We start from the raw sequence: 225,244 nt of genomic DNA on the forward strand, positions 1-225,244 counted from the left end.
CGTCCGCGCCGCGGGCGGCGTGCCGGTGATCGCGCACCCGGCGACCAGCACCCGCGGCATCGTCGTCGAGTCGATGCTGCCGGACCTCGTCGACGCCGGGCTGTTCGGCCTCGAGGTCGAGCACCGCGAGAACACGGCGGGCGGCCGGACGCGACTGCGCGAACTCGCCGAGCGCTACGGCCTGGTCACGACCGGGTCGAGCGATTACCACGGCACGGGCAAGCCGAACCGGCTCGGAGAGAACACGACGCCGCGCGCGACGGTCGACGCGATCCGCGCCTCCGCTCGGGGCTGACGCCGACGCTCACCCCGGAGTGAACGCACGAGCCCCCTCGCGCGATCGCTCGCGGAGGGGGCTCGTGAAGGAGTGCGTCAGACCTGCGCGTCGGGGCGCGGGCTGCGGCGGCGCTGGCGCGTCCGGCGGCGCGGCTCGCTGTTGCCGTCGTGGTGCTCCTTGCTCTCGCTCGAGGGCGCCTGGCCGGTCTGCGGTGCGGCGGCCTCGGACTGCTCGCCTGCGCCGCGGGTGCGGCGACGGGGCTCGCGGCCCTCGCGCGGCTCGCGCGGCTCGCGCTGACGGGTGCTGCGCTCGGGCTGCGCGTCGGCCTTCGCCTCGGCGGGGATCGGCGTCGGCTTCAGCCGGCCCTTCGTGCCCACGGGGATGTCGAGGTCGGTGTAGAGGTGCGGCGACGAGGAGTACGTCTCGACCGGGTCGGGCTGGCCGAACTCGAGCGCACGGTTGATGAGGGCCCACTTGTGCAGGTCCTCCCAGTCGACGAACGTGACGGCGATGCCGGTCTTGCCCGCGCGGCCGGTGCGGCCGACGCGGTGCAGGTAGGTCTGGTCGTCGTCCGGGATCGTGTGGTTGATCACGTGGGTGACGTCGTTCACGTCGATGCCGCGGGCGGCGACGTCGGTGGCGATCAGGATGTCCTTCTTGCCGGCCTTGAACGCCGCCATCGCCCGCTCGCGCTGCTCCTGGTTGAGATCGCCGTGCACGGCGGCGGCGTTGAAGCCGCGGTCGTTCAGCTCCTCGACGATGCGGGCCGCGGCGCGCTTGGTGCGGGTGAAGATGACGGTCTTGCCGCGTCCCTCCGACTGCAGGATGCGCGCGATGACCTCGTCCTTGTCGAGCGAGTGCGCCCGGTAGACGATGTGCTTGATGTTGGCCTGCGTGATGCCCTCGTCGGGATCGGTCGCGCGGATGTGGATCGGCTTGTTCATGAAGCGGCGCGCGAGCGCGACGATCGCGCCGGGCATCGTCGCCGAGAACAGCATGGTGTGGCGGGTCTGCGGCGTCTGCGCGAACAGCTTCTCGATGTCCGAGAGGAAGCCCAGGTCGAGCATCTTGTCGGCCTCGTCGAGGACCATCACCTGGACGTTCGCGAGCGACAGCAGTCGCTGACCGGCGAGATCGAGGAGGCGACCCGGGGTCCCGACGACGATCTGCGCGCCGGCCTTGAGCTGCTCGATCTGGCCCTCGTACGCCTTGCCGCCGTAGATCGAGACGATCTTGGTGGGGCGGTTCGAGGCGGCGAGCTCGATGTCCTCGGTCACCTGGACGGCCAGCTCGCGCGTCGGGACGACGATGAGCGCCTTGACGCCCGGCTCCGGGTCGGTGCCCAGCGCCTGGATGAGGGGGAGGCCGAAGCCGAAGGTCTTGCCGGTGCCGGTTTTGGCCTGGCCGATGATGTCCTGCTTCTGCAGGGCCAGGGGGATCGTCTGCTCCTGGATGGGGAACGGCTCGAGGATGCCCTTGGAGGCGAGTGCGGCGACGATGTCGTCGTCGATGTTGAGATCGGAGAAAGTCACGGGAGTGAAGCGCCTGTCGTGTCGAACGGTCTACGCCCCTGTACGACTCCGGGCGCAGGGTCACCGATCCAGCGCCGGTGACATCCCGGCGAGTCTACCGCCACGCTCTCTCCGCGGCCCCGAAGGCGGCGGCGGGGCGCACCGCCCGCGCTCTAAGCTGGGCGAATGGCAGCCTGGTTCCGACGCCGACGTCCCTCCGGAGAGGCCCCGCGTCTGACCCCGCGGGGCGAGTCCGCCAAGCGCGACCGCGTCGACCTGGCGGATCTGACCCCCGAGGTGCTGCCCTACCTCGGGCAGGTCGCCTACCTGCAGCTCGCGATCTTCGAGGCGCTCGCCCGAGCCGTCGCCGACACCGACGACCTCGCCGACAAGGAGGCGATCTCGGCCGCGGCCGGCACCGCGCTCTCGAAGCACCACGCGGTGGTCGCCGAGCTCCGCCGGCGCGAGGTGGAGCCGGGCGAGGCGATGGCGCCGTTCCGCCCCGCGATCGACACGTTCGAGCGGCTGACCCGCGGAGCGGACCTGCACGAGACGCTCCTCTCGGCCTACATCACGGCCGGGCTGCTCGACGACTTCTTCATCCGCCTGACCGGGGGGCTCCCGAACGACGTGGGCCCGCGGATCGCCCAGACGCTGGGCGCGGACACCGGCATCGACGGGCTGATCACCATCCTGCGCCGCGAGATCGCCGCCGACGAGCGCCTCGGCTCGCGCCTGGCGGTCTGGGGCCGCCGCCTGGTGGGAGACACCCTGCTCGTCGCGCGCTCGGCGCTGATGGGGTCGGGCAACCCCGACTCGGACGAGTCGCGCATCGAGCCGGTGTTCACCGAGCTGATCGCCTCGCACACCCGGCGGATGGACGCGCTCGGGCTGACCGCCTGAGCCGCCGGCGTCACTCCGCCGAGAAGCCGGGCACGTCGGCGAGCGTCGCGATCGTGCGCTGCCGCCCCCACTCGACGTGCGCGTGAGCCACGGAGGAGGCGAGGCCCGCGTCCCCCGCGGCGACCGCCTCCGCCAGACGCACGTGCTCCTCGTGGCGCACGCGCGGCTCCGCCTGGATGTTCGCGATGTTGAGGCGGTTGCTCCGCTCGTCCAGCGGCCCCATGGTCGAGATCAGCAGCCGGTTGCCGGCGATCGCCTCAATCGCGCCGTGGATGCGGCCGCTCTCGGAGTGGAACCGCGCGAGGTCTCCGTCGGCGAGGGCCGTGCTCGCGTCCGTGACGACGGCGACGAGCGCTGTGGCATCGGCACCGCGGGACACCGCTTCGGCGGCCTTCCGCGCCACGAGGGGCTCGAGCGCCGAGCGGATGTCGTAGAGCTCGTCGACGTCGCGTCGCGTGACGATCGTCACGACGGCGGTGCTCCGAGGCCGCACGGTGACAAGGCCGGCCAGCTCGAGCCAGGGGAGGGCCTCGCGGATCGGGACGCGCGAGACGGCCAGCTCGGCGGCGAGATCGCGCTCCCGGATCGGCTCCCCGGCGGGGAGCCTGCCGTCGAGGATCCTGCGGCGCAGCTCCTCGTAGACGGTCTGCGACATCGTCTTCGCCGGGCTCTTCTCGACCATGGCGCCTCCTCGGGTCTACCTGTGCGGGTGGGGCCAGGGTAGCGGGCGTCGCGATCGCCAGCCGTAACAGCGATTTCACGCGGCCGAAACACGCGGGTGGGAGCGCGACCGTACCGTTAGCGAGGTGCTTCGGTATACCGAGCGCCTCCCTGACTCCGTTCGAAAGGATCCGCCCATGAGCACCGTCACGAACCCTCCGCACTCGACGACGATGGGGGACCGCATCGAGGCCGCCTACTCGCGCATCGGAGTCACGAGCGCGCACGTCGGCATCGTCGCGATGATCCTGTTCGGCGTGTTCTTCGACGCGATCGAGCAGAACACGGTCGGAGTCGCCGGGCCGGTGCTTGCCGCGGACTGGGGCCTGGCCGGGGCGCAGCTCGGTCTGCTCAACACCGCGACGTTCACCGCCGTGGCGCTCGGCCGCGTGCTCGCGGGAGTCGTGATGGACCGGGTCGGCCGGCGGACCCTCCTGGGCGCGAACCTGATGGTCTTCGCGGTCGGCAGCCTGCTCTGCGCCCTCGCGCCGAGCTACGAGATCCTCGTCGCGGCGCGCTTCCTCGTGGGCCTCGGGCTCGGCGGCGAGATCGCGACCGCCGTGATCATGCTCGCGGAGTTCTTCTCGGCCAAGCACCGCGGGACGGCAGTCGGTCTCATCAACGTCGCGGCGGCCGGGCTGGGCAACATGCTCGCCCCGCTGTTCGGAGTCATCGTCTTCACGGTGTTCACGGGCGACGACCGCTGGCGCTGGCTCTTCGGCCTCTTGGTGATCCCCGCCCTCGCCGTCGTGGTCTACCGCCGAGCGCTGCCCGAGACGCCCCGCTACCTCGCGGCCCGCGGACGCGTCGCCGAGGCGAACACGGTCGTCAACCGTCTGGCCCAGGGGCGGCTGCACCGGCCGCTGAACGAGGAGATCGACTACCTCGGTGCTGCCGAGACCGCAACGACCGCGGCCGTGGCGACTCCGCGCTGGACCGAGCTCTTCGGCCGGCGCCACCGCCGCACGACGATCGCCCTCGGAGTGGCGGTGTGCATGTCGTACGCCGCGCAGATCTCGATGCTCACGCTCATCCCGCTGATCCTCACGTCCCGCGGCTTCGACATCACCAGTGCGCTCTGGTATACCCTCGTCATGCAGTCGGGCTCCCTGGTCGGAGCGCTCGTGGCCGCTCTCGCCGCCCGCCGCCTGCCCCGCAAGCTCACGCTCACGGTCGCCGCGATCCTCGGAGTCGGGGCGGGACTGGGCTTCGGCTTCCTCGGCACGACCGTCGCCCTCGTGCTGATGTTCGGCTTCCTCTTCAACTTCTCGGTGATCGTGCTCAACACCACCATCTGGCTGTTCGCCCCGGAGCAGTACCCGACGCGGATCCGCGGGCTCGGCACCTCCGTCATCCTCGCGCTCGGGTCGCTCTCGGGAGGCCTGTTCCCGCTCCTGGCGGGAGCGGTGCTGGACGCCTCCGGGGTCGGCGGCATGTTCGCCCTGCTCGCGGGCCTCTTCGCGATCTGCGCGATCGCCGTGCAGTTCCCCCGCGAGACGGTCGGCCGCCCGATGGCGGAGGACTGAACCGTGCGCACCCTCGTCGTGCTGAACCCGAACACCTCCGCGACCACCACGCGGCTGCTCGTGGGCATCGCCCGGGATGCGGTGCGGGGCCTGGACGTCCGGATCGCGGGGGAGACGGCGGCGAGGGGACCGCGGATCATCACCGATCCGGTCGCGCTCGCGGCCGCGGCGGGCGAGGTCGTGGCGGCGGCCCGGCGCTCGGTTCTGTCGCACGCACCCGACGCCCTCGTCGTGGCAGCGTTCGGCGATCCTGGTGCGGAGGGGGCGGCCCGCGCGACGGGGCTCCCGGTGATCGGGATCGGCGCCGCTGCGGTGCGCGCGGCGGGGCTCGGCGGCCGTCGGTTCGCGATCGCGACGACGACGGCCCGGCTCGAGACGACGCTCCGTTCCTTGGTCGTCTCGGCGGGGCGGTCGGAGGACTACGTCGGGTGCTTCCTGACGGAGACGGCGGCGGAGGAGCTCGAGGACCCCGAGCGCCTGCTCATCGAGCTCCGCGGCGCCGTGCTGCGCGCCGAGGCGGCCGGCGCGGAGGCGGTGATCATCGGCGGAGGACCGCTGAGTGCGGCGGCGCAGGTGCTCGTCGCGGAGTTCACCGGTCGGCTGCCGATCGTCGAGCCGATCCGGGCCGCCGTGGCGGAGGCGCTGCTCGCGACGGAGGTCGCGGCGCCGGTCTGACCCCCCCACGGACCACGAACGGCGCGGGAGTCCAGGACTCCAGCGCCGTTCGTTCGTGTCGTGGTCCGCCTAGGGGGTGGCGCGCCCAGCCAGCATCGCCTCGAGCGAGGCGTCGTCGCGGCGGGCGCGCGATCGGCCCAGCACGAGGTCGACGACGATCACGGCGACCGCGGTGAGCGCCAGGACGAGGACCCAGATCAGGCCGCCGTCCCAGGGCAGCCCCGCCCAGGTCAGCGCGACCCAGAGCACCGCGGCGACGACTCCGCCGACCGCGGGCACGAGCACCGAGCCGTGCAGGTGGCGGTGCGGCAGCGAGTACCGGGCGGCGAGGCCCAGCAGGACCCCGCCGATGCCGATGAAGAGGAGCTCCACGTCGTGCTCGGGAAGGGCTTAAGCGACGAAGCCGACGCGGCGCGACTCTTCCGAGCCGAGCTCGACGAACGCGATGGTGTCGGTGGGGACGATGTAGATCTTGCCCTTCTCGTCGCGCAGGCGCAGGACCTTCGCACCGGCCTCGAGAGCGGTGGTGACCGTCTTCTCGACCTCGGTCGCGGACATCGAGGACTCGAAGTTGAGCTCTCGCGGGGTGTTGACGATTCCGATACGGATTTCCACCAGCAGTTGCCTTTCGGGAGGAGGGACGTGGCTGTCACGATACGGCACCGTGCCGAGGCCCCGACGCGGGTTTCGCGCTGAGCGGACCGGGGGCGCGAGCTGCCGCGCCGCGGGCGCCGGGCAGTGTCGGCGGTGTTGGCTAGCGTGGTCGCGTGCCCGCTCCTGGAACCCCCTCCGCCCCTGCCGTCTCCGTCGAGGAGCGGCCGGAGGCCGGCGCACGGATCGAGCTCGACGCCTCGCAGCGAGCCGTTCTGGCACTGCCGGACGGACGCAGCGCCGCCGTGCTCGGAGCGCCGGGTTCGGGCAAGACGACGACGATCGTCGAACTCGTGGCCGAGCGGGTCCTCGAGCGCGGCTACGCCCCCGAGTCCGTCGCCGTCCTCGCCGCGAGCCGCACCGCCGCCACCTCCCTCCGCGACGTCCTCGCCCTCCGACTCGACGTGCCGACGCGCGGGCCCCTGGCGCGCACCGCGACGTCGCTGGCGTTCGAGGCGGTCACCGCCTCCGCCAAGGAGCTCGGCATCGAGCGGCCGACGCTGCTCACCGGCGGCGAGCAGGACGTCCTCCTGTCGGAGCTGATCGAGGGGCACCTGGCCGAGGGCACCGGGCCGCGCTGGCCGGACGGGTTCGGCCCCGAGGTGCTCCGGCTCCGCACCTTCCGCACGGAGCTGCGCGAGTTCGGGATGCGGGCGACCGAGCACGGGCTCGACACCGCGGCGATCCGGGCGCTCGCGGTCGACGCCGAGCGCGGCGAGTGGGCGGCGGCCGCCGAGTTGATCGACGAGTTCCGCGAGGTCGTCGACTGGATGTCGCCGGACGTCGGCACGAAGCTCGACGCCGCCGAGTTCGCCGCGTTCGCGGCCGAGACCATCCGCGGCGGAGGCGGGGGCGGGCGGATCACCGCGCTGCGACTCGTGGTCGTCGACGACCTGCAGGAGGCGAGCGAGTCGACCGTCGTGCTGCTGCGCGCCCTCGCCGCGCGCGGGGTGACGATCATCGCGTTCGGCGACCCCGACGTGGCGACCAGCGCCTACCGGGGCGCCTCCTCCGACACCCTCGGCCGCTTCTCCGCGAGCATCGGTGTCCGCGACGCCGAGACGCTCGTCCTCGAGCGGGTCCACCGGCATCCGGCCTCGCTGCGGGCGCTGGTCTCGCGGGCGACCCAGCGCATCGGAGCGGCGGCGGCCGGCCGCCAGCGCGCGGCCGGCGCCGACGCCGACGCTCCGAGCGCCCCCGCGCCGGTCCTCGTGCTGCAGGCGCCGACGGCAGCGCGCGAGGCCGCGACACTGGCGCGGCTGCTGCACGAGCGAAGGCTGCGCGACGGAGTGCCGTGGCACCGCATGGCCGTGGTCGTGCGCTCGGGAGCGGCGGTGCAGCCGCTCGTGAAGGCGCTCGCCGTGGCCGAGGTGCCGGTGCGCTCGGTCCTCGCCGGCCGCGCGCTCCGCGACGACCACGCGGCCCGATCGCTGCTCGTGCTGGTCGGCGTCGCCATCGGCGAGCGGCCCCTCGATGCCGCGCTCGCCGCCGAGCTCCTGCTCGGGCCGTTCGGCGGCGTCGACCGGCTGGGCCTGCGCCGACTCCGGCTCGCCCTGCGTGCCGAGGAGCTCGCGGGCGACGGGATCCGCCCGAGCGACGCCCTGCTCGTCGAGGCGCTCTCGGCCCCCGGCCGCTTCGCGACCATCGACTCCGGCCCCGCGCGGCAGGCCGAGCGCCTGGCGGTGACGATCGACCGGGTCCGGCGGCTGCACGACGACCACGGCTCGATCGAGGAGCTGCTCTGGTCGGCCTGGGAGTCGAGCCGGGTCGCGACGTCCTGGCGCGAACTGGCGCTCGGCACCGGGCTCACGGCCGCCGAGGCGAACCGCAACCTCGACGGCGTGGTCGCCCTCTTCAGCGCGGCCCGCCGCTTCGTCGAGCGCGCCGCGGCGTCCTCGGCGGTCGGCTTCGTCACCGAGATCCTCGAGGCCGAGGTGCCGGAGGACACCCTCGCGCCGCGCTCCGTCGACGACGCAGTACTGATCGGCACGCCCTCCTCCGTCGTCGGGCTCGAGTTCGACGTGGTGGTCGTCGCGCGGCTCCAGGACGGCGTCTGGCCCAACCTCCGCCAGCGCGGCTCCCTCCTGGATCCCGACGGGCTGGTCCGCGCCGCGCGCGGCGAGGGAGGGCTGCCGCTCGACGGGCGCAAGGCCACCCTCGACGACGAGCTGCGGATGTTCGCGCTCGCCGCCTCCCGCGCGCGCCGCCAGCTCGTGCTCAGCGCGGTGGCCGGCGAGGACGAGACCCCGTCCCTCTTCTTCCGGCTGACGCCGCCCGATGTGCCCCACCTCGACGCCGCCTCGGCGGTGCCCCTCACCCTGCGGGGAGCGGTCGCGGCGCTGCGGCGCACGGCCACCACCCCGAACTCGCCCGACGCCCCGGCGGCCATCCGCGGGCTGCGGGCGCTGGCGCTCGCCGAGGTTCCCGGCGCCGATCCGGTCTCCTGGTACGGGGTCCTCGAGCCCTCGACCAGCGAGCCGCTGTTCGAGCTCGACGACCCGGAGCGACCGGTGTCGGTCTCACCCAGCCGACTCGAGGCGTTCGAGAGCTCGCCGCTCAACTGGTTCGTCGACGCGGTGTCCGGATCGACGACGAGCACGGCGATGGGCGTCGGCACGCTCGTGCACTGGGTGCTCGAGAACGCGGCCGAGCCCGACACCGAGACCCTGTGGGCGCAGCTCGAGTCGCGCTGGCCCGAGCTCGTCTTCGAGTCGCCCTGGCTCGGCGAGCGGCAGAAGCGGCTGACCCGACGGCTGGTCGAGGGGCTCGCCGAGTACCTCGTCGATTTCCGCGAGGCGGGGGGAGAGGTCCTCGGCCGCGAGCAGCAGTTCGAGATCGGAGTGCCGCCGGCCCGCGTACGAGGCTCGATCGACCGCGTCGAGCGCTCGGCCGACGGCTCCGTGACCATCGTCGACCTCAAGACCGGCCGCAGCATCCCTCCGCAGGCCGCGGTCGCGGAGCACGCCCAGCTCGGCAGCTACCAGCTCGCGGTCGCGAGCGGGGCCATCGAGGCGGCGGGCTCGGCCGAGCGGGGCGGCGCGAAGCTCCTCTTCGTCTCGGGCGGGGTGCGAGGCAGGCGCTACCGGGAGGTGGTGCAGCCGCGCTTCGGCGAGGAGGAGCTCGAGCGCCTGCGCGAACGGGTGCGGGCCGCGGCGACCGGCATGGCCGCGCCGGCCTTCTCGGGCCTGCTCGACGCCGTGCCGTTCTCGCCGGGGGATGCCCTGCGCTACCGCCAGCACGCCGTGCCGGAGGTCTCGGGGGACGGCACCCTCGCGCTCGACGAGGTCGAGCCCGACGACGGCTCCGATGAGGACCGGACGGAGGTGTCCGCGTGATCGACGCCCTCACCATCGCCGAGAAGCTCGACCTCCGCCCGCCGACGGCCGAGCAGCGCGCCGTGATCGAGGCGCCGCTCGCCCCTGCGCTCGTCGTCGCCGGAGCGGGGAGCGGCAAGACCGAGACCATGGCAAACCGCGTGCTGTGGCTCCTCGCCAACGGTCTCGCCGCCCCCTCCGAGGTGCTCGGACTGACGTTCACCCGCAAGGCGGCCGCCGAGCTCGGCGAGCGGATCGGTCGGCGCATCGACCAGCTCGGCGCGGCGGGGCTCCTCCCGCTCGCGGAGGGTCAGACCGAGCCGGATCCCTTCGACGCCGCGACGGTCTCCACCTACAACGCCTTCGCCAACACGATCTTCCGAGACAACGCCGCGCTGATCGGGCGGGAGGGCGACGCGACGGTGCTGTCCGAGGCCTCGGCCTGGCATCTGGCGCGCGGAGTGGTCGCCGACACGTCCGACCCGCGCATCCTCGACGTCGAGGCGAACATCGACCGCCTCACCGACCTCGTCATCGCCCTCGCGCACGACCTCGCCGACAACCTGGCCGACCCGGCCGCCGTCGCGGGCTTCGCCGAGGACTTCGTGCGGATCGCCGAGCTGCCCCGGGGCTCGAAGGGGAGCGGTGTCTACCGCGAGGTCGAGAAGGCCGTTCAGGCGGTCGGCGCGCTGCCCGTGCTCACCTCCCTCGCCGAGCGCTTCCAGGAGGCGAAGGCCGAGCGCGGCTTCGTCGAGTTCTCGGACCAGGTCGCCCTGGCGCTGCGGATCACCGAGCGGGTGCCGAAGCTCATCGACGAGCACCGCGCGCGCTACCGGGTCGTGCTGCTGGACGAGTACCAGGACACCTCCGTCCTGCAGACCCGCCTGCTCTCGCGCCTGTTCGCCGGGCAGGGCGTCATGGCGGTCGGCGACCCCCACCAGTCGATCTACGGCTGGCGAGGCGCGAGCGCCGAGGGTCTCGGCCGGTTCGGAGTCGACTTCGGCTCGGCGGCGCGCTTCTCGCTCAGCATGAGCTGGCGCAACGGCCATCGCGTCCTCGCCGCGGCGAACGCGATCGTCCGGCCGCTCGAGGCGACCAGCGGAGTGGCGGTCGACCGGCTCGAGGCCGGTCCCGCCGCGAGCGGGCACCCCGTCGAGCTGACCTTCCCCGAGACCATCGAGGACGAGGCCGACGACGTCGCCCGCTGGTTCGCGGGCCGGCTCGCCGAGAACCCCGAGCCGCCGTCGGCCGCCGCCCTCTTCCGCGTCCGCGCCCACATGGACCGCTTCGCGGCGGCCCTGGCGAAGCACGGCGTGCGGTACCACATCCTCGGGATCGGGGGGCTGCTCCGCCAACCCGAGATCGCCGATCTGGTCGCGGCCCTCACCGTGGTGGAGGACCCGGCCGCCGGCAGCGAGCTCGTCCGCCTCCTCGCCGGCGCGCGCTGGCGGATCGGGGTCAGGGATCTCCGCGCCCTGCGCGACCTCGCCTCCTGGCTCGCGTCGCGCGACCACGCGCACCGGCTGCTGCCCGAGGACGTCCGCGAGAGGATGCGCGCCTCCGTCACCGAGGGCGAGGGCGGCTCGATCATCGAGGCGCTCGATTTCATCGCCTCGCGCCGCCCGGGCGAGGACGGCAGGCTCGACCACTCCGCCCTCTCGGCCTTCAGCGAGCAGGGTCTCGCCCGGATGCACGACGCGGGCACGCTCTTCGCCCGGCTCCGGGCCCGGGCCGGACTCGACCTGCTCGACTTCGTCACCCTCGTCGAGCAGGAGCTCGGCCTCGACATCGAGGTGGAGGCGAACGAGTCGCGCAGCGACGGCCGCGCGAACCTCGAGGCCTTCCGCGAGGGCGTCGCCGGCTACCTGCAGACCGACGACCGGGGCGGCGGCACCGGGTCCTCGCTCCGCGGCTTCCTCCGCTGGCTGGTCCTCGCCGACAAGCGCGACGGCCTGGCGCCCCGACCGGAGGATCCGGAGCCGGGAACGGTGCAGCTGCTGACGATCCACGGCTCGAAGGGCCTCGAGTGGGACCTCGTCGCGGTGCCGCGGATGGTCGACGGCGAGCTCCCGGGTACGCCGGTCGAGGGCTTCCGTGGCTGGGTGCGGCTGGGCGCCATGCCCTACGCCTTCCGTGGCGACGCGGCCGAGCTGCCCGATCTCGACTGGCGCACCGCCGAGACGCAGAAGGACGTCGTCGACGCGATCGGCGAGTTCGGCGACACCCTGCGCGAGCGCAACGAGTCCGAGGAGCGGCGCCTCGCCTACGTCGCCGTGACCCGCGCCCGCCACCACCTGCTGCTGAGCGGATCGTGGTGGGCGGGGCAGTCCAAGCCCCGCGGGCCCGGTGTGTTCCTCCGCGACCTGGCCGAGGCCGGCACGATCCCCGAGCTCCCCGTCGAGCCCTCCCACCTCGAGAACCCCCTCGAGCGCGCCCCGCGCACCTTCCGCTGGCCGCACGATCCGCTCGGATCGCGCGGGGAGCGCGTGCGCGCTGCCGCCGAGCGGGTGCGGATCGCCGAGCCGGGGCTCGAGGGCCCGCGCGGCGACGACATCCGGCTGCTGCTCGCCGAGCGCGCCGTGCGACTCGCCGGCGGGGAGCGCGTCGCGCTGCCCGTGCGCATCCCCGCCTCGCGCTTCAAGGACGTCATCAGCGCGCCGGAGGAGGTCGCCGCCCAGCTGCGCCGGCCGATGCCCGAGCGCCCGTACCGCCAGACCCGGCTCGGCACGACGTTCCACTCCTGGGTCGAGAACCGCTTCGGCGTCCAGGGCGAGGCTGAGGCGGTCGACACGTTCCCCGACGAGCTCGACGACCTCGGCGGGGCGAGCGTCGAGCAGGAGCGGCTCGCCGCCCTCGTCGAGACCTTCGAGCACTCGGAGTGGGCGACCCGCCGCCCGGAGGCCGTCGAGATCGAGATCCACCTGCAGCTCGCCGAGCACGTCGTCGTCTGCAAGATCGACGCTGTCTACCCCGTCGCAGGCGGCTACCAGATCGTCGACTGGAAGACCGGCCGCGCCCCGAAGGACGCGGCCGACCTCGAGCTGAAGCAGTTCCAGCTCGCGCTCTACCGGCTGGCCTTCGCGAAGTGGAAGGGCGTGCCGCTCGAGAGCATCGACGCCGTCTTCTACTTCGTGGCCGACGACCTGGTGCTGCGACCCGAGCGGTTCTACTCGGAGCGGGAGCTCTCGGAGTCGCTCTCCTCGGCCCTCGGGGCGAGGCCGCGGCCGTGAGCCGAGGCGCCGGTCCGGGCGCCGGGCGTGCGGTTCAGCAGCTCCTCGACCTCCGAGACCTCGAGCACCGGGCCCGTGTCGGACGACAGCGGGGCGGAGAGGTCGCCGAGCACGCTGTCGACGAGCGTGTCGAGCATCGCCACCGCGTCGTCGACGATCGCGGAGTCGTCGGTCTCGGTGCCGTGCAGCAGCCAGCGCGCCAGCTCGAGCTCGGCGTAGAGCTGCGCCCGCTGGCGCAGGGTCCGGTCGACCGCTCCCGCGCGCATCCGCGAGTAGGCGGCGAAGGCGGTGCCGGCTCCGGGGGCGCTCAGCAGCCAGTGCAGATCGCGCGCCGGGTCGCCGACGCGCAGCGCCGCCCAGCCCAGCACCGCGGTGACGACCTCGCCCGAGCGCAGGAAGGAGTCCGACGTCATCGAGCCGTTCACCACGGTCGGGTCGAACTGCCAGAGCGACTCGTCCGAGGACGCCGTCTCCCAGCGCGCGACGAGCGCCGCGGGGACGTGCCCGGTGTCGGCGGCGCGCTCGATCACGGCGACCGTCTCGTTCACGCTGTCGCGGGCGGTCGAGACGGGCAGGCCCGCCTCCTGCACGAACGACGCCGGCAGCGAGTGGATCGCTCCGATCGCGCGACCGATCGAGTCGGCGAGCCCGCTCGCCGGGGCCACGTCGTCGATGAGGACGCGGTCGCCGTCGAGGAACTCGTAGACCACGGCCCGGGTGCCGTCGAAGGGCGCCTGCCCGACGCTCGTGTGGAGGTCGAACGGCAGGCGGCTGCGGATCCCCGCGGTCAGCGCGCGCAGCGCGACGAGGTCGCCGAGCTGCTCCTGCTCGGCCAGGGGCGAGGTCGGCACGCGCACGAGGAGCCGGGCCCCCTCGCGGGTCGAGAGCAGGGCGGAGTCGAAGTCCCCGTGGGTCGAGTGGGTGAACGCGCGCGCGGTCCGGACGTCGAGGCCCTCGACGGCCGAAGTGGCCAGCGCGGCTAGAGTGAGATGGGATCTGGCCATGGCTCCAGGTTAGGTCGCTCCGCCCCCGACCGGCCCGTCCGCCACGCGCTCTCCCGCCGATGCCGTGCTCGGGAGACGGCTCCGGCCCAGCGGCTCCGCCCGACCCTTCCCGCGCCTCCCGATCCCGCGGCACCGCCTCCTGGAAAGAGCTCCGAATGACCACGCCCTTCATCGAACGCCTCCCGCTCGCCCGCCAGGCCGTCGATCGCGACTACCTCACCCGCGCCCGTCCGGATCTCTACGACGAGCTGCTCGCCGATCCCGCCACCCGGGTCCTCGCTCTGCGGAAGGATCGCGCCCTCGTCGACGGCGACGCCCTCGCCCTGCAGAGCGCGAGCGCGGTCACGGCCGGCACCCTCCGCGTCTACCTCGGCCGCACCACCGTCGACGCCCCGGGTGAGCCCGCGGGCACGCCCGTCGTCGCCACGGTCCTCACCGAGGCCGCCGCGCTCGAGCTCGAGCCGGACGAGGAGCGCTGGAGCGCGCTGCGCCCGATCGCCGAGCGCCTCAGCCGCCGCGACGCCGGCCTCTTCACCGAGGCGCTCGCGATCGCCAACTGGCACGCCTCCCACGCCTACTCTCCGCGCAACGGCGACCCGACGGTCGTGGAGCAGGGCGGCTGGGTGCGCCGCTCGCCCACAGACGGCAGCCAGGTCTTCCCGCGCACCGACCCCGCGATCATCGTCTGCGTCCTCGACGCCGACGACCGCCTGCTGCTCGGCTCGAACGCGATGTGGGGGGCCGACCGCTTCTCGCTCCTCGCCGGCTTCGTCGAGCCGGGGGAGTCCCTCGAGGCCGCCGTCGTCCGCGAGATCTTCGAGGAGTCGGGCATGCGCGTCGTCGATCCCGTCTACCTCGGTTCGCAGCCGTGGCCGTTCCCCGCCTCGTTGATGGTCGGCTTCACCGCCCGCCTCGCGCCCGACCAGGAGCCGGCCGCGCTGCTCCCCGACGGCGAGGAGATCGTCGACCTCCGCTGGTTCACCCGCGACCAGCTGCGCGACTCGCTCGAGTCGGTCCTGCTGCCGGGCCGCTCCTCCATCGCCCGCGCCATGATCGAGGACTGGTACGGGGGCGAGCTCGAGAACGGGCCCATCGCGTGAGCCTGCTCGACGGACTCGACGAGGGGCAGCGCGAGGCGGCGGAGGCGCTGCTCGGCCCGGTCTGCGTGCTCGCGGGAGCGGGCACGGGCAAGACCCGCACCATCACGCACCGCATCGCCCACGGCGTCGCGACCGGCGTCTACACGCCGAGCCGGGTGATGGCGCTGACCTTCACGAGCCGGTCCGCAGCGGAGCTGCGCTCGCGCCTGCGCGTCCTCGGCGCCGGGGGAGTGCAGGCCCGCACGTTCCACGCCGCGGCGCTGTCGCAGCTGGGTTACTTCTGGCCCCAGCTCGTCGGCGGAACGATGCCGCAGCTGCTCGACGGCAAGGCCCGCCTGCTCGGCCACGCCGCCGAGCGGCTCCGGCTGAAGCTCGACACCGCGACGCTGCGCGACCTCTCGGCCGAGATCGAGTGGCGGAAGGTCTCGGCGCTGTCGCTCGAGCAGTACGCCGTCGCGGCCCGGACCCGTGCGCTCCCCGGTCGGCTGACGCTCGAGCAGACCGTCGCCCTCGTCGACGAGTACGAGGGGCTGAAGGACCAGCGCCGCCAGATCGACTTCGAGGACGTCCTGCTCGTCACTGCGGGCATGCTCGAGTCGGAGCCCGCGATGGCCATGCAGGTCCGCGAGCAGTACCGCTTCTTCGTCGTCGACGAGTACCAGGACGTCAACCCGCTCCAGCAGCGCCTGCTCGAGCTGTGGCTCGGCGACCGCAGCGACCTGTGCGTCGTGGGCGACGCGAGTCAGACCATCTACTCCTTCGCCGGCGCCCGCGCCGACTACCTCCTCGACTTCCCGGGCCACTGGCCCTCCGCCACCGTGGTGCGGCTCGAGGAGAACTACCGCTCCGCGACTCCGATCGTGCAGACGGCGAACCGCCTGATGCGCGGTCGCCCCGGCGCGCTCGTCCTGCACGCCGTCGAGAAGGGCGAGGCGCCCGAGCCCTCCATCGATGCCTACCCCGACGACATCGCGGAGGCGCGCGGCGTGGCCGAGCGGGTCGCCGCCGACATCCAGGCGGGCGTCCGCCCCTCCGACATCGCGATCCTCTTCCGCACGAACTCGCAGTCGGCGGTGCTCGAGCACGCGCTCACCGAGCGCGGCGTCAGCGCGCACATGCGCGGCGGCAAGCGCTTCTTCGACCTGCCCGAGGTGAAGCAGGCGGTCATGCAGCTGCGCGCCGCCTCGGTCTCGATCGCCGGCGAGCCCCTCTTCAAGTCGGTCAGCGACGTCCTCCGCTCGCTCGGCTGGAGCGCCGAGCCGCCGTCGGCCCCCGGCGCCGTCCGCGATCGCTGGGAGTCGCTCGACACCCTCGCCCGCCTGGTCGACGAGGCCCCCGCGGGCTGGAGCTTCCGGCAGTTCACCGACGACCTCCTCGCCCGCCAGCAGGTGCACCACGAGCCCGACCGGGCGGCGGTGACCCTCGCGACCATCCACTCCGCGAAGGGCCTGGAGTGGGAGTCGGTCCACCTGATGGGCCTGTCGGAGGGGCTGCTGCCGATCTCGTACGCGAGCGGTCTCGAGGGCATCGACGAGGAGCGGCGACTCCTCTACGTCGGCATCACCCGCGCCCGCAGGCGGTTGCGCCTGTCGTGGTCGCGCTCGACCGTGGGCCGCGTCACGAGGCGGGAGCCGTCGCGGTTCCTGGAAGAGCTCGGCACGCGCACTCGCGGTGCGGCTCCAGCCTCCGCTCGCTGAAGCCGCCCGAGGCGTCGGAGTAGGTGCGCTCGCTCTCGCGCAGCGCCGTTGATCCCGCGAGGACCCGGCGGAGCACCGCATCGGCCGCCACCACGGCGATCGAGGCGCTGGCGAGGCCCGTCCTGGTCGGGGCGCGGCGGCCGAGCACCTGGATCACGAGCCGCGGCCACTCGGGGTCGAAGTCGATGCGGTCGCGCTCGGCGCAGTGCAGGCAGGGCCCCGCGCCCGGCTCGACCAGCGGACCGACCCGGACGGCCTCGTCGCCGAAGACCACCGCGAGGTGGGGGACGTCCGCCGCCAGCCAGTGCGCCGCCCGTGCGGGAGCGACGGCGAAGTCGGCGAGGAGCACCGCCACGTCCGGGACCTCGTCCTCCGCCACCAGCTCGCAGCCTTCGCCGCGCAGCAGGGTGCGCAGGGCGTCCGCCGCGGCTCCATCGCCCTCGACGACGACGCGCGGCGCCGGCGGCGGGGCGGGGGAGACGTTGCGGGAGAGCACCGGGCGCAGCGTCTCGAGCAGGTCGTCGATCCGGTCGTCGGAGGCGCCCGCCCGTCGCGCGATCAGCCGAGCGGTGCCGGCGCTCGTCCCGACCCGCAGGGCGTGCAGCAGCAGCTCCTCCGCGTAGCCGACGCCCTCGAGGACCGCGTGCGGGCGGTCGAGGCCGATCTGCACCGCGGTCGCGGAGCGCCAGAGGACGGGGAGTCGGGGATCGAGCCGGAGGACCATGCCGAGAGCATGGCCGAAACGACGGAGGGGCCCGCGGAGTTCTCCACAGGCCCCTCGCGCGTCGTCGGATCAGACGGGACGGTCGCCCGTCGGGCCGGTGCCGTCCTCGGAGGAGGCGTCGGGCGTCCCGCCGTTCAGGAGCTCCTCGAGCGCGAGGTCCATCTCGTCCGGCTCCGGAGTCTCGCCCCGGGCCTCCGCGCTGAGCCGCGCCACGAGGCGGCTCGGGTCGTCCAGGTCCTCGGAGCCGGGCAGCAGGTCGGGGTGCGACCACAGGCTGTCGCGCGCCTCCGCTCCGACCGCGTCGGTGACGGCCTGCCACATGGCGGCGGCGTCGCGCAGACGCCGCGGCCGGAGCTCCAGGCCCACGAGGGTCGCGAACGCCGACTCGGCCGGCCCCCCGGAGGCGCGGCGGCGGCGGACGGTCTCGGCGATCGCTCCGGCACTGGGCAGGCGCGTCGTCGCGGCGGCGGTCACCACGTCGACCCAGCCCTCGATGAGCGCGAGGACCGTCTCGAGGCGGGCGTGCGCAGCGAGCTGCTCCTCCGTCTTCGGCGGGATCAGCGCGCCGGAGGTCATCGCGTCGCGCAGCTCCTCGGGGTTCGAGGGGTCGAAGGTCTCGGCGAGCTCCTCGAGGCGGGTGGTGTCGATGCTGATGCCGCGCGCGAAGTCGGTGATCTGCGAGATCAGGGCCAGGCGGAGCCACTTGCCGTGGCGGAAGAGGCGGGCGTGGGCGAGCTCGCGGACCGCCAGGTAGATCTGGACCTGGTCGATCGGGATGTCGAGGCCTTCGCCGAACGCGGCGACGTTCTGCGGCAGGATCGCGGCGTCGCCCTCTTCGAGCAGCGGGATGCCGATGTCGCCGCCCGAGACGACCTCGGCCGCGAGCTGCCCCACGACCTGGCCGAGCTGGAGGGCGAACAGCGTGCCGCCGATGCCGCGCATCATGTTCTCGGCGCCGGCGATCATCGCGCGCATCTCCTCCGGAGCCTGCTCGCGCATCACCCGGGTCAGAGCGTCCGAGATGCTCAGGGCGACGGGCTCGGCGAGCTGCGTCCACACCGGCATCGTGAGAGAGATCCACTCGAGGCGGCTGATGCTGCGCGGCGCACGGCTGAGCTCGGACACGTGGGCGACCTCGTCGAGCCAGAGGGCGGCGACGCCGAAGGCTCCGTCGAGCGGTGCGCGCACGGAGTCGGTGACCGGCACCGAGTCGGTGCGGGCGAGCTGCTTGGCCTGCTCGCTCGCGAGCGTCCAGTTGATCCCGTCGCCGTTCTGCTGCATCGCGCTCTGCAGCTGCGAGAGCAGGTTCTGCAGCGCGACCGGGTCGTTGGGCAGCCCGGCGGCACCGGCCAGCTGGGAGGGATCGATCGGCCCGTCGCCCGAGAGGAACCGGCTCAGCATCTCGCGGAACTCGTCCTCCGAGCCCTCGCCGGGTCGGTCAGCACTGTCGCCTGCGGCCATTCGGATCAGCCCTCCGTCGTTCGCGTGAACGCCCGGGATCGTGACTCGACTCCCAGTCGTGCAAGCTACGTTAGCCCGAGTGCCCGGGCGATCGGCCTGAAGACGACCGCAACCGCAGGGCCCGCTTCCGCCCGCCGCGAACACTCCGGCGGAGCTTCCCCGCACGCCCTGAGGAAGGCCCCCGTGACGCTGTTCTCCGACGATCCCCGGCGCTCTCCCACGCGGGAGCGGCGGGCCTGGGTGGGGCCGGCCGTGCTGTTCTCGGGAGTCGCGCTCGTCGTGGTGCTGGGCGTCGCCCCGGCCCCCTACGTCATCGAGCAGCCGGGCCCCGTCTTCGACACCCTGGGCACGAGCGAGGCCGACGGCGAGGACGTGCCCCTCATCTCCATCCCCGACGAGCCGACCTACCCCACCACCGGAACCCTCGACATGCTGACCGTCTCGGTCGTCGGCAACCCCGAGAGCCTGCCGAGCTGGGTCGAGATCGTCGGCGCCTGGTTCGATCGCAGCAAGGCGGTCGTGCCGGTCGAGTCGATCTTCCCGCGGTCGGTCACCGTCGAGCAGCGCGACGAGGCGAACCAGGCCGAGATGACGGATTCGCAGCAGGAGGCGATCGCCGCCGCGCTGACTGAGCTGGGGTACCCGGTCGATCAGCGCGTGTCCGTCGTGCAGATCCCCGAGGGGTCGCCGTCGGTCGACGTCCTCGAGCCCGGAGACGCGGTCGTCGCGGTCGGGGGTGAGCCGATCGCCGACGTGGCCGCGCTGCGCGAGGCGGTGCAGGCGTCCGGAGCGGGCTCGCCCGTCGACCTGACCGTCGAGCGCGACGGGGAGCAGCAGGACGTCCGCGTCGTGCCTGTCGACCGCGACGGCTCCGCGGTCCTCGGCATCGTCGCCGGCGCCGCGTTCGACTTCCCCTTCGAGGTCGACATCCAGCTCGACGACGTGGGCGGCCCCAGCGCCGGCATGATGTTCGCGCTCGGCATCATCGACAAGCTCACCGAGGGGTCGCTCAACGGAGGAGCGGAGGTGGCCGGCACCGGCACCATCGACGCCGCCGGCGAGGTCGGGCCGATCGGGGGGATCCGGCAGAAGATGTTCGGAGCGGTCGACGCCGGAGCCGACTGGTTCCTCTCTCCTGCGCAGAACTGCGGAGAGGTCGTCGGTCACGTGCCGGACGGCCTGCAGGTGCTCAGCGTCTCCACGCTCGACGAGGCGCTCGCCGCGCTCGAGGGCATCGCCGCGGACGACGTCTCCGGGCTGCCGACCTGCGACGCGGCCGAGCCGATCGACTGATCTGCGACTCCCGGCGGTCGGGGCCGACGCTCAGGTGGGCCGGACACCCGTCGCATAGCATGGGTGCCCTCCCCTCACATCTCGACAGCAAGAGGCTTATCCGTGAGTTCCACAGCAACCGAAACCCCGCCGCGGAAGAGACGGAGCGCCCTCGCCGTCACTGTCGTGGTCGTGGCCGCTCTGGTGGTGGCGTTCTTCGTCTTCGCCGGTCTGTACACCGACATCCTCTGGTACGACCAGCTCGGCTTCCTCTCCGTGCTCACGACGCAGTGGGCGGCCGCGGGCGGGCTCTTCGCCATCGGCTTCGTCGCGATGGCGGTCCCGGTCTTCATCAGCCTCAGCCTCGCTTACCGCCTCCGGCCGGTCTACGCCAAGCTCAACTCGCAGATCGACCGCTACCAGCAGGTGGTCGAGCCGCTGCGGCGCCTCGCGACCTTCGGGATCCCCGCGGTCCTGGGCCTGTTCGCCGGAGTGTCCTCCGCGTCGCGCTGGCAGACCAGCCTGACCTTCTGGAACCGCACGCCCTCGGGTGACGTCGACCCGCAGTTCGGTCTGGACACGTCCTTCTACCTCTTCGAGCTGCCCTTCTACCAGAGCATCGTCGGCTTCGCCTCCGCCGTCCTCATCATCTCGGCGCTCGCCACCCTGGCCACCGGCTACCTCTACGGAGCGATCCGCGTGAACGGCCGCGAGGTGCGCGTCTCGAAGTCCTCCCGCATCCAGGTCGCCATCATCGCTGCGCTCTACCTGCTGGTGCAGGCGGTCAGCCTCTGGCTCGACCAGTACGCGACCCTCACCGACCAGGGCGCGCGCATCACCGGAGCGACCTACGCCACCGTCAACGCCACGATCCCGGGTCTGCAGATCCTCGCGCTGGTCGCGGCGCTCGTCGCGGTCCTCTTCGTCGTCACGGCGTTCATCGGCCGCTGGCGCCTCCCGGTCATCGGAACCGCGCTGCTCATCGTGTCGAGCCTGCTCGTCGGGTCGCTCGCCCCCTGGGTCGTGCAGACCTTCCAGGTGGTGCCGAACGAGCGCACGCTCGAGTCCGAGTACATCCAGCGCAACATCGACATGACCCGGCAGGCTTACGGCGTCGACGACGTCGAGGTGATCCCGTACGACGCAACGACCGATGCCGCTCCGGGGGCGCTGCGATCGGACGCGGAGACCACCGCGAACATCCGCATCATCGACCCCGCGGTCGTGACCGACGCGTTCTCGCAGCTCCAGCAGTTCCGCCAGTACTACTCCTTCGGCGACGACCGCAACTCGCTCGACGTCGACCGCTACTCGATCGACGGCTCCACCCAGGACGCGGTCGTCGGCGTCCGCGAGCTGAACCTCAACGGCCTGGGCAACAACCAGACCTGGTACAACCAGACGCTCGTCTACACCCACGGCTACGGCCTCGTCGCCGCCTACGGCAACCAGCGCTCGGCCGACGGTGAGCCCGTGTTCATCGAGTCCGGCGTGCCCACGACCGGCGACCTCGGCGACTACGAGCCGCGGATCTACTTCGGCGAGAACTCGCCGGCGTACTCGATCGTCGGCGGCACCGAGTCGCGCGACATCGAGCTCGACTACCCCTCGGGCACCGACGGGGCGCAGCAGACGTACACGACCTTCGACGGCGAGGGCGGTCCGTCGCTCGACAACGTCTTCAAGAAGCTCGTCTACGCGATCAAGTTCCAGTCCGAGCAGATCTTCCTGTCGGACGGCGTGAACAGCGAGTCGCAGATCCTCTACGACCGCAATCCGGTCGACCGCGTGCAGAAGGTCGCTCCCTACCTGACCCTCGACTCCGACGCGTACCCGACCGTCGTCGACGACCGCGTGGTCTGGGTGGTGGACGGCTACACCACGTCGGCCGAATACCCCTACTCCGCTGTGCAGAGCCTCTCGCAGGCAATCGCCGACACCAACACCCAGCAGCAGTTCCCGACCGACGACGTGAACTACATCCGCAACTCGGTGAAGGCCACGGTCGACGCCTACGACGGCAAGGTCACCCTGTACGCCTGGGACACCGAGGACCCGATCCTGCAGACCTGGCAGAAGATCTTCCCGTCGACGGTGAAGCCGGTCAGCGACATGTCGGCCGACCTGATCAGCCACGTCCGCTACCCGGAGGACCTCTTCAAGGTCCAGCGCGCGGTGCTCGGCACCTACCACGTGACCGAGGCGGGGTCCTTCTACTCCCGTGAGGACGCCTGGTCGACGCCGAACGACCCGACGAGCGGAGCCGCGACCACGGCCGCCGCGACCGGCGACACCCTGCAGCCGCCGTACTACCTGACGCTGCAGACCCCCGACCAGGACGTCCCGTCGTACTCGCTCTACTCGACGTACATCCCGGCGAGCGTCGCGGGCAGCCAGACGAGCCGCAACGTGCTCACCGGCTACCTCGTGGCCGACTCCGACGCTGGATCCGCGGACGGCGAGGTCGCCGACGGCTACGGCACGCTCCGCCTCCTCGAGCTGCCCAAGGACGACACGGTCCCCGGACCCGGCCAGGTGCAGAACGCGTTCACGACCGACCCCACTGTCGCGAACGAGCTCAACATCCTGTCGCGCGGTGACACCACGGTCACCCGGGGCAACCTGCTGACGCTCCCCGTCGGAGGCGGTCTGCTGTACGTGCAGCCGATCTACGTCCGCTCCAACGGCGACACGAGCTTCCCGCTCCTCCAGAAGGTGCTGGTCGCGTTCGGTGACGACATCGCGTTCGAGGACACCCTCGACGCCGCGCTCGACAGCCTCTTCGGCGGCGACTCGGGAGCGACGGCCGGCGACACGGGCACGCCCACGACTCCGGACACCGGCACCGACCCGGGCACCGACGGTGGGACGGATCCGGGAACGGACACCGAGACCGGTGGATCGGACGCCGACACCGGCGACCAGACGCCGCTGCAGCAGGCGCTCAGCGACGCCCGGACCGCGCTCGACGCTCGCGAGGCGGCCCTGCGCGCCGGCGACCTGACCGCGTTCGCGGCGGCCGACGAGCAGCTGACGGAGGCCCTCGCCCGGGCCCTCGAGGCCGAGGGGGCGCAGTAGCACGATGGTTCAGGTCGACCGCGGCGAGCACCTGCGCTCGGGGGAGTGGCTCGATCTGAACCGCGCCCTCTGGGACGAGCGCGTCGCCGCGCACGTCGACAGCTCGTTCTACGACCTGTCGACGCTGCGTGGCGGGGCGGGCCGGCTCTTCCCCGTCGAGGAGGAGTCGCTCGCCCGCGTCGCGCCCGACGGCTGGGAGGGCAAGCGGGTGCTGCATCTGCAGTGCCACTTCGGCGCCGACACCCTCGCGCTCGCCCAGCGCGGCGCGGACGTCATCGGAGTCGACTTCTCGATGCCGGCCGTGCGCAAGGCGCGCGAGCTCGCGGCGGAGATGGGCCTCACGGACCGCGCCCGCTTCGTCTGCGCCAACCTCTACGAGCTGCGGCACATGCTGCCGGAGCCCGACTCGTTCGACGTCGTCGTCACCACCTGGGGCACCGTCGTCTGGCTGCCGGACCTCGTCGAGTGGGCGCGCATCGTGGAGTGGTTCCTCGCTCCCGGCGGCTCCTTCGTCTTCGTCGACACGCACCCCGCAGCGGCGGTCTTCACCGGCTCGCCCGAGGGGCAGGAGCCGCGGTTCCAGCAGCCCTACGACGGCCGCGGCGAGCCCGTCGTCGTCGAGAACTCGGGTGACTACGCGGTGTCGGACGCCTCGTTCGAGAACGTCCGCGCCCACGAGTTCAGCCACCCGATCGGCTCGATCGTGTCGGCGCTGCTGGGCGCTGGTCTGTCGATCTCGGAGCTCCGCGAGGAGCCGATCGCACCCTGGCGGGTCGTTCCGCAGCTCGTCGAGAGCAACGGTGCCTGGTCCTGGCCCGATCGGGAGTGGCTCCCTCTGGCGCTCGCGATCACGGCCGCGAAGCCCCGCTGACGGTCGGACCCTCGCGCCTCCTGCTCCTCGATTTGCATCGCTCGGGATCCGCGTGTAATGTCTTCTCTTGTGCCGCGGGGTGGAGCAGTTCGGTAGCTCGCTGGGCTCATAACCCAGAGGTCGTAGGTTCAAATCCTGCCCCCGCAACAAGAAAGCGAAACCCGGTCTCCTCGGAGGCCGGGTTTCGTCGTTAACGGACAGCCGCTGGTCGCCCCTCCGCCGATCGAGCAGCCCGCGTCTCCTGCTGATCGAGTAGCCCGCGCAGCGGGCGTATCGAGATCCACGTACTCCAGCAGCCCCGCCTCCCGCACTCCGTGCTGTGAGGGTCGCGGCACGGTGCCCGACGGTCAGGGGATGCGGGTCTCGATACGCCCCTGAGGGGCTACTCGACCAGCAGGCAGACGGGGTCTCCTGTCTGGAGGTCTGCCTCCGCGTGCCCGGCCCGTGGAGGTCGCCTCTCCTCGTGCTGATCGAGCAGCCCGGGCAGCGGGCGCATCGAGCTCCGGTTCAGTCCGCGTCGATCACGCTCAGCACGTTGCCTGCCGGGTCGCGGAACCACGCGATCTCCGGGCCGTGTCCGCGCATCACTCCGGTCGCGTCGGTCGGGAGCTCGTCGTCGTCGTAGATCTTCGTCACGACGTCGGCGCCGTTCAGCTCCGCCACCGCGTCGTCGACCGACTCGACCGAGAGGTTCAGGATCGTGAAGGTCGCGGGCACGTGGTCCTGCTTGGGATACGCGATCGCATGCCCTCCGCCGGGGAGGGCGATCTCGAGGATGCCCATCGAGTTGAGCGACACGTCGAACCCCAGCGTCGTCCCGTAGAAGGCCCTCGCCGCCTCGATGTCGTCGACGCTGAATCCGCTGAACACGCGTTCGCTCCGGACCACGGTGCACCACTTCCCTCCGCGGGTGGCGCCGTTGCCGCCCTCTCGGGCCAGACGCTACTCTGGTCGGCTGCCCGCGTCACCACCGCGGAGGAGGGATCGGCATGGCCCCGGCCCTCCCTCGCGCGCTCCGCCCCTTCGAGACGCGCGGCTACCGCTTCCTCGCCGGCTCCCTCGGCCTCTCCCTCCTCGCGAGCGGGGTGTGGATCGTCGCCCTCGTCTGGCAGGTCATCGCCCTCGGCGGCGGCCCCGGGGACGTCTCGCTGGTGGCGACGGCCAGCGCCCTCGGCCTCGTGCTCGCGGTCCTCCTCGGGGGAGTGCTGGCCGATCGGGTGCCGCAGCGGCGCATCCTGATCGTCGTCGAGGCGGTGCGGGTGCTCGTCGTCCTCGCCGCGGTCGCCCTCTCCTCGGCCGGGATCCTCACGGTCTGGCAGCTGACCGCGGTCGCGTTCGTGCTCGGCGTCGGCGAGGCGTTCTTCTTCCCGGCGTACTCCGCGCTCCTCCCTCGCCTGCTGCCGGCCGATCAGCTCCTCGCCGCGAACGGCGTCGAGGGGGCTCTGCGCCCGATCGCTCAGAGCGCCGCCGGGCCCGCGATCGCGGGTGCGGTGATCGCGGTGTCGGCGCCGTCGGCGGCGTTCGCCGTCGCGGCGGTCGGGTACGCGCTCGCACTCGCGGGACTGCTCCTGGTAGGACCCGTCCCGTTCGAGCGGGCCGCAGACGCCGGAGGGAGCGCGCTCGGCTCGGCGGTCCGCGACCTCCGCGAAGGTTTCGGCTACATGGTGCGCACGCGGTGGCTGCTCGCGACGCTGCTGTTCGCGATCGTCCTCGTGTTCCTGGTCGTCGGTCCGATCGAGGTGCTCGTGCCCTTCGCGGTGCGCGATCAGACCGGGACCGGCGCCTCGGGCTACGCGCTCGCCCTGACGGCCTACGGCGTGGGCGGCGTCGTCGGATCCCTCGTCGTCTCCTCGCGCCCCGTGCCGCGCCGCTACCTGACCACGATGATCCTGCTGTGGGGCTTCGGTGCGCTGCCCTTCGTCCTGCTCGGCGTCGTCGACCAGCTGTGGATGATCGCGGCGATCCTCTTCCTCGACGGCGTCACCGGGGCGGCGGCGCAGGTGCTGTGGGGGACGCTCCTGCAGCAGAGGGTGCCGTCGGCGCTGCTCGGGCGCGTGTCGAGCCTCGACTTCTTCGTGTCCCTCGCTCTGATGCCGGTCTCGATGGCCGTCGCGGGCCCGGTGGGCGAAGCGGTCGGGATCGCGCCGACGTTCGCGGTGGTCGGCGTGCTCGCGGCGGTGTCGGCGGTCGTCACGCTCCTGCTCGCACGGCTGGGCCCGGACGAGCTCGCCCATCCCCTCCGGGACGGGTGAGGAGGGTCGCCGTGCCGGGTGTCGCAGGGCGGTGTGTCGGAGGTGGTCGGCCGGTATCCTCGACGGGGACGCGAAGGGTGACGGTGTGACGGACGAACAGGTGGACGGGACTCCGACGGCCGGCGACGGATCCGGAGCGATCGACCACCCGACCCGGCGCAGTCGCCGGGCCGCCGAGGCGTCGCCGGCGTCCTCGCTCTCCGACTCCGTCCCGGGAGAGGCCGCCCACCGCGGCGATCGACCCGCTCGCGCCGCCGCCGGCCGCCGCGCGGCCCCGGACGCTCCCGTCCTCGCCGTGACCTCGCCCGTCCTCGCTCCGCGGGTCCCCTCCCTTCCGCCCGTGCGCCGCCGCAAGGCCGCGGTGCTCCGTGGAGCGGTCAGCACCGCCGCGGTGGCCGCGATCGCCGGCATGGTCGCCGTCATGGCGCTCCCCGCCTACTCGTTCGACCCCGCCGACGACTCGCAGGCCGCGATCGAGGCGGAGGCGCGCATCCGCGCTCTCGGCACGCAGAAGCTCACCGTGTCGGCATCGGCCGCCCAGGAGCAGGTGATCCGCGACTCCTTCACCGCGCCCACCCAGCAGCAGCTCGACGAGGCGGCCGCCCAGGCGCGCGCTCTCGCCGAGGCCGCCGAGAAGGCCGCCCGCGAGGCCGAGCTGGCAGCGTCGGCGGCCGCGGACCCGACGGCGGCACCCGGCTCCTCGAGCACCTCCGTCACTCCCCGAGAGGAGGGCGACGACTACCCCTGGCGCGACCAGCTCACCGACGACCAGGGCGGCGGCCTCTCGCCGCTGCGCTACTACTACCGCGAGTGCGTCGACTTCGTGGCGTGGCGCCTCAACCGCGACCAGGGCTCGACCGGTGCGCCGTGGAAGTGGACCTGGGGCAACATGACCCCGGGCGGCGGCAGCGCCTACGCGTGGGCGGGCCAGTGGGCCTCCCACGGATGGCAGACCAGCACCACCCCGGTCCCCGGCAGCGTCGCCTGGTTCACCGGCAACCACGTGGCGTACGTGCAGTCGGTCAACTCCGACGGCACGGTCTCGCTCGAGGAGTACAACTGGGGCAACGACCACTCGTACCACACGCGCACGATCCCGGCCTCGAGCGTGCCGCTCTTCCTCTACCCGCCGAGCTGATCGTGTCCACCCGACCCGCTGCGGGCATCGGATTCGCCGTCGCCCAGTTCGCGCCGGTCGCCGACCGCGACGCGAATCTCGCGACAATCCGGCGACTCGTCGAGGTCGCTGTGCAGCGCGGCGCGCGCGTGGTCGTGCTCCCCGAGTACAGCTCGTCCTTCGCCGACCCGCTCGGTCCCGGGACGCTCGCCGCAGGAGAGCCGATCGACGGCGCCTTCGTGCAGGGGCTCGGAGCGATCGCCCGCGAGCTCGACGTGTTCGTGGTCGCCGGCATGGTCGAGGCGATCGAGGATGAGCGTCGCGTCGCCAACACGCTCGTCGCCGTGGATCCCGAGGGCGCGCTGGTCGCGCACTACCGCAAGCTCCACCTCTACGACGCGTTCGGGCAGACCGAGTCGGAGTGGATCGCCCCCGGCGAGATCGGCGTGCCCGAGACCTTCGCCGTCGGCGACCTCGTCGTGGGGCTCCAGACCTGCTACGACCTCCGCTTCCCGGAGGTGACGCGCTGGCTCGTCGACGCGGGGGCGGATGTCGTCGCCGCGCCCGCCGAGTGGGTCAGGGGGCCGCTCAAGGAGGCGCACTGGCGCACGCTCGTCACCGCACGGGCGCTCGAGAACACGATCTACCTCGTCGCCGCCGACCAGACGCCGCCGATCGGCGTCGGGAACAGCATGATCGTCGACCCGATGGGCGTCGAGATCGCGACGCTCGGCGAGGCAGAGGACGTGGCGGTCGCCTGGCTGTCCCGTGAGCGGATCGACGCGGCGCGCGCGAAGAACCCGGCGCTCGCCCTGCGGCGCTTCACGGTCCGTCCGCTGTAGGAGCTGCCGACGGGTCCGCGGAAGACCCCGTCAGGCCCCCAGGCGGGCGAGCCGCCCGGCCGCCTCCTCGAGCACCTCGAACCGCTTGCAGAAGGCGAAGCGCACCAGCGAGCGGTACCCGGCCGCGTCCTCGGGTCGACAGAAGGCCGAGACCGGCACCGCGACCACACCCGCGAGCTCCGGCAGCGACCGGCAGAAGGCCGTCCCGTCGGTCCAGCCCAGCGGGGCGACGTCGGCCACGACGAAGTAGCTCCCGGACGAGGGCGACACCCCGAAGCCCGCGGCCGCGAGACCGGCCGAGAGGATGTCGCGCTTGCGCTCGAGGGTGCCCGCGATCCCGCGGAAGAAGGAGTCGTCGAGCCCCAGACCCCGGGCGACCGCCCCCTGGAACGGCGAGCCGCTGACGTAGGTGAGGAACTGCTTCACCGCGAGGACCGCCGTGATGAGCTCGCGCGGCCCGGTGATCCAGCCGATCTTCCAGCCGGTGGTGCTGAACGTCTTGCCGGCGGAGGAGATCGTCAGCGTGCGCGCCCACGCCCCCGGCAGGGTCGCGATCGGCAGGTGCGGCGAGTCGAAGCGGAGGTGCTCGTAGACCTCGTCGGTCACGATCAGAGCGTCGTGCCGGTGTGCGAGCCGGACGATCAGCTCGAGGGTCTCGACCGGCAGCACCGAGCCGGTCGGGTTGTGCGGGTCGTTGACGAGGATGACGCGCGTGCGATCCGTGACCGCCGCCTCCAGCTCCGCGTGGTCGACCGAGAAATCCGGTCCGCGCAGCAGCACCGTCCGGTGCACGCCCCGGGCGAGGGCGATCAGCGCCCCGTACGCGTCGTAATGCGGAGTGAACGTGACGACCTCGTCCCCGGGCTCCAGCAGGGCGAGGAGGGTCGCGGCGAGGGCCTCGGTGGCGCCGGTCGTGACGAGGACCTCGCCGTCCGGATCGGGCTGGAGACCGTAGAAGCGCTCCTGGTGCGCGGCGACCGCGGTGCGCAGGACCGGGAAGCCCGGACCCGGCGGGTACTGGTTGAGTCCCGATGCGATGGCCTCCCGCGCGGTCTCGAGCACCTCTCGCGGTCCGTCCTCGTCGGGGAAGCCCTGACCGAGGTTGATCGCGCCGGTGCGCTGCGCGAGCGCGCTCATCTCGCTGAAGACGGTGGCGGCGACCTCGCCGCGGGGACCTAGTAGGCCGGCGCCCGCGGCGGCGCGGGTCCAGGATCCGTGGATGCTCACGGCCCCAGTCTGCACGCTCGGGCGGGCGTCGACTTCGAGTCCCGCTTCCAGCCCGGTCATAAGGAACCCCCAGGTTCGGTGGCCAAGCTGACTGAGCTTGGAAGGAGCACTACCCATGACCGAGAGTCACGAGGGTCCTCGTCAGCCCGAGGATCCCACCACGCCGACGGACCCGCAGGCGTCCCCGGCGGCCGAGCAGGGCCGCGGGTCCGAGCACCCCACCCTCCCGCTGCCCGAGGCGTCCGCGCCCCGCCACGAGGCACCCGCGCACCCTGCGGCGGCCCCCCAGCCCACCTCCACCGCGGGTGACGAGGCGCGCCCCGTCGCACCCGCCCCCCGGTACGGCCAGTACGCACCGCCCGCGGCGAGCACGGTCCACAGCTCCGAGAACCCGCCCTCCTCGAGCGCGTTCGGCCCCGGCGGCGAGCAGCCGCCCGCGCCGGCGCCCGCACCCGCCAAGCGCCGTGCCGGCGTCAGCGTCGTCGCCGCCCTCGCCATCGGCGCGGTCGTCGGGGGAGTGGCAGGCGCCGGAGTGTTCGGCCTCTGGTCGGCCTCGAACGGCTCCGCCACCCGCGTCGTCTCCGCCGGCGGCGGTCAGACCATCACGGTGAACAACGCCGAGGACGCGACGACGGCGACCGCGGTGGCCGCGAAGGCGACTCCGAGCGTCGTGACGATCGCGGTGAGCGGCGGCTCATCGGCGGGCACCGGCTCGGGCATCGTCCTGTCCGACGACGGCTACGTGCTCACCAACACCCACGTCGTCACCCTCGACGGAGGCGTCGCCGACGCCGCGGTCACGGTCACCACGAGCGACGGCCGGATCTTCGACGCGACCATCGTCGGCACCGACCCGACCCTCGATCTCGCCGTCATCAAGCTGGCCGACGCGAGCGATCTCACTCCGATCACCTTCGCCGACTCCTCCGAGATCAACGTCGGCGACACCGCCGTCGCGATCGGAGCGCCGCTGGGCCTCTCGGGAACCGTCACCGACGGCATCGTCAGTGCGCTCAACCGCAGCATCCAGGTCGCCTCCTCCGCGGCGCCCGACGACTCCGGCGACAGCTCGAGCGGCGGCACCGACAGCCCGTTCAACTTCGACATCCCGGGTCAGGCTCCGCAGACGCAGGCGACGAGCACGATCTCGCTGCCGGTCATCCAGACCGACGCGGCGATCAACCCGGGCAACTCGGGCGGCGCGCTGCTCGACAGCGACGGCGAGCTCATCGGGGTCAACGTCGCCATCGCGAGCGCGGGCTCCTCGAGCTCGGGCGACCAGAGCGGCAACATCGGAGTCGGCTTCGCCGTACCGAGCGCGGTCGCCGAGCGCGTCGCGAAGGAGATCATCGAGAACGGATCGGCGACGCACGGCCTGCTCGGGGCGAGCGTCACCGACTCCACGGAGGACGTCCTCGGTGCGGCCATCCGCGAGGTCACGTCGGGCGGCGCCGCCGAGGCCGCGGGTCTCCGAGCGGGCGACATCGTCACGGGGATCGACCGCACTCCCATCACGAACGCGTCCGACCTGACCGCGCAGGTGCGCGCCCGCGCGGCCGAGGCCGACGTGCAGATCACCTACGTCCGCAGCGGCCAGAGCTACGAGCTCGACGCGACGCTGGGCACCATGGCGACCAGCTGATCCGCTCCTTCCGCACCATCGGCAGCCCCCGGGGATCCGTCCCCGGGGGCTGCTGCTAGTGTGGGGCGGACTTCTGCCCGGACGCCCTCGAGCGGCCGGATCCTCCCGCACGAACTGGACACATGCAGCCCGAGAACCCGACGGACCAGGCCTCGACGGACGACCTCTCCGGCCTGCCCGGCGTCTCGTATGTCATGCCCGTGCTGAACGAGGTCACGCACGTCCGCGCCGCGGTCGACTCGCTGCTCGCCCAGGACTACACCGGTCCGTTCGACGTCGTCCTCGCCGTCGCCCCGAGCATCGACGGCACCGAGGCGCTCGTCGAGCAGCTGAGCGCGGCCGACCCGCGGATCCGGGTGGTGCCCAACGGCGTCGGCTCCACTCCCGCCGGCCTGAACGCGGCGATCCGCGCCTCCCGTCACCCGGTCGTCGTGCGGGTCGACGCCCACTCGGTGCTGCCGCGCGACTACGCGCGGGTGGCGGTCGAGACGCTCCAGCGCTCCGGCGCGGACAACGTCGGCGGCGTCATGGCGGCGGAGGGGCTCACGCCGTTCCAGCGCGCGGTCGCCCGGGCCTACGGCTCGCGCATCGGCCTCGGCGGCACCCCGCACCACGTCGGCGGCGCGGAGGGACCGGCCGAGACCGTCTACCTCGGCGTCTTCCGGCGGTCGGCTCTCGAGCGGGCCGGCCTGTTCGACGAGCGCTTCAAGCGCGGCCAGGACTGGGAGCTGAACCGCCGCCTGCGCGAGCAGGGCGGCACGGTCTGGTTCACTCCGCGGCTCACGGTCACCTACCGCCCCCGTCCGTCGATGCGCGCGCTGCTCCGCCAGTTCCTCTCGACGGGGATGTGGCGCGGCGAGCTGACCCGCCTGTTCCCGGCGTCCCGGTCGCTGCGCTACTTCGCTCCGCCCGTGCTCGTCGCGCTGCTCGCCCTGGGGCTGCTCCTCGGTCTCGCCGGGGTCGTGCAGGCGCTCGTCGGCGCGGCGCCCTGGCTGCTGCTCGGATTCGCGGTCCCTGCCGGATACCTCCTGCTCGTCGCGGCCGCCACCGTCGCCGTCGCCCGGGTCGACGGCCCGCGTGCGATGCTGTGGTTCGCCGTCGTGATCCCGTCGATCCACGTGGCGTGGGGCACCGGGTTCGTCCTCGGCTTCGCCGGGCTGACGAGCAACATCTCGGCCGCCCGCAACCAGCCGCGCACGCAGGGAGTGCCGACCGGCACCGACGGCACCGACACTGCGAGGGGCGCATGACCGCGACCACGAGACCCCGATCCATCGCCGAGCTGAAGGCCGTCGCGCAGCCCCCCGAGGTGCGCGGGCGTCGCAACGCCGAGCACTGGACGGCATCGCTCTACCTCCGCCGCTTCTCGCCCTACCTGACTTGGGTGCTGCTGCGCACGTCGATCTCGGCGAACGGCGTCACGGGTCTGATGATCCTCGTCGGCTGGAGCGCGGCCGCCGCGCTGCTGATCCCGGGAGTCGCCGGCGCCGCGCTGGCACTGCTCCTCGGGCAGCTGCAGATGCTGGTCGATTGCTGCGACGGCGAGGTCGCCCGCTGGCGGCGCACCTCCTCGCCGGCCGGCGTGTTCCTCGACAAGGTGGGCCACTACACGACGGAGTCGCTCATCCCGATCGCTCTGGGCCTCCGAGCCGCGGGCTTCCCGTTCGAGGCGCCGGGCGACTTCCTCTGGACCACGATCGGCCTCGCGCTGGCGCTGGTCATCGTGCTGAACAAGGCGCTCAACGACATGGTGCACGTGGCGCGCGCGAACGCCGGGCTGACGAAGCTGGCCGACACGAAGGGCGAGGCCGTCCCGTCGTCGTCCGGGCTCGCGGCGCTGCGCCGAGCCGCGCGCTTCGTGCCGTTCCACCGCCTCTACCACTCCGTCGAGCTCACGATGCTCGCCTTCGCCGCCTCGCTCGTCGGCCTGGTGATCGGAGCGGGCACCGCCGACCGCGTGCTGGTGTCGGCGCTCCTGCCGCTCGCGCTGCTCGCCCTCGCCGGGCACTTCGTCGCGATCATGGCCTCGCAGCGTGTCCGCTCCTGACGCGGTTTCGGAGGCGCTGCCCCGCGTCGGCGTCGTCGTCCTGACCCAGGGCACGCGGCCCGACGACCTCGCGGCCGGACTCGCGAGCGTCCTCGCCCAGCGCGGCGTGGAGCTCGACGTGGTCTGCGTCGGCAACGGCTGGACCCCCGAGGGCCTGCCCGAGGGCGTGCGCGCGCTCGCGCTCCCCGAGAACCTCGGGATCCCGGCCGGGAGGAACGCCGGTGTGCCCGCGACCCGCGGCGAGTACCTGTTCTTCCTCGACGACGACGCGCGCGTGCCGTCCCCGGACTTCCTCCGCGACGCGACCGCACTGCTCCGGTCTCCGCGGCGCATCGGACTCGTGCAGCCGCGCGTCGACAGCACCGACGGCACTCCCGCCCCGCGGCGCTGGATCCCGCGGATCCTGAAGGGCGACCCGCGGCGCTCCGGACCGGTCTTCTCGGTCTGGGAGGGCGCCGTCGTGCTGCGCCGCGACGTGTTCGAGGAGATCGGCGGCTGGGCCGATCCGTTCTTCTACGCCCACGAGGGCATCGAGCTGGCCTGGCGGGTCTGGGACACGGGCCGCACCACCTGGTACGCGGGCGAGCTCGTCGCGCAGCACCCGGTGATCCAGCAGACCCGGCACGCCGACTACTACCGGCTGAACGCGCGCAACCGCGTCTGGCTCGCGCGGCGCAACCTGGCCGCTCCGCTGGCCCTCGCCTACGTCGGCTCGTGGACCGCGATCCAGTGCCTGCGCTGGGCGCGGGACGCTCCGGCCCTGCGCGCGTGGTTCGCGGGCTGGCGGGAGGGGTGGCGCACGGACGCCGGTCCGCGACGCGTGCTGTCGTGGCGGACGGTGCTCCGCATGGGTTTCGCCGGTCGTCCGCCCATCGTCTAGCATCGGGGCAGCCGCTCCCGCCGGGGCGGATGCCCCCCGGAAGGACGACGGTGTTCGATTCGACGCAGCTGCTCTCCACGGTGCGCGAGCACCTCGACGAGGGGGACGTGGTCGGCGACGACGACGAGTTCCGCGCTCGTCTCGAGGCGCACCTCCCGCGCCTGGTGGAGCTGCTCGCCCAGGTCTACGGTCACCGCGAGGACCTCGCCGAGCAGATCCTCGGCGTCGTGGCCCTCGCCGCCGCGGCCAGGGCCCAGCGCCCCGAGGAGCTCCGCGCTCTCGACCGCACCCGCGAGCAGCAGCCCGACTGGTTCCTCTCGAACACGGCGCTCGGCGGCGTCTGCTACGTCGACCGCTACGCCGGCGATCTCGAGGGCCTCCGCGCCGAGATCCCCTACTTCCGCGAGATCGGGCTCAACTACCTGCACCTGATGCCGCTCTTCGACGCGCCCGAGGGCGAGTCCGACGGCGGCTACGCGGTGTCGAGCTACCGCCGGGTGCGGCCGGACCTCGGAGACATGGACCAGCTGCGCCTGCTCGCCGCGGACCTCCGCGCGCAGGGCATCGCCCTCGTCGTCGACTTCGTCTTCAACCACACCTCGAACGAGCACGAGTGGGCGCAGCGGGCGCTCGCCGGCGAGAAGCGGTTCGAGGACTACTACTGGATCTTCCCGGACCGCGAGCAGCCGGACGCCTTCGAGCGGACGACCCGCGAGATCTTCCCCGAGGACCACCCCGGCTCCTTCGTCCCTATGGAGGACGGCCGCTGGGTCTGGGCGACGTTCCACCGCTACCAGTGGGACCTCAACTACTCCAACCCCGAGGTCTTCCGCGCGATGGCGGGCGAGATGCTGTTCCTCGCCAACCAGGGGATCGACGCCCTCCGGATGGACGCAGTCGCGTTCATCTGGAAGGAGCTCGGCACGACGTCGGAGTCGCGCCCCGAGGCGCACCTGCTGCTGCGGGCCTTCAACGAGGTGTGCCGCCTGGCCGCTCCGTCGCTGCTGTTCAAGTCCGAGGCGATCGTGCACCCGGACGAGGTCGTCGAGTACATCGACGTGCAGGAGTGCCAGCTCTCGTACAACCCGCTGCAGATGGCGCTGACCTGGGAGGCGCTCGCGACGCGCGACGTCCGCCTCCTCACGCAGGCCCTCGAGCGCCGCCACGCGCTGCCGGAGGGCACGGCGTGGGTCAACTACGTGCGCGGCCACGACGACATCGGCTGGACCTTCGCCGACGAGGACGCCGCGGAGCTCGGGATCGACGCGGGCGGGCACCGCCGGTTCCTCAACGACTTCTACACCGACCGCTTCGACGGCAGCTTCGCGCGGGGCGTCCCGTTCCAGGAGAACCCGCGCACGGGCGACCGGCGCGTCTCGGGGACGACGGCCTCGCTCGCCGGCGTCGAGGCCGGCGATCCCTACGGCATCGAGCGGGTCCTCCTCGCCCACTCGATCGCGCTCAGCACGGGGGGGCTGCCGCTGCTCTACCTCGGCGACGAGGTCGGCCAGCTGAACGACTACGGCTACCGGGAGGACCCGACCACGGCGGGCGACTCGCGCTGGGTCAACCGGCCCCGACGCCCTTTCGAGCGCTACGCCCAGCGGGAGACCCCGGGGACCGACGCGGGCGAGATCTTCGGCGGTCTGCTGCACCTCATCGCGATCCGCAAGGCGGTGCCGCTGTTCGCCGGCAACGCCCTCACCGTCTTCGACGCGCAGAACCGCCACGTCCTCGGCTACCAGCGCCCGGGCGACGGCGAGGCCCTGCTCGTGCTGGCGAACGTCTCGGACGAGGTGCAGGAGATCGCGCCGGAGCGCTTCGGCGGACTCGATCCGGTGGCCCTGGATCTCGTGACCGAGATCACGGTGGACCTGCGCGAGGGCTTCCGGCTCGCTCCGCTGCAGTTCGTCTGGCTCCGGGTGACGACTCCGCGCTGAGCGCGCCCCCGGCGTGCGCGGGGAGGCTTGTAGCCTGGAACGATGACGTCCCGCGATCTCCTCCACCGTCTCGTCCGGGATGCGCGACTGGCGCGGAAGGTCGGCAGCGACCTGCTCGCCTCCCGTCGGGCCAGGGCCACCGTGGCGCGGATCCTCGCCGAGCGGGCGCCCCTGCCCGAGGACCGCTTCGAGATCGGCGTCTACTTCGCCGACGGCGACATCAACCTGTACCAGGTGCGGCAGTGGTACCGCCCGCTGGTCGAGCTCGCGAAGACGCATCCGGTCGTCCTGCTGACCCGGAACGCGAGCGCCGCCGCGGTCCTCCTGCGCGAGAGCCCGGTCCCCGTCGCCTACGTCCGGTCGGTCGTCGACCTCGAGGACACGATCGCCCGCCAGCCGCTGAGCATCGTGCTGTACGTCAACCAGAACGCGCGCAACTTCCAGATGATGCGCTACGGGCGCCGCTGGCACGTCTTCGTCAACCACGGCGAGAGCGACAAGATGTACATGACCACGAACCAGTTCAAGGCCTACGACTACAGTTTCATCGCGGGGGACGCCGCCCTCGCCCGCCTCCACCGCGTGCTCTGGGACTTCGACTTCGCCAAGCGGGCGATCCCGATCGGCCGTCCGCAGGCCGACCACTTCGCCGGCCGCACGCCGTTCACTCCGGACGAGCGCCAGGTGGTCCTGTACGCCCCGACCTGGGAGGGCGACCGGGCGGCCGCGGGCTACGGCTCCGTCGCGAGCCACGGCGTCGCCCTCAGCAGAGCGCTCCTCGCCGATCGCCGCTTCCGCCTCGTCTACCGACCGCACCCCCGCAGCGGAGCGGTCGACCCCGCCTACGGGGCGGCGAACCGCGAGATCGTCGCTCTGATCGCCGCGGCGAACGCGGCCGACCGCAGTGCGCAGCACGTCCACGACACGGGAGGCGAGCTCGGCTGGCAGCTGGCCGCCGCCGATGTCGCGATCCTCGACGTGTCGGCGATGGTCTACGACCGACTCGCGACCGGGCGCCCCCTGATGGTCACGCGACCCGTGAGCGCCGACGCCGACGTCGACGAGTCGGGCTATCTCGGCGACGCGGAGTGGCTCCTCGCCCGGGACGCCTCGTCGATCGCGTCCCGGATCGACGGTCTCGAGCACGACGCCGAGGCGGTCGAGCGTCTGCAGCGCTGGGTGGGGCACTACTTCGGCGATACCCGGCCGGGAGCGGCGACCGAGCGCTTCCACGCCGCGATCGAGCACCTGCTGGAGGAGTGGGAGCACCACGCCGCCCTGCACCGCGACGATCCGGCCGTCGACGACCACGATCCGGAGGGCTGACGGCAGGACGACGGCACCCGCGTCAAGTCCCGGTCGAGGCGGAGGGGCGCCTTCTGGGCGCCGCTACGCTCGTCCCATGAGGACCAGACGCATGTTCGCCCGCGCCCGACGGCGCACGGCGGCGCCGACACCGCCCGCGGTCGACTCCGACATCGTCGTGTCGGCCGACCAGGAGCGCCCGGTCTTCACCATCCGCTCGTTCCGAATCGGCCTCTTCGGCGGTCTGGGCGTGCTCGTCGCGCTGGTGCTCGGCGGCCTCGTGGTCGAGCTCAGCACGGTGCTCACCTACGTGTTCGTGGCGCTGTTCTTCTCGCTGGGCCTGGACCCGCTGGTGTCGTGGCTCGAGCGCAAGAGGATCCCGCGCGCTCTCGCGATCACTATCGTGTTCGCGGTCGTGCTCCTGGGCTTCGCGGGGCTGCTCCTCTACATCATCCCGATCCTGGTGGCGCAGCTCACTCTGTTCGTGACCGACGCCCCGCGGATCGTCACCGACATCGCTTCGCAGCCCTGGGTCCTCGATCTGGAGCAGCAGCTGCGGGGCGTGATCAATGTCGACGAGCTGATCCAGACCGTCCAGACCTTCATCGGCGACCCGCAGAACCTGCTCTCGCTCGGCGGCGGCCTGCTCGCTGTCGGGACCGGCATCGCCAGCGGCGTCACCGGCGCGATCATCGTGCTGATCCTGACCCTGTACTTCCTCGCGTCGCTGCGCTCGATGAAGTCGGTCGCCTACCGCTTCGCCCCGGCCTCGCACCGCGCGAAGGCCCGCGAGGTCGGCGAGGAGATCACCGGAGCGGTCGGCCGCTACGTGGTGGGCCAGGTGACGCTCGCGGGCGTCAACGGCGTCCTCACGTTCATCCTCCTGGTCTCGATCGGCGGACCGGTGCCGGCGCTGCTCGCGTGCGTGGCGTTCCTCGGATCGCTGATCCCGCTCGTCGGCACGATCTCGGGCGCGGCGATCATCTCGCTCGCCTGCCTGCTCGCCTCGCCGCTGACCGCCCTCGTCGCGGCGATCTACTACCTCGTCTACATGCAGATCGAGGCGTACGTGCTCAGCCCGCGCATCATGGCGCGCGCTGTCTCCGTTCCCGGCGCTGTCGTCGTGATCGCGGCCGTCGCGGGAGGCACCATCGCGGGCGTGCTCGGCGCGCTCGTCGCGATCCCGGTCGCCGCGTCGATCATCATCGTCGTGCAGAAGGTCGTGTTCCCGCGGCAGGACGCGAAGTAGGGCGCTGCTGCCCGTGCAGCCCGTCGATCAGGAGTGGTCGGGCCGGGTCGCGTCGACGCCCCGGACGAACGCCTCCACCGACGGCGGGGGCGAGCCCTGCACTCCCGTCGCGAGGACCGGCGGCAGCGTCCGGGTGACCAGCGGCACGACTCCGGCCCAGACGCCGTCCGTCTGCTCGGCGTCGTCGGAGGGCCCTGCCGCGCGGATCTTGACGCTCGCCTCGGTCAGCGGCATCCGGAGCACCAGGGTCGCGGCGATCTCCCGCGAAGTGGTGGGGCGCACCTCCCGCGCGCGTCCGGGGAGCAGGCGGTCGACGAGCACGTCGAGCGCCCGGCGCTTCTCCTCGCCCTCCAGGGTCTCGGCCGCGCCGAGGATCATCGCCGAGCGGTAGTTCATCGAGCTGTCGAAGGTGGACCGCGCCACCACGAGTCCGTCGAGGAGCGAGACCGACACCGTCAGCAGCGAGCCCTGTGCGGCGGAGCGCAGCAGTCCTCCTCCGCTGGACCCGTGCAGCAGGAGGGAGTCGCCGTCGCGCGCGAACAGGATCGGCAGCACGATCGCGGCGCCGTCGCGCACCACGGCCACGTGCGCGACGAGCGCCTCGTCGAGCAGGGCGTCGAGGACGGCGCGGTCGGTGACCTGCCGCTCGCGGATCCGGGTGACTCGGGTGCGGTCGGTGACGGGGAGGGTGCTCATGCTCCGATCCTGGCGCGCGTCTGGATCTGTCAGAATGCCACCGGGCCCCGATCCGAGTGGTCCAGAGCGGAGGGCTTCATGGCATCCGGCGACCTCGAGATCCCGCTGCTGCTGGCACCGTCGCCCCGGGGGTCGGTCCGAGCGCACCTCGCGGAGGCGCTGCGCGCCGCCGTGCTCGACGGCCGCTACGCCCCCGGCGAGCCGATCCCGTCGAGCCGTGTGCTGGCCGGGCAGCTCGGAGTCTCGCGCGGGTCGGTCGTGGCCGCGGTGGACCAGCTGGTGGGCGAGGGCTACCTCTTCGCCGAGCCTCGCGCCGCCGTGACGGTGGCGGCGGACGGAGTGGTGGTTCCGGTGCGCGTCACGAGGCCGAGCGGGGAGCGTGCTCCGACCGAGCGCACCGCGCCGCTCCTGGACCTGCGGCCCGGCCGTCCGGACACCCGCGGTCTCGACACCCCCGAGTGGCGCGCGGCCTGGCGGCCGGCCCTCGCCGCGCCGCCCTCGGCCCTTCCCGCGCCGACCGGCGATCCCGGCCTCCGCGCGCAGATCGCCGACCAGCTCCGACGCTCCCGCGGCGTCGACGTCACTCCGGCCGACGTCGTGGTCACGAGCGGCACCGCCGACGCCGTCGCGCTGCTCGTCCGCGCCGCCTCGACCGCGCTCGGCCGCTCCGTGCGGGTCGGAGTGGAGGACCCGGGCTACCCGGCCGTGCGGCGCCGCCTCCTCGCCGAGGGTCACGAGGTGGTCGGCATCGGTCTCGACGCCGACGGGATCGACCTCGCGGCGCTCTCCGCGGCCCGACCCGACGTGGTCGTCGTCACTCCCTCGCACCAGTACCCGACCGGCGGCCGGCTCGCCCTCGCCGCGCGCCTCGAGCTCGTGCGGCGCGCGACGAGCGAGCGGATGCTCGTGATCGAGGACGACTACGACAGCGAGTTCCGCTACGTCGGTGCTCCGCTGCCCGCGCTCGCCTCGCTCGACGCGACCGGGGGAGTGGCGCACGTCGGCTCCTTCTCGAAGACCGTCTCGCCCTGGCTGCGGGTCGCGTTCCTCGCACTGCCGGCCGCGTCCTGGCTCCGACCGGCGCTCGCCGGTCTCGACTCCGAGCGCGACGCCTCGGTCTCGGGTCCGACGCAGGAGGCGCTCGCCGCGTTCATGGCGGGCGGCGCGTTCCGCCGGCACCTCACCCGCACCCGGCGGAGGTACGCGCATCGGCGCGAGCTGGTCCGCGCGTTCTCGGAGCGGATCGGCTGGGGCGAGGCCCGCGGGCTCGACGGAGGGCTGCACGTCGTCCTCTCGCTGCCCCGCTCCCTCACGGCGGCCGAGGTCGCCGCCGCACTGGCCCGGGAGGGGCTCGAGGTGGCGACGCTCGACGCGTACGCGCTGTCGGGCAGGGCGGACCGACCGGCACTGGTCCTGGGCTACGGCCACCTCACCGACCTCGAGCTGACGGCCTCGCTCGGGACGATCGACCACGTGGTCCGGCGTCTCGCCGACGGGCGTGGTATCCCTGTGGGATGACCTCCGACGCGCTCCACATCACCGACGACCCGGACGCCGACGCGCTGCTGACGCGCGATCCGCTCGCCCTCCTGATCGGCATGCTCCTCGACCAGCAGGTCGCGATGGAGACCGCGTTCGCGGGCCCGCTCAAGATCGAGCAGCGTCTCGAGGCCCTCGGCGCGTCCTTCGACGCCGAGGCGATCGCGGCCCTCGACGAGGAGGCCTTCTCGGAGCTCTGCCGCACCCCGCCGGCCGTCCACCGCTACCCGGCCAACATGGCGGGGCGCGTGCAGACGCTCTGCCGGGCGATCGTCGACGACTGGGGCGGGGACGCCTCCGCGATCTGGACCCGCGACGAGCCCGACGGGAAAGCCGTGCTCGCGCGCCTGAAGGCCCTGCCCGGTTTCGGCGACCAGAAGGCGCGCATCTTCCTCGCGCTGCTCGGCAAGCAGCGCGGCTTCGACGGTGCGGGCTGGCGCGAGGCCGCCGGCGCCTACGGCGAGGAGGGCTCGTTCCGCTCGGTCGCCGACATCGTCTCCCCGGAGTCGCTGACGAAGGTCCGCGCGACGAAGCAGGCCGCGAAGGCCGCGGCCAAGGCCTCGAAGTAGCGGAGCCCCGCTAGAGCCGGTCCTCGACCGTGGCGATCAGCGCCGGTCGGTCCTCGCGCAGGATCGAGGATCCCCCACCGGGGACGCTGCGCACCTCGATGCCGTGGCCCGAGAGCACGCCGGCGAGCGACGGATGCGCGATCGGGTCCTCCGGGAGCACCGCGAGCGTCGGCACCACGACGATGTCCGGGGCGTCGGCGGCACCGCGTGCGGTGAGTCCGGCGGCGGACGCCGGATCCCAGAGCCGGTGCGCCGAGACGTCGAGCTCGATCTGCTCGTCCGTCCAGATCGGGTGGCGGCGCCGCAGCTCGCCGGCGTCGCCCTTCTCGACCTTCGTCAGGGAGCGGGAGCCGCGCAGAGCGGCGGCCGGCCCGCGGGAGTCGGAGAAGGCTGGGTCGAGCAGGATCACGCGCTCCGGCCGGTACTCGTCCGCCAGTCGAGCCGCGACGACCGCGCCGAGGCCGTGCCCGATGATCAGGTCCGGGGTCTGCAGCACCGAGCCGCGCACGTCCGACGCCCAGCGCTCCGGCGAGTAGGCGGTCGATTTCGGCGACCCGCCGTGCCCCGCGAGATCCGGAGCGATCACCCGGTAGCCGTGCTCGTGCAGCGTCGGCACGAGGGCGTACCAGGTGCGCGAGTCCGAGGCGAGTCCGTGCAGGAGGAGCGCCACCCGGTCGCCCTCGCCGCCGTAGTCGCGGACGTGCAGCTCGAGCGGCTCGTAGGTGCCGGCGGTCAGCGCGCGCTTGCGCTCGGCGCGGGTCGGCTCGATCACCAGGGCGTTGCCGAAGACCTGCGGGGCGGGACCGAAGGCGTCCCGGGCGTTCTGGACGACCTTCCGGCCGAGCATCGCGTTGCCGACGCCTCCGATGGCCGCGCCCACGCCGAAGGGCATGGCGCGTCCGACCAGGCCCGCACCCTGCTGCGTGAGGAAGTGCCGGGTGAAGGAGCGCTTCGCGCGATCGGCGAGCTCCCCGACGAGGAACGAGGGGAGCCCCTTGGTGACCACCGAGCCCCAGTACTGGGTGAGGCCCGCGCCGCCCGCGGCCTGCCCGGCGACCTGGCGCACGAGCTCGCTCCCGGAGGAGCCCATCATCAGCGTGAGGACGAGGGCGCGGGCGCGCTCCGGGTCCTCGAGCCGGATGCCGTGCACCTCGGTGACCGACTGCGCGAAGAGGGCGCTCGCCTCGAGGAACCCGACGGCGCCGGCGCCCGAGAGCGCCACGGAGGCGGCGGTGCCGATGCCGGGGACGACGGCCGTCGCTCCGATGGCAGCCCCGCCGGCCGCGACGCTCGAGAGGTACTGCCGCTCGAGCGAGGTGATGAGCTGCTCCGGGCTCGCATCCGGCCGGCGGCGGCGCAGCGCCCGGATGTTCGCGAGCACGGCCGGCCGCTGCACGGCGAGCACCCGATCGAGGAGCTTCGCGAACTGCGCGGGGTCGACCGCTCCGGGCTCCGACTTCTCGATGTCCCGGCCGCGGTCCTTCGGCGCCATGTGCTGCAACTCCTGCGTCGTCCGGATGCCGATCGCTCGGCTCCGTCGTCAGTCGGCGGGAGTCGGCGGCTTCGGCGCGTAGTCCTCAGCGTAACGCGCGAGCACCTGATCGATCGGTGCATCCAGCACCAGGGAGCCCTTGTCCAGGTAGAGCCCGCGGGTGCAGAAGCGGCGGAGGTCGCGCTCGTTGTGCGAGACGAAGAACAGCGTGCGCCCGGCCGCCAGGAGCTCCTCGATGCGGGCGTAGCACTTCTCGCGGAAGGCCTTGTCGCCGACCGCGAGCACCTCGTCGACGAGGATGATCGGCTCCTCGAGCCGCGAGACGACCGAGAACGCGATGCGGACCTTCATGCCGCTCGAGAGGTGCTTGTAGGGGGTGTCGAGGAAGTCCTGGATCTCGGCGAACTCGATGATCGAGTCGAAGCTCTCGTCGACCTCGCGCCGCGACATGCCGTGCAGACCCGCCGTGAGGTAGACGTTCTCGCGCACGCTCAGATCGGCGACGAACCCGCCGGTGATCTCGATCAGCGGAGCGACTCCGCCGCGCACCTCGACGACGCCCTCGTCGGGCAGCACCACTCCCGCGACGAGCTTCAGGAGGGTCGACTTGCCCTGGCCGTTGCGGCCCACGACCCCGATGGCCTCGCCCCGCCGCACCTCGACGTCCAGACCGCGCAGGGCCCAGAACTCGCCGGGGCGCGAGCGGCGCGCGCGGCCGGCGAAGAGGTCCTTGAAGGAGCGGGTGCCCCGGCGGTTGCGCCGGAACCGGATCCCGAGACCGCGGCACGCGATGACGACCGGCTGCTGATCGGGGGAGGACGTCGAGGTCATCACAGCTCCTTCAGCACGGCGCGCTCGGAGCGGCGGAACACGATCAGGCCGACGACGAGCAGGAGCACCGAGATCAGGGCCGAGGTGAGGATCAGCGGCACGTCGAGCTCGCTCGCGAAGAAGGTGGAGCGGTAGAGCGCGAAGATCCCGCTCAGCGGGTTGAGCGCGGCCCACGGCTGGATCTCGACCGGCAGGTTGTCGGTCGAGTAGATGATCGGCGACGCGTAGAAGAGGAAGCGCAGCACGAGCTTGATGACGCGCTCGAGGTCGCGGAAGAAGACGACCAGCGGAGCGACCAGGAGCCCGACGCCGAGCGTCAGCACCCCCTGCAGGAGGATCGCCACCGGGAACAGCAGGACGGCCCACGTCACCTCCGCCCCGGCGACGACCGCGAACAGCACCAGCACGGGGATGCTCGCGACGAACTCGATCCCCTTCGACAGCACGATGCGTCCGACCCAGATTGTGCGGGGGATCGACGTCGAGCGGACGAGCTTCGCCTCCTTGAGGAACGCGCGCGTCGCGTCCGAGGTGGCCTGGTTGAACCACATCCAGGGCAGGAGCCCGGCGAGGAGGAAGACGATGTACGGGTCCTCGCCGACCGAGCGGTCGAAGACGACGGTGAAGACGAAGTAGTAGATGCCCGACATCACCAGCGGGTCGAGGATCGACCAGAAGTAGCCGAGAGCGCTGGTCGCGTAGCGGACGGTCAGGTCGCGGCGGGTGAGCAGCCAGAGGGAGTGGCGGTAGCGCCAGCCCGACGAGCGCCGGTGCCTGTCGGCGACCGCGGTGCTCGTGCCGCCGGCGGTGCTCGTGCCGTCCGCTCTGCTCACTGCGCGCGACTCCTCACCCGGCTCGGATCGAGCCGGGGAGGATCCGGGCGTCAGACGAAGAGGTTCGCGCGCTCGAGGTCCTCGGCGAAGTCCACCTCGACGGCGTAGAGGTCGGAGATGTCCATCGGCTCGACGAGCAGTCGGTCCTGCTCGATCGCCAACTCTATGCCACGCTCGAAGTAGTCCTGGGCGTCGACCCGGGCGAGCTGGCGGATGAGCGCGGGCTTGTCGGCCGCCGAGACGTAGTTGATGCCGACGGCCTCGCCGAGACCGCCGCGGACGGTCTTCGAGAGCTCCTCGATGTATCCCTCGGCGCTCGTCGTGTACTTGACCTCCTCGTCCGAGACCTTCGCGGTGTTCACCGTGACGAAGGACGCGTCCTTCGCGATGAGGGCCGCGGCGCGGTCGAGGATGCGCGGGTCGAAGACCACGTCGCCGTTCATCCAGAGCACGCCGCCCTGGCCCGAGGCCTGGAGGGCGCGGAGCAGGCTCTTCGAGGTGTTGGTCTGGTCGTACTGCTCGTTGTAGACGAACGACGCCGACGGGAACGCCTCGATGATGTGCTCGAGCTTGTAGCCGACCACGATGCTCACGGGCACCGAGGTGCCGAACGCGTGGTGGATGTTGTCGAACTGCTGCTGCATGATCGTGCGGCCGTCGCTGAGCGGCGTGAGCGGCTTCGGGAGGGAGCGGCCGAGGCGGCTGCCCATGCCGGCGGCGAGGATCACGACGGTGGCGGGCGTGCTGCTCGTGCTGCTCGCCTGGCCCCGGTTCGTTCCGTTGTTCGTCATCGTCTGCTCGTCTCCTCGAATTAACCGCTGCGTATCGATCTGATTGCTCCTCGGGTCGAGAGATAGTGTACAGTCCCCGCCCTCGAGGGCCAGGGTGGTTGACCTCGGCCGTGTCGGCGGGTGCGGCGCGGGCCCCGGCCGACCGCCGGTCGGGCTTGGTACCGTTGCCGGATGACGTCGACGAACGCCGAGGGGACCGAGCGCTCGCCGCGCCCCGCCGACCCGGAGGGCGCCGTCCGTCCCGATGCGCCCGCCGATCCGGCGCCCGAGGGGCACCCCGTCGTCTACGAGCTCCACGCCGTCACCCGGACCTTCGGCCGCACCGTCGCGGTCGACCGCATCGATCTCGCGGTCCGTGCCGGGACGTTCTACGGCATCATCGGCCCGAACGGCGCGGGCAAGACGACCACCCTCTCCATGATGACCGGGCTCCTGCGCCCCGACACCGGCCGCGTCCTCGTCCACGGCGTCGACGTCTGGAAGGACCCCGCGGCGGCCAAGAAGCTGATCGGCGTCCTGCCCGATCGCCTCCGCCTGTTCGACCGCCTGACCGGGGCGCAGTTCCTCTTCTACGCGGCGGCTCTCCGCGGGATCGACAGAGTCACCGCCAAGCAGCGGGCGCAGGAGCTCGCCGAAGCGCTGGGCCTGACGGACGCGCTCGAGCGCCTCATCTCGGACTACTCGGCCGGCATGGCCAAGAAGGTCGCCCTCGCCGGAGCGATGATCCACGCGCCGCGGGTGCTCGTCCTCGACGAGCCGTTCGAGTCCGTCGACCCCGTGTCCTCGGCGGCGGTGATCACCGTGCTCCGCCGCTTCGTCGCGGGCGGGGGCACCGTCGTGCTCTCGAGCCACGGGCTCGACTTCATCGAGCGCGTCTGCGACGACGTGGCCGTGATCGTCGGGGGCCGGGTGCTCGCCTCTGGAGCGGTGGAGGACGTCGCCGGGACCGTCACCCTCGAGGAGCGCTTCCTCGAGCTGGCGGGCGGCAAGCAGATCGCCGAGGGGCTGCAGTGGTTGCACGACTTCTCCAGCTGAGGCTCGACGTGCTGCTCGGGGCGTTCCGCTCCGGGCCGGCGCGCACCGCCGGGGTGCTCCTGGGGGTCGTCGTCGCGATCGCGGCCGCCGCGGGGATGCTCGCCGGTCTCGGCGCCCTGCGCGAGGATCCCGCCCTCGCGGCCGATGCGAGCATCGCGGTCGGCGCCCTCGTGACGGCCGGGTTCCTCGTGCTGCCCTTCCTCCTCGGTCCGCTGGATCCGATGGACCCGCGGGCGTTCCGGCTCTTCGGGATCCCCAGCGCCCGCCTGGCGGCCGCGCTCGCCCTCGCGGGGCTGATCTCGGTGCCGGTGCTGGCGCTGCTCGTGGTCGCTCTCGCGCTGGTGCCCGTGTTCGCCGGTGCAGGAGTCCTCGCGGTTCTCGGGCCCCTGGTCGCCGTCGCCACCGCGGTCCTCTGCGCGCGGATCGGTCTCGCCGCCTCGGCGGCGCTGGTCCCCTCGCGCACCGCCCGCGAGCTCCTCGCGATCCTGGGCCTCGTGCTGCTCCTGGCGGTCCCCGCGGTGCTGGTCGTCGTCACCGGACTCGACTGGGGCGGGGCCGGGACGCGCGCTCTCGACTCCCTCGCGTCGGCGCTCGGCGCGACTCCGCTCGGTGCCGCGTGGGCGATCGCTCCGAGCGCGGTCGCGGGCGATCCCGCCGGTCCGCTCGTCGTCGCCCTGCTCACGCTCGCCGCCCTCGGCGGGCTCTGGTGGCTGCTCGTGCGCTTGCTCGTCGAGCGGCCCGAGCGCACCCACCGTCCGGCGCGGGGACTGCGCCTGGGCTGGTTCGACGTCCTCGGCGCCTCGCCCGCCGGAGCGGTCGCCGCCCGCAGCATCACCTACTGGATCCGGGATCCGCGGTATCAGGCGTCACTCGTCGCCGTGCCGGTGCTGCCCGTCGTCGTGATCGTGCTGCTGGCCGTCGTCCAGGTGCCGTTCCCGCTGCTGTCGCTCCTCCCGGTGCCGCTGGTGGTGCTCTTCCTCGGCTGGTTCCTGCACAACGACGTCGCCTACGACGGCTCGGCGTTCTGGCTGCACGTGGCGGCCGGAGTGAGCGGGCGCGCCGACCGCCTCGGCCGCGCGTTCCCGACGCTCCTGCTCGGCCTCCCCGTCGTGGTGCTCGGCTCGCTGGTGTCGAGCGCCACCTCGGGGCTCGACGGTGCACTCCCCGTCCTGCTCGCCGCCAACACCTGCCTTTTGCTGGTGCCGGCCGGAGTGGCGAGCGCCGTGTCCGCGCGGCTCGCGTACCCCGCCCCGCGGCCGGGCGACAGCCCGTTCGTGCAGCCGCAGGCACCGGGAGCCAGCGGAGCCGGGCCGCAGGCGCTGGCGTTCGGGCTCGGACTCCTGCTGGCCGCACCCGCCGTGGTGCTGGCGATCCGCGCGCTCTTCCTCGATCCGGAGGCGGCGTCGGCCGCGGTGCTGACGGGCTTCGGCAGCGCCGTGGTCGTCTTCGTCCTCGGCGTGCTTGTCGGCGGATGGCTCTTCGACCGCCGGGCCGCCGAGCTGGTCTCGTTCACGAGCCGGTACTGAGCCCGGCTGCGAGTCCTCCCGACCCCCGAGCCCGCGGTCGTCCGCGCGTAGGATCGAGGGCATGACGACCCGCCCCGAGAACAGCAGCACCGACCCTCTCGAGGGAGGCGGAGGAACCGCCACCCTCGACCGCGAGCTCGAGGAGCTCCTCAATCAGGAGACGATCGAGCCGGGAGACCACGAGCGGTTCTCCCACTACGTGCAGAAGGACAAGATCCTCGAGAGCGCCCTCACCGGCAAGCCGGTCAAGGCGCTCTGCGGCAAGAAGTGGCTGCCGGGACGCGACCCGGAGAAGTTCCCGGTGTGCCCCTCGTGCAAGGAGATCTACGCGCGGATGAAGTGATCCGCGGGGCCCGTGCCGCCGTCGGCGGTGCGGGCCCTCACGCGTAGCGCGTCGGGATGACCGGGTCGCCCCGGCCCAGGCGCAGCGCGTCGAGGGGCAGCTCCGCCACTGCCGATGCCCGGTGCTCGCGCGCCGCGGCCGTGCCGGCGGCTCCGAGCGCCTCGCCCAGGATCTCGCCGCTCTCCACGAGCGGCACGAGCAGCGGACGCTCTCCTGCTCCGACGCCGCCCTCCGGTCCTGCGCCCACGTGCACGACCTCCTCCTCGGCCACTCCGTCCGAGAGCAGCCGGCCCGCCGCCTTGCGGCCGCCGATCGAGGCCTTCGAGGCCGACTTCTTCGCGACGGCGACCCACTCGCCCGCGTCGTCCTCGTGGGCGACGAGCTTGTAGACCATGCCCGCCGTCGGGTGACCGGATCCCGTTGCGACCGAGGTGCCGACGCCGTAGGAGTCGACGGGGGACGCGGCGAGGCCGGCGATGCCGTACTCGTCGAGGTCGTTCGTCACGGTGATCCTCGTGCCCGTGGCCCCCAGGGCGTCGAGCTGCGCGCGCACGGCGGCCACCTGCTGCGGCAGATCGCCGGAGTCGATCCTCACCGCGCCGAGTCCTGTTCCGGCCACGCGCACGGCCAGGTCCACCGCGGCGGTGACGTCGTAGGTGTCGACGAGGAGCGTGGTGCCGGGGCCGAGGGCCGCGACCTGCGCGCGGAACGCGTCCTCCTCCGAGTCGTGCAGCAGCGTGAACGCGTGCGCGGAGGTGCCCATCGTCGGCACGCCCCAGCTGCGGCCCGCCTCGAGGTTGGAGGTGGCACCGAAGCCGGCGATGTACGCGGCGCGCGCGGCGGCGACGGCCGAGCGCTCACCAGCCCGTCGCGAGCCCATCTCGGCGAGCGGGCGGCCGTCGGCGGCCGAGACCATGCGGGCGGCGGCGCTCGCGACGGCGCTGTCGTGGTTGAGCACCGAGAGCGCGAGCGTCTCGAGCAGCACGCCCTCGGCGAAGGGCGCCTCGACGATCAGGACGGGGGAGCCCGGCAGGTAGACCTCGCCCTCGCGGTAGCCCCAGACGTCGCCGGTGAAGCGGTAGTCGGCCAGCCAGTCGAGGGTGCGGGAGTCGACCACGCGGTTCTCGCGCAGCCAGTCGAGCTCGGGCTCGCCGAACCGGAAGCGCGAGACGAGCTCGAGCAGCCGCCCGGTGCCGGCGAGGATCCCGTACCGCCGGCCGGCAGGCAGGCTCCGGGCGAAGACCTCGAACATGCACCGCCGATCGGCCGTGCCGCTGCCGAGGGCGCCCTCGACCATCGTGAGCTCGTACCGGTCGGTGAGGAAGGCGGTCGCGTCCATGCCCGCAGTCTTCCACGAGGCGGACGGAGCGCGGAGGGGGCTCGCGGGCGCGGCTGGGGCGGCGGGCTCGCGACGCCGCGGAGGGTCGCGGGTAGGCTGGTCGATCGTGACCGACGCGCCCCTGGGAATCTTCGACTCCGGTGTCGGCGGCCTCACGGTGGCCCGGTCGATCATCGACCAGCTGCAGAACGAGTCGATCGTCTACCTCGGCGACACCGCGCACTCGCCCTACGGCCCGAAGCCCCTGGCCGACGTCCGCGCCTACGCCCTCGACACGCTCGACACCCTCGTCGACCAGGGGGCGAAGCTGCTCGTCATCGCCTGCAACACCGCGTCGGCGGCCATGATGCGGGATGCGCGCGAGCGGTACACGATCGGCCGCGGCATCCCGGTGGTCGAGGTGATCCAGCCTGCTGTGCGCAGCGCCGTGCGCGACACGCGCAACCGCCGCGTCGGCGTCATCGGTACCGTCGGAACGATCCGCTCCCGGGCCTACGACGACGCGTTCGTCGCCGCTCCCGATCTCGAGCTCGTGACCGCGGCCTGCCCGCGCTTCGTCGAGTTCGTCGAGGCGGGAGTCACGTGGAGCGACGAGCTGCTCGCCGTCGCCGAGGAGTACCTCGCGCCGATGAAGGCCGCGGGCGTCGACACGCTCGTCCTCGGCTGCACGCACTACCCGCTGCTCCGCGGCGCGATCGCCTACGTGATGGGGCCGGACGTCCGCCTCGTCTCGAGCGCCGAAGAAACCGCGCTCGACGTCTACCGCACGCTCGTCGCCCACGGCCTGCAGCGGACCGCCCCCGGACCGCCGACCTACCGGTGGGAGGAGACGGGCTCGAGCGACTTCGTCCGCCTCGCCCGCCGCTTCCTCGGCCCCGAGGTCTCGAGCGTCGACCTCGTCGAGACCGGCACCATCAACCTGCGCGAGCTGGACCAGTCCGCGCCCCATCGAGGGAGAAGCCAGTGACCGACACCACCCCGAAGGCCGTCGTCCGCAAGGACGGCCGCGCACCCGACGAACTGCGCACCGTGACCATCGAGCGCGGCTGGAGCACGCAGGCCGAGGGCTCGGCCCTGGTGTCGTTCGGGAACACGAAAGTGCTCTGCACCGCGTCGTTCACCAACGGGGTGCCGCGCTGGCTGCAGGGCAAGGGGAAGGGCTGGGTGACCGCGGAGTACGCGATGCTGCCCCGCTCCACCAACTCCCGGATGGACCGCGAGTCGATCAAGGGCAAGGTCGGCGGGCGCACCCACGAGATCTCCCGCCTGATCGGCCGCAGCCTCCGCGCCGTCGTCGACATGAAGGCGCTGGGCGAGAACACCCTCGTCATCGACTGCGACGTGCTCCAGGCCGACGGAGGCACCCGCACCGCCGCGATCACCGGCGCCTACGTGGCCATGGTCGACGCGATCGAGTGGGCCCGGGGCAAGAAGTACATCGGGCAGAAGGCGGTGCCGTTGATCGACAGCCTCTCGGCCGTCTCCGTCGGCATCATCGACGGCGTGCCGATGCTCGACCTCGCCTACGTCGAGGACGTGCGCGCCGAGACCGACATGAACGTGGTCGTCACCGGCCGCGGGCTCTTCGTCGAGGTGCAGGGCACCGCCGAGGGCGCCCCGTTCGACCGCCGCGAGCTCGACGCCCTGCTCGACCTCGCCGTCTCCGGAGCGTCGGACCTCGCGCGCATCCAGGCCGCGGCGCTCGCCGGGGAGGCCGGCGCGTGAGCCTGGACCTCGTCCTCGCCACCCACAACCCGGGCAAGGTCGAGGAGTTCCGCGCCATGCTCGCCGAGTCCCTGCCGGGCGTCGGCGTCCGCGCCTACGACGGTCCGGAGCCGGTCGAGGACGGGGTGACCTTCGCCGAGAACGCTCTGATCAAGGCGCGCGCCGCTGCCGCGCACACGGGCCTCGTGGCGCTCGCCGACGACTCCGGGATCCGGGTGGACGTCCTCGGCGGCTCTCCCGGCATCTTCTCGGCGCGCTGGTCGGGCACGCCGCACGACGCCGTCGCGAACCTGGAGCTCCTGCTCGCCCAGATCGCCGACGTGCACGAGGAGCACCGCGGGGCGCACTTCGTCTGCACCATCGCCCTCGTCGTCCCGGACCGGGTGCTCGCCGGCGGTCAGGAGATCGTCGTCGAGGGGCGGTGGCCCGGCGCGATCGCCGTCGCCCCGCGCGGGACGAACGGGCACGGCTACGACCCCGTGTTCCTCCCCGAGGGGTCCGACCGCACGGCGGCCGAGCTCTCGCCCGAGGAGAAGAACGCGGCGAGCCACCGCGCGCGGGCGTTCACCGCTCTGCGCGGGGAGCTGACGGAGCTGGCGGCGCGCCTGGCCTGAGGGCCGGGCGACCCGACGGCCGGGCGACCCGACGGGCTCAGTGCTCGCGGCCGCCGTGCGCGCGGCGCTCGTCGTCGAGCGTCGCCGGGTCGAGGACGAGCGCGCTCGCCTCGGCCGCGTCGGTCTCAGGATCGACGGAATGCCTGGCCTTGCGCTGCTGCTGGAAGAAGTGGAACAGCGTCGGCACGATCGCGAGCACGACCGCTCCGATCAGGATGACGTCGATGTAGTGCGACACGAAGTCGGCCACCGGCGGGATGAACGCGAGCAGCCAGCCCAGGAGGGTCACTCCGCTGCCCCAGATTAGCGCGCCGATCAGGTTGTAGAGGCTGTACTTCTTGTAGTTCATGTGCGCGACGCCCGCGGCGATCGGCGCGAAGGTCCGCACGATCGGGACGAAGCGCGCGAGGATCACGGCGAGCCCGCCGAAGCGCTCGAAGAAGGCGTTGGTGCGGCGCACGTTCTCGACGCTGAAGAAGCCCGACTCCTTGCGCTCGAAGATGCGCGGACCGGCCTTGTGCCCGATCAGGTAGCCGACCTCGCCGCCGACGAACGCCGAGAAGCCGATGGCCAGGCAGATGATCCAGATCGGGACACCGAGCCCGCCGTTCGAGGCGTTCTCGTGCGCGAGGAGGCCCGTGATGACGAGCAGGGTGTCGCCCGGGAAGAGGAAGCCGATCAGCAGCCCGGTCTCGGCGAAGACGATCAGGCAGACCACGAGGACGCCCCACGGCCCGAACGAGGTGAGGATCGTCTCCGGGTCGAGCCAGGGGATCAGGGCGGCGTGGTTCAACAGGTCTCCAGTCGTCTGCAGTGCCGTGGGGCCGGGAGGCGGTCGGGCGGCGTGACAGCGCACAGCGTACCGGTCGACTCCTCACGCGAGCCGTGGATCCGCGACCGGTCGGCACAGGGTCCGCGACCGGCGGACGGGACGACGACGTGGTGCGGAAGGAGGGACTCGAACCCTCACGCCTCTCGGCACAGGAACCTAAATCCTGCGTGTCTGCCATTCCACCACTCCCGCGGGTGCCGCTCCAGTGTAGGAGGGGAGCGCCGCGGCTCAGTGGCCCGGGCGGCGGTGCGGCAGGTACCGCGGGATCCAGCGGGCAAGCGCTCCCGCGCCGACGAGGCCGAAGACTCCGATCGCCCCGGCTGCGAACGGGAGGGAGACCGCCGCGGTGAGCGCCGAGACGACGATCGGAGCCGTCGCGTTGCCGACGTCGCCCGTGAAGCGGAATGCGCCGAGGAACGGGGCGGGGTCCTCGCGCGGCGCCAGGTCGGCTCCGATGGTCATGAGGATGCCCGAGCCGATGCCGTTCGCCACCGCCAGGACGCACGCCACGGCGATGAACCACGGCACGGGGTCGCCGGCGAGGAGGGTGAACGCCAGGACCACGTGTCCGACCCCCAGTCCGATCATCGAGGGGATCGCCGTCGCGCCGCGGCCGAAGCGGTCCATCAGCTGCCCGCCCGCGTAGAACAGGGCGAAGTCGAGCCCGCCGGCGATGCCGATGACGATGGCCGTGTCGGTCTCGCCCATCCCGATGCTGACCGCCCAGAGCGGCAGGATCACCGTGCGGCTCGCCCGGAGCGCGCCGATCATGGCGGCGCCGCTGCCCATCCGGGCGAGGACCCCGCGGTGCTGGCGGAGAGTGGCGACCAGGCCCTGCTGGGGCTCCGGCTCCGGAGCCTCCTCGACCGGGGCGGCCGAGCGGCGGAGGATCGTGGCCGGGTCCGGGACGAGGAGCAGCACCGCTACCGCCGCGACGCAGCAGACGATGTGGATCCAGAAGACGGACTCGACGGTGCCGGTCAGGTGCACCACTCCCGCCGACACGAACGGGCCGATCAGCCAGCCGGCGCGGAACGCCCCGGCGAGGGCGGACAGGGCGCGCGCCCGGTAGCCCACCGGCACGAAGGACGTCATGAACGCGTGCCGCGCCAGCGCGAACACGGCGGTCGCGACCCCGATCACGAACACGCCGACGGTCAGGCCCACCCACGAGGTCGACAGGAGGCAGATCACGAGACCGAGGATCGACGCGGCCGACGCGGCGAGCATCGCGCCGCGCTCGCCTATGCGCGAGACCACCCATCCGCTGGGCACGTCGCCCGCGAGCTCGCCGATCATGATCATGCCCGAGACCAGGCCCGCGATCGCCAGCGTCGCCCCGAGGTCGCTGGCCGCGACCGGCAGCAGCGGGATGATCGCACCCTCGCCGATCGAGAAGAGGAGGGTGGGGAGGAACGTCGACAAGAGGAGCGGCCCCACGGGGAACGGGCGCTCGGCGGGGACGGTCACCATCCCCAGCGTACGCGGGGGCCGCGGGTGGTCCCCGGTAGTCTGGGGGCACCATGCTGGACAACGACTTCACCGAGCAGATCACTGCTCTCCGCTCCACCTTCGACGACATCCGCGCCGTGATCGACGTCGATCGCCTCCGCACCCGCATCGCGGAGCTGAACGAGCAGGCCGGCGCCCCCGATCTCTGGGACGACACGGTCAACGCGCAGAAGGTCACGAGCGCGCTCAGCCACCGGCAGTCCGAGCTCGCGCGCATCACCTCGATCGAGCGCCGCCTCGACGACCTCGAGGTGCTCGTCGAGATGGCGAACGAGGCCGAGGACGCCGACTCCGAGCAGGAGGCGATCGCCGAGCTCGCCTCGCTGCAGAAGGTGATGGGCGAGCTCGAGGTCCAGACCCTGCTCGACGGCGAGTACGACGACCGCCCGGCAGTGGTCACCATCCGCGCCGGGGCCGGGGGCGTCGACGCCTCCGACTTCGCCGAGATGCTCATGCGCATGTACCTGCGCTGGGCCGAGAAGCACAAGTACTCCGCGACCGTGATGGACGCGAGCTACGCGGAGGAGGCGGGCATCAAGTCGGCCACCTTCCAGATCGACGCCCCCTACGCCTTCGGCACGCTGTCGGTCGAGGCCGGTACGCACCGCCTCGTCCGGATGAGCCCCTTCGGCGCCGCGGGCAAGCGCCAGACGTCCTTCGCGGCGGTCGAGGTCATCCCGCTGATGGAGGAGGCCGGAGCGATCGAGATCCCCGACAACGACATCCGCGTCGACGTCTTCCGCTCCTCGGGCCCCGGCGGCCAGTCGGTCAACACCACCGACTCCGCCGTCCGGCTGACCCACATCCCCACGGGCACGGTCGTCTCGATGCAGAACGAGAAGAGCCAGATCCAGAACCGCGCGGCCGCCATGCGCGTGCTGCAGTCGCGGCTCCTGCTGCTGCAGAAGGAGCAGGAGGCGGCCACCAAGAAGGAGCTCGCCGGGAACATCACGGCGAGCTGGGGCGACCAGATGCGCAGCTACGTGCTCGCTCCGTACCAGATGGTCAAGGACCTCCGGACGGACTACGAGGTCGGCACCCCTGCCCACGTCTTCGACGGCGACCTCGACGGCTTCATCGCCGCGGGGATCCGCTGGCGCAAGTCCGCCTGAGCCGCTCCGCAGCGCTCTCCCGGCCGCCTCGCCCGGCGCGCCGGGGGAGCCCGGCGGCGGCCGCCGGGGCATCGTCGCTTACCCTCGTATCGACATGATTCGCTTCGACAACGTCTCCAAGCAGTATCGCGGCGGCACGAGACCCGCCCTGAACGCCATCGACCTCGAGATCCTGCGAGGCGAGTTCGTCTTCCTCGTCGGCGCCTCCGGGTCCGGCAAGTCGAGCTGCCTCCGCCTGATCCTCAAGGAGGAGCGGCCCTCCTCGGGGTCGATCCACGTGCTCGGGCAGAACCTCGGCAAGATCTCCAGCCGCAAGGTCCCGTACTTCCGCCGCAACATGGGCGTGGTGTTCCAGGACTTCCGTCTGCTGCCCAACAAGTCGGTCTTCGACAACGTCGCGTTCAGCCTGCAGGTCATCGGCAAGTCCAAGGGCTTCATCCAGGAGGCCGTCCCGGACACCCTGAAGATGGTCGGCCTCGCCGGCAAGGCGTCGCGGCTGCCGCACGAGCTCTCGGGCGGCGAGCAGCAGCGCGTCGCCATCGCCCGCGCCGTCGTCAACAAGCCCGCCGTCCTGCTCGCCGACGAGCCCACCGGCAACCTCGACCCCACGACCAGCGCCGGCATCATGGCGCTCCTCGAGCGGATCAACGCCGGCGGCACGACCGTGATCATGGCCACGCACGAGGCCGGCATCGTCGACCAGATGAAGCGCCGCGTCATCGAGCTCTCGGCGGGCAGCATCGTCCGCGACGAGAGCCAGGGCGGCTACGGCCAGACCGAGAGCATCACCGTCGTGCACGACGGAGTGGTCGTGGTCGCGGCCGACGACCACCCCGCCGTCGAGCCGGTCGCCGAGCCCGTCGCCGCCCCCGTGCTGATCGACGGCGAGCTCGCTCCCGCCGAGGTGCCGGAGGTGGACCTGCAGCGCAGCGCCGCACCCGTGGAGCCCGAGGCCGCCTCGCGCACCGGGTCGTTCCTCCGCCCGCGCCTGTCGCAGACCGCCGCGCAGCCCGTCGTGCCCGAGGGGCGCCGCTCCGCTGCCGCGCCGGATCCGGCGCCTGCCGCTCCGGCGGCCGAGGAGTCGACCCCCGCACCCGCCCCCGCCGAGCCGGAGGCGCCCGCCGCCCCGCGCGTCGAGCTCCAGAGTCAGACCGGTCCGATCTACCTCCCCGCCGACACGGGCACTCTGCCCGAGGAGTCCCTCGCGGCCCGCCTGGGCCTGCGCGCGCACGCGGGAGAAGGCGACGAGACCGGCGACGACCAGCAGAACGTAGGACCCGTCAAGTGAGAATGGCACTCATCTGGTCGGAGGTCGCGAGCGGCCTCCGACGCAACGTCTCCATGGTCGTCTCGGTGATCCTGGTGACCTTCATCTCCCTCACCTTCGTCGGCACGGCGATCCTGCTGCAGATGCAGATCGGCCAGATGAAGAACTTCTGGTACGACAAGGCCCAGGTCGCGGTGTACATGTGCACCGCCACCTCCGGCGGCTCGAACTGCAGCGGCTCCGACGCGACGCAGGAGCAGATCGACTCGGTCGAGACGCAGCTCGACGGCTCGACCCTCGCGCCCTACATCGACCGCTTCTACTTCGAGGACCACGACCAGGCGTACGCGAACTTCCAGGAGCAGTTCGCCGGGAACCCGGTCGCCGAGTACGTCACTCCGGACCTGCTGAACCAGACGTTCTGGATCAACCTGCAGGACCCGACGCAGTCGGACGTGCTCGTCGAGAGCCTCTCGAGCGTCTCGGGCGTGGAGAGCGTCACGGACCAGCGGCAGTACCTCGACCAGATCTTCTCGATCCTGAACGCGGCGAGCTACACGGCGATCGGGATCGCGGTGCTCATGCTCGTGGCGGCGGTTCTGCTGATCGCCACGACCATCCGGCTCTCGGCGTTCTCGCGCCGGAGGGAGCTCGGGATCATGCGCCTGGTGGGTGCGTCGAACCGCTTCATCCAGACCCCGTTCATCCTCGAGGGCGTGTTCGCCGCGCTGCTCGGCTCCCTGCTGGCGGGTGTGGCCGTGGTGGCGATCGTGCAGTTCTTCGTGCAGGGGTTCCTCGCCTACCGCATCCCGCTCACATCCTTCGTGGGCCTGGACGACGCGTTGATCGTGGTCCCGATCCTGGTGGTGGTCGGCGCGATCCTCGCGGCGATCGCCTCCAACGTCGCGATCGCCCGGTACCTGCGGGTCTGACCCGACGGCGCGCGTATACTGATGGGCTGCCCCGGACGGGGCGGCCCATCATCGCTCTCGGACGCAAGGAGCCGCCGTGCCCAGGGAACAGGGACAGAAGGTCGTCGCGACCAATCGCAAGGCGCGCCACGACTACCTCATCGAGGACACCTACGAGGCCGGCCTCGTGCTCACCGGCACCGAGGTCAAGTCGCTGCGCGCGGGGCGGGCGTCCCTCGTCGACGGCTACGCCTTCGTCGACGGCGGAGAGGCGTGGCTCGACGCGGTCCACATCAACGAGTGGGCGCAGGGCACCTGGACGAACCACCCGCCCCGCCGCAAGCGCAAGCTGCTGCTGCACAAGGCGCAGATCCTCAAGATCCACAACAAGGTGAAGGAGGGCGGGTACACGCTGATCCCGCTCTCGCTCTACTTCAGCGACGGCAAGGCCAAGGTCGAGCTCGCGGTCGCCAAGGGCAAGAAGGACTACGACAAGCGCCAGGTGCTCCGCGAGCGCCAGGACCGTCGCGAGGCCGACCGCGCCATGGCGACCCGCCGCCGCCTGGGGGAGTAGGCCGGGAGGGCGTCCGCGCGCAAGCCGGGTCACGGCTCGGCGCGTGCTGGAAGACTGGACGGTGTGACAGCCTCCGAGAGCTCCCCCGACGCACCGCTCACCGCCGCCGAGGAGAGGACCCGCTGGCGGGCCTTCGCCGTGGCGGTGTCGGTGGCGGCCTTCACGATCCTGGACCTCTCGAAGGTCAACGTCGGCCTGCCGTCGATCGAGAAGTCGCTCTCGGCGGACGCGAGTCAGCTGCAGCTGATCGTCGCGGGATACGCGCTCGCGTTCGGTCTCTCGCTCGTGCCGGCCGGACGCCTGGGCGACATCCGCTCGCGACGGCTGCTCTTCCTGATCGGCCTGACCGTCTTCACGCTGACGAGCCTGCTCTGCGCCGTCGCGCCGTCGATCGAGCTGCTCGTCGTCGCCCGCTTCCTGCAGGGGATCGCGGCGGGCATCCAGATGCCCCAGGTGCTGGGGCTCGTGCAGCAGCTCTTCACCGGTGCCGAGCGCGCCCGGGCGTTCGGCGTGTTCGGCGCGGTGATCGGCCTGTCGACGGCGTTCGGTCCGACGCTGGGCGGGCTGCTGATCGCGATCGGCGGCGAGCAGGACGGCTGGCGGCTGCTGTTCTGGATGAACATCCCGCTGGGCGTCGCCGCCCTGGTCCTCGCGTGGCGCCTCCTGCCGCGGGTGCAGCGGAAGTCGGCCGGGGACACCTCTCTCGACCCGGTCGGGCTGCTGCTGCTGGGTGTGGCGATCTTCGCCTTCATGCTCCCGTTCCTGCTGACCACCGGGGCGTCGAGCGATTCGCCGTACCGCTGGTTCTGGCTGGTGCTCGCGGTGGCGGCCGCCGCCGTGTTCGTGCGCTGGGAGTCGCACTACGCGTCGCTCGGGCGCACCCCGGTCATCGACTTCCGCATCTTCCGCACCAGCTCGTACCGCAACGGGATCCTCGTCGCGACGTCGTACTTCGCGGCCATCCCGGCGACGTTCCTCCTGACCACTCTGTTCCTCCAGCAGGGCCTCGGGCTCGCGCCGGTGTTCGCCGGCATGGTGAGCATCCCCTTCGCCCTCACCTCGGCGCTGACCGCCTGGTACGGCGGCAAGCTGGTGCAGACCTACGGCCGCGCCCTCGTCGTGCTGGGCATCGTGCTGGTGGTGGTCGGCTTCACGCTGGTGCTCCTGGCGGCCGAGCTGATGCCGGCCGACACGGCGGCGTACGGCATGGCCGCGGCGATGCTGGTCGCGGGAGCGGGCGGCGGGTTCGTCGTCTCGCCGAATCAGACGCTGACGCTGGCCGAGATCCCGCCGGAGCAGGGTGGAGTGGCGGGGTCGGTCGGGCAGCTCGGCCAGCGCCTCGGCACCGCGGTCGGCACGGCCTGCGCATCGGCCGTCTTCTTCGCGACGCTCGCCAGCGAGGCGGGCATGACCGAGGGTCTCGTGGCGTACCACGACGCGTTCCGGAACGGCTACTTCGTGACTCTCGGGCTGATCGCGCTCGCGCTGGTGCTCGGCCTGCTGGACCTCCGGCGTCGACGGGTGACGGCGCGCGCCGAGTCCTGACCCGCGGCCCCACGCGCTCGCAGGAGCGGCTAGAGTGGTTTTCTGCCACTGCGGTTCCACCCGCTCGCGGCAGCCGCCGCTCCCCTCGGGGAGCAGCGGATCCACAACTCGACAGTGTGCGACGACGACCCACTCCAGGGCGGTGCTTCCCAGCATCCGCACCGAGTGCTCGCGGGGATGATCGGTTTCGACATTGCCTGCGAAACTGCGAGAAGCGGGTCGAGGATTCAGGGTTATCTCGTTAACGATCTCTGAAAAACACAGGTGCCGAACAGAAGCGCACCGACTTCGCTCTCGCTGCCTAAGCAGAGTCGATAGTCCGTCAGCCCGTGGGTGCGTCCTCGCCCCGGATCCTGGCGTCATCTAGAGGACTTGCTGCGTCGTTACGCCTGAGGGCGACGCGGGACTCGAACTCGGGCTGGGCCCGTCGACCGATGCGTCAGTGGTAACGGTCGGGGCCGAGTAGAACGCTTTCACTGGCTACACCCGTAGAAGGCGCAGAATCACAGCGATGGACGGGGGTTCAATTCCCCCCATCTCCACCACCGGTCGTCGTCGCACACGTCGAGCAGACAGAAGCCCCGCTCCCGAGAGGGAGGCGGGGCTTCTGCGCGTCAGGCGCCGCTCACTCCGGCCGCACATCGAGCTGGCGCAGTCGACCGTAGAGCGTCAGCAGCTCCACGCGGTCGGCCTCCTCCCGCGCGGGTCCTGCGAGCGTCACGGGCGCGGCCCACGAGCGGTACAGCTCGGTGGGCGTCAGCGCGGCGGCGGCGGTCCCGGGCGGGTAGTCCGAGTGCCCGCGGACGGGCAGCTCGGCGAAGGCGTCCGGGAGGACCCTGGCGAGGGCCTCGATCAGCGGGCGCAGCCGCTCGGAGCGCTCCGCGTCGACCGTGAGGGTCACGGCGTTCATCGCGGCGAGGGCGGCGGAGACGTGCTCGACCGTGTGGGCGTCGTCGCACTCCTCCGTCACGAGCAGCGAGACGATGCCGCGGGCCTTCAGCCAGCCCAGCGTCGCGGCGTCGGCGTCGCCGTGCACGGACAGGACCTTGTCCGAGGCGACGGTGTAGTCGCGCAGCACGGCGGCCCAGTCGGAGTGGCCGCCCTCCTCGAGGGCGTCGGCGGCGGCGATGAGCGCCGTCTCGTGGCGGATGCGGTCGAAGAGAGTGTCCGCGGGCGCGAAGTCCCGCTCGGTGACGGAGCGCCGTTCGGGTGGATCGGCGCTGGTCTCGTGCTGCATGGACGACTCCTCGTCGCTCGTCCGGCGCCCCCCGGGCCGTTCTCGGGTGCCTTCACAGTGCGCCGACTGCTGGCGCGTGTCAACGGGTCCGGGGCAGGGATTGACGGTCGGCGGCGGCCGCACAGCGTCGTCAGCGGGCGGCGCCGAAGAGCGTGCCGGCGGCCGGTCCCGTGGTGGGATCGAACACGGCGCAGAGGATCGTGCGATCGCCGTGCCTCCAGCTCGCCTCGGAGGGCACGATGCTGCGGTACTCCAGCGCGGAGGCGCCGTTCGCGACGCCGATCGCGGCCGGGAACTCCAGGTCGCACGCGGCCTTAGCCTGAGCGAGGAGGGTGTTCCGGCTCGTGTAGTCGTCACCGGGTTGCTCGAAGGCGTGGAACACCTCGAGGTCGTGCACGTCGGCGCACGGCACGAGTTCGACGTCGGCGAGGCGGGAGCCGTCGGGGGCGAGGAGGCAGTCGCCCCTCCGCACCGAGAAGGCGTCGACGACGCCCGCCGTCACCACTGCTCCGGCCTCGTCCCGGACGGCGTCGGGGGAATCGGACCCGACGACCGAGGAGCAGGAGGCGAGCGCCAGGACGAGGGCCGCGCCGGCGACAAGGCAGAGGCGGCGCCTCATCGGGCCGCCACGATGGCGAGGATCTCGTCGTGCAGGACGCCGTTCGTCGCCAGCGAGCTGCCGTGCCACGGCCCGGCCTCGCCGTCGGCCGAGGTGAAGCGGCCGCCGGCCTCCTCGACGATCGGCACGAGGGCCGCGAGGTCGTAGGGCTTCACGTCGAACTCGCCCGCGCCGTCGAGCAGGCCCTCGGCGACGAGCATGTACGCCCAGGCGTCGCCGTACGCGCGGTCGCGCCAGACGCCGCGCGCCAGCTCGAGCAGCTGATCGAGGCGGCCGGCGCCGTCCCACTGCTGGATGCTGTTGTAGCTGAAGGTCGCGTCGGCCAGGTCGGCGATGCCCGAGACCCGGATCCGGCGCGGCTGCTGCACCGCCGGGGCGGCCAGGACGCCGCGCAGCTCGCCCGGCAGCTCGATCCGGCCCACGGCTCCGGTGCTCTCGTCCGTCCACGCGCCGGAGCCCTTCGCGGCCCACCAGCGCTTGCCGAGGGCGGGCGCCGAGACGACGCCGACGACGGGGACCCCGTCGACCGCGAGGGCGATGAGCGTGGCCCAGATCGGCACGCCGCGGAGGAAGTGGGCCGTGCCGTCGATCGGATCGAGGATCCACTGGCGGGACGCGTCACCCGAGGTGCCGAACTCCTCGCCCAGGATCGAGTCCTCGGGCCGCTCCTCGCCGAGGATCCCGCGGATCGTCTCCTCGACCGCGCGGTCGGCGTCGGTGACCGGGGTGCGGTCGGGCTTGGTGGTCACGACAAGGTCCCTCGCGAGGAACCGCTCGCTCGAGACGGCGTCGGCCGCGTCGGCGAGGCGGAGGGCGAGGCGGAGGTCGTCGTCGAGGCTCGGAGTCACGGCTCCACGATACTGAGCGGGTCCGTCGCGGGCGTCTCGGGCCGGGTGCGCCCCGCCGTCGCCGCGTCGATTTGACGAGACGGGGGGAGCCACTGCTAATGTGATTCCTCGGTTCGGAAAGCATGTTTCCTCCGGACCACGGCAGCATCGCCACGCACCTCTAGCTCAATCGGCAGAGCAACTGACTCTTAATCAGTGGGTTCTCGGTTCAAGTCCGAGGGGGTGCACCACCCGAGACGCCCGCCCCTCCGGCGGGCGTTTCGTCGTTCCGGGGCGCGGTCGCCCCACGCGCGAGCGGTTCGTCCCGATCCTGGGACGCCCTGCCGCACCTCGCACCCGCCTGGGCATCCGCACGACGTCGCCCCGGCGCTCCCAAGCGCGCGGCTCGTCCGTGGAAGGCTGGGCCGCTCGCTCGCCCCCTCCTCCCCGACGAAAGGACCGACGTGCCCGAAGACGTCCTCCCCGAGATCGGCGGCATCGCACTCGCGGTCGCCGTCGCCGTGGTGATCGCCGTGGTCGTGACCGCCGTGGTCGCCCTCGCGATCCGCATGATCGGCAAGCGCAAGGTCTGGGCACGGCTGCTCATCCGCCGCGTCCGCATCCCGTTCCGCGTGCTCCTGCTGACGATCGCCGTCTGGATCGCGCTGGCCGCGATGGTGACCGGCGACGTCGCTCCCGAGCTCGTCGACCGGGTCTTCCAGATCGCGACGATCGGAGCGTCGGCCTGGCTGGTCGGCGCGCTCTTCGTGTTCCTGGAGGATCTGGGCGCCGAGCGCTACCGCACCGACACCGTCGACAACCGCCGGGCCCGCCGCCTGCGGACCCAGATGACGATCATCCGGCGCGTCGCAGTGGCCGCCGTCGTGGTCGTGGCCATCGGAGCCGCGCTGCTGACCTTCCCGCAGGCGCGCACCGCGGGAGCGAGCCTTTTGGCCTCGGCGGGTGTGCTCTCGATCGTGGCGGGCCTCGCCGCGCAGTCGAGCCTCACGAACATCTTCGCCGGGGTGCAGCTGGCCTTCAGCGATGCGATCCGACTCGACGACGTCGTGATCGTCGAGGGCGAGTGGGGGCGGATCGAGGAGATCACGCTGACCTACGTCGTGGTGCACCTCTGGGACGACCGCCGCCTCGTGCTGCCGACGAACTACTTCACCACCCAGCCGTTCCAGAACTGGACCCGCACCGGCTCCGAGCTGCTCGGAGCGGTCGAGCTCGATCTCGACTGGCGCGTGCGCCCGGACGAGATGCGCGAGGAGCTGCACCGGATCCTCGAGCAGACCGACCTCTGGGACCAGCGCGTCAGCGTCCTCCAGGTGACCGACGCGGTCGGCGGCTTCGTGCGGATCCGGGTCCTCGTCACCGCGAAGGACGCGCCGACGCTGTTCGACCTCCGCTGCTACGTGCGCGAGCGGCTCGTGCAGTGGCTGCACGAGAGCGACCCGGTCGCCCTGCCCCGCCAGCGCGTCGAGATGGAGCGGCAGGAGGCCGGAGCGAACGGCGCGGCCCGGCCGACGCCGCCGCGCCAGCACGCGACTCCGGACAACCTGTTCTCGGGGGACGCCGCGTCGAACGAGCGCGGCGCGCTGTTCACCGGGCTGATCGACCTGCGCGAGACCCGCCGGCCCGACTGAGGCGAGCGGAGGCCGCCTTCCGCAGGCGGCCTCCGCTGCCGGTCAGCGTCCGATCGAGGACATGTCGGCGTAGCGCTCGCCCACCGGCGGCTCGATGGCCGTGAGCGCCGCGAGCTGCTGCCCGGTCAGGACCAGCGCATCCGCCGCCGCGTTCTCCTCGATCCGCGACACGCGCTTCGTGCCGGGGATCGGCGCGATGTCGTCGCCCTGCGCGAGCAGCCACGCGAGCGCGACCTGCGCCGACGTGGCGCCGACCTCGGCCGCGACCCGGTCGACCTCCTCCACGATGCGGATGTTCGCCTCGAGGTTGCCGTCCGCGAAGCGGGGGTTGGAGCGGCGGAAGTCGTCGTCGCCCAGCGCGTCGACGGAGCGGATGGCTCCGGTCAGGAAGCCGCGTCCCAGCGGCGAGTAGGGCACGAAGCCGATGCCGAGCTCGCGCAGCAGCGGCAGCACCTCGGATTCGGGGTCGCGCGTCCAGAGCGAGTACTCGGACTGCACGGCCGTGACGGGATGCACGGCGTGGGCCCGGCGGATCGTCGCGGGCGCCGCCTCCGACAGTCCGTAGGCCCGGATCTTGCCCTCCTGGATCAGCTCGGCGAAGGCGCCGGCCGTCTCCTCGATCGGCACGCCCGGGTCCATCCGGTGCTGGTAGTAGAGGTCGATCCGGTCGGTGCCGAGGCGCTGCAGCGATCCCTCGACCGCGAGGCGGAGGTTCTCGGGGGAGCCGTCGAGGCCGCGCTCGCCGGAGCCGCGGTGCTGGATCATGCCGAACTTGCTGGCGATCACCACCTCGTCGCGACGGTCGGCGAGGGCGCGGCCGACGAGCTCCTCGTTGGTGAACGGGCCGTAGATCTCGGCGGTGTCGATGAAGACGACGCCGAGGTCGACGGCGCGGTGCAGGGTGCGGATCGACTCCGCGTCGTCGGTTCCGGCGCCGGAGTAGAAGGCGGACATGCCCATGGCGCCGAGGCCGAGGCGGGAGACGTCGAGGGCGGTTCCGGGGTCGCCGGCGCCGAGGGTGATCTTCTTCACGAGGTGGTCCTCTCCTGGTAGGCCGCGATCTTGATGTCGATCGCGGCGAGACTGCGGTGGGTCCGCGCGAGCTGCTCCTCGACCTCGGCGCGGTGCGCCCGGAGGAGGGCGAGCCGTTCGGGCTCGCTCGCGGGACCGATCCTGAGCAGGCCCGCGTACTCGCGGATGCGCGCGATCGGCATCCCCGTGGCGCGGAGCTTGGTCAGGAAGTCCACCCAGCCGACGTCCGAGGGGCTGTAGCGCCGGTGCCGCGACGACGCCCGCTCGACGCGCTCGAGCATGAGCCCGACGCGCTCGTAGTAGCGCAGCGTGTGCACGGTGAGACCGGTCGCCGCGGCGACCTCCGAGATCGACAGCACGTCGGCGGCGGGCGCCTCGGCGAGGGGGGTGGTGGACATGGCGTCACCCTAGGACTTCGAGCGCGCTCGAAGTCAAGCAGCCCCGGATCTGCGCCCGCTCAGCGCTCCGCCGTCAGGAACCCGGTCAGCGCCTCGGCCAGCTGCGCATCCGACTCCTCGTGGCCGATCGACGCGACGCCGTCGCCCGGCTGCGGGCCGTACCAGCCGAAGGCGGCGTGGTTCGCGCCCTCGATCTCGACGGACTCCGCGGAGGCGGGCAGCAGGTCGCGGGCGGCGGCGACCTTCGCGGGGGTGCTCAGTCCGTCCTCCGATCCGCTGACGCTGAGGACGGGGAGGCCGCTCTCCGAGAGGTCGTTCGCACAGTAGCTGCCCAGCAGCACGAGGCCGGCGACGTCGTCGCCTCCCGCCCACTGGCAGGCCTTCACGCCGCCGAGGGAGTGACCGCCGACGAACCACTCGTCGACCCCCTCCGCCTGGTCGGTGAAGCTCTCGAGCGAACGGAGGTCGAAGAAGGCGAGGTTGAGGACCGGGCGCGTGATGACGACCGTGACGCCCTCCGCCACGAGCGGGGCGAGGGTCGCCTCGTACGACTCCGCATCGACCTTGGCGCCCGGCACGAAGACGAGACCCTCGCCCGACGCGCCGCCGGTCGGAGTCATCACGATCGCGGAGTCGGTGCGCTCGACGCCCACTCCGGGCTCGGCTCGCACGCGCTCGAGGGCCGCCTCGTCCGGCCCGAGGACGATCGAGGACCAGGTGAGGAAGCCGAGCACGGCGACCGCGAGCAGCCCGCCCAGCGCGAGCAGCACGATCCGGAGCGGCCGGCGCCGACGCGCGCTCATCGGCTCGCCGCGATCGCGTCGGCGGCCTGCACGAGAGCGAGGTGCGAGAGCGCCTGCGGAGTGTTGCCGGCGTGGCGGCGGTTCTCGACGTCGTACTCCTCCGACAGCAGGCCCACGTCGTTCGCGAGCGACACCAGCCGGTCCATCAGCGTCCGCGCGTCGTCGAGGCGCCCCGAGGAGGCGTACTGCCGGACGAGCCAGAACGAGCAGGCGAGGAACGGGTGCTCGCCGCCCGGCAGGCCGTCGACCGAGGACTCGGTGCGGTAGCGGTGCAGGAGCCCCTCATGCAGGAGCACGCGCTCCATCTCGGCCACGGTGCCGGTCATCCGCGGATCGTCGGCGTCGACGTAGCCGACCATCGGCAGCACGAGGAGCGACGCATCGACCTCCGTCGATCCGTAGGACTGCACGAAGTGACCGCGCTCGGCGTCGAAGCCCAGCGCGTCGATCTCGGCGCGCACCTCGTCGCGCAGCGCCTCCCAGGTCTCGACCGGGCCGTCGAGGCCGTGCTCGCGGACCGCCCGCACGCCGCGGTCGAGTGCGGCCCAGATCATGACCCGGGAGTGCGTGAAGTGGCGGGGCTCGCCGCGGATCTCCCAGATGCCGTTGTCGGGTCGCTGCCAGTTCTCCTCGACGAAGCCGAGCAGGGCGCGCTGGAGAGGCCACGAGAACCGGTTCTCGTCGACACCCGCGGTGCGCGCCTCGTGCAGCGCGACCATGACCTCGCCGATGACGTCGGCCTGGTACTGGTCGACCGCCGCGTTGCCGATCCGCACGGGCGAGGCACCGTCGTAGCCGGGCAGGCTCGGCATCGTGCGCTCCGCGAGGTCCCGCTCGCCCGCGATGCCGTACATGATCTGCACGTCGGCCGGATCGCCCGCCACCGCGCGGAGCAGCCAGGCGCGCCACTTCTGCGCCTCCTGCTCGAAGCCGTGAGCGAGCAGCGCCTGCAGGGTGAGCGCGGCGTCGCGGAGCCAGACGTAGCGGTAGTCCCAGTTGCGACTGCCGCCGAACTCCTCCGGGAGCGACGTGGTCGCGGCGGCGACGATGCCGCCCGTCTGGTCGTCGGTGAGGGCGCGGAGGGTGAGCAGGGAGCGCACGACCGCCTCGCGGTACGGGCCGTCGTAGCGGATCGATCCGGCCCACTCCGACCACCAGGCCAGCGTGCTCTCGAGGGCCCGATCGACGTCGAGGGCCTTGGGGGAGCGGTGGTGGGAGGGGAACCAGGCCATCGAGAGATCGGTGACGGCACCCGCGGCGACGTCGAACTCGGCGCTGTGGACGTGGTCGGTCGCCGTCAGCCGCACACCGCGGACGACGACCGCGTCCGGCCCTGCCACGGCGACCAGCAGCGGAGCCTCGTCCGTGCCCTCCTGGCGCACCCACGGCACGACCCGCGCGTAGTCGAAACGGAGGCGCAGCTCCTGCCGCATCCGCACCGTGCCCGAGACGCCGCGCACCCGGCGCACGAGCTCGGCCCGGTCGTCCCGCAACGGCATCACGTCGGTGACCTCCACCACTCCGCTCGACGTCGTCCACCGGGTGAGCAGGGCGAGCGTGTCGCCGAGATAGCGGCGCTCGACGCGGGCGTCGGGATCGACCGGCCGCAGGGACCAGCGCCCCTGCTCGTCGCCGCCCAGCAGGGCGCCGAAGACGGACGGGGAGTCGAAGCGCGGGAGGCAGAGCCAGTCGATGCCGCCGTCGCGGGAGACGAGAGCGGCGGTGCGGCAGTCGGAGAGGACCGCGTAGTCCTCGATCGGGGAGACCATGCACGGATCCTCTCAGCACGAGCCGGGCACTCCCCGTCAAGGCGGAGCGTCGGTCCTCACCCGCGCCGTAGGGTGAGCCGCATGACGCACTCGGTCTCGACACTGCTCATCCTCGGAGCGACGGGGGACCTCTCCTCCCGGCTCCTGCTCCCCGCGATCGGCCAGCTGCTGACGCGCGAACCCGACCGGAGGCTGCAGCTCGTCGGCGCCGGCCGCGAGGACTGGACGCAGGAGCACTGGCACGAGGTCCTCTCCACCTCGCTCGCGACGGTCGAGACGAGCGGCACCGGCGCCGACGAGATGGTGGCGGGCACCCGGTACCAGCAGATCGACGTCACCGATCCGGAGGCGCTCGCCGCGCTGCTCGCGAGCTGCGAGGGCCCCGTCGCGATCTACTTCGCCCTGCCGCCCGCGATCGCGGCGAAGGCGTGCGACGCGCTCGCCGCGCACGACCTGCCCGCGGGAACCGTGCTCGCGCTCGAGAAGCCCTTCGGCGTCGACGAGGAGAGCGCCCGTGCCCTCAACGAGCGCCTCGCCGCACTCGTGCCCGAGGAGCGGGTCCACCGGGTCGACCACTTCCTCGGCCGCGCCACCGTGATGAACCTGCTGGGACTGCGCTTCGCCAACCGGATCCTCGAGCCGCTGTGGTCGGCCGAGCACATCGAGAGCGTCGCCATCGTCTACGACGAGCAGCTCGGGCTGGAGGGGCGCGCCGGCTACTACGACGGCGCCGGTGCCCTGATCGACATGATCCAGAGCCACCTGCTGCAGGTGCTGGCGGTCGTCGCGATGGAGGCGCCGTCGACGCTCGACGCCGCCGACCTGCGCGACGCCAAGGGGATCGTGCTGCGCGCCACGCGGATCCGCGAGGAGGAGGGCTCTCGCCGGGCGCGGTACACCGCCGGGTCCGTCGACGGACGCGAGCTCCCCGCGTACGCCTCGGAGGAGGGCGTGGACCCCGAGCGCGGCACCGAGACGCTCGCCGAGCTCACGGTCGAGATCGACACCTGGCGCTGGGCCGGCGTGCCCTTCACGCTGCGCTCCGGCAAGGCGCTGGGCGAGCGCCGCCGCGAGGTGGTCATCCGCTTCAAGCCCGTGCCGCACCTGCCCAGCGGCTTCCACGGCACGGAGTCGCCCTCGGTGCTGCGGCTGTTCCTCGCTCCGGACAAGATGGCGCTCGAGCTCAACATCAACGGTCCCGGCGACCCCTACACGCTCGAGCGCGCGTCGCTCGAGGCGACCTTCGGGGCCGGCGAGCTGCTGGCCTACGGCGAGGTGCTGTCGGGGATCCTCGACGACGACCCGTCGCTCTCGGTCCGCGGGGACGCGGCGGAGGAGTGCTGGCGGATCGTGCAGCCGGCGCTCGACGCCTGGCGCTCGGGCGCCGTGCCGCTGGACGAGTACCCCGCGGGCAGCGAGGGCCCGGAGGGCTGGAAGCAGGTCTGAGCGGGAGGCGCGTCTCACGACCCCGCGGTGCCGGGGGATCTCGATACGCCCGCTGCGCGGGCTACTCGATCAGCAAGGGGGGTGCGGATCCGCTCGCCGGGGCCTAGCGGGTCGCGTCGACCGGGAGCTGCGCGGGTGCGTCGAGCTCCGCCCAGACGGCGATCGGCTTCGGCTCCCAGGTGAGGGCCGCGGGCTCCGTCTCGACGGGCGGAGTGGAGGCGCGCATCACCGGGATCGCCGAGGTGACGGGATTCTCGGTCTCCGCGACGCCTGCGCGCAGCTGCTGCACCTGGATCGCTCCGGCGAGCTCGTGCGCCAGGGACCTTGCGAGCATCCCGTGGAAGATCGGATCGCGGTCGTCGTGGCTGCGGCGCGTGACGACCCACGCCCCGTCGGAGCCGACGAACGCGGCGAGGCGCTCGTGCACGACGGCGAAGAGCTCGTCCTGCGTGAGCGCCGGGGCCGGGACGACCTCGGGGACCGGCGGGCGGCGCCTCAGACGAAACCTCATGACGAACCCCGATTCCCGTGCGACCAACAGCTGAGACCAGTGTCGCGGCGGAGCGAGGATGCAGTCCGCTGACACGCCGCCGCACAGGGCGAACGGCGCGTCAGCGGGCACGATCAGCGATCGCGCTTCTTACCCTTCTCCTCCTTGGCGAGCTCCTTGGAGTCGTAGGAGACGGATCCGAAGGCGACCGCCACGGCGATCGCCCAGCTGACCCACTGCAGGACGAGTCGCCAGTCGCGCGGCCCCTTGCGGGTCGTCTGAAGGATCGACCAGCCGCCGACCAGCGCGCTGATGACGCTCGAGTTGAGGATGAACTTGCGCATCGATTGCCTCCCGGTGTTCACGACGACGCTACCGGTGCCGTCGCGATGCCCGGAGCGGTTGACAGGACGGACCCGTCCTCCCGCTACCGTGGACCGCCGCCCGGCAGCATCCGGGCGCCGGGAGGAACGGAACCGCATGCGCACCGCAGTCATCGGCGTGGTCCTGCTCCTGCTCGGAGCGGTGGCGGTGCTCACGGGCGTCCTCCCTCCGGAGGCGCTGGGCGCGCTCGTCGAGCGGACGGGACCGATCCTCGCCTTCGTGGTGGCGGTCACGGTCGTGGCCGAGCTGGCCTCGGAGGCGGGCGTCTTCACCGTGGTCGCCGAGCGCGCCGCCGTCTGGGGTCGGGGCCGCACGGCCGTGCTCTGGCTGCTCGTCGTGCTCCTCGCGGTGCTGAGCACGGTCTTCCTGTCGCTCGACACGACCGCGGTGCTGCTGACGCCCGTCGTGGTGCTGCTCGCGGCGCACGTGAAGGTGTCGCCCCTGCCGTTCGCGATGGCGACGGTCTGGCTGGCGAACTGCGCGTCGCTCCTGCTGCCCGTGTCGAACCTCACGAACCTGCTCGCGGAGCGTCGACTCGGCGTCGACGGGCCGCTCGAGTTCGCCGCGCTGACCGCTCTGCCCGCCCTGGTGGCCGCCGCGGTCCCGGTGCTGGTGCTCGCGATCCGGTACCGCCGCGAGCTGGCGGGCCGCTACAGCGCGGGGGAGCGGACGCCGATCGGGGACCGCGTGCTGCTCGTCGGCTCCGGCGCGGTGGTGGCCCTCCTGCTGCCCGCGCTGGTGTCCGGACTGGAGGTGTGGATCCCCGCCACGGCCGCGGCGGTGGTGCTGGTCGTCCTGTTCGCGGTGCGCCGGCCCCGCGCGCTCCGCGCCTCGCTCCTCCCGTGGCAGCTCGTCGTCTTCGCGGCCGGCCTCTTCGTCGCGATGGAGGCGGCGCACCAGCTCGGGCTGGGGGCGGCGCTCGCCGTGGTCGCGGGGCAGGGCGGCGCAGTCGCGGACCTGCTGCGTCTCGCCGGCTCCGGAGCCGTGGCCGCGAACCTCGTCGACAACCTGCCGGCGTACCTCGCTCTCGAGCCCGTGGCCGCGGATCCGGTGCGACTGGTCGCCCTGCTGATCGGCGTCAACGCCGGTCCGCTGATCACGCCGTGGGCGTCGCTCGCGACCCTGCTCTGGCACCAGCGGCTGACGGCGATGGGCGTTCGGATCTCGTGGACGCAGTACGCGCTGCTCGGTCTCGTCGCGGTCGTGCCGACCGTCGGCGGCGCGGTCCTCGCGCTCGCCGTCGCGCAGGGTTAGGCGGCGGGAGGACATCTCCTGTCCGACACCCGTTCGAGAGGGGCTGGTAGCCTCCTGGGGTCCACGACGACCCGATTCGACGAGGGGTACACCATCTCCGAGCACGCAGTTCCCGACCTCCAGGACGGTGCTCCGGCGCCGCGCAACGCGTTCGTGGTGGTGTCCAACCGGCTCCCCGTCGACCGTGTGACGGCCGAGGACGGCACCGCCTCGTGGAAGACGTCGCCCGGTGGACTGGTGACCGCGTTGGAGCCCGTGATGCGGGCGAACGAGGGCGCCTGGGTGGGCTGGCCGGGAGTCGCCGACGAGGTCGTCGCCCCGTTCGAGAACGACGGCGTGCTGATCGTGCCCGTCGCCCTCAGCGCGCAGGAGCTCGAGGACTACTACGAGGGCTTCTCGAACGACACGCTCTGGCCGCTCTACCACGACGTCATCGCGCCCCCCACCTACCACCGCGACTGGTGGGACGCCTACGTGCGGGTCAACCGGCGCTTCGCCGAGGCCGCCGCCGCGGTGACGGAGGAGAACGGCGTCGTCTGGGTGCAGGACTACCAGCTGCAGCTCGTGCCCAAGATGCTCCGCGAGCTCCGACCCGACGTCACGATCGGCTTCTTCAACCACATCCCGTTCCCGCCGTACGGGATCTTCGCCCAACTGCCGTGGCGCAAGCAGATCGTCGAGGGCCTGCTGGGCGCCGACGTCATCGGCTTCCAGCGCCAGGGCGACGCGGGCAGCTTCCTCCGGGCGGTGCGGCGACTGCTCGGCTACGACACCCGCAGCACCGTCGTCGAGGTCCCAGTCGAGGACGAGGCCGCCGGCGGCACCCGGCGCGTCAACCGCTCCCGCCGGGGAGCGAGCGTGCGGCCCGTGGTGGCCCGGCACTTCCCGATCTCGATCGATTCGGCCTTCTTCGAGGAGATGGCCCGCACCCCCGAGATCCAGGCGCGCGCGAAGGAGATCCGCGACGAGCTCGGGAACCCCGAGGTGATCATGCTCGGCGTCGACCGGCTCGACTACACCAAGGGCATCGGGCACCGCCTGAAGGCGTTCGGCGAGCTCCTCGCCGACGGCCGCCTCAGCACCGCCGACGCCGTGCTCGTGCAGGTCGCGAGCCCCAGTCGCGAGCGCGTCGACACCTACCGCCAGCTGCGCGACGACATCGAGCTGCAGGTCGGCCGGATCAACGGCGACTACGGCAGGATCGGGCACCCGGCGATCAGCTACCTCCACCACGGCTACCCCCGTGAGGAGATGGTGGCCCTCTACCTCGCCGCCGACGTGATGCTCGTCACCGCGCTGCGCGACGGGATGAACCTCGTCGCCAAGGAGTACGTCGCCTCGCGCTTCGACAACGACGGCGTGCTGGTGCTGAGCGAGTTCACCGGAGCGGCCGACGAGCTGAAGCAGGCGGTGCAGATCAACCCCCACGACATCTCGGGGCTGAAGGACGCGATGGAGGCCGCCGCGCGCATGCCGCGGGCCGAGAAGACGCGGCGGATGCGGGCCCTGCGCCGTCGGGTCCTCGAGAACGACGTCGCGCGCTGGTCCGAGAGCTTCCTCTCGGCGCTCACCGAGCACGCCGCGGGCCAGCAGCTCGACGTGCGGCCGGCGGCGCGCGGCCAGGAGGCCCCGGTCGGCCAGGAGGCCGAGCACCGCGAGGACTCCGAGCGCGGCAAGGAGGCGGAGGCGCGATGAGCACCGTCACCCCCTCGCCCGTCGACCCGCACCTCCCCGGCGTCCCCGACCGCCTCGTCCTCGCCCTGCGCGAGTTGGCGGCGACCGGGCGGCTGCTCGTCGCCCTCGACTTCGACGGCACCCTCGCCCCGGAGGTCGACGACCCCGCGCGCGCCCGCGCTCTGCCCGAGGCGCGCGAGGCCGTGCTGCGCCTCCTGGGCCTGCCCGGCACCCGTGTCGCGCTCGTCTCGGGTCGCGCGCTCGAGAGCCTGGAGGAGGTGTCGCAGCTCCCCGACGAGGCCCTGCTCGTGGGCTCCCACGGAGTGGAGATCCGGCTCGACCCCGACGAGGACGCCGTGCGCCTGAACCCAGTCGAGCTCGCCAAGGTCGACCGGCTCGAGGGCGTGCTCAAGGGCATCGCCCGCGGGATCGACAACGTGTGGATCGAGGACAAGCCGGCCGGCTTCGCCCTGCACACCCGTCTCGCCACCGACAAGCACAGCAGGGTCGCGCACGTCGTCGCCCTGTCGGAGGCGCGCGCCGAGGTCGCGGGCGTCCACGTGCGCGAGGGAAAGAACGTGCTCGAGTTCTCGGTGCGCTCCACGACCAAGGGCGAGGCCGTCGAGCACCTGCGCCGCTACACCGGCGCCACCGCGGTGCTCTACGCGGGCGACGACGTGACCGACGAGGACGCCTTCGCCGTGATGCGCGCGGGTGACGTGGGCGTGAAGAGCGGGCCGGGCACCACCTCCGCGGCGTACCGCGTGCGGGGCCCGGAGCAGGTCGCGCACGTGCTCTCCCTGCTGGCGGAGTTCCGCGGCGCCCCGGCCTGACGAGGAGCGTGATCGGGGCGCTCGGGAGCGCCGGAGCAGGGGTCGCGAGGCGGTAGCCTCGTCACATGCCGGAAATCGATTGGAAGCCTCGTTCGCGCACCGTCACGGACGGCATCGAGGCCACGACGTCCCGCGGGATGCTCCGCGCCGTCGGAATGGGCGACGACGACTGGGAGAAGCCCCAGATCGGGATCGCCTCCTCCTGGAACGAGATCACCCCCTGCAACCTCTCCCTCGAGCGCCTCGCGCGCTCCGCGAAGGAGGGCGTGCACTCGGGCGGCGGGTACCCGCTGCAGTTCGGCACCGTCTCGGTGTCGGACGGCATCTCGATGGGCCACGAGGGCATGCACTTCTCGCTCGTCTCGCGCGAGGTCATCGCCGACTCCGTCGAGACCGTGATGATGGCCGAGCGCCTCGACGGCACCGTCATGCTCGCCGGCTGCGACAAGTCGCTGCCCGGCATGCTGATGGCCGCCGCGCGACTCGACCTCGCCGCCGTCTTCGTCTACGCCGGATCGATCGCTCCGGGCTGGGTCAAGCTCTCGGACGGCACCGAGAAGGACATCACGATCATCGACTCCTTCGAGGCGGTCGGCGGCGTCAAGGCCGGGATCATGTCCGAGGAGGACGCCAAGCGCATCGAGTGCGCCTTCGCCCCGGGCGAGGGCTCGTGCGGCGGCATGTACACCGCGAACACCATGGCCAGCGTCGCCGAGGCGCTCGGGATGAGCCTGCCCGGCTCGGCCTCGCCCGCTGCGGCCGACCGCCGCCGCGACTACTTCGCCCGCAAGTCCGGCGAGGCCGTCGTGGAGCTGCTGCGCAACGGCACCACCGCGCGCGACATCCTGACGAAGGAGGCGTTCGAGAACGCGATCGCCGTCGCGATGGCCTTCGGCGGATCCACCAACGTCATCCTGCACCTGCTCGCGATCGCCAACGAGGCCGAGGTCGACCTCACGATCGACGATTTCAACCGCATCGGCGACACGATCCCGCACATCGGCGACCTCAAGCCCTTCGGCAAGTACGTCATGAACGACGTGGACCGCCACGGCGGCGTCCCCGCCGTCATGAAGGCGCTGCTGGACGCCGGCCTCCTGCACGGCGACTGCCTGACGGTCACCGGCAAGACGGTCGCCGAGAACCTCGCGGCGATGGACATCGCGCCGCTGGACGGCGAGGTCATCCGCACGCTCGACAACCCGATCCACGCGACCGGCGGCCTCACGATCCTCAAGGGCTCGCTCGCCCCCGAGGGCGCGGTCGTCAAGACGGCCGGCTTCGACGCGTCCGTGTTCGAGGGCCCCGCGCGCGTCTTCGAGCGCGAGCGCGCCGCGATGGACGCCCTGACGAACGGCGAGATCGAGAAGGGCGACGTGGTGGTCATCCGCTACGAGGGACCGAAGGGCGGCCCGGGGATGCGCGAGATGCTCGCCATCACCGCCGCCATCAAGGGCGCGGGCCTCGGAAAAGATGTACTACTCTTGACCGACGGACGATTCTCAGGCGGCACAACCGGCCTGTGCATCGGACACATAGCACCCGAATCGGTGGACGCAGGTCCCATCGCATTCGTGCGCGATGGGGACCCGATTCGGGTCGACATCGCCGCTCGCTCGATCGACCTACTTGTCGACGACTCCGAGCTCGCCGCCCGCCGAGAAGGCTGGGCCCCCCTTCCTCCGCGCTACACCCGCGGTGTCCTCGCCAAGTACGCCAAGCTCGTGCGCTCGGCGGCCGTGGGCGCCACCACCGGGTGACCCCGGCCCGCTCCCGCCGGCCGCGCACTCGCGCCTCCCGCGTCCAGGACCTCGCGGTCCCGGGCCCGCCGCCGCACTCCCTCTCGAAGGAAACGACACCCGCATGACCCCGGACCCGTCCGCCGTGCATCCCGCACCCACGCCCCAGCCACCCCGCCCCGCCGCGTCCGCAGCGGCCCCGGCCCCCGCGGTCGAGACCCTCACCGGAGCGCAGGCGGTCGTCCGCTCGCTCGAGATGCTCGGGATCGAGGACGTCTTCGGCCTGCCCGGCGGCGCGATCCTCCCGGTCTACGACCCGCTGATGGACTCGTCGAAGATCCGCCACATCCTGGTCCGCCACGAGCAGGGCGCCGGCCACGCCGCCGAGGGCTACGCCTCGGCGACCGGCAAGCTCGGCGTCTGCATCGCGACGTCCGGCCCCGGAGCGACGAACCTCGTCACGGCGATCGCGGACGCCTACATGGACTCCGTCCCGATGCTCGCGATCACCGGTCAGGTCTTCTCGACGCTGATGGGCACCGACGCCTTCCAGGAGGCGGACATCGTAGGCATCACCATGCCGATCACGAAGCACTCGATCCTCGTCACCCGCCCCGAGGACATCCCGCAGGCGCTCGCCTCCGCCGCCCTCATCGCCACGACCGGCCGTCCCGGCCCCGTGCTCGTCGACATCACGAAGGACGCGCAGCAGAACGAGGCGCCGTTCCTCTGGCCGCCGAAGATCGACCTGCCCGGCTACCGCCCGGTCACCAAGGCGCACGGCAAGCAGATCCAGGCCGCGGCGCAGCTGCTGGCCGAGTCGAAGAAGCCGGTGCTGTACGTGGGCGGCGGCATCATCCGCGCGCGCGCCTCCGCCGAGCTCCTCGCGTTCGCCGAGACGTCCGGCGCACCGGTGGTCACCACGCTGATGGCCCGCGGCGCGTTCCCGGACTCGCACGAGCAGCACCTCGGCATGCCCGGCATGCACGGCACCGTCCCCGCGGTGCTGGCGCTGCAGGAGGCCGACCTGATCCTCGCGCTCGGCTCGCGCTTCGACGACCGCGTGACCGGCAAGGCGGCGCTCTTCGCCCCACACGCCAAGGTCGTGCACGTCGACATCGACCCCGCCGAGATCTCCAAGATCCGCACCGCCGACGTGCCGATCGTGGGAGACCTCAAGGATGTGCTGCCCGACCTCACCGACGCCTACGCCAAGGTGATCGACGGCGGCGCTCCCGACACCTCCGAGTGGTGGTCCTACCTCAAGGGCCTCCAGGAGGAGTTCCCGCTCGGCTACACGGAGCCGACCGACGGCCAGCTCTCTCCGCAGTACGTGATCAAGCGCATCGGCGAGATCACCGGACCCGAGGGCGTCTTCGCCTCCGGAGTCGGCCAGCACCAGATGTGGGCCGCGCAGTTCATCAAGTACGAGCGCCCCAACTCGTGGCTGAACTCGGGCGGCGCCGGCACCATGGGCTACTCCGTCCCGGCCGCCATGGGCGCCAAGGTCGGCGAGCCCGACCGCGTCGTGTGGGCGATCGACGGCGACGGCTGCTTCCAGATGACCAATCAGGAGCTCGCCACCTGCACGATCAACGACATCCCGATCAAGGTCGCGGTGATCAACAACTCCTCGCTCGGCATGGTGCGGCAGTGGCAGACCCTCTTCTACGAGGGCCGCTACTCCAACACCGACCTCAACACGGGACACGACACCGTGCGGGTGCCCGACTTCGTGAAGCTGGCCGACGCGTACGGCGCGCTCGGCATCCGGGTCACGAAGCCCGAGGAGATCGACGACGCGATCCGCCTCGCGATCGCGACGAACGACCGCCCCGTGGTCATCGACTTCGTGGTCAGCCGCGACTCGATGGTGTGGCCGATGGTGCCCCAGGGCGTCTCGAACAGCTACGTCCAGTACGCCAGAGACCACAGCCCGACCTGGGACGACGAGGAGTAGACCGCATGACGCACCACGTTCTCTCCCTGCTCGTCGAGGACAAGCCGGGACTGCTCACCCGTGTCGCCGGGCTCTTCGCCCGACGCGGCTTCAACATCGAGTCCCTCGCCGTGGGCCCGACCGAGCTCGACGGACTGTCGCGCATCACGGTCGCCGTCGACGTCGAGGACCTCCCGCTCGAGCAGGTCACGAAGCAGCTCAACAAGCTCGTCAACGTGATCAAGATCGTCGAGCTCGACCCCGACCAGTCGGTGCACCGCGAGCACCTGCTCGTGAAGGTGCGCGTCGACAACGTCACCCGCTCGCAGGTGCTCGAGGCCGTGAACCTCTTCCGCGCCCGCGTGGTCGACGTCGCGACCGACGCCCTCGTCATCGAGGTGACGGGCGACTCCGGGAAGACCAACGCCTTCCTGCGGGTCATCGAGCCCTACGGCATCAAGGAGATCGCGCAGTCGGGCCTGCTCGCCATCGGGCGCGGCTCGAAGTCGATCACCGAGCGCGTCTTCAAGAACTGACCGCGACCACTCCTCAACAGAAAAGGACACACCACGTGACCGAGCTCATCTACGACACCGACGCCGATCTCTCGATCATCCAGGCCAAGAAGGTCGCCATCGTCGGCTACGGCTCGCAGGGCCACGCCCACGCGCAGAACCTCCGCGACTCCGGCGTCCAGGTCGTCATCGCGCTCAAGGACGGGTCGAAGTCGACCGCCAAGGCCGAGGACGACGGCTTCGAGGTCAAGAGCGTCGCCGACGCCGCCGACTGGGCCGACCTGATCATGATCCTCGCGCCGGACCAGCACCAGCGCGCGATCTACAGCGAGCAGATCGCCGACAAGCTGACCGAGGGCAAGACGCTCGCCTTCGCGCACGGCTTCAACATCCGCTTCGGCTACATCGAGGCCCCCGCGGGCGTCGACGTGATCCTGATCGCGCCGAAGGCCCCCGGCCACACCGTGCGCCGCGAGTTCGTCGCCGGCCGCGGCATCCCGGACATCATCGCCGTCGAGAACGACGCGACCGGCACCGCCTGGGAGACCGCGAAGTCGTACGCGAAGGCCATCGGAGGAACCCGCGCGGGCGTCATCAAGACGACCTTCACCGAGGAGACCGAGACCGACCTGTTCGGTGAGCAGGCCGTGCTCTGCGGCGGCACCTCGCAGCTCGTCCAGTACGGCTTCGAGACCCTCGTCGAGGCCGGCTACCAGCCCGAGATCGCCTACTTCGAGGTGCTCCACGAGCTCAAGCTGATCGTCGACCTGATGTGGGAGGGCGGCATCGCCAAGCAGCGCTGGTCGGTCTCCGACACGGCCGAGTACGGCGACTACGTGTCGGGCCCCCGCGTCATCGACCCCAGCGTCAAGCAGAACATGCAGGCGGTCCTCGGCGACATCCAGAGCGGCGCGTTCGCGAAGCGCTTCATCGCCGACCAGGACGCCGGAGCCCCCGAGTTCCAGGAGCTGCGCGCCAAGGGCGAGCAGCACCCGATCGAGGCGACCGGCCGCGAGCTGCGCAAGCTGTTCGCCTGGAAGCAGACCGACACCGACTACACCGACGGCAGCGTCGCGCGCTGACGCACTGACGCCTGACGGACCGAGGGAACCCCGGACCGTCGAAGGAACCCGCTCCGGCGGTATCCCTCGACGGGTCGGGGTTCCCTCACGTCCGGGGTTCCCTCGGGGCGGCGGGTAGCGTGGGGCGGATGGAGCGACGGGCGCGGCGGCTGCGGCAGTGGGACGAGACGGCGGCGGCGATCCGGGACGGGCTGTCGTACGGGGTGTCGGCGGGGGTCGTGCTGTGCGGGCTCGCAGGAGCGGGTCTCGCGGCGGCGCTGGCGTTGCTGTCGGGCGGGATCCTGGAGTCGTCTCCTCCGCTGCTGCGCACCCTCGCGGCTCTGCCGCTCGCACTCATCGCGGCGACGACGCTGGTCGTGACGGCGTCGCAGTTCCGTCGGCACTCCGACCGTGCTGCGCGGCGGTTCACGGCGGCGGCGTGGCCCGTGCCAGCGGACTTCGACCGGAGCGATCTGGATCGGACCGCCGATCTGCCGTTCGACGTGCGCCTGCCCGAGGACGCCCTCGACCCCGCGGACCTGGCCCGGATCCTCGCACCGTCGGCCGGCGAGCGCGCCGAGGCGCGGACGCGGAGCGCCGCGGCCGGCCTCCGGAGCCGCTCGGTGCTGGTCGCCCTGCTCTCGATCGCGGGCGTGGCCGCGGCGGGTGCCGGCCTGCTCCTCCTGTTCGCGACTCTCCTCCTCAGCGGAGAGGAGCGGTTCGCCGTCGCGGCCGCCGTGCTCGCCGCCGCCGGGGCCGGGGCGGGCATCGGATCCTCCCAGGCGAACGCCGTGCCGATCGCCCTCGCGCGCGTCGGCGACGCGCAGCTGGCGCGGAGCCGTCGCCTGCTCGTCGAGCTGTGGCCGGGGGACCTCGAGGAGGGGCCGCTGTCGGTCCGCGGGGGAGCGGCCGCGATCGACCGGCGGGCCCTGCCCGGGGCGTCACGGAGGGCGGCGCCGGCGAGCCCCGCCGCCGGACGGGCGGCTCCGATCGTGATGCTGGCCGCCGTGCTGCTCCCGGTGCTGGTGCTGCCACTGCTGAGCTGACGGGCTCTAGCTCCCGGCCTCCCGCGCGAGGCGGCGCAGGCCGCCCTTCGGAGGGACGCGCACGGGGTCCGGCCAGCGGGGCGCCAGGTGGTCGCCGAGGGTGACACGCCGGATCTTCCGGCCGACCAGGGGGAGCACCCAGTCCGTCGTCCAGCGCTGCTGGTCGCGCAGCCACTCGAGGGGAGTGAGCGGCTCGGGCGGATCCCACGGTCCGTCCGAGATCGAGTGCGGCACTCCGAGGGTGTCGAGCACGCGGGCGGCGAGGTAGCGGTGGCCGCGCTGGGAGAGGTGCATCCGATCGGGCGACCACATCACCGGCTCGCGGAACGCCTGCATCCGCCAGTAGTCGACGAGGACCGCGCCGCGCTCGCGGGCGATGCGGCGCACCGCGCTGTTGTAGATCCGATTGCGGCGCACGAACATCCGCGGCGCGGGCAGTCCGGGGATGTCGAAGCCCGTGAAGAGCACGAGGACGGCACCCGTGGTCGCGAGGTCGTCGACGAGCTTCTCGTAGCGCCGGACCAGCACCTCCATGTCGGTGCCGAGGTCGAGGATGTCGTTCCCGCCCGCGTAGAGCGTGACGAGCGTGGGCCGCAGCGCGAGCGCGGGCTCGAGTTGCTCGTCGCGGATCTGCGCGAGCCGCTTGGAGCGGATGGCGAGGTTCGCGTACTCCCAGCCGGGCTCGGCCTTCGCGAGACGGTCGGCGACGCGGTCGGCCCAGCCCCTGACTCCGTTGGGCAGTCGCGGATGCGGATCGCCGACGCCCTCGGTGAAGGAGTCGCCGATCGCGACGTAGCGCCGCTCGCCGGCCGCCGCAGTGCGTTCCCCCATCCGGGGAGGATCGCGGGCGGGGGAGACCGGGCGGTGGCGAGCAGGTGTCCGGGCGGTGACCCCTCACTCCGAGCCGCCTGGGAGCCGAGCGCGGTTAGGGTGTCGGGGTGATCGATGCCAGGGACGACGACGCGCTCAGCTGGGCGGGCGAGGACGAGGACCCGACGCTCGCGGCGGGGCCGGGGACGACGCGGCGGCGTCCGCCCCGCGCGGTCCGCTCGGCGCCCCAGGAGCGACCGGCGCTCGAGGACGAGACCGAGGCGCCGCTCCCGGAGGAGCTGCGCGAGGACGAGCCGGAGGAGGACGAGGCGTCCGAGCTCGACGCCGCGGCCGCCTCCTCCGTGCTGCTCATCGCGACCGGGGTCACCGCCGGCGTCTACCTGCTGTACACGATCGCGTGGATGATCTCGGCCACCCGTCAGAACGCCACGATCGCGGGCACCTTCGCCGGCGACGCGGTCGGCGGGGGGCTCTACGGCCTCGGGCTGTGGCTGGCCGTCGCCGCTCCCGTCGCCTGGTTCACCGCGACGCTGCTCGGCACCCGCGACGCGCGGGTGCGCACCCGCGTGCTCTGGCTGGTCGCGGGACTCGTGCTGCTCGCTCCGCTGCCGTTCCTGAAGGGGGCGTGAGGATGAGCGACGAGACCGCCACGAAGGCCACCCTGGGCGGCCGGCGCGCGGGTCGGGGGAAGCGCTTCGCGCTCTCGGCGCTGATCGCCGTGCTGTTCGGGGCCCTCTTCGCGTGGGACGTGTGGGAGGCGATCGGCAACCTCGTGGGTATCCGCGCCTACGCCGCGGGGCTGAACACCGATCTCAACGCGACCGGATGGACGGTGCTGCTGCTCGGGCTGGCGCTGCCCGTCGTGTGCTTCACCGTCGCGCTGCTGCTCGGGCGGCGCCGAGGAGTCGCCGCGCGCGCGGGGCTCCTGTTCGCGGCGCTCTGCCTCTCGGCCGTGCTGTCGCTGGACGTGCAGCAGGTCTTCGGCTTCGCGAGCCTCGTCTCGCTCGGCTGAGCAGCGCGTCGCCACGGCGGGGAGCGCGGCGTCACACGGCCGAGCCCGGCGGCGGGGCTCCGCTACAGTGGCGGGGGCTCCCGCGACGCCCGCGTCCGGTGCCCGCACCGTCCCCTCCCCGAAGGAAGCGCACTCGTGACAAAGCCGGTCGTCCTGATCGCCGAAGAACTCTCGCCCGCCACCGTCGACGCTCTCGGTCCCGACTTCGAGATCCGCTCCGTGGACGGCACCGACCGCCCGGCGCTGCTCGAGGCGCTCGGCACCGCCGACGCGATCCTCGTGCGCTCGGCGACGCAGGTCGACGCCGAGGCCATCGCCGCGGCGCCCTCGCTCAAGGTGATCGCGCGCGCGGGAGTGGGCCTCGACAACGTCGACATCACCGCCGCGACCGCCGCCGGTGTCATGGTCGTCAACGCGCCGACCTCCAACATCATCTCGGCGGCCGAGTTGACCGTGGGCCACATCCTGAGCCTCGCCCGCCACATCCCCGCGGCGCACAGCGCGCTCGCGCAGGGCCTGTGGAAGCGGTCGAAGTACACGGGCACCGAGCTCTACGAGAAGACCGTCGGCATCATCGGCCTCGGCCGCATCGGCGCGCTGATCACCGCTCGCCTGCAGGCCTTCGGCGTCGACGTCGTCGCTTACGACCCGTACGTCACGAGCGCCCGCGCGCAGCAGCTCGGAGTGACGCTCCTGCCGCTCGATGAGCTCCTCGCGCAGAGCGACTTCATCACCATCCACATGCCGCGCACCCCCGAGACCACGGGGATGATCTCGGACGAGCAGCTCGCGCTGATGAAGCCGACCGCGTACATCGTCAACGTGGCGCGCGGCGGCCTCATCGACGAGGACGCCCTGCACCGCGCCCTCGTCGCGAACACGATCGCCGGCGCCGGGCTCGACGTGTTCGTGAAGGAGCCGCCGGTCGGCTCGCCGCTGCTCGCCCTCGAGAACGTGGTCGTCACTCCGCACCTCGGAGCGTCGACCGACGAGGCGCAGGAGAAGGCGGGCGTCTCGGTCGCCAAGTCGGTGCGCCTCGCGCTCTCGGGCGAGCTCGTGCCGGACGCCGTCAACGTCGCCGGCGGCGTCATCGACGAGTACGTGCGCCCCGGCATCCCGCTGGTCGAGAAGCTCGGCCAGGTCTTCGCGGGCCTGGCGCACTCTCCCGTCACCTCCATCGACGTCGAGGTGCGCGGCGAGCTCGCCGCGTACGACGTCAAGGTGCTCAAGCTCGCGGCGCTCAAGGGCGTCTTCACGAACGTCGTGTCGGAGACGGTCTCGTACGTGAACGCTCCCGTCCTCGCCGAGCAGCGCGGCATCGAGGTGCGCCTGATCACCGACGGCGTCTCGGACGAGTACCGCAACCTGATCACGCTGCGCGGCGCCCTCTCGGACGGCTCGCAGATCTCGGTCTCGGGCACGCTCACCGGCACCAAGCAGGTCGAGAAGCTCGTCGCCGTCAACGGCTACGACGTCGAGGTGCCGATCGCGAAGCACCACGTCGTGATGAGCTACGTCGACCGCCCCGGGATCGTCGCGGTCTACGGGCGCGAGTTCGGCGAGGCCTCCGTCAACATCGCCGGGATGCAGATCGCGCGCACCGAGGCGGGCGGCAAGGCCCTCTCGGTGATCACCATCGACTCGCCGGCGCCGGCGGGCCTGCTCGAGAAGGTCCGCGTCGCGATCGACGCCGACATCATGCAGGAGATCGACATCACGGAGCAGTAGCCCCGTCGCTCACCGAGCACGACCCGAGCCCGTCCCGCGCACCGTCGCGGGGCGGGCTCCGTCGTCGGCGCGGTGCGCGCGGCGCTCAGTCGCCGCGCGGGGCCAGGAGGCGGTCGATGACCGCGAGGACGTCCTCCGCTTCGCCGCGCGACTGCTGGCCCGTGGGCAGCAGGGCGGAGTTGTAGTAGAGGCCGTCGCTCATCAGGACGATCGCGCGGGCGACCAGCGGATCGCCGACGGCCTCGACGACGACGTCGTTCCAGCTGTCGTGGATCCGGGCGAGGGCGGCGCTCGCCCGCTCGTCGTGGCCCTGCGCGATGCGCGAGACGGCGAGGATCGTGCGGTCGAAGGGGGTGTCGGCGGCGAACGAGGTGCGGATCAGGTACGGGACCACGCCCTCGTCGGACGTGCGGATGCGGTCGATGTCCTCGGCGAGGCGCTCGTCGAGCCGTGCGACGAGTCCGTCGACCAGCGCGTCCTTCGAGGGGAAGTGGTAGAGCAGGCCGCCCTTGGAGACTCCGGCCGCGCGGGCGACGGCGTCGAGGGTGGCCGCGCGCTCGCCCTGCTCGTTCAGCAGCTCCTCGAACGCGTCGAGGACGCGGTCGCGAGCGGGGGAGGCGGGAGGCATGCGCCCCATCCTACGGTCGGCCTTGCGCTACTGTACCGGCTGGACGGTATACTCCTCGGGTCGCCTGCTGCGCGCCGTCCGGTGCCGGCGCGACGTCGATCCGAGAGAGAGCACCACCGTGTCCGCCCGCACCGCCCCCGTCACCGTTCCGCCCACCTCCGCCGCGCTCGCCGAGGACCGCGTCGGCCGCCGAGCCTGGTTCGCCCTCGCGGTGCTGATGCTGCCGGTGCTGCTGGTCTCGGTCGACAACACGGTGCTGAACTTCGCGCTGCCGCTGATCGCCGAGGACCTCGGACCCACGGGCACCGAGCTGCTCTGGATCGTCGACGCGTACCCGCTGGTCCTCGCGGGCCTCCTCGTGGCGATGGGCAGCCTGGGCGACCGGGTCGGCCGGCGGAAGCTGCTCGTGATCGGCGCGATCGGCTTCGCCGTCGTCTCGATCGCCGCGGCGTTCGCTCCGACGGCCGGTGCGCTCATCGCGGCCCGCGCGGCGCTGGGCCTCTTCGGCGCGACGCTCATGCCCTCGACGCTGTCGCTCCTGCGCAGCCTCTTCCCGAACCGCGACCAGCGCCGTCTCGCGATCGCGATCTGGGCGACCGGGTTCGCGGTCGGCTCCGCGGTCGGTCCGCTCGTCGGCGGGGTGCTGCTCGAGAGCTTCCCCTGGGGCTCGGTGTTCCTGCTCGCGGTGCCCGTGCTGCTGCCGCTGGTCGTGCTCGCGCCGATCCTCGTGCCGGAGTCGCGCGACCCGCAGCCGGGGCCCGTGGACGTCGTCAGCATCCTGCTCTCGCTCGCGACCATGGCGCCCCTCGTCTACGCGGTGAAGTCGGTGGCCGAGCACGGCGTCGACGCGGTGGCCGCGACCGCCCTCGTCGTCGGCGTGGTGAGCGGCGTGCTGTTCGTGCGGCGCCAGCAGCGGCGCGCGGTGCCGATGCTCGACCTGTCGCTCTTCCGCCGCGGCTCGTTCAGCGCGGCCATCGTGGTGAACCTCCTCAGCGTCGTGGCGCTCGTCGGCGGACTCTTCTTCGTCTCGCAGCACCTGCAGCTGGTCATCGGGCTCTCGCCGCTGCAGGCCGGGCTCGTGCTCGTGCCGGGGCTCGCGGTGATGATCCTGGCGGGGCTCGGCGTCGTTCCGGTCGCGCGGCGCATCACTCCGCGGCTCGTCGTGCCCGCCGGGCTCGTGGTCTCGGCGGTCGGCTACGCGCTGCTGGCGATCGGCAGCGGGGCGGAGGGAGGCGCGACGGCGCTGACCGTCGCCGTCGCGTTCGCGTTCCTCGGCCTGGGCATCGGGGCGGCCGAGACGGTGTCGAACGAGCTCGTGCTCGCGAACGCGCCGGCCGACAAGGCGGGGGCCGCGTCCGCGGTGTCCGAGACGGCGTACGAGCTGGGCGCGGTGCTGGGGACGGCGACGCTGGGCACGGTGCTGACGTCGGCGTACCGCAGCGGAGTCGTGCTGCCCGCCGGCCTCGACGCCGATCAGGTGCAGCGCGCGGGGGAGACCCTGGGCGGCGCGGTCGCGGTGGCGGGCGAGCTGCCCGCCGACTCCGCCGCGAGCCTGCTGGCCTCGGCCGGCGCCGCGTTCGACGCGGGAGTCGGCTGGTCGGCCTGGATCGGCGTCGGCCTGGTGCTGTTCGCGGCGGTCGTCGCGGCCTGGCGGCTGCGGCGCAGCTGAGCGGCCCGAGAGTACGCTGGGACCGTCTCTGCCCCGCACTGCTCGCGCACTGCCCCCGCACGCCTGAGGATGCCCCATGCCCCGCACCGTGAAGCTCGCCGTCATCCCCGGAGACGGGATCGGACCGGAGGTGATCGCCGAGGCCGTGAAGGTCCTCGACGCCGTCACCGCCGACTCCGACCTGGTGATCGAGAAGACGCCGTTCTCGCTCGGGGCGGCCCGGTTCCTCGAGACCGGCGACGTGCTGACCGACGAGGACCTCGCGGCGATCGCGGCGCACGACGCGATCCTCCTGGGTGCCGTCGGCGGCGTGCCCGGCGACCCGCGCCTGAAGGACGCGAACATCGAGCGCGGGCTGCTGCTGCGCCTGCGCTTCGCGCTCGACCACTACGTGAACCTGCGCCCGACCCGGGTGTACCCGGGCGTCCCGTCGCCGCTGTCCGCGCCGGGCGACGTCGACTTCGTGGTCGTCCGCGAGGGCACCGAGGGTCCGTACGTCGGCAACGGCGGAGCGATCCGCCAGGGCACCCCGCACGAGATCGCGAACGAGGTGTCGGTGAACACCGCCTACGGGGTGGAGCGGGTGGTGCGCCACGCGTTCGAGCTGGCCCGCAAGCGCCGCTCGAAGCTCACGCTGGTGCACAAGACGAACGTGCTCGTCTTCTCCGGATCGCTGTGGAAGCGGCTGGTCGACGAGGTGGGGGCCACCTACCAGGACGTGGCCGTCGATTACCTCCACGTGGACGCCGCCACGATCTTCCTCGTGACCGACCCTGCTAGGTTCGACGTCATCGTCACCGACAACCTCTTCGGCGACATCCTCACCGATCTGGCCGGCGCGATCAGCGGCGGCATCGGCCTCGCCGCCTCGGGCAACATCAACCCCGACGGCGCGTTCCCCAGCATGTTCGAGCCGGTCCACGGATCCGCGCCCGACATCGCCGGGAAGCAGCTCGCCGATCCGACCGCCGCGATCCTCTCGGTGGCACTGCTGCTGGACCACCTGGGCCGGCCCGACGAGGCCGCCCGCGTGACGGCCGCGGTGACCGCCGACATCGAGTCCCGCGACGGCTCCGCCCGCGCCACCTCGGCGATCGGCGACGCCGTCGTCGCCCGGCTGAGCTGAACCGGCCCCCACTCCCGACGCTCCCGACGAAAGACACCGAGATGACCATCCCCCTCCCGCTCGCCCCCCAGGACCTCGCCTTCCAGGTGACTCCGAACCCCGAGCCGCGCTCGATCGAGGAGCGCGACCGGATCCTGGCCGACCCCGGCTTCGGCGTCTTCTTCACCGACCACATGGTCGACATCTGCTGGTCGCGCACCGGCGGCTGGCACCGCCCGCGCGTGCAGCCCTACGGCCCCATCGCGCTCGACCCGGCCGCGGCGGTCCTGCACTACGCGCAGGAGATCTTCGAGGGGATGAAGGCCTACCGCCACGCGGACGGCTCCGTCTGGACGTTCCGCCCCGAGGCGAACGCCGCGCGCCTGCAGCGCTCGGCCCGCCGTCTGGCGCTGCCCGAGCTGCCGACGGAGCACTTCATCGAGTCGCTGCGCCAGCTGATCGCGGTCGACGGCGACTGGGTGCCCTCGGAGCCCGAGACGAGCCTGTACCTGCGGCCCTTCATGTTCGCGAAGGAGGCGTTCCTGGGGGTCCGCGCGGCGGAGAAGGTCGGCTACTACGTGATCGCGAGCCCCGCCGGCGCCTACTTCTCGGGCGGCGTCGCTCCGGTGTCGATCTGGCTGTCGACCTCGTACGCCCGCGCGGGCAAGGGCGGCACGGGAGCCGCCAAGACCGGCGGCAACTACGCCTCGTCGCTCCTGCCGCAGCAGGAGGCCTACGAGCACGGCTGCGCGCAGGTGCTGTTCCTCGATTCGCAGGAGTCGCAGTACATCGAGGAGCTCGGCGGCATGAACGTGGTGCTCGTCAAGAAGGACGGCACGCTCGTCACTCCGGAGTCGGACTCGATCCTCGAGGGCATCACGCGCGACAGCGTGCTGCAGCTCGCCGAGGACCGCGGGCACCGCGTGGAGCGTCGCCGCGTGAGCATCGACGAGTGGCGCGACGGGGTGGCGTCGGGCGACGTCGTGGAGGTGTTCGCGTGCGGGACCGCCGCGGTCATCACTCCGATCGCCGAGCTCAAGGGCGAGGGCTTCTCGGTCGGGCACGCGGACGCGCCCGCCGGCGAGCTCACGATGTCGCTGCGGGAGGAGCTGACCGGCATCCAGTACGGACGCCGCGAGGACCGGCACGGATGGATGACGAGGTTGGACGCATGAAGATCGCACGATTCGCCACGCAGCGCTCGGGGGACAACGGGGGAGCGATCCACTTCGGGATCGTCGACGAGGACGACCTCGTCGTGCTCGCCGGGGACCCCATGTTCGCGGGCTTCGACACGACCGGGGAGCGCATCCCGATCTCGGAGGCGAAGCTCCTCGCCCCGGTCATCCCGCGCTCGAAGGTCGTCGGCATCGGCAAGAACTACTCGGACCACGCGGCCGAGATGGGCGGCGACGCTCCTGCTGAGCCGCTGATGTTCCTCAAGCCGAACACGTCGGTGATCGGTCCGGACGAGGCGATCGTGCTTCCCGAGGACAGCCGGCAGGTGGACTACGAGGGCGAGCTCGCGGTCGTGATCGGAGCCGTCGCGCGGAACGTGCGGGCGGAGGACTACGAGGACGTCGTCTTCGGGTACACGATCGCCAACGACGTCACCGCCCGCGACCTGCAGAAGAGCGACGGCCAGTGGGCGCGCGCCAAGGGCTACGACACGTTCTGCCCGATCGGGCCGGTCATCGAGACGGAGTTCGTCTGGAACGAGGCGGCGCTGGAGACGCGCGTGAACGGGCGCCGCGTGCAGTCCGGGAACACGGGCGACATGATCCACGGGGTGCCCGAGATCATCGCCTACGTGTCGCGGGTGTTCACGCTGCTGCCGGGGGACATCATCCTGACCGGAACGCCGGCCGGGATCGGGCCGATCGCGAACGGGGACGCCGTGGCGATCGACATCGAGGGCATCGGGACGCTGTTCAATCCGGTGATCGTCCGGGGCTGATCGCGCGACGATCCGGAAAGGCCTTCCACCTGCGGGTGGGAGGCCCGGCCGCGAGTCCGGGCGCGTCAGTCGGCGGTGGTCGGGCCGGTCGTCTCGTCGGGGAGCTCGTCGTCGTCGGCGACGGAGTCGCCTCCGCTGTCGAGGTCGGTGACCTGATCGGAGGTGCCGCGGTCGATCGCGGTGCCGCCGGGAGCGGCTCCCGCCATCGAGGCGTCGGTCGCGTCCTCGCCGGGCAGGGTGGTCTGCGCGCCGTCGACGGCGGTCGGATCGGCACCCGCGGTCGAGCCGGCTCCGGTGGTCTGCTCGGGGAGGTCCTCGTTCGCCATGGTGGCTCCTTTCCAGTCGGTCGACCCAGCCCAGCACCCGCTGCGGCAGCGGCGCAGGACGTTGACAAATGCGCCGAGGGAGCGTCCGGCGCGTCGCAGGGACCGGCCCGTGGGAGCGCTTCACCGTGCTCCCCCGAGCTGTCAAGCGGAGTCGCTCGAAGAGGTGTTCGACGTAGCGTCGAAGGCATGAACTCGTCCCGGAACGACCCCGTCGCACGCATCGCCCGAGAGGACTTCGGCTGGACGTCGCTCCTGCCGGGGCAGCGCGAGGCGATTGAATCGGCGGCCTCCGGGCGCGACACCCTGCTGGTCCTCGCGACCGGCGGCGGCAAGTCGGCGGTGTACCAGATCGCGGGGGCCGAGCGGGGCGGAGTGGTCCTCGTGGTCTCTCCGCTGGTCGCGCTCCAGGCCGATCAGCTCGCCTCGATCGAGGCGGCGCCGGCCGCACCCCCGGCCGTCGCGGTCAACTCCTCGCTGGGCGCCGCGGCCGTCGCCCGCGCCTGGGAGCGGATCGACGAGGGCGGACCGCTGTACGTGCTGCTCGCGCCGGAGCAGCTGGCGAAGGCCGAGAACGTGGCGCGGCTCGCGAAGGCGGGCGTCTCGCTCCTCGTGGTCGACGAGGCGCACTGCGTCTCGAGCTGGGGCCACGACTTCCGGCCCGACTACCTGCGTCTCGCGGACGTCCGCGGCGAGCTGGGCGATCCTCCGGTGCTCGCGATGACCGCGACGGCGTCGGGACCGGTGCGCGCCGAGATCATCGAGCGACTGCGGATGACCGACCCCGAGGTGCAGGTCCACGGGGTGGACCGGCCCGAGATCCGGCTCGTCGTGCACCGCCACGAGAGCGAGAACGAGAAGCGCGCGGCGGTCGTCGAGGAGGCGCGCAGCTGGACGGCTCCGGGGCTCGTCTACGTCGCGACGCGCAAGGAGACCGAGACGTACGCGGCGGAGATCGGCGCGGAGGGCCGCACGGTCGCGGCGTACCACGCGGGGCTCAAGGTGTCGGAGCGCCGCGAGGTCCACGAGCGCTGGCGCGCGGGCGAGCTCGACGTCGTCGTGGCCACCTCGGCGTTCGGCATGGGGATCGACCGGGCCGACGTGCGCTTCGTGCTGCACGCGACGACGACGGAGTCGCTCGATGCGTACTACCAGGAGATCGGACGCGCGGGGCGCGACGGCGAGCCCGCGACGGGGGCGCTGCACTACCGCGCCGAGGACCTCGGGCTCCGCCGCTTCTTCGCCAAGCGCTCGATCGACAAGGCGGCGCTGCGGGTGATCTGGGCCGCGGTCACCGCGGAGCCCGGCCGGACGATCGCGGAGCTCGCGGACGAGCTCGGGAAGCCCGCCCGGACGCTCTCCCGACTCGTCAACGACCTCGCCGACGCCGACCTGATCGAGACCGGGAAGGGCGTCCGCCCGACCCGCGAGGCGAGCGCCGACGACGCCGTGCAGGCGGTGGCCGACGCCGTCGCCTCCCGCGAGCGGATCGCCGAGTCGCGGCTGTCGATGATGCGCGCGTACGCCGAGACGCAGCAGTGCCGGCGCCGGGTGCTGCTCGACTACTTCGGCGTCGAGGGCCCGGAGTGGTGCGGCAACTGCGACGGCTGCGAGCGGCACGAGGCGCAGCAGGAGGCGGCCTCGACGGCGCCGGCCGACGCTCCGCTCTCGGTCGACGAGTCGGTCGAGCACCGCGAGTGGGGCACCGGCACGGTCATGAGCGTGGAGTCGGACCGGGCGACGATCTTCTTCGAGTCCGAGGGCTACAAGGTGCTGTCGTTCCAGGCCCTGGAGTCGGGAGTGCTGCGCGAGCGCGAGGGCGCGACGGTCTGATCGCTCCGGGAAGTCCCGCTCCGGGACCGGGGAGAGGCCCCTCGCGCACCGCCGGTCGGCGGGCGCGAGGGGCCTCTCGCGTGGTGGGTCAGACGTTCGAGACGGCCGAGCTCACCGCGGTGGGGGCGTCGTAGTCGCCCTCGGGGATCGCGCGCAGAGCGTCGAGGACGTCGCTGGGAGCGTTCTCCTTCTCTGCGGTCTCGACGATCGTGTCCTTCGAGGCGGGGTAGTCGATTCCCGAGAGGTACTTCTGGATCTGGATCGGGTTGGGTGCGTCCATGGTGCTGTCCTTTCGTCGCCGTGCTGGTGGTGGCGCCGGTGTCACCGGCTGTGCTCTTCGGCGAAGAGCCGGTCGAAGACGTCGACGCGCCGGTCGGTGACCGTCGTGGGCGTCTCGAGGTGGACGGCGCCGCTGGGGATGAGCCCCGCGCCGCCGAACCGCTCCATGACGCGCCACTGCGCGGCGACGTCCTCGCCGCTGTGCTCCGGGGGCAGCTGCTCCCAGAAGTCGAAGCCGCCGCTGGCCACGAGGGCGTCGCGGCGGTAGAGGACGCAGGCGCCGAGCCAGGCGACGCGATAGGCGCGCCAGTCGCCCTCGGCCAGGTCGAGCCGGGCGGCGAGATGCGTCAGGTTCGCCGCGTTGTGCAGCGGCCAGCGCTCGAACTCCGTCGTGCCGCGGCGGATCCGTTCGGGCTGCACGCCGTCGTCCCACGGCTCGAAGGCGGTCTGCTCGTGCGGGCGCTCGTCCTGGAGGTAGGACAGGCCCTGCACCGCGGAGCCGACGAAGCCGCAGCCGAGGCGCTCGAGCGCCTCGTGCAGACGGAGCAGCGTGCCCGGTTCGAGCCACACGTCGTCGTCCAGGAACAGGACGGCCGGGGCGGTGGACAGCGAGAGCAGGTACTGGCGCTGCTCGGCGAGACCGCGGCGCGGGAGGTGACGGGTGACGGACGGCGCCCGGCCCTGCGCCTCCAGAACGCGCAGCATGGCGAGCACGGTCGGATCGTTCTCGGCGACCGCGTCGTCGGACTGGTCGCTGAGGAAAACGCGGAACGCCGGATCGTCCTGCGCCGCGAGACCGGCGAGGGTCGCGGCCAGTTCGGCGCGGCGCCCGACGGTCGGCACGAGCACGTCGATCAGCGGAGCGTCGGGCTCGGTGGGCCGCCCCCACCGGCCCGACCAGCGCCGGCTGGTCACCGCGGGGCCGCCGATCGGATGCGCTGCACCATCTCGGTGGTGGAGTGCTCGGACACGTAGCCGACGGTGGTGACGGTGCCGCCGTAGGAGCGGACGACCACCGCCTCCTGGAGCATGTCGGGGTTGTAGTCGCCGCCCTTGACGTACACGTGCGGTTGGATGCGCTCGAGCAGCGGGATGGGGGTGTCGCCGCTGAAGAGCGTGACGTAGTCGACGCAGCCGAGCTCGGCGATCACTCCGGCTCGGTCGCCCTCGGGATTGATCGGGCGGCCCTCGCCCTTGAGGCGGCGGACGGAGTCGTCGTCGTTCACGGCCACGACCAGCACGTCGCCGAGCTCCCGCGCCTGGCGGAGGTAGGCGGTGTGGCCGCGGTGCAGGACGTCGAAGCAGCCGTTCGTGAAGACGACCCGGCGGCCGCGGCGCGACTCCTCGGCGAGCACCTCGACGAGGCGGTCCTCGCCGAGGACCACGGCGCCGGGGGCGGCGAGGGAGGCGAGGAGGTCGTCGGCCGAGCAGACGGACGTGCCGGGGCGCTGGACCACGACGTCGGCCGCCGCCTGGGCGAGGTCGACGGCGGTGGCCAGGGAGCGGCCTGCGGCGAGGGCGAGCGTGGCGGTGGCGGCGAACGTGTCGCCGGCTCCGGACGCCTGCTTCTCCTCCGCGGGCTGCGCGAAGGTGCGGCTGACGGTGCCGTCGGCATCGAGGGCGACCGAGCCCTCGCGATCGAGGGTGACCACGACGTGACGGGCGCCGGAGCGCTCGCGGAGGGCATCGGCAGCGTCGCGGACGGCGGTCGCCCTCGCTGCTCCCCGGCCGAGGGTCGCGCCCAGGAGCGCCTCCGCCTCCTTCGCGTTCGGCGTGACGAGGTCGGGGCGGGCGAAGGCCCAGTCGGCGAGCTCGTGCGCGTCGATCACGAGCAGGCCCGGGCGGTGCTCGGCGAGCACACGCTCGACGGCCGCGCGGAGGATGCCGGAGCCGTAGTCGCAGACGAGCACGGCGTCGGCGCCCTCGGCCGCCCGCACGGCGAGCTCGGCGAGCCGCGCGATCTCGTCGTCGGAGGGACGGTGCGGTCCGGAGTCGACGCGCAGCATCACGCTGTCGCCGCCGACCACGCGGGTCTTGATCGTGGTGGCGGCGGCGGTCCGGAGGATCGACCCGGTGTCCAGGCCCGCCCGCTCGAGCGACGCGATCAGGCGGTCGCCCTCGGGATCGCGGCCCGCGACTCCGACCGTGCGGACCTCGGCACCCAGGGCGCGCAGGTTCGCGGCGGTGTTGGCGGCACCGCCGGCGACGTCCACGACGTCGTCGAGGCGGAGGACCGGGGCCGGAGCCTCGCGCGTCACGCGCTCGGCGTCGCCCAGCCACCAGGAGTCGAGGATCAGGTCGCCGACGACGGCGACGACCGGCGGGTGCTCGCGCACGTGCGCGACGAGCGCGCTCGCTCGCTGGAGTGCGGAGCCCTCGAGGCTCATCGCGCGCCGCCGGGCAGCACGGGGAGGCCGAAGTGGACGACCGTGGTGGTGGTCATCTCGTCCAGCAGCTCGGGGCCGTAACCGAAACCGGATCCGCTGGTGCCGCGGGGCTGGGCGCTGCCGCCGGGAGCGCCTCCGAAGACGGCGTTGATCTTCACGGTGCCGACCGGCAGCGCCGCCGCGGCGCGGTGCGCGTGCTCCATGTCGGCCGTGAGCACCGTGGCGGCGAGGCCGTAGGGGCTCGCGGCGGCGCGGAGGAGCGCCTCGTCGAAGTCGTCGACGACGACGATCGGAGCGACGGGGCCGAAGGTCTCCTCGGTCATCACGAGCATCTCGTCGGTGCAGTCGGCGAGGACCGTGGCCGGGTAGAAGGTGCCGTCGCCGGGCTCGCCGCCGGTGAGGGCGCGGGCGCCCGACTCGAGCGCCTCGGTCACGTGCTCGTGCACGGCGTCGCGCATCCGGGCGTCGACGAGGCGGGGGAGCGGGCCCGCACTCCAGCGGTCGGCCTCGGCGACGAGCGCCGCGGTGAACGCGTCGGCGACGGCGCGGTGCACGTAGATCCGCTCGACGGAGGTGCAGATCTGGCCGGCGTTGGCGAAGGCGCCCAGAGCGGCCTGCTCGGCGGCCCAGACCGGGTCGACGTCGGCGTCGACGACGAGCGCGTCGTTGCCGCCGTTCTCGAGGATCACGTGCGCACCGGTGACGGCGGCGACGCGGGCGAGCGCACGGCCGGTGGCCGTGGATCCGACGTGCGCGAGGACGGCGACGCCCTCGGTGCGGGCCAGGGCGTCGCCGACGGCGCCGTCCCCCTCGACGAGCGTCAGGACGCCCTCGGGGAGGGCCTCGGCGAGGATCCGCGTGAAGAGGGCGCCGGTGCCAGGGCTGCGCTCGCTCGGCTTGTGGACGACGACATCGCCCGAGACGATCGCGGCGCCGAGCATGCCGGCGGCGACGGCGACGGGGTCGTTCCACGGGGTGAGCGCGAGGACGACGCCGCGCGGGTGCGGGAGGGCGAGGTCGACGTTGAGGGCGCCGCCGCGGAGCGACTTGCCGCGGTGCAGCGGGCCGAGCTCGGCGTACTGGAGGAGCGTGTCGACTCCGGCGCGGACGCCGCCGAGGGCGTCCCCCGCGGGCTTGCCGGTCTCGTCGGTGTTGAGGGCGGCGAGCTCCTCCTCGCGTTCGGCGACGCGGTGCGCGGCGGCGCGGAGGAGGGCCCCGCGCTCGGCGGGCGGGGTGGCGGCCCAGCCGGGGAACGCGGCGCGGGCGCGGGCGACGGCGGCGGTCGCGGTGTCGGTGGTGCTGCGGGGGGCGTCGTCCGCGGTGGCGGAGTCGGCGGGGGTCGCGGTGTCGATGGTCACGGTCACCTCTCGTTCCAAGGCTCGCCGGAGGCGGCGGGCGCGTCTGCCCACGTCCGGTACCCCGGGGGTCCGCGCCTAGACACGGCGCGCGGGATCGCCGGACGGGGTTGCGCGCGGGGCGGGTGGTGCGGCGCGGTTCCGCAGAAGTTGCGGGGGAGGCGCGCGGTTGCCGCAACTTCTGGAGGAGCGGGAGGGCGCCCGCGAGGAGGGGCGGGCGCGGTTCCGCAGAAGTTGCGGGAGAGGCGCGCGCTTACCGCAACTTCTGGAGAAGGGCGGGGGCGATCGGGAGGAGGGGCCGGCGCGGTTCCGCAGATGTTGCGGGAGAGGCGCGCGTTTACCGGGACTTCTGGAGGAGGGAGTCGGCGAGCAGGGGAGGGTGGAAAGGGGACGAGTGGTGACGCGCCTCGGAGCCGCTCAGGCCGCGCCGAGGCGCGTCACCGCGGAGGCGATCGCGGGGGTGGTCTCGCCGTCCGGCCAGCGGAGGACGACGCCCTCGCCCGGGACGAGGCGGCCGATCGGAGCGGTCGCGGCGCGCGGCGTGCGCATCCGCCCCCGGCCCGGCCGGTCGGCGGTGAGCATCGCGAAGCCGGGGAAGCAGGAGAGCCAGTCGGCGACTCCGGCGGCGGCGGGGCGGGGGATCGCGGCGACGTCGAGCTCGGCGGCGGTGCCGGACGCCTCGGCGAGCATGCCGACGGTGCCGACGAGGCCCGCCATGCTGACGTCCTTCGCGCCGTCGGGAGCGCAGGCGCCGACGCTGGCGGCGAGGGATCGCAGGACGTCGGGTGAGCGGCCGGAGGTCGAGTCCCACTGGGCTCCCGCATATCCGGGGCGCCAGGATCCGCTCAGATCGGCGGTCAGGCTCAGCTCGTGACCGAGCGGGGCGGAGCCGGGGACCGGGCGGGAGGTCCGGCCCAACCCCGTCACGGACAGCGCGGCGGGGACGCCGAGCTGGGTGTGCCCGCCGAGCAGTGGAACGCCCCAGGCCTCGGACGCCGCGCGGAGGCCGCGCAGGATGCGGGCGGCGGAGCCTGCGTCGCGGGCGCCGACCGCGTCGAGCAGGCCCACGGGATCCGCGCCCATGGCGGTGAGGTCGTTCACGTTCACGAGCACCGAGCACCAGCCCGCCCACTCCGGATCGCGCTCGACCATCGAGGGGACGATCGCGTCGCAGACGGCGATGAGGTCGGAGCCGGGCACGGGGGCGCCGTCGTCGCCGCGGAAGCCGGGGCCGCCGAGCTGACCGGCGAACGCCTCGAGCAGCGGTCCGAGGGAGGCCTTCGCCGCGCGGGCGAGGCGGTCGAAGCGGTCGATCGGGCAGCGCATCCGCACGTGCGGCAGGCCCGCGAGGTCGGCGGTGCCCAGGCGGTCCCAGCCGAGGCGGCGGAAGAGGACCTCGTTCTGCCGCTGCACGGTCGCCTCGAAGCGGATCACTCCGCGCGACTCCGCCTCGGCGCACGCGGCGCGCACGAGGGCGGCGCCCAGCCCGGCCGCTCCGCGGGCGTCGCGGCGGACCACGAGGCGGCTGCCGGTCCACCAGCCGAGGTCCTGCTCGAGCGCGGGCGCGAGGCGCACTCCGCCGACGACCTCGCCGCCGAGGCGGGCGACGAGCACGACTGTGCGGGGATCGTCGTCGAGGGCGTCGCGATCGTCGGAGTCGAAGAGCTGCTGCTCCTCGACGAACACCGCACGGCGCAGGGCGCGGTAGGCGCGGGCGTCGGCCGCGTCGGCGACTCCGATCGACGGCAGGGCGGCTGGAGTGGTCCTCCGCACACCCTCGAGGATCGACAGCTCCATCAGGCGCCGGCGGTCTTCAGCACGCCGCACGCGCCGCAGGCGGCGCAGCCCGCCTTCTGGCCCGACGACAGCATGCCGGCGGCGATGAGCAGCGCGGCCACCTGCTCGCTGACCGTCTCGAGGAGCGAGCCGGCGGGCGGGAGGACGTGGTCGACCTCCGTCGCGAGCGTGCCCTTCAGGGGGCGGAACGGGACGACGAACGGGTACACCCCCATCTCGATCAGCTCGCCGGCGCTGGCTACGAGCTGGTCCGGGTCCTCGCCGAGGCCGACGAGGAGGTAGGTCGAGACCTGGTTGCGGCCGAAGATCCGCACGGCCTCCGTCCACGCCTCCTTGTACTTCTCGGTCGAGACGCGGGCCTTGCCGGGGGTCCAGCGGCGGCGGATGTCGTCGTCCATCGACTCGATGTGGATGCCGATCGAGAGGGCGCCGGCGTCCTTGAGCTCCTGCAGCGCCGCGAGATCCTCGGGCGGTTCGCACTGCACCTGGATCGGCAGCCCGGGCACGGCCTCGAGCACGGCGCGGACGCAGCGGGCGAGGTGGCGGGCGCCCCGGTCGCGGCCCTTGGAGGTGCCGGTCGTCATCACCATCTGGCGGATGCCGTCGAGCCGGGCGGCCGCCTCGGCGACCTCGGCGAGCTGCGCGGGGGTCTTCACCGCGATGGTGGAGTCGTTCTTCAGCGACGCCTCGATGGCGCAGAAGCGGCAGCGCTCCGCCTCGTCGTAGCGCATGCAGGTCTGCACGACGGTGGTGGCGAGGATGTTGCGGCCGTGCAGCCGGGCGATCTTCTCGTACGAGACGCCGTCGGCGGTCGCGAGGTCGTAGAAGCGCGGGCGCTTCACCGGCTCGACGTCCAGGCCGATGTCGGCGCCGTCGAGCAGCAGGCGGCCGTTGGTGACGGAGTAGGGGCTGCGCGGGTTCACGGGGATCGCGGCGCCGAGGCCGCCGAGCACGACGTGGCCGTCGTCGCTCGGGCCGGCTCCGGCCTCGCGGTGCACGGGGGCGTCGACGCGGATGCCCTGCAGGGCGATGTCGACGCGGGTGCGCAGCGGAGTCGCTCCGCAGGACGAGTCGGCGGAGTCGGACGGGATCGAGTGGGAGGCGGTGCGCAGGCGGGGCATCTGCAGATCGGTCATGGGGCTCCTCGGTGCATCGAGTCGAGCGGTGCGCGGCGCGGACGTCCGTCGCCGTGACCACCCATTAGAGGCGCCGGGTGTTTCCGAACGATGACATCGGGAACGCGATCGTGTTACATCGGCGACGGCTGTCGTGTAACGCAGGCTTCTTCCGCTCGAAACCACACGGAAACAGGAGCGGCCTTGACTGATCGGTACCGGGAGGCGTCCTCGACGACCCGGCCCCGTCGCTCCGCTCGTCCGGATCCGCCCCGAGCGACACCCGCATCACAGCACGACCGCATCACCGGCTCTCCTGTCCTTGCTCGACTCGCACCGTGCTCAGGCGCGGTCGTCCCCCCTCGCACCTGCGCCCCTCGGCGCAGGCCCTCGACGAACCCCGGAGGTTCCCGTGTCCGACATCGAAGACCAGATCACCGCCAACATCGAGAAGTCGCGCTCCGAGATCGCGCACCCGTCGCTCCCGAACGGCAGCAACCTCTACGGCTCCACCAAGGTGTTCCCCGACTACCAGGCCGAGCCCGGCCAGTCGTACTTCACGCTCGTGCAACGCATCGCCCACGAGTCCTCCGTCAGCTTCGTCGCGATCCTGCAGGCGACCCGCGCCGCCCGGAAGGGCTTCGAGTCGGCCGTCTACTTCTACGGCCCCGGCACGATCAACGCGATGGCGACCCGCGGCTTCCCCACGGTCGGCGACTCCGGATTCCCGGGCGAGCAGAACATCAACAACGCGCTGAAGACGTTCATCGACGAGGGGAACCGCGTCTTCGTCTGCCGCTTCGGCATGGCGCTGCACGGCCTCCGCGAGGAGGACCTGATCGAGGGCACGATCCCGTGCCACCCGCTCGACGTGCAGGACGCCGTCATCCACTACGCCCGCAAGGGCGCCATCATCAACTCCACCTACAACCTCTAGGCGCCCGCGATGACCGTCGTCGGATCCGTCGCGGCCAACTTCACCCGCGACCTCGACCAGAACTATGCGCTCATCCAGGCGCTCGTCGACGAGGCGAGGGAGAAGCGCGTCGAGTTCCTCGCGCTGCCCGAGGCCGCGATAGGCGGCTACCTCTCCTCGCTCGGCAACCACGGCGACACCCTCCGCACCACCACGCGATCCCTGCCCCCGGCGATCTCGCTCGACGGGCCGGAGCTGCGTCGGGTGCAGGAGATCGCGGGCGACCTGCTCGTCGCGATCGGCTTCTGCGAGCTCGACGAGGACGGCGAGACGCGGTACAACGCGGCGGCGCTGCTGGACGGCGGGCAGGTCTACGGCAGCTACCGCAAGGTGCACCAGCCGCTGGGCGAGCACATGTCGTACTCGCCGGGCCCCGGCTACGCGGTGCACGACACCCCGGTCGGCCGCGTCGGCCTGCAGATCTGCTACGACAAGGCGTTCCCGGAGGCGGCGCGCTCGATGGCGCTCGACGGCGCCGAGATCATCGCCTCGCTCTCGGCGTGGCCGGCCGCGCGCACGGCGACGGCCGAGAACCTGCAGGAGGACCGCTGGACCTACCGGTTCAACCAGTTCGACATCGCCCGGGCGCTCGACAACCAGGTCTTCTGGATGGCGTCGAACCAGTCGGGCACGTTCGGGTCGCTGCGCTACGTCGGCAACGCGAAGGTCGTGGATCCGGGCGGCAACATCCTCGCGACGACGCTGCTGGGCTCGGGGATGGCCGTCGCCGAGATCGATGTGCAGGGCACGTTCGAGGCGATGCGCGGCGGGATGTTCCACCTCCGCGACCGCCGCCCCGACGCGTACGACATCGACCGGGTCTGGAGCGGGGGCCTCGTCCATGCCTGAGATGACCTTCTCCGTGCGCTGGCCCGACGGCGTCGAGGAGCGCTGCTACTCGCCGAGCCTGGTGATGCACGACTTCCTCGCCGCGGGCGAGAGCTACCCGCTCGAGGACTTCGTCGACCGCTCGAGCGAGGCCCTGCGCATCGCGAGCGACCGCGTCCGCGCGAAGTTCGGCTTCGCCTGCACCTCCGCGATGCAGCAGGAGGCGGACATCGTCGCCGCGGCCGCCCGCTTCGACGGCGGACGCGTCCGCGTGCTGGCCATGGATCCGCCGGCGGTGCCCTCGTGACGGCGCTCGAGAACGGCCGGCACGTCGAGGTCGCGGTGATCGGAGCGGGCCAGGCCGGCCTCTCGATCAGCCGTCACCTCACCGACGACGGGATCGACCACCTGGTGATCGAGCGCGACACGATCGCGCACGACTGGCTCGACCGGCGGTGGAGCAACTTCACGCTGGTCACGCCGAACTGGCAGTGCCGTCTGCCCGGCTACCCGTACGACGGCGACGATCCCGACGGGTTCATGACGCGCGACGAGGTCCACGCGTGGGTCCGCCGCTACGCCGAGTCGTTCGACGCGCCGGTGGCCGAGGGCACCGAGGTGCTGCGGATGCGCGAACGCGAGGGCGGCGGGTTCGAGGTCGTCACCTCGCGCGGCACGATCACGGCCGACCGCGTCGTCGTGGCCACCGGCGGCTACCACCGCCCGGTGCTGCCGGCCGTGGCGCAGCGGATCCCTGACTCCGTCGCGCAGCTGCACTCGGCCGACTACCGCTCGGCGGCCGACCTGCCCGAGGGCGGCGTGTTCGTCGTCGGCTCCGGTCAGTCGGGCGCGCAGATCGCGGAGGACCTGTTCCTCGAGGGCCGCGAGGTGCACCTGGCGCTCGGCACGGCTCCGCGGGTCGCCCGCTTCTACCGCGGGCGCGACTGCGTCGCCTGGCTCGCGGACATGGGCGTCTACGACGTGCCCGTGCACGCGCAGGTCGGCGGCCTCTCGAAGCGGGAGTCGACGAACCACTACGTGACCGGGCGGGACGGAGGGCGCGACATCGACCTCCGAGCGTTCGCGCGCGACGGCATGCACATCTACGGCCGGCTGCAGAAGGTCGACGGCGGGGTGCTGCGCTTCGCGCCGACGGCGGAGGCGTCGCTGGACTACGCGGACTCGGTGGCGGAGTCGATCAAGAACGACATCGACGCCTACATCGAGCGCTCGGGAGTGGCGGCGCCGACCGAGGCGCGGTACGTCCCCGTCTGGCGGCCGGAGCGCGAGATCGAGGAGCTCGACCTCGCGGCGAGCGGCATCACGAGCGTGATCTGGGCGGTCGGCTTCCGCTCCGACTACTCCTGGGTGCAGGTCGGCGTCTTCGACGGAGCGGGGCACCCGACGCACCGCCGGGGGGCGACCGCCGTGCCGGGGCTCTACTTCGTGGGCCTGCCGTGGCTGCACACCTGGGGCTCCGGACGCTTCGAGGCGATCGCGCGCGACGCGGGCCACGTCGCGGAGCAGCTGCGCTCCGGACGCCGACTGGACCGGCTCGAGAGCACCGCGGTACGGTGACGCCCACCGGTCGCGGGGCCGGTCGCCGGGAAGAGGACCATGACGACGATCACCATGGCCGCCGTCGCGGCGCACTTCGGACGCGACCTCGAGCGGACCCTCGTGAAGCTGCCCGGGATGATCGCCAGCGCCCGCGAGCGCGGGATCGACCTGCTCGTGCTCCCCGACGCCACGCTCGGCGGCTACCTGCTCGACCTGCACCACCCGGGCCCCGACGATCTGCCGGAGGCGGTCGAGGTGGACGGACCGGAGGTGGCGGCGGTCGCCGAGATGGCCGGCGACATGACCGTCTGCTTCGGCATCGCCGAGCGGGCCCTCGAGGGCGGGGAGGCGCGGCGCTACAACTCCGCCGTCTGCGTGCAGGGCGGTGAGGTCATCGGCACGCACCGGAAGGTCCACCTGCCGCTGGGGGAGTCGCGGGTGTACGCGCCGGGCGACCGCTTCGGCGCCTTCGACAGCCCGGTCGGGCGGATCGGCATGATGATCGACTTCGACAAGACGTTCCCGGAGTCGGCGCGCTCGCTCGCGCTGGACGGGGCCGAGATCCTCTGCTGCCTGAGCGCGTGGCCCGCCAGTGTGACCGACCGCTCCGACCGCATCCGCAACGACCGTCAGGCGCACCTGTTCGACCTCTACGACTGCGCGCGGGCGGCCGAGAACCAGGTGTACCTCGTGTCCTCGAACCAGACCGGGGTGCTGGGCGGGCTGCGCTTCCTCGGCCAGGCGAAGGTCGTCGATCCGGCGGGCGAGATCGTGGCGAAGACCTGGGCGAAGGGCGGGCTCGCGACCGCGACGGACGACGTCGCCGCCTCCGTCGCCCGGGCCCGCCGCAGCATGGACCACCTCCGCGATCGGGCGGAGCACAGCTACCACCCCGGCGCGCGGCTCGCGCCCGACGAGGGCTGACGGCGTGCGGATCGCGCTGCTGACGTACTCGACCCGTCCGCGCGGGGGAGTCGTGCACACCCTCGCCCTCGCGGAGGCGCTCGCCGGCCGCGGCCACGAGGTGACGGTGTGGACGCTCGGGCGCGGGGGCGACGAGGCGTTCTTCCGGCCGGTCGCGCCGGCGGTGCGGGTGCGGGTCGTGCCGTTCGCGGCGCGCGACGACGAGAGCGTCGGCGACCGCATCGTCCGCTCGCTCGCCGCGATGGCCGCGGCGCTCGGCGGCGAGGCCGACGTCGTGCACGCGCAGGACTGCATCTCGGCGAACGCGGCGCTGGACGCCGGATTCGCGGGCCCCGGCGGACTGCTGCGCACGGTGCACCACCTGGATGAGTTCACGACTCCGGCGCTCGTCGCGTGCCACGAGCGCGCCCTGGTCGCCCCGGCGGCGCTCGTCTGCGTGTCGCAGGCGGTGGCCGACGACGTGGCGGCCGGCTGGGGACGGCGGGCGGAGGTCATCCCGAACGGAGTGGACGCGGCGCGGTTCGCGGGCGCCGCCGGGAGCGACGCGGCGCTGGCCTGGCGCGCCCGGCTCGGCCCGTACGTGCTCGCCCTCGGCGGCATCGAGCCGCGCAAGGGCAGCATCGACCTGCTCGAGGCGCACGCCCGCCTCGCTCCGGGCACCGCGCTCGTCTTCGGCGGAGGCGAGACGCTCTTCGACTACCGGCCCTACCGCGAGGAGTTCGAGCGCCGGGCCCGCGAGCTCGGGGTGTCGCCCGTCGTGCTGGGCACTCTGGCCGAGGAGGAGGTCGCTCCGCTCGTCGCCGGTGCATCGGTTCTCGGCTTCGTGTCGACCAAGGAGGGCTTCGGTCTCGCGGCGATGGAGGCGCTCGCCGCCGGGGTGCCCGTCGTCGCCCGCGATCTGCCGGTGCTGCGGGAGGTGTTCGGCGACACGGTGGCGTACGGGTCGGATGTCGAGGGGATCCGCGCTGCGCTCGCGGCGGCCCTCGACGGGTCGGCACCGCGCGACGGCCGGGCGCTCGCGTTCTCGCACGACTGGCACGACGTCGCGGCCCGGCACGAGGACCTCTACCGCCGGCACCTCGCGAGCTGATGCGCCGCTCCTTCTCGCGCTGCGTGACGGCGCTCGCCGAGGCGGATCCGGAGCGGATCGTGGTGATCGCGGACGATCGCACCCTCACCGCGGGCGAGCTCGAGGCCGAGAGCACGCGGCTCGCCCGCGCGTACCTGGCGCTCGGAGTGACGCACGACTCGCTCGTCGCGGTGTCGCTGCCGAACACGGCCGAGTTCGTCGTGGTCTGCGCGGCGATCTGGAAGGCGGGAGCGACTCCGCTGCCGCTGTCGAGGGACCTGTCGCCGCGCGAGCGGGCGGAGATCGCGGACCTCGCGCGGCCGGCGCTGGCGGTCGGCTCCGCGCTGGACGGGGTGCCGTCGGTGCCCGCCGGGTACGAGCCGGACCCCGCGCTGCCGGACGCACCGCTGCCGGACGCCGCCGCGTCGTCGTGGAAGGCGCCCGCCTCCTCCGGCAGCACCGGCCGCCCGAAGATCGTGCTCGCCGCCGCGCCCGCCGTCATGGATCCGACGCAGCCGGTCGCCGCGTTCCTGCCCCGGGAGGGGGTGCAGCTGGTCGCGGGGCCGCTCACCCACTCGGCGACCTTCACCTACGCGTTCCGCGGGCTGCTGACGGGACAGCGGCTCGTGATCCTGCCCCGGTTCGACGAGCGGCGGGTGCTCGCGGCGATCCAGGAGCACCGGGTGACCTGGGCGCTGCTGGTGCCCACGACCATCCATCGGCTGCTGCGCTGGCCGGGGCATCGCGACGTCGACGTGTCCTCGCTCGAGACGGTGCTGCACCTGGGCTCGCCGTGCCCGCCCGCCGACAAGCGCGGGCTGATCGAGTGGGTCGGGGCGCGGACGGTGGTCGAGGTGTACGCCGGGAGCGAGTCGAACGGGCTCACGATGATCCGGGGCGACGAGTGGCTCGAGCGGCCGGGCAGCGTCGGCCGGCCGATCGGAGGGACCGAGGTGCGGATCCTCGACGCGGACGGGGCTCCGGTGCCGGTCGGGCGACCGGGCACGATCTGGATGCGGCGCGGCGCGGATCCGGCGTACCGCTACCTCGGCGGGGAGTCGCGGCGGACCGGGGACGGCTGGGACACGCTCGGCGACCTCGGGTCGCTCGACGCCGACGGCCGGCTGACCGTGCTCGACCGCGTCGACGACCTCGTGCTGCGCGGCGGGGTGAGCATCCACCCGGCCGAGATCGAGCGGGTGCTGGAGGAGCATCCGGCCGTGCGCGGGGCCGTCGCGTTCGGCGTGCCCGACGAGGACCTGGGGCAGGCGATCGAGGCGGTGGTCGACATCGACCGGGCCGACGTGGGGGCGGAGGAGCTCCTCGCATTCGCGCGGGAGCGGCTCGGGCGGGCGCGGACGCCGCGGGCTCTGCGGCTGCAGCGGGAGCCGCTGCGCAGCGACGCGGGGAAGGTGAACCGGCGGCGGCTGCGCGAGGGGTGAGCGCGGCGCCGCTTCCGCAGAAGTCGCGGTAACGGCGCGCGCTCACCGCCACTACTGAGGAACCAAGAACACGCGCGTGGGTGGCTGAGGCGCAGGCCGGACGTCGTCCGTGCTGCTTTCGCAGAAGTTGCGGTAACGGTGCGCGCTCACCGCAACTTCTGGAGAAGGAGGAGGGAGCCGGCGCTCAGTCGCGCGGGCAGTGCAGCTGCGTGCGCTCGCCGGAGCGGTCGATCGAGTGCTGCGCCATCGGGCGGCCGCAGAGCGGGCAGACGGGGTCCGCGGGGGCGACGTACGGCTCCTCCGGGCGGCCGATGCCGACGTGGGCGGGGCCGGTGAAGGAGTAGATCGCGCGGTTGATCCGGTTGTAGAGGCCCGGCTTGCCGTCGAAGGGGTTCATCGGGTTCGGCGTGCGCTTCGAGGAGCCGTCGTTCTTCCTTCGTGCCATAAAGGTTAGTATACGAAGGATTGTGGTGAGCGGCGAGGAAACACGGGGTTCTCCTGTCGATCGCCGAGCCGCCCGCTGGCAGACTCGAGTGATGAGTGCGGCACTGCCGGCGGTGTCCGGCTTCGAGCACGCGAGCCGCCGGGTCGACGAGGCGGTCGCCTTCTACTCGGACGGGTACCACGGCACGCGGTTCCGGGCGGAGCCGCTGCCCGACTCCTTCTTCTTCCGCTACACCGCGCTGGGCGACGAGCAGGTCAGCGTCCGCACCTCCACCTTCCGCGGCTCCATCCGCGGAGAGATCGCACCGAAGGGGGAGTACGTCGTCTCGTGGCTCCAGGCGGGTCGCGGAGTGATGGACGTCGGCCGTGACGAGACGCCGCTCCTGCGCGCACGCCCGGCCGTGTTCCCCACGGGACGCCCGTTCGAGTTCGACTTCGGCGAGTACGACCAGCGCCTCGTGCACGTGGGCGGCGGGTTCCTCGAGGGAGTCGCCGCGGAGTCGACGGGCGCCGATCCGGCCCCGCTGGTCTTCGACCACCGCGTGGTGCCCCGACCCGCCGATGTCGACGCCTGGTGGGATGCGGTGCGCGACCTGTCCGGGGTGCTCGCCTCCCGCGCGCCGGCACTGCAGCTGGCCGAGGCCGACCGCGGAGTCGCGCTCCGGCTCCTCGCGGCGTTCCCGCACCGCCCGGTCGCCGTCCCCGCCGACGTTCTCCGGCCGCGCAACGCCCACCTCCTCCGGGCGGCCGAGTTCGTGCACGCCTTCGCCTCGTCGCCGATCTCGCTCAGCGACATCGCGACATCGGCGGCGCTCACTCCGCGCGCGCTGCAGCTCGCGTTCCGGCGGCACTTCGGCCGGACCCCGCTCGGCTACCTCCGCGACGTCCGGCTCGACCGGGCGCGCGACGAGCTGCGGCACGCGGATCCGGACACGACGACGATCGCCGCGGTCTCGGCGCGCTGGGGTTTCCTCAACCCGGGCCGCTTCGCCGGCGCGTACCTGCAGCGGTTCGGGGAGTATCCGCTCGAGACGCTGCGCGGAGGGCGCTGAAGCGGGCACACGGCGCTGAGGCGGCTCAGGGCCCGCCGAGCCAGTGGTCGATGCGGTGGTGATCCGGTGTGAAGCCGTGGTCGACGCCCCAGAGCACGGCCTGCGTGCGACTCGTCGCTCCGATCTTCCCGTAGACGCTCCGGATGTAGGACTTCACCGTGTTGGGGCTGAGATAGGTGAGCGCGGCGACGTCGGCGTTGCTCTTGCCCTGCGTGATGAGCGCGAGGATCTCGGACTCGCGGTCGGTGATGCCCTCGTGCCGGCCCGGCCAGTCGAGCCCGGGCGCGGCTCCGGCCCGCTGCGGAGGATCGCTGACGACGATCTCGCCCGCGGCGACCCGCTCGAGGGCGGCGACGAGGTCGCGGGCGGGCAGCGTCTTGGAGAGGTAGCCGTGCACGCCCTGCTCGAGTGCGTCGGCGACGAGGGTCGGTGCGAAGTTCCAGGTGTAGACGACGACGTGGCGGGCGCGCGGGTTCCTCACGAGGCCCGCGATCTCGTCGTGGTCCGACTCCGGTTGCGCGAACGAGTCGTAGAGCACGATGTCGATCGTGTCCGAGAGGCTCGCGTTGGCGTCGATCTCGGCGACCAGCACGCGGTGGCGGTAGTGGTCGAACATGTGCGCGAGGCCGGTGAGGACCACGTCGTAGTCGTCGACCAGCGCGACGGTGAGGGGCGCGGTCCGGGACATGGGTCGGACGCTACCGCACCCCGGCGAGCGGAGACCACACCCCCAGGGGTGTACCGCAGCCTCCCTGCGGGTGGAACCTTTGCCTCAGGCCCCGCACCAGCAGGGCTGACACGCGGACCCGGTCCGCCCAACGGAAGGTGACCATCGTGATCGGTCTCATCATCAGCATCGTCGTCGTCGGTCTCATCGCCGGAGCGCTGGCGCGCCTCCTCGTCCCCGGACGGCAGAGCATCAGCATCCTCATGACCATCGTGCTCGGCATCGTCGGCTCGTTCGTCGGCGGGTTCCTCGGCTTCCTGATCTTCGGGCAGGACGCCGGCGACGGATTCCTGCAGCCGGCCGGCATCATCGGCTCGGTCATCGGCGCGATCATCGTGCTGCTCGTCTACACCCGCTTCGCCGGCCGCTCGGGCGCGCGCCGCTGACCCCGCGGGGTCGACTCCGGTCGCGGGCGTTTCGGATCGGGCCGTCCGGGGAAGGGGAGGAGTGCACCTTCCCCGGATCCGGCCCTCCGGCTCCGCACCACCGAGAGGAACACCCCGTGGTCGCCATCGCCCCCCTCCGAGAGCGCTTCGACGGAGTCGAGAGGATCGCCGTGCTCCGCGGCGGCGGCCTCGGCGATCTGCTGTTCGCGCTGCCCGCCGTGGATGCGCTGGCCGCCGCCTACCCGGGAGCCGAGATCACCCTGCTCGGCACTCCCGCCCACCGCGTCCTGCTCGAGGGCGGAGTGTCGCCCGTCTCCGACGTGGAGGTGCTGCCCGTGGCGCAGGGTGTCCGCGACGGCCAGGGCGAGGACCCGCGGGTCGTCGAGGACTTCACCGCCCGGATGCGCGCGCGCTCCTTCGATCTGGCCGTGCAGCTGCACGGCGGCGGGCGCTACTCCAACCCGTTCCTGCAGCGACTGGGCGCGCGCCACACCATCGGCTCCCGCACACCCGACGCCGCCGAGCTCGAGCGCACGATCCCCTACGTCTACTACCAGCACGAGATGCTGCGCGCGCTGGAAGTCGTCGGCCTCGCCGGGGCGCCGGCGGTCCGGCTGGAGCCGGAGCTGCGCGTCGACGTCGAGCGCCGCGACCGGCTCGCGGCGACGCTGGGCGGAGGCGGTCCGCTCGTGCTGATCCACCCGGGGGCGACGGATCCGCGCCGCCGCTGGCCCTCCGAGTCGTTCGCCGCGGTGGCCCGGGCCCTGCTCGAGGACGGAGCGCGCGTGCTCGTCGTCGGCGACGACTCCGACGTGCCCGCCGCCGACGCGATCGTCGCGGGGGCGCCCGGCGCCGAGTCGTGGGCGGGACGCGTGGAGCTGCGCGACCTCGCTCCGCTGCTCTCGCTCGCCGACCTGGTGCTCGGCAACGACAGCGGCCCCCGCCACCTCGCCGCTGCGGTCGGCGCCCCCACCGTCGGCGTCTTCTGGGTGGGCAACGCGATCAACGCCGCACCGCTGGGTCGGCAGCGCCACCGCGTGCAGCTGAGCTGGACCACCGCGTGCCCGGTCTGCGGTCGCGACACGACGCAGGTCGGCTGGACGGCTCCGCGCTGCGAGCACGACCCGTCGTTCGTGGCGGACGTGCGGATCGAGGCCGTCCTGGAGGACGTGCGCGAGGTGCTCGCCGCCACCCGCTGAGACGCGAGACGCCACTCCGGTGCGCCTGCGACGATGTGTCGCGGACCGGAGTGGCGTCTCGCGGAGTCGATCCCTAGGGGATCACGCGGCTCACGGCCAGGACGGCTCCTCCTCGTGCGTGATGACGAGCTCGCGCACCTCGCAGCCCTGCGGCTGGCCGAGGACGAACATGACGGCGTTCGCCACGTTCTCGGGCTCGTTGAGCAGGGCGTCGGGGCCCGGCTTGTACTGCGCGTCGCGGTCGTCGAAGAAGCGCGTCTTCATGCCCGAGGGGATGAGCGTCGTGACGCCGATCTCGCCCTTGGTCTCGGCGGCGAGGGCGCGGGTGAAGCCGAGCACGCCGAACTTCGACGCGCAGTAGGCGGTCGCGTCCGAGACGGCCTTGATCGCGAGCGAGGAGGCGACGGTGACGACGCGGCCGTGGGTCTCGGTGAGGAACGGCAGCGCCGCCCGGACCACCGCGGCGGTGCCGAGGAGGTTGACCCAGATGACGCGCTCCCACTCCTCCGGGTCGACGTCGACGAGGCGGCCGCAGCGGTCGATCCCGGCGGCGGTGACGACGGCGTCGAGTCCGCCGTGCTCGCGGGCGATGTCGACGACGGCCTTCTCGGCCTCGCGGGTCTTCGCGACGTCCACCTGGTAGGCGGCGACGCCCTCGGCCACGCTCGAGACGTCGCGGTCGAGCACGATCGGGGTGCCGCCCGCGGCGGTGACCGCGGCGGCGACGGCGGCACCGAGGCCGGAGGCGCCTCCGGTGATCAGGACGCGGCCGATGGGGGTGGGGGTGAGACTCATGATGTCCTTCTGGGTGACGGTGCGACGGGTCGCGGGTGGCTCGCCGTCGCGGGGCGGGAAGAGAGAGGTCAGCCGACGCGGGCGAGCGCCGCGGCGAGGTGGGTGGTCGAGCGGCCCGGGTGGTACGGCACGGTGAGCACGCGCCCGCCCCACTCGGCGACGGTCGCGGTCTCGGGGAGGGACTCGGCGGAGTAGTCGCCGCCCTTCACCCAGACGTCGGGGCGGATGCGGCGCAGCGCCTCGTCGGGGGTGTCCTCGCCGAAGACGAGCACCGCGTCGACGCATTCGAGCGCGAGCAGCAGATCGACCCGGTCGTCCTCGGGGATGATCGGTCGCGACGCGCCCTTGAGACGGCGCACCGAGTCGTCGGAGTTGAGGCAGACGATCAGGCAGTCGCCCAGCGCCCGGGCCGCCGAGAGCGTGCGGGCGTGTCCCGCGTGCAGCAGGTCGAAGCAGCCGCCGGTCGCGACGACTGTGCCTCCGGAGCCGCGGACCGCCTCGGCGACGCGCAGAGCGTCGACGCCGGCGCCGTGCAGGACCGCGGTGTCGGCGGGCGCCGAGAGCGAGGCGACCCCGCCCGCGAGGAGGTAGGCGCCGGCGTCCGAGACGGCCGCGTTCACCGCCTCCGAGGCGGTCGCGCCCGAGGCGAGGGCCACCGCGGCCGACGCTGCGAACCGGTCGCCCGCTCCGCACGGGTCGGTCGGCGGCACGGAGGCGGCGGGCACGACGACGGGCACGCCCGCGCCGCGCGAGCGCACCAGGGCGCCGCTGCCGCCCAGGGTGACGGCGACGGCGGCGCAGCCCCAGCGCTCGAGCAGGGTGGTCGCGGCGGTCTCGGCGAGCGTGACTCCGCGGCCCGTCGCCTGCGAGAACGCGGTCGCCTCGGCGAGGTTCGGAGTCGCGAGCGCAGTGCCGGCGACGGGCGCGGTGCCGCGGGGGTGCGGATCCCACACGAGCGGCACGGTGAGGGCGTCGAGCGCCGCGCGCAGCGACCCGTCCTCGGTGAGGCGGCGGCCGTAGTCGGCGACGACGACGGCGTCGACGTCCTGCAGCGCCGCCAGCATGCCGTCGGTGACGGCCGGGACCGGCGGGCGCTCGCAGCCGCGGTCGAAGCGCACGACGGCCTGCCCCGAGGCGGCGACGCGCGTCTTCACCGGAGTCGGTGCTCCCGACGGGCCGGCGACCACGCGGATCCCGTCCAGCGCCGCGCGCAGCTCCGCCACGTCGGCGTCGGAGTCGTCGGCCAGCGCCGTCACGAGGGTGACGTCGTGTCCGTCGCGGGCGAGCATCCGTGCCACGAGCCCGGCTCCGCCGGCGCGCACGCCGCGGGTAGAGACGTCGACGACGGGAACGGGCGCGTCGGGGCTCAGCCGCTCGGCGGGCCCCGAGAGGTCGACGTCGAGCATCACGTCGCCGACCACGGCGATCCGCAGGCGCGGGCTCACGCGGCGGCTCCCGTGCGGGCGCGGATGCGGTGCTCGAAGGCCCGGCAGAGCGCGTGCACGAGCACGAGCTGCGCCTCCTGCACGTTCGAGCCGTGGCCCTCCAGGGCGATCGCCTCGTCGCACGCGTCGGTCAGCGGGTTGGGTCCGTCACCGGTGAGCGCCCAGGTGCGGGCTCCTGCGGCGCGGGCCGCCTCGGCGGCGTGCAGCAGATTGGCGCTGCGCCCGCTGGTCGAGAGCAGCACGACCACGTCGCCGGAGCGCGCGTGAGCCGTGACCTGGCGGGCGAAGACGTGGTCGAAGCCGTAGTCGTTGCCGATCGCGGTGAGGCTGGACGTCTCGGCGTGGAGCGAGATCGCCGAGAACGGCACGCGGTCGCCGTCGAAGCGGCCGACGAGCTCGGCCGTCAGGTGCTGCGCCTCGGCCGCGGAGCCGCCGTTGCCGGCCGCGAGCAGCCGGGCGCCCGAGTGCAGGCGGTCGGCGAGCTCGACGCCCCAGGCGACGATCTGCTCGGAGTGGCGCTCCAGCTGCGCGACGACGTCGAGCGAGCGGGAGATGTGGTCGTCGACGATCCGCCGGGCGGCGTCCGTCGGGGTGTCCAGCACGGTGTCGATGCTCATCGTCGGGGGGCCGCCTTCCGGGTCTTCGAGGAGTGGGAGCTGCGGGGAGCGCCGGTCAGGACGGCCTCCCCGTCGCCGAGTCCGGCGAGGGTGGTGAGGTACGCGCGCTCGGTGTCCGCGGCGACGCGGTCCCAGGAGTAGCGCGACTCGACGCGCTCGCGTCCCGCGGCTCCGTAGGCGCGGGCGCGCTCGGGGTCGGCGATCAGAGCGGCGAGGGCGGCGGCGAGGGCCGCCGGGTCGCGGGGCGGCACGTGCACGCCGGTGACGTCCTCGACGACGGTGTCGATGAGCCCGCCGACCGAGGACGCGACGACCGGCCGGCCGCACGCCATCGCCTCCAGCGGCACGATGCCGAACGGCTCGTACCAGGGGGCGCAGACGACGATGTCGGCCGAGCGGAGGATCGCGGGCATCTCGGTCTGCGAGAGCTGGCCCACGAGGTGGACGCGGTCCGCGACTCCGAGGCCCTCGGCGACGCCGTGCAGGCGCTGGTACTCGGGATCGGCCGCGAGGGCGTCGCCCGAGCCCGAGCCGCCGACGATGACGAGCTCGGCGTCGTGCCCGTCGTCGACCAGGCGGGCGAGCGCCTCGATCGCGTGGCCCATGCCCTTGCGGGGCACGAGGCGGCCGATGCTCATGAGCCGGATCGGACGGGTCTTCTCGGCCACGGGTCCGTCGGGGGAGAAGCGCTCCAGGTCCACCCCGCAGGGCACGACAGAGATGCTGCTCGTCGGCACGCCGAGGCCCTTGAGCTCGAACGCCTCGTCGGAGCAGGTCGCGACGATGCCGTCGGCGCGCTGGCCGACTCCGGGCTCGAGCCAGGCGCGCTCCTCGGGGCTCGTGTCGAGCGCGCCCTGCTGGCGGCGCTTGACCACTCCGAGCGCGTGGAAGGTGTGGAACACGGGCACCCGGCGGCCCGTCGCGCGCTCCACCCGTTCGGAGGCGTCGAGCGCGGCGACCCCGGACATCCAGAAGTGGCTGTGCACGAGGTCGGGGCGGGAGTCGAGCCAGTCGTTCGCGAGGTCGACGGCGAAGTCGCCCATGTAGGGGAGCAGATCGTCCTTGGACACCTTCGCGGCCGGGCCGGCGTCGATGTGCACGACCTCGACTCCGGAGGCGAACGGCACGCGGCGGGGGAGGGACGGGTCGTCGCGCCGGGTGTAGACGGTGACGCGGTGGCCGCGGCGGGCGAGCGCGTCGGCGAGGGCCGCGACGTGCACGTTCTGGCCGCCGGCGTCGACGCCTCCGAGCGTCGCCAGCGGGCTGGCGTGCTCCGAGACCATCGCGATCGCGAGCGGTCGGGTGGTGGTCGTGTGCGTCATCGGGTGCTCCCTCCTCGGGTCCCTGTGGTGATGAGCGTCCGGCGCGGACGATCGGAGAGGACCTCGTCCCAGTCCCGGTGGAACCGGGCGAGGCCGTAGCGCTCGAGGACGCTCTCGCGGGCGATCGCCCCGGCGGCGGCGGCGCGCTCCGGATCCGCGATCAGCTCGCGAGCGGCGGCGACGAGCTCGTCGAGGTCGTTCGAGACCGCTCCCGCGCCGGGCGGCACGGCGCGGCCCGCCTCGGTCGTCTCGAGCGCGATCACGGGCATGCCCAGGTGCATCGCCTCGAGCAGCGCGAGGCCGAGCGAGGTCCAGCGGAACGGATGGAGGTAGACGCGGCGGCGGGCGAGCTGCGCGTGCATCTCGCTCGTCCGCACGTCGCCGAGGACGGCGAGCCGCCCCTCCGGGAACCCGGCGAGCTCGGCGAGGCCCTCGGTCTTCATCCCGAACACGTCGAGCGGCGCGACCTCGGCGAAGCGGGGCAGCAGGTCGGTGCCGGTGACGCGGTTGCGCCGCACCGGCTCGTTGATCACGACGCCCAGGTGCGCGAGCTCACCCGTGTAGAGGGGACCGGGGTCATGGATCCCGTGCTCGATCACCGTCGTCGCCGTCGATCCGGTGTCCCACATCAGCGCGTTGAAGTGCGTGACGTGCACCAGGAGGAGGTCGTCGCGGTCGGCGAGCGGGTGCCGGCTGGTCGGGGCGTCGCCGCGCGGGGTGTTGTGCTCGACGTAGACGGCGGGCACGTCGTGGCCGAGGCGCCGGCCCAGCAGGCGCTCCGCCTCCGCGAGCTCCTCGGGGCGCTGCAGGAGCACGACGTCGACGTCGGCGTCCCGCAGGTCCTCGGGGGCGATCTCGATCGCGTTCGGCCAGTCGCGGCCGCCGGTGCCCAGGCCCCAGCCGTCGCGGGCGTCCGTCGTGGGGAGCAGGTACTCGTGGTCGCCGCGGACGAACGCGTCCGCCCAGCCGCCGTGCACGTGCCAGAGGAGGATCCTCATGCCATCGCCTCCGTCGTGGTCGTGGTGGAGCGCCCGAGGGCGCGGAGTCGCAGGACGGCGGCGACCGCCTCCTCGGCGCTCACCCCCGCCAGACAGGGGTGACCGGGCACCGGGCAGACCCGGGCGCGGGAGCCGGCGCACGCGGCGCCCTGGTCGCCGAGCAGCTCGACGGGCACGCCGTACGGCGCCCAGCGGATCGCGGGGACGACCGGGGCGAAGAGGCTGACGACCGGAGTGCCGACGGCCGCGGCGAGGTGCGCCGGACCGGTGTTGCCGCTGACGACGACCTCGGCGCGGGCGAGCACCTCGGCGGCACCGGCGAAGTCGGTCGCGCCGCCCAGGTCGATGCCGCGGGTGCCCGCGACCTCGGCCGTGAGCGCGCGCTCGCCGGGACCGCCCGTGACCGCGACGGCGAAGCCCTCGTCCGCGAGCAGCTCGACGGCGCGGGCCGCGTTCGCCGCGGGCCAGGCGCGCGCCGGCACCGCCGCTCCGGGGTGCACGACGACGTAGGGGCCCACTCCCTCGAGCGCGGCCGGCAGCACGCCCTCGCGGCGCACGCGCAGGCGTCCGTCGTCGCCCTCGGGCAGCGCGAAGCCGGCCGCGGCGGCGATGGCGAGCGCGCGCTCCGGTTCCGGCTGGTCCTCCTCGAGGGTCTCGCCCGGAACCAGCCGCACATCGAGGAGGGCGCCGGCGAAGTCGACGGAGGCGCCGCTGATCCGCGCGACGCCCGCGAGGCGCAGCAGCAGCGCGAGCGGCAGCGGCGACTGGTGGAAGGAGGTCAGGATCACGGCCTCGTCGGGGGCGAACTCCTCGACGATCGCGTGCAGCTCCGCCACGAGCGCGGCGTCGACCGGTCGCGAGGCGTCGCCGATCCACGGGCACCACCAGGTGCGGACGCTCGTCGGCCCGGGCAGCAGAGCGGCGGCGGGCGCACCCTGGGGCCCCGCGAGCAGCAGCACCTCGGCGTCCGCGGCGATCGCGCGGACGGCGGGGCCGCAGAGGAGCACGTCGCCCGCGCTGTCGAGGCGGGCGACGAGGACGCGGCGGGTCATGCGGGGCCCTCCTCGGACGGGTCCGGCTGCATCGCCAGGAGCAGCTCGACCGCCTCGAGGAGCGTGTCGGCGCGCAACGCCGCGGCCGCCACCTCCTCGGCCCGGGTGATCGGAGTGGGGACGAGCACGCCCCGCGCGCCCGCGTTGGCCGCCGCGCCCACGTCGGCGCCGATGTCGCCGATCACGGCGAGGGAGTCGGCGGGCAGCCCGAGCGCCGCCGCCGCGCCCAGCACCATCCCGGGCGCGGGCTTGCGGCAGTCGCAGCCGTCCTCGGGACCGTGCGGGCAGAGCATCCAGACGTCGAAGCCGCCGAAGAGCTCGTCGACCCGCCGGTTCACCGCGTCGGCCTGGCCGCGGTCGATGATGCCGCGGGCGATGCCGGACTGGTTCGTGACGACTCCGATCGACAGGCCCGCCTCGCGCGCGCGCTCGACGGCGTCGAGGGCGGTCGGCATCGGCTCGACCCGCGCGGGGTCGCCGTTGTAGGGCACGTCGACCACGAGCGTGGCATCGCGGTCGAAGAGGATCCCGCGCAGTCGCGGGGTCCGCTCGAGCTCGGCGGTGCCGCGCTGCTCGCGCGGGTGCATCGGGTCGGTCACACCGTTCTCGTACCCTGCTTCTCCTCCTCGTAAACGGTGCCGAGGAGAAGTGGTGCCGCTCGGGCGCGTCGGGATCGGGGCGCGTGCGTCTGAGCGTCCGGCGACGGGGTACGGGACCTCCGACAGGAAGGAGGCGCCGTGCGCGCTCTCACCGAACCGGACGGCACCCCGGAGGTCCTCGCGCTCCGCGCGCTCAAGCTCGGCGACATCCTCGTGGCGGTGCCGGCGCTCAAGGCGCTGCGCCGCGGCTTCCCCGAGCACCGGCTGATCCTCGCCACGACGCCCTGGCTCGAGCCGATCGTCGACCTGATCGAGGGGCTCGACGCCCTGGTGCCCACCCTGCACGGCCTCGACGACCCGCTCCCGATGGTCGCCGGCCGCGTCGAGCTCGGCGTCAACCTGCACGGCAACGGTCCGGAGTCGCGGCTGCGCCTCGCCGAGATCGAGCCCGAGCGCACGCTCGAGTTCCGCGTGCCGGCGCTCGATCCCGACGCGAGCCACGACGACCCGCGCCCGCTCTGGATCGACGGCGAGCTCGAGCGCGCGCGCTGGGCCCGCCTGGTGAACTCGATCGGCCTGGACGCCGATCCCGAGGACGTCGCCATCGCGGTTCCCGAGGTCGCGCCCCGGGTCGACGGCGCCGCCGTCGTGCACATCGGCGCCTTCTACGGCTCGCGCGAGTGGCCCGAGGAGCGCTTCGCCGCGGTCGCCCGCTCGCTCGCCGACCAGGGGCACCGCGTCGTCTACACCGGAGGCGCGAACGAGGCCGACCGCGCCCGTCGCGTCGCCGAGCTCGCCGGCACCGGGGAGGTGCTGGCCGGGGAGGTCGACCTGGTCGAGTTCGCCGCGGTGGTCGCCGCCGCCGAGACCCTCGTCACGGTCGACACCGGAGCCGCGCACCTGGCGTCGGCGTACGGCATCCCCTCGGTCGTGATCTTCGGCCCGGCGCCGCCCGAGGCCTGGGGCCCGCCCGCGAGCGGACCGCACATCGTGCTGACCGACGCGTCGCTCCGCAAGGGCGACGTCTTCTCGTCCGAGCCGGACCCGGCCCTCCTGGCCGTGCAGACCGAGGACGTCCTGGACGCCCTCGCCTCGCTGCCCTCGCGTGCCGAGGCGCACCTCAGGCGGACCGCAGGCGGGGTGCCTGCCGGACGGGCGTGACCACGGCGACGCGGGAGCGGGGGGAGCGCGGCTGATCCGAGCGCGAGGGAGCGCCCAGCCGGTCGGCCAGCTGCGCGAGGATCCGGCGCTGCAGGCGCGAGACCTGCATCTGCGTCGTGCCGAGGGCCTCCGCGATCTGCTGCTGGGTCATCTCCTCGACGAAGCGCATGCGCAGCAGCTCGCGCTGCGCGTCCTCGAGCTCCGCGAGGGCCGTGGCGAGGCCGTGACGGCGGTCGATGGCCGCGAGGTTCTCGTCGTCGCCGCCGAGCGTCTCGCCGAGCCGCACTCCTCCGTCGCCGCCCGTGCCGACCGTCTCGTCGAGGGAGAGCGGATGACCGGCCGAGCGGGCATCGGCGACCTCGGCGGCGTCGACGCCGAGCCGCAGAGCGATCTCGTGGTCGGACGGGTGCCGACCGAGCTCCTGCGAGAGCTCCTCCGCGACGACCCCGGAGCGGCGGTGCAGCTCCTGCACGCTGCGCGGCGGGCGGACCATCCAGCCCAGATCCCGCAGGTGGCGCTTGAGCTCGCCGGTGATCGTGGGCACGGCGAAGGCGGCGAAGCTGTCACCGCGCTCGGGAGCGAAGCGACGGGCGGCCTTGACGAGGCCGACGTACGCGACCTGGCGCAGGTCCGCCCAGTCGCCGCCGGCACCGCCCCCGCGCGAGACGCGGCGGGCCATGGCTTCGGCGAGTCCGAGGTGGTCGAGCACGATGCGCTCGCGGATGCGGTCGCCCTCGGCGCCCGTGGCCTCGGCGGCCGCGCGGAACAGCGAGAGGGTGCGCGCGTCCTTCTCCTCGCGTGCCGGATCCATCGCGGCGGTGGCGCGCGACATGGCGACGGTCGTGCTCATCCGAATCCCCTTTCCGGGCGTGCTGGCGCGAGGCCCGGGGCATGGCGGATGCGGTGCGCTCCTCATCGAGCGGCCCCGGAGAAGCGCTCTGCACAGAGCACCACTGCTCCTGGGAGAAGACGAGTCCGTTGACGCGGAGCACTGCTTCGCGATAAAGGGCGTGGGAGCGCGGTCATGCGGAGGATCCCGTCCGTGCGGCGGTGCGGAGGGCCCCTGAACCGGCGTCCGCGCGAGTCCGCACCCCCCGGAACGCCCCTTGTCCAGCCCGACGGCACTGCGCGCTCCGCGGCTAGAATCGCGGGCGTATGTCTGAGCTCACCCCGCCCTCCGATCGCGCCGCAGCGGCGCACCCGTTCACGACCGCGACCGGGAGCGACGTGCGCGTCCGCTTCTGCCCGTCCCCGACCGGGACGCCGCATGTCGGCCTCATCCGCACCGCCCTGTTCAACTGGGCGTACGCGCGGCACACGGGGGGCACGTTCGTCTTCCGCATCGAGGACACCGACGCGGCGCGTGACAGCGAGGAGAGCTACGAGCAGATCGTCGACGCGCTGCGCTGGCTCAAGCTCGACTGGGACGAGGGCGTCGGAGTGGGCGGCCCGCACGGCCCGTACCGCCAGTCCGAGCGGAGCGACGTCTACCTCGACGTGATCCAGCGCCTGCTCGCGTCGGGCCACCTCTACGAGAGCTACTCCACGGCCGAGGAGATCGACGCGCGCAACGAGGCCGCCGGCCGCGCCAAGCAGCACGGCTACGACAACTTCGACCGCGGTCTCACCGAGGAGCAGCGCGCGGCGTTCCGCGCCGAGGGCCGCAGCCCCGCGCTCCGCCTCCGCGTCCCCGACGCCGACCTGTCGTTCGACGACCTCGTCCGCGGCGAGATCACCTTCCCCGCCGGCTCCTTCAGCGACTTCGTCGTCGTGCGCCCCAACGGCCAGCCGCTCTACACGCTGGTGAACCCGGTCGACGACGCGATCATGCAGATCACGCACGTGCTCCGCGGCGAGGACATCCTGCCCTCCACCGCCCGGCAGATCGCGCTGTACCACGCGCTGATCGACATCGGAGTGACCACCTTCGTGCCGCGCTTCGGCCACCTCCCGTACGTCATGGGCGAGGGCAACAAGAAGCTCTCGAAGCGCGACCCCTCCTCCAACCTGTTCCACCACCGCGACCGAGGCTTCATCCCCGAGGGCCTGGTCAACTACCTCGCGCTGCTGGGCTGGTCGCTGACCCACGACCGCGACGTCTTCTCGATCGACGAGATGATCGCCGCCTTCGACGTCGCCGACGTGAACCCCAACCCCGCGCGCTTCGACCTCAAGAAGGCCGAGTCGATCAACGGCGACCACATCCGTCTGCTCGCCGTCGACGACTTCACCGAGCGCACCGTGCCGTACCTGATCGCCGCGGGCGTGCTCGAGGGCGAGCCGACTCCTGCGCAGCGCGCGGTGCTCGACGCCGCCGCGCCGCTGGTCCAGGAGCGCATCGGACTGCTCGGCGAGGCGCCGGGCATGCTCGGCTTCCTCTTCACCACCGCCGAGGCGCTGTCCTACGACGAGGACGCCCTCAAGGGCCTCCCCGCGAACGCCGGCGACGTGCTCGCCTCGTCGATCGAGGCGCTGTCCGCGGTGCCGGAGGGGGAGTGGCTGACCGCCTCGATCCAGGCCGCGCTCGCCTCGGCCCTGATCGAGGGCCTCGGGCTCAAGCCCCGCATCGCCTACGGACCGCTGCGCACCGCGATCTCGGGCCGCCGCGTCTCGCCCCCGCTGTTCGAGTCGATGGAGATCCTCGGGAGGGCGGAGTCGCTCGCGCGCCTCTCGCGCCTCGCCGACCGCACCTCCGCCTCCGCCGGACCGGTCTGAGCATGGCCGAGGCGGTGGGAGGGCACTACGACGTCGTCGTGATCGGCGCGGGTCCGGCCGGTCTGTCGGCCGCGCTGAACTTGGCGCGCGCCCGCCGCAGCGTGCTCCTGCTCGACAGCAACCGTCCGCGGAACGCCGCGACACTGCACTCGCACGGCTTCCTGACGCGCGACGGAGTCTCACCGCTCGAGCTCCGCCGCCTCGGCCGCGAAGAGGTCGAGAGCTACGAGGCCGCCGAGGTGCACAACGCCCTGGTGACCTCGGTCGAGCGCTCCGGCGGCGAGTTCCTCGTCTCCGCGCGCGGCGTGCGCGGCGCCGCGAACCGCGCCGTCGTGGCCACCGCCGTGGTCGTCGCCGCGGGCCTCAGCGAGAAGCTGCCCCGCCTGCCCAGCCTCCGCGCCTACTACGGCACCGCCGTGCACAGCTGCATGGAGTGCGACGGCTACGAGAAGGCGGGGGAGCCCCTCGCCCTGATCGGAGAGACCTCCGACCTCGCCGAGCGCGCCATGCTCCTCTCGCAGTGGTCCACCGATCTGATCGTCTTCACCAACGGCATCGGAGTCGTCAGCGACGCCGACGAGTCCCTGCTCGGCTCGATCGGCATCCGCGTCGAGCGCCGCCCTGTCGCAGACCTCGCCGGCGAGCGCGCGGAGATGACCGGCGTCCTGCTCGAGGACGGCGACGTCATCCCGCGCACCGGCGCCTTCGTCCGCCCGATCTGGGTGCCGGTCCTCGAGTACCTCGACGCCGCCGGCCCCGAGACCGACCGCGACGGCTTCCTCCGGGTGGACGCGGGCGGACGCACCTCCGTCCCCGGCCTCTACGCCGCCGGCGAGGTCACCGCCCCCGGCCCGCAGCAGCTGATCGTGGCCGCCGGCTCCGGCGCGCAGGTCGCCTCGGCGGTCAACCGCGACCTCGTGCGCGCCCGCCTCGGCGAGGCCGCCCCCGAGTCCGAGGCCCACGCGATCCACGAGGCCGGCGTCGATTTGAGCGGCGTGCGCCCGTAGGGTAGTGTTCTTCCTCGGCGCCGGAAGTTCTTCCGGCCGCCGCCTGGCCTCCTCCCTCACCTGTGGATGGCCATTGGGGTATGGTGTAATTGGCAACACGGCTGATTCTGGTTCAGTTGTTCTTGGTTCGAGTCCAGGTACCCCAGCAGTTTCTCGGCTCCGCTTCGGCGTGAGCATCCTCGCCGGAATCGTCCTGCAAGGTCGTGTCGGCCTGCGCGTCGCTCCGTCCGCGTGTTGCTGTCGATGCCCCGCGTTCGATGCGCCAGAGCCGCGGTCGATCGCGTCACTCGACTCGGATCGGGCCTTTCGCGGTCCTCAGGCCCCGTTCGCGCGCAATCGCTCCGGCCTTCCTCCGTCAGTGGACGCGGAAAGGCCTCCGTATTCCGTTCGGGACCCGATCCGCGACGACTCGTCGTCGAGCGAGCACGGACCTGCCGCGTGAAGCACGCCGAACGCGATCCGTCCACTCCGTTCGACCTCTGGAGCACCCGGTTACGCTGGCGCCATGCGGGCTGAGCGGATGCGGATGTTCGGCCTCGCCGCCCTCGCCCTGACCTCCGTCCTCCTGCTCACCGGCTGCTCCGGCGACTCGTTCCGCGCCGACTTCGCACGGACTTTCGGCAGCGACGAGGCGATCGCGGATCTCGAGCTCTCGACGGTCGACAACATGCCCTTCACCGGCGGAGTGAGCGCCGAGGTGGTGGCGCGCGACGACCTCGCCGATGCCGACCTGCGGGCGCTCGCCGACCGACTCAGTGCCTTCGCGTCCGAACGCCCCGCGGGAGACGTCCGGGTCGTGCTCGACGCGGAGGGGCTCAGTCTCCCCGTCTCGGGCGACTCCGATCTCACCGACGGGAGGATCGCGGCGGCGCTCGAGTTGCGGGACGATCCGCGCGTGTCGTCCGTCGCGCTGGCCGCGGACGACAGCGACGACCGAGTCAGCGGGCTGAGCCTCATCCTCGCCGAGTCGGCGACGGCGCGGGACCTCTTCGCGCTCGCCCGGGACGCTCCCGACCTGCTGCCGGACGCGGCTCCGGTCCACGTCAGCGTGCAGAGCTCCGACCGGTCGGAGCTCGTCGGCGGCGACCCGGGGGCGTGGATCGACGCTGCAGAGGGCACGTGGGAAGCGGTCTCGGCGGCGGTGCCGGTGATCGGCTTCCGGGCGGCGCCGGAGCGGCTCGAGGTGACGCTGGGCAGCGAGGAAGACCTCGCGGCGGCGGAATCGGCAGCGGCATCGCCCGGCGGCCCTGCGGTCGCCTTCTCGAGTCCATTGGTCGCGCTCGGCGACGGCGCGTCCGGGGAGTCGGCGCGCATCGTGCTCGCCGCTCTCGACCCCGAGGTCCTCGCCGACCTGCGCTCCGTCTGGACGGACGACGACCACCTCCGGCTCGCCGTCGATGCAGTCGATCGGGCCGTGACCGTCGCGGAGGCGGTGTCCGCGACTCCGGGGTCCGTGCAGTTCTCGACCGTCACGATGAGCGTCGGCGAGGCTCGAACGCTCGAGATCAGTGCACCTCCCCGCTCTCTCGGTGTGGCCGTCGCGGACGCGTCGGCGGTGCTCGCGACTCCGGGCGTCACCGCGGTGGCCCGGTCGGACCGGTCGGTGACGGTGACGGCCTCGGGTGACGACGGCGACCTCGGGCGACTGCTCCCTGCGGCGCGGAGCCTCGCCCCCGAAGGCGCCCGCGTCTGCATGGAGCGCGCCGACGGCACCGGGGTCTGCGACACCTCCACCGACTGACGGCGCAGAGTCGCGGTCGCTCAGTGCCGAGACCCGCCGCCCTCCGCTCCGCCTCGGGCCGGGGCATGCCACGATGAAGGCGTACATCGCTCAGAGACACGTCTCCGGCGTGTCCCGAGAAGGGGGAATCTCGTTCATGCAATCCGACCTGCTCTGGATCGTCATCGCGGGGGTCGTCGCCGGCGCCCTGCTGCTGCTGGCACTCATCGGCTTCTTCATCTTCCGCGCCTGGTACCAGGTGCCCCAGGCCGACGAGGCGATCGTGATCGTCGGCAAGAAGCAGAAGGGGGATGACGGGCTCACGTCCAACATGACCGTCATCACCGGTGGCGGCGCGTTCGTCAACAAGCTGACCCAGCGCTCCGACCGCATCTCGCTGCGGTCGCGGCAGATCAAGATGGAGCCGGTCGCGCAGACCAAGAACGGCGTGACCATCCACCTCGCCGGCGTCGCGCTCGTGAAGATCGGATCCACGGCCGACCAGGTGCGCGCCGCCGCCGAGCGCTTCGCCTCGCAGGACCAGTCGATCGACGTCTTCACGACCGAGCAGCTCGAGGGCGCCCTCCGCGGCGTCGTCGCGAAGCTCAGCGTCGAGGAGGTCATGCAGGACCGGCAGAAGCTGGGCGACGAGATCGCCGAGGGCATCAAGGGCGACCTGCTCGCGCAGGGACTCGTCCTCGACTCGTTCGCGATCCAGGGGGTCACCGACCGCAACGGCTACATCGAGGCTCTCGGCGCGCAGGAGATCGAGCGCGTCCGCCGCGAGGCCGACGTCGCCCGGATCAACGCGGCGCGCGAGGTCAAGGCCCGCCAGCTCGCGACCGACGAGGCGAACCTGATCGAGCAGACCGCCTACGACAAGAACACCGCCGCCGCGAAGTCCGAGGTCGGCCGCGCGAACGCCGAGGCCGAGCAGGCCGAGAACCTGGCCCGCGCCGAGCGCGAGCAGGCCGTTTTGGTGCAGCGCGCCGAGAACCGCCAGGCCGAGCTCGACGCCGACGTCAAGCGCGTCGCCGACGCCGAGAAGTACCGCCGCCAGACCGAGGCCGACGCCGACGCCTACGGCCGCGCCAAGAAGGCCGAGACCGACCGCCAGGTCGCGCAGCAGGTGTCCGACGCCGAGGCCTACGCCGTTCAGCGCCAGGCCGAGGCCCGCCAGGCGTCCGCAGCAGCCGAGGCTGCAGCCGTGAGCGCCCGTGCCGAGGCCGAGGCGCACGCTCTGCGGGCCAAGGCCGGCGCCGAGGCCGAGGCCCTGCGTGCGAACGCGACCGCCGAGGCGGAGGCCATCCGCGCCAAGGGCGAGGCGAGCGCGGCGGCCATCGCGGCCGAGGCGGAGGCGCTCCGCGAGAACCAGGAGGCGATCCTGGGTCGCGAGCTCATCGGGCAGCTGCCCTCGCTCATGTCCGAGTTCGCCAAGGGCTATCAGAACGTCGGCACCATCACGCTGATCGGCGGCGACACCGCCGGCACGCACATCGCCCGCGAGCAGGCGGCGAGCCTCGCCGCGACCTTCGACAGCGTCAAGTCCGCGACCGGCGTCGACCTGGGGGCGATCCTCCAGGGCCAGGCGTTCGGCCGCGGAGTCGGCGCCGCTGCTCAGGGGTCGGGCCAGTCCGACCCGACCGCGGTGCCCTCCACGAGCTGAGCGTCGGCGGCAGGCCGCCCGACCCGGTGCCCGATGGTGGCCCCGGGTCGGGCGGCCGTCGTTTCATGCGAAGAGCTGGAGCGCGGAGCGACCCAGCCGGACGCGGCCCACTCGTCGCGAACCGGTGCTCACGGGGTCAGCAGGCCCCGGTTCGGGTCCATCCGGCGCGGGCTCTGTCGCCGAGTGGACGCGGAACGGCCCTCACAGCTCGTTCAGGCCCCGGAACCCGTCCACTCGTCGCGGCGATACTCAACGGCGACCAGTGCGCAGGCCGACGACGGGCCCAACGCGAACAGTGCACGCGCGACCACCGCACAACTGTGGCCGCTACTCCGGCGTGCCCAGCTCCTTCCGCATCCGCACCGCCGTCGTCTCGTAGCCGAGTGACTCGTACAGTCCGCGCGCGGTCGTGTTGAAGCCGAAGACGTTGAGGGCGAGCGCGCGGTAGCCGCGCGCGAGCGCATGCTCCTCCGCCAGGAGCATCGCGGCGCGACCGGACCCGCGCCCGCGGAACGGCTCGTCCACCTCGACGTCCCAGATCCACGCCACGCCCTCGAGCTCCTGCGGGTGCGGCCCCACCCAGATCACGCCGACCGGGACGCCGTCGTCGAGGATCCACAGCACGTCGTGGCCGGGTGCGAGGCGGCCCTCCGGGAAGAGGCGGTCGTGCGAGGCGTCCGCGTTCCGCTCCGCCGCTGCAGCGTCGTCGCCCGCGCGCAGGCGGTCGGCGACGTAGGACGCACGCTGCACCTTCATCCAGGCGGCGAGATCGGAGGAAGGGAACGGGGCGAGGGAGACGGACACCCCTCCACGCTCCCACGATGCGGATCGATCAGTCGCGCACAGTCCCGCGCGCGGTCCATCCGTCACTCCCGGCATGAGGTCACGACTGATCGTCACGGACGGCCGCTCATCCCGAGCAGGGACGACCGTCCGCGACGGATCGGATTACACCGCGTCGCCGTTGGACACGATCTGCGGTTCTAAGCAGCTCAGAGCCGCGGAAAGCGCCCAACGGCGGCGATCATGAGCGGTCCGCGTCCTCGCGCGCCGACACCTGGTCGGCGTGACGCTTCTTCCCGAAGCGCGTCGCGAGGAACAGCAGCGACCCGACCACGACGTAGCCCGCGGTGCCGAGCCACACCACTCCGGTCTGCTGGGTCAGGAGCACGATGCTCGCGATCGTCGCCAGGATCGGGACGACCCGCGGCACCGAGAAGTGCGGGTGGTCGACGCGGTCCTTCTTCAGCACGAGCACCGAGACGTTCGCCGAGATGAAGACCAGGAGCAGGAGGAGCACGGTGGTCTCGGACAGCGTGCCGACGTCGCCGAGGACGCTCAGCACCATCGTCACGCCGCCGACGACGATGATCGACACCCACGGGGTGCGGCGGTTCGGCAGGACGCGTCCGAAGGCGCTCGGCAGCAGGCCCGCCGTGGCCAGGCCGAAGCCGACCCGGCTCGCCATCACCATGAACAGCAGCGCGCCGTTCGCGATCGCGACGAGCGCGATCAGGCCGAACAGCCACGGCGGCACTGCCACTCCGCTGGCCGCGACGACGTCGAGCAGGGGACCGGTCGACTCGGCGAGCTCGTCGATCGGCAGCACGATGACCGCGCCGAGGGCGATCAGGAGGTAGACGACGGCGGCCGTGAACAGGGCCGCGAAGAGGGCGCGCGGGTAGACCTTCGAGGGGTTCCGCACCTCCTCGGCCATGTTGGCCGCGGCCTCGAAGCCGAGGAAGGAGAAGAAGGCGACGATGGAGGCGGCGAACGCGCCCTGCAGCGGGGCGACCTCGGGGTTGAACTCGAGCACTCGCGAGAAGTCGCCGTTGCCGCCGCCGAAGAAGATCGCCGCGCAGACGATCACGATCACGAGGCCGCTGACCTCGATGACCGAGGCGACGAGGTTCGCGGTCAGCGACTCCTTCACTCCGCGCAGGTTCACGAGGGTGAGGATCGCGATGAAGACGAGGGCTGTCGGCACGGGCGGCACGTCGAGCAGCGCGCCGAGGTAGTCGCCGGCGAACGCGTTCGCGAGGGCGGCAGCGGTCGTGATGCCGGACGCCATCATCAGGAAGCCGACCAGGAACGACAGGTACGGCTTGCCGAAGGCGCGGTCGACGTAGCGGGCGGCGCCCCCGGCGTGCGGGTACTTCGTGATCAGCTCGGCGTAGGTGCCTGCGGTCAGCAGGGCGATCACCAGGGCGATCAGCAGCGGGAGCCAGATCACGCCGCCCACGTCGTTCGCCATGGTGCCGACGAGCGTGTAGATGCCCGCGCCGAGGGTGTCGCCGACGATGAAGGCGAACAGGAGCGGCCCGGTGATGACCTTCTTGAGGGTTCCCTTCTCGGATCCCTTGCCGGTCCCCGGGGAGCTCTCGCCGGTCGTGCTCGTCGTATCCGTCATCCGGTAACTCCACCCATGTGGGGGCACTCCGCGCAAGCCCTGGTGGTCGATCACTGCGATATTTCTCACGGTCGAAACATCACGACGAGGCATCCACCGCCGGCAGCTGCGCCCCGATCACCCGCAGCAGCTCGAGCTTCTCGTGGCTCGGTGACCCGGGGGCCGCCGTGTAGACGAGCAGCGCGTGGGAGTCGACCGGGTCGATCAGGGTCTGGCAGGCGAGGTCGAGCCGCCCGAGCTCGGGATGCTCGAACCGCTTGGTCTCGCCGGGCCGCACACCCACCTCGTGCAGTGCCCAGAGCCGGCGGAACTCGTCGCTGCGCTCGAGGAGCAGCTCGACGTAGCGGGCGGCGCGGGAACCGGGTCCGCGGCGGCTCAGCACTTCGCGCAGGCCCGACGCCCAGACGCGCGATAGCTGCTCGTGCCCCTCCTCGGCGTAGATCGCCCGGCTCGCCGGGTCCGTGAACCAGCGGTAGCCGATGCTGCGCTCGGGCCCGGTGAAGCGGGTGAGGTCGCCGGTGAGGGCGACGCCGAGCGGAGTCTGCCGCAGCGTCTCGCCGAGCTCCGTCACGATCTCGGCGGGCGTGTCCTGCAGGCGGTCGAGGATCCGGAGCAACCCCGGGCCGACGTGGCCGTCCGACGCTCCGCGCTCGGGCGGCCGGTGCCCGGCGAGGTGGAAGAGGTGGTCGCGCTCGGCGAGGGTCAGGTGCAGTCCCTGCGCGATCGACGCGAGCATCTGCTCAGACGGCTGGGGGCTGCGTCCGCGCTCGATGCGCGCGTAGTAATCGGCCGACATGCTGCAGCGGGCGGCGACCTCCTCGCGCCGGAGCCCGGCGGTGCGGCGGCGCGCCGTGCGCGGCATCCCCACGTCCTCGGGCTGCAGCGCCTCGCGTCGCGCGCGCAGGAACTCGGCGAGCCCCTCCCGGTCCATCGTGCGCATCGGTCCTCCTGACGTCGCTCCCTTTCTACCGGCGGCCGACGTGCTCAGCCACGGTCCGCCGATCCACGGTTGAGCGGGACGTTCCTCCGAATCGCCGTCGGCCGCACGCTGGCAGCGCTGCACCCGGCAGCCACGAGTCAGGAGCCCGCCATGCCACGCCGACCGATCGACCTCGACCTCCCCGACCTCTCGGGCCGCCGCGCCCTCGTCACCGGGGGCAGCGACGGCCTCGGGCTCGTCCTCGCCCGGCGCCTCGCCGCGGCGGGAGCCGAGGTGCTGCTGCCCGTCCGCAACCGAGCGAAGGGAGAGGCGGCGCTCGCCCGCATCCGGGAGCATCGCCCGGGAGCCGCGGTCTCGCTCCGCGACCTCGACCTCTCGTCGCTCGAGTCGGTCCGGGCCCTCGCCGACACGCTCCTCGCCGAGGGACGGCCGCTGCACCTCCTCGTCGCCAACGCCGGAGTGATGACCCCTCCCACGCGCTTGAGCACGACGGACGGCTTCGAGCTGCAGTTCGGCACGAACCACCTCGGGCACTTCGCCCTGATCGGTCGGCTGATGCCGCTCCTGCGCGAGGGGCGGGCGCGCGTCGTGTCGCAGGTGAGCGTCGCGGCGAACCGGAACGCTGTGCACTGGGAGGACCCGGACTGGGAGCGCGGGTACCACGCCTTCCGCGCATACAGCTCGTCGAAGATCGCGGTCGGGCTGTTCGGCCTCGAGCTCGAGCGCCGCAGCGCGGCGCACGGCTGGGGCGTCACGAGCAACCTGTCGCACCCCGGAGTGGCACCCACCAGCCTCCTCGCCGCCCGTCCCGAGACGGGTCGCGCCCGCGACGGAGTCGACGTGCGGCTGATCCGGGCGCTGTCGCGCCGAGGACTCCTGGTCGGCACCGTCGAGACCGCTCCGCTGCCGGCGCTGCTCGCCTCCGTCCTCGAGGGCGCGGGCGGCCGCTTCGTCGGACCGGGCGGCCCCGGTGGGCTCGGGGGAGCGCCGACGGAGCAGCGTCCGTTCTCGCGCCTCGTCGACCCCGAGGATGCGCAGCGCCTGTGGCGGCTGTCGGAGGAGCGCACCGGAGTGACCTTCCCGTGACGGCCGCGTTCACCTCGCCGTCACCTGCGCGGGTGATCCTCGAGGGCATGTCGATGGCAGAGCCGTTCCTCCCGTCCTCCCGACCCACCCGCGACGCCGAGCAGGCCGAGCGCGATCTCGACGTCGAGGCCGCCCCCGAGACCGCCGACCCCGAGGTGGAGCTCCCGCCCGCCGGGCCGTTCCGGACGCCTGCGCCCGGCGATCGGTTGAGCGCCGACGAGCTCGCCGCCGAGATCGGCGACGGCGAGCCCGCCGACTGCGACTGAGTCAGGAGCGCGTGTCGACCGCCACCACGACGGCGAGAGCGGCCGCGACGGCACGGATGCTGTTCCACGCCGTCCAGGTGCGGGCGTACGAGGTCCAGGAGCCGGGTTCGCGCTCGAGCCGGCGGTTCAGCGGCACGTTCACCGCCACCGTGATCGCGGTGCTCGCGAGGGACGCGGCCGCGACCGCTCCGTCAGCGGGGTCGGAGCGGACGAGCGCCGAGACTCCGAGCGCTGCCGCGGCGACGGCCGCCCCGCCGAAGAGCAGCAGGAACGGCCCGCGCTCGGCGACCCGGTTGATCCCGATCATGACGGCCGCGGCATCGCGCGGATCCTGTCGGCGCAGCGCGGGGATCACCATCGTGCTGAAGGCGGTGTAGACGCCGGCGAGCAGTCCTGCTCCGACGGCGGCGGTGGTGGCGAGGGCGTGAGCGGTTCCGGTCATGTCTTCATCCCACCGCGGGAGGCGTGGACGGAAAAGGGGCGCGACGCTCGCATCCCTCGGTGATCGTCTACGGTGAGGCCGTGGATCCGCTCGATCACCTCCTCGCCGGCCCTCGCGCGACACGGGCGTTCGCCCTGCTCGTGCAGATGGGCTCGCCGTGGGCGCTCGACGTCCGCGACGGCGCGGCCCTGACCGTGATCGCGGTGACGGCGGGAGCGGCGCGGATCGACGGCCGGCTGCTCGAGGCGGGCGACGTCGCCCTCGTGATCGGGCCCGAGCCGTACGTCGTCAGCGATGCGGACGGGAGTGCCCCCACCGTCGTGATCGAGCCCGGCCAGCTCTGCCGCAGCCTCGACGGCCGCGACCTCACCGACGAGTTCCGGCGCGGGATCCGCCGCTGGGGCAACCGGGTCGACGGCGGGACGACGGTGCTGGTCGGCGCCTACGGCCGCGCCGACGACCTCGGCGGACTCGTCCTCCGAGCACTGCCGCGACTGGTCGTGGTGCCCTCCGCCGACGACGCGGTCGTCCCTCTGCTCGCCCGCGAGCTGCAGGGCAGCGGAGCCGCGGCCGGGGTCGTCGTCGACCGGCTGCTCGACGTACTGGTGGTCTCGACGGTCCGCCGCTGGGCGGTGGAGGCCGACGTCGACGCCTGGCTCTCGTGCCGCGATCCGGTCGTCGCCGCCGCTCTCGAGCTCCTGCACGCGGATCCTGCGGCACCGTGGACGGTCGCCGAGCTGGCCCGGCGCGTGAGCGTCTCGCGCGCGTCCCTCGCCGCCCGCTTCCGCGCCGCGGCGGGGACGCCTCCGATGACCTACCTCACCCGCTGGCGGCTGACGCTCGCGGGGGATCTGCTGCTGGATCCGACAGCGACGGTGGCGGAGGTGGCGCGGGCCGTCGGCTACGAGGACCCGTTCGCCTTCAGTTCGGCGTTCCGGCGCCGCACGGGAGCGACGCCCACCGAGTACCGCAGGCGCTCGCCGCGGCTCGCGTGAGGGGCGGCGGCCGCGTCAGCCGTCGATCCGCTCGGCCAGGGCGACGATGATCCCCTCGGGACCCCGGACGTAGGCCATCCGCCAGACGCCCTCGTGCTCGCCGACACCGCCGACGAGCCCGTGGCCGTCGTCGGCGAGCCGCGCGAGCACCGCCGCCAGGTCCTCGACCACGAACGCGAGACTCCGCAGCCCGGGCTCGGTCGCTCCGACCGGCGGCGGGACGGGAGGCGACGGGGGCCGGACGAAGCGCGAGAGCTCGACGGCTGTCCCACCGCCCGGAGGCCGGAGCATCACGATCTCGGTCCGCGCGCCGCTCAGGCCGACGACCGTGTCGAGGAACTCGCCCTCGACGGGAGTGCTGCCCTCGATCTCGAGGCCGAGCCCGACGAAGAACGCCGTCGCCGCCTCGAGATCGACGACCGTCACTCCGATGTGGTCGAACCCCGTGATCCCCGCCATGAGCGCCTCCTCGCGTCGGACCCAGTCAGGCACCGCCGCGGCGCCGTGTCAACGCACGGCCTCCTCGGCGCTGCGCCCCGTCGTCCCGAGGGCCGCGGCCGCCGCGCTGATCGCCGTGATGCGCTCCCAGTCCTGCGCGTCGATGGCCGCCTGCGGAGTCAGCCAGCTCCCGCCGACGCACGCCACGTTCGGCAGCGCGAGGTAGTCCTCGGCGGTCCCGACCGTGATCCCGCCCGTCGGGCAGAAGGTCGCCTGCGGGATCGGCGCGCCGATGGCCGCGAGGTAGGACGGTCCGCCTGCGGGGCCGGCGGGGAAGAACTTGAGCTCCGTGGCACCCTCCTCGAGCGCGGTCATCACCTCGCCGACGGTCGACACCCCCGGCAGCACCGGCACCTCGAGCGAGCGGAAGTAGCGGTGCAGCGAGCGGGTCAGCCCGGGGCTGACCAGGAACCCCGCACCCGCCGCGACCGCCGCGTCGGCCTGCTCGGCCGAGAGCACCGTGCCGGCGCCGAGCAGCATCTCCGGCACGTCCGCGGCGATCACCGCCAGCGACTCCAGCGCGGTCGGCGTGCGCAGGGTGAGCTCGATCAGCCCGATGCCCCCCGCGAGCAGCGCCCGCGCGACGGGGACGGCGTCCTCGGGGTCGAGGAGGGTGACGACGGGGATGACGGGGGAGACCCGCATCACGTCCAGTGCAGTGGTCATGCGCCGATCTCTTCTCTGATGCCCTGCGCGCCTCGACGGTCGAGGATCCCGTACCAGTCGACGAGGAGGGCGGTGACGGCCGGGTCGTCGGCCAGGTCGGGTCCGAAGACCGCGGGGGAGCGCAGCAGCGCCGGGACGACCTCTCCGGCGGAGCGATCCTCGGGGAGGAGGGCGCGCAGCTGGTCGGCGAGCGGATCGTCGAGCACCGCGGCGGTGGCGACGCGGTGCATCCACGCGGCGACGCCGAGGGCGGCCCAGCGGGGCTCCCGTCCGCTCGCGCGACAGGCGCGCACCGTGCTGAGCAGGCGGAGCGGGATCTTCTGCGACCCGTCGGCGCCGACCTTCGCGGTCGTGTGCCCGAGTGCCGGGTTGGCGAAGCGCCGCAGGACCGAGGCGGAGTAGTCCGCTCCGTCGAGCCGGTCGGGCAGGACGATCGTCGGCAGGGCGTCCTCGGCCATCATCCGCTCGGCCGCGAGGCGGAACGCGGGGTCCCGGACGGTCTCGGCGATCGTGTCGAGCCCGGCGGCGAGCCCCAGGTACGCCAGGAGCGAGTGGCTGGCGTTGAGCAGGCGCAGCTTCGCCGACTCCCACGGCTCGACGTCCGCGGTCAGCTGGGCGCCGGCGGCTTCCCAGGCCGGGCGGTCCGCGGCGAAGGAGTCCTCGATCACCCACTGCGCGAACGGCTCCGCGACGACGCCGCCCTCGTCGCGGAAGCCGGTCTCGCGCTCGATCGCGTCGAGGTCGACCGGAGTCGTCGCCGGGACCATCCGGTCGACCATCGTGCTCGGGAAGCGCACGTGCTCGGCGATCCACCCGGGCAGATCGGCGGCCTCCGATGACGGCAGCGCGGCGACGAAGTCGAGGACGAGCGTGCGGGTGAGCGCGCCGTTCGAGGGCAGGTTGTCGCACGGCACGACCGAGATCGGACCGGCGCCCGCCGACGCCCGGCGCTGGAGGCCGCGCGCGATCTGGCCGACGGCCGTGACGGGAGGACTCCCCGCCAGATCGGCGCGCACCAGCGCGTCGTCGAGGTCGAGACGGCCGGAGCGTGCCCGGTAGCCCTTCTCGGTGACGGTGAGGGTCACGACGGAGGTGCGCGGCGAGGCGATGCGGGACACCGCGGCGTCCGAGTCGGTCCGTCCCGCGAGCACGCGAGAGACCGAGGAGACCAGGCGCGGTGCGCGGGCCCCCTCCCCGCGTTCGACGAGAGTGAAGAGGCCGTCCTGGGGTGCGAGCTGCCGCACCACGGTGTCCGAGGTCTGCGTGACCCCGGTGATCCCCCAGCGCGTGTCGCCGGTAGCGAGCATCGCGTCCTCGGTGAGGACGGCCGTGTGCGCCCGCGCGAAGGCGCCGAGTCCGAGGTGCACGACGCCGTCGCCCAGACGGTCCCGGGGCACCGACGGGCGCGCTCCCGCCGCGAGCGACAGCCGCGTCACGAGGTCACCCCCGCATGGGCCCGAGTCTGGGCGAGGGTCGGGACGAGGCCGGTCCCGCCGCGGCCCCCGACGACGAGGGATGCGGCGGCCGCGGCGAGTCGAGCAGCGTCGGCGAGCGGATCGCCGAGCACGATCCGCGCGGCCAGCGTGCCGACGAAGGCGTCGCCGGCTCCGGTCTGGTCGACGACGGAGGGGGCGGGCACGGCGTCGATCCAGAGGCGCTCGCCGTCGCCGGTCGCCAGGTGCACGCCGCGCGAGCCGCAGGTGACCGCGACGGCGGCGGCGCCGAGGGCCAGCAGCTCGTCCGCGGCGTCGGAGGCGGAGTCGGCTCCGAGCAGGGCCGTGGTCTCGCCGGGGAAGGACGGCGTCACCAGCGCGGCGTGAGCCGCCAGGAGGCGCAGATCCGCCGCCGCGCGCTCGGCGGTGATCAGCCGGGGACGGTGGTTGGGGTCGTAGACGAAGCGCTGCGCGGTGCGGGCGGCGTGCAGCACGAGAGCGCGCGTGGTCTCCGAGATCGCGCAGGCGATCCCTCCGGCGACCACGGCGCCCGCCGCGGCCAGCACGGCGTCGTCGACGTCATCGACCCCCAGCGTCGAGCCGACGCTGCCCGAGCGGGCGTAGGAGAACTCCCGTTCTCCGTCCGGGTCGCTGTGCACGAGGTAGACGCCCTGCTGACCGCGCCGGAAGCGCAGCAGCTCGGTCGAGACGCCGAGCGCCTCGACACGGGCGGCGATCGCCCGGCCGAGGTCGTCGTCGGTCAGGACGGCCGCGAGGGCGACGCGCGCCCCGGCTGCGGCGGCGGCGGCCGCGACGTTGAGAGCGTCCCCCGAGACTCCGAGCAGCGCCGGCACGCCGTGGCCGAACGCGTCGTCGGTCGCGACCTCGACGAGCACCTCGCCGAGCGCGACGACGTCGTACGCTGCCCCGCTCACCAGTCGTGCACCGATCCGTCGAGCCGGCGGTTCACCGGCAGGTACTTCGGGTCGTAGGGGAAGCGCGCGGCGGCCTCCTCGTCGAAGACGACGCCCAGGCCCGGCGCGTCGCCGGGGTGCATGTAGCCGTCGGTGAAGGTGTAGTCCCAGCGGAACACCTCGCCCGCCGGATCCCGGTGGCCCATGTGCTCCTGGATCCCGAAGTTCGGGATCGAGAGGTCCACGTGCAGCGCCGCCGCCATCGTGATCGGCGAGAGGTCGCCGGCGCCGTGCGAGCCCGACCGCACGCCGTACAGGTCGGCGAGCGCGAAGATCCGGCGCAGGTGCGTGATGCCGCCTGCGTGCGAGACCGAGGTCCGGATGTAGTCGATCAGCCGCTCGGTGATCAGCTGCTGGCAGTCCCAGATGGAGTTGAAGATCTCGCCGACCGCGATCGGCGTCGTCGTGTGCTGGCGGATGAGCCGGAACGAGGACTGGTCCTCGGCGGGCGTCGGGTCCTCGAGCCAGAACGGGCGGAGCGACTCGACCGCCGCGCCCAGGCGGCCCGCCTCGATGGGGGAGAGGCGGTGGTGGACGTCGTGCAGCAGGTGCACGCCGTAGCCGAACTGCTCGCGGACGTGCCCGAGCATCTCCGGCGCGAAGTCGAGGTACGCCGTGGTCTCCCACGAGTCCTCCTGCGGCGAGGCCCCGCTGGCGGGCTCGTAGACCGCTCCGCCCGCCGGCGGGATGCCGTACGTCTTGTCGAGCCCGGGCACGGCGGCCTGCGCGCGGATCGCCTTGTAGCCGAGATCGAGGTGGCGCTGGAAGTCGACGTCGAGCTCGTCGAGCGTCGTCCCGCTGGCGTGGCCGTAGACCATGACCCCGTCGCGGGCGGCCCCGCCCAGGAGCTGGTACACGGGCATCCCCGCGGCCTTCCCCTTGATGTCCCAGAGCGCCACGTCGATCGCGGCGATCGCGGTCATCGTCACCGGACCGCGGCGCCAGTAGGCGCCCTTGTAGAAGTACTGCCAGGTGTCCTCGATGCGGCGCGCGTCGCGTCCGATCAGGAGGGGGCAGAGGTGGTCCTCGAGGTACGAGGCGACCGAGAGCTCGCGGCCGTTCAGCGTGGCGTCGCCGACGCCGATCACCCCGTCCTCGGTCTCGATGACGAGGGTCACGTAGTTCCGCCCGGGGGAGGAGACGACCACTCGGGCGTCGGTGATCTTCACAGTGCCTCCTTCTTCACGGGGGTCTCGTTCTGCACGGGAGTCTCCTTCTGCACGGGAGCGGGGTCCTGCGCGGGGCCGTCCTCCGGCTCGGTGCGACGTCCGCCGAGGCGGAGCATCACCTTGCTGCTGCCCGACGCCGGGTCCGCCGCGGTGCGCAGCGCCTCCTCGGCGTCGGCCAGGTCGAACTCGTGGGTCATGAGCGGAGAGAGATCGAGTCCGTCGCGCATCGCCGCGACCGCGTCGGTGATCTCGTCCACGAAGCGGAAGCTGCCGATCCAGGTGATCTCGCGGGTCACGAGGTCGCCCAGCGCGGCCGGCGCCGGAGCGCCGGGCAGATTGCCGACCTGGACGACGGTGCCGCCCCGGGCCGTCGCGTGCAGAACCGCTCCGAGTGCGGCGGGCGCCCCCGACGCCTCGAAGACGAGCTCGGAGTCCTCGGGGAGCGCCTCGCCCGCGGAGACGTCGCGCGTCTCGTCCGCGCCCATCCGGCGCGCGATCGCGAGCGATGCGGCGCTCAGGTCGGCGGCGGTGATGCGGCCGGCGCCCGCGTGGCGGAGGGCCGCGATGAGGAGCGAGCCGATGGGCCCGGCGCCGTTCACGACCACGTCCCTGCCCCGCACGTCGCCCGCGCGGCGCACCGCGTGCATCGCGACCGCCAGCGGCTCGGCGAGGGCGCCGTGGCGCGTGTCCACTCCGTCGGGCAGGGCGCGCAGCTGGTGCGCGAGCACGGTCTTGGCTTCGCTGAACCCGCCGTCGGCGTGGGGGTGGAAGGCCGCCGAGCCGTAGTAGCGGATGGCGGGGTGCAGGTTCGTGCGTCCCGCGATCCGCTCGGGGAGGCCCGGGTCGCCGACGAGCTCGGACGGGTGGACGGTGACCGCCTGCCCGATCTCCCAGCCCTCGACGCCCTCGCCCAGCCGGGCGATGCGTCCGGCGAACTCGTGCCCGAGGACGAGCGGATCCACGAGCCGCGCGGTCCCGGAGGCGCCGTGCTTCCAGTAGCTGAGGTCCGATCCGCAGATCCCGCCCCACTCGACCGCCAGGACGACCTCTCCGGGCCCGGCGACCGGGTCCGGCCGCTCGTCGATGCGCAGATCGCCCGCGCCGTGCACCACCACGGCTCTCATACCGCGTCCTCCAGTCGCACCATGTCGCGTCCGCGGACCTCGGGGCTCAGCAGAGCCGAGACGAGCGTCACGAGGGAGTAGCCGATCACCATCGCGGCGAGGGGCCACCAGGACCCTGTCACGGCGGTGAGCGTCGCCGCGAGCACGGGGCCGATCGCGGTGGTGAGGATGCCGCCGATCTCCTTGGCGAGCGCCAGCTGGGTGAAGCGCGTGCGGGCTCCGAAGAGCTCGGCCATCGTGACGGACTCGAGCGAGAACAGCGCGAGCACTCCGATGTTGAGGCCCACCACGATGCCGATCGTCATCAGGACGGGGTCGCCGCTGGTGACCATCATCATCATCGGGATCGCGAACAGGATCGTGAGCGAGGTGAAGACGATGTAGAGCGGGCGCCGGCCGAAGCGGTCGCCCAGGATCCCGAGCAGGGGCACCGTGACGAAGCCGCAGAGGGAGCCGATCACGATCGCGGTCGTGCCGATCGACTTGTCGCTGAGCATGACCGTCGCGATGTAGCCGATGAGGAAGGTCTGGATGAGACCGGAGTTGCCCGCCTGGCCGAAGCGCAGGCCGAGGGCGATCAGGAACGCCTTGCCCTTCTTCTGCTTCAGGGCGGTCTCGATGCTGCCGGTGCCGGCGATGAGGGCCTGCTCGGCGAGCTGCTTCTTGGTGAGCGCCACGCCGTCGACGAGGTCGTCGCGCTGCTCGAAGACCGGGCTCTCCTTCAGCGACGTGCGGATCCACACCGCGAGGATGAGGAGCACGAAGCTCGCGAGGAACGGCACGCGCCAGCCCCAGGTGATCAGGTCCTCGTCCGAGAGGGTCGCGACCAGGATCGCCCAGAGCGCCGACGCGCCCAGGGTGCCGGAGTTGGTGCCCAGGGAGACGAGGGACGAGATCAGTCCGCGCTTCTTCACCGGGGCGTACTCGGCGAGCATCACCGTCGCTCCCGCGATCTCGGCGCCGGCACCGAAGCCCTGCAGCAGGCGGAGGAAGACCAGCAGGATCGGGGCGAGAAGGCCCACCTGCTGGTAGGTCGGCAGCACGCCGATCAGCGTGGTCGAGACGCCCATCAGCGCGATCGTGAGGAACAGCACCTTCTTGCGGCCGATGCGGTCGCCCATCCGGCCGAAGTAGATCGCGCCGAGGAGGCGGGCGACGTAGCCGACGCCGTAGGTCGCCATCGCGGCGATGAGACCCACGGCCGGATCGAACTCGGGGAAGAAGATGCGGTTGAAGACGATGGCGGCGGCCAGCGAGTAGAGCTGGAAGTCCATGAACTCCATCGCGGTGCCGAGCCAGCCCGAGACGGCGACCTTCGCGAGGTCCTTCGTCGAGCGGACCCCCTTCTGATCGGGGGTCTGCGTCGGGGACGACGCGCGGGATCTCTGGGACATCCGGTGCTCCTTTGCATGCGGGTTCGAGTCAGCGGCGAGGGTGCGCGAGGACCGATGGCTGCCATACAAGCACTGCCATGGCAGTGGTGTCAACGCCGTTTAGACTGACGCCATGGCATCACGGAGCGAGCCCGCGGCGAGAGCCGCGTCGGCGCGCGATCGCACCGTCGACGCCCTGCGCCGCCGCATCATCTCGCTCGATCTCCAGCCCGGTTCGCCCCTGTCCGAGAACGAGCTGTCCGCCGAGCTCGGGATCTCGCGGACCCCCGTGCGCGAGAGCCTCCTGCTGCTGAAGGAGGAGGGACTCGTGCAGATCTTCCCGCAGCGGGGCAGCTTCGTCTCGCGCGTCGATCCGGAGCGGGTCGCCCAGGCGCAGTTCATCCGCGAGGCGATCGAGTGCGCCTCGCTGGCCCAGGTCGCCGCCGAGTCCGAGGTCGATCCGGCCGGACTCGCGGCCCTGCACGACATCCTCGACGATCAGCGCGAGGCCGACGCGGAGGAGGACGTCGAGCGCTTCTTCCGGCTCGACGAGGACTTCCACCGGGCCCTGCTCGACCTCTCGGGTCACGGGAGCGCCTGGAACGCCGTCAACTCCGCGAAGGCGCACCTCGACCGCGCCCGCCGCCTCAGCCTCGTCGACGCCCGGCCGATCCACGCCCTGATCGACCAGCACGCCGCCGTCGTCGACGCCATCGGCCGCGGCGACGGAGACGGCGCCGTCGCGGCGCTGCGCTCCCACCTGCGCGCGGTGTTCGACGACGTCGAACGGATCCGGCGCGGCTCTCCCGAGCTCTTCTCGGACGGCAGCGACCTGCGCGTCGTCCGCCGCACGGTGTCCGAGCTGGCCTAGTCCGCCCGCAGCGCCGCCGCGCAGCTCGCGAGCAGGAGCGTCAGCCGCTCGCGGTCGCCGTCCGCGAGCCCGGCGACCATGCGGTCCTCCACCGCGCGGACCGCGGCGCTCGCCGTCCGCAGCTGACGGCGCCCGGCTGCGGTCAGCTCGGTCGGGAGGGCGCGCCCGGACACGGGTCGCTCCGCCCGCGCGACGAGGCCCTGCTGCTCGAGCGACTGCAGCAGCACGTTCATCGACTGCCGTGTCACGAAGGTCCCCCGCGCGAGCTCCGAGTTGGACAGTCCCGGGCGCTGGGCGAGCAGCTCGAGGCACGAGTAGTGCGTGATCGTCATGCCCAGCGGATGCAGCACTTCCTCCATGGCGGCGCGCAGCGCGGTCGACGCGACCTTCAGCAGGTATCCGGGTGAGGCCGCGAGATCGATTCCACTCATGTCAGGAGTCTGACATAGGATAGTGCGTGTCAGAAGACTGACATCAACGGAAGGACTTCCCATGACCGTCTCCGGTCCCGGCTTCGTCTCGCTGCAGGTGCGCGACCTCGACTCCTCCGCCGCCTTCTACGAGCGGCACCTCGGCTTCGCCCGGCAGGCCGGCCCGCCGCACGCGGTCGTCTTCGCCACCTCGCCGGCGGCGTTCGCGGTCCGCTCCGCGGCGCCCGGAGTCGATCTCGACGCGGCCCCGCTGGGCCGGGGCGTCGGGCTGTGGCTGCACGCCCCCGACGCCGAGCGGATCCACGCCGCACTCGTCGAGGCGGGCGTGCCGATCGCCTCCGATCCGGTGCAGGGCCCGTTCGGTCTCACGTTCACGTTCGAGGACCCGGACGGCTACCTGATCACGCTGCACGACCGCGCCTGACGCGGCCGGCGGGCGACCGCTCGGCGGCGGTCGCGGGGCGCCGCCGCCCCCGCGCGACGAGCCAGAACAGGTACGCCCCGCCGACCGCCCCCGTCACCAGCCCGACCGGCAGCTGGAGCGGAGCGAGCACCCGCTGCGCCAGCACGTCCGACGCCAGCAGGAGGGTCGCCCCGATCGCCGCCGACGCGGTCAGCGGGATGCCCGCCGAGCCCGTCGCTCGGCGGGCGAGCTGCGGCGCCGCGAGCGCGACGAAGCCGATCGGACCGCTGACCGCGGTCGCCGTCCCGGTCAGCCCCGCGGCGAGCAGGAGCAGCACCAGCCGGGTCCGCCGCACCGGCACTCCGAGCCCCGTCGCCAGTTCGTCGCCCAGCTCGAGCAGCCGCAGCCGCTCGCGCTGCGTCGCGAGCAGCAGTGCGAGCACTCCGCCGGCGACCGCGAGCAGCGCGGTGTCTCCCCAGTCGGTCGCCGAGAGCGATCCGAAGAGCCAGATCGTCGCCGATCGCGCCACCTCGGTCGGCGCCCGGGTGAGGAGGAACTCGTTCGCCGCCGCGAGCAGGGCCGCGAGGGCGATCCCCGCCAGGATCGTCCGCTCGCTCGCCAGGCCCGCTCCGCGGGTGAGGAAGAGGACGACGAGCACCGCGCCGACCCCGCCGGCCCACGCGCCGAGGGCCGGGTCGGCGGGCGGGGTCAGGAGCACCAGGCAGACCAGGGCGCCCGAGGCGGAGCCGGCGCTGAACCCCACGATGTCGGGACTGCCGAGCGGGTTCCGCGAGAGGGTCTGGAAGACGGCGCCCGCGACTCCGAGGGCCGCTCCGACGAGGAGCCCGGCGAGGACGCGGGGGAGGCGCATGTCGACGACGATCACGCTGGTCCGCGCCGACGCCGTGCCGAGGACGGCGTCGCGCACGTCGGCGAGCGTCGTCTCGTAGGAGCCTCCGACGATCCCCGCGAGGGCCGCCGCGAGCGCCAGCACCGCGGTGACGGCGATCACGCGGGTGCGGCGCGCCGACCGGCGCTCGGCGAGCGTCATCGCGCGTTCCTCCGCGTCGCCAGGTGGAACAGGAGGGGCGCTCCCAGCAGGGCCGTCACGATGCCGACCTCCACCTCGCCCGGAGCGGCGATCAGCCGGCCGAGCACGTCGCCGACGACGACCAGCACGGCCCCGCCGAGTGCCGCCAGGGGGAGTCCCGAGCGCAGATCCGGACCGGCGAGGCGCAGCACGAGGTGCGCGACCAGGAGCCCCACGAAGGCGAGCGGTCCGGCGGCGGCGGTCGCGGCTCCGCAGAGCAGGGTGATCGCGGCGCCCGCGCCGAGGATCACGGCGCCGGGGCGCACCCCGAGGGAGCGCGCGACGTCGTGCCCGAGCGCCAGCTGGTTCAACCCCGGCGCGACGAGCGCGGCGACGACGAGCCCGAGCGCGACGAACGGAGCGAGCTGCGCCGCGGTGCCGAGCTCGCGCCGCTCGAGGGAGCCCACGACCCAGAACCGGTACGACTCGAACGTCTCGGTGTCGAGCAGCGTGACGATGCCGATCAGCGCGCTCAGGCACGCCCCCAGCGCCACTCCGGCGAGCACGGTGCCGATCGGGTCGCGGCCGTCGCCGCCTCCGACGAGGTGGACGAGCACCGCGGCGACGGCCGCACCGCCGAAGGCGAACCAGACGTACTCGCCCGCGCTCGAGACGCCGAGGAACCCGATGGCGACGACGACCGCCGCGGAGGCGCCGGCGTTCACCCCGAGCAGCCCCGGGTCGGCGAGGCGGTTGCGCGTCACCGCCTGCATCAGCAGCCCGGCTGCTCCGAGTGCGGCGCCGACGAGCAGGCCGGTGGCGGTGCGGGGGATCCGCAGCTCCCGCACGATCAGCGCGTCGGCGGTGGCGCCGCGGTGCAGCAGCGCGTCCAGGGCGGCATCGACCGGGACGGGTCGGGAACCGACCGCGAGACTCGCGGTGCAGGCGAGCGCGAGCAGCACGGCGAGCAGCAGTCCCGCGCTGAGCGTCCGCCCGAGCGGTCGCCGAGGGGCGACGGGAGCCGTGGCGGGCTCCGGAGCTGTGGAAGGCGCAGGGGCGCGGTCGATCATTCAGGCAAGGCTATCCTTACCGGCGTGAACTCCTCGACCCGCACCGTCCTCGTCCGTCCGTCCCGCCTCCGGCTCGCCGTGCCGGCGCTCGCCGGAGCCGCTCTGCTCGCCCTGGCCGGCTGCTCGGGCTCCGCCTCGACCGCCGAGCTGCCCGACGCCGAGGCCGCCGCCGTCGGCGACTGGACCGTCTCGCGCACGATGGGCGAGGGCATGGGCGCCCCGGAGGAGGACGGCGTGTTCCCGCGCACCGTGGCGCACTACGCCGGGTCGACCGAGCTCGCCGCGGCTCCGGAGCGGGTCGCCGTCGTCTCGACGGGTCAGCTCGACGCGCTGCTCGCGCTCGACGTCGTCCCCGCCGCCGCCACCCGCGCCGAGAACAGCGGCCTCGTGCCGGAGTACCTCGCCGACCGTGTCGGCTCCGGCGCCGGGATCGCCGACATCGGCGAGCGCACCGAGCCCGACATCGAGGCGATCGCCCAGGCCGATCCCGACCTCATCCTGATCAACTCCGTCCGCGGAACGGAGCTCTACGACCAGCTCAGCGCGATCGCCCCCACCGTGGTGACGCTCGGCAACGGCGTGAACTGGAAGAGCGACCTCCTCCTGCTCGCCGACGCCCTGGGCAGCGAGGGCGACGCGCAGGAGATGCTCGACGAGCTGCACGAGGACGCCGACGCGTTCGCGGCGACGCTGCCCGATCCGGCGCCGACGGTCTCGTTCCTCCAGTCCACCGGGGACCGCACGCGGATCCAGGGCGTCCCGTCCTTCGTCGGAGGTCTCGCCGAGGACCTGGGGCTCGACCGGCCCGAGTCCCAGCGCTTCGACGACACCGCCCAGGAGATCAGCGCGGAGCAGCTCGAGCTCGCCGATGCCGACGTCGTGTTCTACGCCGGGCTCGGCGACGGCCTCTCGCTGATCGAGGACGCGGCGCTCTGGCCCACGCTGAGCGCGGTCGAGGGAGGCACGGCCGTCGAGGTCCCGATGGAGCCGTTCTTCCTGAACGCGGGGCCCCTCGCCGCGCGCCTCGTGGTCGACTCCGTCACCTCGACGATCGGCTGACACCGCACCGCTCTCCCTCGGCGGGCTCCGGTAGACTGGAGCGCTTCGCAGTCGAGAGTGGAGCGGTCGCGGAGGAACCATGGGCAAGAAGCGCAATCAGGGACGATCCGGCGGCGGCCGATCGGGTGGTCAGGGCGGATCCGGCGGCGGGCGCACCGCCGAGACGGCGATGATGGTGCGGTTCCGCAGCTGGTACCGCGCGCACCTCGCCGAGGTCGGCGTCCTGCACGAGCACCTCGACGTCGACGAGGCCGTCGAGGTCCTCACCGACCTCTTCGCCATGACGCGCGATCTGCGCCCCCGCGGCTCCTTCGCCCAGCCCGACGCCGAGCTCCTCGAGGCGGTCTTCGACCAGATCGAGACCGACCTGTCGGGGGAGGAGAGCGAGGCCGATCTCGACGACACGCTCTTCACCGTCGCCGAGGTCATCGAGCACTTCCTCGACTTCCTGACCGACGAGGACCTCTGGACGGGCACCGACGAGGAGCTCGACGACTGCCAGGCGGTCCTCGACGAGGTCCTCGACCTCGCCGGCTCGTTCGTCGAGGCCGTCCTCGAGGATCTGACCGCCGTCGAGGACGTCCCCGCCTCCGAGCAGCTCGCCGCCGTGCGGGCCACCGCTCTCGTGCACGCCGCCGACGTCGTGGTCGAGCACCTCGCCGGCGCCGACGACGCGTCCCTCTCCGAGCGCGCGGCGCGCGAGATCGCGGTCGAGGCGGGCATCGCCTCCGCCGGGTCGACGCCGAGCGACGACGCCGTGCGGATCCCGGTCTCGGCCTGGTGGGACGCGCTGGTCGCCTCCTCCGTCCTCGAGACCGAGGGGTCCGCCGCGGTCCTCGGCGAGGCGGCTCCGCTCTGGCGCAGCTCCGACGCCCTCGAAGCCGCCGCCGAGCGCGTCGCGTACGTGGCCCGCTTCCTCGAGCAGTGGATCGTGAGCGCGCAGGCCGCGCTCGCCTCCTCCGACACCGAGAACGGGGCGTTCTCGCCGCGCGAGCGCGCCGTCACCACGACCGACGCCGTGCTCCTGCGCATCGCCGTCGCCTGCCAGTCGCAGATCCACCCCGGCCTCGTGGTCGGCGAGCTGGTCGACGAGCTCGCGGCCGACGCCGACGTGGCCCTCGAGGAGGCGCTCGACGAGCGCGAGCGCATGGTGGGCTCGGCCGAGCGGATGCTCGACGACGCCGCCGAGCTCGGACTGCTCCTGCACTCGCCCGAGTTCGGCTACGTGGTGCCCGAGGGCCTGCAGCCGGTGCTCGCCTCCGTCGTCCGCGCGAGCATCGTGCTGCTCGGAGAGCGCGACGCCTCGCGCCTCGAGATCCTCGACGAGGCGACCCAGGACACCGCCTCGGCCTACACCCTGAAGGTGGCGCTGCTGGGCACCAAGCCCGTGGTCTGGCGCCGCCTCGAGCTGTCGTCGGAGTCGTCGCTGCGCGATCTGCACCTCGCGCTCCAGCTCTCGCTGGGCTGGACCGACGCGCAGCCGCACTACTTCAGCGTCGGCGTGCCCGACGAGGACGGCACCCGCATCGGCTCGCCCGCCGACGCCGAAGAGCTCGGGGCCGATCTGGTCGACGAGGCCTCCGTCGCGCTGGCCGAGGTGCTCGAGAACGTCCAGGACGAGCTGTTCTACGTCTACGACCTCGAGGACGAGTGGCGCCACGTCATCCGGCTCGAGGCCGTCTCGCCGCTCGGTGCGGCGCTGCCACGGTGCGTCGGAGCCCGTGGCGCGGCTCCGATCGATGCACCCGGCGGCCCGGCGGCCTGGGCCGACACGGTCCGCGCGGCCACCGATGCGTCCTCGGCCGACCACGCCGAGGCCCTCGAGGCGCTCGGCCTCGCGGAGGGCGCCTCGTTCGACCCGGCCTCGGTCGACGTCGACGGCATCAACCGCTCTCTCGGGCTGCTCCGCTCCGGAGTCTGAGCCCGGGTCCCCTGCATCGGCCGGGAGTGCCCGTCAGCCGCGACTTGACGGGCACTCCCGGCAGGGTTCCCGCGCGCCGCCGACCGGTCACGGCGTGAGCAGCAGCTTGCCGATGTGGCCCGACGCGCGCATCCGCTCGTGCGCCCGCTCGGCCTCGGCCAGGGGCACGACCTCGTCGATCACCGGGCGGATGCCGCCGTCGGCGACCAGCGGCCAGAGCTTCTTGCGCACCTGGGCGATGATCGCCCGCCGCTCCTCGAGCGGCCTCGCCCGCAGCGTGGTCGCGTGCACCGCGCCGCGCTTGCGCATCAGCAGCCCGATGTCGAGCGCGCCCTCCGTCCCGGACTGGTTGCCGATGAACACGATGCGCCCACCCGTCGCCAGAGCCTCCACGTCGCGCGCGAGGTAGTCGCCGCCGATCGGATCCAGGATCACGTCGACCCCGCGGCCGTCGGTCTCCTCGCGGATCCGGGCGACGAAGTCCTCCTCGCGGTAGTCGATCAGGACGTCCGCTCCCAGCGCGCGGCACGCGTCGAGCTTGCGCGGGCTCCCGGCCGTCACCGCGACCCGCGCGCCGACCGCGAGCGCGATCTGGATCGCCGCGGTGCCGATGCCGCTCCCTCCGCCGTGGATCAGGACCGTCTCTCCCGCCCGCAGCCCGGCCACCATCACGAGGTTCGACCAGACCGTCGCGGTCGCCTCGGGCAGCGCCGCCGCCGAGACGAGCCCGACCGAGGCGGGCACCGGCAGGAGGAGTCCCGCGTCGACCGCGACGTACTCGGCGTAGCCCCCGCCCGACAGCAGCGCGCAGACCTCGTCGCCCACCGCGACGCCCGAGACGCCGGGCCCCACCTCGACGACCGAGCCGGACACCTCCATGCCGAGGATCTCGGAGGCGCCGGGCGGCGGCGGGTAGACCCCGGCCCGCTGGCCGAGATCGGCGCGGTTCACACCGGCGGCCGCGACGTGCAGCAGCACCTCGCCCTCGCGGGGAGTCGGGGTCGGCACCTCCTCGAGCACGAGACGGGAGTCGGGTCCTGGTGCGACGACGCGGAGGGCATGCATGGCGCGATGCTACGCCTGCACCCCGCGAGTGGTCAGGGGTGCTCCGCGAGGAACGCGAGCACCGCCTCCTTGAACGCGCGGGCGGGCACCGTGCTCGTGTGATCGCGGCCGGGCACCTCGACGAAGCGGGCGCCGGCCGCGGCGGCGAGCCGGGCGCCGTCGGGGGCGATCGGATCGGCTCCGCCCGTCACCAGGAGCATCGGGGCCGCCGGGTGCTCGCCCGCCACCGGGTGCGCACCGCCGCGCACGCCGTCGGCCACGGCGACGAGCGCTGCGAGGTCGTTGCCGGCGACGCCCTCGGCCATGCCGATGAACGCGCGGGTGAAGCGGTCGTCGATCTCCCCTCCGCTCGCCACCCGCGCCCGGGCCGCCTCGGCGTCGAAGCGGGAGAGCGGCTCGCCGACGGTGAGCCCGCCGAGGCTGAGCGTCGCGATGAGCCCGGGGTGTCGGAGGCCCAGCACCCAGCTCATCCGCGACCCGAGCGAGTAGCCGAGCACGTGAGGTGCGACCAGGTCGTACGACTCGATCACCCGCGCGAGGTCCTCCACCATGACGTCGACCCCGTACGCCCCGGTGCGGTGCGGCTTCTCGCTCGCGCCGTGCCCGCGCTGGTCGAGCGCGACCACGCGGTACCCGGCGCGGACGAGCGTGCGGAGCCAGCCCGCCGTCTCCCAGTTGAGGACGGCGTTCGACGCGAAGCCGTGCACCGCGAGAACGGTCGGCGCGCCCTCGTCGCCGACGGAGTAGGTGGCCAGTCGGGTGCCGTCGTCCGCGACGACGAAGACGGGGGAGGGGAAGGCGATCGGGGTCACCGCTCCACCCTGCCGCATCCGCTGCGGAGCTCAGCGCGGCGGGCGGGAGGAGCGGACGAACGGCACCGCGATCGGAAGGCGAACGGGCTTCCCGCGTCCGGAGCGGATCCCGAGCACGATGCACAGCACGAGGTTGAGCACCGCGAGCGCCAGTATCGCCGTGATCGTGACGACCGGCCAGTCGGCGCTGAGGGTGTCGCGCACCGAGACCAGCGCCAGGTGGAGGGGCACCAGCATCAGCTGCAGGGCGAGGTAGGTGAGCTGCCAGTTCACGGCGACGACGCCGTTGCGGTCGCTGAGGGCGCCGATCCGCCGCTTCGCGCCCCAGGTCATCACCGTCGCGGTGAGCGAGATCAGCGGAGAGAGGAGCACGAAGCCGGCGATCGCGCTCAGCCCGGCGAACCACACCGCGCGGGCGCCGCGGCTGTCGCGGGTCCGGTGCCGGATCTCGTCGTCGGTCATGGGTCACCGCCTCCTCGCGCGACCGGCGGAGCACCGGCGGTCCCAGTCTCGCACCCGCCCCCTCCCGCGTGCGGGGGCTTCCCCCCGTCGGCGGGGGGTTCACCGGATGGGGCCGTGCGAGCCGCGTCCGTAGCGTGGAGGCATCGCCGGAGACACCGGCCCACCCACGACGACCAGGAGCATCAGCCATGTCCAGCGACGAGACCACCCCCCGCAGCAGCACCGCCTCCGAGCAGCCGACCGAGGACCTCGGGATGCGCGCCACGGCCGTGCTCCCGGACCCGGTGGTCGAGTCGCCGGGCATCGGGGCGTCGTCGCAACAGGACGAGCAGGTGCGCCCCGAGGACGTGCGCGCGTCCTACCCCGCGCCGTACGGGACCCCGAGCGTCCCGCCGCAGACCGTCCCCGCCGCTCCGTCGACGCCGTTCTCGCTCACCAGCCTGATCCTCGGCGTCACCTCGGTCTTCTTCGGCCTGACGGTGATCGCCCCGGTCGCCGGCCTCGTCTTCGGCCTCCTGGGGCTCCGTCGCGAGCCCACCGGGCGCACCCTGGCCATCTGGGGCATCGTCCTCAACGCGGTGATGATCGGGCTCGTCGGCCTGTTCCTCGCGTTCCTGATCGTCGCCGGGCTGCTGCTGCCGCTCGTCGCGGTCGCGACCGGCGACTACCGCTGACCCGGCCGCGCCGACCGGTCGCCTGACGGGGCCCGCACCTGTCCCGAAGCCCGGTTCGCGTCCACTCGCCGCGCGACTCCGCACCGAGTGGACGTGGATCGGGCTCGTGTACGCCCGCAGAACCCGTTCCGCGCCGACTCGCGGCGCCCGGCGTCGGCCTCGGGGCTATGCCTGCGGGGGCATCGGATGCGGCGGGTCGTTCTCGAAGACGGTCCCGTTCTCCGATCCCACGCTGGTCACGGTGTAGGGATCGAGGTTCAGAGTGTCCCCGGCGAAGAGCGTCGCCGCACCATTGCGCCGGACCTGGTTGAGAGCGTTGACGTAGTCGACGTGGAGGCAGAACCGCTCGGCGACCACGGTCCACACGTCGTCCGGAGCGACGAGGTAGGCGACCGGTCGGCCGGCGTCGTCGAGGACCGCCTCCCCGCTCGCGTGCTCGACCGGGCCCTGATCGACCGGGATCCGCATCCGACTGCTCCCGAGCGTGGCCACGATCGGAGTCGCGGGCGACCACGGCTCGTACAGCTCGAGGGGAGAGCAGGCCGAGACCGTGGGAGCGGGCGAGTTCGATCCGTCCGCTTCGGTCGAGGCGCGGGGCGTGCCCGCCCCGGTCGGCGCTGACGCGGACGGTCCGGTGCTCGCGCCGGCTGCGGAGCCCGGCGAACCGGAGGGGGAGCTGGAGGACGTCTCGGGCGTGCAGCCTGCGAGGGCGATCGCCAGGACGAGTGCGGGAGCGATGAGTCGCGCGGTCCGGCTGGTCATGAGGCGAGCGTATCCATCCGTCGTCCGACGGCTCAGCTCTCGGCCGCCCGGTCGCGGTGCCCGCGGGCTGCGGCGACGAGGCCGCTGAAGAGGCGGTCGTCGGCGGAGTCCTCCTCCGGGTGCCACTGCACGCCGAGGGCGAAGCGCCGGCCCGGCAGCTCGACGGCCTCGATCGTGCCGTCGGCCGTCCGCGCGGTGACGACGAGTCCCTCCGCCACCCGGTCGACCGCTTGGTGGTGGTGCACCATCGCGACGAGCGACCGGACACCGAGCAGGTCCTCCAGTCGTGATAGCGGAGCGATGGCGACGTCGACGTGCGAGAAGACGCCGCCGGCCGCTTGGTAGCGGGTGTCGCCGACGACCTCGGGCAGGTGCTGATGCAACGTGCCGCCGAGGGCGACGTTCAGCAGCTGGGCTCCGCGGCAGACCCCCAGCAGCGGCAGGTCGGCCTCGAGGGCGGCCGTCAGCAGGGCGTCCTCCCACGCGTCGCGGTCCGGGCGGGGGAGGTCGGTCTCGGGATGCGGCTCCTGGCCGTACAGGGCGGGATCGATGTCGAGGCCGCCCGTGATCACCAGGGCGTCGAGGCGGTCGACGACGGCGCGGGCCACGTCGGGAGAGGCGGGCTGCGGCGGCAGGAGCAGCGCGACTCCGCCGGCCCGGGTGACGGAGTCGAGGTAGCTGGCGGGGAGGTACGGCGCCTCGAGGTCCCAGACGTCCGACACGATGCGCTCGCGGTAGGTGGTCAGGCCGATCATCGGGCCGGGCGCGGTCGTCTGCTGCATGGGATCCTCCGGTCGCGGCTCCCGTCGCGGCCGTGCGGGAGCCCTGGCGACGATGAAACCACGCCGCGGGGACGGCCGACGGACGGTTCCTGGGTGATCCGCCGCGAGTCCGGGGCGGGCGGGCGCACGATCTGCAGGGGATCTGCGAGCGAGGTGCGCATGATCTGCAGGGGATCTGCGAGCGAGGTGCGCACGATCTGCAGGGGATCTGAGGGGAAAAGCGCATTCCTCCCTATGACGCCCGTGCGGAGACCCCGGATCCCCTGCAGATCGCACAGGTGCCTGCAGACCGCACGGACCCCTGCAGACCGTGCGGACCCCTGCAGACCGTGCGCGCCGCCGCGGCCGCTCCGCTCCTGCAGCCGCGACCCGCCTCCGGCGTAGGCTGGCGGCGCAGACCGCGGACCCCCTGCACCCCCGGGGCCGCACGACGACAGCAACGGAGCTGACGTGACCCTCTCATCGAGCACCCTCCCCGAGAGCGACCAGGAAGGACCCGCCGTGACCCGCACCGAGAGCGACTCCCTCGGCTCGCTCGAGATCCCGGACGACGCCTACTGGGGCATCCACACCGCCCGGGCCCTCGAGAACTTCCCCATCTCGAAGCGCCCGATCTCGATCTACCCGGATCTGGTCAGGGCGCTGGCGACCGTCAAGCTCGCCGCCGCGCGCGCGAACACCGAGCTCGGCACCCTGCCCGCGCACAAGGCCGAGTTGATCGAGGCCGCCTGCCGTCGGATCATCGACGGCGAGTTCCACGACCAGTTCGTGGTCGGAGTGATCCAGGGCGGTGCCGGCACGTCCACCAACATGAACGCGAACGAGGTCGTCGCGAACGTGGCGCTCGAGATCGCCGGGCGGCCTAAGGGCGACTACGGCACCCTCCATCCGCTCGACGACGTCAACCGGAGTCAGTCGACGAACGACGTCTACCCGACGGCGATCAAGATGGCCATGACCTGGTCGCTGCGTCGGCTGCTGGACGAGCTGGCGCTGCTCCGCGGGTCGTTCTCGCAGAAGGCGGTCGAGTTCGGCGGCGTGCTGAAGGTCGGGCGGACGCAGCTGCAGGACGCGGTGCCGATGACGCTCGGCCAGGAGTTCCACGGCTTCGCCACGACCCTCGGCGAGGACCACGCGCGCCTGTCCGAGACGATCTGGCTCCTCGCCGAGGTCAACATCGGAGCGACCGCCATCGGCACCGGCATCACCGCCGATCCCCGCTACGGCGCCGCGGCGGTGCGCCACCTCAACGACATCACCGACCTCGACCTCGAGATGGCGCAGGACCTCGTCGAGGCGACGAGCGACACCGGCGTCTTCATGTCGTTCTCGAGCGCGCTGAAGCGCTCGGCGATCAAGCTGTCGAAGATCTGCAACGACCTGCGCCTGCTCTCCTCCGGGCCCCAGGCGGGCTTCGGCGAGATCAACCTGCCGCCGCGGCAGGCCGGCTCGAGCATCATGCCCGGCAAGGTCAACCCGGTGATCCCCGAGGTGGTGAACCAGGTGGCGTACTCGGTCGCGGGCGCCGACGTCACAGTGACCATGGCGGCCGAGGCGGGGCAGCTGCAGCTCAACGCCTTCGAGCCCGTCATCGCCCACTCGCTCCTGCAGAGCATCACCTGGATGACCCAGGCCTGCCTCACCCTCCGCGTGAACTGCATCGACGGCATCACCGCGAACACCGCCCGGCTGGAGGCGATGGTGGCGTCGAGCGTCGGCGTCGTGACCGCGCTCACGCCGAGCATCGGCTACACGGCGTCGGCGGCGATCGCCAAGGCGGCCCTCGCGACCGGGCGCAACGTCGCCGATCTCGTCGTCGAGGCGGGGCTGATGTCGCGGGAGGAGGTGCTGCGGCTGATCTCGCCCGCGCGCCTGTCCGGCATCGAGGCGATGACGGCGGCCCTGCCGATCATCCCGCCCGCCGCGGACCAGTAGCCCACCGCGGATCGTCGGCCGCGCGCCGCAGGTGCTCTCCGGCGTAGCTGCGCCAGGGGGCCCAGCGGCGTCCGGCCGTGGCGAGCGCGAGGGGAGCACCACCGAGCCCGACCGCGATCGCTCCGCGTCGGACGCCCCGGTCCCCGGTCTGCAGGACGTCGGGATCGCCGGTGACGCGCATGGCCACCGCCACGGCGGTCCGGGCCGAGACGCCGGGGACCGCGAGCAGTCGCTCCGACAGCTCCTCGCGGCTCGCTCCGGCGTCCAGCCGCAACGCGCCGTCGGCGAGCAGGGCGCAGACCCGGCGGACGGTCTCGGCCGCTCGACCCGGCACCGCGTCTCCGTCGGCCGCGACCACGGCGGACGAGGGGAAGATGCGCGAGACGCCCGCGCCGGCGAGCGCCGGGGGCAGCGGATCGCCCAGGAGCGCGACCAGCCGGGCCAGCACGGCGGGGCGCCCGTCGAGCAGGACGCGCACCAGGGTCTCGGCGGGGTCGACGGAGCCGGGCAGCCGGATCCCGGGGGTCGCCGCGACGAGCGGGGCGAGCACCGGATCGGCACCGAGTGCCTCGTCGATCGCGCGCGCGTCGGCGTCGAGGTCGAGCAGCCGGCGCACCCGCGAGACGAGCGGAGCGATGTCGGCGACGGAGGCGAGGGTCGCCGTGCAGCGCACCGCGCCGCCGTCGACCTCCAGCCGGACGACGGCCGGCCCGCCCGGCAGCAGGAGCGAGCGCGTGTGACGGCCGCGGCCCCCCTCCTCCAGCCCCGGGATTGCCGACGCCGCGAGCGCGTCGAGGACGCCGGAGTCGAACGGAGCTCGGACGGGCAGCCGCAGCTCGAGCGTCGTCGCGCCGGGCTGCACGGCGACTCCGGTGCGGCCGCCGCGGGCGGAGGCGCGCAGCTCGCTCGGCGTCCGCTCGTACACCTCGGCGATCGTCGCGTTGAACTGGCGGATGCTCGCGAAGCCCGCCGCGAACGCCACCTCCGACACGGGCAGCTTCGTCCCGGTGAGCAGCAGTCGCGCGGTCTGCGCACGCTGGGCCCGGGCGAGGGCGAGCGGAGGCGCGCCGAGCTCCTCGCGCAGGATCCGGCCGAGGTGACGCGCTCCGTAGCCGAGCCGCGACGCCAGGCCCTCGACGCCCTCCCGGTCGACGACGCCGTCGGCGATGAGGCGCATGGCGCGGGCGGCCGTGTCGTCGCGCAGGTTCCACTCCGGCGACCCGGGCACGGCGTCGGGCAGGCAGCGCTTGCAGGCGCGCAGCCCGGCCTCGTGCGCGGCGGCCGCGGTGGGGTAGAAGCGCACGTTCGCTGCGCGGGGCGTCGTGGCGGGGCAGCTCGGCCGGCAGTAGATGCCGGTGGACTGCACCCCGGTGATGAAGCGGCCGTCGAAGCGGGCGTCGCGGGAGGCGACGGCGCGGTAGCGCTCCTCGAAGAGCGGATCGGAGACGGGCACGAACCGAGCCTGTCACGCGGACGGCCTCCGCGGTCGCGGGAATCGGACACGGCAGGCCGGCGCCGTCCTGTCAACCGCCGGAGGCGCTCGCCGCCCGTGCCCTACTGTCGGTCCCCATGAGCGCCTATCCGCCGCCGGCTCCCGCCCGCCCCTCGATCGTCCCGACCGTGCTCGGCGCCCTCGGAGTCGCGCTGCTGGGGGTCCTGCTGCTGCTCGTGCTGGCCTACGTGGTGCTGGGGCTCGGAGTGAGCGCCGCGGCGGTCTGCGCGGTCGTCGCGCTGGTGCCGTTGCTCGTCGTGCTGTCGGGCGTGCGGTGGGTCGACCGCTGGGAGCCGGAGGCGCCGCTGGGGCTGTGGTTCGCGTTCCTGTGGGGCGCGGCGGGATCGGTCGCGATCTCGCTGCTGGTCGACCTGGGCGTGCAGATCGCGGTCTACGCCTCGGGGGAGCAGCCGAGCGGATCCGACTTCGTCGGCGCCGTGATCCAGGCGCCGCTCGTCGAGGAGAGCGCCAAGGGCCTGGGCGTGCTGCTGATCCTGCTCATCTGGCGCCGCACCTTCGACGGGCCCGTCGACGGCATCGTCTACGCGGCGGTCGTGGCCTCGGGCTTCGCCTTCGTCGAGAACATCCTCTACTTCGGCAGTGCTCTGGTGGAGGGCGGGCTCGGCTCGCTCGCGGTCACGTTCTTCCTCCGCGGGGTGCTGTCGCCGTTCGCTCACGTGCTCTTCACCTCGTGCACCGGAGCGGCGCTGGGCTTCGCCGTGTCGCGACGCGCGAGTGCGGCCGTGCCGATCGCGCTGCTCGGCCTCGCCGCGGCCGTGTTCCTGCACGCGCTGTGGAACGGCTCGTCGTTCCTGGTCGCCGACTGGTTCGGCTTCTACGGAGTGGTGCAGGTGCCGCTGTTCGTCGTCGCGGTCGTGGTCGTCGTGCTGCTGCGGCGGCAGGAGCGCCGGGTCACCCTCGAGCGCCTCGGCGACTACGCCGCGGCCGGCTGGCTCTCGCCCGCCGAGGTGCGCATGATCGGCACGGCGGAGGGGCGCCGGACGGCGATGCGCTGGGCGCGGACCGCGGGCGGCGACCGGCCGCGGGCGATGAGCGCGTTCCTCCGCTCGGCCACCCGGCTGGCCCACCTGCGTCAGCAGCAGGTGGCGGGGCGCGGTGGACGCACCGGGGCGGTCGACGAGCGCGTGCTGCTCGAGGAGCTCGTGGCGCGCCGGACTGCGCTGACCGGGCGCTAGGCGCTCGCGGGCCGCACCGCGATCCGGCGGCGTCGCAGGTCGAGCAACGCGACCACTCCAGCCGCCACGCACAGCAGGGCGACCACGGGGGCGACGAGATCCAGAGCGAGCTCGAGCCCCAGCGACGTCGCCAGCGCTCCGGCGGCGACCGCCGTGACGGCCTGGCCGAGGTAGCTGACGAGGTACACGGCCGAGATCATCGAGCCGCGGTGCTCTGCCGGCGCCGCCCGGCCGACGAGCGAGAGCCCGCCCGAGAAGCTCAGCGAGTAGCCGACTCCGCTGACGACGCTGAAGGCGAGGAAGAGGGCGAAGGAGCCGCTCGACGCGGCCCACTCCATCAGCGCGAGCCCGGCGATCGCCGCGCCGGCGCCGGTGACGATCAGCGTGTGCGCCGGGACGCGCTGGATCGCGAGGGCCGTCACTCCGATCACGACCGAGGACAGGGCGAGGGCGGGGCCGATCACGAGCAGGTCGGTCGCGCCGGTCAGCTCGCGGGCCATCTGCGCGCCCAGCGAGAGCACGAGAGCCCCGGTGGCGTAGGCGACCGAGACGGCGAGCGTGGCGCCGACGTAGACCGTGCCCAGCCCCGGAGCGACGTGCGGAAGACGAGGGCGCCAGCGGGCCGCGCCCTCGGGGCGGTCGTCGCGGCTGAGGGCGAGCATCACGATCGTGAGCAGTCCGACCAGGGCGAGCACCCAGTAGCTCAGCTGCAGGGGCAGCGGCGCGTACTGCGCCAGCGCACCCGAGACCAGGAGCGAGAGGGTGAGTCCTGTCGAGGTCGAGACCGTGGTCAGCGAGGACGGCAGCCGCGGGTTCGCCGAGACGTTGTTGTCGACGAGGGAGGCGCTCGCCGCACTGAGCGCGAGGGCCGTGCCGACGCCCTGCAGTGCCCGACCCGCGTAGAGCAGTGCGACTCCGCCCGCCAGCGAGAAGACGATCGCGGAGACCGCGATCAGCGCGATGCCCAGGAGCATGGTGCGCCGCCGGCCGATGACGTCCGAGAGGTCGCCGACCACCAGGAGGCTCAGGAGCAGCGCCGCGGGGTACGCCGCGAAGACCGAGGTGACGACGACCGACGACAGCCCCCACTCCTGCGCGTAGGTCGGGTAGAGCACCGACGGGGCACCGCTGGACCAGAGGCACAGCGCCAGCACCAGGGTGGACACCCAGAAGCTGCCGCGACGGCCGAAGCGGCTCATCGGGGCGCGCGTCGTCGCGGGCGGCTCACGCGGCGGCCGCGCGCAGCACCCGGCGCTCGCCGGCGGTCACCGGCACGCCGAGGCGGTTCTGCGCCGGCGGCAGCGGGCAGTTGTAGTGCGGCGAGAAGCCGCAGGGCGGGATGTACGCGCGGTTGAAGTCGAGCAGGACCGGGCCGGGCGTGCCGGCGTCGGCCGCGCCGCCCAGGCGCTGCACCACGAGGAAGCGGCCGACGGGGTAGCTCTGCAGATCGGGGTCGTCCGAGCGGTTCGTCGGATCGCCGAACGGCACCAGCAGCGTGCCTCCGTCGTCGAACGCGGCGACGGTGTACTCATGGGCGCGGCCGTCGTCGACCAGCGAGAAGGTGATGTCGCCGGGCACGACGAGCTCGCGGGTCGCCCCGTTGTCGCGCAGGTGCTCGAACGGGATCGTCCGCTCCCCGTCGACCGGCTCGAACCAGGCCTCGAGCACCCAGGCCGCGTCGAAGGGGAAGGTCTCGATGGCGTCGAACGTGCGGACGCCCTCCGAGGCGGCGTCCCAGACGCGGTAGCCGTACTCCTCCTCGCCGGTCTCGAGGTTCGGTCGGCGCATCCGCGAGAGGGTCGCGGTGGGTCCGTACCCGGCGAGCGCCGTCTCGTCGTCGACGCTCTCGCCGGACTCGAGCCAGCGGGTCTCGACCAGGGCGAGGTCGCCGCGGGGGCCGGTGACGCGCTCGGCGCGGCGCGCGAGCCACGACTCCCAGCCGGCTCGCGCCGACTCGGTGGTGTCGATCGAGGCGCGGGAGGGGGCGGTGGTGCTGCTGCTCGTCGAAGGCATGCAGCGTGCAACGCGGGAGGCGTCCGAACTGTTCCCAGCGAGGAGCGCGCAGATGAGACGCCTCTCATCCTCGTCTCACACCCGCCTTACGCCGCGTCACGAGGCTGTGAGCACGGGTCGAGGATCCGCCGCGGCCCCGGCCGCGACCGCCGCTGAGGGGAACGCCATGGTCATCCGCATCGCCCTGTACTCGCACGACTCCGTGGGGCTGGGACACGTCCGGCGCAACGTCGCTCTCGCGCACGCCCTGAACACCGCGCTGCCCGAGCTGCTCGGCGAGGAGGTGACCGGCCTCCTCGTGACGGGTCAGTCCTCCGCCACCGCGTTCGTCGCTCCGGACGGCTGGGACTGGCTCGCGCTGCCGGGCGTCACTACCGGCGAGCAGGGCTACCGCTCGCGGCACCTCGACGTCGAGCTGCGCACCCTGACGAGCCTGCGCGGAGGAGTGGTCCGGGCCGGGCTCGCGGCCTTCGCCCCCGACATGGTGATCGTCGACCGGCACGCGTTCGGCGTGCACGGCGAGCTCGAGCCGGCGCTGCGGGCGGTCCGCGCGGCGAACCCCGCCGCCGTCGTGGTGCTGGGGCTGCGCGACGTGCTCGACCGCCGCTCGGCGACCGCGGCCGAGTGGAAGGCCGTCGGGGGAGCGGCCGCCGTCCGCGAGCTCTACGACGCGGTCTGGGTCTACGGCGACCCGAGCGTCCACGACCTCGCGGCCACGGGGGAGATCCCGCCCGGGCTGCACGACCTCGTCGCCCACACCGGCTTCCTCGCGAACGGGCGCCTGGGCACCGGCCACTCCGTCGTCGACGAGCCCTTCGTGCTCACCACGGTCGGCGGAGGATCGGACGGGCGCGCGATCGCCGAGGCGGCCGTCGCGGCCGAGGTGCCGGCCGGCTACCGCCACGTCGTCGTCACCGGCCCGCAGATGCCCGCGGAGCACCGGCGCGCCATCCGCGCCGCCGCCGGCCCCGCGACCACCGTCGTCCGCTCGGTGCCGGATGCGCTCGCGCTGCTGCGCCGCGCCTCCGCCGTCGTCAGCATGGGCGGCTACAACACCGTCTGCGAGGTGATGAGCACCACCGTCCCCTCGCTCGTCGTGCCCCGCACGCACCGCCGCCAAGAGCAGCGGCTGCGCGCCGACGCGCTCGCCGCCCGGGGAGCCGTCGAGGTGCTCGACCCCGCCGACGTCACCGCCGAGCGGCTCGGCGCCTGGTTCGCCGCGAGCGTCGGCACCGAGGTGCACCGCACGGGGATCGACCTCGACGGCCTCGCCGCCGTCGGCCCGCTCGCCGCCCGCCTCGTCGCCGCGGCCCGCGGCACCGCTCAGGAGCAGGCCGACCGTGCCGTCTGACCCGCCCCCGTCCGTGACCGCGCCCACCGGAGGAATCCCGATGCCCCGCACCGCCTACGTCCTGAAGGTCTACCCCCGCTTCTCCGAGACCTTCGTCGTCTCCGAGATCCTGGCCCGCGAGGCCGGGGGCGAGGACCTCGTGATCTTCTCGCTCCGAGCGCCCGACGACCCCCGCTTCCACCCCGAGCTCGCCCGGGTGAGCGCGCCCGTGCGCTATCTCGGCAAGCCGCTGAAGGCATCCGCTCTCTGGCAGGGGCTGCGGACCGCGGAGCAGTCGCCGGAGCTCCTGGCCGCGGTCGGCCGCCTGCTGCCCGAGCTGCTGCGCGCGAGCCCCGAGGACGCCGTGCAGGCCGTGCAGCTGGCCGCCGCCGTGCAGCGCGAGGGAGTGACGCACCTGCACGCGCACTTCGCCTCCAGCGCCACGACCGTCGCCCGGCTCGCGTCGCTGCTGACCGGGGTGCCCTACTCCTTCACCGCCCACGCGAAGGACCTGTTCCACGAGTCGGTCGACTCCGCCGACCTGGCCCGCAAGCTCGCCGACGCGAGCTTCGCCGCGACCGTCAGCGACTACAACGTGCTGCACCTCGCGGCGCGCTTCCCCGAGGCCGCCGACCGGGTCCGCCGCGTCTACAACGGGCTCGAGCTCGAGCGGTTCGCCTTCTCGCCGCGCCCCGAGCGCACCGGCGCGCTGCGCGTCGCCGCCGTCGGCCGTCTCGTCGAGAAGAAGGGCTTCGCGCTGCTCGTCGACGCGGTCGCGATGCTCGCCGCGGGCGGCCAGGACGTCGAGGTCGAGATTTCGGGCGGCGGCGAGCTGCACGGCTCCCTCGCCGAGCGGATCCGCTCCGCGGGCCTCCAGTCGCGCGTCCGGCTGCTCGGGCCGGTGCCGCAGAACGAGGTGGCCGCCCTGCTGCGCCGTTCCGACGTCTTCGTCGCACCCTGCATCGTCGGTGCCGACGGCAACGCGGACGGGCTGCCGACCGTGCTGCTGGAGGCCATGGCCACCGGGGTGCCGTGCATCTCGACGGCCGTCACCGGGATCCCGGAGGTGGTCCGCGACGGCGACACCGGTCTGCTCTGCCGGCCGGGCCGCGTCGACGACCTGGCCCGAGCGCTCCAGCGCGTGGCCGACCCGGCCTTCGACACCGCCGGAGTCACCGCCCGCGCCCGCGCGCTCGTCGAGCGCGAGTTCGACTCCCGCGTGCAGGCGCGGACCCTCGCGGGGCTCACCCGCGAGGCCGCCCGGACGGCGGTGGCGTGATGCGCGTCGCCGTCGTCTGCGCCGATCCCGGCGTCCCCGTGTTCGGGAGCAAGGGCTCCTCCGTCCACGTCCAGGAGATCCTCCGGGCCCTCCGCTCCCGCGGCGACGAGGTGCGCGTCTACTGCGCCCGTGCCGGCGACAGCGTCCCGTCCGATCTCGCCGACGTCCCGGTGCTCGAGCACCGCACTCGAGTGCAGGACCCGGCCGAGCGCGAGCGCGCGGTCGCCGAGGCCGCCGTGCACCTCGCCGAGGCGGTGGTGCTCGACGGCTGCGACCTCGTCTACGAGCGCTACTCCCTCTTCAGCCGCGCCTCCGCTCTCGTCTCGCGCGCCCTCGGCGTGCCCGCGGTGCTCGAGGTGAACTCGCCGCTCGTCGAGGAGCAGCGCGAGCACCGCGTGCTCCTCGACGAGCAGGGGGCACTCGACGCGACCCGCGCGGTCCTGGCCTCGGCGGCGGTCGTCGCGTGCGTCTCCGCTCCCGTCGCGTGCTGGGCGTCGGAGCACGGCGCCGTCGCTCCGCTCGTGGTGCCCAACGGAGTCAACACCCGCCGCATCCTGCCGGGGCCCGTGCGCGGCGACGGCCCGCTCACCGTCGGCTTCGTCGGCACGCTCAAGCCGTGGCACGGAGTCGGCGCCCTGCTCGACGCGGTCGCCCTCCTCGATCCCGCCCTCGTCCGGCTCCTCGTCGTCGGAGACGGACCGGAGGGTCCCTCGCTCCGCGAGCAGGCCCGGCGCCTCGGCCTCGACGTCGAGTTCACCGGGGCCGTCGCGCCCGAGGACATGCCCGCGCAGCTCGCCCGCCTCGACATCGGGGTCGCCCCCTACCCGGCGCGCGCCGCCGAGGACTACTTCTCGCCGCTGAAGGTCTACGAGTACCTGGCCGCGGGGCTCCCGGTCGTCGCGACCGGCGTCGGGCAGATCCCGTCGATCCTCCGCCACGGCGTCACCGGTCTCGTCGTCGAACCGGGTCGGCCGGAGGCGCTCGCCGCGGCGATCGCGTCCCTCGCCGCCGATCCCGCCCGCCGCCGCGCGATGGGGGAGGCCGCCCGGTCCGTCGCCGTGGCCGAGTACGACTGGTCGCAGGTGCTCGAGCGGATCCTCGCGGCCCTGCCCCGACCCGAGGAGGCCGCCGCGTGAGCCGCACCAGCCGCACCACCCCCGACCCCGGCGCCCTGCGCCGCAGCCTCCACATCGTCCGCCCGCACCTGCGCGAGCACCGGCTGCTGATGCTCGGCGGCCTCGTCGCGCTGCTGGCCGAGGTGATCCTCCGGGTCCTCGAGCCGTGGCCGCTCAAGATCGTGATCGACAGCGTCAGCGCGAGCCTGGGCGCGACCGCGGGTGCGAACGCCGGCACCCCGCCGGCGACCATCGGCCTGCTCGTGGCGTGCGGAGCGATCCTGCTGGGCCTCGTGGGCCTGCGCGCGATCACCGCCTATCTCTCCACGATCGCCTTCGCCCTGGTCGGCTCACGGGTCGCGACCTCGCTCCGGGCACGGGTCTTCGCCCACGTGCAGGCGCTGTCGCTCCGGTACCACACGGTGTCCTCGGCGGGCGACACTGTGCAGCGCCTGGTCGGCGACATCGGCCGCCTGCAGGAGGTCGCGGTCACGGCGGGCCTGCCGCTGGTCGGCAACATCATCACCCTGGTCGTGCTGACCGTCGTGATGCTGTGGCTGGATCCGCTGCTCACGCTCGTCGTGGTCGCCGCCGCGGTCGTCTACCTCGTCTCGTCCCGGCGCAGCTCGACCTCGATCACGAGCGCGTCGCGGTCCACCCGCAAGGGCGAGGGCGCCCTGGCCGACACCGCCCAGCAGACCCTCGGCGCGATCCGCGTCGTGCAGGCCTACGGACTCGAGAAGGAGGTCGGCGGGGCGTTCGACCGCGGCAACGCGACCGCCCTGCACCAGGGCGTGAAGGCCCGGCGCCTCGCCGCCGCGCTCGAGCGCCGCACCGACGTCATCGTCGGAGCCGCGACCGCGCTGGTCCTCGTCGGCGGCGGCTGGCGCGTGCTCGAGGGCGTCATGACTCCGGGCGACCTCGTCGTCTTCACGATGTACCTCAAGATCGCCATGCGCCCGCTGAAGGACCTCGCGAAGTACACCGGCCGCATCGCGCGCGCGGCCGCCTCGGGCGAGCGCGTCGCCGATCTGCTCGACGAGCGGATCGAGGTGCAGGACCGCCCGGACGCGCGCGACCTGGTCACGACGGTCGGCGCGGTCTCCTTCCGGTCGATCGGAGTCGACGACGGCTACGGCCGTCCCCTCTTCTCCGGTCTCTCGCTCGAGATCCGCGGGGGCGAGAACGTCTGCCTCCTGGGTGCGTCCGGCGCGGGCAAGTCGACGCTCGTGAGCCTGCTCGTGCGCGCCTCCGACCCGCGCAGCGGCTCCCTCGCGATCGACGGCACGGATCTGCGCGACGCCACGCTGTCGAGCCTGCGCTCGAGCATCTCGCTGCTGCTGCAGGACTCGGTGCTGTTCGCCACGACCGTGCGCGAGAACATCCGCTACGGCCGGCTCGACGCGACCGACGCCGAGGTCGAGGAGGCGGCGCGCCGCGCGAACGCGCTCGAGTTCGTCGTCGCGCTGCCCGACGGCTTCGAGACGGTGCTCGGCGAGCGCGGCGGCACCCTCTCGGGCGGACAGCGCCAGCGCATCGCCATCGCCCGCGCGCTCCTGCGCAACGCCCCGGTGGTCGTGCTCGACGAGGCGACGACGGGGCTCGATCCGGAGGCACGCGCGCAGGTCGCGCAGTCGCTCGCCGAGCTCACCCGCGGGCGCACCACGATCTCGATCACGCACGACCCCGCCGCGATCGCGGGCGCCGACCGCCTGCTCTGGCTCGAGGACGGCCGCATCGTCGAGGACGGCAGCCCCCAGGAGCTGCTGGGCAGCGACTCCCGCGTCGCCGCCTGGTTCCGCCGGGCCGAGGTCTCCTCGACCGCGGCGGAGGTACGCGCATGACCCCCGCCACCTCCGCCGCCGTCGCCGATCTCGTCCGACGTGACCCGTCGCTCCCCGCGCTCGCCTCCCTCCTCGACCCGACCCGGCTCGTCGAGGCGCTCGGCCACCCCGCCCTCGTGACCCGCCGCCGCTGGAAGCGGGGAGCGGACGTGGTCGTCGCCTTCGACGCGCCAGACGGCCCGTCCTGGATCGCCGCCTACGCCGATCCGGCCAAGCTCGAGAAGACCCGCGAGCGCGCCGCCCGCATCGGGGTCGTCCTGCGGGAGCACCCCGAGCTCGGTGCGGTCAGCGGTCCCGTGCGCGCCGACCGCGAGCTCTCGCCCACCCTCCGCCGCCTCGCCCGCCGCGAGCCGGCCCTGCTCGACGGCGCCCGCGTGCTCCGGCACAACCCGCACCGCCGCCTGGTGCTCGCCGACGGCTCCCGCGTCGTCAAGATCGTGGCTCCCGGAGCCGCGTCCCGCGTCGCGGACGTCGCCCGCGTGCAGGCCGCCCTGGCCGCGCGCGGCGTGCCGGTCCTCGTGCCGACGGTGATCCGCGCCGGAGCGTCTGCCACCGCTTGGTGGGGCGACGGTGACCTCGCCGAGCGCCCCTCCGAGGACGCGGCAGGGGCCGCCGGAGTCGCGCTCGCCCGGCTCCACTCCGTGCGCGGAGTGCCCGTGCCGGACGGCCCCGTCGAGGAGACGGCCGTCGCGGTCCGCGCCCTCGCCGACCTCGTCCCCGCCCTCGCCGTGCGCCTCCAGCGCCTCGCCGCGGCGCTGCCGGTGGTCGGACGGCGCCGCTGCCTCGTGCACGGCGACTTCTCCGCCGATCAGGTCCTCGTCGGCGTCGGCGTCCGCCTGATCGACTTCGACCGCGTCCGGATCGACGAGCCCGAGCGCGACCTCGGCGGCCTCCTCGCCGCCGAGCCCCGCGGATCCGCCCTCGGCCCCGCGCTGGTCGACGCCTACCGCCAGGCCGGGGGAGCGATCGACCCCGAGGCCCTCCGCCGCCGCACCGCCTCGAGCCTGCTGCTGCGCGCGGTCGAGCCCTTCCGCACCGCCCGGCCCGACTGGCGCGAGAGCGTCGAGGCCGCCGTCGCCCGCGCCGAGGAGGTGCTCGCGTGCTGAGCGGCGTGCCCGCCGCGGTGATCGAGGACGGAGTGACGTGGACCGTCTCGCGCGCGTGGCCCGCTCCCGACGGCGCCGATCTCGAGGCGTCCGCCGAGGGGTCCGCCGATGTCCGCGGCGGCCACTGGAGCGCCGACGGCGGAGTCGAGCTGCTGCCCGCGGGGACCGACCGCCGCCTCCCCGCCCTCGCGCACGCCCGCCGCGAGGGAGCGGTCGTCGTTCACCGGCCGCGGCGGCGCGCCGTGATCCGGGCGGCCGACGGTGGCAGCTTCCTGAAGGTGCTCCGCCCGCACGCCGCCCCCGCGGTCGTGGCGGCCCACGCGAGCGCCGAGGCGTTCGCCGCCGGGTTCGACCTGCCCCGGGTGCTGCACCGCGACGACGATCCCGAGGGTCTCGTCCGCTTCTCGGCGCTGCCCGGCCGCACCGTGCTCGAGGTCGGCGCCGACCCCCGCACCGCGCCGGAGCAGTGGCGCGCGGTCTGGCAGCGCTGGGCCGAGGGTTGGGCGCTCCTGCCGGACGCCGGCTCCGACCTGCCGGTGCACGGCCCGGAGGCGGAGGCCGCGGTCGTCGCGACCTGGGCGGCGCACGCCGCGATCCTCCTCCCGCCGGAGCGACGGGCCGACGTCCTCGCCGCCGCCGCCCGCGCCGCCCGCACCCTCCTCGCCGGCCCCGCCGAGCCGCTGGTCCTAGCGCACCGCGACCTGCACGACAAGCAGCTGCTCGCCTCCGACGACGGGCGCCTGGCACTGCTCGACCTCGACACCGCGGCGCGGGCCGAGGCCGCCCTCGACCTCGGCAACCTGCGCGCGCATCTGCGGCTGCGCACCGCCCAGGGGCTGCTGCCGGCCGCGTCCGCCGCGGTGGCGACCGCGATCGTCGACCGCGCCGCCGAGCGGGCCGGAGTGCCTCCGCACCGCCTCGAGGCGTACGAGAGCGCCGCACGCCTCCGCCTCGCCTGCCTCTACCTCTTCCGACCGGCGTGGCGCTCGCTCGCCGCCCGGTCGCTCGCCCGCACCACCGAGAGGATCCTCGCCCCGTGAGACGATCGATCACGTCCCTGTTCCGTCCGACGACCGACACCGGCCCCACCGGTCAGGAGAAGCCCATGACCCGACGCGGTCCCGTCCTGCTCGCCGTCGGCGCGGCCGTCTGCCTCGCCGCGATCGCTGGGGGCGTCGTGACGGTCGCCGGCGCGATGCAGCAGCCGCAGCAGGTGACCGAGATCGGCTCGACGCCGGTCGTCGGCCCGAGCCGCGCGCCGGGCTCCGAGGAGACCCCCGGGAGCACGGCGCCCGCCACGGATCCTGCGGCCACGGACCCCGCGGCGCCTCCCGCGGCGCCGACGGCCCCCACCGAGCAGGTCACGCCGGCCGAGCAGAGCGGAGGCACCGCGCCCGTCCCGGTCGTCCCCGTTCCGGCGCCCGCGCCCGCCGATCCCGACGACGACGACGGCGACGACGAGGACACCGACGACCCGGACGACGACGTCGACGACGACCTCGACGACTAGGGCCTCAGCCGGCGCGGGCCTCAGCCCACCATCCGGTAGCCCATGCCGCGCACCGTCTCGATCCGGTCGGCGCCGATCTTGCCGCGCAGGTAGCGCACGTACACGTCGACGACGTTCGAGCCCGGGTCGAAGTCGTACCCCCACACGCGGCTGAGCAGCTGCTCGCGGCTGAGCACCTGCTCGGGGTGGCGGAGGAACTCCTCGGCCAGGGCGAACTCGCGCGCCGAGAGGTCCACGGTCCCGCCCTCCACGGTGGCGCGGCGCGAGCGCAGGTCCAGCGCCACTCCGCCGTGCACGAGGGTGCCGTCGTCCGCTCCCGATCCTGCCGCGGCGGACTCGCGCAGCCGCAGCCGGATCCGCGCGAGCAGCTCGTCGAAGCGGAACGGCTTCGCGAGGTAGTCGTTGGCGCCGAGGTCGAGCCCCTCGACCGTGTCGGTCACCGAGCTCCGCGCCGTCAGCATGATCACGGGGAGCGACTCGCCCTCGGCGCGGAGGGAGCGCAGCACCGCGAAGCCGTCCATCCCCGGCAGGCCCACGTCCAGCAGCACCAGATCGAACCCGCCGCTGCGGAGGTAGGCGAGCGCGTCGTCGCCGCGGGTGGCGCGCGTCGTGGTGTAGCCCGCGGAGCGCAGGCCCTTCTCGACGAAGGCGGCGATGCGCTCCTCGTCCTCGGCGATGAGGATGGTGCTCACTCGGCGCCTCCTGTCCTGTCGTGGTCGTCGGTGTCGTCGTGCGCGGGGGGCCGGAGGGGGAGCGAGAGGGCGAAGCGGGTGCCGCGGCCGGGGACGGAGTCGAGCTCCACCCGTCCGCCGTGCGCCCGGGCGATGGCCGAGACGATCGCGAGCCCGAGCCCGGAGCCGCGGATCCCGCGCCCGTCGTCGACGCGCCCGAACCGCTCGAAGATCCGCTCCCGCGCCGCGGCCGGGATCCCCGGGCCCTCGTCGGTCACGAACAGCTCCACCCGGTCGCCGCGCCGCTCGCTGCCCACGACGATGCACGACCCCTCCGGGCTGTACTTCGCCGCGTTGTCGGCGAGCTGCAGCCAGGCCTGGGTGAGCCGGGCCGGATCCGCGTGCACCCGGACCTCGGCCACCGGCCCCGCCTGCCACTCGCGTCCCGGGATCACGGACACCTTCGCGAGCACCTGGCGCGTGAGCTCGCCGACGTCGGTCGGCTGGGGGTCGAGCCGGTCCTCGCGCTCCGCCTCCGACAGCTCGGCGATGTCGCCCAGCAGGTGCCCCATGCGGTCCAGCTCGTCGAGGGCGATCGCGCGCGTCGACTCGACGTCGGCGGGGTCGTGCGGATCCACGAGTTCGAGGTGCCCGCGAACGATCGTGATCGGCGTGCCGAGCTCGTGCCGCACGTCGGCCAGCAGCCGACGCTGGGCTTCGAACGAGCCCTCCAGCCGGCCGATCATGTCGTTGACCGTGCGGGTGAGGTCCGAGACGTCGTCGTCGCCGCCGACCGGGATCCGCTCGCCGAGGTCGGTCGCCGTGATGCGCGAGGCGGTCCGCCGCAGCTCGCGGATGGGGGCGAGGAGGCGGCCGGCGACGAACCAGCCGACGAGCCCGGTCGCCGCCAGGGCCACGAGCGCGATCACCGCGTAGCTGAGCGACACGTCGCCGAGGTCCGCGAGGCGCGCGTCGGTGTCGATCGCCGTCACGTACACGCCCTCGGCGTCCGAGCCCTCGACGCGGAGGGGCACCGCGGCGTAGCGGAGGGTGCCGTCGTCGGTCTCGCCCCAGCCCAGCACCGTCGCTCCGGCGCCGGTCTCCTCCGACACTCGTGTCAGGAACTCGGGGTCGTCGTCCAGCAGGAAGCTGAGCGCGTACGGCTGCGGCTCCCACCGGGCGACCCCGTCGACGAGCCCGACGGTGCTGCCGTCCAGCCGGGGGAGCACCTGACCGAGCACCGTCCGCAGCAGCGCGTCGATGTCCGAGAAGCCGGAGCCGTCGGTCGGAGCCGCGGTGAGCGGGGCGCCGTCCGGTTCCACGATCGCCGCCTCCCCGGGCGACTCGACGATCGTGCGCACGCTCTCGACCTGCTGCCGCAGCTCCTCGTCGATCGACGCCAGGATCCGGTCGCGCTGCAACAGGAACGACGCACCGCCCGAGACGAGCAGCCCGAGCGCCGTGACGACCAGGATCGCCGCGAGGATCCGCACCCGCACCGAGCGCAGCCGCCGCACGGGCGCGGACGCGGGCGTCGGAGTCATGGGGGCTCCCGGAGGACGGGGCCGATTGACGGCCGGTCGGGCGGGAGCGCAGCTGGTCCCTCCGCCATCATCGCAGGAGCGCGCCGCCCAGTTCCTGGAGGGTGGGAGTCCTGACGGGCCCGGACAGAGATCGACCCCCGACGGCAGGGGCGGGGCCGCCTGCTCGGACCGGGGGTCGAACTCTTCTTGAGCAGAAGCCTCCTCCCGGAGCCGCCGTTCGTCAAGACCCCCGGGATCGCCGCCCGCGCCGACCGGACCCTGCGCGGTCGTTAGACTGGACCGCCTGTTTTTCTGCGGCCACCGGAGTGCGATCCGCCTCCCGGCCGCGACGGCGATGCACGGGAAGGGCGCACGATGACGGACCAGAACACGATCCTCGAGTCCGAGCTCTCGCGCGAGCGCGAGTACGTGGCGGGCCTCTACGCCCGGCTGGACGAGCTGGTCGCGCAGGCGCGCGAGGCGCTGGACCGGGTCCGGATCCAGAGCGTGGGCGGCAACCACCAGAGCCGCTCCGAGCGCGACGCGTACGCCCGCCTCTACGAGGACCGCATCCAGACGCTCTCCGGAGCGGACGACCGTCTCGCCTTCGGGCGGCTCACCCTCGCCGATCAGGAGGCGGAGCACCGCTACATCGGCCGCATCGGCCTCCGCGACGAGGAGCAGGACACCCTGCTGCTCGACTGGCGCGCCCCGCAGTCCGCCGCTTTCTACCAGGCGACCGCCGCCCGCCCGATGGGCACGCGCGCCCGCCGCCACCTCACCACCCGCGGCCGCGAGGTCGTCCGCTTCGAGGACGAGGTCTTCGACGAGGAGCTGCTGCGCGAGGGCACGGCGCTCCAGGGCGAGGGCGCGCTGATGGCGGCGCTGGGCGCCGAGCGCACGGGTCGGATGCACGACATCGTCGCCACGATCCAGGGCGAGCAGGACCGCATCATCCGCTCCGACCTCCGCGGGGTCCTCGTCGTCCAGGGCGGCCCCGGGACGGGCAAGACCGCGGTGGCGCTGCACCGCGCCGCCTACCTCCTCTACTCCTACCGCGACCGCATCGCCTCCTCCGGCGTGCTGGTCGTGGGTCCGTCCCGCTCGTTCCTGCGCTACATCGAGGCGGTCCTGCCCTCCCTCGGCGAGACGGGCGTCGTGCTCTCGACCCTCGGGCAGCTCTACCCGGGGCTCGACCTCGTCGACGAGGACGACCCGGCCGTCGCCCGGGTGAAGGGCTCCGCCCGCATGGCGGAGCTGCTGCGCCGGGCCGTCCGCTCGCGTCAGATCGTGCCGGCCGAGACGCAGATCCTCGACGTCAACGGCGAGAAGCTGCGCCTCGAGCCGCACGACGTCGAGCGCGCGATCACCCGCGCCCGGGAGTCGCGCAAGCCGCACAACGAGGCGCGCGTGGGCTTCGTGAAGACCATGATCCGCGACCTCACGAAGCAGCTCGCCGATCAGCTCCGCAGCCACGGCAACACGGTCGACGAGGCCGACGAGGCGGTGCTCCGGGAGGACGTCCGCACCGCGAACGACGTGCGCATCGCCCTGAACACCGCGTGGATCCCGCTCACCCCCGAGAAGCTGATCCAGGACCTCTACGCCCGGCCGAACTGGTTCGCCACTCTCACGCCGCGCTGGACCCCCGAGCAGCGCTTGCTGCTGCGCCGCGGGCGCGACGAGCCCTTCACGGTTTCGGACGTGCCGCTGCTCGACGAGGCCGCCGAGCTCCTCGGCGCCTACGACGACCACGCCGACGCGCAGAAGAAGGCTGAGAAGGAGCAGCGCCGCCGCGACGTCGAGAACGCCGAGCAGGCCATCCGCAACATGGGCGTCGACGGCCTCGTCAACGCGAAGGACCTCGCCGCCGGATTCGCGGAGCGCACGAGCCAGGGCACGACGGCCGAGCGCGCCGCCGCCGACCGCTCGTGGACCTACGGCCACGTCGTGGTCGACGAGGCGCAGGAGCTCTCGCCGATGCAGTGGCGCGTGCTCATCCGCCGCTGCCCGATGCGCTCCTTCACGATCGTGGGCGACACCGCGCAGGCGTCGGGAGCCTCGGCCGCGTCGAGCTGGGACGCCGCGCTGCGCGACGCCTTCGGCCGCCAGGGCCGGGACGGCGAGCCGCCGGTGTGGCGCATCGAGGAGCTGACGGTCAACTACCGCACTCCCGCGCAGATCGTGGCGTTCGCCGAGCGGACGGCGCGCGGGAACGGACTCGAGATCACCCCGAGCCGCTCGGTCCGGTCGACGGAGTGGCCCGTCCGCACGATCCGCGATCGCGGCGACGCGGCGCTGCCCGACCGCGTGCTCGGCGCGATCCGCGAGGACCGCGCCATCTCGACGGAGGGGACCCTCGCCGTCATCGCGCCCGACGCCGACCTCGACGCCGTCACCGCCCGCCTCGAGGACGAGTTCGGCCGCGCCGTCGGCCGAGGCTCCACGGGGCTGGACCGCGCGATCGCCGTCCTCTCGACTACCGAGGCCAAGGGGCTCGAGTTCGACTCCGTCGTCATCGCCCGCCCCCGCCTGATCGCCGCCGCCGGCGAGCGCGGCGCCGCCGCCCTCTACGTCGCCATGACCCGCCCCACCCAGCGCCTCACCCTCGTCGAGTGACCCCCGAGGGAACCCCGACCCGTCGAGGGAGCCGGCAGCACCGGGCTCCCTCGACGTTCCCAGGCTCCCTCACCCGCCCGCACCCACCCCTGCTGATCGAGTAGCCCGCGCAACGGGCGTATCGAGATCGACGTCTCCTCGTGATGGCGGGTCTCGATACGCCGCTCCGCGGCTACTCGACCACCGGACGCTGCCCGTCCTCTCCTCTCCACCCGCGCTGATCGAGTAGCCCGCGCAGCGGGCGTATCGAGATCCACCGTCTCCGGGCCCGCCCCTCCCCGCACACCCCGCTCCCGGCCGCCCCGCTCTATGATCGATGACCATGAGCAGCGAGAACCTGACCAAGCCCGAGGTCGACGCCCCCGACGGCCCGGCCCCCGACTCCCTCGTCGTCGAGGACGTCGTCGTCGGCGACGGCGCCGAGGCGCAGCCCGGCTCGACCGTCGAGGTGCACTACCTCGGCGTCGAGTACGACACCGGCGAGGAGTTCGACTCCTCCTGGAGCCGCAACCAGTCGATCAACTTCCCCCTGAACAACCTGATCCGCGCCTGGCAGCAGGGCATCCCCGGCATGAAGGTCGGCGGACGTCGCAAGCTGATCTGCCCGCCGGCCCTGGCCTACGGTCCCGCGGGTGGCGGGCACCCGCTGTCCGGCAAGACCCTGATCTTCGTGATCGATCTGCTCGGCACGAAGTAGTCCCTCCGCACCGACGACGAAGGCGCGGCTCCCGTGCGGGGCTGCGCCTTCGTCGTGTCCGGGGCCGGGGAGTCGTCAGCTCGGCTGCGCCTTGCGCACCCGGTCGACCAGCTCCCGCCAGGCCCCGTCGAGCTCGGTCTCGCCGAGCCGCACGTGGTGGGTCTGCACCTGGATCTCGTACACGAAACGATCCGGTCGGCCCGGGGCGGCAGCGGAGGCGGAGCGGCCGGCGGAGGCCTGCGATTCGTCGTCCGCCTCCCACGGCAGGGACCCCAGCAGCTCCCGCCACGCGCGCTCGTCCGGCTGCTCCTCCACGTCGACCCGCCACACGCGCCGGAGTCCGGCGAATCCTCCGCTGCGCGACACGATGACGTCCATGCGCGCGATGGTACTCGCCCGCCCTCCGAAGGGCGGGGGCGCGGCGCCCGCTCAGGCGGGGACGTCGACCCCCACCGTGCTCCAGCCGGTGCGCACCGCCGACTCGACGTCCGACCCGGCACCGTAGCGCTCGGCCGCCGCGGCGACCGTGAGCCTCGCGAATCCCGCGAAGTCGGCGGTCGCCGTGAGCACTCCGCCGGTCAGCACGTCGTACCAGACCTGGCCGGCGCGCTCCCACGCCTTCCCGCCGAGCTCGATCGCGGCCACCGCGAAGGCCCGGTTCGGGATCCCGGAGTTGATGTGCACGCCGCCGTTGTCGTCCTCGGTGTCGACGTAGTCGTCCATCGAACCGGGCTGCGGATCCTTGCCGAGCACGTCGTCGTCGTAGGCGGTGCCGGGCGCGATCATCGAGCGCAGGGCCGTGCCTTCGACCTCGTCGGTGAAGAGCCCCTTGCCGATCAGCCAGCTCGCCTCCTCGACGCTCTGCCGGGCTCCGAACTGCTCGAGCAGCGCGCCGAAGACGTCCGAGATCGACTCGTTGAGCGCGCCCGACTGCCCGCGGTAGACGAGGTTCGCGGTGTACTCGGTCATCCCGTGCGCGAGCTCGTGCCCGATCACGCTCGGCGAGATCGTGAAGCGGCGGAACACCTGCCCGTCGCCGTCGCCGAAGACCATCCGGGAGCCGTCCCAGAACGCGTTGTCGTAGTCGTCGCCGAAGTGCACGGTCGCGTCCAGCGGCAGCCAGGCGTCGTCGATGGAGTCGCGGCCGTAGGCCTGCTGGAGGAACGCGGACATCGCTCCCAGCCCGTCGTACGCCTCGTCCACCGTGACGTCGCCGTTCGAGGGCTGCCCCTCGGTGCGGACGGTGACGCCGGGGAGCGACTCGGTCGTCTGCGCGTCCGAGATGGTGCGCTGCAGGGCGGCGACGCGGTTGCGGGGCGTCGGAGTGGCGGTGGCGGTCGGGCCCGGCGTCCCGCGGCCGGGAGACGGCTCGCCCGGGCGCACGCGCCGGAACGGCACGTCCTGCTCGAGGGAGCGGCTCGCGGCCCGGGCGGCCCGCGCGAACGCGGGATCGTCGAGTCGGGCGATGCGGACGAGGAGGTACGGCGGCACGACGGTTCGTCTCATGCGCCGATCCTCGCACTCACCGCCGACACCGGCTCGGGGTCGCCCGAGTGCCCGCGATGGAGTAGCGCCGCGCCGCCGCGATAGCCTGACGATCGACGAGCGGTTTCCACCGAGCCGGGGCGCTGCCCCGAGGACGACGAGGGCGGACATGGGCATCATCACGCGGGGCTTCTTCGGCAAGCGCGCCGAGAATCCGGACATCCCGCCCGGGCAGTACCTCGAGACGGGCTTCCCCGTCCTCTCCATCGGGCCGACGCCGAACATCCACGAGTGGAGCTTCTCGATCGACGCGGGCCCCGCCGGCGTCCGGAGCTGGACCTGGGACGAGTTCCAGGCCCTGCCGCAGGAGGACGTGCACACCGACATCCACTGCGTCACCCGCTGGTCCAAGCTCGGCACCACCTGGCGCGGCGTCTCGGTCGACACCCTCCTCGAGGGCGTCGAGACCGACGCCGGCTACGTCATGGCGCAGAGCTTCGGCGGGTACACCACCAACCTGCCCCTGGCTGAGATCCGCGGAGGCAAGGCCTGGGTCGCGACCACGTTCGAGGGCGAGCCCCTCGCCGCCGAGCACGGCGGACCTGCGCGACTGCTGGTGCCGCACCTCTACTTCTGGAAGAGCGCCAAGTGGGTGAGGAGCCTCCGTTTGATGCCCGGCGACGAGCCCGGCTTCTGGGAGCAGAACGGCTACCACATGCACGGAGACCCGTGGAAAGAGGAGCGCTACCGGTGATCTGGCAGGAGTCGACCGCCGAGGCGGTCGCCCCGCTCACCCCGACCTCGAAACTGATCACGCTGCGCGTGCCCGGCTGGCCCGGTCACCTCGCCGGGCAGCACCTCGACGTCCGGCTCACGGCCCCCGACGGCTACCAGGCCAGCCGCTCCTACTCGATCGGCGCGCCCGCCGACGGCGAGCACGTCGAGCTGGCGGTCGAGCGCCTGGAGGACGGCGAGGTGTCGCCGTACCTCGTCGAGGGCCTCGAGGCGGGGGACAGCCTCGAGGTGCGCGGTCCGATCGGCGGCTGGTTCGTCTGGCGGCCCGAGCAGACCGAGCCCGTGCAGCTGATCGCAGGCGGCAGCGGTCTCGTCCCGCTGATGGCGATGGCGCGCGAGCACGGCCGGGTCGGCAGCGCGGCTCCGATGCGCCTGATCTACTCGGTGCGCTCGCCCGTCTTCGCCTACTACCGCGACGACCTGCAGAGCCTGGCCGAGCTGCCGGCCGAGCAGGGCGGAGTGGCGACGGAGATGGTCTACACGCGCGTCGCTCCGCCCGGCGCGTCCCGTCCGGCCGGCCGGCTCACTCCGGAGCTCCTCGCCGACGCGGCGCTTCCCCCCTCGACCGAGCCCACGGTCTACGTCTGCGGCCCGACGGCGTTCGTCGAAGCCGTCGCGACCGCCCTCGTCGCCCAGGGCCACGCCCCGGAACGCGTCCGCACCGAGCGCTTCGGCGGTCCCTGACCCCATCACTCCGCCGCGAGATGCCACTCCGGTACGCGACACGCCGGACGAGGCGTACCGGAACGGCATCTCGCGGCGGAGACGGCAGGCGCGTCTACTCGAACGAGACGGTGCGGTTCTCACCCACGTCCGGCTGCCCGCCCCTGACTGCGGCGGTCAGCACCTTGAACAGCACGACGGGCCCGGGCTCGTCCGACGCCCACAGCTCCACCGTCTCGGCGTCGACGCGGATCAGGGCGACGGTCGGGTCGTCCTTGCCGTCGGGGAACCAGCCCGAGACGGAGGGGCTCCACAGCTCGTCGACCTTCGCCGCATCGTGCACGACGCTCGCGGTTCCGGCCACCGACAGGTAGCCCTTCTTCGACTCGAACGCCACGTTCACGCTCGGGTTCGCGCGGATGTCCTCGACCTTGGGCGAGGGGTCCTGGGTGAAGAACCAGAGCACGCCGTCGAAGTCGGTGTCCTGGGCGGCGAGCGGACGGCTGACGAGCTGGCCCGTGGCGTTCACGGTCGTGAGCAGCCCGATCTTCGCGCTCTTCACGAGCTCGGCGATCTGGGCGACGTCGTCGGAGTCGGCGGGGGTGATGTCGGTGTCGGTCATGGAGGCGACGCTACGCGTCCACCCGAGCGCCGCAAGGGGTGGCGAGCGCCCCGCGGGCGTGCCTACCGTCGAGGCATGGACACCACCACGTACACGGCCATCCTCGACAGCGGCGCCGAGCAGGAGAGCATCCGCCTCGAGCTCGTCGACGGAGCCCCGCAGCCCACCATCACCCGGGTCGCCGACATCGACGGCGAGGAGGTCGAGGTCGTCTGGGAGCTGGAGGACGACGACGAAGGCTTCCACGTCTACCGCCCCACGCGGGTCGAGGGGCGCGACGACGACAGCGGCGCCGTCTCCGACGAGAACCTCACCGACGGCGGCGGCACGAGCGACTTCGCGGGGGAGTGACCCCGGGTCCGCCGCGCTCACCGGGCGCGGCGGGTCGGCTCACGCCGTCGGATGCAGCGCGTCGTAGCCGCGGAACGCCGGCCGCGTCCGCAGCACCGCGCCGAGGATCCCGATGATCGCGAGCCCTCCGGCCAGCGGCGGCAGCCAGAGCAGCGCCAGCGAGGCCAGCAGGCCCGTGTAGAGGTCTCCGACGCGCGGACCGCCGGTCACCACCACGATGAACACGCCCTGCAGCCGCCCGCGCATGTTGTCGGGGACCGCGGTCTGCAGCATCGTCTGCCGGAAGATCGAGCTGATGTTGTCCGCCGCGCCGGCTCCGGCCAGGGCGACCGACGCGAGGGCGATGAGCCCGAGATCCGGCGCCGAGTCCTCGTGCCCGACGAGCGCGGCGGTCAGCAGCACCGCGCCGAACGCCGCGATGAACCCGCCGTAGACCTGGATCGACCGTCCGATCGCGAGCCCCTGCTGCCGCACTCCCGTGAGCCGGCCCGAGAAGACTCCGCTGAGCAGCGCACCGACCGCGAACGCCGCCGTCAGGACCCCGACCGTGACCGCCCCGCCCCCGAGCAGGAGCGCCGCCGCCGCGGGGAAGACCACCCTCGGCTGCCCGAACGTCATCGCGACGATGTCGACGAGGAACGACAGGCGGATGTTCGGCGCCCCGCGCAGGAACCGCATCCCGAACCGCAGCGACTCGAGTCCCGGCCGCTGCCGCTCGCCCTCGGGCACCAGCGCCGGGAGACCCACGATCCCCAGGAACGCCGCGAGGAACAGCACCACGTCGATCGTGTAGGTCGCCGGGAAGCCGACCCCGGCCACCAGCACACCCGCCAGCGCCGGTCCCACGGTCACCTCGACGCCGCTCGCGATCCCGCCGAGCGCGGCGGCCGCGCGCACGAGCTCCGGTCGGAGCAGCCGCGGGGCGAGCGTCATCCGGGTGGCCACGATCACGGTGGTCGCGACCGCGGTGAGCAGGTACAGGGTCAGCGGAGTCTCGGCGCCGAGCCAGGCGAGCGCCGCGATCCCCGCGGTCGATCCCCACGCCACGATCGCCGAGAGGAGGAGGACCAGCCGCCGGTCGAACGCGTCGGCGAGCATCCCGCCGTAGAGCCCCGCGATCACGGTCGGCACGAGCGCGACGACCCCCACCATCGCGACCGCGAGCGTCGAGCCGGTGAGCTCGTAGATGTGCAGGCCCACGGCGACGATCGTCATCTGCCCGCCGATGCCCGAGATCACGTTGCCGGCCCAGAGCCGGGCGAAGGCGGGCGACTCCCGGAGCGGCGAGACATCGATGACGTGGCTGCGCCGGGGCGCGCGGGGGACCTGACTCACCCGCCCCATTCTGCTCGCCGGGCGGCGCGGTGCCCGCACGGACCCGCGGAGCCGACCCTCTAGGGTGGTGGGCATGAGCACGTCTCCCGACGGCGCGCCCCGACGTCCGGCCGCCCCCGCGTCGCGCGCAGCCGGATCCGCTTCCCCGCGCCGCTCGGCCCGCGGCGCCTCGCCCTCGTACCGCCCGCGGAACGCCGCCCGCCCGTCCTCCTCCGGCGGCCGGGCCTCCGGCTGGTGGCGTCGCTACGGGCCCGCGCTGGCAGGCTCGGCCATCGCCGTGGTGACCGTGCCGATCTCGTTCTTCGTCTGGTACTCGCTGATCTCGCTCGGGGCCTACCCGGGCGACCGCGCGATGAGCGACCTGATCGTCGGAGTCCTCTACACCGCCCTCATCCACGCGCTGCTGCTCGTGGGCGTCCTGCTCGGCGTCTCCTCCATCCGCGCCCGTCGTCGAGAGAAGCGCCCGCCGATCGCCGGGTGGATCGCCGTCGTCCTGAACGTGCTCGTCCTCGTCTACTGGGAGCTGCTCGTGTCGCCGTGGCTCGTCGTGCTCTGGAACAGGGCCGTCGGCGCCTAGGCGGTGTCGACCCGCCCCACACCGCTCCACCCTCTGGTAAGCTCGTGCAGTTGCCGTTCGACGGCCGCGGATCAAGAGAGCCCACGCATCAGGCGCCGGGCACCGCGCAACGAGAGAGAGGGGATCCACCTATGGCACTCGAAGCAGATGTCAAGAAGGCGATCATCGAAGAGTACGCGACCCACCCCGGTGACACCGGATCCCCCGAGGTCCAGGTGGCCGTCCTGACCCGTCGGATCAAGGACCTCACCGAGCACCTCAAGGAGCACAAGCACGACCACCACTCGCGTCGTGGTCTGCTGCTGCTCGTGGGTCAGCGTCGCCGACTCCTCGGCTACCTGTCGGACGTGGACATCAACCGCTACCGCGCGCTGATCGAGCGTCTCGGCCTCCGCCGCTAGTTCCTCACGGAGCGAGCGCGGGGTCTCGATGACACCGCGAACTTCTTGCCGAACGGGCCGTCCTCCTCGCGGAGGGCGGCCCGTTCCGCGTTCCCGGCGCGGCTCACGGGAGCCGCTGCGGTCGCTCCGCACCGCCCCAGGAGTAGCCGCCCGCCGCCGCGAACCATCCCTCCGCCGCCCGCGCACGGGCCCGATCGTGCTCCAGCCGGTCCGGATCGCGGACCGCCGCGACGAGCGCGGGCAGCCGCCAGCCGTCCGCGAGCGCCCGTGATCCGGCGGCGCGCCATGCGCGAGCGCATCCCGCCGTCGAGGCGGCCCGTTCGAGTGCGTCGACGGTGGCGATCTCCCATCCGGAGGCGACCCCGCTCAGCGCGACGGCGCAGGTGAGCGCGGCCGAGCGCAGCACGGCGCGGGGCGCCCGCGGGGGCAGCGTCGCCTCGGCGGCGTCCTGCGCCTCGACGATCGCCGTCAGGGCGAGGTGCAGTCGGGTCGCCTCCCGATCCGGCCGGGGAGCGATCCGGCCGGATCCCGCCGAGACGGAGGCGGAGGCGCCCGGAGCGAGCAGCAGTCCCCGTCCGGAGCGCGACGCGTGGGAGCTGAGCAGCCCGCCGACGCCGCCCGCCTGATCGACGACGCCCGTCACCGACGGATCCCCGATCGCCCAGACCACCGGGGTGCGGTTGTGGATCGTCAGCCGGCGGTGATCCTCGTCGACGCAGGCGATCAGGTGCCCGGGGTCGGCGCCCTCGAGTCCCGGCGCGGCGGCCAGCAGCTCCCGGGAGTCCGCGCACTGCGTCGGCGCTCCGGCCGCGGAGGAGGGGAGCGAGGCGAGCGTAGCGATCGCCGCGAGCGCGAGGGCGAGCACGGCCGAGGCCGCTGCCGTCGCGGCCGTCGATGCGATCAGTCCGCGGGGCCGCGGAGCAGCCCGCCGCGAGCCCGACGCGGGTCCGGGTGTGCTGCGTCGCACCATCCGTCACTCCCTCTCGGCGCGAGCGTAACCCCGGAAACGCACGCTGAACAGGGCGTTCCCGGGCTCGGGGGCACCCCGTAGGAGATTTTTCGGAGAAATCCGCCACGAGGTGCATCCGTCGAGGGGGTTCGTCCGGAAGTAGTCCGTGAAGGCCCTTCTCGAGTACCCACCGACCCCCTCCGGGTCCCATCGTGAAAGAGGAACACCGTGACCACCTCCAGCTTCTCCCGCCGTCTCCTAACCGGTGCCTGCGTCGGCACCCTCGCCGTCGTCGGCCTCTCCGCCGCTCCGGCCAGCGCGGCCGACGCCGACTCGGCCGACCTGTACGTCCTGCACGCCGTCCCGGACACCACCGTGGACGTGTACGTGAACGGAGCACTGACGCTCGACGACTTCACCCCCGGCACCCTCGCCGGACCGCTGGACCTGCCCACCGGCACCTACTCCGTCGCGATCACCGCGGCCGACGCGGCCGACGCGAGCGCTCCCGTCATCGGCCCGATCGACCTCGCGCTCGAGGCGGGCAAGAGCTACACCGCCGCCGCGCACCTGAAGGCCGACAACACCCCCACCGCGACGCTCTTCACGAACGACATCTCGACCACCGCCGCGGGAGAGGGACGGCTCACCGTCCGCCACGTGGCCGCCGCGCCCGCGGTCGACATCCTCGCCGGCGGCTCGCCCGTCCTGACGAACGTCACCAACCCGAACGAGGGCGTGCTGAACCTCGCTCCGGCGACGATCTCGACGGTCGTCGCGGCGACCGGCACCACGACCCCGGTCATCGGCCCGGCCGACGTCCAGGTCCAGGAGGGCGTCAACACGATCGTCTACGCCTGGGGCAGCCTCGAGAAGGGCAACCTCGCCCTCGCGACGCAGACCATCGACGGCCTGCACTCGACCCCGTCCGGCGTTCCCGCCGGTGAGGCCGGACTCGCCGCCGACAACCGCACCGACGCCGCCGCGGGCTGGTGGGGCGCAGCCGCCCTCGCCGCTCTCGGTCTCGCCGGAGCGACCCTGTTCGGCCGTCGCAAGGCCGCTGCGGGCCGCTGACCCGCGGACACACCACCGGCTCGGGCGTGCTGGAGCGCGCCCGAGCCGGTCACCCGATCACGACCCAGGAGGACGCCATGAGCCGGAACCCCTTCCCTCTGCGCGTCCTCGTCGCGATCGGGTCGATCGCGGTCGGCGCGGGTCTCGCCGGATGCTCGGCTCAGGCGGCTGGGGTCGTGCCCTCGCCCGACGCGAGCCTCTCGGTGCAGCAGCCCCCGCCCGCGCCGTCCGCGATCCCCTCCGCCGCCCCGCCCGCCGTGCCCCTCGCGGATGCGCGTCTGGGAGCGACCCCGGCGCGCAGCGTCATCGCCCCCACGCGGATCGTGGTCGACGGGCTGCCGGTCGACATGCCGCTCGAGCCGGTCGGAGTGGCCGACGACGGCACCATGGAGCTGGTCCCCGACACCGCGACGGCCGGCTGGTACCGGTTCGGAGCGGGCCTGGACGAGCCCGACGGGACGATCGTCATCGCCGCCCACGTCGACTCCCTCGCCTACGGCCTCGGCCCGTTCGTCGAGCTGACATCGGCGCAGCCCGGCCAGATCGTCCGACTCACGAGCGACGACGGAGCCGAGCGCTCCTTCACCGTCACGACGGTCGAGACCACCGAGAAGACGTCCGTCGATCTCCCGGCCGTGTTCACCCGCGACGGTGCGCCCCGGCTCGTCCTCATCACGTGCGGCGGCGACTTCGACTACGACACGCGCCACTACCTCAGCAACGTCGTCGTCACGGCGGTGCCGTCCCCGTGACTCCGACCGCCCGATCGCCGCGCGTACGATGAGCGCAGCGACCGCCGCAGCGCAGCCCGACGCCAGGGTGCAGCGCCGTCCCCACCTCAGGAGCATCCCACTGTCCGACGCCCTCCCCAGCGCACCCCTCGACGGGGCCGAGGACGAGCGCGCCGTCGTGCGCCGTCTCGGGCTCCGCTTCGCCGCGGGCGACGAGTCCTCGCTCGCGGAGGCCTACGCGCGGTGGTCCCCGCTGCTGTTCACCCTCGCTCTGCGCTCTCTCGGCGACCGGGGCGACGCGGAGGACGTGGTGCAGCGCGTCTTCGTCTCGGCCTGGACCGGCCGGCAGAACTTCGATCCGGACCGCGCCGCTCTGGGAGCCTGGCTGGTCGGGATCTCCCGCAACCGCATCGCCGACGCGCACGAGAACCGATCGCGCGAGCGCCGGCTCACCCAGGCGCTCGTCGCCGTCGCTCCGATCGAGGAGGGCGAGACCCCGGTCGATCTGGAGGCGAAGGTCCTGGTCGCCGACGAGCTCGCCCGACTCGACCCCGTGCCCCGCCGGGTGATGAGCCTCGCCTTCTACGACGACCTCACCCACACCGAGATCGCCGCTCGGACCGGGCTGCCGCTCGGTACCGTCAAGAGCCACATCCGCCGCAGCCTCGACAGACTCCGCTCCCGATTGGAGGTGAGCAGCACATGACCCACCTGGATCCAGACGAGATCGCGCTGCTCGCGCTCGGCGAGGAGTCGAGCGGCGAGGCCGACGCGCACCTGGCCGAGTGCCCGGAGTGCGCGCAGCAGCTCGTCGAGCTCGGCCACGTCGCCGAGGTCGGCCGCGACAGTCGCGGAGTCGTCCTCGAGACGCCGTCCGCCGCGGTCTGGGACCGCATCCGCGACGAGCTCGGTCTCGAGGAGCACTCCGCGGCTCCCGTGCTCGCCCCCGTCCCGGAGCGACCCGACACCGCTCCCGTCCCGGTCGCTCAGTCCGGCTCCACGGGCCGGCACCGTCCCGAGCGCCGTCGTCGGCGCACCGGCCGCGTGGTGCTCACCTCGCTCGCCGCCTTCTCCGCCCTCGTGATCGGAGTGGCGGGCGGAGCGTGGTGGCAGGCGTCGCAGACGGAGGACGTGGTCGTCGTGGCGCGGGCCGAGCTCCAAGCGTTCCCCGACTGGCAGGGCGCGACCGGCTCCGCCGAGCTCGAGGACGTCGACGGCGGTCGCGAGCTGATCGTGCGGCTCGACGCGCAGGGTGGGGACGGCGGCTACCGCGAGGTCTGGCTGATCGCCGCCGACGCGTCCGGCCTCGTGCCGCTCGGAGCCCTCGACGGCACCGAGGGCCGCTTCGCCGTCCCGGCCGGCCTCGACCTCTCGGAGTACTCGCTGGTCGACGTGTCGGAGGAACCGCTCGACGGCGACCCCGCGCACTCCGGCGACTCGATCGTCCGCGGTCCCCTCCTCGAGGGCTGACGCCGACCGCTCAAGCGCTCCGCCGCTCCCGGAGGAGCGCGGTCAGCGCCTCCACAGCGGCGGAGGGTCGCAGCGCGGTCCCGACCGAGAGCTCCCACTCGAGCCCCGGCCAGTCCAGGGTGATCGAGCGCACGCCCCCGAGCGCCGCCACGCCCGCCCGCGGCACGACCGCCACGCCGAGGCCCGCCTGCACGAACCGCGGGATCCCCGGCAGATCCGCGACCTCGGTCGCCACGCGCCGGGGGACACCCTCGGCGAGGAACGCGCGGTCGACGCTGACCCGGTTGCCGAAGCCGGCCGGAGTGTCCACGAACGTCTCGCCCGCGAGGTCCTTCGGTCGGGGTGCGGTCGCGTCGGCGAGCGGGTGGTCGTCCGGTACCAGGAGCACGTAGTCGCTGCGCGCGAGCGGCGTGACGGCGAGATCCGGCATCCCGTCCGCGGGGAGCGCGAGCAGTGCGACGTCGAGCCGTCCGCGGCGCAGGTCCTCGGCCAGGCCCGTCGATCCGGTCGCCGAGGTGCGCAGCAGCAGGTCCACGAGCGGATGCCGGCGCCGGTACGCGCCGAGGGCCCCGGGCAGGTCGATCAGGTCCATGCCCGAGAACGTGCCCACCCGCACCCGTCCGCGCAGCCCCGCGGCGTCCTCGGCGGCGAGCGTGCGCATCCGGTCGAGCCCGTCGATCGCCCGGCGCGCCTCCGGCAGCAGCGCCTCGCCCACCGCGGTGAGGGCGACCCGGCGCGTCGAGCGCTCGAACAGCGCCGCTCCGAGCTCGTGCTCGAGGGCGCGGATGCTGGCGGACAGCGTGGACTGCACCACGAACAGCCGCGCCGCCGCCCGAGTGAAGTGGAGCTCCTCCGCGACCGCGACGAACGCGGCCAGTTGTCGATCGTCCATCCCGCCATCATCCACCGGACTCGATGAATGCGACCGAGATCCTCCGTTGGACACGCTCAGTCCGGCGGAGGAGCCTGATCGCGTGACCACTCCGGACCTCGACCACCGCCCCTCCCGGCCCGCTCCCGCGGGTCCGGCCTCCCGCCGACCCGAACTGCCGCACGGCCCCGGCTTCTGGGTCATCGCCGCGGCGTTCCTCGCGGTCATGGCGTTCTCCACCGTGCCGACCCCGCTCTACGCGATCTACCAGGCCCGCGACGGCTTCCCGGCCTTCGTCGTCACCGTGGTGTTCGCCGCCTACGCGGTCGGAGTGGTCGCGAGCCTCTTCCTCGCCGGCCACGTCAGCGACTGGCTCGGCCGCCGCCGCATCCTGCTCGCGTCGATCCTCGTCGAGGTCCTCGCCGCGATCGTCTTCCTGCTCTGGCCCGAGGTCCCGGGCCTCCTGATCGCCCGCCTGCTGACAGGGCTCGGCGTCGGCGCCCTGACGGCCGCCGCGACCGCGCACCTCTCGGAGCTGCGCGCCGTCGCCCGCCCCGAGGAGGGGCCGGGCACCTCGCGGGCGGTCTCGACGCTCGTGAACATGGGCGGGCTGGCGCTGGGCCCGCTGGTCGGAGGCGTGCTCGCGGTGACCGTCGACCGCCCGCTGGTCGTCCCCTACGAGGTCTTCCTCGTGCTGCTCGTGGTCCTCGGCCTCGGAGTCGCCCTCGTGCCCGAGACCGTCGAACGGCGTGAGGTCCTGCCCGCCTACCGCCCGCAGCGGCTCGCCGTGCCCGCCGAGTCGCGCGGCGCCTTCCTCTCGGCCGCGGTCGGCGCGTTCGCCGGCTTCGCCGTCTTCGGCCTCTTCACCTCGCTCGCTCCGACCTTCCTGGCCGGTCGCTTCGGTGAGACCTCCCACCTGGTCGCCGGCGCCGTGTCGTTCGGAGTCTTCGCCGCCGGCGCCGTGGCGCAGCTCCTCTCCGCCCGCCTCGCCGCCCGCCCCGCGCTCCTGCTGTCGGCCGCCGCCCTCGCCGTCGGCCTCCTGCTGGTCGCCGTCGGCGCCGTGACGGCCGTCCTCTGGCCGTTCGTCGCCGGGGGAGTGCTCGCCGGTGCCGGAGTCGGCCTGCTGTTCCGCCTGTCCCTCGCGGTCGCCGGCTCGCTCGCCTCGGACGCCGCGCGCGGCGAGGTCCTGGCCGGCATGTTCCTCGCCGCCTATCTCGGCCTCGCGATCCCCGTCCTCGCCATCGGAGCGGCCCTCGCGCTCCTGCCCGCCGTGCCCGTCCTCCTGGGCTTCGTCGCGGTGGTGCTGCTGCTGGTGCTCGCGGCGATCGCACGGATGCTCCGCTCCTCCCGCTCCTGATCGAGCCCCGGGGCCGCACCTCCGCTCGCGAGAGCCGCCCCGTCGCCGTCAGCGTCACAATGGGGGCATGAAGCTCTTCTCCTTCGGACGCGGACGCGACGACCAGAACCCCCTCCCCGCGAACGACCGCGGATCGGGCAAGCTCGACGACTACGACTACGACCTGCTGCCGAAGTCCCGGCGCGGGGAGACGCTGCTCGGTATCGCCGACAGCGCCTCGCACCAGGACGAGCTCGCCCGTGTCCTGGCGCTCGGCGAGGACGAGATCACGGCGGTGATCCCGCGCCGCACCCTCGAGGAGGAGCGCGTGGACGCTCCCATGCCGGTCCGTCTCTTCGCCAACCACCGCCCCTCCGACCTCGTCGGCTACGTGCCCCGCGGTCTCGAGAACGTCGTCGACGCGGCGCTCTCGCGGCTGTCGGAGGCGGGCAAGCAGCCGCGTGTGCCGGCGCGCATCGTCACGGTGAAGGGCGCGCTCCGGGTGCAGCTGCTGATGCACGAGACGCGCGGCTGAGCGCTCCTCCCGACGCCGGTCGAGCAGCCGCCCCGGAGCGTCCCGCCGCGCGTTCCTGGCCGTCCGGCACCCGTGCTGATAGCATGAACCGGTTCCGAATCCGCAGCGGCCGCCGGCCGTCACCGGATTCGAACCACGGAGCAGGCCGGCAGGAAGCTGGTCCTCGGTGGTGGAGTCCCGGTTCACAGGTGCGGCGTCGTCGCACAGGAGGCGACCCGGAGCTTTTCTACTGGTGGCCAGCACGAACGCCCTCCACACGACGGCACGGCGCGACGCCCTGCCGTGGAATCGTCTCGATTCCTGACCGGAACTCTGCTCCGACGAACGCCGGCGCCCAGAACGGGCGCCGCTGCATACGTTGAAGGAGACAGAACCTCTTGGAAGGTCCTGAAATCACATTCGCCGAAGCCGTTCTCGACAACGGCTCGTACGGCACCCGCACCGTCCGCTTCGAGACCGGCCGCCTCGCGCAGCAGGCTCAGGGAGCGGTCGCCGCGTACCTCGACGAGGACACGATGATCCTCTCGGCCACCTCGGCGTCGAAGAACCCGAAGGACAACTTCGACTTCTTCCCGCTGACCGTCGACGTCGAGGAGCGCTCCTACGCCGCCGGCAAGATCCCCGGCTCGTTCTTCCGCCGCGAGGGCCGCCCCTCCACCGAGGCGATCCTGGTCTGCCGTCTGATCGACCGGCCGCTGCGCCCCTCGTTCGTCGAGGGCCTGCGCAACGAGGTCCAGATCGTCATCACGGTCCTGAGCATCGCTCCGGACGAGTTCTACGACGCCCTCGCGATCAACGCCGCGAGCGCCTCGACCCAGATCTCCGGTCTGCCCTTCTCGGGCCCCATCGCCGGTGTGCGCCTCGCGCTCATGTCCGACGGCTCGGGCAACGACCAGTGGATCGCGTTCCCCAAGGCCTCGCAGCTCGAGAGCGCCGTCTTCGACCTCACCGTCGCGGGCCGCGTCGTCACCAACGAGGACGGCTCCTCCGACGTCGCCATCATGATGGTTGAGGCCGAGGCGACCGAGGGCTCCTGGAACCTCATCAAGGCCGGCGCCACCAAGCCCGACGAGACCGTCGTGGCCCAGGGCCTCGAGGCCTCCAAGCCCTTCATCCGCGCGCTCGTCGAGGCGCAGGCGAAGATGGCCGCGAACACCGCGAAGCCCGTCAAGGACTACCCGGTGTTCCTGCCCTACGCGCAGGAGACCTACGACAACGTCGCCGAGCTCAGCTACGACGAGCTCGTCCGCATCTACTCGATCGCCGACAAGGTCGAGCGCCAGGACGCCGACGACGCTCTGAAGGCGAAGGTCAAGGAGCAGATCGCCGAGCGCATCGCGTCCGGTCAGCTCTCGGCCGAGGCCTACAGCCAGGTCGGAGCGGCGTACAAGTCGGTCACGAAGGTGGTCGTCCGCGGACGCATCCTCCGCGACGGCGTGCGCATCGACGGTCGCGGCCTCGCCGACATCCGTCCGCTCGACGCCGAGGTCCAGGTCATCCCGCGCGTCCACGGCTCGGCGATCTTCCAGCGCGGCGAGACCCAGATCCTGGGCGTCACCACGCTGAACATGCTCAAGATGGAGCAGCAGATCGACTCGCTGTCGCCCGTCACGAAGAAGCGCTACCTGCACCACTACAACTTCCCGCCCTACTCGACCGGTGAGACCGGTCGCGTCGGGTCGCCGAAGCGCCGCGAGATCGGGCACGGCTTCCTCGCCGAGCGCGCCCTCGTGCCGGTGCTGCCCTCCCGCGAGGAGTTCCCCTACGCGATCCGCCAGGTCTCCGAGGCGCTGAGCTCCAACGGCTCGACCTCGATGGGCTCGGTCTGCGCCTCGACCCTGTCGCTCCTCAACGCCGGTGTGCCGCTGCGCGCCCCGGTCGCGGGCATCGCGATGGGCCTCGTGTCCGACGTCGTCGACGGCCAGACCCGCTACGCGGCGCTGACCGACATCCTGGGCGCCGAGGACGCGCTCGGCGACATGGACTTCAAGGTCGCCGGAACCTCCGAGTTCGTCACCGCGATCCAGCTCGACACGAAGCTCGACGGCATCCCGTCGTCGGTCCTCGACGCCGCGCTCAAGCAGGCGAAGGACGCGCGCAGCACGATCCTCGCCGTGCTCACGGCCGCGATCGACCAGCCCGACGAGATGGCCCCGACCGCGCCCCGCGTGATCTCGGTGCAGATCCCCGTCGACAAGATCGGCGAGCTGATCGGCCCCAAGGGCAAGACGATCAACGCGATCCAGGACGAGACCGGCGCCGACATCTCCATCGAGGAGGACGGCACCGTCTACATCGGCGCCGTCGACGGCCCGTCGGCCGAGGCCGCCCGTGCCCAGGTCAACGCGATCGCGAACCCGACGAACCCCGAGGTCGGCGAGCAGTTCCTCGGAACCGTCGTCAAGCTCGCGACGTTCGGCGCGTTCGTCTCGCTGCTCCCGGGCAAGGACGGATTGCTGCACATCAGCGAGGTCCGCAAGCTCGCCGGTGGCAAGCGCGTCGAGAACGTCGAGGACGTCCTCGGAGTCGGCCAGAAGCTGCTCGTTTCGATCACCAAGATCGACGACCGCGGCAAGCTGTCCCTCGCGCCCGTCGTGGCCGAGGAGGCCGGAGCCGAGGCGCCGGTCGAGGCTCCCGTCGAGAGCTGATCCCTCCCGCACGTCGTGACGCCCGTCCCACTCCGGTGGGGCGGGCGTCCGTCGTTCTGCGGCGGATGGGGTAGCGTTGCCGCACCGTGCCGTCGCACCGCCCCGACCGGAGGAACACCGTGATCGACCCGACGCCCCTGGCCACCGAGCCGGAGACGCCCGCCGCTCCCCAGCGCACCCTCGGTCGCACCGGCCTCCCCGTGCATCCGCTCGCCCTCGACGGCTCCGTCTTCGGCTGGGCCGCGGGGATCGACGACACGACCGAGGCGCTCGACGCCTTCGCGGCGCTCGGCGGCACCCTGATCTCGACCGCCGACCACTACGCGACCGGCCGCAGCGAGTACATGATCGGCCGCTGGCTCGAGGCGAGCGGCGCACGCGAGCGGATGCTCGTCGCCACCAAGGTCGGCCGCCACCCCGACGCCCCGGGCCTCGCGCCGGCCGACGTCCGGGCGGCCGTCGAGGGCAGTCTCGAGCGCCTGGGCACCCGGATCGACCTCCTGTCCTTCGACAGCGAGGACCCGGAGGTGCCGATCGAGGAGAGCCTCGCGGCCGTCGCCCCGTTCCTCGCGAACGGCTCCGTCGGAGCGCTCGGCGCCGCCCACTTCAGCGGCGAGGCGCTCGCCCGCGCCGAGGAGGTGGCGACCCTCCACGGGCTGCCCGTCTTCTCGGTCGTGGTGGCCGAGTACAACCTGATGGAGCGCAAGGACTACGAGTCCGACGTCGCCCCCGAGGTGATCCGCCAGGAGCTCGGCACGCTGGCGCGGCTCCCGCTCGCGAGCGGCTACCTCACGGGCGCGATGCGCCACCGCTCGGACGAGCCGCAGTCGGTCATGTTCGAGGCCGCGCTCGACTACGTGGGGCGCCACGGCAGCAAGGTGCTCGCCGCGCTCGACGAGATCGCCGAGGCCCACGGCACCAACCCCGGCACGGTCGCCCTCGCATGGGTGCTCTCGCATCAGGAGGTCTCCGCCGCCGTCGTCCGCGCCCGCGGAGCCGAGGAGCTCGAGTCGGTCTTCGGCGCGGCCGCCCTCCCGCTGACCCGCAGCGACCTCGCCCAGCTCGACCGCGCCTCCGCCTGACCGGTCCGACGGCTCCCGGGTGATCCCGGGAGCCGTCGGCACGAGGTCGGGGAGCGTGTCGGCCGGACCGCGCTCCCGATCAGCGGCGCAGGACCCGCGCCTCCCACGGCTGGAGCGTCGTCCCGGTCGACCCCGGCACGTTGCCCAGCACCGTCTCGGCCCCCGCCCAGTCGGCCAGCAGCGACACCTCGAGCGGCTCGCCCGACACGTTGCCCACGGCGAGCAGCTCGCTCGCGCCGGTGCGCGTGAACGCGAAGAGCGTCGGGTGCTCGGGCTCGAGGAGCCGGAACCGGCCCAGCTGCACGGTCTCGTCGGCGTGCCGCAGCGCGATCAGGGCCCGGTAGTACTCGAACACCGAGCGCTCCGATGCCCGATCGGCCGCCACGTTCAGCTCGATCGAGTTCGGATTGACCGGGATCCACGGTTCGCCCGTCGTGAAGCCGGCGTGCTCGCCGCCGTCCCACTGCACGGGTGTGCGCGCGTTGTCGCGGCTCTGCGCCCGCAGACCCGCCAGGACCTCCTCCGGATCCTCCCCGCGGTCGCCGACCGCTTCGGCGTAGTAGTTCAGCGACTCGACGTCCCGGAAGTCCTCGATCCCCGAGAAGGGCACGTTCGTCATCCCGATCTCCTCGCCCTGGTAGATGTAGGGCGTGCCGCGCTGCAGGTGCAGGAGCGTCGCCCACAGCGTCGCCGATTCGTAGCGGTAGCGGCCGTCGTCGCCGAAGCGCGAGACCAGCCGCGGCTGGTCGTGGTTGTTGAGGTAGAGCGAGTTCCAACCGCGCTCGGCGAGGCCGTCCTGCCAGCGTGCGAGGTTCGCCTTGAGCGCGATGAGGTCCAGCGGCACCGGGTGGAACTTGTCGACGCCGTGGTCGATGCCCACGTGCTCGAACTGGAACACCATGTCGAGCTCCCGGCGCTGGGGATCGGTGACCAGCGCGGCCTCCTCCAGAGTCACTCCGGGCATCTCGCCGACGGTGAGGTAGGCGCCCTCGCGCCCCGCGAACACGGCCTCGTTCATCTCGCGGAGGTACTCGTGCAGCCGCGGACCCACTCCGCCGACGATGCCCGTGCCGCCGCCCTCGCCGTCGACCTCGTCGAGGTTCTTCGACACGAGGTTGATGACGTCCATCCGGAACCCGTCGACGCCGCGGTCGAGCCAGCGGTTCATCATCGCGTGCACCGCGCGCCGGACCTCGGCGTTCTCCCAGTTGAGGTCGGGCTGCTGCACCGCGAACAGGTGGAGGAAGTACTCGTCGGTCACGGAGTCCCGGGTCCACGCCGGCCCGGAGAAGTACGAGCGCCAGCCGTTGGGCTCGGCGACGTCCAGTCCTGCGTCACCGGCGGCCTCGAGCTCGGAGGAGACGCCTGCGGCGGCGCGACCCTTCCGCCACCAGTACCAGTCGCGTCTGGGGTTCTCGATCGAGGAGCGGGACTCGACGAACCACGCGTGCTCGTCGCTAGTGTGGTTCACCACGAGGTCCATCACGATGCGGATGCCGCGTTCGTGCGCCTCCGCCAGCAGCAGGTCGAACTCCGCGAGGTCTCCGAAGAGCGGATCGATGTCCTCGTAGTCCGAGATGTCGTAGCCGTTGTCGTGCTGCGGTGACGGGTAGATCGGCGACAGCCAGACGACGTCCACTCCGAGGTCGGCCAGGTGGTCGAGCCGCGAGCGGATCCCGCCGAGGTCGCCGATGCCGTCGCCGTTCGAGTCCGCGAACGAGCGGGGGTAGATCTGGTAGACGACGGCGCTGGTCCACCAGGGCGTCGACGGGGGCGGGGTGAGGGGCTCCATGAGGGCGAATCTAGCCGCGACCCGGTGCCGCGGAGGAGTCGCCGCACCGCGTCCGGGGGAGAGCGGAGCAGGTTCGCGGCGGGGAAGAAGACCTCCGTGTAACGATCTGATGAACCGTTCCGCACCGCCTCCGGAGCGGCGCTCGGCCCTCGGCTACTCTCGGTCCTGGCGGGTCCCGAGCCGCCGCAGGGAGAGTGGTGGCGTGCCGAGGCTGAAGGCCCGCGCGACCGTGAAGGCGACGCGTCACGGATCCCTCGGAGCGCTCCCGGAAGCGGGTTCCCCGGGCGACACCGGACCGGTCGTCGCCCACACGCTGCGCCGCTCGCTCGGCGACTCCGCGCAGTCCCTCTTCCCCCTCCTGCTCGACGCCGCCGTCCTCGGCCGTCGCGGCCATGACGCCGGTCCCGAGCTCCTCGAGCGGTTCGCGGCCTGGGGCGGCAACGGAGTCCTCGTCACCGACACCGCGGCGTCCGCCGCCGGCGAGGAGACCGTGGGTCGGTGGCTCGCGGGCCACCGGGATCGCGACCGTTTCCTCCTCCTCGGGCGCCTGGGATCGACCGCCGACGCCTCGCCGTCCCCCCGTGCCCTGGTCGCCCGCGTCGATGAGTCGCTCCGGCGCCTGCGCACGGACCACCTGGACGTCCTCGCGGTGCGGCCCGACAGCGCCGGGAGGCTCGACGAGCTGCTCAGCGCCGTCGAGGTCCTGCTCGCGCGCGGGAAGGTCCGAGCGGTCCTCGCCTCGGGGTTCGCGGCCGAGGAGCTCTTCGAGGCACGGGTGCTCGCCGGTCACGGCCTGCCGCGCTTCTCCGGGGTGGAGCTGCGCTACAGCCTGCTCGAGGGCTCGGACGCCGAGGGCGACCTCGGGCTCGTCGCGCGGGGCCAGGGGCTCTCCGTCGTGGCCACCGCGCCTCTCGCGCACGGCTTCCTGCACGGAGCGGCGCGCTCGAGGCGCGAACTGCGGGCTCTTCCCGACGGGGCGCTCGCGTCGGTGCATCTCGGCCGTCGCGGACGGCGGGTGCTCGCGGCGCTCGACGCGATCGGCGCCGAGCTGTCCGCGACCACGGCCGCCGTCGCCCTCGCCTGGCTGCTCGCCCGGCCGGGTGTCGCCGCGGCGACCGTCGAGCCCGGGTCCTGCGCCGAGATCGACACCCTGGTCCGCGCCGTCTCGCTCGAGCTCGACGCCGCTCACCTCCACGCCCTCGAGCGCGCTCGACGCTGACGTCGAGTCCTGCACGGATGACCGCGGGCCGGGACAGCGCGTGCGGGTGACCTAGTGTGGGTCGGATGAACCACGGCGTCGCACTCCCTCTCGACCAGCCGGAGACGACGATCCGGGCCGCCGGTGGCTCGCTCGTCCGCCGCTCCGTCCTCTCCAGTGGTGTCCGCATCCTGAGCGAGGCCGTCCCCGGTGCCCGCAGCGCCACCGTCGGCTTCTGGGTCGCCGCGGGCTCGCGCGACGAGCAGCCCGCGCGTCCCGCCGAGGGCGGGCGTCCGGCGACCCCGTCGAACTTCGGCTCCACCCACTTCCTCGAGCACCTGCTCTTCAAGGGCACCCGGTCGCGCTCGGCTCTCGACATCGCCGTCTCCTTCGACTCCGTGGGCGGCGAGCACAACGCGCTCACCGCGAAGGAGTACACCTGCTACTACGCCAAGGTGCAGGACCGCGATCTCCCGATGGCCGTCGAGGTCATCGGCGACATGGTCACCTCCAGCCTGCTGGACCCGGACGAGTTCGAGACCGAGCGCGGCGTGATCCTCGAGGAGCTCGCCATGGCCGACGACGATCCGGCCGACGTGGCGAGCGAGCGCCTGTTCGAGTCCGTCTTCGGCGACCACCCGCTGGGGCGCCCTATCGGCGGCAGCCCGCAGACCATCGGCGAGGCCACCCGCGACGCCGTCTGGGCGCACTACCGGGCCGCCTACAGCCCCCGCGATCTCGTCGTCTCCGTCGCCGGCGCCGTCGAGCACGAGTCCCTGGTCGCGCTGCTCGAGCGCGTGCTCTCCTCCGACGGCTGGGACCTCTCCGTCCCGGCGGCTCCCGTGGCGCGCCGCGTGGGCCTCGAGGCGCACTACGAGCGGGGCAGTGCGCTCTCGATCGTGCATCGCCCGACCGAGCAGGCCAACATCCTCATCGGGTTCCCCGGCCTCGCCGCGGCCGACGACCGCCGGATGACGATGGGAGTGCTGAACTCGATCCTCGGAGGCGGGATGTCCTCGCGCCTCTTCCAGGAGATCCGCGAGAAGCGAGGCCTCGCCTACTCCGTCTACTCGTTCGCCCCGTCCTACTCCGACGCCGGCATCTTCGGCCTCTACGCGGCGAGCACGCCCGCCAAGGCCGGCACCGTCGCCGAGCTCCTCGTCTCGGAGTTCCACCGCCTCGCCGAGGACGGCGTCTCCGAGGACGAGATCGGGCGCGCCCGAGGCCAGCTGTCCGGCGCCGCCGCCCTCGCGCTCGAGGACTCGGACACGCGGATGTCCCGGCTCGGCCGCGCCGAGCTGACCTTCGGCGAATTCGTCGACCTGGATGAGAGCCTGCGCCGTCTTGCGCGCGTCGGCGCGGAGGATGTCCAGGCTCTCGCGGCAGACTTGGCGAGGGGGCCGTCGTCGATCTCGGCCGTCGGTGCGGTCGACGCATCGACGTTCGCCGGCATCGCCGAGATCGAGAGCGCTCCCACCGTCTGAACCGTTCTCGCGAACGACCGTTGACCGCGCACCGTCGCGCCGCACCCGGGGGAGCCCCACGTGTCCCATTACATCTACCTCGTCCGTCACGGCGAGCAGCAGGACGCCGAGCACGGCATGCCCGACGGGCCGCTGTCGGCGCGAGGGGAGCGCCAGGCCCGCCTCATCGCCGAGCGGCTCGGCGGCGTCCCGTTCACGGGCGCGTGGCACTCGCCGCTCCGGCGCGCGGAGGAGACGGCCGCCCGGTTCCGCGCGGTCCTGCCCGGACTCGCGATCGAGCCCTCCTCGCTGCTGTTCGACTGCATCCCCTCCGGCCCCACGCCCGACATGCCGCGCGCGTTCGAGCCGTTCTTCGGCAGCGTCACGCCCGCCGAGATCGAGGCGGGACACGCGCAGATGCAGGATGCGGTCTCCGAGTTCCTGGCCCCGTCGCGCGAGGACCGGCACGACCTCCTCATCACCCACAACTTCGTGATCGGCTGGTTCGTGCGGCACGTCTTCGACGCCCCGGACTGGCGCTGGCTCGGGCTCAACCAGGCCAACTGCGGGCTGACGATCATCCGCGTCCGATCGCGGAAGCCCCCGGTCCTCGTCGTGCACAACGACCTCGCGCACCTGCCCGTGGAGCTGCGCACCGGCCTGCCGGAGGCCCAGCCCTACTGAGCGACCGCCCCCGTGGGCAGCCGCGTTGTTACGCTGACGGAGTGACTACTTCCGTCGCCGTCGTCGGTGCGTCCGGCCGACTCGGCTCTCTGACCTGCTCGCTGATCGACGCCTCCGACGAGTTCGAGCTCGTCGCCCGGCTGGGCTCCCGGAGCGATCCGCAGGAGATGCTGGCGGCCGACGTGGTCGTCGACATGACGGTCCCCGCGGTCAGCCAGGGCGTCGTCGACTTCGCGGTCGCCCACGGCCGGAAGGTGCTCGTGGGCACGTCCGGATGGACCGGCGACCGCATCGCGGCGCTGCGCCGCACGGTCGAGGCCCAGCCCGACGCGGGTGTCGTCATCGTCCCGAACTTCTCGCTCGGCTCCGTCCTCGCGACCGCGCTGGCGACCGTCGCCGCCCGCTTCTTCGACGCCGTCGAGATCGTCGAGACGCACGGCGCCCGCAAGGTCGACTCGCCGTCGGGCACCGCCGTCCGGACCGCGGAGCTGATCCTGCAGGCCCGGGCGGAGCTCGGACCGGTGCAGGCACCGCACACCGACCAGCGCGCCCGCGGGCAGCAGGTGGCGAGCATCCCGGTGCACAGTCTGCGACTGCCCGGAGTCGAGGCCCGCCAGGAGGTCGTGTTCGGCGGCACCGGAGAGACCGTGACGCTGCGCCACGACACCTCCTCGCCGGCCTCCTACGAGGCCGGGATCCTGAGGGCGCTGCACGCGGTGCGCTCGACGACCGGGGTCGTGGTCGGGCTCGACGCCCTGCTCGATCTGCGTGCGGCGTTCGACGCGGCACCGCTGGCCGAGCGGGCTCCCGGCGAGTCGGCGCCGGTCGACGACGCGCCGTCCGGCCAGGCCGCGGCCGCGACGAGCGCACCGTGAGGACCCGCGTCGGCGTCGGGCTGATGGCGGTCCTGCTCGCCCTCTACCTCTTCGTCTGCCTGCAGTACTCCGTGGTCGCGTTCGCCGCGGGCACGGTCCCCGGCATCGTGATGGGGCTGGGCCTGCTCATCCTCGGCGCCGTCGGCGTCTGGGGGCTCGTTCGCGAGCTCCTGTTCGGGCTCCGCGCCGAGCGCCTGGCCCGCCGGCTCGAATCCGAGGACGCGCTCCCGAAGGAGGTCCTCGACTCGCGCGCCAGCGGCCGCCCGCTGCGAGAAGAGGCCGACACGCTGTTCCCCGGCTACGCGGCCGAGGTGGACGCCGATCCGCAGAGCTGGCGGGCGTGGTACCGCCTGGGGCTCGCCTACGACGCGAGCGGCGACCGCAAGCGCGCCCGGGGCGCGATCAGGACGTCGATCGCCCTCGAGAAGGACGCTCCGGCCTGAGCCTCCGGGGACTCCCGGCGCTCGTCAGGCCAGGACCCACTCCAGCGCCTGGGCGACCGTGCGGTGCCGGAAGACGAAGCCGTCCTCCAGCAGTCGCTGCGGCAGCATCCGCTGGCTCGAGAGCAGGAGCTCGTGACCCGCGTCCTGCAACGCGAGCTCGATGATCCGTCCCGGCACCGGCAGCTTGAACGGCCGGTGCAGCTGCTCGGCGAGCGTCTTCATGATCTCGTTCGCGGTCGCCGGGACGGGCCCCGCGAGGTTGACGGGACCGGACAGCGTCGAGGTGAGGAGGTGGCGGATGGCCGCGGCCTCGTCGTAGAGGCTGATCCAGGGCCAGGCCTGCTCGCCGCCGCCGAGCGGACCGCTGAGTCCGAGCTTCGTCAGCGGAAGCAGCGGCTTGAGCGCTCCTCCGTCGCCGAGGACCAGCCCCGTGCGCAGGGTCGCGACGCGGGTGGATTCCGGCGCGAGGTGCGCGGCCTCCTCCCAGCGGGCGACGACATCGGCCAGGAACCCTTCGCCCCGCGCGGAGTCCTCGGTCAGGTCCTCGCCCGGGCGGTCGCCGTAGAAGCCGACGGCGGAGGCGTTCAGGAGGATCGACGGGGGAGAGGTCGCCATCCGCATCGCGTCGGTGAGGGTGCGGGTCGCCTGGACCCGCGAGTCCAGGATCTCCCGCTTGTAGGACGAGGTCCACGGGAGCCGGCTGATGGAGGCGCCCGAGAGGTTCACGACCGCGTCGACGCGGTCGAGCACGCTGAAGTCGAGCATGTGCGAGGTCGGCGCCCAGTGGAACTCGTCCGCGCTCGTGGGCGCGTGCCGCACCAGGCGGAGGATCTCGTGGCCGTCGCCGCGCAGCTGACGGCTCAGCTCCGTGCCGATCATGCCGCTCGCGCCCGAGATCAGCACGGTCAGCGGCGCCACGGGCTCCGCAGCGGGGACGGCCGGCTGCGTCTGCGCGGGCGGCAGGACCGAGGGGCGGGCGGTGCTCTCCCGAGCGGAGCGGCGGGACGGAGCGCCTGCGCCGTCCGAGTCGGTGCGCGGTGCGGACGAGTCGCTCATCTGTGCCTCCCGAGGCCCGTCGCGGGCGGCCCGCGAGGTGTGAACGAGCCTAGAGCCTCACGCCCGTGAGGCGCCCGAGCGCCCGAGCACCCGGGCGCGGACCAGCAGCAGGTAGAGCTCGCAGCCCAGGCACAGGCCGAACACCGCGTTGAGGAACGCGGCGAGGAACGCCAGCGACGCGGCGACCGGCACCGCGTACGGCACGCCCGCGAGGTGCAGCACGACGCCGACGGCGGTCACCACGAGTCCGACGAGCTGGGCGAAGCGGGGCAGTCGGGCGTCCTCCCACTCGGTCGCAGGAGCGAGGCGTGGCCGCACCAGACGGCGGAAGACGACGGCCCAGGGCCCGGAGCCCACCCCTCGCGCGGCGGACCAGGCGAAGAGGGCGGCGATCAGCACGAGCGCGAGGAAGCCGGGCTGCGCCAGGCGGCCCGGCAGATCGGCTCGGGCCGGAGCCGCGAGCGAGAGCCCCACCGCGACGAGCAGGAGGAGTGCGGTGACGGAGGCGGCGAAGCGCGGCCCGCGCGGGTCGACGCGGTTCGCGGGGACGGGAGTGGTCACGGGGTCTCCAGGAGTCGGTCGAGCTCGTCCAGCACGACGCTGCGCGCCGGGGCGCCCGCGATGCGGCTGCGGGGGATCCCGTCGCGGTCCAGGACGAGCAGGGTGGGCGTCTGCAGCACGCGGAACCGGTCGGCGAGGTCGGCGCGGTGGGTGAGGTCGACGTCGAGGTGCTCGACGCCGTCGCGCTCGCGGGCGAGGCCGTCGAGCATGCGGTGGACGGCCGGGCAGCGGGTGCAGTACTCGGTCGAGAACTGCACGATCGTCGCCGTCCGGCCCAGCGCCGAACCGGGGACGAGCCCCGCGGGATCGATCCGCTCGCCCGCCTGCGCGGGCCGTGCGCGGACGCGCCCGAGCGAGCGCCGGTACACGAGACCGAGGCCTGTCGCGAGCGCGACGAGTCCGGCCAGCAGCACGGCGATCAGAAGAGGGTCCACGGAGGAAGGCTAGGCGCGAACCGAGCGTGCACGTCCGTTCATTGCGCGAGATGTCGATCCGCACGGCCCGGGCGGCCGGACCGGGGTGTGCTCTATCGTGATCCGGTGACCGAGCAGAAGAACGAGCCGAATCCCCCCGAGACCGGACCGTCGATCGAGTTCCGATCCGATGTCGTCGTGGAGCTCGTCCGCTCCAGCGCCCACGACTCCGACGTGCTCTTCGCCGCCCGGGTCTCGACCCAGGGTGAGCAGACCCTCGCCGGAGCGCTCGATGACGCCGACGAGGCCGACGCCGAGCTGCAGCGCAAGCGCGACCGCGGCCTCATCAACTACCTGATGCGCGACCGCCACGGCTCGCCCTTCGAGCACAACTCGATGACCTTCTACGTGCAGGCACCCATCTTCGTCTTCCGCGAGTTCATGCGGCACCGCATCGCCTCCTACAACGAGGAGTCGGGTCGCTACCGCGAGCTGCGCCCCGTCTTCTACGTGCCCGGCCCCCAGCGGAACCTCGTCCAGGTCGGCAAGCCCGGCGCCTACTCCTTCGAGCCCGGCACGCCGGAGCAGACCGAGCTCGTCGTCGCCGAGACGCGCCGCGCCAGCACGCAGGCCTTCGAGGCGTACCAGCGGATGCTCGGCGAGGGCGTCGCGCGCGAGGTCGCCCGCATCGTCCTGCCGCTGAACATCTACTCGTCGATGTACGTGACGCTGAACGCGCGCTCGCTGATGAACTTCCTGTCGCTGCGCACCAAGCGCGAGGACTCGACCTTCCCGTCCTTCCCGCAGCGCGAGATCGAGATGGCCGCCGAGCAGATGGAGCAGCGCTTCGAGGAGCTCATGCCCCTCACCTACGCCGCCTTCAACGTCAACGGCCGCGTCGCCCCCTAGCCCCTCCGGCCGCCGGTCCGCGCCCCACTCCGTCCCACCGCGCGCCCTGCAGGCACCCGCACGTTCTGCAGGTACCCGCACGCTCTGCAGGTACCCGCACGCTCTGCAGGCACCCGCACGCCCTGCAGGTACTCGCGCGATCTGCAGGTACTCGCGCGATCTGCAGGTACTCGCGCGATCTGCAGGTATCCCGCGGAGGAATGCGCTTCCCGCTGCTCTACCCGGTCCGGACGGGCGCGGATCCCCTGCAGATCGTGCGCTCGAGACGTCGCCGTCCTCCCTCCCCACGTCGCGGTCGTGCACGCCCATCCCCAGAAGGCCGCCGTCTCCTCATAGCACCGCGTCGAGGTCCCGAGACTGTCCCCGTGCACCCCTCCTCGACGACAGTGCTCCGCTCCGGCGGGGTGGTGAAGACCGAGCAGTTCCTCCGGGAGGGAACGACACCGCGCCAGCTGCGTGATGCGGTCGTCGCGGGCTCACTCGTCCGCATCCGGAAGGGCTGGTACAGCCTTCCGGGCCTCGACGGGCGAGTGGAGCAGGCGTTCCGCGTGGGCGGAGTGCTCGCCTGCGCCGATGCCGCGGTCTCCCACGACCTCTGGGTCCCTCGCTTCCGCGGTCTCCACGTCGCCGTCCCCGAGCACGCCTCCCGCCTGCGCGATCGCGAGCAGTACGCGCGACGGCTGCTCGCGGATCCGGACGTCCACGTGCACTGGTCCCTGTCGGCACCGCCTCCGCGCGCGCTCGTCCAGTCCCTCGAGGACTGCATCGTCACCGCCGCGTCGTGTCTCGGCACGGAGGCCGCGTTCGTGCTGCTCGAGTCCGCACTTCACCACCGACGGCTCGGCCCTGCGGGCAAGGCGCGGATCCTCGCGCGCCTGCCTCTTCCGGTGCGGGCTCTCCTCGAGTGGGCCGGCGCTCTCTCCGAGAGCGGACTCGAGTCGCAGGTGGCCTTCCGCCTCCGCCGCCTGGGCATCGCGTTCCGCCAGCAGGTCCGGATCGGCGGACGCCGTGTCGACTTCGTGATCGGCGAGGTCCTCGTGCTCGAAGCGGACGGCGCGGCCTTCCACGATGCGGACATCGACGACCGCAGGGATGCGGCTCTCGGATCCCTCGGATACCGGATCCACCGCCTGCGCACGTCCCTGATCGACGATGGCTGGGACCTCGCGGAGGCATACATCGTCGCGGCGCTCTCGCGCGGCGACCACTGGCGCAGCTGAGAGCTGCCGAGCGTCCCTCCCTCCGGAGCACGAGTGAACGATCTGCAGGGGATCCTCGCTGTCAGGGCGGGGCCGAGCGGAGGAATACGCCTTCCTCCGCCGACCCCCTGCAGATGGCACAATCCCCTGCAGATCGCACCGTCCCCTCCCGCGCCCTACGACCCTCCCGATCCTTCGGCTCCCGCCTCCGGCGCGCCGCCGCCGACCCGCTACCCTGGCCTCGTGTCAACTCCGGAGAATCCTTTCGGCCAGGTCCTGGTCGCCCTGGTCACCCCGTTCACCGCCGACGGCGAGGTCGATTGGCCCGGCGTCGAGAAGCACATCGACGACTGCATCGCAGCGGGCGCCGACGGCATCGTCGTCACCGGCACGACGGGAGAGACGAGCACGCTCACCGACCCCGAGAAGATCCGCCTCGTCGAGGTCGGCAAGTCGGTCGCGGCGGGTCGCGCCAAGATCATCACGGGCGGAGGCTCGAACGAGACCGCGCACGCGATGCAGCTCGCGCGGCAGAGCGAGAAGGCCGGCGCCGACGGCAACATGATCGTCACGCCGTACTACAACAAGCCCACGCAGGCGGGCATCCTCACGCACTTCCGGATGATCGCGGACGCCACGGATCTGCCCGTCATCCTCTACGACATCCCGGGCCGCACCGGCGTCCCCATCCGCTACGAGACGATCCTGCGCGCGGCCAAGCACCCGAACATCCTCGCCGTGAAGGACGCCAAGGGCGATCTGTCCGAGGTGAGCCGGGTCCTGAACCAGACCGATCTCATGTACTTCTGCGGCGACGACGCCAACGTGCTCCCCGAGCTCGCGATCGGCGCCACCGGGCTCATCGGAGTGACCGCCAACGTCGCGTCCGCGCCCTACCGCACGATCGTCGACGCCGTGAACGCCGGCGACCTGCGCGCCGCGACCCTCGCGCACCAGCAGCTCGAGCCCCTGGTCCGCGCCCTCATGACGCACGTGCCCGGCACCGTCGCGGTGAAGTACATCCTGCACGGCCTCGGGCGCATCTCGTCGCCGCGCGTCCGGCTGCCGCTGGTCGGTCCGGAGGAGTCGGAGGCCGCGCTGATCGAGGACGAGCTCGGTCTCGTCCGCGACATCCCGGGCGTCGACTTCCGCAACTTCCGTCCCGACCGCAACGCGGCCGCGGGCGGCGCACTGCCGAAGGTCGCCGGCACCACCCGCTGACGCCGCTCGAGCGGCAGCGCCCGGCGGGAGACGAACGAACAGGAGCACGCATGCCCAGTCCCGTGATCATCCCGCCGACGCTCGCAGCCGGGACCCTGCGCATCATCCCTCTGGGCGGTCTCGGCGAGATCGGCCGCAACATGACGATCTTCGAGATCGACGGCAAGATCCTGATCGTCGACTGCGGCGTGCTCTTCCCGGAGGAGAACCAGCCGGGCGTCGACCTGATCCTCCCCGACTTCGGCCCGATCAAGGACCGCCTCGACGACGTCGTGGGCGTGGTGCTCACCCACGGCCACGAGGACCACATCGGGGCCGTCCCGTACCTGCTCAAGCTCAAGCGCGACCTGCCCCTGATCGGCTCGACCCTGACGCTCGCCCTCGTCGAGGCGAAGCTGAAGGAGCACCGCATCAAGCCCTACACGCTGGCCGTCAAGGAGGGGGACATCGAGAACCTCGGGCCGTTCGAGCTCGAGTTCGTGGCGGTGAACCACTCGATCCCGGATGCGCTCGCCGTCGCGATCATCACGGACGCCGGCTCGGTGCTGCACACGGGCGACTTCAAGATGGACCAGCTGCCGCTGGACGGCCGGATCACCGACCTGCGCGCGTTCGCCCGTCTGGGCGAGGAGGGCATCGATCTGTTCCTGGTCGACTCCACGAACGCCGACGTGCCCGGATTCACGCCGAACGAGCGCGACATCGGCCCCGTCATCGAGAGCGTGATGGCGAAGGCGACCCGGCGGGTCATCGTCGCGAGCTTCTCGAGCCATGTGCACCGCGTGCAGCAGGTGCTCGACGCCGCGCACGCCACCGGCCGCCGCGTAGCGCTGCTCGGCCGCTCCATGGTCCGCAACATGGGCATCGCCGCCGACCTGGGCTACCTGAAGGTCCCGCAGGGCGTGCTCATCGACGTCAAGAAGGCCGGTGACGTCCCCGAGGACCGCATCGTCTACATGTCGACCGGATCGCAGGGTGAGCCGATGGCGGTGCTCAGCCGCATGGCCAATCTCGACCACCAGATCCAGCCGGGCGAGGGCGACACCGTCATCCTCGCGTCGAGCCTCATCCCGGGCAACGAGAACGCGGTGTACCGCGTGATCAACGGACTCACCAAGCTCGGGGCGACCGTCGTGCACAAGGGCAACGCCAAGGTGCACGTCTCGGGCCACGCCGCCGCCGGCGAGTTGATCTACTGCTACAACATCCTCAAGCCGCTGAACGTGATGCCGGTCCACGGCGAGTACCGCCACCTGGTCGCGAACGCGAAGCTGGCGCGCGACACGGGCATCCCGGAGGAGAACACGATCATCGCCGAGGACGGCACCGTGATCGACCTGCTCGACGGGAAGGCCTCGGTGGTCGGGCAGCTCGACCTCGGCTTCGTCTACGTCGACGGCTCGACCGTCGGCGAGATCACCGACGCCGATCTGAAGGACCGCCGCATCCTGAGCGAGGAGGGCTTCATCTCGATCATCGTCGTGGTGGAGGCCGGCACCGGTCGCATCGTGGTCGGCCCCGAGATCCATGCGAAGGGCTTCGCCGAGGACGACCGCGTCTTCGACGAGGTCAAGCCGCGCATCGCGAAGGCGCTCGAGGAGGCGGTGCAGAGCGGAGTGAACGACCAGCACGCGCTCTCGCAGACCATCCGCCGCGTGGTCGGGCGCTGGGTGAACACGAGCTACCGCCGTCGCCCGATGATCGTCCCGCTCGTCATCGAGGCCTGACCCGTCCGGACGGAGGCGGCCCCGCCTCCTCCGTCCGCCGTCCAGCACCCGGGGGGAGTGCGCACCGTCCGCGGGGGACCGCCGTTCGAGCAGCCAGGAGGCCGCACGTGGACCACACGATCCGCACCGCCCGGAGCGAGGACGCGCCCTTCCTCGCCGACATGCTCGTCGAGGCGGCCAACTGGAACTGGACGACCGCGCGCACGCGGATCGACGTCCTCGAGGAGGAGTCCACGCGTCGCTACGTCGCCGGCTGGCCGCGACCGGGCGATCTCGGCTCGGTCGCCGAGACCTCCGAGGGCGAGCGGATCGGCGCCTGCTGGACGCGGCTGTTCACGTCGGCCGTGCCGGGTCGAGGCTTCGTCGCACCGGGAGTGCCGGAGCTGACGCTCGGCGTGCGTCCGGTCTGGCGCGCCCAGGGAGTCGGCCGCGCCCTGCTGAAGGCCGCGCTCGACCAGGCGCGCGCCGCCGGCTACGCGCGGGTGTCCCTGAACGTGGCCACCGACAACTTCGCCCGCCGGCTCTACCGGAGCGAGGGCTTCACCGCGGTGGACGACCGCGGCGATGCGGAGACGATGGTCGTCACCCTCCGCTGACGGCCCCCGTCCCGGCGCGGGTCCCCGGCGATGACGGAGGCGGCGGGTACGGTGGCCTCATGGCGACCAGTACCAAGACCACCTCCCGCGGGCGGGGGAGCGGCTCCGCGCGCTCCGGCGCCCCGCGATCCGGACGGGGCTCGGGGCGGGGAGCGGCCGAGACGAAGGCCACGGTCGCCTTCGACTCCACCCCGCGCACGAACGTCCTGGTCCGCCTGTGGATGACGCTGGCGCACGTCGTCGGCGGAGCCGCGCGCGCGCTGGGCCCCGAGCGGCTCGCGAAGGAGGAGCGCCGCGACGGCGTCCCTTTCCTCCTGGTGCTGCTGGGCGTCACCGGCGCGGTGGTCGAGTGGTTCCTCGCGGGCGATCCCGTCGCCGCGATCCTCGACGCCTGGAGCTTCGGCGCCCTCTTCGGACGGGTCGCCTACGTCCTCCCGGTCGTGCTCGTGCTGTTCGCGCTGTGGCTCTTCCGGCACCCGAGCTCCGTCGACGACAACGGCCGGATCGGCGTGGGCCTGTCGTTCCTGCTCATCGCCTCCGCGGGCATCTGCCACGCGCACCTCGGCACGCCGTACCCCGGCGACGGCATCCTCCCCATGGCGGCCGCCGGCGGCGTGCTCGGCTGGCTCGTCGGAGCACCGCTCGTCGCGATCGCCCAGGTCCCCGGCGCGACCGTGATCCTCTCCGCGGTCATCCTGCTCTCGCTCTTCATCATCACCAAGACGCCGCCGAACCGCATCGGGGCGCGGTTCCGCGACCTCTACTCCTACCTGTTCGGCGCCCCCGTCCTCGACGACGAGGAGCGCGCGCGCCTGAAGGCCGAGAAGGCGGCGGCCAAGGCCGCCAAGGCCGAGGCCGAGTCCTCCGAGGAGCAGGAGGAGGGCGGCGAGCTGCCCTGGTGGCGCCGCACCGAATCCGGTCGCGAGGACGAGCCCACCGTGCAGACGGAGCTCCCCATCGACTCGCTCACGGAGGTCATCGACGAGCCGAAGGGCCGTCGGGGCCGCTCCCGCACGAAGGGGTTCGACACCGCCCTCGAGGAGCACGACGAGCCGTCCGATCCGCCGACGCGAGCCTACGAGACGCAGGTGCTCTCCGACGCCGAGAACGCCGAGGCCGCGCTCGAGCGCTTCGAGCGCTCCGGAGCCGCGACCACTCCGGTCGGAGTCGTCGACGACGACGCGACCGGGGTCATCCACCTCGACGACCTCGACGTGTCACCGGTCGTGCCTGTCCCGGCCGCGATCGGCACCGGCCCCATCGCTCCCGTGCCCGCCGACGATCCGACGGCCGGTTTCGACTCCTCGTTCGAGGAGGACGCCCCCTACCGCCTGCCGTCCGCCGCGGCGCTCTCCACGGGCACCCCGTCGAAGGCGCGCTCCGCCGCGAACGACGAGATGGTCCGTGCGATCACCGAGGTGCTGCAGCAGTTCAACGTCGACGCGACGGTCACCGGATTCTCGCGCGGCCCCACCGTGACCCGCTACGAGATCGAGCTCGGTCCGGGCGTCAAGGTCGAGCGGGTCACCGCGCTGAGCAAGAACCTGTCCTACGCGGTCGCCAGCAACGAGGTCCGCATCCTCTCGCCGATCCCCGGCAAGAGCGCGATCGGCGTCGAGATCCCCAACACCGACCGCGAGATCGTCTCGCTGGGCGACGTGCTCCGCTCCGCCGCCTCGACCACCTCGACCCACCCGATGACGATCGGCGTCGGCAAGGACGTCGAGGGCGGCTACGTGGTGGCGAACCTCGCGAAGATGCCGCACCTCCTGGTCGCCGGCTCCACCGGCTCCGGCAAGTCCAGCTTCGTGAACTCCATGATCACCAGCCTCCTGATGCGAGCGCGTCCCCAGGACGTCCGCATGGTGCTGATCGACCCCAAGCGCGTCGAGCTGACGATCTACGGAGGCGTCCCGCACCTGATCACGCCCATCATCACGAACCCCAAGAAGGCGGCCGAGGCGCTGCAGTGGGTCGTGAAGGAGATGGACATGCGGTACGACGACCTCGCGTCGTTCGGCTACCGCCACATCGACGACTTCAACGCGGCTGTGCGCGGCGGCGAGATCGTCCTGCCGCCCGGCAGCAACCGGGTCCTCAAGCCCTATCCCTACCTGCTCGTCGTCGTCGACGAGCTCGCGGACCTCATGATGGTCGCGCCGCGCGATGTGGAGGACTCGATCGTCCGCATCACGCAGCTGGCCCGCGCGTCCGGCATCCACCTCGTGCTGGCCACCCAGCGTCCGAGCGTCGACGTCGTGACCGGTCTGATCAAGGCCAACGTGCCGAGCCGTCTGGCCTTCGCGGTGACCAGCGTCACGGACTCGCGGGTCATCCTCGACCAGCCCGGCGCCGACAAGCTGATCGGCCAGGGCGACGGGCTCTTCCTGCCGATGGGCACGAACAAGCCGATGCGCGTCCAGGGCGCCTGGGTCCGCGAGGACGAGATCGCCAAGGTCGTCGAGCACGTCACGAGGCAGGCGCAGCCCGAGTACCGCCAGGACATCACGGTGCAGGCGCAGCGCAAGGACGTCGACTCCGACATCGGCGACGACCTCGAGCTGCTGGTCGCGGCCGCGGAGCTGGTCGTCAGCACGCAGTTCGGCTCCACCTCGATGCTGCAGCGCAAGCTCCGTGTCGGCTTCGCGAAGGCGGGCCGCCTGATGGACCTCCTGGAGTCCCGCGAGGTCGTCGGCCCCTCCGAGGGGTCGAAGGCGCGCGACGTGCTCGTCACGGCGGAGCAGCTGCCCGGGGTGCTCGCGCGGATGCGCGGGGACCAGCCCGGTGACGCTCCAGCCGCTCCCTCCGCGGTGGCGCCCGACGCCTACGCCGACCCGCTCGCCGAGCCGACCGGCCCCGTGGCGACCGACTACCACGACGACGACGAGGGCTCGGACGACGACGCCTGGCAGCTGACCGGCCGCTGAGCGATGCGCGGCACGCGGACGACCACGACGAACGCAGGAGAACGATGAGCAGTCCCGCCTCCGCCTCGGCGGCTCCGGTGAGCAACTGGAACCTCCCGAACGCGATCACGGTCGTACGGATCCTGCTGGCTCCGCTGTTCTTCTGGATGCTGCTCGCCGACGCCGGAGCGGACGGCGGTCTGCGCATCGCCGCGGCGCTGCTGTTCATCGTCGCCATCGCGACCGACGGCATCGACGGGCACATCGCCCGCAGCCGCGGACTGGTCACCGACCTCGGCAAGCTGCTCGACCCCATCGCCGACAAGGTGCTCACCGGAGCCGCTCTCGTCGGCCTCTCGATCCTCCTCGAGCTGCCGTGGTGGGTCACCATCGTCGTGCTCGTGCGCGAGATCGGCATCACGGTGTTCCGGATGGCCGTGCTCTCGGACCGGGTGATCCCCGCGTCCCGCGGCGGCAAGCTGAAGACGATCGTCCAGTCGGTGGCCCTCTCCCTCGCCCTCCTGCCGCTGTGGAACCTGCTGGGCGAGTGGGTGCACTGGGTGAACGGCATCACGATGACCGCCGCGGTCGTGCTGACCGTCGCGACCGGTATCGACTACCTGGCGGATGCGGCCCGCCAGAGCCGGGCCGCGCGCCGGTCGTGATCGCCGAGCGCCTGGTCCGGGCCCTCGAATCCCGGGGCCTGCTCCTCGCCGTCGCGGAGTCGCTGACCGGCGGAGCACTGAGCTCCGCCGTCGTGGAGGTGCCCGGCGCCTCGGCGGTGCACCGCGGGGGAGTGGTGAGCTACGCCACGGAGCTCAAGCACCTCCTGCTCGGGGTCGACGCGGCCCTGCTCGATGCCGAGGGTCCGGTGCACCCCGAGGTCGCCCTGCAGATGGCCCGCGGAGTCGCGGAGCGTCTGGGCCCGGTCGGCGCTCGCACCGTGGGCATCGCCACGACCGGGGTCGCCGGCCCCGATCCGCAAGGGGGCCGCGCGGTCGGCACCGTGTTCGTGGCCGTCGTGGTCGACGACGTCGAGGCGGTGCGCGAGCACCTGTTCGCCGGTGACCGCGCCGCAGTCCGCGCCGCCGCCGTCGAAGCCGCTCTGACCATCGCCGAGGAGACGGTCGCAGGACTGCCCGGATCCCTTTCCTGACTGTTCCGGAATCCGCTCCGGAACAAGGAATGCGGTGCGTTTCGCCCGGGTTACATCTGACGTCGCTCACACGCAAAGTCCAGTCATCCGGTATTAGAGTCGACTCACACGAACCGGGTAGTGAACAGCTATCCGGTTCCTTCGTACACACCCCCTTCGATTCCTGCTCCGGCATCCTTCGACGAGACCGTGGACGAAGAAGCGGTTGACGTGGAGAAGGAGGGTCCAGTGGTTCTAGTTCGTCAGGAGATCGGCGATGTCCTCAGGGACTTTCGCCTGCAAAAAGGTCGCACGCTCCGCCAGGTGGCGAGCAAGGCGAGTGTCGCTCTGGGATACCTGAGCGAAGTCGAGCGCGGTCAGAAGGAGGCGTCCTCCGAGATCCTCGCTTCGGTCGCCGATGCGCTCGACACCCCGATCTCGGTCATCATGCGCGAGGTCGGAGACCGACTCGCCGTGATCGAGGGGATCGACACCATTCCCGACACCATCCCGGCCGACATGGTCGCCGGATTCGACGCGGATCTCGTCACGCGGTAGACGGCTCCGTCCTCACCATCCACCACCCCCATTCCACGCGAAGGGCGCTCGGGCTCCGGCCCGGGCGCCCTTCGGCGTTCCCGGCCGGGCGCGCCTGCGGTTAGCGTGGAGGCATGAGGTTGAGCGACTTCCGGCAGCTGGTCGACGACGAGTTCGGGTCGGCCTACGCCCGCGTGCTGGTCTCGGACCTGGTCCTCACCGAGCTCGACGGCCGCACGGCCGACCGTGCGCTGAAGGACGGCGCGGAGCCCCGCGAAGTGTGGCTCGCGCTCTGCCGGGCGAACGACGTGCCCGAGTCGCGCTGGCACGGGATCGATCCGGCGAAGCGCCGCCGCTGAGCGGTGGCGACGCGTGTCGACCGAAGTCGTGTTCGACACGCCGTGACCTGGTGATCGAAGTCCTGTTCGAACGGAGATAAGCTCCTCCACAGAAGCAGGAACGCCGCCGTCTCCACGGTGGCGCTCGTGTCCTCCACCGATGTCGGTGGTCGGGCATACCGTCGAGACAAGTCAACGGACCTGCTTCACCGCCTTGTCGCATCCGGCCGGCGTCGTACTCGTACGGCGGCACCACCGGCACGACGCGACAGCCTGTAGGCGATACCACCCCGACACGAGAGCGAGACGGCCATGCCCAGTTCCTCAGACCGCGAGAAGTCCCTCGAGACCGCACTCGCGCAGATCGACCGCCAGTTCGGCAAGGGCGCCGTCATGCGCCTCGGCAGCGACGAGCGCGCCCCCGTCGAGGTGATCCAGACGGGCTCCATCGCGCTCGACGTCGCGCTCGGCATCGGCGGGCTCCCGCGTGGCCGCATCGTCGAGATCTACGGCCCCGAGTCCTCCGGAAAGACGACCCTCACCCTGCATGCGATCGCCAACGCCCAGCGCAACGGCGGCATCGCGGCGTTCATCGACGCCGAGCACGCGCTCGACCCGGAGTACGCGAAGAAGCTCGGCGTCGACATCGACTCCCTCCTCGTCTCGCAGCCCGACACGGGTGAGCAGGCCCTCGAGATCGCCGACATGCTCGTGCGCTCCGGGTCCATCGACCTGATCGTGATCGACTCCGTCGCGGCGCTCGTGCCCCGCGCCGAGATCGAGGGCGAGATGGGCGACTCCCACGTCGGCCTCCAGGCGCGACTCATGTCGCAGGCGCTCCGCAAGCTCACCGGTGGTCTGAACACGACGAACACCACGATGATCTTCATCAACCAGCTGCGCGAGAAGATCGGCGTCTTCTTCGGAAGCCCCGAGACCACCGCGGGCGGCAAGGCGCTCAAGTTCTACGCCTCCGTCCGACTCGACATCCGCCGCATCGAGACGCTGAAGGACGGCACCGACGCCGTCGGAAACCGCACCCGCGTCAAGGTCGTCAAGAACAAGATGGCCCCGCCCTTCAAGCAGGCCGAGTTCGACATCCTCTACGGCATCGGCATCTCGCGCGAGGGCAGCCTCATCGACTTCGGTGTCGAGCACGAGATCGTCCGCAAGTCCGGCGCCTGGTACACCTACGACGGCGACCAGCTCGGACAGGGCAAGGAGAAGGCGCGCCAGTTCCTCATCGACAACCCCGACATCGCGGCCGAGATCGAGAAGCGCATCCTGATCAAGCTCGGCGTGGTCGCCGATCCGAACGCGGTGAAGGACGCCGCTCCGGTCGCGATCGAGACGAAGCAGCCCGTCGCCAAGCAGCCCGTCCGCAAGGGCGCTTGAGTCCGGTGAGCGGGTCGGAGGGACCGACGGGAGCGGGCCGCCCCGTCGCCTTCCTGCCCTGGGTGTCCGAGGGCGAGCGCGAGTCGGAGGCGTCGGTCTCCGCTCCTGCCGTCGCCGAGGCGGGCGACGAGCGGACGGATCGGATCGCCGAGCTGTCCGCGCACGTCGCCCGCCGCTCCGCGGTTCCTGCAGCGGTCGCTGAGGTCTCCGCGGACACTCCAGAGTTCCGGGACGCCGACGAGGACGTCTCGGAGCTCCCGGAGGAGCCCGATCCCGAGCAGATCGCCGATCGCATCGTGCGCGGGCTCGCGCGGAAGAGCCTGTCTGTCGCCGAGGTGGAGGCCCGCCTCTACACCGAGGGAGTCGCCGAGAAGGACGCGCTCGAGATCCTCGACCGGTTCGCCCGGTTCGGCTACCTCGACGATCACCGCATGGCAGAGCAGCTCGTCACGCAGCTGCGCGAGCGGAAGAAGCTCGGGCGCTCCTCGATCATGCAGGAGCTCCGCGCCCGCAAGCTCGATGCCGACGCGATCGCGACGGCGCTCGACGAGCTCGACGGCGACGACGAGTACCGCACCGCCGTGGAGCTCGCGCGGAAGCGCCTCCCGAGCCTGCGATCGCTGTCGGACGAGGTCGCCGAGCGGCGGTTGACGGGCTTCCTCGCCCGCCGGGGATACTCCGGTGCCCTCGTGCAGCGCGTGGTGCGCGAGACGGTGCGCAAGCCCGGCTCGAGCGTCCGCTTCCGCTGATCCGCCGTCCCGGGCGGTCGCCGCGCCGCTCAAGAGGGTCTCCGGGCGGCGCGTAGAATCCGAGACCATGACCACGCTCAGCCCCGCTCCGGTCCCCGCCGCAGGCAGCCGTCCGAGGACCTACGAGGTCCGCACCTTCGGCTGCCAGATGAACGTCCACGACTCCGAGCGCCTGAGCGGCTCCCTCGAGGCGGCGGGCTACGTGCCGGCCGACGGTGCCGAGGCCGACGTGGTGGTCATCAACACCTGCGCGGTCCGCGAGAACGCGGACAACAAGCTCTACGGCAACCTCGGGCACCTCGCCTCGGTGAAGCGGCGGCACGAGGGTATGCAGATCGCCGTCGGCGGCTGCCTCGCCCAGAAGGACAAGAACGTCATCCTCGACAAGGCCCCGTGGGTCGACGTCGTCTTCGGCACGCACAACATGGGCGCGCTCCCCAGCCTGCTCGAGCGCGCGCGGCACAATGACGAGGCGCAGCTCGAGATCCTCGAGTCGCTCGACGTCTTCCCGTCGACCCTTCCCACCAAGCGGGACTCGACCTACAGCGGGTGGGTGTCGATCTCGGTCGGCTGCAACAACACCTGCACCTTCTGCATCGTCCCGTCCCTCCGCGGCAAGGAGAAGGACCGCCGTCCGGGCGACGTCCTCGCCGAGATCCAGGCGCTCGTCGACGACGGTGCGATCGAGGTGACGCTCCTCGGGCAGAACGTGAACTCGTACGGCGTCGAGTTCGGCGATCGGCAGGCGTTCTCGAAGCTCCTCCGCGCCGCGGGGACGATCGACGGGCTCGAGCGCATCCGCTTCACGAGCCCGCACCCCGCGGCCTTCACCGACGACGTCATCGACGCGATGGCCGAGACCCCCGCGGTCATGCCGCAGCTGCACATGCCGTTGCAGTCGGGGTCCGACCGGATCCTGAAGGCGATGCGCCGCTCCTACCGTTCCGAGCGCTTCCTCGGGATCCTCGAGCGCGTCCGCGCGCGCATCCCGCACGCGGCGATCAGCACCGACATCATCGTCGGCTTCCCGGGCGAGACGGAAGCCGATTTCGCCGAGACGCTGCGGGTCGTCGAGGAGGCGCGCTTCGCGTCCGCCTTCACCTTCCAGTACTCGATCCGCCCCGGCACGCCGGCCGCGACGCTGCCCGACCAGGTGCCGAAGGAGGTCGTCCAGGAGCGCTACGAGCGACTGGTCGCCCTCCAGGACGCCATCAGCGAGCAGGAGAACCGCGCTGTCGTCGGGCGCGAGGTGCATGTGCTCGTCGCCACGGGGGAGGGACGTCGCGACGCCGAGACCCACCGGCTCAGCGGCCGCGCGGAAGACAGCCGCCTGGTGCACTTCGACGTGCCCGCGGGGTCGGAGCAGCCGCGTCCGGGCGACGTCGTCACGGTGCGGATCACCCGCGCGGCACCCTTCTACCTCCTGGCGGACTCCGCGGACGGAGCGCCGCTGCGCATCCGCCGCACGCGGGCGGGCGACGCCTGGGACCGCTCGCAGACCGAGTCCTGCGGAGTGCCCCCGACGTCCGAGGGGGCCGCGCCGCGGGTGTCCCTCGGCCTGCCGTCGCTCCGCGTGCGCCCCGCGGCGCTGACGACTCCGATCTACGACGCCCTCGATGGCGAGCGCTGAGCCTTCCGCGCCGGAGGTGATCGCGGTCGTCGGAGCGACCGGCACGGGCAAGTCCGAGCTCGCCCTCGACCTCGCCGAGTGGGTGTTCGGCTCTGGCCGCGCGGCGGAGATCGTGAACGCCGACGCCATGCAGCTCTACCGCGGCATGGACATCGGGACGGCGAAGCTCGCGCCCGAGGAGCGCCGGGGCGTCCCGCACCACCTGCTCGACGTGCTCGAGGTGACGGAGGAGGCGTCGGTCGCCCGCTATCAGGCAGAGGCGCGTCGTGTCATCGACGACGTGCTGTCGCGCGGAGCCGTTCCGATCCTGGTCGGCGGCTCCGGACTCTACGTGTCCAGCGTCGTGTTCGAGTTCTCCTTCGCCGGCACCGATCCGGACGTCCGCCGCGCTCTCGAGGAGACGGCGGAGCGCGAAGGCCCGGCCGTGCTCTTCGCGCGGTTGCGCGCGATCGACGCGGACGTGGCCGGTCGGATCGGTCCGCACAACCTGCGCCGGATCGTCCGTGCACTCGAGATCGCCGAGCTGACCGGTTCGCCGCACAGCGCACTCATGTCGGACGAACCGCAGCTGTGGCGACCGGCCGCGCTCCTGTTCCTCGAGGCGCCCCGCGAGGTGCTCGTGCCACGGCTCGACGCCCGCGTCGAGCGGATGTGGGCGGACGGGATGCTCGACGAGATCGACGCGCTGATCCCGCTCGGGATCGAGCGCGGAGTGACCGCGAGCCGCGCCATCGGCTATGCGCAGGCGCTCGCGCAGCGCGCGGGCGAGGCCACGCAGGAGGAGGCGATCGCTTCGACGCAGGCTCTCACACGGAGGTACGCGCGGCGCCAGAACAGCTGGTTCCGCCGGTACCGCGACGCCCACCGGCTGCCGTCGGGAGCCCCGGATCTGCTCGAGCGCGCGATCCCCGCCGCCCAGCTCGGCGGCCCGCCGTCTCGCTAGGCTGTCCGCCATGACGATCGAGCTGCACTTCACCAAGGGCCAGGGCACCGGCAACGACTTCGTGCTCTTCAGCGACCCGGACGGCGAGGTGGAGCTCACTCCTGCGCAGATCGCGATGATCTGCGACCGGCACTTCGGAGTCGGAGCCGACGGCCTCATCCGCGCCGTGCGCTCGAAGGCGATCGCCGAGGGGGCCGCCTCGCTGTCCGAGGAGCCGGAGGCCGAGTGGTTCATGGACTACCGCAACGCCGACGGCTCGATCGCCGAGATGTGCGGCAACGGCATCCGCGTCTACGCCGCGTTCCTCCTCGCCGGCGGCCTGGCCGAGCTCGAGCCCGGCGACACGCTGCCGATCGGCACCCGCGCCGGTGTGCGCGACGTCACGCGAAGCGGAGCGGGGTTCCAGGTGGACCTCGGGCGCTGGCGGCTGGCGGGCGGCGAGCCGCTGGTGCGCGCGAAGGAGCTCAAGGTCGCGCGTCCGGGCATCGGCATCGATCTCGGCAACCCGCACGTCGTCGTCGCGCTCAGCAACGACGAGGAGCTCGACTCCGCCGACCTGACCTACATCCCGCAGCTCGATCCCGAGCCCGTCGACGGGGCGAACGTCGAGTTCGTCGTGCCGGGGGAGCCGCTCATCCACGACGGCATCGGCCGCATCCGGATGCGCGTGCACGAGCGCGGCAGCGGCGAGACCCTGAGCTGCGGCACCGGTGCCGCTGCAGCGGCCCTGGCGGTCCGCTACTGGGCGGGGGAGCGCGCTCCGCAGTCCTGGCGCGTCGATGTGCCCGGCGGCACCCTCGGGGTGTCGATGTTCGCCACGGAGGAGGGCGAGCACGTGGGTCTCTCGGGGCCTGCCGATCTCGTCTACACCGGCACGATCCGGATCGACTGAGCCGGCTCCGTCAGATCCGGGTCGTCCGCAGCACGCGGAAGCCCTTGGAGACGGCGGCGCGCTCCACCTCCAGGCGATCGGCGAACGTCTCGGTCAGCCAGGTCTGGAGCGAGTCGGAGCCGAGGTTGCGCTGCACGACGAGCCAGGCGTCCGCTCCGGTCTCGAGGCGGGGGAGCCAGCGCTCGAGCAGAGCGTGGAGCTCGACCTTGCCGATCCGGATCGGCGGGTTGGACCAGACCGTGCTGAACCGCACGTCGTCGGGAACATCCTCGGGCAGCACGGCGTTGACATTGGTGACGCCGAGTTCCTCGCAGTTGCGACGGACCAGCTCGAGCGCCCGCTGGTTGACGTCGACCGCCCACACCCGGGCGTCCGGTGCGTCGAGGGCGAGCGCGAGGGCGATCGGGCCCCAGCCGCAGCCGAGGTCCAGCAGGTCCCCGCCGGCGGGAGGCTCGGGGACGGTGTCCAGCAGGACGCGCGTTCCCAGATCCACGTGGCCGGGGCTGAACACGCCTCCGGCGGTGGTGAGCTCGAGGTCGCGGCCCGCGAGACGGGCCGTGATCCTGCGGGGCCGGATGTCGCCGTCGGGAGTGCTCGTGAAGTAGTGCTCGGCGGCCATGGGAAGTGAACTTATCAACAGCTGAGGAGTTAGTGTTATCCGGATGACGGAAGACCTGAACGAGACCGACACGACCGAGGCCGTGGACGTCGTCTCGAGGGTCCTGGCGAACGCGCAGTCGCGGTCGGCGGGATACTCGCGCTTCGTCGCGGGCGGCGCACAGGCGCTGCAGACCTCGGGCCACGAGGGCGAGGACTCGGACGGCGAGCAGTTCGACCGTGCCGACCGCCAGGCCCTGCGACGCGTCGCCGGTCTGTCCACCGAGCTCGAGGACGTCACGGAGGTCGAGTACCGGCAGCTCCGCCTCGAGAACGTCGTGCTGATCGGCGTGTACTCGCAGGGCTCGCTCGAGGACGCGGAGAACTCGCTGCACGAGCTCGCCGCCCTCGCCGAGACCGCGGGCGCGACCGTCCTCGACGGGCTGCTGCAGAGGCGTCCGCACCCCGACCCGAGCACCTACCTCGGCAAGGGCAAGGCCCAGGAGCTCGCGGGAGTCGTCGCAGCCCTCGGAGCCGACACGGTGGTCGCCGACACCGAGCTCGCACCGAGCCAGCGTCGCGCACTCGAGGACGTCGTGAAGGTGAAGGTGATCGACCGCACCGCGGTGATCCTCGACATCTTCAGCCAGCACGCCAAGAGCCGCGAGGGCAAGGCGCAGGTCGAGCTCGCTCAGCTCGAGTACCTCCTCCCGCGACTGCGCGGATGGGGTGAGTCGATGTCGCGCCAGGCCGGTGGCCAGGTGGGCGCGGGAGCCGGTATGGGCTCGCGTGGACCGGGTGAGACGAAGATCGAGCTCGACCGTCGCCGAATCCACACGCGCATGGCGCGACTGCGCAAGCAGATCACCGCGATGAAGCCCGCGCGCGAGGCGAAGCGCGCGAACCGCAAGCGGAACGCCGTGCCCTCCGTCGCCATCGCCGGCTACACCAACGCGGGCAAGTCGAGCCTCCTGAACCGCATGACGCACGCCGGGGTCCTCGTCGAGAACTCGTTGTTCGCGACGCTGGACGCGACCGTCCGCAAGGCCCAGACGGCCGACGGCCGGCTTTACACGTTCGCCGACACGGTCGGCTTCGTGCGCGCACTGCCGCACCAGCTGGTCGAGGCGTTCCGCTCGACGCTGGAGGAGGTCGCCGACTCGGACATCATCGTCCACGTCGTCGACGGTTCGCACCCCGATCCCGCCGGGCAGATCGCAACCGTGCGCGACGTGATCGGCGAGGTCGGAGCGCGCGGGATCCCCGAGATCATCGCCTTAAACAAGTCCGACCTGGTCGACGAGGGCACGCGCCTCGTCCTCCGCGGGCTCGCTCCGGATGCCGTCTTCGTCTCCGCGCGGACCGGCGAGGGCATCGACGAGCTGCAGGCCAGGATCGCCGAGATCCTGCCCGAGCCCGACGTCGAGATCGACCTGCTCGTCCCCTACGACCGCGGCGACGTGGTGTCGCACCTGCACCGCAGCGGCCGCATCCTGGCGACCGAGTACGTCGACGGAGGGACGCGCGTCCAGGCGCTCGTCCACCAGGACCTGGCGGGCTCGCTCGCCGAGTTCGCCGCCCCCGCGGCGTCCGTCGAGGCCTGACCGCACGACGCGAGCGCCCGCTTCCCCCGCTGTGGGGAGGTGGGCGCTCCGTCGTCTCCGGAGCGCCGAGCGCCACCTCCGACGTCGTACTCCCTCACGCTCGTCCCGCTCCTCGACGGCGTGGCACCGCCCTTCCTCCGGTGGCCCCCGGAGGGCCGAGGGTCCACGCGTCCGTTCCGGCGCCAGCTCCCGATCGACCCGGGCTGCGGCCTGAAGACCCACGGCTAGGACGGCGCAGTGGCATCGCTGAGCACGAGGGTCGACGCGGCCGTCGAGGCGTGGTGAGGCCCCGTGGAGGCCGTGGTCGAGAAGTGGAACACGGAGGGGGCGGACGGCTCTCGGCCGTCCGCCCCCTCCTCCTGTCCTGACCGGGCTGCGTCGAGCACGGCCGCAGCGGCTCAGACCGAGCGGAGCACGGCCACGATCTTGCCGAGGACCTCGGCCTCGTCGCCCAGGATGGGCTCGAAGTTGGAGTTGCGGGGGAGCAGCCAGGTGTGGCCGTCGCGCTGCCGGAGGACCTTCACCGTGGCCTCCCCGTCGAGCATGGCCGCGACGATCTCGCCGTTCTCGGCGGTGCGCTGCGAGCGGACGACGACCCAGTCCCCGTCGCAGATCGCCGCGTCGATCATCGACTCGCCGACGACCTTGAGCATGAAGAGCTCGCCCTTGCCGACGAGCTGGCGGGGGAGGGGGAAGACCTCGTCGATCTGCTGGTCGGCGGTGATGGGGACGCCGGCCGCGATCCGGCCGACGAGCGGCACCATGGCGGCGTCGCCGACCGTGACGCTCGACTCGAACGACCCGTCGTCCTCGGTGGAGCTCGGGACGTCGATGAGGATCTCGAGCGCGCGGGGGCGGTTCGGGTCGCGCCGGAGGTAGCCGCTGAGCTCGAGCTGGTTGAGCTGGTGCGTGACGCTCGAGAGCGAGGCGAGCCCGACGGCGTCGCCGATCTCGCGCATGCTCGGCGGGTAGCCCCGGCTCGAGACGGAGCGCTGGATCACGTCGAGGATCGCGAGCTGCTTCGCGCTCAGGTTCTTCCGGCGTCGTCCGGTGCCCTGCTTCGCCTTGGCGGTCTGCGCGTCGCTCACATCGTCCTCTCTCGGCGCGCACCCCGCGTGCGCGCCCGCCCGGCTCCTCGTCGATCACCGATGTCGGTGGTCGCTGCTGTACTACCAGCGGGCTCTCGAAACTGTATCCGCCGGGGGTTCCCGTTCGGAACATTCGTTCGAGTGTGTCGCACGATCCGTCGACGGATACGACGCGACAGGCTCTTGCCTCTCGCTTTATTCGAAGATATATTCGGAACAGAGATTCGGGGCGGCCTCCCGGCCGAGGTCCGCCCCGAGTCCCTGCTGAAAGGAGCGATCCCCATGATCGACCAGCACATCGACCAGCACCGCGTCACCTCCGTCCAGGAGGCGCAGGTCTCCGTCATCGCGGCTCCTGCCGTCGCGTCGCCTGCCGTCGCTCGTGTGCGCCTGCGGATCACCCGCCGCGGTCGCGGCGTCCTGGCGGTGCTCGGCGCTCTCCCGATCGTCGCGGGAGCGTTCGTGTTCGGCCTCAACGGCGGCGGAGCGGTCGCCTCCGGCGAGTCCTCCGACGTGCAGTTCCAGTACGTGACGGTGCGTGCGGGGGAATCCCTCTGGTCGCTCGCCGAGGACATCGCTCCGGACTCCGACCCCCGCGACGTCGTCTCGGACCTCCTCTCGCTCAACCAGCTGGCGAGCGCCGGCCTCGAGCCCGGCCAGCGGCTTGCCGTTCCGTCCGGGTACGAGCTGGCCCGCTGATCCGGCGGCTGCCGCTTCGGCGGGAGCGGGCGCGCAGTATCCGGATCGGTTCCCCTGTCGCCGCTACCATTCCCTGGTGACGACTCTCGACGACCTCCCCCTCCGCGACGATCTCCGAGGGAAGCTGCCGTACGGCGCTCCGCAGAAGATCGTCCCCGTGGCACTCAACGTCAACGAGAACACCCACCCGGTCCCCGACGGGGTGATCGCCGACATCGTCGAGCGGGTGTCCGTCGCCCTGCGGACGGTCAACCGCTATCCCGATCGCGAGTTCCGGGAGCTGCGCGACTCGCTGGCCACCTACCTCGGACACGGTCTCACCGCGGACGGCGTCTGGGCGGCGAACGGCTCCAACGAGGTCCTGCAGCACATCCTTCAGGCCTTCGGCGGCCCGGGGCGATCCGTGCTCGGATTCGCGCCCACCTACTCGATGTACTCGATCCTCGCCTCCGGCAGCGGCACCGAGTGGATCGGCGCTCCGCGACAGGACGACTTCGAGGTCGGCGCCGAGTACGCGGCCGAGCAGGTCCGGCGTGCGCAGCCCGACCTCGTCTTCCTCTGCGCACCCAACAACCCCACCGGCACGCCCCTCTCCCTCGAGACCGTCGAAGCGGTCTACGACGCCACGGACGGCATCGTCGTGGTCGACGAGGCGTACGCCGAGTTCGGGGGCCCCGGCGCGCCCACCGCGCTAAGCCTGCTCGCAGGACGCCCCCGGCTGCTCGTCTCCCGCACGATGAGCAAGGCGTTCGCCTTCGCGGGAGTGCGTCTGGGGTACCTCGCCGCCGACCCCGCCGTCGTCGACGCGCTGCGCCTCGTCCGCCTGCCATACCACCTCTCTGCGCTCACCCAGGCGGCCGCGACCGCCGCTCTGGCGCACTCCGACGAGATGCTGGCGATGGTGGGCGACATCATCGAGCAGCGCGACCGCATGGTCGTCGGCCTCCGCGAGCTCGGGTACACCCCGCACGCGAGCGGCAGCAACTTCGTGCTCTTCGGGGGAGTCTCCGATCCGGGCGCGACCTTCGAGGCGCTCCTCGCCCGGGGCGTCCTCATCCGTGACGTCGGCATCCCGAACCACCTGCGCGTGAGCGCCGGCACCGCGGAGGAGACGACGGCGTTCCTCGACGCCCTCGCGTCCCTGCCCTCCCTCGACGCCGACCCCGCCGCAGCACTCGCGCACGAGTAGCGCCCGGCCCGAGGGCGGCCGCGGAGCGGCGAATAGACTGGTCGCATGACCTCTCCGAGCGCCGCATCCGGGCGCACCGCCTCCCTCAGCCGTGCCACCAGCGAGTCGAGCATCGAGCTCTCGATCGACCTCGACGGCACCGGCACCGCGGACCTCGAGACCGGCGTGCCGTTCTTCGACCACCTGCTCACCGCCTTCGCCAAGCACTCGCTCACCGACCTCCGTGTCCGGGCGACGGGCGACATCGAGATCGACATCCACCACACGGCCGAGGACATCGGCATCGCGCTCGGCACCGCCATCCGGCAGGCCCTCGGCGACAAGTCGGGCATCTCCCGCTTCGGCGACGCGCTGGTGCCGCTCGACGAGGCCCTCGTGCAGGCCGTCGTCGACATCTCCGGACGCCCCTACCTGGTGCACAGCGGTGAGCCGGAGGGCTTCGCCCTGCACCTGATCGGCGGGCACTTCACCGGCTCCATGGTGCGCCACGTCTTCGAGGCGATCGCCTTCAACGCGGGTCTCACCGTGCACGTCACCGTGCTCGGCGGACGCGATCCCCACCACATCGCGGAAGCCGAGTTCAAGGCGTTCGCCCGCGCGTTCCGTCAGGCCAAGGCGCTCGACCCGCTCGTCGTCGGCGTGCCCTCGACCAAGGGCGCCCTGTGAGCGCCCGTCCCTCGGTCGTCGTCTACGACTACGGATCCGGCAACGTCCACTCCGCCGTCAAGGCGCTCGAGCTCGCCGGCGCCGACGTCGAGCTGACGTCGGACCGCACGAAGGCGCTCGAGGCCGACGGACTGCTCGTCCCCGGCGTCGGGGCGTTCAGTGCGGTCATGGACGCCCTGACGACGGCGCGCGGTGGCGAGATCATCGACAAGCGCCTGTCCGGCGGGCGGCCCGTCCTGGGCATCTGCGTCGGGATGCAGGTGCTGTTCGAGCGCGGCGTCGAGCGCGGCGTCGAGAGCGAGGGTCTGGGCGAGTGGCCCGGCACTGTCGACCTCCTGCCCGCCGAGGTCGTTCCGCACATGGGCTGGAACACCGTCAGTGCTCCCGAGGGCTCGGTGCTCTTCGACGGCATCGCCGACGAGCGTTTCTACTTCGTCCACTCCTACGGCGCTCGGGAGTGGTCGCTCGACGTCATGCCGCCCTTCCCCGCTCCCGCGGTCACCTGGGCCGACCACGGCGGCCCCTTCATCGCCGCGGTCGAGAACGGGCCGCTCTCGGCCACCCAGTTCCACCCCGAGAAGTCCGGCGCGGCGGGCCTGCGCCTGCTCTCGAATTGGCTGGGCGGGCTCCGCACGAACTAGGATCGGCCGGTGGTCGGCGCCGCTCCCCGTGAGTGCCGCCTCCGCACCAGGGCTCCCGAGACTGAGGATGACGATGAGCGAGTTCACCAAGGCCCCGGGCCTTGTCCTTCTCCCCGCGATCGATGTGGCGGGCGGCAAGGCCGTCCGACTGACGCAGGGCGAGGCGGGCACCGAGACCAACTACGGGGACCCCATCGACGCCGCAGGCGACTGGGCCGATCAGGGCGCGGAGTGGATCCACCTCGTCGACCTCGACGCCGCCTTCGGCCGTGGCGACAACCACGGCATCATGAAGAAGGTGATCCGGCAGGTCAAGGGCGTCAACGTCGAGCTCTCCGGCGGGATCCGCGACGACCGCAGCCTCGAGTCCGCGCTCAGCGCCGGTGCGAAGCGCATCAACCTCGGCACCGCCGCCCTCGAGAACCCCGAGTGGGCCGCGAGCGTGATCGCTCAGTACGGCGACCAGATCGCCGTCGGTCTCGATGTGCGCGGCACCACCCTCGCGGCCCGCGGCTGGACCAAGGAGGGCGGCGACCTCTGGCAGGTCCTCGACCGCCTCGAGGAGGCAGGCTGCACCCGCTACGTCGTCACCGACGTGACCAAGGACGGCACCCTCAAGGGACCGAACCTCGAGCTGCTCGAGCAGGTCATGGCCCGCACCCGCCGCCCGGTGATCGCCTCCGGCGGGATCTCGAACCTCGACGACATCGCCGCACTGCGCGACCTCGTCCCGCAGGGCCTCGAGGGCGCGATCGTGGGGAAGGCGCTCTACGCCGGCGCCTTCACGCTCGCGGAGGCGCTGGATGTCGCGTCCGAGTGACGGACGCGCTCTCCCCTCGCATCTGACCGACTCCGCCGGCACCCCCTGGGCGGGCCGCCGTTTCGAGGCGGGCGCGGGGAGCGAGGACGACGGCCGCGCGCCGGAGCCGCTCGTGCGCGCTCTCGCCGCCTTCGCGGACGGATCGCGCGGCCCGGACGCCGTCGTCGACGCGCTGCGTGGATCCCGCCTGCTGATCCCGCTCGTGGCGCACCTCGGCGAGGAGGGTGACGAGGTCGCCGGTCTCCGGACCGACAAGACGCAGGAGCTGTCGATCGTCACGGTGGCCGGCCCGGACGGGCGCGACGTCCTGCCGGTGTTCAGCAGCGTCGACACGATGCGGCGCTGGGATCCGGCGGCGCGCCCCGTGCCCGTCGACGGGCGCCGTGCCGCGCTCGCCGCCGTCGCCGAGTCGACCGAGCTGATGGTGCTCGACCCGGCGTCCGAGCACGAGTTCGCGGTGCGCCGGCCCGCGCTGTGGGCGATCGCCGAGGGCACGCCGTGGCGCAGTGCCGCGGAGGACTCCGAGGTGCTCAGGGCGCTGCGGGCGTCCGCGGAGCAGGAGCCGGTGGTCGTCTCGGTCGACGTCCGAGCCGGAGATCCGCGTCAGCGGCTGCACGGTCCCGAGGTCGTCGTGGTGCTGGCACTCGCTCCCGGACTCGACCGCGAGGCGCTCGGCGCGCTCGTCTCCCGCCTGGGGGAGCGGTGGGCCGCCGACGAGATCGTCGCCTCGCGGGTCGACTCGCTCTCGGTCCAGCTGGCTCCCGCCCGCTGACTCAGGTGACCGGGCCCGTCCACTTCTCGCCCGGGCCCTTGCCGATGGGGTCGGCGATCGGCGAGGCCTCGCGGAACGCGAGCTGGAGGGTGCGCAGTCCGTCGCGCAGGCTGCGTGCGTGCATGTCGCTGATGTCCGGAGCGCCGGCGGTCACGAGGCCGGCGAGCGCGTTGATGAGCTTCCGCGCCTCGTCGAGGTCGACCTGGGCGCCCGGCTCGTCGGCGAGGCCGCACTTCACCGCGGCGGCGCTCATGAGGTGGACCGCCGCCGTCGTGATGATCTCCACGGCGGGCACCTCCGCGATGTCGCGGGCGGCCTCCACGTCGGAGGAGGCGTCGGCGTCGCCGAAGCGCCGCACGTAGTCGTCGTCGTACTGGGCCATGGGTCCTTCGTTCGGTGGATCGGGCCCGCGGAGGGGCCTCGCGCTGCGGCGGCGAGAGGCGACCGAATCCGCTCTGTCGCTCGGGCCGGGATTCTGCTAAGGTGATGCGGGCTCCGAGGCATGCCCTCGGTTCGAAAGTGGAGATTCTCCCACCCGCGCTTGACCGCTTCATTAGGTTACCGGGTCTGAAGCACTCCGCCCTCGGTGACGAGGGCAGGGCTGCGGCACCCGAGCGAAACCTCGGAGGCCGGGTCGCAGGGTGCGAGCACGTGCACGAGCACGTCAGGAATCTCCTCTCTCGGGATGCGCCGGATCAGAATCCGGCAGCAGAGCAGCTACTCACCGAGATCAGAGGAGAAACGCAATCAGCGATCCCCGTACCAACGACCGAATCCGCGTCCCCGAGGTCCGCCTCGTGGGTCCCGCCGGAGAACAGGTCGGCGTCGTGAAAATCGAGGTCGCCCTGCGACTCGCGCAGGACGCAGACCTGGATCTGGTCGAGGTTGCTCCCAACTCCAAGCCTCCCGTCGCCAAGATCATGGACTACGGGAAGTTCAAGTACGAGCAGGCCCAGAAGCTCAAGGAAGCCCGTCGCAACCAGGCGAACACGATCCTCAAGGAGGTCCGTTTCCGCCTGAAGATCGACAAGCACGACTACGAGACCAAGCGCAAGCGCGCGGAGGGCTTCCTGAAGGCCGGCGACAAGGTCAAGGCCATGATCCTGTTCCGCGGTCGCGAGCAGTCCCGCCCCGAGATGGGCGTCCGACTCCTGCAGCGCTTCGCGGAGGACGTGTCCGAATTCGGTCAGGTCGAGTCCACCCCGACCATCGACGGTCGCAACATGGTGATGGTCATCGGCCCGCTGAAGAACAAGTCCGAGGCGAAGGCCGAGGCGAACGCGGTCCGCGCGGCTCGCCGCGAGGCCAACACCCCTGAGGAATCGGCCGAGGCCGAATCCGTCTGATACTTCGCCGCCCCGGCCTCGGGGCCGGCGGACGCCCTGCTCGCGGGGCACCGGTTTCGCCCCGCTGACGCGGGTGCGACGTGACAAGGAGAGAACATGCCCAAGATGAAGACCCACTCGGGTGCCAAGAAGCGCTTCAAGGTGACCGGCTCCGGCAAGGTCATGAAGCAGCAGGCCGGTATGCGTCACAACCTGGAGTCCAAGTCCAGCGTCCGCACCCGCCGCCTGAACCAGGACCAGGTCCTCGCCCCGCAGGACGCCAAGGTCGCCAAGAAGCTTCTCGGTCTGTAGCCCGCAGCCGGCGCAGTCCGCTGCGCCGCGTGGCTACTCCACCGACCCGGATCGATAGGAAGAAAAAGAAATGGCAAGAGTCAAGAGGGCGGTCAACGCCCACAAGAAGCGTCGCGTCATCCTCGAGCGCGCGTCGGGCTACCGCGGCCAGCGCTCGCGCCTGTACCGCAAGGCGAAGGAGCAGGTCACCCACTCCCTCGTCTACTCGTACCGCGACCGTCGTGCGAAGAAGGGCGAGTTCCGCCGCCTCTGGATCCAGCGCATCAACGCCGCGTCCCGCGCGAACGGCCTGACTTACAACCGCTTCATCCAGGGCCTCGCCCTGGCCGGCGTCCAGGTCGACCGCCGCATCCTCGCGGACCTCGCGATCACCGAGCCCGCGACCTTCGCCGCCCTCGTGGCCACCGCGAAGAACGCGCTGCCTGCCGACACCTCGGCGCCCAAGGCCGCCGCGTAGTCCTCGCTGCTCCCGGAGGGGGTCACGACCACTGGTCGTGGCCCCCTCCGTCGTTCCCGGGGAGGCTCGACCGCGGGCGACGTGTCGCCGGGGCCCCCGTCCGCGCCGCCGATAGGCTCGCCGCATGCTCGACAACCCCCGTTCCCCCCGTGTCCGCTCCGTGGCCAAGCTCACCCGGCGCCCGGCCAGGCAGGAGGCGGGGCTCTTCCTCCTCGAGGGGCCGCAGGCCGTCTCGGAGGCGCTGCGCTACCGTCCGGAGCTGCTCGTCGAGTCGTTCGCGACTCCGACCGCTCTGGAGCGCCACCCCGAGATCGTCGCCGCCGCCGAGGAGGCCGACGTCGAGATCGAGTACGTGACCGAGGACGTCCTCGATGCGATGGCCGACACCGTCACGCCGCAGGGCTTCGTCTCGGTCTGCCGGCAGTTCCCGACCTCGCTCAAGGATATCGTCGCTTCGGAGCCGCGCCTGGTCGCCGTGCTCGAGGAGGTGCGCGACCCGGGCAACCTCGGCACGATCGTCCGCGCCGCCGATGCGGCCGGCGCCGACGCCGTGATCCTCACGGGGCGCTCGGTCGACCTCTACAACCCGAAGGTCGTGCGCTCGACCACCGGCTCCCTGTTCCACCTCCCCGTCGCGGTCGACGCCCAGCTCGCCGACGTGCTGCAGCGGCTCCGCTCGATCGGCCTGCGCTCGGTGGCCGCGGACGTGAAGGGCGAGGACCTGTTGGACGTCCGTGCCCGCGGCGATCTCGCCCAGCCGACCGTGTGGGTGTTCGGCAACGAGGCCCGTGGGTTGGAGGACGAGTCGCTCGAGCTCGTCGACAGCGTCGTCGCGGTGCCGATCTACGGAGCGGCCGAGTCGCTCAACCTGGCGACCGCCGCCTCCGTCTGCCTCTACGAGAGCGCCTTCGCCCTGCGATCCTGAGCACCAGCGCACTCCTGGGTGCGAGCCGGGCGTTCGGCGCGGTTATTAACCTCTGATTAAGAAAACCCTCATGATTTGACCCACCCATTCGCGTGTGATTCTCTGGCCGAATGGAAGCACCTGTGCAGGACGATCGCTCGTCCGCTCCCGTCGGAGAACCCCTCGTCGTCCTCGACGGCGTGCAGAAGCACTACGGGGAGTTCCAGGCTCTGAAGGACATCGACCTCACCATCAACCGCGGTGAGGTCGTCGTCGTCCTCGGTCCCTCCGGCTCCGGCAAGTCGACGCTCTGCCGCACGATCAACCGCCTCGAGACCATCTCGGGCGGCACGATCTCGATCGACGGGCAGAAGCTGCCGGAGGAGGGCAAGGGCCTCGCCGCGCTGCGTGCGGACGTGGGGATGGTGTTCCAGTCCTTCAACCTCTTCGCGCACAAGACGATCCTCGAGAACGTGACGCTCGGGCCGATCAAGGTCCGCAAGCTCGCCCGGAAGGCCGCCGAGGCCGAGGCGCAGGCGCTGCTCGACCGGGTCGGCGTCGGTCACCAGGCGGGCAAGACCCCGGCCCAGCTCTCGGGCGGCCAGCAGCAGCGCGTGGCCATCGCCCGCGCACTCGCGATGAAGCCCAAGGTGATGCTCTTCGACGAGCCCACCTCGGCCCTCGACCCCGAGATGATCAACGAGGTGCTCGACGTGATGGTCGGCCTCGCCAAGGACGGCATGACCATGATCGTCGTCACCCACGAGATGGGCTTCGCCCGCAAGGCCGCCGACCGCGTCGTCTTCATGGCCGAGGGCGAGATCCTCGAGGACACCGACCCCGAGTCGTTCTTCACCGCGCCGCGCACCGACCGCGCCAAGGACTTCCTCTCGAAGCTCATCACCCACTGACTCCTCCCGCACCAGGAGGTGCGAGGGCCCGCGTCCGCACAGCACGCAGGACGCGGGGCCCCGCACAGCATCCATCCGACGGATCGACCCCCACCATCCCGGGGAGCGATCGGACACCGCCCGCTCAGACGGGCCACACCCAGGAAGGACGACCATGCGCACCAAGCTCATGTTCATGACCGCCGGGATCGCAGCAGCGACCCTCGCCCTCGCCGGCTGCGCCGGCGGCGACTCCGGCACCGGCGACGCCGGCGCCGGATCCGAGGAGAGCGGAGCGGCCTACGAGGTCGCCACCGACGTGACCCTCGAGGGCAGCCCCACCTTCGACGCGATGACCTCGGCCGACCAGGTCACCATCGGAGTCAAGGAGGACCAGCCCGGACTGGGCTACCTCGACGCCGCGACCGGTGAGCGCTCGGGCTTCGACATCGAGATCGCGAAGTGGATCGCGGCCTCGCTCGGCTTCTCCGAGGACCAGATCGAGTACACGGCGATCCCGTCGGCCAACCGCGAGGCGTCGATCGTGAACGGCGACATCGACTACTACGTCGGCACCTACTCGATCACCGACAAGCGCAAGGAGCAGGTCGGCTTCGCCGGACCCTACTTCGAGACCGGCCAGCAGCTGCTGGTCGCCGCGGACAACGACTCCATCGAGGGTCCGGACGACCTCACCGCCGAGACCACCGTGTGCTCGGCGACCGGGTCCACCCCGATCCAGAACATCCGCACCAACTACCCCGATGTCCCGACCGAGGAGTTCGACACGTACTCGCAGTGCGTCGACGCCCTCAACGACGGACAGGTCGACGCGGTCACCACCGACGGCGCGATCCTGATCGGCTACGCGGCGCAGAACCCGGACGAGCTCAAGGTCGTCGGCGAGCCCTTCAGCACCGAGCTCTACGGAGTCGGCCTCGCGAAGGACGACACCGCGCTGCGCGGCTTCATCAACGACATGTTCACCGAGGGCGGTGACACCTGGACCGCGATCTACGACGAGACTCTCGGCGAGTCCGGCACCGAGGTCGAGCAGCCCGCGGTCGACGCGTACTAGCAGGTCTCCCGGGGCGGCGCCGAGCGCGCCGCCCCGGGGCCCCGCCTCTCCCACCCACCTCCCGATGAAAGGGCTCGCCGCATGGATGTTCTGCTGAACAACCTCGACGTGTTCGTCCCGGCCTTCGGCAACACCCTGTTGCTCTTCGCCGTCTCGCTCGTCTTCGCCCTCCTCATCGGCACCGTCGTCGGCGCCATGCGCGTCTCGCCCGTCCCGATCGCCCGCGCGGTCGGCACGGTGTACGTCAACACCATCAGGAACACGCCACTGACGCTCCTGATGTTCTTCTTCGCCTTCGGCTACCCGAAGCTCGATCTGCCGGACCTCGACTACACGACGCTCGCGATCTTCGCCCTCAGCCTCTACACCGCGACCTACGTCGCCGAGGTGCTGCGCTCGGGCATCAACACCGTCCCGATCGGGCAGGCCGAGGCCGCCCGCGCCATCGGCCTCGACTTCGGCCTCACGATGACCCAGGTCGTCCTGCCGCAGGCCTTCCGGTCGGTGATCCCGCCTTTGATGAGCGTGCTGATCGCCCTCCTCAAGAACACCACCGTGGCGGCGGGCTTCTCCGTCGCCGAGGCCGGCACGATCGTCCGCGAGCTCAACGAGCGCGGCGAGAACAGCCTCATCGTGGTGCTCTGGGTCGCGCTCGTGTTCGTGGTCCTGGTCACCGTGCTCTCGCTCGTCCAACGCCAGCTCGAGAAGAAGTGGAGGGTCGCCCGATGAGCTCCGTCCTCTTCGACAACCCGGGCCCGCGCGCCATCGCCCGCAACCGACTGATCGGGGCGGTCGTCGTCCTCCTCCTCGCGGCCTTCCTCGCCTTCGTGCTCTGGCGATTCGCCGAGTCGGGGCAGTTCTCGGCCGAGAAGTGGCGCGCGTTCCAGTACCCCCTCGTCTGGCAGAGCATCGGAGCGGCGCTCGGGCAGACGCTCGCCGCCTTCGCCACCGCGGGAGTCGCCAGCATCGTGCTCGGCCTGGTCCTCGCCGTCGGCCGGCTCTCGGACCGCCGGTGGATCAACATCCCGGTCACGCTCTTCATCGAGCTGTTCCGCGCGATCCCCGTCCTCATCCTGATGATGCTGATGTACTACGGACTGCCGTTCGCCGGGCTCAAGCTCAGCCCCTACCTGGCGGTCGTCATCGCGCTGACGCTCTACAACGGCTCCGTCTTCTCCGAGATCTTCCGCGCCGGCATCGAGGCGCTGCCTCGCGGGCAGAAGGAGGCGGGCTACGCCGTCGGCCTGAGCAAGGCCGGCGTCATGCGGCTCATCCTGTTCCCGCAGGCGATCCGCTCGATGCTGCCGGTCATCATCGCGCAGCTCGTGGTGGCGCTGAAGGACACCGCGCTCGGTTCGATCATCACGTACAACGAGCTCCTCTACTACGCGAAGTACCTCGGCAACCAGCCGAGCCTGGACAGCCCGATCATCCCCGCCGCCATCGTCATCGGAGCGATCTACATCGGCATCTGCCTCGCCCTGTCGGGCCTGGCGAAGTGGGTCGAGATCCGCACCAAGAACAG

At 72.7% G+C, this 225,244-nt stretch carries 216 protein-coding genes, 4 tRNA genes and 1 other RNA gene (2 of these 221 only partly in view); 138 read left to right on the top strand and 83 right to left on the bottom strand.

Going from position 1 to position 225,244, the window contains the following annotated elements; translation table 11 throughout:
* Positions 1-295: the 3' end of a PHP domain-containing protein gene (locus LRG51_RS16970; protein WP_230673886.1), read on the top strand. 545 nt of this gene lie to the left of the window's left edge; 295 of the gene's 840 nt are visible here — the last part of the coding sequence; its start codon lies beyond the left edge, outside the window; its stop codon occupies positions 293-295.
* A 77-nt stretch (positions 296-372) separates the two neighbouring features.
* Here the strand turns inward: LRG51_RS16970 and LRG51_RS16975 are convergent, their stop codons facing one another.
* On the bottom strand, positions 373-1,809 hold the full coding sequence (locus LRG51_RS16975; RefSeq protein WP_055793674.1) for a DEAD/DEAH box helicase: 1,437 nt from the start codon (positions 1,807-1,809) through the stop codon (positions 373-375).
* Positions 1,810-1,974: 165 nt separating this feature from the next.
* On the opposite strand from LRG51_RS16975, the gene LRG51_RS16980 reads away from it, so the two are divergent.
* Complete coding sequence (locus LRG51_RS16980) at positions 1,975-2,691, top strand: ferritin-like fold-containing protein (protein WP_055793671.1); 717 nt, start codon at positions 1,975-1,977, stop codon at positions 2,689-2,691.
* A 10-nt stretch (positions 2,692-2,701) separates the two neighbouring features.
* Here LRG51_RS16980 and LRG51_RS16985 read toward each other — a convergent pair whose 3' ends face one another.
* Complete coding sequence (locus LRG51_RS16985) at positions 2,702-3,373, bottom strand: GntR family transcriptional regulator (RefSeq protein WP_055793669.1); 672 nt, start codon at positions 3,371-3,373, stop codon at positions 2,702-2,704.
* Positions 3,374-3,548: 175 nt separating this feature from the next.
* Here LRG51_RS16985 and LRG51_RS16990 point away from each other — a divergent pair, with 175 nt between their 5' ends.
* Both LRG51_RS16990 and LRG51_RS16995 read left to right on the top strand, forming a co-directional pair.
* Complete coding sequence (locus tag LRG51_RS16990; RefSeq protein ID WP_230673889.1) at positions 3,549-4,937, top strand: MFS transporter; 1,389 nt, start codon at positions 3,549-3,551, stop codon at positions 4,935-4,937.
* 3 nt (positions 4,938-4,940) lie between these two features.
* The gene (locus tag LRG51_RS16995) at positions 4,941-5,612 is read left to right on the top strand and encodes an aspartate/glutamate racemase family protein (RefSeq protein WP_055793665.1); all 672 of its coding nucleotides are present in this window, start codon (positions 4,941-4,943) and stop codon (positions 5,610-5,612) included.
* Positions 5,613-5,681: 69 nt separating this feature from the next.
* Here the strand turns inward: LRG51_RS16995 and LRG51_RS17000 are convergent, their stop codons facing one another.
* Complete coding sequence (locus tag LRG51_RS17000; RefSeq protein ID WP_055793663.1) at positions 5,682-5,984, bottom strand: hypothetical protein; 303 nt, start codon at positions 5,982-5,984, stop codon at positions 5,682-5,684.
* Positions 5,985-6,002: 18 nt separating this feature from the next.
* The gene (locus LRG51_RS17005) at positions 6,003-6,227 is read right to left on the bottom strand and encodes a DUF3107 domain-containing protein (protein WP_055793661.1); all 225 of its coding nucleotides are present in this window, start codon (positions 6,225-6,227) and stop codon (positions 6,003-6,005) included.
* Between the two features lie 152 nt (positions 6,228-6,379).
* Here LRG51_RS17005 and LRG51_RS17010 point away from each other — a divergent pair, with 152 nt between their 5' ends.
* Both LRG51_RS17010 and LRG51_RS17015 read left to right on the top strand, forming a co-directional pair.
* A complete protein-coding gene (locus tag LRG51_RS17010; RefSeq protein WP_230673892.1) occupies positions 6,380-9,598 on the top strand; it encodes an ATP-dependent DNA helicase in 3,219 nt (1,072 codons plus the stop codon).
* Entirely contained in the window at positions 9,595-12,807 is a 3,213-nt protein-coding gene (locus LRG51_RS17015) for an ATP-dependent DNA helicase (protein ID WP_230673894.1), read from the top strand. Before LRG51_RS17010 ends, LRG51_RS17015 begins: the two co-directional genes overlap by 4 nt.
* Here LRG51_RS17015 and LRG51_RS17020 read toward each other — a convergent pair.
* Entirely contained in the window at positions 12,744-13,811 is a 1,068-nt protein-coding gene (locus LRG51_RS17020) for a phosphotransferase (RefSeq protein WP_055793657.1), read from the bottom strand. The genes LRG51_RS17015 and LRG51_RS17020 overlap by 64 nt on opposite strands.
* Before the next feature lie 155 nt (positions 13,812-13,966).
* On the opposite strand from LRG51_RS17020, the gene nudC reads away from it, so the two are divergent.
* Together nudC and LRG51_RS17030 are read left to right on the top strand one after the other, a co-directional pair.
* Positions 13,967-14,911 carry an NAD(+) diphosphatase gene (gene nudC / locus LRG51_RS17025; RefSeq protein WP_055793655.1) on the top strand — a complete coding sequence of 315 codons (945 nt, stop codon included), beginning with the start codon at positions 13,967-13,969 and terminating at the stop codon, positions 14,909-14,911.
* Complete coding sequence (locus LRG51_RS17030; protein ID WP_055793653.1) at positions 14,908-16,608, top strand: ATP-dependent helicase; 1,701 nt, start codon at positions 14,908-14,910, stop codon at positions 16,606-16,608. Before nudC ends, LRG51_RS17030 begins: the two co-directional genes overlap by 4 nt.
* Here the strand turns inward: LRG51_RS17030 and LRG51_RS17035 are convergent.
* Positions 16,529-17,332, bottom strand: coding sequence for a hypothetical protein (locus LRG51_RS17035; protein WP_230673897.1), 804 nt, complete (start codon positions 17,330-17,332; stop codon positions 16,529-16,531). The two genes, LRG51_RS17030 and LRG51_RS17035, sit on opposite strands and share 80 nt — an antisense overlap.
* A 69-nt stretch (positions 17,333-17,401) precedes the next feature.
* Positions 17,402-18,793 (bottom strand): zinc-dependent metalloprotease, encoded by a 1,392-nt coding sequence (locus LRG51_RS17040; RefSeq protein WP_230673900.1) that lies wholly within the window; start codon positions 18,791-18,793, stop codon positions 17,402-17,404.
* A gap of 183 nt (positions 18,794-18,976) precedes the next feature.
* On the opposite strand from LRG51_RS17040, the gene LRG51_RS17045 reads away from it, so the two are divergent.
* From LRG51_RS17045 to LRG51_RS17060, 4 genes are all read left to right on the top strand, one after another.
* Positions 18,977-20,086 carry a YlbL family protein gene (locus LRG51_RS17045; RefSeq protein ID WP_055793647.1) on the top strand — a complete coding sequence of 370 codons (1,110 nt, stop codon included), beginning with the start codon at positions 18,977-18,979 and terminating at the stop codon, positions 20,084-20,086.
* Between the two features lie 102 nt (positions 20,087-20,188).
* The gene (locus LRG51_RS17050; protein WP_230673903.1) at positions 20,189-23,143 is read left to right on the top strand and encodes a UPF0182 family membrane protein; all 2,955 of its coding nucleotides are present in this window, start codon (positions 20,189-20,191) and stop codon (positions 23,141-23,143) included.
* A gap of 4 nt (positions 23,144-23,147) precedes the next feature.
* Positions 23,148-24,014 carry a class I SAM-dependent methyltransferase gene (locus tag LRG51_RS17055; RefSeq protein ID WP_230673906.1) on the top strand — a complete coding sequence of 289 codons (867 nt, stop codon included), beginning with the start codon at positions 23,148-23,150 and terminating at the stop codon, positions 24,012-24,014.
* Between the two features lie 73 nt (positions 24,015-24,087).
* Positions 24,088-24,161, top strand: a tRNA-Met gene (locus LRG51_RS17060).
* A 360-nt stretch (positions 24,162-24,521) separates the two neighbouring features.
* On the opposite strand, the gene LRG51_RS17065 is transcribed toward LRG51_RS17060, so the two are convergent.
* Positions 24,522-24,902, bottom strand: coding sequence for a VOC family protein (locus LRG51_RS17065; RefSeq protein ID WP_230673909.1), 381 nt, complete (start codon positions 24,900-24,902; stop codon positions 24,522-24,524).
* Between the two features lie 101 nt (positions 24,903-25,003).
* Here LRG51_RS17065 and LRG51_RS17070 point away from each other — a divergent pair, with 101 nt between their 5' ends.
* From LRG51_RS17070 to LRG51_RS17080, 3 genes are all read left to right on the top strand, one after another.
* Positions 25,004-26,266 carry an MFS transporter gene (locus LRG51_RS17070; protein WP_230673912.1) on the top strand — a complete coding sequence of 421 codons (1,263 nt, stop codon included), beginning with the start codon at positions 25,004-25,006 and terminating at the stop codon, positions 26,264-26,266.
* A gap of 85 nt (positions 26,267-26,351) precedes the next feature.
* Complete coding sequence (locus LRG51_RS17075; protein WP_230673916.1) at positions 26,352-27,404, top strand: CHAP domain-containing protein; 1,053 nt, start codon at positions 26,352-26,354, stop codon at positions 27,402-27,404.
* Between the two features lie 2 nt (positions 27,405-27,406).
* Entirely contained in the window at positions 27,407-28,225 is an 819-nt protein-coding gene (locus LRG51_RS17080) for a carbon-nitrogen hydrolase family protein (protein ID WP_230673919.1), read from the top strand.
* Between the two features lie 30 nt (positions 28,226-28,255).
* Here LRG51_RS17080 and LRG51_RS17085 read toward each other — a convergent pair whose 3' ends face one another.
* The gene (locus LRG51_RS17085; RefSeq protein ID WP_055793937.1) at positions 28,256-29,452 is read right to left on the bottom strand and encodes an aminotransferase class I/II-fold pyridoxal phosphate-dependent enzyme; all 1,197 of its coding nucleotides are present in this window, start codon (positions 29,450-29,452) and stop codon (positions 28,256-28,258) included.
* Between the two features lie 115 nt (positions 29,453-29,567).
* On the opposite strand from LRG51_RS17085, the gene LRG51_RS17090 reads away from it, so the two are divergent.
* The 7 genes from LRG51_RS17090 (at position 29,568) to LRG51_RS17120 (ending at position 38,515) form a co-directional block, all read left to right on the top strand.
* The gene (locus tag LRG51_RS17090; RefSeq protein WP_082481579.1) at positions 29,568-31,094 is read left to right on the top strand and encodes a S1C family serine protease; all 1,527 of its coding nucleotides are present in this window, start codon (positions 29,568-29,570) and stop codon (positions 31,092-31,094) included.
* Positions 31,095-31,216: 122 nt separating this feature from the next.
* Positions 31,217-32,344: a glycosyltransferase family 2 protein gene (locus tag LRG51_RS17095; protein WP_082481577.1), complete on the top strand. Its 1,128-nt coding sequence runs from the start codon at positions 31,217-31,219 to the stop codon at positions 32,342-32,344.
* Positions 32,341-33,141 carry a CDP-alcohol phosphatidyltransferase family protein gene (locus LRG51_RS17100; protein WP_055793637.1) on the top strand — a complete coding sequence of 267 codons (801 nt, stop codon included), beginning with the start codon at positions 32,341-32,343 and terminating at the stop codon, positions 33,139-33,141. Before LRG51_RS17095 ends, LRG51_RS17100 begins: the two co-directional genes overlap by 4 nt.
* Positions 33,128-34,021 (top strand): glycosyltransferase family 2 protein, encoded by an 894-nt coding sequence (locus tag LRG51_RS17105; protein ID WP_055793635.1) that lies wholly within the window; start codon positions 33,128-33,130, stop codon positions 34,019-34,021. The genes LRG51_RS17100 and LRG51_RS17105 overlap by 14 nt, the downstream gene beginning before the upstream one ends.
* Before the next feature lie 50 nt (positions 34,022-34,071).
* Positions 34,072-35,961, top strand: coding sequence for an amylosucrase (locus LRG51_RS17110; RefSeq protein ID WP_055793633.1), 1,890 nt, complete (start codon positions 34,072-34,074; stop codon positions 35,959-35,961).
* A gap of 42 nt (positions 35,962-36,003) precedes the next feature.
* Positions 36,004-37,287, top strand: a complete 1,284-nt coding sequence (locus LRG51_RS17115; RefSeq protein WP_230673922.1) for a hypothetical protein — start codon at positions 36,004-36,006, stop codon at positions 37,285-37,287.
* A gap of 76 nt (positions 37,288-37,363) precedes the next feature.
* Positions 37,364-38,515, top strand: a complete 1,152-nt coding sequence (locus tag LRG51_RS17120; protein WP_230673926.1) for an AI-2E family transporter — start codon at positions 37,364-37,366, stop codon at positions 38,513-38,515.
* Between the two features lie 27 nt (positions 38,516-38,542).
* Here the strand turns inward: LRG51_RS17120 and LRG51_RS17125 are convergent, their stop codons facing one another.
* A complete protein-coding gene (locus tag LRG51_RS17125; protein ID WP_055793627.1) occupies positions 38,543-39,211 on the bottom strand; it encodes a pyridoxamine 5'-phosphate oxidase family protein in 669 nt (222 codons plus the stop codon).
* 78 nt (positions 39,212-39,289) lie between these two features.
* Between LRG51_RS17125 and pdxR the strand changes: the two genes are divergently transcribed.
* Both pdxR and LRG51_RS17135 read left to right on the top strand, forming a co-directional pair.
* Positions 39,290-40,729 carry a MocR-like pyridoxine biosynthesis transcription factor PdxR gene (gene pdxR, locus LRG51_RS17130; protein WP_230673930.1) on the top strand — a complete coding sequence of 480 codons (1,440 nt, stop codon included), beginning with the start codon at positions 39,290-39,292 and terminating at the stop codon, positions 40,727-40,729.
* On the top strand, positions 40,726-41,319 hold the full coding sequence (locus LRG51_RS17135; RefSeq protein WP_230673933.1) for an HhH-GPD-type base excision DNA repair protein: 594 nt from the start codon (positions 40,726-40,728) through the stop codon (positions 41,317-41,319). Before pdxR ends, LRG51_RS17135 begins: the two co-directional genes overlap by 4 nt.
* A gap of 10 nt (positions 41,320-41,329) precedes the next feature.
* Here LRG51_RS17135 and LRG51_RS17140 read toward each other — a convergent pair whose 3' ends face one another.
* The 4 genes from LRG51_RS17140 to LRG51_RS17155 form a co-directional block, all read right to left on the bottom strand.
* Positions 41,330-42,811 (bottom strand): alpha/beta hydrolase, encoded by a 1,482-nt coding sequence (locus LRG51_RS17140; RefSeq protein WP_230673936.1) that lies wholly within the window; start codon positions 42,809-42,811, stop codon positions 41,330-41,332.
* Between the two features lie 48 nt (positions 42,812-42,859).
* A complete protein-coding gene (locus LRG51_RS17145) occupies positions 42,860-43,642 on the bottom strand; it encodes an ABC transporter ATP-binding protein (protein WP_230673939.1) in 783 nt (260 codons plus the stop codon).
* A complete protein-coding gene (locus LRG51_RS17150) occupies positions 43,642-44,373 on the bottom strand; it encodes an ABC transporter permease (protein WP_230674088.1) in 732 nt (243 codons plus the stop codon). The genes LRG51_RS17145 and LRG51_RS17150 overlap by 1 nt, the downstream gene beginning before the upstream one ends.
* Positions 44,374-44,525: 152 nt before the next feature.
* Positions 44,526-45,266, bottom strand: a complete 741-nt coding sequence (locus tag LRG51_RS17155) for a phosphocholine cytidylyltransferase family protein (RefSeq protein WP_077222987.1) — start codon at positions 45,264-45,266, stop codon at positions 44,526-44,528.
* A gap of 171 nt (positions 45,267-45,437) precedes the next feature.
* On the opposite strand from LRG51_RS17155, the gene LRG51_RS17160 reads away from it, so the two are divergent.
* The 3 genes from LRG51_RS17160 (at position 45,438) to LRG51_RS17170 (ending at position 48,170) form a co-directional block, all read left to right on the top strand.
* Entirely contained in the window at positions 45,438-46,301 is an 864-nt protein-coding gene (locus LRG51_RS17160; RefSeq protein WP_230673941.1) for an ABC transporter ATP-binding protein, read from the top strand.
* Positions 46,277-47,827 carry an ABC transporter permease gene (locus LRG51_RS17165; RefSeq protein ID WP_230673943.1) on the top strand — a complete coding sequence of 517 codons (1,551 nt, stop codon included), beginning with the start codon at positions 46,277-46,279 and terminating at the stop codon, positions 47,825-47,827. Before LRG51_RS17160 ends, LRG51_RS17165 begins: the two co-directional genes overlap by 25 nt.
* Before the next feature lie 61 nt (positions 47,828-47,888).
* Positions 47,889-48,170 carry a DUF3039 domain-containing protein gene (locus LRG51_RS17170; protein ID WP_055793615.1) on the top strand — a complete coding sequence of 94 codons (282 nt, stop codon included), beginning with the start codon at positions 47,889-47,891 and terminating at the stop codon, positions 48,168-48,170.
* Between the two features lie 37 nt (positions 48,171-48,207).
* On the opposite strand, the gene LRG51_RS17175 is transcribed toward LRG51_RS17170, so the two are convergent.
* Positions 48,208-49,509 carry a nicotinate phosphoribosyltransferase gene (locus tag LRG51_RS17175; protein WP_056867688.1) on the bottom strand — a complete coding sequence of 434 codons (1,302 nt, stop codon included), beginning with the start codon at positions 49,507-49,509 and terminating at the stop codon, positions 48,208-48,210.
* 106 nt (positions 49,510-49,615) lie between these two features.
* On the opposite strand from LRG51_RS17175, the gene murI reads away from it, so the two are divergent.
* Genes murI through rdgB form a run of 3 tightly spaced genes read left to right on the top strand, consistent with a single transcriptional unit; the run spans position 49,616 to position 51,848 of the window.
* Positions 49,616-50,476, top strand: a complete 861-nt coding sequence (gene murI, locus LRG51_RS17180; RefSeq protein WP_055793611.1) for a glutamate racemase — start codon at positions 49,616-49,618, stop codon at positions 50,474-50,476.
* Positions 50,473-51,234, top strand: coding sequence for a ribonuclease PH (gene rph / locus LRG51_RS17185; protein ID WP_055793609.1), 762 nt, complete (start codon positions 50,473-50,475; stop codon positions 51,232-51,234). The genes murI and rph overlap by 4 nt, the downstream gene beginning before the upstream one ends.
* Positions 51,231-51,848: an RdgB/HAM1 family non-canonical purine NTP pyrophosphatase gene (rdgB, locus tag LRG51_RS17190; RefSeq protein ID WP_055793607.1), complete on the top strand. Its 618-nt coding sequence runs from the start codon at positions 51,231-51,233 to the stop codon at positions 51,846-51,848. Before rph ends, rdgB begins: the two co-directional genes overlap by 4 nt.
* Before the next feature lie 37 nt (positions 51,849-51,885).
* Here rdgB and LRG51_RS17195 read toward each other — a convergent pair whose 3' ends face one another.
* From LRG51_RS17195 to LRG51_RS17205, 3 genes are all read right to left on the bottom strand, one after another.
* On the bottom strand, positions 51,886-52,644 hold the full coding sequence (locus tag LRG51_RS17195; protein WP_055793930.1) for a DedA family protein: 759 nt from the start codon (positions 52,642-52,644) through the stop codon (positions 51,886-51,888).
* Between the two features lie 144 nt (positions 52,645-52,788).
* Positions 52,789-52,872, bottom strand: a tRNA-Leu gene (locus tag LRG51_RS17200).
* Between the two features lie 36 nt (positions 52,873-52,908).
* The gene (locus tag LRG51_RS17205) at positions 52,909-54,153 is read right to left on the bottom strand and encodes an MFS transporter (protein WP_230673944.1); all 1,245 of its coding nucleotides are present in this window, start codon (positions 54,151-54,153) and stop codon (positions 52,909-52,911) included.
* 50 nt (positions 54,154-54,203) lie between these two features.
* On the opposite strand from LRG51_RS17205, the gene prfB reads away from it, so the two are divergent.
* The 6 genes from prfB (at position 54,204) to ssrA (ending at position 60,146) form a co-directional block, all read left to right on the top strand.
* On the top strand, positions 54,204-55,304 hold the full coding sequence (gene prfB, locus LRG51_RS17210) for a peptide chain release factor 2 (protein WP_055793603.1): 1,101 nt from the start codon (positions 54,204-54,206) through the stop codon (positions 55,302-55,304).
* A gap of 94 nt (positions 55,305-55,398) precedes the next feature.
* The gene (gene ftsE, locus LRG51_RS17215; RefSeq protein ID WP_230673946.1) at positions 55,399-56,592 is read left to right on the top strand and encodes a cell division ATP-binding protein FtsE; all 1,194 of its coding nucleotides are present in this window, start codon (positions 55,399-55,401) and stop codon (positions 56,590-56,592) included.
* On the top strand, positions 56,589-57,503 hold the full coding sequence (gene ftsX, locus LRG51_RS17220) for a permease-like cell division protein FtsX (RefSeq protein ID WP_055793599.1): 915 nt from the start codon (positions 56,589-56,591) through the stop codon (positions 57,501-57,503). The genes ftsE and ftsX overlap by 4 nt, the downstream gene beginning before the upstream one ends.
* Positions 57,504-57,579: 76 nt before the next feature.
* On the top strand, positions 57,580-58,056 hold the full coding sequence (smpB, locus tag LRG51_RS17225) for an SsrA-binding protein SmpB (RefSeq protein WP_055793597.1): 477 nt from the start codon (positions 57,580-57,582) through the stop codon (positions 58,054-58,056).
* A 54-nt stretch (positions 58,057-58,110) separates the two neighbouring features.
* Positions 58,111-59,601, top strand: a complete 1,491-nt coding sequence (locus tag LRG51_RS17230; RefSeq protein ID WP_279400141.1) for an MFS transporter — start codon at positions 58,111-58,113, stop codon at positions 59,599-59,601.
* Between the two features lie 173 nt (positions 59,602-59,774).
* Positions 59,775-60,146, top strand: a transfer-messenger RNA (tmRNA) gene (ssrA, locus tag LRG51_RS17235).
* Between the two features lie 80 nt (positions 60,147-60,226).
* Here the strand turns inward: ssrA and LRG51_RS17240 are convergent.
* From LRG51_RS17240 to LRG51_RS17250, 3 genes are all read right to left on the bottom strand, one after another.
* Entirely contained in the window at positions 60,227-60,838 is a 612-nt protein-coding gene (locus tag LRG51_RS17240) for a hypothetical protein (RefSeq protein WP_055793596.1), read from the bottom strand.
* Positions 60,839-60,968: 130 nt separating this feature from the next.
* Positions 60,969-61,457 carry a septum formation family protein gene (locus tag LRG51_RS17245; protein WP_230673951.1) on the bottom strand — a complete coding sequence of 163 codons (489 nt, stop codon included), beginning with the start codon at positions 61,455-61,457 and terminating at the stop codon, positions 60,969-60,971.
* Positions 61,454-62,305 carry an inositol monophosphatase family protein gene (locus LRG51_RS17250; RefSeq protein WP_230673954.1) on the bottom strand — a complete coding sequence of 284 codons (852 nt, stop codon included), beginning with the start codon at positions 62,303-62,305 and terminating at the stop codon, positions 61,454-61,456. Before LRG51_RS17250 ends, LRG51_RS17245 begins: the two co-directional genes overlap by 4 nt.
* 154 nt (positions 62,306-62,459) lie before the next feature.
* Between LRG51_RS17250 and LRG51_RS17255 the strand changes: the two genes are divergently transcribed.
* Both LRG51_RS17255 and LRG51_RS17260 read left to right on the top strand, forming a co-directional pair.
* Positions 62,460-62,535: transfer RNA gene (locus tag LRG51_RS17255), tRNA-Lys, on the top strand.
* 213 nt (positions 62,536-62,748) lie between these two features.
* The gene (locus LRG51_RS17260; protein WP_230673958.1) at positions 62,749-63,936 is read left to right on the top strand and encodes a mechanosensitive ion channel family protein; all 1,188 of its coding nucleotides are present in this window, start codon (positions 62,749-62,751) and stop codon (positions 63,934-63,936) included.
* 42 nt (positions 63,937-63,978) lie between these two features.
* Here the strand turns inward: LRG51_RS17260 and LRG51_RS17265 are convergent, their stop codons facing one another.
* The 4 genes from LRG51_RS17265 to LRG51_RS17280 are packed head-to-tail and all read right to left on the bottom strand — an operon-like array spanning position 63,979 to position 67,938.
* Positions 63,979-64,968: an aldo/keto reductase gene (locus LRG51_RS17265; protein ID WP_055793589.1), complete on the bottom strand. Its 990-nt coding sequence runs from the start codon at positions 64,966-64,968 to the stop codon at positions 63,979-63,981.
* Complete coding sequence (locus LRG51_RS17270) at positions 64,965-65,366, bottom strand: MerR family transcriptional regulator (protein WP_230673961.1); 402 nt, start codon at positions 65,364-65,366, stop codon at positions 64,965-64,967. The genes LRG51_RS17265 and LRG51_RS17270 overlap by 4 nt, the downstream gene beginning before the upstream one ends.
* 59 nt (positions 65,367-65,425) lie before the next feature.
* A complete protein-coding gene (locus LRG51_RS17275; RefSeq protein ID WP_230673964.1) occupies positions 65,426-66,169 on the bottom strand; it encodes an alpha/beta hydrolase in 744 nt (247 codons plus the stop codon).
* Positions 66,166-67,938, bottom strand: coding sequence for a glycoside hydrolase family 15 protein (locus LRG51_RS17280; RefSeq protein ID WP_230673967.1), 1,773 nt, complete (start codon positions 67,936-67,938; stop codon positions 66,166-66,168). The genes LRG51_RS17275 and LRG51_RS17280 overlap by 4 nt, the downstream gene beginning before the upstream one ends.
* 81 nt (positions 67,939-68,019) lie before the next feature.
* Between LRG51_RS17280 and LRG51_RS17285 the strand changes: the two genes are divergently transcribed.
* Positions 68,020-69,384 carry a glucose-6-phosphate dehydrogenase gene (locus tag LRG51_RS17285; RefSeq protein WP_211315637.1) on the top strand — a complete coding sequence of 455 codons (1,365 nt, stop codon included), beginning with the start codon at positions 68,020-68,022 and terminating at the stop codon, positions 69,382-69,384.
* A 103-nt stretch (positions 69,385-69,487) separates the two neighbouring features.
* On the opposite strand, the gene LRG51_RS17290 is transcribed toward LRG51_RS17285, so the two are convergent.
* Both LRG51_RS17290 and LRG51_RS17295 read right to left on the bottom strand, forming a co-directional pair.
* On the bottom strand, positions 69,488-69,895 hold the full coding sequence (locus LRG51_RS17290; RefSeq protein WP_230673968.1) for a hypothetical protein: 408 nt from the start codon (positions 69,893-69,895) through the stop codon (positions 69,488-69,490).
* A gap of 113 nt (positions 69,896-70,008) precedes the next feature.
* Positions 70,009-70,218, bottom strand: coding sequence for a hypothetical protein (locus LRG51_RS17295; RefSeq protein ID WP_055793576.1), 210 nt, complete (start codon positions 70,216-70,218; stop codon positions 70,009-70,011).
* A 136-nt stretch (positions 70,219-70,354) separates the two neighbouring features.
* Between LRG51_RS17295 and LRG51_RS17300 the strand changes: the two genes are divergently transcribed.
* The 8 genes from LRG51_RS17300 (at position 70,355) to LRG51_RS17335 (ending at position 80,319) form a co-directional block, all read left to right on the top strand.
* Positions 70,355-71,512 carry an SLC13 family permease gene (locus LRG51_RS17300; protein ID WP_230673969.1) on the top strand — a complete coding sequence of 386 codons (1,158 nt, stop codon included), beginning with the start codon at positions 70,355-70,357 and terminating at the stop codon, positions 71,510-71,512.
* A 159-nt stretch (positions 71,513-71,671) separates the two neighbouring features.
* Positions 71,672-73,207 (top strand): alpha,alpha-trehalose-phosphate synthase (UDP-forming), encoded by a 1,536-nt coding sequence (locus tag LRG51_RS17305; protein WP_055793923.1) that lies wholly within the window; start codon positions 71,672-71,674, stop codon positions 73,205-73,207.
* Positions 73,204-74,019 (top strand): trehalose-phosphatase, encoded by an 816-nt coding sequence (otsB, locus tag LRG51_RS17310; protein WP_055793572.1) that lies wholly within the window; start codon positions 73,204-73,206, stop codon positions 74,017-74,019. The genes LRG51_RS17305 and otsB overlap by 4 nt, the downstream gene beginning before the upstream one ends.
* A 65-nt stretch (positions 74,020-74,084) precedes the next feature.
* Entirely contained in the window at positions 74,085-75,779 is a 1,695-nt protein-coding gene (gene ilvD / locus LRG51_RS17315) for a dihydroxy-acid dehydratase (RefSeq protein WP_056867668.1), read from the top strand.
* 103 nt (positions 75,780-75,882) lie between these two features.
* On the top strand, positions 75,883-77,718 hold the full coding sequence (locus tag LRG51_RS17320; protein WP_230673970.1) for an acetolactate synthase large subunit: 1,836 nt from the start codon (positions 75,883-75,885) through the stop codon (positions 77,716-77,718).
* Positions 77,719-77,723: 5 nt separating this feature from the next.
* Complete coding sequence (ilvN, locus tag LRG51_RS17325; protein WP_055793566.1) at positions 77,724-78,233, top strand: acetolactate synthase small subunit; 510 nt, start codon at positions 77,724-77,726, stop codon at positions 78,231-78,233.
* A 35-nt stretch (positions 78,234-78,268) separates the two neighbouring features.
* Positions 78,269-79,294: a ketol-acid reductoisomerase gene (ilvC, locus tag LRG51_RS17330; RefSeq protein ID WP_055793564.1), complete on the top strand. Its 1,026-nt coding sequence runs from the start codon at positions 78,269-78,271 to the stop codon at positions 79,292-79,294.
* Positions 79,295-79,422: 128 nt separating this feature from the next.
* Positions 79,423-80,319 (top strand): hypothetical protein, encoded by an 897-nt coding sequence (locus tag LRG51_RS17335; RefSeq protein WP_230673971.1) that lies wholly within the window; start codon positions 79,423-79,425, stop codon positions 80,317-80,319.
* Between the two features lie 6 nt (positions 80,320-80,325).
* On the opposite strand, the gene LRG51_RS17340 is transcribed toward LRG51_RS17335, so the two are convergent.
* Entirely contained in the window at positions 80,326-81,150 is an 825-nt protein-coding gene (locus tag LRG51_RS17340) for an SGNH/GDSL hydrolase family protein (RefSeq protein WP_055793560.1), read from the bottom strand.
* Positions 81,151-81,257: 107 nt separating this feature from the next.
* Here LRG51_RS17340 and LRG51_RS17345 point away from each other — a divergent pair, with 107 nt between their 5' ends.
* The 3 genes from LRG51_RS17345 to serA all read left to right on the top strand — a co-directional run bounded on the left by LRG51_RS17345 (position 81,258) and on the right by serA (position 83,890).
* A complete protein-coding gene (locus LRG51_RS17345; RefSeq protein WP_055793559.1) occupies positions 81,258-81,779 on the top strand; it encodes a hypothetical protein in 522 nt (173 codons plus the stop codon).
* A 2-nt stretch (positions 81,780-81,781) separates the two neighbouring features.
* Complete coding sequence (locus LRG51_RS17350; protein WP_055793557.1) at positions 81,782-82,162, top strand: hypothetical protein; 381 nt, start codon at positions 81,782-81,784, stop codon at positions 82,160-82,162.
* A 135-nt stretch (positions 82,163-82,297) separates the two neighbouring features.
* Positions 82,298-83,890 carry a phosphoglycerate dehydrogenase gene (serA, locus tag LRG51_RS17355; RefSeq protein ID WP_055793554.1) on the top strand — a complete coding sequence of 531 codons (1,593 nt, stop codon included), beginning with the start codon at positions 82,298-82,300 and terminating at the stop codon, positions 83,888-83,890.
* 85 nt (positions 83,891-83,975) lie between these two features.
* Here serA and LRG51_RS17360 read toward each other — a convergent pair whose 3' ends face one another.
* Positions 83,976-84,518, bottom strand: a complete 543-nt coding sequence (locus LRG51_RS17360; RefSeq protein WP_055793552.1) for a TetR/AcrR family transcriptional regulator — start codon at positions 84,516-84,518, stop codon at positions 83,976-83,978.
* Positions 84,519-84,636: 118 nt separating this feature from the next.
* Here LRG51_RS17360 and LRG51_RS17365 point away from each other — a divergent pair, with 118 nt between their 5' ends.
* From LRG51_RS17365 to LRG51_RS17380, 4 genes are all read left to right on the top strand, one after another.
* Positions 84,637-86,187: an MFS transporter gene (locus LRG51_RS17365; protein ID WP_055793550.1), complete on the top strand. Its 1,551-nt coding sequence runs from the start codon at positions 84,637-84,639 to the stop codon at positions 86,185-86,187.
* 76 nt (positions 86,188-86,263) lie between these two features.
* Positions 86,264-87,313 (top strand): 3-isopropylmalate dehydrogenase, encoded by a 1,050-nt coding sequence (locus tag LRG51_RS17370; protein WP_230673972.1) that lies wholly within the window; start codon positions 86,264-86,266, stop codon positions 87,311-87,313.
* Positions 87,314-87,354: 41 nt separating this feature from the next.
* A complete protein-coding gene (locus LRG51_RS17375; protein ID WP_230673973.1) occupies positions 87,355-88,467 on the top strand; it encodes a branched-chain amino acid aminotransferase in 1,113 nt (370 codons plus the stop codon).
* A complete protein-coding gene (locus LRG51_RS17380; RefSeq protein WP_230673974.1) occupies positions 88,464-89,249 on the top strand; it encodes a fumarylacetoacetate hydrolase family protein in 786 nt (261 codons plus the stop codon). The genes LRG51_RS17375 and LRG51_RS17380 overlap by 4 nt, the downstream gene beginning before the upstream one ends.
* Before the next feature lie 65 nt (positions 89,250-89,314).
* Here LRG51_RS17380 and LRG51_RS17385 read toward each other — a convergent pair whose 3' ends face one another.
* Positions 89,315-89,575 carry a hypothetical protein gene (locus LRG51_RS17385; protein ID WP_056867655.1) on the bottom strand — a complete coding sequence of 87 codons (261 nt, stop codon included), beginning with the start codon at positions 89,573-89,575 and terminating at the stop codon, positions 89,315-89,317.
* A gap of 186 nt (positions 89,576-89,761) precedes the next feature.
* Between LRG51_RS17385 and LRG51_RS17390 the strand changes: the two genes are divergently transcribed.
* On the top strand, positions 89,762-91,405 hold the full coding sequence (locus tag LRG51_RS17390; protein ID WP_230673975.1) for a RecQ family ATP-dependent DNA helicase: 1,644 nt from the start codon (positions 89,762-89,764) through the stop codon (positions 91,403-91,405).
* An 88-nt stretch (positions 91,406-91,493) separates the two neighbouring features.
* Here the strand turns inward: LRG51_RS17390 and LRG51_RS17395 are convergent, their stop codons facing one another.
* From LRG51_RS17395 to LRG51_RS17420, 6 genes are all read right to left on the bottom strand, one after another.
* Positions 91,494-91,685, bottom strand: a complete 192-nt coding sequence (locus tag LRG51_RS17395) for a DUF2795 domain-containing protein (RefSeq protein ID WP_055793540.1) — start codon at positions 91,683-91,685, stop codon at positions 91,494-91,496.
* 41 nt (positions 91,686-91,726) lie between these two features.
* The gene (locus tag LRG51_RS17400; protein WP_230673976.1) at positions 91,727-92,599 is read right to left on the bottom strand and encodes a glycosyltransferase family 2 protein; all 873 of its coding nucleotides are present in this window, start codon (positions 92,597-92,599) and stop codon (positions 91,727-91,729) included.
* Positions 92,596-94,071, bottom strand: a complete 1,476-nt coding sequence (gene rfaE2, locus LRG51_RS17405) for a D-glycero-beta-D-manno-heptose 1-phosphate adenylyltransferase (protein ID WP_230673977.1) — start codon at positions 94,069-94,071, stop codon at positions 92,596-92,598. Before rfaE2 ends, LRG51_RS17400 begins: the two co-directional genes overlap by 4 nt.
* On the bottom strand, positions 94,068-95,429 hold the full coding sequence (locus tag LRG51_RS17410) for an aldehyde dehydrogenase family protein (RefSeq protein ID WP_230673978.1): 1,362 nt from the start codon (positions 95,427-95,429) through the stop codon (positions 94,068-94,070). The genes rfaE2 and LRG51_RS17410 overlap by 4 nt, the downstream gene beginning before the upstream one ends.
* A gap of 414 nt (positions 95,430-95,843) precedes the next feature.
* The gene (locus tag LRG51_RS17415; RefSeq protein ID WP_230673979.1) at positions 95,844-97,253 is read right to left on the bottom strand and encodes an MSMEG_0567/sll0787 family protein; all 1,410 of its coding nucleotides are present in this window, start codon (positions 97,251-97,253) and stop codon (positions 95,844-95,846) included.
* Positions 97,223-98,359 carry an MSMEG_0568 family radical SAM protein gene (locus tag LRG51_RS17420; protein ID WP_230673980.1) on the bottom strand — a complete coding sequence of 379 codons (1,137 nt, stop codon included), beginning with the start codon at positions 98,357-98,359 and terminating at the stop codon, positions 97,223-97,225. The genes LRG51_RS17415 and LRG51_RS17420 overlap by 31 nt, the downstream gene beginning before the upstream one ends.
* A 391-nt stretch (positions 98,360-98,750) precedes the next feature.
* Between LRG51_RS17420 and LRG51_RS17425 the strand changes: the two genes are divergently transcribed.
* The 7 genes from LRG51_RS17425 to LRG51_RS17455 are packed head-to-tail and all read left to right on the top strand — an operon-like array spanning position 98,751 to position 105,137.
* Positions 98,751-99,275 (top strand): MSMEG_0572/Sll0783 family nitrogen starvation response protein, encoded by a 525-nt coding sequence (locus tag LRG51_RS17425; RefSeq protein ID WP_230673981.1) that lies wholly within the window; start codon positions 98,751-98,753, stop codon positions 99,273-99,275.
* Positions 99,276-99,284: 9 nt separating this feature from the next.
* Positions 99,285-100,163: a carbon-nitrogen hydrolase family protein gene (locus LRG51_RS17430; protein WP_230673982.1), complete on the top strand. Its 879-nt coding sequence runs from the start codon at positions 99,285-99,287 to the stop codon at positions 100,161-100,163.
* Position 100,164: 1 nt separating this feature from the next.
* Positions 100,165-100,449, top strand: coding sequence for an MSMEG_0570 family nitrogen starvation response protein (locus LRG51_RS17435; protein ID WP_230673983.1), 285 nt, complete (start codon positions 100,165-100,167; stop codon positions 100,447-100,449).
* Positions 100,446-101,720, top strand: coding sequence for an MSMEG_0569 family flavin-dependent oxidoreductase (locus LRG51_RS17440; RefSeq protein WP_230673984.1), 1,275 nt, complete (start codon positions 100,446-100,448; stop codon positions 101,718-101,720). Before LRG51_RS17435 ends, LRG51_RS17440 begins: the two co-directional genes overlap by 4 nt.
* Positions 101,721-101,759: 39 nt before the next feature.
* Positions 101,760-102,626: a carbon-nitrogen hydrolase family protein gene (locus LRG51_RS17445; protein WP_230673985.1), complete on the top strand. Its 867-nt coding sequence runs from the start codon at positions 101,760-101,762 to the stop codon at positions 102,624-102,626.
* Positions 102,627-102,630: 4 nt separating this feature from the next.
* Positions 102,631-103,716 (top strand): MSMEG_0565 family glycosyltransferase, encoded by a 1,086-nt coding sequence (locus tag LRG51_RS17450; protein WP_230673986.1) that lies wholly within the window; start codon positions 102,631-102,633, stop codon positions 103,714-103,716.
* Positions 103,716-105,137 carry an AMP-binding protein gene (locus LRG51_RS17455; protein WP_230673987.1) on the top strand — a complete coding sequence of 474 codons (1,422 nt, stop codon included), beginning with the start codon at positions 103,716-103,718 and terminating at the stop codon, positions 105,135-105,137. The genes LRG51_RS17450 and LRG51_RS17455 overlap by 1 nt, the downstream gene beginning before the upstream one ends.
* Before the next feature lie 184 nt (positions 105,138-105,321).
* Here LRG51_RS17455 and LRG51_RS17460 read toward each other — a convergent pair whose 3' ends face one another.
* Positions 105,322-105,582, bottom strand: a complete 261-nt coding sequence (locus LRG51_RS17460; protein ID WP_230673988.1) for a hypothetical protein — start codon at positions 105,580-105,582, stop codon at positions 105,322-105,324.
* A gap of 91 nt (positions 105,583-105,673) precedes the next feature.
* On the opposite strand from LRG51_RS17460, the gene LRG51_RS17465 reads away from it, so the two are divergent.
* Complete coding sequence (locus LRG51_RS17465; RefSeq protein WP_055793515.1) at positions 105,674-106,633, top strand: helix-turn-helix transcriptional regulator; 960 nt, start codon at positions 105,674-105,676, stop codon at positions 106,631-106,633.
* A 25-nt stretch (positions 106,634-106,658) separates the two neighbouring features.
* Here LRG51_RS17465 and LRG51_RS17470 read toward each other — a convergent pair whose 3' ends face one another.
* Positions 106,659-107,321, bottom strand: coding sequence for a response regulator transcription factor (locus LRG51_RS17470; protein ID WP_055793513.1), 663 nt, complete (start codon positions 107,319-107,321; stop codon positions 106,659-106,661).
* Between the two features lie 146 nt (positions 107,322-107,467).
* Between LRG51_RS17470 and LRG51_RS17475 the strand changes: the two genes are divergently transcribed.
* Together LRG51_RS17475 and LRG51_RS17480 are read left to right on the top strand one after the other, a co-directional pair.
* The gene (locus tag LRG51_RS17475; protein ID WP_055793914.1) at positions 107,468-107,746 is read left to right on the top strand and encodes a GlsB/YeaQ/YmgE family stress response membrane protein; all 279 of its coding nucleotides are present in this window, start codon (positions 107,468-107,470) and stop codon (positions 107,744-107,746) included.
* Positions 107,747-107,862: 116 nt separating this feature from the next.
* Complete coding sequence (locus LRG51_RS17480) at positions 107,863-108,945, top strand: glycosyltransferase family 9 protein (protein WP_055793511.1); 1,083 nt, start codon at positions 107,863-107,865, stop codon at positions 108,943-108,945.
* Positions 108,946-109,035: 90 nt separating this feature from the next.
* Here LRG51_RS17480 and LRG51_RS17485 read toward each other — a convergent pair whose 3' ends face one another.
* The 7 genes from LRG51_RS17485 to LRG51_RS17515 form a co-directional block, all read right to left on the bottom strand.
* A complete protein-coding gene (locus LRG51_RS17485) occupies positions 109,036-109,740 on the bottom strand; it encodes an SDR family oxidoreductase (protein WP_230673989.1) in 705 nt (234 codons plus the stop codon).
* 68 nt (positions 109,741-109,808) lie between these two features.
* Positions 109,809-111,173: a PfkB family carbohydrate kinase gene (locus LRG51_RS17490; protein ID WP_230674092.1), complete on the bottom strand. Its 1,365-nt coding sequence runs from the start codon at positions 111,171-111,173 to the stop codon at positions 109,809-109,811.
* Between the two features lie 8 nt (positions 111,174-111,181).
* Positions 111,182-111,802 (bottom strand): D-sedoheptulose-7-phosphate isomerase, encoded by a 621-nt coding sequence (locus tag LRG51_RS17495; RefSeq protein WP_055793507.1) that lies wholly within the window; start codon positions 111,800-111,802, stop codon positions 111,182-111,184.
* Positions 111,799-113,124 carry a glycosyltransferase gene (locus LRG51_RS17500; protein ID WP_230673990.1) on the bottom strand — a complete coding sequence of 442 codons (1,326 nt, stop codon included), beginning with the start codon at positions 113,122-113,124 and terminating at the stop codon, positions 111,799-111,801. Before LRG51_RS17500 ends, LRG51_RS17495 begins: the two co-directional genes overlap by 4 nt.
* Entirely contained in the window at positions 113,121-114,122 is a 1,002-nt protein-coding gene (locus LRG51_RS17505) for a glycosyltransferase (protein ID WP_230673991.1), read from the bottom strand. The genes LRG51_RS17500 and LRG51_RS17505 overlap by 4 nt, the downstream gene beginning before the upstream one ends.
* Positions 114,119-115,174, bottom strand: coding sequence for a glycosyltransferase family 9 protein (locus LRG51_RS17510; RefSeq protein WP_230673992.1), 1,056 nt, complete (start codon positions 115,172-115,174; stop codon positions 114,119-114,121). The genes LRG51_RS17505 and LRG51_RS17510 overlap by 4 nt, the downstream gene beginning before the upstream one ends.
* The gene (locus LRG51_RS17515; RefSeq protein WP_329958744.1) at positions 115,171-115,773 is read right to left on the bottom strand and encodes an HAD-IIIA family hydrolase; all 603 of its coding nucleotides are present in this window, start codon (positions 115,771-115,773) and stop codon (positions 115,171-115,173) included. The genes LRG51_RS17510 and LRG51_RS17515 overlap by 4 nt, the downstream gene beginning before the upstream one ends.
* A gap of 138 nt (positions 115,774-115,911) precedes the next feature.
* Here LRG51_RS17515 and LRG51_RS17520 point away from each other — a divergent pair, with 138 nt between their 5' ends.
* Positions 115,912-116,934, top strand: coding sequence for a glycosyltransferase family 9 protein (locus LRG51_RS17520; RefSeq protein WP_230673993.1), 1,023 nt, complete (start codon positions 115,912-115,914; stop codon positions 116,932-116,934).
* On the opposite strand, the gene LRG51_RS17525 is transcribed toward LRG51_RS17520, so the two are convergent.
* Positions 116,894-117,784, bottom strand: a complete 891-nt coding sequence (locus LRG51_RS17525) for a sigma-70 family RNA polymerase sigma factor (protein ID WP_230673994.1) — start codon at positions 117,782-117,784, stop codon at positions 116,894-116,896. The two genes, LRG51_RS17520 and LRG51_RS17525, sit on opposite strands and share 41 nt — an antisense overlap.
* A 305-nt stretch (positions 117,785-118,089) precedes the next feature.
* Between LRG51_RS17525 and gltX the strand changes: the two genes are divergently transcribed.
* From gltX to LRG51_RS17550, 5 genes are all read left to right on the top strand, one after another.
* On the top strand, positions 118,090-119,649 hold the full coding sequence (gene gltX / locus LRG51_RS17530; RefSeq protein WP_230673995.1) for a glutamate--tRNA ligase: 1,560 nt from the start codon (positions 118,090-118,092) through the stop codon (positions 119,647-119,649).
* Between the two features lie 2 nt (positions 119,650-119,651).
* A complete protein-coding gene (locus tag LRG51_RS17535) occupies positions 119,652-120,656 on the top strand; it encodes an NAD(P)/FAD-dependent oxidoreductase (protein WP_230673996.1) in 1,005 nt (334 codons plus the stop codon).
* A gap of 74 nt (positions 120,657-120,730) precedes the next feature.
* Positions 120,731-120,802 (top strand) — tRNA-Gln (locus LRG51_RS17540).
* Positions 120,803-121,161: 359 nt separating this feature from the next.
* Entirely contained in the window at positions 121,162-122,397 is a 1,236-nt protein-coding gene (locus LRG51_RS17545; protein WP_230673997.1) for a hypothetical protein, read from the top strand.
* Between the two features lie 136 nt (positions 122,398-122,533).
* Positions 122,534-124,042 (top strand): SPFH domain-containing protein, encoded by a 1,509-nt coding sequence (locus LRG51_RS17550; protein WP_055793491.1) that lies wholly within the window; start codon positions 122,534-122,536, stop codon positions 124,040-124,042.
* A gap of 327 nt (positions 124,043-124,369) precedes the next feature.
* On the opposite strand, the gene LRG51_RS17555 is transcribed toward LRG51_RS17550, so the two are convergent.
* The 3 genes from LRG51_RS17555 to LRG51_RS17565 all read right to left on the bottom strand — a co-directional run bounded on the left by LRG51_RS17555 (position 124,370) and on the right by LRG51_RS17565 (position 127,392).
* Positions 124,370-124,846, bottom strand: coding sequence for a GNAT family N-acetyltransferase (locus tag LRG51_RS17555; RefSeq protein WP_230673998.1), 477 nt, complete (start codon positions 124,844-124,846; stop codon positions 124,370-124,372).
* A 220-nt stretch (positions 124,847-125,066) separates the two neighbouring features.
* A complete protein-coding gene (locus LRG51_RS17560; RefSeq protein WP_230673999.1) occupies positions 125,067-126,452 on the bottom strand; it encodes an APC family permease in 1,386 nt (461 codons plus the stop codon).
* A 79-nt stretch (positions 126,453-126,531) separates the two neighbouring features.
* Positions 126,532-127,392 carry a helix-turn-helix transcriptional regulator gene (locus LRG51_RS17565; protein ID WP_230674000.1) on the bottom strand — a complete coding sequence of 287 codons (861 nt, stop codon included), beginning with the start codon at positions 127,390-127,392 and terminating at the stop codon, positions 126,532-126,534.
* 150 nt (positions 127,393-127,542) lie between these two features.
* Here LRG51_RS17565 and LRG51_RS17570 point away from each other — a divergent pair, with 150 nt between their 5' ends.
* Both LRG51_RS17570 and LRG51_RS17575 read left to right on the top strand, forming a co-directional pair.
* Positions 127,543-128,478, top strand: coding sequence for an SDR family oxidoreductase (locus LRG51_RS17570; RefSeq protein ID WP_230674001.1), 936 nt, complete (start codon positions 127,543-127,545; stop codon positions 128,476-128,478).
* Complete coding sequence (locus LRG51_RS17575; protein ID WP_055793472.1) at positions 128,475-128,744, top strand: hypothetical protein; 270 nt, start codon at positions 128,475-128,477, stop codon at positions 128,742-128,744. The genes LRG51_RS17570 and LRG51_RS17575 overlap by 4 nt, the downstream gene beginning before the upstream one ends.
* Position 128,745: 1 nt before the next feature.
* Here LRG51_RS17575 and LRG51_RS17580 read toward each other — a convergent pair whose 3' ends face one another.
* Positions 128,746-129,186, bottom strand: coding sequence for an anthrone oxygenase family protein (locus tag LRG51_RS17580; protein ID WP_230674002.1), 441 nt, complete (start codon positions 129,184-129,186; stop codon positions 128,746-128,748).
* A gap of 80 nt (positions 129,187-129,266) precedes the next feature.
* On the opposite strand from LRG51_RS17580, the gene LRG51_RS17585 reads away from it, so the two are divergent.
* Complete coding sequence (locus tag LRG51_RS17585; RefSeq protein WP_230674003.1) at positions 129,267-130,181, top strand: helix-turn-helix transcriptional regulator; 915 nt, start codon at positions 129,267-129,269, stop codon at positions 130,179-130,181.
* A gap of 15 nt (positions 130,182-130,196) precedes the next feature.
* On the opposite strand, the gene LRG51_RS17590 is transcribed toward LRG51_RS17585, so the two are convergent.
* From LRG51_RS17590 to LRG51_RS17620, 7 genes are read right to left on the bottom strand one after another with little or no spacing between them, the layout of a single operon-like run.
* The gene (locus tag LRG51_RS17590; protein WP_230674004.1) at positions 130,197-130,640 is read right to left on the bottom strand and encodes a VOC family protein; all 444 of its coding nucleotides are present in this window, start codon (positions 130,638-130,640) and stop codon (positions 130,197-130,199) included.
* A 48-nt stretch (positions 130,641-130,688) separates the two neighbouring features.
* Positions 130,689-131,345, bottom strand: coding sequence for a bifunctional 4-hydroxy-2-oxoglutarate aldolase/2-dehydro-3-deoxy-phosphogluconate aldolase (gene eda / locus LRG51_RS17595; RefSeq protein ID WP_230674005.1), 657 nt, complete (start codon positions 131,343-131,345; stop codon positions 130,689-130,691).
* Complete coding sequence (locus LRG51_RS17600) at positions 131,342-132,781, bottom strand: mannitol dehydrogenase family protein (protein ID WP_230674006.1); 1,440 nt, start codon at positions 132,779-132,781, stop codon at positions 131,342-131,344. Before LRG51_RS17600 ends, eda begins: the two co-directional genes overlap by 4 nt.
* Positions 132,778-133,713, bottom strand: coding sequence for a PfkB family carbohydrate kinase (locus LRG51_RS17605; RefSeq protein WP_230674007.1), 936 nt, complete (start codon positions 133,711-133,713; stop codon positions 132,778-132,780). Before LRG51_RS17605 ends, LRG51_RS17600 begins: the two co-directional genes overlap by 4 nt.
* Positions 133,710-134,921 (bottom strand): D-mannonate dehydratase ManD, encoded by a 1,212-nt coding sequence (gene manD, locus LRG51_RS17610; protein WP_230674008.1) that lies wholly within the window; start codon positions 134,919-134,921, stop codon positions 133,710-133,712. Before manD ends, LRG51_RS17605 begins: the two co-directional genes overlap by 4 nt.
* The gene (locus tag LRG51_RS17615; protein ID WP_230674009.1) at positions 134,918-136,045 is read right to left on the bottom strand and encodes an L-idonate 5-dehydrogenase; all 1,128 of its coding nucleotides are present in this window, start codon (positions 136,043-136,045) and stop codon (positions 134,918-134,920) included. The genes manD and LRG51_RS17615 overlap by 4 nt, the downstream gene beginning before the upstream one ends.
* A complete protein-coding gene (locus LRG51_RS17620) occupies positions 136,042-137,439 on the bottom strand; it encodes an MFS transporter (protein WP_230674010.1) in 1,398 nt (465 codons plus the stop codon). The genes LRG51_RS17615 and LRG51_RS17620 overlap by 4 nt, the downstream gene beginning before the upstream one ends.
* A 112-nt stretch (positions 137,440-137,551) precedes the next feature.
* Between LRG51_RS17620 and LRG51_RS17625 the strand changes: the two genes are divergently transcribed.
* Positions 137,552-138,289, top strand: coding sequence for a GntR family transcriptional regulator (locus LRG51_RS17625; RefSeq protein ID WP_230674011.1), 738 nt, complete (start codon positions 137,552-137,554; stop codon positions 138,287-138,289).
* Here LRG51_RS17625 and LRG51_RS17630 read toward each other — a convergent pair.
* Positions 138,286-138,720, bottom strand: coding sequence for a MarR family winged helix-turn-helix transcriptional regulator (locus tag LRG51_RS17630; protein WP_230674012.1), 435 nt, complete (start codon positions 138,718-138,720; stop codon positions 138,286-138,288). The two genes, LRG51_RS17625 and LRG51_RS17630, sit on opposite strands and share 4 nt — an antisense overlap.
* A gap of 61 nt (positions 138,721-138,781) precedes the next feature.
* Here LRG51_RS17630 and LRG51_RS17635 point away from each other — a divergent pair, with 61 nt between their 5' ends.
* On the top strand, positions 138,782-139,144 hold the full coding sequence (locus LRG51_RS17635; protein WP_230674013.1) for a VOC family protein: 363 nt from the start codon (positions 138,782-138,784) through the stop codon (positions 139,142-139,144).
* Here the strand turns inward: LRG51_RS17635 and LRG51_RS17640 are convergent.
* Positions 139,122-140,174, bottom strand: coding sequence for a FecCD family ABC transporter permease (locus LRG51_RS17640; RefSeq protein ID WP_230674014.1), 1,053 nt, complete (start codon positions 140,172-140,174; stop codon positions 139,122-139,124). The genes LRG51_RS17635 and LRG51_RS17640 overlap by 23 nt on opposite strands.
* Positions 140,171-141,223, bottom strand: coding sequence for an iron chelate uptake ABC transporter family permease subunit (locus LRG51_RS17645; RefSeq protein ID WP_230674015.1), 1,053 nt, complete (start codon positions 141,221-141,223; stop codon positions 140,171-140,173). Before LRG51_RS17645 ends, LRG51_RS17640 begins: the two co-directional genes overlap by 4 nt.
* A 24-nt stretch (positions 141,224-141,247) precedes the next feature.
* Between LRG51_RS17645 and LRG51_RS17650 the strand changes: the two genes are divergently transcribed.
* Both LRG51_RS17650 and LRG51_RS19555 read left to right on the top strand, forming a co-directional pair.
* A complete protein-coding gene (locus tag LRG51_RS17650; RefSeq protein ID WP_230674016.1) occupies positions 141,248-142,282 on the top strand; it encodes an iron-siderophore ABC transporter substrate-binding protein in 1,035 nt (344 codons plus the stop codon).
* A gap of 79 nt (positions 142,283-142,361) precedes the next feature.
* Positions 142,362-144,203, top strand: coding sequence for a plasmid pRiA4b ORF-3 family protein (locus tag LRG51_RS19555; protein WP_268966622.1), 1,842 nt, complete (start codon positions 142,362-142,364; stop codon positions 144,201-144,203).
* Between the two features lie 87 nt (positions 144,204-144,290).
* On the opposite strand, the gene LRG51_RS17660 is transcribed toward LRG51_RS19555, so the two are convergent.
* From LRG51_RS17660 to LRG51_RS17670, 3 genes are read right to left on the bottom strand one after another with little or no spacing between them, the layout of a single operon-like run.
* Positions 144,291-145,268, bottom strand: a complete 978-nt coding sequence (locus LRG51_RS17660) for an NAD(P)H-quinone oxidoreductase (RefSeq protein ID WP_230674017.1) — start codon at positions 145,266-145,268, stop codon at positions 144,291-144,293.
* A gap of 32 nt (positions 145,269-145,300) precedes the next feature.
* Positions 145,301-146,080 (bottom strand): alpha/beta fold hydrolase, encoded by a 780-nt coding sequence (locus LRG51_RS17665; RefSeq protein WP_055793459.1) that lies wholly within the window; start codon positions 146,078-146,080, stop codon positions 145,301-145,303.
* A 30-nt stretch (positions 146,081-146,110) separates the two neighbouring features.
* Entirely contained in the window at positions 146,111-146,542 is a 432-nt protein-coding gene (locus tag LRG51_RS17670) for a DUF4870 domain-containing protein (RefSeq protein ID WP_055793457.1), read from the bottom strand.
* Positions 146,543-146,730: 188 nt separating this feature from the next.
* Here LRG51_RS17670 and LRG51_RS17675 point away from each other — a divergent pair, with 188 nt between their 5' ends.
* Entirely contained in the window at positions 146,731-147,216 is a 486-nt protein-coding gene (locus tag LRG51_RS17675; protein ID WP_230674018.1) for a DUF4190 domain-containing protein, read from the top strand.
* Between the two features lie 165 nt (positions 147,217-147,381).
* Here the strand turns inward: LRG51_RS17675 and LRG51_RS17680 are convergent, their stop codons facing one another.
* Together LRG51_RS17680 and LRG51_RS17685 are read right to left on the bottom strand one after the other, a co-directional pair.
* Entirely contained in the window at positions 147,382-147,978 is a 597-nt protein-coding gene (locus LRG51_RS17680; protein ID WP_230674019.1) for a hypothetical protein, read from the bottom strand.
* Between the two features lie 32 nt (positions 147,979-148,010).
* Positions 148,011-148,760 (bottom strand): gamma-glutamyl-gamma-aminobutyrate hydrolase family protein, encoded by a 750-nt coding sequence (locus tag LRG51_RS17685; RefSeq protein ID WP_230674020.1) that lies wholly within the window; start codon positions 148,758-148,760, stop codon positions 148,011-148,013.
* Positions 148,761-149,210: 450 nt separating this feature from the next.
* On the opposite strand from LRG51_RS17685, the gene LRG51_RS17690 reads away from it, so the two are divergent.
* Positions 149,211-150,695 (top strand): aspartate ammonia-lyase, encoded by a 1,485-nt coding sequence (locus LRG51_RS17690; RefSeq protein WP_055793453.1) that lies wholly within the window; start codon positions 149,211-149,213, stop codon positions 150,693-150,695.
* On the opposite strand, the gene LRG51_RS17695 is transcribed toward LRG51_RS17690, so the two are convergent.
* Entirely contained in the window at positions 150,670-152,148 is a 1,479-nt protein-coding gene (locus LRG51_RS17695) for a DNA-3-methyladenine glycosylase 2 family protein (protein ID WP_230674021.1), read from the bottom strand. The genes LRG51_RS17690 and LRG51_RS17695 overlap by 26 nt on opposite strands.
* Positions 152,149-152,264: 116 nt before the next feature.
* Here LRG51_RS17695 and LRG51_RS17700 point away from each other — a divergent pair, with 116 nt between their 5' ends.
* Positions 152,265-153,383, top strand: coding sequence for a PrsW family intramembrane metalloprotease (locus LRG51_RS17700; RefSeq protein ID WP_230674022.1), 1,119 nt, complete (start codon positions 152,265-152,267; stop codon positions 153,381-153,383).
* Here the strand turns inward: LRG51_RS17700 and LRG51_RS17705 are convergent.
* Both LRG51_RS17705 and LRG51_RS17710 read right to left on the bottom strand, forming a co-directional pair.
* Positions 153,380-154,582, bottom strand: a complete 1,203-nt coding sequence (locus tag LRG51_RS17705; RefSeq protein WP_230674023.1) for an MFS transporter — start codon at positions 154,580-154,582, stop codon at positions 153,380-153,382. The genes LRG51_RS17700 and LRG51_RS17705 overlap by 4 nt on opposite strands.
* A gap of 25 nt (positions 154,583-154,607) precedes the next feature.
* On the bottom strand, positions 154,608-155,396 hold the full coding sequence (locus LRG51_RS17710) for a DUF1684 domain-containing protein (RefSeq protein ID WP_107575439.1): 789 nt from the start codon (positions 155,394-155,396) through the stop codon (positions 154,608-154,610).
* 166 nt (positions 155,397-155,562) lie between these two features.
* Between LRG51_RS17710 and LRG51_RS17715 the strand changes: the two genes are divergently transcribed.
* Genes LRG51_RS17715 through LRG51_RS17745 form a run of 7 tightly spaced genes read left to right on the top strand, consistent with a single transcriptional unit; the run spans position 155,563 to position 163,580 of the window.
* Entirely contained in the window at positions 155,563-156,747 is a 1,185-nt protein-coding gene (locus tag LRG51_RS17715) for a glycosyltransferase family protein (protein WP_230674024.1), read from the top strand.
* 40 nt (positions 156,748-156,787) lie between these two features.
* A complete protein-coding gene (locus LRG51_RS17720; protein ID WP_230674025.1) occupies positions 156,788-158,005 on the top strand; it encodes a glycosyltransferase in 1,218 nt (405 codons plus the stop codon).
* A complete protein-coding gene (locus LRG51_RS17725) occupies positions 158,005-159,141 on the top strand; it encodes a glycosyltransferase family 4 protein (RefSeq protein WP_230674095.1) in 1,137 nt (378 codons plus the stop codon). Before LRG51_RS17720 ends, LRG51_RS17725 begins: the two co-directional genes overlap by 1 nt.
* Positions 159,138-160,964 (top strand): ABC transporter ATP-binding protein, encoded by a 1,827-nt coding sequence (locus LRG51_RS17730; RefSeq protein WP_230674026.1) that lies wholly within the window; start codon positions 159,138-159,140, stop codon positions 160,962-160,964. Before LRG51_RS17725 ends, LRG51_RS17730 begins: the two co-directional genes overlap by 4 nt.
* Positions 160,961-162,070, top strand: coding sequence for a phosphotransferase family protein (locus tag LRG51_RS17735; RefSeq protein ID WP_230674027.1), 1,110 nt, complete (start codon positions 160,961-160,963; stop codon positions 162,068-162,070). The genes LRG51_RS17730 and LRG51_RS17735 overlap by 4 nt, the downstream gene beginning before the upstream one ends.
* Entirely contained in the window at positions 162,064-163,110 is a 1,047-nt protein-coding gene (locus LRG51_RS17740) for a hypothetical protein (RefSeq protein ID WP_230674028.1), read from the top strand. Before LRG51_RS17735 ends, LRG51_RS17740 begins: the two co-directional genes overlap by 7 nt.
* Positions 163,107-163,580, top strand: coding sequence for a hypothetical protein (locus LRG51_RS17745; RefSeq protein ID WP_230674029.1), 474 nt, complete (start codon positions 163,107-163,109; stop codon positions 163,578-163,580). The genes LRG51_RS17740 and LRG51_RS17745 overlap by 4 nt, the downstream gene beginning before the upstream one ends.
* A 20-nt stretch (positions 163,581-163,600) precedes the next feature.
* Here LRG51_RS17745 and LRG51_RS17750 read toward each other — a convergent pair whose 3' ends face one another.
* Together LRG51_RS17750 and LRG51_RS17755 are read right to left on the bottom strand one after the other, a co-directional pair.
* A complete protein-coding gene (locus tag LRG51_RS17750; RefSeq protein WP_230674030.1) occupies positions 163,601-164,272 on the bottom strand; it encodes a response regulator transcription factor in 672 nt (223 codons plus the stop codon).
* Positions 164,269-165,795: a sensor histidine kinase gene (locus tag LRG51_RS17755; protein ID WP_230674031.1), complete on the bottom strand. Its 1,527-nt coding sequence runs from the start codon at positions 165,793-165,795 to the stop codon at positions 164,269-164,271. Before LRG51_RS17755 ends, LRG51_RS17750 begins: the two co-directional genes overlap by 4 nt.
* Positions 165,796-166,149: 354 nt before the next feature.
* Here LRG51_RS17755 and LRG51_RS17760 point away from each other — a divergent pair, with 354 nt between their 5' ends.
* Together LRG51_RS17760 and LRG51_RS17765 are read left to right on the top strand one after the other, a co-directional pair.
* Positions 166,150-168,393, top strand: a complete 2,244-nt coding sequence (locus tag LRG51_RS17760) for a HelD family protein (protein WP_230674032.1) — start codon at positions 166,150-166,152, stop codon at positions 168,391-168,393.
* Positions 168,394-168,715: 322 nt separating this feature from the next.
* Entirely contained in the window at positions 168,716-169,090 is a 375-nt protein-coding gene (locus LRG51_RS17765; RefSeq protein WP_055793425.1) for an FKBP-type peptidyl-prolyl cis-trans isomerase, read from the top strand.
* A gap of 75 nt (positions 169,091-169,165) precedes the next feature.
* Here LRG51_RS17765 and LRG51_RS17770 read toward each other — a convergent pair whose 3' ends face one another.
* Together LRG51_RS17770 and LRG51_RS17775 are read right to left on the bottom strand one after the other, a co-directional pair.
* On the bottom strand, positions 169,166-169,468 hold the full coding sequence (locus tag LRG51_RS17770) for a protealysin inhibitor emfourin (protein ID WP_230674033.1): 303 nt from the start codon (positions 169,466-169,468) through the stop codon (positions 169,166-169,168).
* A gap of 51 nt (positions 169,469-169,519) precedes the next feature.
* Positions 169,520-170,596, bottom strand: a complete 1,077-nt coding sequence (locus tag LRG51_RS17775; RefSeq protein WP_230674034.1) for a M4 family metallopeptidase — start codon at positions 170,594-170,596, stop codon at positions 169,520-169,522.
* Positions 170,597-170,744: 148 nt separating this feature from the next.
* Here LRG51_RS17775 and LRG51_RS17780 point away from each other — a divergent pair, with 148 nt between their 5' ends.
* The gene (locus LRG51_RS17780) at positions 170,745-171,329 is read left to right on the top strand and encodes a sulfite oxidase-like oxidoreductase (protein ID WP_055793416.1); all 585 of its coding nucleotides are present in this window, start codon (positions 170,745-170,747) and stop codon (positions 171,327-171,329) included.
* Entirely contained in the window at positions 171,326-172,054 is a 729-nt protein-coding gene (locus LRG51_RS17785) for a ferredoxin reductase (protein ID WP_329958745.1), read from the top strand. Before LRG51_RS17780 ends, LRG51_RS17785 begins: the two co-directional genes overlap by 4 nt.
* A 94-nt stretch (positions 172,055-172,148) precedes the next feature.
* On the opposite strand, the gene LRG51_RS17790 is transcribed toward LRG51_RS17785, so the two are convergent.
* Positions 172,149-172,655: a pyridoxamine 5'-phosphate oxidase family protein gene (locus tag LRG51_RS17790; protein ID WP_055793409.1), complete on the bottom strand. Its 507-nt coding sequence runs from the start codon at positions 172,653-172,655 to the stop codon at positions 172,149-172,151.
* 75 nt (positions 172,656-172,730) lie between these two features.
* Here LRG51_RS17790 and LRG51_RS17795 point away from each other — a divergent pair, with 75 nt between their 5' ends.
* Positions 172,731-173,006, top strand: coding sequence for a hypothetical protein (locus LRG51_RS17795; RefSeq protein WP_055793406.1), 276 nt, complete (start codon positions 172,731-172,733; stop codon positions 173,004-173,006).
* A gap of 39 nt (positions 173,007-173,045) precedes the next feature.
* Here LRG51_RS17795 and LRG51_RS17800 read toward each other — a convergent pair whose 3' ends face one another.
* Complete coding sequence (locus tag LRG51_RS17800; protein ID WP_442966673.1) at positions 173,046-174,350, bottom strand: MFS transporter; 1,305 nt, start codon at positions 174,348-174,350, stop codon at positions 173,046-173,048.
* A gap of 64 nt (positions 174,351-174,414) precedes the next feature.
* Between LRG51_RS17800 and LRG51_RS17805 the strand changes: the two genes are divergently transcribed.
* Together LRG51_RS17805 and rpsO are read left to right on the top strand one after the other, a co-directional pair.
* Entirely contained in the window at positions 174,415-174,918 is a 504-nt protein-coding gene (locus LRG51_RS17805; RefSeq protein WP_157603183.1) for a hypothetical protein, read from the top strand.
* Positions 174,919-175,049: 131 nt separating this feature from the next.
* Entirely contained in the window at positions 175,050-175,319 is a 270-nt protein-coding gene (gene rpsO, locus LRG51_RS17810; RefSeq protein ID WP_055793401.1) for a 30S ribosomal protein S15, read from the top strand.
* Positions 175,320-175,422: 103 nt separating this feature from the next.
* Here the strand turns inward: rpsO and LRG51_RS17815 are convergent, their stop codons facing one another.
* Complete coding sequence (locus tag LRG51_RS17815) at positions 175,423-176,289, bottom strand: hypothetical protein (RefSeq protein WP_230674036.1); 867 nt, start codon at positions 176,287-176,289, stop codon at positions 175,423-175,425.
* A gap of 207 nt (positions 176,290-176,496) precedes the next feature.
* Here LRG51_RS17815 and LRG51_RS17820 point away from each other — a divergent pair, with 207 nt between their 5' ends.
* The 4 genes from LRG51_RS17820 (at position 176,497) to LRG51_RS17835 (ending at position 179,543) form a co-directional block, all read left to right on the top strand.
* Positions 176,497-177,342 (top strand): DUF4397 domain-containing protein, encoded by an 846-nt coding sequence (locus LRG51_RS17820; protein WP_230674037.1) that lies wholly within the window; start codon positions 176,497-176,499, stop codon positions 177,340-177,342.
* A gap of 77 nt (positions 177,343-177,419) precedes the next feature.
* Positions 177,420-178,094: a class F sortase gene (locus LRG51_RS17825; RefSeq protein WP_230674038.1), complete on the top strand. Its 675-nt coding sequence runs from the start codon at positions 177,420-177,422 to the stop codon at positions 178,092-178,094.
* A 28-nt stretch (positions 178,095-178,122) separates the two neighbouring features.
* Complete coding sequence (locus LRG51_RS17830) at positions 178,123-178,779, top strand: RNA polymerase sigma factor (RefSeq protein ID WP_107575426.1); 657 nt, start codon at positions 178,123-178,125, stop codon at positions 178,777-178,779.
* Positions 178,776-179,543: an anti-sigma factor gene (locus LRG51_RS17835; protein WP_230674039.1), complete on the top strand. Its 768-nt coding sequence runs from the start codon at positions 178,776-178,778 to the stop codon at positions 179,541-179,543. The genes LRG51_RS17830 and LRG51_RS17835 overlap by 4 nt, the downstream gene beginning before the upstream one ends.
* Positions 179,544-179,553: 10 nt before the next feature.
* On the opposite strand, the gene LRG51_RS17840 is transcribed toward LRG51_RS17835, so the two are convergent.
* Entirely contained in the window at positions 179,554-180,435 is an 882-nt protein-coding gene (locus tag LRG51_RS17840; protein WP_230674040.1) for a LysR family transcriptional regulator, read from the bottom strand.
* A gap of 82 nt (positions 180,436-180,517) precedes the next feature.
* Here LRG51_RS17840 and LRG51_RS17845 point away from each other — a divergent pair, with 82 nt between their 5' ends.
* The 4 genes from LRG51_RS17845 (at position 180,518) to LRG51_RS17860 (ending at position 186,015) form a co-directional block, all read left to right on the top strand.
* Positions 180,518-181,771, top strand: coding sequence for an MFS transporter (locus tag LRG51_RS17845; RefSeq protein ID WP_230674041.1), 1,254 nt, complete (start codon positions 180,518-180,520; stop codon positions 181,769-181,771).
* A gap of 67 nt (positions 181,772-181,838) precedes the next feature.
* Positions 181,839-182,285: a hypothetical protein gene (locus tag LRG51_RS17850; RefSeq protein WP_055793381.1), complete on the top strand. Its 447-nt coding sequence runs from the start codon at positions 181,839-181,841 to the stop codon at positions 182,283-182,285.
* A 377-nt stretch (positions 182,286-182,662) separates the two neighbouring features.
* On the top strand, positions 182,663-184,933 hold the full coding sequence (locus LRG51_RS17855) for a polyribonucleotide nucleotidyltransferase (RefSeq protein ID WP_230674042.1): 2,271 nt from the start codon (positions 182,663-182,665) through the stop codon (positions 184,931-184,933).
* A 119-nt stretch (positions 184,934-185,052) separates the two neighbouring features.
* Positions 185,053-186,015 carry an aldo/keto reductase gene (locus tag LRG51_RS17860; RefSeq protein ID WP_230674043.1) on the top strand — a complete coding sequence of 321 codons (963 nt, stop codon included), beginning with the start codon at positions 185,053-185,055 and terminating at the stop codon, positions 186,013-186,015.
* A gap of 79 nt (positions 186,016-186,094) precedes the next feature.
* On the opposite strand, the gene LRG51_RS17865 is transcribed toward LRG51_RS17860, so the two are convergent.
* Entirely contained in the window at positions 186,095-187,807 is a 1,713-nt protein-coding gene (locus LRG51_RS17865; RefSeq protein ID WP_230674044.1) for a glycoside hydrolase family 13 protein, read from the bottom strand.
* A gap of 202 nt (positions 187,808-188,009) precedes the next feature.
* Between LRG51_RS17865 and LRG51_RS17870 the strand changes: the two genes are divergently transcribed.
* The 5 genes from LRG51_RS17870 to LRG51_RS17890 all read left to right on the top strand — a co-directional run bounded on the left by LRG51_RS17870 (position 188,010) and on the right by LRG51_RS17890 (position 192,470).
* On the top strand, positions 188,010-189,026 hold the full coding sequence (locus LRG51_RS17870) for an aldo/keto reductase (RefSeq protein ID WP_055793374.1): 1,017 nt from the start codon (positions 188,010-188,012) through the stop codon (positions 189,024-189,026).
* Positions 189,027-189,091: 65 nt separating this feature from the next.
* On the top strand, positions 189,092-190,489 hold the full coding sequence (locus tag LRG51_RS17875) for a M16 family metallopeptidase (protein ID WP_055793371.1): 1,398 nt from the start codon (positions 189,092-189,094) through the stop codon (positions 190,487-190,489).
* Positions 190,490-190,549: 60 nt separating this feature from the next.
* Positions 190,550-191,152, top strand: a complete 603-nt coding sequence (locus LRG51_RS17880) for a histidine phosphatase family protein (protein WP_055793368.1) — start codon at positions 190,550-190,552, stop codon at positions 191,150-191,152.
* Between the two features lie 41 nt (positions 191,153-191,193).
* A complete protein-coding gene (gene dapB / locus LRG51_RS17885) occupies positions 191,194-192,027 on the top strand; it encodes a 4-hydroxy-tetrahydrodipicolinate reductase (RefSeq protein WP_055793365.1) in 834 nt (277 codons plus the stop codon).
* The gene (locus LRG51_RS17890; RefSeq protein WP_055793362.1) at positions 192,024-192,470 is read left to right on the top strand and encodes a hypothetical protein; all 447 of its coding nucleotides are present in this window, start codon (positions 192,024-192,026) and stop codon (positions 192,468-192,470) included. The genes dapB and LRG51_RS17890 overlap by 4 nt, the downstream gene beginning before the upstream one ends.
* A gap of 24 nt (positions 192,471-192,494) precedes the next feature.
* Here LRG51_RS17890 and LRG51_RS17895 read toward each other — a convergent pair whose 3' ends face one another.
* From LRG51_RS17895 to LRG51_RS17905, 3 genes are read right to left on the bottom strand one after another with little or no spacing between them, the layout of a single operon-like run.
* Positions 192,495-193,526 (bottom strand): TIGR01777 family oxidoreductase, encoded by a 1,032-nt coding sequence (locus LRG51_RS17895; RefSeq protein ID WP_082481554.1) that lies wholly within the window; start codon positions 193,524-193,526, stop codon positions 192,495-192,497.
* A gap of 57 nt (positions 193,527-193,583) precedes the next feature.
* Complete coding sequence (locus LRG51_RS17900; RefSeq protein ID WP_230674045.1) at positions 193,584-194,087, bottom strand: DUF4395 domain-containing protein; 504 nt, start codon at positions 194,085-194,087, stop codon at positions 193,584-193,586.
* On the bottom strand, positions 194,084-194,521 hold the full coding sequence (locus tag LRG51_RS17905) for a thioredoxin family protein (RefSeq protein WP_055793357.1): 438 nt from the start codon (positions 194,519-194,521) through the stop codon (positions 194,084-194,086). Before LRG51_RS17905 ends, LRG51_RS17900 begins: the two co-directional genes overlap by 4 nt.
* 105 nt (positions 194,522-194,626) lie before the next feature.
* Here LRG51_RS17905 and thyX point away from each other — a divergent pair, with 105 nt between their 5' ends.
* From thyX to dapF, 15 genes are all read left to right on the top strand, one after another.
* Positions 194,627-195,409: an FAD-dependent thymidylate synthase gene (gene thyX, locus LRG51_RS17910; RefSeq protein WP_055793884.1), complete on the top strand. Its 783-nt coding sequence runs from the start codon at positions 194,627-194,629 to the stop codon at positions 195,407-195,409.
* A gap of 365 nt (positions 195,410-195,774) precedes the next feature.
* A complete protein-coding gene (locus LRG51_RS17915) occupies positions 195,775-196,629 on the top strand; it encodes a type IV toxin-antitoxin system AbiEi family antitoxin domain-containing protein (RefSeq protein ID WP_055793354.1) in 855 nt (284 codons plus the stop codon).
* A 222-nt stretch (positions 196,630-196,851) separates the two neighbouring features.
* A complete protein-coding gene (dapA, locus tag LRG51_RS17920; protein ID WP_055793351.1) occupies positions 196,852-197,829 on the top strand; it encodes a 4-hydroxy-tetrahydrodipicolinate synthase in 978 nt (325 codons plus the stop codon).
* A gap of 50 nt (positions 197,830-197,879) precedes the next feature.
* Positions 197,880-199,556, top strand: a complete 1,677-nt coding sequence (locus LRG51_RS17925; RefSeq protein WP_230674046.1) for a ribonuclease J — start codon at positions 197,880-197,882, stop codon at positions 199,554-199,556.
* A 107-nt stretch (positions 199,557-199,663) separates the two neighbouring features.
* A complete protein-coding gene (locus LRG51_RS17930) occupies positions 199,664-200,152 on the top strand; it encodes a GNAT family N-acetyltransferase (protein ID WP_308197590.1) in 489 nt (162 codons plus the stop codon).
* Positions 200,153-200,211: 59 nt separating this feature from the next.
* Positions 200,212-203,079: an FtsK/SpoIIIE family DNA translocase gene (locus LRG51_RS17935; RefSeq protein ID WP_230674047.1), complete on the top strand. Its 2,868-nt coding sequence runs from the start codon at positions 200,212-200,214 to the stop codon at positions 203,077-203,079.
* A gap of 44 nt (positions 203,080-203,123) precedes the next feature.
* Positions 203,124-203,723 (top strand): CDP-diacylglycerol--glycerol-3-phosphate 3-phosphatidyltransferase, encoded by a 600-nt coding sequence (pgsA, locus tag LRG51_RS17940; protein ID WP_055793343.1) that lies wholly within the window; start codon positions 203,124-203,126, stop codon positions 203,721-203,723.
* Positions 203,720-204,214, top strand: a complete 495-nt coding sequence (locus LRG51_RS17945; RefSeq protein ID WP_230674048.1) for a CinA family protein — start codon at positions 203,720-203,722, stop codon at positions 204,212-204,214. Before pgsA ends, LRG51_RS17945 begins: the two co-directional genes overlap by 4 nt.
* Positions 204,215-204,442: 228 nt before the next feature.
* Complete coding sequence (locus LRG51_RS17950) at positions 204,443-204,751, top strand: helix-turn-helix domain-containing protein (protein ID WP_055793878.1); 309 nt, start codon at positions 204,443-204,445, stop codon at positions 204,749-204,751.
* Positions 204,752-204,864: 113 nt separating this feature from the next.
* Entirely contained in the window at positions 204,865-205,089 is a 225-nt protein-coding gene (locus tag LRG51_RS17955; RefSeq protein ID WP_055793340.1) for a DUF3046 domain-containing protein, read from the top strand.
* A 291-nt stretch (positions 205,090-205,380) separates the two neighbouring features.
* The gene (gene recA / locus LRG51_RS17960; RefSeq protein ID WP_055793336.1) at positions 205,381-206,463 is read left to right on the top strand and encodes a recombinase RecA; all 1,083 of its coding nucleotides are present in this window, start codon (positions 205,381-205,383) and stop codon (positions 206,461-206,463) included.
* A 5-nt stretch (positions 206,464-206,468) separates the two neighbouring features.
* Entirely contained in the window at positions 206,469-207,212 is a 744-nt protein-coding gene (locus LRG51_RS17965) for a regulatory protein RecX (RefSeq protein WP_055793333.1), read from the top strand.
* 67 nt (positions 207,213-207,279) lie between these two features.
* Positions 207,280-208,842: a tRNA (N6-isopentenyl adenosine(37)-C2)-methylthiotransferase MiaB gene (gene miaB, locus LRG51_RS17970; RefSeq protein ID WP_055793330.1), complete on the top strand. Its 1,563-nt coding sequence runs from the start codon at positions 207,280-207,282 to the stop codon at positions 208,840-208,842.
* Positions 208,829-209,785, top strand: a complete 957-nt coding sequence (miaA, locus tag LRG51_RS17975; protein ID WP_230674049.1) for a tRNA (adenosine(37)-N6)-dimethylallyltransferase MiaA — start codon at positions 208,829-208,831, stop codon at positions 209,783-209,785. Before miaB ends, miaA begins: the two co-directional genes overlap by 14 nt.
* Before the next feature lie 10 nt (positions 209,786-209,795).
* Positions 209,796-210,677, top strand: coding sequence for a diaminopimelate epimerase (gene dapF / locus LRG51_RS17980; protein ID WP_055793324.1), 882 nt, complete (start codon positions 209,796-209,798; stop codon positions 210,675-210,677).
* 10 nt (positions 210,678-210,687) lie between these two features.
* On the opposite strand, the gene LRG51_RS17985 is transcribed toward dapF, so the two are convergent.
* Positions 210,688-211,296: a class I SAM-dependent methyltransferase gene (locus LRG51_RS17985; protein ID WP_230674050.1), complete on the bottom strand. Its 609-nt coding sequence runs from the start codon at positions 211,294-211,296 to the stop codon at positions 210,688-210,690.
* 43 nt (positions 211,297-211,339) lie between these two features.
* Here LRG51_RS17985 and hflX point away from each other — a divergent pair, with 43 nt between their 5' ends.
* Positions 211,340-212,878, top strand: a complete 1,539-nt coding sequence (hflX, locus tag LRG51_RS17990) for a GTPase HflX (RefSeq protein WP_230674051.1) — start codon at positions 211,340-211,342, stop codon at positions 212,876-212,878.
* A gap of 398 nt (positions 212,879-213,276) precedes the next feature.
* On the opposite strand, the gene lexA is transcribed toward hflX, so the two are convergent.
* On the bottom strand, positions 213,277-213,966 hold the full coding sequence (gene lexA, locus LRG51_RS17995; RefSeq protein WP_055793315.1) for a transcriptional repressor LexA: 690 nt from the start codon (positions 213,964-213,966) through the stop codon (positions 213,277-213,279).
* A 282-nt stretch (positions 213,967-214,248) separates the two neighbouring features.
* On the opposite strand from lexA, the gene LRG51_RS18000 reads away from it, so the two are divergent.
* The 6 genes from LRG51_RS18000 to LRG51_RS18025 all read left to right on the top strand — a co-directional run bounded on the left by LRG51_RS18000 (position 214,249) and on the right by LRG51_RS18025 (position 218,753).
* Entirely contained in the window at positions 214,249-214,665 is a 417-nt protein-coding gene (locus tag LRG51_RS18000; RefSeq protein ID WP_055793313.1) for a LysM peptidoglycan-binding domain-containing protein, read from the top strand.
* A 76-nt stretch (positions 214,666-214,741) separates the two neighbouring features.
* Entirely contained in the window at positions 214,742-215,854 is a 1,113-nt protein-coding gene (locus LRG51_RS18005; protein WP_055793310.1) for a histidinol-phosphate transaminase, read from the top strand.
* Positions 215,855-215,899: 45 nt separating this feature from the next.
* Complete coding sequence (gene hisB, locus LRG51_RS18010) at positions 215,900-216,520, top strand: imidazoleglycerol-phosphate dehydratase HisB (protein WP_055793307.1); 621 nt, start codon at positions 215,900-215,902, stop codon at positions 216,518-216,520.
* Positions 216,517-217,161: an imidazole glycerol phosphate synthase subunit HisH gene (gene hisH, locus LRG51_RS18015; RefSeq protein WP_055793304.1), complete on the top strand. Its 645-nt coding sequence runs from the start codon at positions 216,517-216,519 to the stop codon at positions 217,159-217,161. The genes hisB and hisH overlap by 4 nt, the downstream gene beginning before the upstream one ends.
* 73 nt (positions 217,162-217,234) lie before the next feature.
* A complete protein-coding gene (gene priA, locus LRG51_RS18020) occupies positions 217,235-217,981 on the top strand; it encodes a bifunctional 1-(5-phosphoribosyl)-5-((5-phosphoribosylamino)methylideneamino)imidazole-4-carboxamide isomerase/phosphoribosylanthranilate isomerase PriA (protein ID WP_055793876.1) in 747 nt (248 codons plus the stop codon).
* Positions 217,965-218,753 carry an SseB family protein gene (locus LRG51_RS18025; RefSeq protein WP_055793301.1) on the top strand — a complete coding sequence of 263 codons (789 nt, stop codon included), beginning with the start codon at positions 217,965-217,967 and terminating at the stop codon, positions 218,751-218,753. Before priA ends, LRG51_RS18025 begins: the two co-directional genes overlap by 17 nt.
* A gap of 1 nt (position 218,754) precedes the next feature.
* On the opposite strand, the gene LRG51_RS18030 is transcribed toward LRG51_RS18025, so the two are convergent.
* Positions 218,755-219,135 carry a DUF1844 domain-containing protein gene (locus LRG51_RS18030; RefSeq protein WP_055793298.1) on the bottom strand — a complete coding sequence of 127 codons (381 nt, stop codon included), beginning with the start codon at positions 219,133-219,135 and terminating at the stop codon, positions 218,755-218,757.
* A 364-nt stretch (positions 219,136-219,499) separates the two neighbouring features.
* Between LRG51_RS18030 and infC the strand changes: the two genes are divergently transcribed.
* The 8 genes from infC to LRG51_RS18070 form a co-directional block, all read left to right on the top strand.
* Positions 219,500-220,099: a translation initiation factor IF-3 gene (gene infC, locus LRG51_RS18035; RefSeq protein ID WP_077222490.1), complete on the top strand. Its 600-nt coding sequence runs from the start codon at positions 219,500-219,502 to the stop codon at positions 220,097-220,099.
* Between the two features lie 96 nt (positions 220,100-220,195).
* Positions 220,196-220,390, top strand: coding sequence for a 50S ribosomal protein L35 (rpmI, locus tag LRG51_RS18040; protein WP_055793295.1), 195 nt, complete (start codon positions 220,196-220,198; stop codon positions 220,388-220,390).
* 70 nt (positions 220,391-220,460) lie between these two features.
* Positions 220,461-220,847 carry a 50S ribosomal protein L20 gene (gene rplT / locus LRG51_RS18045; RefSeq protein ID WP_055793292.1) on the top strand — a complete coding sequence of 129 codons (387 nt, stop codon included), beginning with the start codon at positions 220,461-220,463 and terminating at the stop codon, positions 220,845-220,847.
* Between the two features lie 124 nt (positions 220,848-220,971).
* Positions 220,972-221,772: a TrmH family RNA methyltransferase gene (locus tag LRG51_RS18050; RefSeq protein ID WP_055793289.1), complete on the top strand. Its 801-nt coding sequence runs from the start codon at positions 220,972-220,974 to the stop codon at positions 221,770-221,772.
* Positions 221,773-221,894: 122 nt separating this feature from the next.
* On the top strand, positions 221,895-222,662 hold the full coding sequence (locus LRG51_RS18055) for an amino acid ABC transporter ATP-binding protein (protein ID WP_230674052.1): 768 nt from the start codon (positions 221,895-221,897) through the stop codon (positions 222,660-222,662).
* A 154-nt stretch (positions 222,663-222,816) separates the two neighbouring features.
* The gene (locus LRG51_RS18060; protein ID WP_055793283.1) at positions 222,817-223,719 is read left to right on the top strand and encodes a glutamate ABC transporter substrate-binding protein; all 903 of its coding nucleotides are present in this window, start codon (positions 222,817-222,819) and stop codon (positions 223,717-223,719) included.
* 81 nt (positions 223,720-223,800) lie between these two features.
* Positions 223,801-224,448 (top strand): amino acid ABC transporter permease, encoded by a 648-nt coding sequence (locus LRG51_RS18065; protein WP_055793280.1) that lies wholly within the window; start codon positions 223,801-223,803, stop codon positions 224,446-224,448.
* Positions 224,445-225,244 carry the 5' portion of an amino acid ABC transporter permease gene (locus LRG51_RS18070; protein WP_055793872.1) on the top strand. Its footprint extends 73 nt past the window's final position, so only the first 800 of its 873 coding nucleotides appear in the window; its start codon is at positions 224,445-224,447; its stop codon lies beyond the right edge, outside the window. Before LRG51_RS18065 ends, LRG51_RS18070 begins: the two co-directional genes overlap by 4 nt.

It is taken from the genome of Rathayibacter sp. Leaf248, assembly GCF_920939495.1.
GTDB lineage: Bacteria > Actinomycetota > Actinomycetes > Actinomycetales > Microbacteriaceae > Rathayibacter > Rathayibacter caricis.

Bases quoted from the DNA above. Each gene is read 5' to 3' on its own strand.
- LRG51_RS16980 (WP_055793671.1), top strand. From the start codon at position 1,975: ATGGCAGCCTGGTTCCGACGCCGACGTCCCTCCGGAGAGGCCCCGCGT.
- LRG51_RS16985 (WP_055793669.1), bottom strand. From the start codon at position 3,373: ATGGTCGAGAAGAGCCCGGCGAAGACGATGTCGCAGACCGTCTACGAG.
- LRG51_RS16990 (WP_230673889.1), top strand. From the start codon at position 3,549: ATGAGCACCGTCACGAACCCTCCGCACTCGACGACGATGGGGGACCGC.
- LRG51_RS17020 (WP_055793657.1), bottom strand. From the start codon at position 13,811: ATGGCCAGATCCCATCTCACTCTAGCCGCGCTGGCCACTTCGGCCGTC.
- nudC (WP_055793655.1), top strand. From the start codon at position 13,967: ATGACCACGCCCTTCATCGAACGCCTCCCGCTCGCCCGCCAGGCCGTC.
- LRG51_RS17035 (WP_230673897.1), bottom strand. From the start codon at position 17,332: ATGGTCCTCCGGCTCGATCCCCGACTCCCCGTCCTCTGGCGCTCCGCG.
- LRG51_RS17040 (WP_230673900.1), bottom strand. From the start codon at position 18,793: ATGGCCGCAGGCGACAGTGCTGACCGACCCGGCGAGGGCTCGGAGGAC.
- LRG51_RS17055 (WP_230673906.1), top strand. From the start codon at position 23,148: ATGGTTCAGGTCGACCGCGGCGAGCACCTGCGCTCGGGGGAGTGGCTC.
- LRG51_RS17070 (WP_230673912.1), top strand. From the start codon at position 25,004: ATGGCCCCGGCCCTCCCTCGCGCGCTCCGCCCCTTCGAGACGCGCGGC.
- LRG51_RS17090 (WP_082481579.1), top strand. From the start codon at position 29,568: ATGACCGAGAGTCACGAGGGTCCTCGTCAGCCCGAGGATCCCACCACG.
- LRG51_RS17095 (WP_082481577.1), top strand. From the start codon at position 31,217: ATGCAGCCCGAGAACCCGACGGACCAGGCCTCGACGGACGACCTCTCC.
- LRG51_RS17100 (WP_055793637.1), top strand. From the start codon at position 32,341: ATGACCGCGACCACGAGACCCCGATCCATCGCCGAGCTGAAGGCCGTC.
- LRG51_RS17115 (WP_230673922.1), top strand. From the start codon at position 36,004: ATGACGTCCCGCGATCTCCTCCACCGTCTCGTCCGGGATGCGCGACTG.
- LRG51_RS17120 (WP_230673926.1), top strand. From the start codon at position 37,364: ATGAGGACCAGACGCATGTTCGCCCGCGCCCGACGGCGCACGGCGGCG.
- LRG51_RS17125 (WP_055793627.1), bottom strand. From the start codon at position 39,211: ATGAGCACCCTCCCCGTCACCGACCGCACCCGAGTCACCCGGATCCGC.
- pdxR (WP_230673930.1), top strand. From the start codon at position 39,290: ATGGCATCCGGCGACCTCGAGATCCCGCTGCTGCTGGCACCGTCGCCC.
- LRG51_RS17135 (WP_230673933.1), top strand. From the start codon at position 40,726: ATGACCTCCGACGCGCTCCACATCACCGACGACCCGGACGCCGACGCG.
- LRG51_RS17140 (WP_230673936.1), bottom strand. From the start codon at position 42,811: ATGGCGCCGAAGGACCGCGGCCGGGACATCGAGAAGTCGGAGCCCGGA.
- LRG51_RS17145 (WP_230673939.1), bottom strand. From the start codon at position 43,642: ATGACCTCGACGTCCTCCCCCGATCAGCAGCCGGTCGTCATCGCGTGC.
- LRG51_RS17155 (WP_077222987.1), bottom strand. From the start codon at position 45,266: ATGACGAACAACGGAACGAACCGGGGCCAGGCGAGCAGCACGAGCAGC.
- LRG51_RS17160 (WP_230673941.1), top strand. From the start codon at position 45,438: ATGACGTCGACGAACGCCGAGGGGACCGAGCGCTCGCCGCGCCCCGCC.
- LRG51_RS17170 (WP_055793615.1), top strand. From the start codon at position 47,889: ATGACGACCCGCCCCGAGAACAGCAGCACCGACCCTCTCGAGGGAGGC.
- LRG51_RS17175 (WP_056867688.1), bottom strand. From the start codon at position 49,509: ATGGACGCGACCGCCTTCCTCACCGACCGGTACGAGCTCACGATGGTC.
- LRG51_RS17205 (WP_230673944.1), bottom strand. From the start codon at position 54,153: ATGGTGACCGTCCCCGCCGAGCGCCCGTTCCCCGTGGGGCCGCTCCTC.
- prfB (WP_055793603.1), top strand. From the start codon at position 54,204: ATGCTGGACAACGACTTCACCGAGCAGATCACTGCTCTCCGCTCCACC.
- ftsE (WP_230673946.1), top strand. From the start codon at position 55,399: ATGATTCGCTTCGACAACGTCTCCAAGCAGTATCGCGGCGGCACGAGA.
- LRG51_RS17240 (WP_055793596.1), bottom strand. From the start codon at position 60,838: ATGCAGCACGAGACCAGCGCCGATCCACCCGAACGGCGCTCCGTCACC.
- LRG51_RS17245 (WP_230673951.1), bottom strand. From the start codon at position 61,457: ATGAGGCGCCGCCTCTGCCTTGTCGCCGGCGCGGCCCTCGTCCTGGCG.
- LRG51_RS17270 (WP_230673961.1), bottom strand. From the start codon at position 65,366: ATGTCCACCACCCCCCTCGCCGAGGCGCCCGCCGCCGACGTGCTGTCG.
- LRG51_RS17275 (WP_230673964.1), bottom strand. From the start codon at position 66,169: ATGAGCGCGCGTCGGCGCCGGCCGCTCCGGATCGTGCTGCTCGCGCTG.
- LRG51_RS17280 (WP_230673967.1), bottom strand. From the start codon at position 67,938: ATGGTCTCCCCGATCGAGGACTACGCGGTCCTCTCCGACTGCCGCACC.
- LRG51_RS17285 (WP_211315637.1), top strand. From the start codon at position 68,020: ATGACGCACTCGGTCTCGACACTGCTCATCCTCGGAGCGACGGGGGAC.
- LRG51_RS17290 (WP_230673968.1), bottom strand. From the start codon at position 69,895: ATGAGGTTTCGTCTGAGGCGCCGCCCGCCGGTCCCCGAGGTCGTCCCG.
- LRG51_RS17295 (WP_055793576.1), bottom strand. From the start codon at position 70,218: ATGCGCAAGTTCATCCTCAACTCGAGCGTCATCAGCGCGCTGGTCGGC.
- LRG51_RS17300 (WP_230673969.1), top strand. From the start codon at position 70,355: ATGCGCACCGCAGTCATCGGCGTGGTCCTGCTCCTGCTCGGAGCGGTG.
- otsB (WP_055793572.1), top strand. From the start codon at position 73,204: ATGAGCACCGTCACCCCCTCGCCCGTCGACCCGCACCTCCCCGGCGTC.
- ilvD (WP_056867668.1), top strand. From the start codon at position 74,085: ATGCCGGAAATCGATTGGAAGCCTCGTTCGCGCACCGTCACGGACGGC.
- LRG51_RS17320 (WP_230673970.1), top strand. From the start codon at position 75,883: ATGACCCCGGACCCGTCCGCCGTGCATCCCGCACCCACGCCCCAGCCA.
- ilvN (WP_055793566.1), top strand. From the start codon at position 77,724: ATGACGCACCACGTTCTCTCCCTGCTCGTCGAGGACAAGCCGGGACTG.
- LRG51_RS17335 (WP_230673971.1), top strand. From the start codon at position 79,423: ATGGAGCGACGGGCGCGGCGGCTGCGGCAGTGGGACGAGACGGCGGCG.
- LRG51_RS17340 (WP_055793560.1), bottom strand. From the start codon at position 81,150: ATGGGGGAACGCACTGCGGCGGCCGGCGAGCGGCGCTACGTCGCGATC.
- LRG51_RS17350 (WP_055793557.1), top strand. From the start codon at position 81,782: ATGAGCGACGAGACCGCCACGAAGGCCACCCTGGGCGGCCGGCGCGCG.
- LRG51_RS17360 (WP_055793552.1), bottom strand. From the start codon at position 84,518: ATGCCTCCCGCCTCCCCCGCTCGCGACCGCGTCCTCGACGCGTTCGAG.
- LRG51_RS17370 (WP_230673972.1), top strand. From the start codon at position 86,264: ATGCCCCGCACCGTGAAGCTCGCCGTCATCCCCGGAGACGGGATCGGA.
- LRG51_RS17375 (WP_230673973.1), top strand. From the start codon at position 87,355: ATGACCATCCCCCTCCCGCTCGCCCCCCAGGACCTCGCCTTCCAGGTG.
- LRG51_RS17380 (WP_230673974.1), top strand. From the start codon at position 88,464: ATGAAGATCGCACGATTCGCCACGCAGCGCTCGGGGGACAACGGGGGA.
- LRG51_RS17385 (WP_056867655.1), bottom strand. From the start codon at position 89,575: ATGGCGAACGAGGACCTCCCCGAGCAGACCACCGGAGCCGGCTCGACC.
- LRG51_RS17390 (WP_230673975.1), top strand. From the start codon at position 89,762: ATGAACTCGTCCCGGAACGACCCCGTCGCACGCATCGCCCGAGAGGAC.
- LRG51_RS17395 (WP_055793540.1), bottom strand. From the start codon at position 91,685: ATGGACGCACCCAACCCGATCCAGATCCAGAAGTACCTCTCGGGAATC.
- rfaE2 (WP_230673977.1), bottom strand. From the start codon at position 94,071: ATGAGCCTCGAGGGCTCCGCACTCCAGCGAGCGAGCGCGCTCGTCGCG.
- LRG51_RS17420 (WP_230673980.1), bottom strand. From the start codon at position 98,359: ATGACCGATCTGCAGATGCCCCGCCTGCGCACCGCCTCCCACTCGATC.
- LRG51_RS17430 (WP_230673982.1), top strand. From the start codon at position 99,285: ATGACCGTCGTCGGATCCGTCGCGGCCAACTTCACCCGCGACCTCGAC.
- LRG51_RS17435 (WP_230673983.1), top strand. From the start codon at position 100,165: ATGACCTTCTCCGTGCGCTGGCCCGACGGCGTCGAGGAGCGCTGCTAC.
- LRG51_RS17445 (WP_230673985.1), top strand. From the start codon at position 101,760: ATGACGACGATCACCATGGCCGCCGTCGCGGCGCACTTCGGACGCGAC.
- LRG51_RS17455 (WP_230673987.1), top strand. From the start codon at position 103,716: ATGCGCCGCTCCTTCTCGCGCTGCGTGACGGCGCTCGCCGAGGCGGAT.
- LRG51_RS17460 (WP_230673988.1), bottom strand. From the start codon at position 105,582: ATGGCACGAAGGAAGAACGACGGCTCCTCGAAGCGCACGCCGAACCCG.
- LRG51_RS17465 (WP_055793515.1), top strand. From the start codon at position 105,674: ATGAGTGCGGCACTGCCGGCGGTGTCCGGCTTCGAGCACGCGAGCCGC.
- LRG51_RS17470 (WP_055793513.1), bottom strand. From the start codon at position 107,321: ATGTCCCGGACCGCGCCCCTCACCGTCGCGCTGGTCGACGACTACGAC.
- LRG51_RS17485 (WP_230673989.1), bottom strand. From the start codon at position 109,740: ATGAGTCTCACCCCCACCCCCATCGGCCGCGTCCTGATCACCGGAGGC.
- LRG51_RS17495 (WP_055793507.1), bottom strand. From the start codon at position 111,802: ATGAGCATCGACACCGTGCTGGACACCCCGACGGACGCCGCCCGGCGG.
- LRG51_RS17500 (WP_230673990.1), bottom strand. From the start codon at position 113,124: ATGACGCACACGACCACCACCCGACCGCTCGCGATCGCGATGGTCTCG.
- LRG51_RS17505 (WP_230673991.1), bottom strand. From the start codon at position 114,122: ATGAGGATCCTCCTCTGGCACGTGCACGGCGGCTGGGCGGACGCGTTC.
- LRG51_RS17510 (WP_230673992.1), bottom strand. From the start codon at position 115,174: ATGACCCGCCGCGTCCTCGTCGCCCGCCTCGACAGCGCGGGCGACGTG.
- LRG51_RS17525 (WP_230673994.1), bottom strand. From the start codon at position 117,784: ATGAGCACGACCGTCGCCATGTCGCGCGCCACCGCCGCGATGGATCCG.
- gltX (WP_230673995.1), top strand. From the start codon at position 118,090: ATGTCTGAGCTCACCCCGCCCTCCGATCGCGCCGCAGCGGCGCACCCG.
- LRG51_RS17535 (WP_230673996.1), top strand. From the start codon at position 119,652: ATGGCCGAGGCGGTGGGAGGGCACTACGACGTCGTCGTGATCGGCGCG.
- LRG51_RS17545 (WP_230673997.1), top strand. From the start codon at position 121,162: ATGCGGGCTGAGCGGATGCGGATGTTCGGCCTCGCCGCCCTCGCCCTG.
- LRG51_RS17550 (WP_055793491.1), top strand. From the start codon at position 122,534: ATGCAATCCGACCTGCTCTGGATCGTCATCGCGGGGGTCGTCGCCGGC.
- LRG51_RS17560 (WP_230673999.1), bottom strand. From the start codon at position 126,452: ATGACGGATACGACGAGCACGACCGGCGAGAGCTCCCCGGGGACCGGC.
- LRG51_RS17565 (WP_230674000.1), bottom strand. From the start codon at position 127,392: ATGCGCACGATGGACCGGGAGGGGCTCGCCGAGTTCCTGCGCGCGCGA.
- LRG51_RS17570 (WP_230674001.1), top strand. From the start codon at position 127,543: ATGCCACGCCGACCGATCGACCTCGACCTCCCCGACCTCTCGGGCCGC.
- LRG51_RS17580 (WP_230674002.1), bottom strand. From the start codon at position 129,186: ATGACCGGAACCGCTCACGCCCTCGCCACCACCGCCGCCGTCGGAGCA.
- LRG51_RS17590 (WP_230674004.1), bottom strand. From the start codon at position 130,640: ATGGCGGGGATCACGGGGTTCGACCACATCGGAGTGACGGTCGTCGAT.
- eda (WP_230674005.1), bottom strand. From the start codon at position 131,345: ATGACCACTGCACTGGACGTGATGCGGGTCTCCCCCGTCATCCCCGTC.
- LRG51_RS17615 (WP_230674009.1), bottom strand. From the start codon at position 136,045: ATGAGAGCCGTGGTGGTGCACGGCGCGGGCGATCTGCGCATCGACGAG.
- LRG51_RS17620 (WP_230674010.1), bottom strand. From the start codon at position 137,439: ATGTCCCAGAGATCCCGCGCGTCGTCCCCGACGCAGACCCCCGATCAG.
- LRG51_RS17625 (WP_230674011.1), top strand. From the start codon at position 137,552: ATGGCATCACGGAGCGAGCCCGCGGCGAGAGCCGCGTCGGCGCGCGAT.
- LRG51_RS17630 (WP_230674012.1), bottom strand. From the start codon at position 138,720: ATGAGTGGAATCGATCTCGCGGCCTCACCCGGATACCTGCTGAAGGTC.
- LRG51_RS17635 (WP_230674013.1), top strand. From the start codon at position 138,782: ATGACCGTCTCCGGTCCCGGCTTCGTCTCGCTGCAGGTGCGCGACCTC.
- LRG51_RS17640 (WP_230674014.1), bottom strand. From the start codon at position 140,174: ATGACGCTCGCCGAGCGCCGGTCGGCGCGCCGCACCCGCGTGATCGCC.
- LRG51_RS17645 (WP_230674015.1), bottom strand. From the start codon at position 141,223: ATGATCGACCGCGCCCCTGCGCCTTCCACAGCTCCGGAGCCCGCCACG.
- LRG51_RS19555 (WP_268966622.1), top strand. From the start codon at position 142,362: ATGGGCAAGAAGCGCAATCAGGGACGATCCGGCGGCGGCCGATCGGGT.
- LRG51_RS17660 (WP_230674017.1), bottom strand. From the start codon at position 145,268: ATGCATGCCCTCCGCGTCGTCGCACCAGGACCCGACTCCCGTCTCGTG.
- LRG51_RS17670 (WP_055793457.1), bottom strand. From the start codon at position 146,542: ATGACCGACGACGAGATCCGGCACCGGACCCGCGACAGCCGCGGCGCC.
- LRG51_RS17675 (WP_230674018.1), top strand. From the start codon at position 146,731: ATGTCCAGCGACGAGACCACCCCCCGCAGCAGCACCGCCTCCGAGCAG.
- LRG51_RS17680 (WP_230674019.1), bottom strand. From the start codon at position 147,978: ATGACCAGCCGGACCGCGCGACTCATCGCTCCCGCACTCGTCCTGGCG.
- LRG51_RS17685 (WP_230674020.1), bottom strand. From the start codon at position 148,760: ATGCAGCAGACGACCGCGCCCGGCCCGATGATCGGCCTGACCACCTAC.
- LRG51_RS17700 (WP_230674022.1), top strand. From the start codon at position 152,265: ATGAGCGCCTATCCGCCGCCGGCTCCCGCCCGCCCCTCGATCGTCCCG.
- LRG51_RS17705 (WP_230674023.1), bottom strand. From the start codon at position 154,582: ATGAGCCGCTTCGGCCGTCGCGGCAGCTTCTGGGTGTCCACCCTGGTG.
- LRG51_RS17710 (WP_107575439.1), bottom strand. From the start codon at position 155,396: ATGCCTTCGACGAGCAGCAGCACCACCGCCCCCTCCCGCGCCTCGATC.
- LRG51_RS17715 (WP_230674024.1), top strand. From the start codon at position 155,563: ATGGTCATCCGCATCGCCCTGTACTCGCACGACTCCGTGGGGCTGGGA.
- LRG51_RS17720 (WP_230674025.1), top strand. From the start codon at position 156,788: ATGCCCCGCACCGCCTACGTCCTGAAGGTCTACCCCCGCTTCTCCGAG.
- LRG51_RS17725 (WP_230674095.1), top strand. From the start codon at position 158,005: ATGCGCGTCGCCGTCGTCTGCGCCGATCCCGGCGTCCCCGTGTTCGGG.
- LRG51_RS17735 (WP_230674027.1), top strand. From the start codon at position 160,961: ATGACCCCCGCCACCTCCGCCGCCGTCGCCGATCTCGTCCGACGTGAC.
- LRG51_RS17755 (WP_230674031.1), bottom strand. From the start codon at position 165,795: ATGACTCCGACGCCCGCGTCCGCGCCCGTGCGGCGGCTGCGCTCGGTG.
- LRG51_RS17760 (WP_230674032.1), top strand. From the start codon at position 166,150: ATGACGGACCAGAACACGATCCTCGAGTCCGAGCTCTCGCGCGAGCGC.
- LRG51_RS17765 (WP_055793425.1), top strand. From the start codon at position 168,716: ATGAGCAGCGAGAACCTGACCAAGCCCGAGGTCGACGCCCCCGACGGC.
- LRG51_RS17770 (WP_230674033.1), bottom strand. From the start codon at position 169,468: ATGGACGTCATCGTGTCGCGCAGCGGAGGATTCGCCGGACTCCGGCGC.
- LRG51_RS17775 (WP_230674034.1), bottom strand. From the start codon at position 170,596: ATGAGACGAACCGTCGTGCCGCCGTACCTCCTCGTCCGCATCGCCCGA.
- LRG51_RS17780 (WP_055793416.1), top strand. From the start codon at position 170,745: ATGGGCATCATCACGCGGGGCTTCTTCGGCAAGCGCGCCGAGAATCCG.
- LRG51_RS17790 (WP_055793409.1), bottom strand. From the start codon at position 172,655: ATGACCGACACCGACATCACCCCCGCCGACTCCGACGACGTCGCCCAG.
- LRG51_RS17795 (WP_055793406.1), top strand. From the start codon at position 172,731: ATGGACACCACCACGTACACGGCCATCCTCGACAGCGGCGCCGAGCAG.
- LRG51_RS17800 (WP_442966673.1), bottom strand. From the start codon at position 174,350: ATGGGGCGGGTGAGTCAGGTCCCCCGCGCGCCCCGGCGCAGCCACGTC.
- LRG51_RS17805 (WP_157603183.1), top strand. From the start codon at position 174,415: ATGAGCACGTCTCCCGACGGCGCGCCCCGACGTCCGGCCGCCCCCGCG.
- rpsO (WP_055793401.1), top strand. From the start codon at position 175,050: ATGGCACTCGAAGCAGATGTCAAGAAGGCGATCATCGAAGAGTACGCG.
- LRG51_RS17815 (WP_230674036.1), bottom strand. From the start codon at position 176,289: ATGGTGCGACGCAGCACACCCGGACCCGCGTCGGGCTCGCGGCGGGCT.
- LRG51_RS17825 (WP_230674038.1), top strand. From the start codon at position 177,420: ATGAGCCGGAACCCCTTCCCTCTGCGCGTCCTCGTCGCGATCGGGTCG.
- LRG51_RS17830 (WP_107575426.1), top strand. From the start codon at position 178,123: ATGAGCGCAGCGACCGCCGCAGCGCAGCCCGACGCCAGGGTGCAGCGC.
- LRG51_RS17835 (WP_230674039.1), top strand. From the start codon at position 178,776: ATGACCCACCTGGATCCAGACGAGATCGCGCTGCTCGCGCTCGGCGAG.
- LRG51_RS17840 (WP_230674040.1), bottom strand. From the start codon at position 180,435: ATGGACGATCGACAACTGGCCGCGTTCGTCGCGGTCGCGGAGGAGCTC.
- LRG51_RS17850 (WP_055793381.1), top strand. From the start codon at position 181,839: ATGAAGCTCTTCTCCTTCGGACGCGGACGCGACGACCAGAACCCCCTC.
- LRG51_RS17865 (WP_230674044.1), bottom strand. From the start codon at position 187,807: ATGGAGCCCCTCACCCCGCCCCCGTCGACGCCCTGGTGGACCAGCGCC.
- LRG51_RS17875 (WP_055793371.1), top strand. From the start codon at position 189,092: ATGAACCACGGCGTCGCACTCCCTCTCGACCAGCCGGAGACGACGATC.
- LRG51_RS17895 (WP_082481554.1), bottom strand. From the start codon at position 193,526: ATGAGCGACTCGTCCGCACCGCGCACCGACTCGGACGGCGCAGGCGCT.
- LRG51_RS17925 (WP_230674046.1), top strand. From the start codon at position 197,880: ATGCCCAGTCCCGTGATCATCCCGCCGACGCTCGCAGCCGGGACCCTG.
- LRG51_RS17935 (WP_230674047.1), top strand. From the start codon at position 200,212: ATGGCGACCAGTACCAAGACCACCTCCCGCGGGCGGGGGAGCGGCTCC.
- pgsA (WP_055793343.1), top strand. From the start codon at position 203,124: ATGAGCAGTCCCGCCTCCGCCTCGGCGGCTCCGGTGAGCAACTGGAAC.
- LRG51_RS17955 (WP_055793340.1), top strand. From the start codon at position 204,865: ATGAGGTTGAGCGACTTCCGGCAGCTGGTCGACGACGAGTTCGGGTCG.
- recA (WP_055793336.1), top strand. From the start codon at position 205,381: ATGCCCAGTTCCTCAGACCGCGAGAAGTCCCTCGAGACCGCACTCGCG.
- miaB (WP_055793330.1), top strand. From the start codon at position 207,280: ATGACCACGCTCAGCCCCGCTCCGGTCCCCGCCGCAGGCAGCCGTCCG.
- miaA (WP_230674049.1), top strand. From the start codon at position 208,829: ATGGCGAGCGCTGAGCCTTCCGCGCCGGAGGTGATCGCGGTCGTCGGA.
- dapF (WP_055793324.1), top strand. From the start codon at position 209,796: ATGACGATCGAGCTGCACTTCACCAAGGGCCAGGGCACCGGCAACGAC.
- LRG51_RS17985 (WP_230674050.1), bottom strand. From the start codon at position 211,296: ATGGCCGCCGAGCACTACTTCACGAGCACTCCCGACGGCGACATCCGG.
- hflX (WP_230674051.1), top strand. From the start codon at position 211,340: ATGACGGAAGACCTGAACGAGACCGACACGACCGAGGCCGTGGACGTC.
- LRG51_RS18000 (WP_055793313.1), top strand. From the start codon at position 214,249: ATGATCGACCAGCACATCGACCAGCACCGCGTCACCTCCGTCCAGGAG.
- hisB (WP_055793307.1), top strand. From the start codon at position 215,900: ATGACCTCTCCGAGCGCCGCATCCGGGCGCACCGCCTCCCTCAGCCGT.
- priA (WP_055793876.1), top strand. From the start codon at position 217,235: ATGAGCGAGTTCACCAAGGCCCCGGGCCTTGTCCTTCTCCCCGCGATC.
- LRG51_RS18025 (WP_055793301.1), top strand. From the start codon at position 217,965: ATGTCGCGTCCGAGTGACGGACGCGCTCTCCCCTCGCATCTGACCGAC.
- LRG51_RS18030 (WP_055793298.1), bottom strand. From the start codon at position 219,135: ATGGCCCAGTACGACGACGACTACGTGCGGCGCTTCGGCGACGCCGAC.
- rpmI (WP_055793295.1), top strand. From the start codon at position 220,196: ATGCCCAAGATGAAGACCCACTCGGGTGCCAAGAAGCGCTTCAAGGTG.
- rplT (WP_055793292.1), top strand. From the start codon at position 220,461: ATGGCAAGAGTCAAGAGGGCGGTCAACGCCCACAAGAAGCGTCGCGTC.
- LRG51_RS18050 (WP_055793289.1), top strand. From the start codon at position 220,972: ATGCTCGACAACCCCCGTTCCCCCCGTGTCCGCTCCGTGGCCAAGCTC.
- LRG51_RS18060 (WP_055793283.1), top strand. From the start codon at position 222,817: ATGCGCACCAAGCTCATGTTCATGACCGCCGGGATCGCAGCAGCGACC.
- LRG51_RS18065 (WP_055793280.1), top strand. From the start codon at position 223,801: ATGGATGTTCTGCTGAACAACCTCGACGTGTTCGTCCCGGCCTTCGGC.